This window comes from Flavobacterium sp. ST-158 (assembly GCF_058309975.1).
Genome location: NZ_JBZEEN010000009.1, coordinates 1 through 183,107, shown reverse-complemented (window position 1 = coordinate 183,107; position 183,107 = coordinate 1). Strand labels below are relative to the sequence as shown.

Below are 183,107 nucleotides of genomic sequence, written 5' to 3'. Positions count from 1 at the left end.
TAGCCGTAGTACAAGAAGCTGCATCTACATTTACGGTTACTGGAGCCGCACAAGTGATGGTTGGGTTGATGTTATCTTCAACATTAACTGTAGATGAAGCTGAAGTGGTCTCGCAAGAAGTTAAACCATTAGTTATTTTTACTTTATAATCTCCATTAGTATTTACTACTAGAGTAGATGCTGTTTCATTAGGAATAACAACATTGTTTTTGTACCAAACATAAGTAGGAGATGATGCATTTGTATTAGCAGTTAAAGTTGTAGTTAAACATGCTGTTAGAATACCGCTAATTGTTGCTGTTGGTGGATCATTTACAGTAATGATAGCAGAACCAGTTTGTGCTTGAGAACAAGTCGTTGTACTAGCATCTTTAACACTAACCAACGAGTATGTAAAAGTTCCGGCTGTATTAGTAGGAGCAGCTACTGTTACAGAATTACCACTTGTAGTAGTGATTGTTAAATCAGTTCCTCCATTAATTTTATAAGTAAAAGTATACGGAACTGTTCCAGATGCCCCCGTAAAAGTTATAGTTGGAGGTGTACCATCTTTACATACCGCATTTGTTCCGTTAATAATAGCTGTTGGTAATGGATTTACAGTAACAGTAACTGTAAAAGGAGTACCAGTACAACTACCTGATTTAGGAGTTACAGTATAAGGAACATTAATGGGCGAAGTTGTTGAGTTAATTAGAGTGCCACTAATATTTGAAGCATTTGTTCCTGCTAGTGTTCCCGTAATTCCTGATACACTTGGTGCACTCCAAGAGTAAGTAGTTCCAGATGGAACCACTTCTGAACCACCATTAACTGGAGAAACGCTAAATGAACTACCACTACAAATTGTTGTTGTTTTATTTGCTATGACAGGTGTAGTACAACAAGCGGCAACAGTTATATCACTGACTGTTTTTGTATTTGGAATTACTGAATTTGTTGGATCAGAAATAGTTAAGCTAACACTATGTGGGCCAGCTGAAGAATAAGTTACTGTATAAGGACCTGCAGTTGTTAAGTTAGTTGGTGAAATAGTTTCTGCTCCAGGAAAAGACCAAGTGTAATTAGTATTTGTTTCTACCCCAGTTGAAGTACTAGTATAAACTACCTTTTGAAAAGAACCACCATCACAATTTTTATTAATAGAAAAATCAGCAAATAATGGTGTCTTTATAATTATCCCATCTAAATAGGCACTACTACATTTTGGGCTATTGCAAGTAATTTTTGATATGTTTTCACTAGAAGAAATAGCCTGTCCTGGTGTTGACCATCCTAAATAAATATTTTTTAATTCAAGAGATTGGCCAGCTGAATAGTTTGTAATTTGAGCCATTCTATATTTAGAACCTGCCGTAATAATACTTCCCCTAATTTTGATTGTTAATCTATCTGTTGTTGCTCCAACAAAATTTGTATTATCGAAATTTTTACGAACTCCACCAACTAAATAGTCAAATTGAAATAATAAATCATGTTTGGAGCTATTAGATGCAATTGTAACCCATACATATAATCCATTTACAGGATTTGTTACATAAGCTAAAGTAGCTAAGTTTCCAAGATTATCACCTAAGTATACGTCGCCAAAGGTCACATCTCCAGCTGTACATCCAGTAAAACTACAAGCTGAAGTTGTTGTTAACGATGCATTTGTATTATCAAATGTAACATTTGTATTTTGTGAAAAGACATTTGCTATACTTAGAAGGAATAGTACTAAAACAAATAGAAAATTTTGTTTTAGTTTTAAGTTAGGTAGAATTGTTTTCATATAATCAATTTTAAATATGGTTGGAGCTAAATTTTAGTCAATGAATTAGATATATTTTTAAAGTCTATAAATTATTAAGCTAATTTATTTACATATTCTTTTTATTATTCTTTTTCTCTTTAAATAACCCAAATACTCGTTAAAAAGCATTTTTTATTGTAAAACAAACCCTAAAAATCTGTTAATGCTTTTATATATTGTTCTGCCATAAGTAAAAAATATGTTAAAGAATTAAGTTTTAAAGTATCTTTTAAACAACAAATTGTTAACAACTTAGATATTGTTTTTTTTGTTTTAAATGTTGTTTTTTATATAAATTATAAATCAAACTTATAGTTTAAAAATGAATGGTGCAATAAAAATATCGATAAAACGCAAAAATATAAGATAAAATACGTTAAAAATTAACAAAAGTAATTTTAGTATTACAAAAAAAATAGAATTTTTAAAATGTGTTAGAACCAATTGAAAGACGGAGTAGTATATCTGATATTTTTTATTTCTACTGTTAAATTATTCCAAGATTAATTGTATCTTTCTAATAATGAAATTCAAAAAAATATAATTGTTAGATAAAAAATAATTCAATGAAAAACTTAATTTTAATTAGACATGCTAAATCCAGTTGGGATTTACCATTGAAAGATATCGATAGACCACTGGATCAAAGAGGGATGAAAGATGCACATTTAGTGTCTCTAAATGTTTTTAAATTCTTACCAAAGACTTTTGTTATTTGGAGCAGTATTGCCAAAAGGGCTTCGGATACAGCAATAATTTTTGCCCAAAATATATCTTATCCTATAGATAATATTGTTTTCAAGGACGAATTATACACTTTTGATGAAAAAAAATTAGAGGAAATAATTAAATCGAACGATAATACCTTTGATAGTGTAATTCTTTTTGGGCATAATGCTGCAATTACAAATTTTGTTAATAAATTTGGAAATCAATTTATTGATAATGTTCCTACCAGTGGCTTTGTTTCACTAGAATTTGATACAGATTATTGGGATAAAATAAATAAAGGCAAAACAAAAAAAATAATAATTCCAAAAGATTTAAAATAAAAAATGTTTGATCAAAAGTATATTGATAGAGAAAAAAGTTGGTTAGCATTTAATGCCAGAGTACTCCAAGAGGCAGCAGACGATTCGGTTCCATTATTAGACAGATTACGATTTTTAGGAATTTTTTCCAATAACTTAGACGAGTTTTTTAGAGTTCGTTTTGCGGCAATTCGTAGGTTAAGTTTATCTGGAAAAACCGGAGAAAAAATTTTAGGAGGCATATCGGCGCAACAATTAGTAAAAGATATCACCGAAATTGTAATTCAGCATCAAACAGAAAGTTTAGCAATTCTGAAGGAAATTGAATCAAAACTTGAAACAGAAAATATTTTTATTATTAATGAAAATGAAATTTCAGACGAGCAAGAAGTTTTCTTAAAAGATTTCTTTATTCAGACTTTAAGCCCTGAATTGGTTACTATTATCTTAAATGACTTGGCTGAATTTCCATTATTGAAAGATAATATTGGATATTTGGCTGTTAAACTGGTTATGGAAAAGGATGCCGAAGTCCATTATGCTATAATAGAAATTCCCAAAACCATGAATCGTTTTGTGGTGTTACCTTCCAATGACAATAAAAAATATGTTATTCTAATTGATGATGTTATTCGACACAATCTAAAAAGTATCTTTAATATTTTTGACTACGATAGTATTTCTGCTCACATGATAAAAATTAGTAGAGATGCTCAGTTAGAAATTGATAGTGATTTGAGTAAAAGTATGCTCGAAAAAATATCAACCAGTGTTAAAGACCGTCGAATTGGAGAACCTGTTCGTTTTATATACGATCAATTAATTGAAGAAGACACTTTACAGTTTTTCTTGGATAAAATGAAAATTGTCTCTACAGATAGTATTATTCCTGGTGGAAGATATCATAACAGAAGGGATTATATGGAGTTCCCAAATTTGGGTAGGTTTGATTTATTATACAAAAAAAATATTCCATTACCCATTCCGGGGTTGAGTCTAGAAGGTAGTATTCTTGAAAAAATTAGTAAAAAAGATTATCTTTTGCATGCTCCTTATCAGTCATTTTCCTATTTGACTAAGTTTTTAAGAGAAGCTGCTTTGGATCCAAAAGTAACAACCATTAAAATCACTTTATACCGTTTAGCTAAAAACTCTCAAATTATTAGTTCGCTAATAAATGCAGCAAAAAACGGAAAGAAAGTAACAGTTCAAATCGAATTGCAAGCTCGTTTTGATGAAGCTTCTAATATTTCTTATGCTGAGCAAATGCAGCAAGAAGGAATTGATTTGATTTTTGGTATTAAAGGATTAAAAGTACACAGTAAAATATGTGTTATCGAAAGAATTGAGAACGGAAAAAACAGACGTTACGGATTTATTTCTACAGGGAATTTTAATGAATCTACCGCTAAAATCTATACAGATGTTACTCTTTTTACCAGTCATCAGCAAATTTTAAAAGATATTTCGAAGATTTTTGAGTTTTTTAATATTAATTATAGAGTACATCGTTACAAACATCTTATTGTTTCTCCACACTATACGCGTTCCAAATTTTATAAATTTATTGATAGAGAAATTTCTCATGCTCTTGCCGGAAGAGTGGCTTATATGAAATTAAAAATGAATAGTTTATCTGATTTTGCAATGATTGATAAACTGTACGAAGCTAGTAAAGCTGGTGTGAAAATTCAACTTGAAGTAAGAGGGATTTGTTCTTTGATACCTGGTATTAAAGGGCTTAGTGAAAATATTGAAGCCATAAGTATTGTAGATAATTATCTTGAACATTCACGTGTTTATATTTTTGGGAATGGAGGTCAAACTGAAGTTTATATTTCTTCTGCCGATTTTATGACTCGAAATTTAGATGGACGAGTAGAAGTTACTTGTCCTATATATGATCAAGAAATTAAAAACGAATTGATTGAAAATTTCGATATTGGTTGGAAAGGAAATGTAAAAGCTCGTTATCATTCAGATAAATTAGACAATAAGTATAGGCCTAATGACGGCGAAAATATATTTAGAGCACAATTAGAAACCTATAAATATTATCAAAGAAAAATAGGTATGTTAAAAGAAACTATCTTTTAGCAAAAGTGAAAAATAACAATAAGAAAGAATGATTAAAATAAAAAAATACGCCGCCATTGATATTGGGTCTAACGCCATGCGATTGTTAGTAGTCAATATTGTAGAGCAAGAAGGAAAAGAAACTCAATTTAACAAAAGTGCTTTGGTGCGTGTACCTATTCGTTTAGGACAAGATGCTTTTACTGTTGGTGAAATATCAGATGAAAATAGGGATCGTATGGTTGATGCGATGAAAGCTTTCAATCTTTTGATGAAAGTTCATAAAGTAGAAGCCTATAAAGCATTTGCTACTTCGGCTATGCGCGAGGCTTATAATGGAAAAGAAGTGGTTGCGCTAATTAAGAAAAAAGCAGATATTAAAATTGAAATTATTGATGGTAAAAAAGAAGCAGCTATTATAGCATCGACTGATTTGCATCATCTCTTAAAAACAGATAAAACCTATTTATTTGTTGATGTAGGAGGGGGGAGTACAGAGTTTACTTTATTCTCGGATGGTAAAATTGTAAATTCTAGATCTTTTAAAGTAGGTACTGTTCGTTTGTTGAATGAAATGGTTTGTGATGTAGTTTGGCAAGAAATTGAAAAATGGATAAAAACAAACACTGCTGGTTTTGATGAAGTTACTTTGATAGGTTCTGGTGGAAATATCAATAAATTATTCAAAATGTCTGGGAAGATGCAGGATAAACCTCTGTCTTATCTGTATGTTAATTCACAATATGCATTTTTAAATTCGCTTACTTACGACCAAAGAATTTCTGAATTAGGCTTGAATCCCGATCGTGCCGATGTAATTATTCCGGCTGTTCGTATTTATCTTAATGCCATGAAATGGAGTGGAGCTAGAAATATTTATGTTCCTAAAATTGGACTTTCTGACGGTATTGTAAAAGCCATGTATTTTGGTAAAATATAATAATTAATATGAATAAAAACAGATTAGAAGCCTTTAGTGATGGTGTTTTAGCAATTGTTATTACTATCATGGTTTTAGAATTAAAAGTTCCCGAAGGAGAATTTTTCAATGACTTGTTAACTCTTTTTCCAGTTTTTTTGAGTTATATCCTGAGTTTTATTTATGTTGGTATTTATTGGAACAATCACCATCATTTATTGCATAGTACCACTAGAGTCAATGGTAGAGTTTTGTGGGCAAATTTGCATTTGCTTTTTTGGCTTTCTTTGATTCCTGCATCAACTGCCTGGATGGGGGAACATAATTTTGCAAAAGCTACTGTAACAGTTTATGGTATCGTACTTTTTATGTCGGCTATAGCATTTGCTATTTTGCAAGCTACAATTATATGTTTAGACGGTAAAAAATCCTTTCTAGCGCAGGCAGTAGGTAAAGATATTAAAGGGAAACTATCAGATGCTTTATATTTAGTAGCAATCTTTATTTCCTTTTTTAACCAATGGATTTCATTGGCAATCTACTTAATTGTTGCCTTGATGTGGTTAGTTCCTGATTCTAGAATAGAAAAACGGATTTTAGAAAACGAAAAAAATTAAATTTTAAGCATTTATATCTAATCCAAATGTAGAGCGCAACAGGTCTATGTTTGGATTTATTTCTTGTAAACGATTGTATTTATCTTGATCGTTTAATGCTTTCTTGATAGACACGTTTTCATTGACAATCACTTCTATATTGACATTGTGATTGTGCAAATGTCCTCTTAAATGTCCCAAAAGTCCATTCATTTCTTTTTCAAAATCTAATTTGGAACCCTCGTTGGGTAACTCAATACTAATAGTGGTTCCGTTTAAAACAGGATCGTTTATCAGTAGTAAAGATTCCATAATTCGGAAACCTTTATCACCTAATCTTTTGGCGTAATTATTCCATTGCAATAACATTTCTGTTTCGGTAAATGGTTCCGTAGGCAGTTCAACAGTTTGTCTAACTACAACTTTTTTAGTGTCTTCTAATGCTTTTTTGGCGCGAATACTAGATAAAGATAAAGCCGAAAACTGTGGTCCAGTGACTTCGTTTTCTACTTTTTTAGGCGTTTCTGCTGTTACAGGAGCAGCGGGAACTTCTTTTGAAGGAGTTGCTGGAGTTGAAGCTGGTTTTTCAATAGTTTTTTTGGATTGGTCTACTATTGAATAATCGTTTTTTCTAAAATAAGTAGGTGGAATTATAAAGGACTCAACTTTTTTTTTTCTCCATCAAAAGTGATAGAGGCTAATTGCATCAAACAAAGTTCAACCAATAATCGCTGATTTTGACTCAGCTTATACTTTAAATCGCATTCATTTGCAATAGCAATTCCTTGTAAAAGAAATTCTTGAGTGCATTTTTGAGCCTGAATTCCATACATTTTTTGAGCTTGTTCCCCTACTTCTAATAAACTTAAAGTTGCAGGTGTTTTGCTTACCAATAAATCTCTAAAGTGCGAAGCTAAACCAGCTACAAAATGATGAGCGTCAAATCCTTTGGCAAGAATATCGTTGAAACTCATCAATAAATCAGGGATTTTATTTTCTAAGATTAAATCGGTTACAGTAATGTAAGTTTCATAATCCAGTACGTTCAAGTTTTCGGTAACTGCCTGACGCGTTAAATTAGTTCCGCAATAGGAAACTACGCGGTCAAAAATAGACAAAGCATCGCGCATGGCACCATCGGCTTTTTGAGCAATAATGTGCAACGCATCATCTTCAAACTCAATTCCTTGGTTCTGCGCTACTTCAGCCAAATGTTCTTTGGCATCTTTTACGGTAATTCTTTTGAAATCAAATATTTGACAACGAGATAAAATCGTTGGAATGATTTTATGTTTTTCGGTCGTGGCCAAAATAAAAATGGCATGTTTAGGTGGTTCTTCTAATGTTTTCAGGAAAGCATTAAAAGCTGCCGATGACAACATGTGCACCTCATCTATAATATAGACTTTGTATTTTCCAGTTTGTGGCGGGATACGAACTTGGTCAATTAGATTACGAATATCATCTACCGAGTTGTTTGAAGCAGCATCCAATTCGAAAACATTAAAAGCAAAGTCTTCATTAGGATCATCGTAACCAGGTTGGTTGATTTTTCGAGCTAAAATTCGAGCACAAGTTGTTTTTCCAACACCTCTAGGCCCTGTAAATAAAAGGGCAGAAGCCAAATGGTTGTTTTCTATAGCATTCAATAAAGTATTGGTAATCGCTTTTTGTCCCACTACATCATTAAATGTTTGCGGACGGTATTTGCGTGCTGATACTATAAATTGTTCCATAGAAATTTTTATTCGAAAGCAAATATAGGGTTTAATTTAAAGATTGAAAAATTTAACTATTGAAAGATTTTAGAAAATTTGAAGTCTATTTTTTTCTTGCTTTTATACTAATGTCTAATAATATTTGCCCTGCTTCAGTAATAGAATTGGCAGCAAAACCGGCTACATAAACCCCTTTTTTACCTGATTTGGATTGGATGCCAAAAACAATCGCTTCGTCATCAGGGTTGGATTCTCCTTCATAACGGTAAATATGTTTAATCTCGTAATGACTTGGGTTTTTTAATATTACATCTTCATGTTGGTTGAAGTCGTAATTAAAACCATTTTCGTTCAGTTCATCTAAAGCTTTTGAAACAGATTCATAGTGGTATATTGTATTCATAATTTTGTTTTTTTAGAAATTAAAAAGTTACTTAAATATAACCAATTTATATTTACTATGTTACAAAAAGCTTGATAAAGTAGTTTTGTTTCTCTTGTTGTCACGGTTTAATTATTGTACTTTTGCCGCACAGACCGCCTTATCGCTGTTCGCCTTGGCGGAGAGAGGAAAGTCCGGACACCATAGAGAAGCATAGCGGGTAACACCCGTCATTCGTTCAGGCGAATAGGACAAGTGCAACAGAAAGTATGTACAGGTAATGCTGTAGTGAAACCAGGTAAACTCTATGCGGTGAAATACCAAGTATATCAGCATTTAAGGGTTTCTCGTCCGTTGCTGAAGGGTAGGTAGCTTGATCTTGTTGGTAACAACAAGGCTAGATAAATGATAAGGGTTCGCCTCGGCGAATACAGAATCCGGCTTATAGGTCTGTTTTTTTTTTTTATTTAAAACAAAATAAAACTATTAAGAAATTTAAGATACCAACTTAATAATACTTAATTTCTTAATGGTTTTGTTTTTATGGTTTCAATGGAATGGCTAGTTATTCTTCTTCGCCATCATTTTCATCGTTATCATCAACTTCTTCTTCTAAATCAAATTCGAAAAAGCTAAAAATAGAACCACCGTAACTTTTCTGAAAAGAAAAATTGATTAAGTGGTCTAATTTTGTGTATTTGGAATGTTCAATTATCATCATTCCTTCTTCGTTAAGAATGTTTCTTTCAAAAACCAGTAAAACTACTTTTTCAAAAGTGGCTTGGTCTAATCCGTAAGGAGGATCGGCAAAAACGATATCATAAGAAGTATTGCATTTTTCCAGAAACTTAAAAACATCACTTTTGGTTGCGGCAATAGGAAAATCATATTCGGCAGCCGTTTGTTTGATGAATTTTACACAGCCAAAATCACCATCCACAGAAGTGATAGGCGAACTTCCGCGAGAAGCAAATTCGTAACTAATATTTCCAGTTCCAGCAAATAAGTCCAAGACTTTTAAACCATCAAAACTAAAATGATTGTTTAAAACATTGAACAAAGCTTCTTTGGACATATCGGTTGTAGGACGAACAGGTAAGCCTTTTGGAGGGTTAATGCGTCTTCCTTTGTATTTCCCTGAAATGATTCTCATGAATTGAAAAGTATAAAATGATTTCTGTTTTCGGCCTCAGAAAAATAATTGTTCCATCGTAAATCTTCCACATCAATAAGTGAAACATTGCGAATATATTTGTATGCGATTTTGTAAAAAGGACTTTCGGTTGCGATGTTCCCAATTAATTCCAAAGGAAAATTTTCGGGATTCATTTGGAGTTGTTCAGCAGTGAACAAAATGTAATAAATAAAATCTTCGGGAGTTTGGTATTCAAAAGAATTAAACAACAACAATTTTTGATTTTGAATGACTATAATTTCAAAATGAGTACTATTAAAATGAACCATCATTTTTTTAGTATCAATATTTTTGGATGCATCCAATAATTTAGTGACTAAAATACTGTTGGCATGTTTGTATTCGAAAGAGCCAAATTTGTCAATAAAGAAATTGTTCATATTCACATATGGAATATAAACGGCATTGATTTCGTAATTGCTGATTTCATCAAAAGCAAAAAAATCAGTTTCAAAAACTTTGGTATTGTATTGCAAATAACTTCCCAGGTAATTTTCGTCAAAAAGTGGAGACGGAACAAAAGTAGATAGATTGTTACTATGTATAACCAAAACATCATCATATTGTTCGTTCAACTCAGGATGCTCTGCAAAAGCATTGGCAAACAAATCTTCTATTTTTAAGTTTTTTTCAAAAGGATCAAAATGAATTTCTTTGAATGAAGAAACCGTATTGTTTAAAGTGTCAAAACAGCAAAAAGAAAGTCCGGTCAAGGAAACTTGAATGGAGAGTTTTTTATATTTCTTTTCGGTGATGTCCATTAATGAAGATTTTTTATCATTGGCAAACTTACAAATTTTAATGCCAACAGCAATAATACACATTGAAAGTTTTGCCACAAAGTGTCGCAAAGGAATCGCGGAGATTCGATAAGTTTTTTATAACCAAATATTTCATAAATGAATATAAAATCGAAATACTTATATGCACTTTATACTTTTAGATTTTCAATATAACCCATTTCAAAAAAACTTATTTGGTTTATATGGCTCAAAAAAAACTATCTTTGAAGTTAAAATACAATACATGATTTCCTCCCAGTTTTATAGCCTTTTAAAAAAGAAGTTTCCTTTTTCGCCCACTTACAATCAGGATATTTTTTTTCAAAAGATTGCTATATTTTTAACCGATACTTATAATGATACTATTTTTGTATTGAAAGGATATGCGGGAACTGGAAAGACAACGGTAATTTCGACCATTGTCAATAATTTACAAGAAATCAATAAAAAGTATGTATTGCTGGCGCCAACGGGTCGCGCGGCTAAGGTAATTGCTAACTATTCAGAAAAACCGGCTTTTACCATTCATAAAAAAATCTACTTTCCTAAGAAATCTTCTGGTGGTGGTGTTTCGTTTACTTTGCAACCCAACAAACATAAAAACACTATTTTCATTGTCGATGAAGCTTCGATGATTTCGGACACTAACTCGGATTCTAAATTATATGAAAACGGTTCCTTGTTGGATGATTTGATTTCGTATGTGTATTCGGGAACCAATTGCAAAATGATTTTGTTGGGAGATACCGCTCAGTTGCCACCAGTCAATTTAGATGTGAGTCCGGCTTTGGATATTGATACCTTAAGTCTACATTATAATAAGGAAGTAGAACATATTGAATTAAATGAAGTCATGCGTCAGGAAGAAGATTCGGGAATTTTGTTTAATGCTACCGAATTGCGTGAATTGTTGAAAGATTCTTTCATTACCGATTTTCAGTTTGATGTCAAAAAATTCAAAGACATTGTTCGTTTAGTGGATGGTTATGATATTCAGGATGCCATCAATTCAGCCTACAGTAATTATAGTATAGAGGATACTGCTTTTATTGTTCGTTCTAATAAAAGAGCCAATCAATATAATGAGCAAATTAGAACTAAAATTTTAGACAAAGAAAGTGAATTGTCCACAGGAGATTTCTTGATGGTTGTCAAGAATAATTATTTCTGGTTGAAAGATTCTGACGAAGCTGGCTTTATTGCCAATGGCGATATTATAGAGGTCTTAGAAATTTTTAAAATTATCGAATTGTATAGTTTTAAGTTTGCTCAAGTAAAAATCAGAATGGTGGATTACCCCAACCAAAAACCTTTTGAAACGGTTTTATTATTGGATACCATAAAAAGCGAATCGCCATCATTAACTTATGAAGAGTCCAATAGATTGTATCAGGAAGTTTTAAAAGATTACGAAGGTGAAACCAAATTCAAACAATTCCAGAAAGTAAAAGCTAACGAATACTTTAATGGACTTCAGGTTAAATTTTCTTATGCCATCACTTGTCATAAATCACAAGGTGGACAATGGAATACGGTTTTTATTGAACAACCCTATTTACCTAACGGAATTGATAGAGATTATATTCGATGGTTGTATACTGCCATGACCCGTGCCAAAAACAAATTGTATTTAATAGGTTTTAAAGATGAGAGTTTTGTGGATTAACTTTTAGAAAGTGTTGCTTCGCGATGTTGCAAACCCCATTCTAACATTTTGTCCAGTACATCACTCAGTAATTTTCCAGATTCGGTTAATTCATATTCTACTGAAATAGGAGTGGTGTCATAAACGGTACGTTTTACCATTCCGTTCATTTCTAAATCCTTCAATTCTTTGGATAACATTCGCGGAGTAATCTTCGGGATGTTTCTTTGAATATCCGTAAAACGTCTCTTTTCGAAAAGTAGCGTACCTATAATAGGTAGTTTCCATTTGCCGCTAATTACATTCAACGTATCATTTACCGCTAAAACAAATTGAATAGGGCAGGCTTTGGCTTCTTTAAAACTAATTAATTGTTCCATGAGGTCTTGTATTTATTGTTAGTATACAAAAGTATATCAGTATACTTTAGTGTATTAGTATATTTTATATAGCAAAGATACTTAACTTTGACTAAAATTAAATCATAAAATAGATAAATAATGGATACAACAATTTTAGTAACAGGGGCTTCGGGAAATTTTGGAAAATTAACAATCGATTTTTTATTGGAAAAAGGAATTGCGCCAGCAAATATTTCGGCATTAGTTAGAGACGAAAGCAAAGCGGTTGATTTATCAGCAAAAGGAATCAATATAAAAACAGGAGATTACAATGATTATGATTCTTTAGTAACTGCTTTTCAAGGAATCGATAAGTTGTTATTGGTTTCAGGAACCGATTTAGTTAATCGCAGTACACAACAATTAAATGTGGTTAAAGCGGCAAAAGAGGCAGGAGTCAAACATATTGTTTACACCAGTTTTGAACGTAAAAATGAAACCGAAACTTCACCTATTGCTTTTTTAGCACAATCGCATATTGATACAGATAAGGCTATTAAAGCAAGTGGAATGCAATACACTATTTTTAGAAACAATTTATACTTAGATGTGTTGCCTATGTTTTTAGGTGAGCAAGTTTTAGAAACTGGAATTTATTTTCCTGCAGGAGCTGGTAAAGCCGCTTATGTTTCCAGAACTGATTTGGCGGAAGCAGCAGCAAATGTTTTAATTTCTGAAGAACATGAAAATAAAGAATATGCTACTAGCAATATTGAGAATTATTCTATGAATGATGTTGCAGCAACTTTAAGTGTGATTGCCAACAAAGAAATTTCATATTTGAATCCAGTTTTAGAAGAATATACCGAAACATTAAAAAGTGCAGGAGTTCCAGAAGAATATATCGGAATGTTTGTAGGTTTTGGAGCAGCAATTGAACAAGGAGAATTTAATACTGATAAATCTGATTTAGAAAATTTATTAGGAAGAAAGCCTGTTAGTTTAAACGAGTTTTTAAAACAAGTGTACTTGTAATATAATAGGTATAAGTATAACTTTAAAAATGGACTTCATTTAGTCCGTTTTTTTTATAAAATGATTTCATAGATAAAAAAGATGATTATATTTAATACCTAATAATAAGAAGTGATGAACACATTAAACGACCTACATAAAATTTCAAGTACTTTTTCTAACACAGATAAAATGCCAGTGTTATTTTTAGGGCATGGAAGTCCGATGAACGGAATTGAAGAAAATCAGTTTGTAACGGGATTTAGAAATCTGGCTAAGACTCTGCCACAACCCAATGCTATTTTGTGTATTTCGGCACATTGGTTTACTAAAGGAACTAAAGTTACTGCTATGGAAATGCCTCGAACAATTCATGATTTTGGAGGTTTTCCAAAAGAGTTGTTTGCGGTACAATATCCTGCAAATGGAAGTCCTGATTTGGCTATGGAAACTTCACAATTATTATTGCCAACAGAAGTCGAACTCGATCACGAATGGGGTTTGGATCATGGAGCTTGGACGGTAATCAAACATTTGTATCCCGAAGCCAATGTTCCCGTGATTCAGTTGAGTATTGATTATTCGAAATCTCCACAATACCATTTTGAGTTGGCGCAAAAATTAAGCGACTTGCGACACAAAGGGATTCTTATAGTAGGAAGCGGAAATATTGTACACAATTTACGATTGGTTGATTTTTATAATATGGATGTAGATAATTATGGTTTTGACTGGGCAATTGAAGCCAGAGAAAAAGTAAATGCTTTTTTATTAGATGGTAATTTTCAGGCTTTGATTGATTATGAAAAACAAGGACAAGCGTTACAACTCGCTATTCCTACACCGGAACATTATCTACCTTTGATTTATACTTTAGGATTAAAAGATAAAAATGAAGAACTTAGTTTGTTTAATGATAAATTATTGGGAGGTTCTTTGAGTATGACTTCGGTGAAGATTATGTAAAATTGATTTTATTATGGATTTAGTAGACAGACAGGTTAAAGTTTATCAAACATCAAAAAAGCTTATTTTTAAACCTCTATTATTCTGGGCTATAATTGTGATAATTGTTTGTGCAATTATGGGACAAATTGAATTAGTGCTTTTTTGGTTGGCAGGAATAGTTTTTATTGGTATTTTAGGTTTTTTTATTTCTTCAAATTTAAAAATCACAATTGATTCAGATAAAGAACTGGTTGTTATAGATAAAACTAACTTTCTTGATAATTTGATTGAAACAAAAACATATATTTTGAATCGATATCATTTTAAAATCACATCAAGAAAATCATATAAAAACAGAATAAATTATTTTTTTGCTTTTAGAGATACCCACTATAAAGGAGGAGAATTATATTATAATGAAAAATTTTATACTGATGAATATAGTATAAGTGGGTTTTCTAAAAAAACAATAAAATTGATAGAAAAAGATATTCAAAAGATACAAGATAAAATTCACCCCATTGTATTATAAGAATTAATAATTTTCCTTGTAATTCGATTTAGTTTTTAGAACTAATAAAAATTAAAATATATCTTTGCGCTTTAGTGCCTTTGCGGTAAATCCAAATTACACATGAAAATAATAGCAGTCATTCCCGCCCGTTACGCCTCAACCAGATTTCACGCTAAGTTAATGCAAGATCTTGGAGGAAAAACAGTCATTTTAAGAACCTATGAAGCAGCAGTAAATACTAATTTGTTCGATGATGTTTTTGTGGTAACGGATTCCAGTTTGATTTTTGACGAAATTGTTTTTCATGGCGGAAAAGCCATTATGAGTATCAAAGAACATGAATCGGGGAGTGACCGAATTGCTGAAGCGGTAGAAAATCTAGATGTAGATATTGTAATCAATGTTCAGGGTGATGAACCATTCATCAACGCTGAGCCGCTGAAAGAGGTGATTGAAGTTTTTAAAAATGACTTGGATAAAAAAGTAGATTTGGCTTCATTGATGTATGAAATAAAAGATGAGGAAGAAATCAATAATCCGAATAATGTGAAAGTAGTGGTGAACCAAAATAATTTTGCCTTATATTTTTCGCGTTCGGTAATTCCTTATCCAAGAGAAAAAAATGTAGGAGTTCGTTATATGAAACATATCGGAGTCTATGCTTTTAGAAAACAAGCTTTGCTGGATTTCTATCATTTACCGATGAAATCTTTGGAAGCTTCCGAAAAACTGGAGCAACTTCGCTATTTAGAATTTGGTAAACAAATTAAAATGGTCGAAACCACTCACGCTGGAATTGGCATCGACACCAAAGAAGATTTAGAAAAAGCCAGAAAGATTGTTTAGTCTTTTTTACTTTTTTCAAAATAACCTTTCGAATCAATTTTAGTAGAATAAAAATTTAGGAATAAAACCACAAACATCAAAACCAATAAGGATTGTATCATTACTAACAACTTTCCAAAAGTTTGTACAGGATACAAATCACCAAAACCTATTGTTGAAGAAGTGACCATGCTAAAATAAATGGCATCAAACCAATGATTAAATGCTTGGTTTAAATAATTTCCTGTTGAATATAAAACCGCAAACCCAAATACAATTTCAAGATAATTGAAAAAAAGCAGAAGCATCGAGCGTTTGTAAGAACGAGGTTTAGCAAATAAATCGGAGGCGAAAATTAAGGTTGGGATATACAAAACAGTCTCCAGCATTACATAGATTATTAATACTAATACAACCGGATATTGCTGCCATTGATTACTTATAATAATTAAGGGCATGATAACTTTCAATAGGATATAAAAATCCATAGCTAGGTCTTCATATTCAGTACCTTTTTTGGAAGCTAAATATTTAATGTAAATTCCTGGAAAAATTAATTGCGAAGAAGAAAGAAATAAACGAACAATTTTTTCAATTCCGTTATCATCCTGGTGATCGTTGTTCCAAATTGCTTTTATATTTTGAATTCGTTTTTGAATCGGATTCAATTTTGGCTCAAGTAAATTAGTTACATTTCCTAGAAGCAATTTTCGGAGAATCTTTCTCATAGATACAATTGTTTTATGTAAATCTAAATTACAAATAATAAAAGTTAGTTCTGGTGAATGTTACTTCAATTTTTCAAACACAATTAATTCGTTATGCTGTTCTACTCGTGGAATGGTTTTGATGGTAAAATTTTCTTTTTTGAATTCACTGACCAATTTTTGATTTCGAATATTATCAGCCTGATTCAATAACATGGTATTAAAAAGTATATTTCCTTTACTTTTAAGAAGAAAGCAAATCCTGTCAATAAAAAAAGTTTCAAAAAGAAAATTAGGCATATTTGTATCCTGAAAAATATCGACAATAATTAAATCGTACTTTTCGGTTGTTTTTAAAACAAATTCAAAAGCATCATCAATTACAATTTCGAGTTGCGGAATTTGATCCAATTGAAAGTATTGGTTTGCTATTTTGATTATTTCCGAATCAATTTCAACTCCGGTTATTTTTCCTTTAAAATGAATGTCGTTTATTAAAGTTTTGATGACACTTCCTCCGGCTACACCAAGAATCAAAATATGATTCATTTTTTGGATTTTGGTAAAACCAATATTTTCCATCCCCAATTTTAAAATACGTTGCAAACTTCCATAGGAATAATTCGTGTTCAAGGAATCCATCACTAAATCACCATTTGCCCAAGTAATTTCTAAGGACTTGCTTATAGCTGATTTTTGGCTGTAAATTTTAATAGGATAGAAATAGCTTAGTAGGCGTTTAAACATGAATTGGGTTTTTCTCAAAAATAACTTTTATATTTTAAAAAGCTAAATAATAACTTTAAAAACTCAAACCGATTTTACCTACAAAGCATAAGTGAAAAATAACTTAATTTTTTTTTAATTTTTTAAAACCAAGAGATTTCTTTTATCGTAAATAGAGTAACCTTTAAAACTATCGTTATGAAAAATTTATTTATCTCTTGCGTTATTTTAGCCTTATCATTGACTTCTTGTTCAAATGATGACAATTCTATGAAAAATGCTCAATTAACTGTTGTTACTTCAAGTAATACTTCTGGTATGGTAACCTATGTGGATTTATTAAAACCATCTGCTATGGTTTCTTCTTTTGCAATTTCATCTTTAGATGCTGAAGGAATTTCGTATGATCCGAAAACTGATAATATTATTGTTGCTTCTAGAACTAACAATCGATTGGAAAGCTATTCTGGTGTAAAAGCTGCTGCAGCTTCTGGCTCGACTTCATTAACACTATCATTAAGTAGTTCTAATCTAGAATTTACGAATGCCAGAGAAACAGCAGTTTCTGGAGATAAAGTAGTGGTGGTTCAAGATCAATTGGCTTCTAATGGTTTGGTAAATAAATTATTGGTATATCAAAAAACTTCAATGGGTTTTACACTTTTAAATTCGTATACAACGGATTTTAAATTATGGGGAATTCATATGGAGGGAAACGACTTGTATGCTGTGGTTGATTTAACCTCAGATATTGTTCAGTTTAAAAATTTTATGAGTAATACTTCAGGTGCTATTACAGCTACTAAGCGAGTTACAATTGAGGGACTTGTTAGAACACATGGAATTACATATTCCGATAAAGATAATTTAATGATTCTTACAGATGTAGGTAGTGCAGCTTCAGATTCTGATGGAGGATTGGTTTTTATTCAAAATTTCAAAAGTGTTTTTGCTTCAACAATGAACATGGGGACTATTGCTATGAGTAATCAAGTTAGAATTTACGGGCCCAACTCGCAATTAGGAAATCCAGTTGATGTAGGTTATGATTATGTAACTAATGTGGCTTATGTAGCTGAACGATTAAACGGAGGAGGAAAAGTAATGAGTTTTGCAAAACCAACAATATCTGGGGATGCTAGTCCATTGACTGTAAGAAATGAAGCAGCTGTTACTTCAATATTTGTTGTAAGAAAGTAAAATTAGGTTTTTATTTGTTTTTAATAACCCTTAATGTGAATAATAAAGCATTTAGGGTTATTTTTTTGCGTTAGGTTTAAAAGTCTTAAAGGTGCCGTCTTTATAGAAAAATACTATTTTTTCAATGGTGTCATCAAAGCTGTCGGCTGTGATTTCCGTATTGTTTGCGAGGGGGGTATTTTGTTTTTCTTCGGTAATTGGTTTAGAAACTAAATCTCCGTAGGTATTTGGTTTATCAGGAATTGTTGGGCTAGGTGTAGTATTTGTTGTTGTTTCTATTGTATTTGAGTTGTTTTTTGGGAAGCTGCCTTTTCCGTTTAGAATCCAATACAAATCCACTTCAGGATATACGTCAAGAATTTTAAGAATAAAATCCAAGCTGGGTTTGTTTCTTCCAGAAAGGAGGTGAGACAAACTAGAGCGTTGTACGCCAATTTTATCTGCAAAAACAGAGGCATTAATACTGTAATAATCGAGAATTATTTCGAGCCTTTTTATAAAATCATCTGTGTTTACCATTGTAAAATATATTTTAATTGCGTCTATTTACAAATGTAATCAAAATAGCTCGGGTAAACAAATTTACAGTTGTAAATAGGTTTTTGGGAACTACATTGTTTTTTAGTAAAGCTTTAATTAATTATTTTTAAATAACTGAAAATTAAAATACTCAATTTTTATTTTAACATTAGTAACATTTGTTAATTCCCAGAAACAATAATCGTAAAGAGATGGATGTGATTTCGTTTACAAAGGTAAAATATAGTTTAAAAACAAAGTTTACAAATGTAAAAATAAAGATGTTTACTTTTGTAAATCAAATATAATAGATTATGAATTTAGAGCAGTTGTTCTTATACAACAAGGAAAAAACGATTGAAGGTAGGTATTTGACATTAGAGTCTATTGAGCCTATTTTAAAAAAAAATAATACAGCAAATCAGCTTTCGGTGATTGGTCAATCTGTTCAAGGGAGACCTATTTATAAATATGTAATTGGTTCAGGAAAAACGAAAATTTATCTATGGTCTCAGATGCATGGAAATGAAAGTACTACAACCAAGGCGCTATTTGATTTTTTAAACTTATTGCATAGTGGTACAGATTTAGCTAAAAGCTTCTTAAGTAATTTTACTTTTTGTTGTTTGCCAATGCTTAACCCTGATGGAGCTAAGGCTTATACTCGTGTAAATGCAAATGCGATTGATTTAAATAGAGATTCTCAAGACTTGACGCAGCCAGAAAGTAAGTTGTTGAGAATTGTTTTTGAGGAGTTTAAGCCTGATTATTGTTATAACTTGCACGATCAGCGCACTATTTTTGGTGTTGCAGATACGGGAAAGCCTGCAACTGTTTCGTTTTTAGCACCTTCTTATAATGAGGAAAGAGAAATTAATCCTTCCAGGCAAAAGGCGATTAACTTAATTGCTGGAATGAATGCGGTTTTGCAGGATTTTATTCCTGGACAAATTGGGCGTTTTGATGATTCTTTTAATATTAATTGTATTGGAGATACATTTCAGTATTTAGGGGTGCCGACGATTTTGTTTGAAGCGGGGCATTTTCCAGGAGATTATCAAAGAGAGTTAACACGTAAATATATTTTTATTGCTTTGGTGTCCAGTTTTAAAATACTTAGCGAAAACGTTATAGAAATTAATAGAACGGAGGATTATTTGAATATTCCTCAAAATAAAGTCGTTTTTTATGACTTTATATACAAAAAGATTAAAATAAATTATGATGGTAATGAAAAAATAACGAATTTTGCTGCACAGTATAAGGAAGAATTAGTTGATGGAAAAATCAATTTTAACGCTTATATTGCTAAACTGGATGGTTTAGATGGATATTTTGGTCATGAAGTGTTTGATGCTCAGGGAGCTATGTATGAAGATGAATCAGGAAATTTTCCAAAATTAGATCAAAAAGCAGATTTTTGTTTAGATAAAAACATAAAATTTGTTAATGGATTGGTAAAAAAGTAATTTTTTGTACGACTTTATCATTTTTATGTATATTTTTATGCTTTAAAATGATAATTAATAATATAATTAGAGAAATATGAGTAAGTTCCGTTTAGATGAAGTAGATCATCAGATATTAGACATGTTGATAGACAATACGAGAGTTCCGTTTACGGATATTGCTAAGAAGTTATTAATTTCAGCAGGAACAGTGCATGTTAGAGTTAAGAAAATGGAAGATGCAGGTATCATTATGGGATCATCATTGGTTCTTGATTATGATAAGCTTGGATATTCTTTTATTGCTTACGTGGGTGTGTTTTTAAATAATACCTCTCAAACGAAGTTTGTTTTACAACGTATCAATGAAATTCCATTTGTAACCGTTGCTTCTGTAACTACAGGAAAATTTAATATTTTCTGTAAGATTAGAGCAAAAGATACTAAACATGCTAAAGATGTAATCTTTATGATTGATGATATTGATGGTGTGTATAGAACTGAAACAATGATTTCTCTAGAAGAAAGTATCAACGACAAAAAACGTTTGATGCATACTATCTTCAAAAACATGTAATTATAATTACTTGAATGTTAGTAAAATAGCACCTCAAGTTAACACTTGGGGTTGTTTTTTTTTCAAAAACTACAAAACAATACAATTAACTAAATAATTCAATATAATTTATGTATACGCTCCCTAAAATTGAACGATTTAACCAAAACGTTCTTTCTAAATATAATATTTATAATAGCGTTTTCATTACTTTACCTTTTGATTCTATAGATAATACAGGTGCTTTATTGCCTTTATTCACAGATGTTTGTGAAACAGGTTTTAAGAAAATGGAAACACCAAAGGAAATTTTTGAATTTTTCTCTAAAAAATATTTACACACTGACGTAGAAGCAGATAAAATTGACTTAATGTTTCGTTTTATCCAGTATATTGAGCGTCAAATTGTATTATTTGATGCTGTGGAAGATGCTGCTTTTCCAATTGTAAATAATATGGAAGGACGCGGTTCTTTGAGAGATATCAAAGAAAAATCGGATGCTAGAGGAAAGAATGAGGAATTAGCTGAATTTTTAGAAAACTTTAATGTAAGAACAGTTTTAACAGCGCATCCAACGCAGTTTTACCCTGGAGCTGTTTTGGGAATTATTAACGATTTAACGCAAGCTATTCGTGATAATAATCTCCTTCAAATCAAACAACTTTTGGCACAATTAGGAAAGACGCCATTTATTAAAAATGAGAAACCAAATCCTTTTGACGAAGCTGTAAGTTTAATTTGGTACTTGGAAAATGTATTTTATAACACTGCTGGTGATATGATGCATTATTTGGAAACAAATATTGCTCCTACAGGAAACATTAAAAATCCTATTATTCAATTAGGATTCTGGCCAGGAGGCGATAGAGATGGAAATCCATTTGTTACTACAGATATTACCTTAAAAGTTGCTGATCGTTTAAGAACTTCTATTTTAAAATGTTATTATTTTGAGATGAGAAGTTTAAAAAGAAAGCTAACATTCTCAGGGGTAGACTTTTTAGTTGCTGAACTTGAAAATAAATTATATCGTTCTGTTTTTTATTCTAAAGGTGAAATCTATATCACTTTAGAAGAATTTAAATCACAGCTGAACAAAATAAAAACAATTATCGTAGAGCAACATCAATCATTATATGTAGATGAGCTAGAAGCTTTATTGATTAAAGTAAATTTATTTGGATTCCATTTTGCTACTTTAGATATTCGTCAAAATAGTAGAATTCATGATGCCGTATTTAGAGATATTTTTGATTTCTATCAAAACAATGGCGGCGATATTTTTCCTAAAAACTATTACGAATTATCTGAGAATGAAAAATGTAAAGTTTTGACGAGTGTTCAAGGCAATCTGAATCCAGCTGATTTTAAAAACGAAATGACTAAATCTACAATTGAGTCAATTCAGGCAATCAAACAAATTCAGACCAGCAATGGTGAGCTTGGAGCTAACCGTTATATTATTAGTAATAATGAAAATGCGGTTAATGTTTTAGAAGCATACGCTTTATTCAGGTTGAGTAACTGGGAAAATCCTTCAGTTGATATTGTACCTTTGTTCGAATCTGTTGATGATTTGCAAAATGCACATAATGTAATGGAGCAATTGTATACTAATCCAGTATATGCAGCTCATCTGGCTGACAGAGGAATGAAGCAGACTATTATGCTTGGATTCTCTGACGGAACAAAAGATGGAGGGTATTTGATGGCTAACTGGAGTATTTATCAGGCTAAAGAGCAACTTACAGCAATGTCCAGAAAATATGGTATCAAAGTAATTTTCTTTGATGGACGTGGTGGACCACCTGCACGTGGAGGAGGGAAAACACATAAATTTTATGCTTCTTTAGGTCCGGATATCGAAAACAAAGAAATCCAAGTAACTGTTCAGGGACAGACTATTAGTTCTAATTTTGGAACTTTAGATTCCTGTCGTCATAATTTAGAAAACTTATTGAGTGCTGGAGTTACTAATCAGGTATTTAATAAAGAATTAAATAAATTTTCTGAAGCTGACAAAGAAGTAATGACTCAGTTGTCAGAGCTTGGGTACCAAAAATATTTAAGTTTTAAAAATCACGACAAGTTTATTCCATATTTGGAAAAAATGAGTACTTTGAAATATTACGCTAAAACTAATATTGGAAGCCGTCCTTCTAAAAGAAGTAAATCTGAAAAATTAGATTTCAAAGATTTAAGAGCTATTCCTTTTGTTGGTTCTTGGAGTCAATTAAAACAAAACGTTCCTGGTTTTTACGGAGTAGGTTCGGCTTTAAAGCATTTTGAGGATACGAATCAATGGGATAAAGTTCAGGATTTATACAATCATTCTATGTTCTTTAAAACATTGTTAGAGAACAGTATGATGTCATTGGCTAAATCATTTTTCCCATTAACAGCTTATATGAAAAACGATCCTGAATTTGGAGAATTTTGGCAAAATATCTACGATGAGTTTTTAGAAACTAAAAGGTTGTTGTTAAAAATCGCTGGTCATAAAGAACTGATGGAAAATTACCCTGATGGAATGGCTTCAATCCAAATTAGAGAACGTATTGTATTACCATTATTGACTATTCAGCAATATGCATTATTGCGTATTAATGAATTGAATAAAGAAGCAAATCCAGACGAAAAACTAATTAAAGTATACGAAAAAATCGTAATGCGTTCTTTGTTTGGAAACACTAACGCAAGTAGAAATTCAGCTTAATATTCAATTATGAAGCGAACTGATATTCCTGAAAACGAGTATTCCGTATTTAATGCTACTTATATAAAAGCAGCGGGAGATGGAGATTTATATGAAGACTTAGAAATAAGTCTTCATAATTTTATTCGTTTTGTTCAGGATATTCCAATGGATAAATTTGATTATCGTTATGCCGAAGGCAAATGGACAATCAAAGAAATTATTCAGCATATTATTGATACAGAACGTGTTTTTAGTTATCGTGCTTTGAGAATTTCAAGAAATGATAAAACGCCATTGCCAGGATTTGACGAGAATGATTTTGCTTCCAATACCAATGCTAATGACAGGCATTTACAAAGTTTGTTAACAGAATTATCTCTTGTTCGTCAAGGAACTTTGGCACTTTTTAAGAGTTTTTCAGAAGAACAATTAAAAAGAATCGGAATTGCATCTAATAATGAAATTTCTGTACGTGCAATAGGTTTTATTATTATTGGACATCAAAAACACCACCAAAACGTTTTTCAAGAAAGGTATTTGTAATTTTATTAAAAACAGGTTGACCAATTTTTTAATTTGTTTTCAAAAGACATAGTATTAGCAGGGCTTGTAGAAGGCATTACAAAATACGTAATGCCTTTTTTTTGTTCAAAATTTTTAATGAAATAACGATGACTTTCTTTTCCATTAAAGATTATCTTTTTGATATTGGGATAGGTTTTAAACAAAGACTCAAAATTATTTGGTTTATGATTTTTGATGTGAATGTCTAAACTTCCTTTGCGTTCGCAATTTTCTAACACATCCCAAATTCCAATTTTGTTAGCTTCTAGAAGTTTTATCTTTTCTTCGAAATGAACTGAAACGGGTAATTCATCAAAAAGCGTATAGATTATTTTCCAAAAATGATTCCGTGGATGCGCATAATATTCTTGTTTTTCTAATGATGTGATTCCAGGCATGGTTCCCAATATTAGAATTTCGGTTTCATTGTTGATAAAAGGAGGAAAGGAATAAATCATGAGTGTTAGATGTCGTTTTCTTTCTTTTCAATAATAGCTAATCCTATTCTTATTTTTTCATAGCTTATTTTCTCTTCAAAATAATCGAAATAAGGTTTTAAAGCAGTGGGTTTTTCAAGTGTTATATTTGCATTAGCAATCAAATGAACTTCTTCTTCAGAAATAAATTGCTTTAAATTAATTGAAGCGCCGTCAAGATACAATTTTGCAAAATGCGACATAATGGTTCCAATGCCTAGCTTTCTTTTTACAGCAATCTCGTCAGCGGTAAATCCTTCATTGTATAAAGCTAAGGTTTCTTTGTATGTGCTGGATTCTTTTTTAGTCTTTACTTTTTTCTCTTTTTGAAAAGCAATAATAGCTTTGATGAAAGCATCGCCGTATTTTTCTAACTTGGCTTTTCCTACACCGTCAATAATAATAAATTCCTCTTCACTCATCGGGCGATTGATTTCTATTTGGCGTAAAGTAGCATCGCTAAAAATGACATAAGCAGGAACTTCTTCTTCTGTGGCAATTTCATAACGCAATTTGCGTAAGCTTTCAAATAATGAATTCGCAACTGCTTTTGTTTTCGTTGTAGTTGTTTCCGTTTTAGTTGCTTTTGCTTTTTGTACGGTATTGAGTTGTACTTTTTCGTTTTCAAACAAGACTTTCTTTGCTAAAGGAGTCAATTTGATTTTATTTTGTTGGTGAAAAGCAATTTCGCAATACCCAAGATTAATCAATTGAATCAGGTATTGATTCCAATCGTGCCAAGAAGTTTCAATCCCAACACCATAAGTTTTTAAGTTTTGATATTCTTTTTCGTAAATATAGGCGTTTTTAGAACCTCTTAAAAAATCAACTATAACTGGCAAAGCTTCTGATTCTTTTAGTCGAATAATTGCCGAAAGCGCTTTTTGAGCAATAATAGTTCCGTCAAAAAAGGCGGGAGGGTTTTTACAAATATCACAATTGCCACAATTTTCGGTTACGATTTCTCCAAAATAAGAAAGCAATATTTTACGGCGACAACTCAAAGCATCGGCGTATTGTTTCATTCTCTCTAGTTTTGCTAATTGAATTTCGGTATTTTGTCCCTGTGAAGCAAATTTTTGCAGCTGAATCAAATCACCATAACTTTCGAATAAAATAGTTTCTGAAGCCAAACCATCTCGGCCAGCCCGACCAATTTCTTGGTAATAACCTTCAATATTTTTGGGTAAATTATAATGAATAACCCAACGCACATTGGATTTGTCAATTCCCATTCCAAATGCAATAGTGGCGCAAACCACTTGACATTGATCATTGATAAAATCGTCTTGTGTTTTAGAGCGAAGATTTGCTTCTAAGCCTGCATGATAAGCTTTAGCTGCAATTCCTACTTTGCTCAATTTTTCAGCTAGTTCTTCGGTAGTTTTGCGACTCAGACAATAAATAATTCCAGAATCATTGGGTTTTGATTCGATAAAATCGATAATTTGTTTGACTCTGTCTAATGCCGGTCTTACTTCTAAACTGAGATTTTTTCTATCGAATGAAGAAATAAAAACAGCAGGATTTCGTAAGTTTAATTGATTGCTAATATCTTGACGTGTAGCTTTATCAGCTGTTGCAGTTAAAGCTAAAATTGGAGTAGAAGGGAAGCGGTTTTTCAGGTAGCCTAAATTAGTGTACGCAGGTCTAAAATCATGTCCCCAAGACGAAATACAGTGTGCTTCATCAATTGCAATCAGGCTGATGTTAATCGTATTAAAAGCATTTTCTAAATAAGATAAACTCTCAGGCGCAATGTAAACTAGTTTTACTTTATTGTTTTTGAGATTGTCTATGTGCTCTAGTTGTTCGACCTCGGTTTGTGTACTATTAATGAAACAGGCTGGAATTCCGTTTGCTTTTAAACTATCTACTTGGTCTTTCATCAAAGCAATTAAGGGGGAAATTACAATAGTAATTCCCTGAAACAGTAAAGCAGGTAGTTGAAAACAGATTGATTTTCCACCTCCAGTAGGCATTATGGCTAAGGTATCATTGCCTTTTAAAATAGTATTAATAATTTCTTCCTGATTGGTTCTGAACTTTTCAAATCCAAAATTTTCTTTAAGCGTGGAATGTAAAATTTGGGAAGTAATCATTTTTAGGTTGTAATTGAGTTTTTTGAGAACTACAGATAAAAAAAGGAACTCTGTTTGAGTTCCTTTTTTTATGTGTGTGTATTATGAATTAATCTTCATCATCGTCTTCGTCGTCATCTGCAATGTCTTTGTCGTCACCATCTTCATCATCATCGTCTAAATCTGGTTTGTCATTGTCGTCATCATCATCGTCGTCATCGCTAATGTCGTCATCTAAATCTAAACCTTTGATTGGAGCGATTGGTTCGATTACATCATCAATTTCGTCATCTTCATCAAAATTCTCAATTCTATCTGCTAATTTAGTGCTTACTTTTACTAAATAAATAGTGTCTTCTGTACGAACTTCAACAGCTTCAACTAATTCATTTTTAGCATTTTTAAAACGAATAATGTCTTCGTCGTCATATCCATCAGGAAATTTTTCAACCAATAAGTTTAAAATTTCATTTGTAAGTTTAGCATACTCTACAATAACTCTTCTCATAAAAATGGTATTATAAATCTAATAAATAAGCAAAAATTAATGGTGCTACAATGGTAGCATCTGATTCAATAATAAACTTAGGAGTTGTAATGTCTAATTTACCCCAAGTAATTTTTTCGTTAGGAACTGCTCCAGAATACGATCCATAACTAGTTGTAGAATCTGAAATTTGGCAGAAATAACTCCAAAATGGAATGTTGTGCATTTCCATATCTTGGTATAACATTGGAACAACACAAATAGGGAAGTCTCCTGCGATACCACCACCAATTTGGAAAAATCCAATACCATTTTCGCTATTTTTTGGATACCAATCTGCTAAGAAAGTCATGTATTCAATACCTGATTTCATAGTAGATGCTTTCAAATCACCTTTAATAACATAAGAAGCAAAGATATTCCCCATTGTACTATCTTCCCATCCAGGTACAATAATAGGCAAATTTTTCTCAGCTGCAGCATACATCCAGCTGTCTTTTAAGTCAATTTCATAATATTCTTCTAATACTCCAGAAAGTAACATTTTGTACATGAATTCATGAGGAAAATAACGCTCTCCTTTATCATCAGCATCTTTCCAGATTTTGTAGATGTGTTTTTGTAGTCTACGGAAAGCTTCGTGTTCCGGAATACAAGTATCTGTTACACGGTTTAACCCTCTTTCTAATAAATCCCATTCGTCTTGAGGAGTCAAATCACGGTAGTGAGGCACTCTTTCATAGTGAGAGTGTGCTACTAGGTTCATGATATCTTCTTCAAGGTTAGCTCCTGTACAAGAGATAATTTGAACTTTATCTTGACGAATAATTTCGGCGAAGATTTTTCCAATTTCTGCTGTACTCATTGCACCAGCCATACTTACCATCATTTTAGCTCCATTGGCTAATTGCTGTTCGTAAGCTTTAGCGGCATCTACTAATGATGCAGAATTGAAATGTAAATAATGCTTTTCAATAAATTGACTGATAGGTCCTTTACTCATTTTAAGGGGTTTAAATGTTTAGCAAATTTATCTTACTTTGAATCTAAATCGGTTCAAATATAATGAAATTATAAATCTACTAATTGTGTATTTAATTAATTATTTTTTATTGTAACCTAAAATTTTTAATACGTCCTCAGAGGTTTGTTGTTCTGAAAAAACTTCTGTTGCCAATATACCATTTTCATCTCTATCAATCAAGATATGTTTAGGTTGTGGTATCAAGCAGTGGTGTAATCCTCCGTAGCCGCCAATGGTTTCTTGGTAAGCACCAGTATTAAAGAATCCAATGTATAATGGTTTTTCTTTGCTGTATTTTGGCAAATAAATGGCGTTCATGTTTTGCTCAGAGTTGTAGTAGTCGTCACTATCACAAGTAAGACCACCTAATAAAACTCTTTCATAGGTATCATTCCAACGGTTTACTGCTAACATGATAAAACGTTTGTTTATAGCCCAAGTATCTGGCAAAGTAGTAATGAAAGAAGAATCAATCATGTTCCATTTTTCTCTGTCGTTTTGTTGTTTTTGATACAAAATTTGGTAAATAGCACCTCCGCTTTCTCCTACAGTATAGGAACCAAATTCAGTAAAAATGTTAGGAACATCTACTTCAGCTTCGTCGCAAGCAATTTTAATTTGATTAATGATTTCATCAATCATGTATTGATAATCATATTCAAATGCCAAAGAATTTTTAATTGGAAATCCTCCTCCAATATTTAAACCATCAAGAGTAGGACATTCTTTTTTAAGAGCAATATATACTTTGATACATTTTACCAATTCGTTCCAGTAATAAGCAGTATCGTTTATTCCTGTATTGATAAAAAAGTGAAGCATTTTTAATTCAAGATTGTTGTTTTCTTGAATTTGTTTTTTGTAAAAATTAACGATGTTTTTATAACCAATTCCTAATCTGGACGTATAGAACTCAAATTTAGGTTCTTCCTCAGCAGCAATTCTGATTCCAATTTTGAATTTTCCTTTGATTTCTGCTTGTAGTAAATCTAATTCTTCGTAGTTGTCAATAATTGGAATGGTGTTTTTATGACCATTATTAATTAATCGGGCTATGTTTTCAATGTATTGGTCTCTTTTAAAACCATTACAAAGAATATAAGTGTTTTTGTTGATTTTACCGTTTTCCAATAAATTTTCAACAATATTTATGTCAAATGCTGATGAAGTTTCAACATGAATGTTGTTTTTGAAAGCTTCATTCATGATAAATTCAAAATGCGAACTTTTGGTACAATAACAGTAGTAGTATTTTGCCTCGTATTTGTTTTTTTCCATCGATTTACGAAACCAGCTTTTGGCTTTGTTGATGTTGTTTGAAATTTGAGGTAAATAAGTAAATTTTAAAGGTGTACCGTATTTTTCAACCAATTTCATCAAATCGATATTGTGAAATAAAAGGTTGTCTTTGTTCAGCTTAAATTCTTCTTGTGGAAAGTAGTACGATTGATTTATTAAGTCCGAATATTTAGTATTCATTGAATTTTAGAGTTTTAGTTTTTTATAAAAAAAAGGATATAGTTTTTAGGCTATAATTCAAACTCTAATGTTGGCATAAATAATTTGCAATTTTTTACTTTCAACTTTTAAATATTCAAAAACATCAAAATTAAATGGACTTATAACCAAATTAAAACGTTTCAATATTCCTAAGAAAGAAGTATTGTTTACGCTCTGATTCGAGTTGTAATTTCTTTGTTTTTGATCTTTTTTCATTGCGGCAAATGTAAAAAATAATATCTAAGTGATGCAATCCTTTTTTATAAAAAAAATAGTTAAGATTTATAATCTTCAAAGGACTTGAGAATTAATTCATTCTCAACTTCTTGGTTAATTTTTATCTTTCCAATACCTTCAATTAAGGCAAACTGAATGCTTCCGTATTCGTTCTTTTTGTCGTGAATTAACAACTCAAGAATAGGTGTAATGTCGGCTTCTTCAAAAACAATGTCTTCATATATTGATTTCAATACCGTTTTAATTTGAATATATTCTTCATTAGAAATTAACCCTTTGTGTAACGAAATAAAACTTTCTAGAATCATACCTACAGCAATAGCTTCTCCGTGTAGCAAAGTGGTTTTGTTCTCGTTTTCAAGAAAATAACCTTCAATAGCATGACCTAAAGTATGACCAAAATTCAATGCTTTTCGGATGTTTTTTTCTGTTGGGTCTTGTTTTACAATTTCATTTTTAATCTCGACTGATCTGTAAATCAATTGATCTAAAGCATCAAAATCAATAGTTGAAATGTCTAAAAATTCTTCCCAGTATTTTTTGTCGTAGATTAATCCGTGTTTCAACATTTCGGCAAGACCAGAGCGCATTTCGTTTTGAGGCACCGTTTCTAGATATTGTGTGTCAATTAAAACCATATTTGGGACATTAATTACTCCTATTTGGTTCTTTAAATTTCCTAAATCCACACCGTTTTTTCCACCTACAGAAGCATCTACCATAGATAATAAGGTAGTAGGTATATGGATAAAGTCAACTCCGCGTTTAAAAGTGGAAGCTACAAAACCACCAAGGTCAGTAACAACACCACCACCTAAATTAAGTACCAATGTTTTTCTGTCTCCGCCAAGTTCAGTAAGTACTTTCCATATTTCAACGCAGGTTTCAATGTTTTTATTTTCTTCACCGGCTTCAAATTCTATAATTTCTACGTTTAATTCTGTCTCTATATAAGGCAATAATTTTGGTAAACAAAATTCATTGGTATTACTATCTACAATTATAAAGATGTTAGAATATTTGTTCTGAGTTAGATGAAGATTTAAAGCTTCGTATCCTTTTTCGTTAAAATAGATTGGGTAGTTATTGGCTTGAATTGTTTGCATCGTCATTAATTAATTTGAAATGCAAAATAAGGTAATTTCTAGTAATTATTATTCATAACTCTGGCTATATTTGTTTTAAATAGCGAAAAAAATGAAAAAGATATTCGATAACACCCAAAATGCTTTTGCTTTAAAAAGTAATAAGCAGTTGTATGCTTCTTATTTTCTTTTTAAGATGATGGCATTAAAACCTTTGGTAAAAATAGGAACTAAGTTGATTAGCCTGGCATTGAAAATGAATCTTCCTGTTGAAAAATTAATTCAAAAAACGATTTTTAATCAGTTTTGTGGTGGAATTAATGAAGAAGATTGCCTGAAGGTTGTGGATTTGTTATATACTAAAGGTGTTTCTTCAGTTTTGGATTATGCGGTTGAAGGAAAAATTAATGAGCAAGAGTTTGATAATGCACTTCAAAAAGTACTTAAAATCATTGAGTTTGACAAAGAACGTCTGGAAATTCCTTTTTCTGTTTTTAAACCCACAAGTTTTGGTCGAATTGATTTGTATGAAAAAGTAGGAAAGCAGGAAAAATTAAGCAATTCCGAACAAGAGGAATGGGATAGAGTAGTGGCTCGTTTTGATAGGGTTTGTAAAGAAGCTTATCAAAAAAATGTTTCTGTTTTGATTGATGCCGAAGAGAGTTGGATGCAAACTGCTGCCGACGATTTAATTCTGGATATGATGCGCAAATACAATAAGAAAAACCCCATTGTATTTAATACTTTACAAATGTATCGATGGGATCGAATGGATTATTTAATTGAAATACATCAAAAAGCTAAAAATGAAGGTTTTTTTATAGGTATAAAATTAGTTCGTGGCGCTTATATGGAAAAAGAAAATGAGCGAGCTGAGGAAAATAATTATCCATCTCCCATTTGCGCTAACAAGCAAAAAACAGACGAAAATTATAATTCTGCTCTGCGTTATATTACAGATGATTTAGTTGTTTTCTCCCTTTTTGCAGGAACGCACAATGAAGAAAGTACTTACTATTTAATGGAATTAATGCAACAAAAAAACATTGCTCCAGCAGATGTTAGTATTTGGTTTGGTCAATTATACGGTATGAGTGATACAATGAGTTTTAATTTAGCTGCTAACGGTTATAATATTGCTAAATATCTACCTTTTGGACCAGTAAAAGAAGTAATGCCTTATTTGATCCGTCGCGCTCAGGAAAACACCGCTGTAACTGGGCAAACAAGTCGAGAATTGAAGATGTTGAAAAAAGAACGTAAGAGAAGAAAACAAGCTTAATTATCCTAAAAATTTAGCGTTCAATTCGGGAGTTGGAATCATGCAATGTTCTTTTTTGCCATACCATTTGTATCGGTTTTTAGCAATATAATCGTAAACACGATCGTTTATTTTTTTTGGAAAAACATTCAAAGCTACCAGAAATCCATAGAAGCCGCCTAATTCAGAAGCTATTTTTAATGCGGCTTCCGATTTGTAATAATAGGCTTTTCCTGGTTCGTATAAGATGATGCTATCGGTTATATTTGGGTTTACCCCAATGTAATTACAAATTTCCTTTGCCAAATCTGACTGTAAAGCCACAAATCGAAAAATATCCTTTTTGTCCCTTTCAATTATAAATTGTACCGCCGAATTACAAAGATTGCATACGCCATCAAAGAGAATTATTTTTTTGTTTTTGGGTAGGTTTTGCATTTTGTGGTTATTGTGAGAAACGAAGTAATCTCATGAAGATTGATATTCCAGTTTTCTTAAGTTAAAATTATCTTATGTAAATTTCTGATATGGGTTTAGATTCTAAAATAATATCCATATTTGTTTCTTTTGCTTTTAAAATCTTAGATTTAAATCCACTTAAATAGAATACCAAAATATCATTTTCGCGAGCAATTAATGAATAATATCCATTCGAGTCAGCTTTAAAAGATTCTTTTCTGTTCAAATTGGAAATAAAAACATTTGGAATTGCTTTTTTATTCTCATTATAAACGATACCTGATATTTTTTGCTCTTTTGAATTTGTATTATGTAGACCATAAAAAGTTTTAAATTTTTCAAGAGTATTAATGTTTTGATCTTTCAATGTTAAAAGTATCACTCCGTTTCTACCATTTTCTCCATATAAATCTTTAGCAGCTTTGTCTTTTAGAACATCAATTTCTTTTATGTCATTAGGATTAATAATAATGGATTTTCAGATTTTTCATTTAAAAAAATATATAATTCCTGTGTTACTGATTTTTTAAACGATCACTGTTTGTTGAATCTTGATTTTGCGCATGAATTGCAAAAACATTTACAAAGAAAACAATTAGTAATATTGGTGTAATATTTTTCATTTTTAGGCTAATTAGAACCGTAAATATAAAGAAAAATCTTAGTTAAATAATAAAACATGATTGCTTCGTGCCTAACAATGAACTTATTGAACACTATTTTTTCACCGCTTCCACTAAATCCAATTCATCCAAGCTCACTTTAGAAGTAAATAAACCATAATTTACAACAGCCTTATTTTTTTCAATTTTATCAATACTTCCCACGGCTTTTCCGTCCAACATTCGTACGCGGTCGCCAACTTTCAAAATCGGTTTTGGTTTTTCAACCACAGGTTTCAGTTTCTTTTCTTTCTTTTCCTTTCTTATTTCCTCAACCTGAACTTTTACTTCCTCAATGATTTCTTTTTTCTTAGCTACAATTGCCTTTGTTTCTTTTGGTGTGGCTTTTTTACGCTTCGAATTTTCAATTTCAACAATCTTCAAAAATTCTCCAATGAGTTCTTTTTTATTTTTATTGTTGAAATATCGCTCTGCTAAATCATCTATTTTTTGGCCAATATAAATTGCTTTTTGATTGCTATCATACAATTCCTGATAGCTTTCTAGTTTTTGTTTTATTTTAGTATTAATAGTTTCCATTTTTTTTCCTTCTTCACGCGCTCTAGTTTCTTCTTCTTTCAGGTTCTGAGAAGTTTTTTCCAGTTTAGAACGTTCTTTTTGTAGGGTGGCAATAGTTTTGTCAAAACGTACTTTGCCTACTTCAATTTTCTTTTTGGCACGATTGATTAAGCCAAACGGAATTCCGTTTTTCTGAGCCACTTCAAAGGTAAAGGAGCTTCCGGCTTGTCCTAAAGCTAGTTTGTACATCGGTTCTAATGATTTTTCGTCAAACATCATGTTGGCATTGGTTGCAAATGGCAATTCGTTAGCCAATATTTTTAAGTTTGCATAATGTGTGGTGATGATTCCAAAAGCTTCACGGTGATAGAATTCTTCTAAGAAAATTTCTGCTAAGGCACCTCCTAATTCGGGATCAGAACCTGTACCAAATTCGTCAATTAAAAACATGGTTTTGCGATTGCATTTCTTCAAGAAATAGTTCATGTTTTTTAATCGGTAACTGTAGGTGCTTAGATGATTTTCAATAGATTGATTGTCTCCAATATCTGTTAATATTCGGTCGAATAAAAAAGTTTCCGAACGTTCGTGAACCGGAATCAACATTCCCGATTGCAACATCAATTGGAGTAAACCGACTGTTTTTAACGAAATAGTTTTTCCTCCTGCGTTAGGTCCTGAGATAACAATAATTCGGTTTTCCTGTTGTAGTTCGATAGTTTGGGGATATGTAATTTCCTTTTTTTGTTTATTAGTTAAATACAAAATTGGATGGTAGGCATCTCTAAAATACAAACGACGTTCTTCAGTTATGGCAGGTAAAATTCCGTTAACTCTTTCGGCATATTTCGCTTTGGCAGCAATGACATCTATATCACTTAAAAACTCCTGATATTCTTTTAATAGAGGTAAAAAAGGACGAATGGCATTTGATAATTGTTTTAAAATACGGGTAATTTCTTCTTTTTCCTCGTATTCTAAATTGCTCAGTTCACGAGAATATTTCAGCGTCATTTCGGGCTCGATATAGGCAATACTTCCAGTTTTAGAACTTCCCAAAATAGTTCCTCTTACTTTTCGTCTGTACATAGATAAAACTGCTAAAACACGACGATTTTGGACAAAACTTTCCTTAATATCATCCAAATAACCTAAACCATTATACTGTGATAAAGCAATTCCGAAACTTTGATTAACCTTACCGCGAACCAAATTCATATTTCTACGAATATCCGATAAAGCAGGAGAGGCATTGTCTTTGATTTCGCCGTATTTGTCCACCACAACGTCAATTAGTGAGACAATTTCTTTTGTCAGCTCCACACGTGAAGCTCTAGCATTGATGTTAGGATAATAATCGTCGAATTTTTTTAAGAAATTCAGCATGAAATTTACTGTAGCTGAAAGTGTTGCAATTTTTCTAAAACTCCCTACTTCTAGAAAACTATCTTCAATAGCTAGAAATTTAATTTCATGAGTTATCGCATCAAAGCCATGATTAGGAATTGCATTATTATTTTGAAAAGAAGAAACGTATTCAGAGGTTTGTAGCAAAGCTTGCATCAAGCTTTCTTGATCTCTAAAAGGAGTGATTTTTAAGGCTTTTTCTTTTCCAATTTCGGTATTACATATCTCGGAAATGGTTTCGAGAATGGTTGGAAATTGAAGATCTTGTAATGTTTTTTCGGTGATGGATATCATTCTGTATTACTTCTTTTTATGCAAAAATAGACAATAGAAAAGATTCTGTCACGAAGATTTTTAAAGTTTTCACAGAGATTCACAAAGATTTTGGTTAATTGTAAAAATATCTTGATTTGTATTTGTGTTTACTGTGTGTATCTTTGTAGTACAAATAAAAAAAACATGCAAATATCCTTAAATTCTGAATGGCAATCTATTCTTTCTGAAGAACTACAAAAGCCTTATTTTAATGATTTGTTGCAAGCTGTTGAGAAAGAATATCAAGAATCGATTTGTTATCCTCCTAAAGATTTGATTTTTTCTGCTTTTAATTTTTGTGATTTTTCCAATTTGAAATTGGTAATTATTGGGCAAGATCCTTATCACGGAGAAGGAGAGGCTAATGGTTTGTGTTTTTCAGTAAATGATGCTGTTAAAATTCCGCCTTCATTGCGCAATATTTACCGAGAAATCAATGATGATTTGGATGCTGTTTTTATGCCAACATCTGGTAATTTAGAATATTGGGCTAAGCAAGGTGTATTGATGTTAAACGCTTCATTGACCGTTAGAAAAGATAGTCCTAACAGCCACAAACACCTAAAATGGAATTTATTTACCGATGCCGTTATCCAAAAAATATCGGATGAAAAAGAACATGTCGTTTTTTTACTTTGGGGCGCTTTTGCACAAAAAAAAGGAAGCAAAATAGATAGAAATAAGCATTTGGTTTTAGCATCTGGACATCCGTCTCCCATGAGTGCAAATCAAGGAAAATGGTTTGGAAACAAACATTTTTCTCAGGCGAATGCTTATTTAAAAGCCAATAATCAACCAGAAATTGAATGGCTTTTATAAACAAAAAAGCCATTTAAATTTCTTTGATGAAACTTAAATAGCTTGTATGGTAAAATTATAAAAATTACTTCTTGATAATATTTTCTAGGGTAGCTTTGTTTTCTTCGTTCTTTACTGTCAAGATAATTTCGATATTTTTAGCTGTTTTTCCTTCAATAACATACAGCTTTGTTTTTTTTCCAAATTCGGTATCACTTTTATCGAAATCTACATCGCCAAATTCTAATGAGTTTTTTATATCGGTAGTGTCAATCCAAGATTCGGCTAAAACCTGTGAAGCTTTTTCAGAATATTCAAAAGGTTTGTTTCTAATATCATTCAGTACTCTGGCATTTGGAAAATAGTTACAGCGAGTATCTTTTCCACTAAAAACTAGGGCTACAAAAAAGCAACCTATTACTAAACCTACTAAATAGTAGGCAAAACGTTGTACAAATTTCATGAATTATTTTTTTTGCAAAGGTAATTGAAAGTTTACTTAAAACACAATTAAATTGATGTCGTTGTTGGGTAAATCAAACCAGTCGCCAATGGCTCTATTGGTAAGAATTCCGTGGTAAGTATAGATTCCGTTTTTCAAACCTTTGTCGCAACGAATGGCGCTTTCCAGACCACCGTCTTCAGCAATTTTTAATAAATAGGGAGTGATAATGTTGCTAATAGAAAGCGAGGCTGTCTTAGAATAGCGGGAAGGAATATTGGGTACGCAATAGTGTAGAATATTGTTTTTTATAAAGGTTGGTTTTTCGTGCGTAGTCACTTCCGAAGTTTCAAAGCAACCTCCGGTATCAATACTAACATCAACAATTACAGCCCCTTTTTTCATGTGTTCTACCATAGTTTCGGTAACAACAATAGGACAGCGTTCTATGCCACGCATAGCACCAATGGCTACATCACAACGTCTTAGTGCTTTCATTAAAGCTTTAGGCTGGATGGTTGAAGTAAAAATGCGTTGACTCAGGCTGTTTTGCAGTCGTCTTAATTTGGTGATTGAATTATCAAACACTTTTACGTTGGCACCTAAACCAATGGCTGTTTTTGCGGCAAATTCACCCGCTGTTCCTGCACCTAAAATAACCACTTCTGTTGGAGGAACACCAGTAATGTTCCCAAAAAGAAGTCCTTTGCCATGTGTATTGGCTATCATTAATTCGGCAGCAATTAATATAGAAGCTGTTCCTGCAATTTCGCTTAAGGATTTTACAACCGGATAGGTATCGTCTACATCTTTGAGGTATTCAAAAGCTAAGGCTGTAATTTTTTTCTTCGTTAAGGCTTCGAAATATTCTTTTTTTTTGGTTTTTAATTGTATCGCCGAAAGTAAAATAGTTTGGTTGTTCATCATTTTAATTTCGGAAACGGTAGGTGGTTCTACTTTTAAAATCATTGGACAACCAAATACTTTTTGAGTGTCCTTGGTTACTTCAGCACCTGCTTCAGCATATTCTCTGTCCGAATAACTTGCATTTTCTCCAGCACCAGATTCAATCATTACCCGATGACCATGACATACTAATGAACTCACAGCATCTGGTGTTAAACAAATGCGGCGTTCTTGATAGCTAGTTTCTTTAGGAATACCAATAAATAGTTCGCCTTTTTTTCTAGCTACTTCCAGCTTCTCTTCTTGAGGTAATAACTGTTGTTTTGTAAATGGAGTTATTGATATTGACATCGGTTTTGGTACAATTAAAAAGTAAAATTACACAAAAAGATTAAAAATATAAGCTTTATATTCTGATAAAAACACAAATGAATTTATTTATTAACATAAAACTGCTTTTTTACTGTTTTTGGCTTTTTTTATTAAGAAGTAATTTCGGAAAAAGTTTTAAATAAATATATTTAAATTACTGATAATCAATATCTAATGATTTATAAAAATGTGTTATTTTAATTTCAAAAGACGTTTCCCATCTGGCAATACTTCAATAGTAATGGTAGAATGTGTTTTGGGAACAAGGCTAGCAATGTTTTCGGCCCATTCAATAAAACACCAATTTCCAGAATACAAATAATCATCTACGCCCATATCTAAAGCTTCCGTTTCATTTTTTAAACGATAAAAATCAAAATGATAGATCAATTGATTGTTTGCTGCTTCGTATTCGTTTACTAAAGAAAAAGTGGGGCTACTGGTGGCGTCTGTTACGCCTAGCGTTTTACATAATTGCTTGATAAAAGTAGTTTTTCCGGCACCCATTTCGCCACTAAAAAGGATGACTTTGTTGGGTTTAGCTGCTACAATCAATTCGGCAACATTGTTTATTTCTTCTAATGAAAATTTGATTTCCATAATTCAGTAATTAGTGAATAGTTATTAGTAATTAGTTGTTGAAGTGAGTTAATGTAAAACATACTAATCACTATTCACTAATTTCTAGTTACTACTTAGGATTAAATATCAAACAAGGTACAATCATCTCTTCGAGAGAAATTCCACCATGTTGATAAGTGTTTTTATAATAACTCACATAATGATTGTAGTTGTTGACATAAGCCAAGAACAAATCATTTTTTGCAAAAATAAAAGAACTGCTCATATTTATGGCAGGTAAGCCAATTTTTTTAGGATCTTTTACCGCATAAACGTCTTTACTTTCGTAAGTAAGACTACGTCCCGTTTTGTATCGTAAATTTAAGCTCGTATTTTTATCACCCACTACTTTAGATGGATTTTTAACATTGATAGTTCCGTGATCAGTGGTTAAAATTAATTTGAAACCTAGTTTTTGTGCTTGTTGAATAATTTCTAAAAGAGGGGAATTCTTGAACCAGCTTAAGGTCAAGGAACGATACGCTTTGTCATCGGCGGCGAGTTCTTTTACCACATCCATTTCTGTTTTGGCATGCGAAAGCATATCGACAAAATTATACACTATGGTAACTAAATCATTGTCTTTTAAAGCTTTGAAATTATCCAATAGTTTTTTTCCTGAAGCCAAATTGGTAATCTTGAAATAATCTTCTTTGATATTTAATCCTAAACGTTTCAATTGTGCTGAAAGGAATTCGGCTTCGTATAAATTTTTCCCTCCTTCATCAGGATCATTTTTCCATAAATCAGGGTGTTTTTTTTCCATATCAGCTGGCAATAATCCAGAGAAAATAGCATTTCTGGCATATTGGGTTGCTGTAGGTAAAATAGAATAGTAGGGTACTTCTTTTTCTAATTTGTAATAATCGGCCACTACGTTTTCAAAGACTTTCCATTGGTCGTAACGCAAATTGTCAATCACTACAAAAAGTACAGGCTTGTCTTTTTTCTTTAATTCAGGAAGTACTAATTCTTTGAATAGAGTGTGCGATTGAATCGGTTTATCAGCTTTGGGTTCAAACCAATCTTCGTAATTGCGTTCGATGAATTTTCCAAATTGCGAATTGGCTTCTACTTTTTGCGATTCTAGAATTTCAATCATTCCTTGATCATTGATATCTTCCAGCTGCAATTCCCAGAACAATAGTTTTTTGTACAATTCAATCCAATCTTCATAACTATTCACCATTCCCATTTCCATCGAAATTTTTCTAAATTCCTTTTGGTAATCCAAAGTGGTTTTTTGAGAAATCAGTTTCGAATTGTCCAGATTCTTTTTCAAACTCAGCAAAATCTGATTGGGATTGACCGGTTTAATCAAATAATCGGCAATTTTGGCTCCAATGGCTTCTTCCATGATGTATTCTTCCTCACTTTTGGTAATCATAATCATAGGGATGGCGCTCTTTTTTTCTTTCATTTCCGAAAGGGTTTCCAAGCCGCTCATTCCAGGCATGTTCTCGTCTAAGAAAACAATATCAAAGTTCTCATTTTCAAATATTTCAATAGCGTCAAGACCATTATTGCAGGTCGTGACTTCATAATTTTTTTTCTCTAAAAAAAGAATATGAGGTTTTAGATAATCAATCTCATCGTCAACCCAAAGTATTTTTATTTTGTTCATATTTTGTATAAATAATAATCGAATGAATAGGTTATTGGAACGCTAAAAACGCTCGTTCATTGTGCAAATTACAGATTTTATATACTCCAAGTTCCTAATATTATGATAAAATTTCTTTCTTATATAAGTGCAAAAAGGTACAAGATGCAAGAGAACAAAAAAATAGTAAATAACTTTTTGCAGTTGTTGATAACTCTTGTTTTAGGTTTGGCATAATTATCCTACATTTGATTTTAAGCTATTAACCTAATTTATAAAAGCAGAACTTTAACGAACCAGTTTCGCTTTTAATCTTAAAGAACCAAGTATTATGAATATTGAAGTATCAGCCAATTTCAAAAAAAGAACGTTACGAGCAATTTTGTCTATTGCTTTATTCATGTTTGTTTACATCATTCTGTTGACTTTGGCAGTAGGATTTACTGCTTTATGTGCCATTGCAGGCTTTTATGTAATTACTGTCCGTCCTTCATTTTTAACCTTAATGTTAGGTGTAGGTTTGGCTAGTTTAGGTTTTTTTATTTTAGCTTTCTTGTTCAAATTTTTATTCAAAAAACACAAAATTGATAGAAGTCACTTAACCGAGATTACCGAGGAAGAAGAACCTAAATTATTTGCTTTTATTAGAGAAATTGTAAACGAAGCTGGAACTGATTTCCCAAAGAGAATATATCTATCAGCTGAAGTAAATGCGAGTGTATTTTATGATTCCAGTTTTTGGAGTTTGTTTTTTCCGGTTAAGAAAAACCTACAAATAGGTTTAGGATTGGTTAACAGTATAAGTTTACAAGAATTGAAAGCAATTTTAGCGCATGAGTTTGGGCACTTTTCTCAAAAAAGCATGAAAGTAGGTAGTTATGTTTATTATGTGAATCAAGTAATTTTCAATATGTTGTATGAAAATGATTCTTTTGATAAAATGATTCAAAAGTGGGGTAATATAAGTGGGTATTTTTCCATTTTTCTGATGATTTCTGTCAAAATTATTGAAGGAATTCAGTGGGTTTTAAAGAAAATGTATGAAGTAATTAATATTAATTACCTTGCTCTTTCAAGAGAAATGGAGTTTCACGCTGATGAAGTAGCCGTTAATATTGCTGGTATTGCTCCATTACAAGAATCATTGTTGCGAATGGATTTAGTGGACAGTTCTTATAATACTGTGCTTAATTTTTACGGTGAAAAAATACCACAAAGAATTAAAAGCAAGAACATATATAAAGAACAATGGTTTGTTTTGAATTTTTTAGCAGAAGACAGTCAGTTGGAATTCAAAAACAGTTTACCAGTTGTTACTTTATTAGATATTAATAAGTTTAATAAATCAAAACTTAATATTGAAAATCAATGGGCTTCGCATCCTTCTGTTGAAGATAGAAATGCTAAGTTACAGCAATTAAATATTCATAGAGAACCTACAAACAACGTATTAGCGAATGCAATTTTTAAGAATATAGAACAAACAGAAGAATGGCAAACATCTAAATTGTTTTCGAACATCGAAGAAATTGAAAGTTTTGAAATTTTGTTGATTGATGATTTTAAAGAAGAGTACCAAAGTAAATTTGTAAAAAATACTTTTGATAAGCTTTATAATGGCTATTATGATAATAAAATCCCTAACTATTTTGATATAAATACTCTTGTAGAGCAACAAGATACACCTGAATTTGAGTCCTTATTTAGTAAAGAAAAAATTGATATGGTTTATGATTTTATAGCATTAGAAAATGATAAAACAACCATTCATTCAATAGCAGAAAAAAACATTGCTATAAAAACATTTGATTACGATGGGCATAAATTTAAGGCTAAAGAAGCTCATGAATTAATTCCAGAGATTCAAGAAAATATAGAACGTTTAAAAGAAAATATTACCCAAAATGATATTGCTATCTTTTTATATTTCAAAAAAATTGCTTCAAAAGATTTCAAAGATTATCAATTGATTGCTAAATACAAAGCCTTTTTTGATTTTGATAAAGAATATGATAAAAAATTCGAGTATTATAATAATTTGGTACAAGAGTCTGGTTTTATGTCGGTGGTGACGCCAATTGAACAAATCAAATCGAAGGTAAAAACAATGTATCCTTTTGAAGTAGAAATCAAAAAAGTAATAAGTGATATGCTTGTTAATGACTTGTATCAAAGTGAGCTAACAACTGAAATTAAAGAAAGTTTTGAATTGTATTTAAAAGAAGATTGGGTTTATTTTAGTAACAACAAATACATTGATGAGGAGATAAGCCTGTTTTTCAAGGCTATTAATAATTATGTTTATGTGCTTTCCAGAGGCTATTTTTTGATTAAGAAAGATTTACTTGATTATCAAAGTCAATTGCTTACACAAAAGATTTCAACACCCGAAGAAATAATAGATATCAGCTCGTAAGCTAATTAATAGCGATTGTATTTCGTAAACATTGATTTATTAGGTAACTTAGTATTGTGTTTATCATTAAACTTCTTAAAAATGAAACCAAAAATCACCACACTGGCAGAGAAAAAACTAATAGGCTGTAAACAAAACATGAATTATGCAGCATATAATCCTGTTCCTTTATGGCAGCGATTTATGCCCAGAAAAAAAGAAATTGGTAATACAGTAAATGCTAATTTGTATTCGCTTCAGCAATTTCCAGTAGGTTTTTGGGAGAAATTCAGCCCTACTATTGATTTTGAAAAATGGGTAGCAGTTGAAGTGAATGATTTTATTGCTGTTCCTGCAGAAATGGAAACTTTAATAATTCCAGGCGGTTGGTATGCTGTTTTTGATTATAAAGGTGATGGGAGTGATGCACCCGCTTTTTTTGGAGCTATTTTTAGTGATTGGATTCCTAATTCGGCTTATGTGGTAGATGATAGACCGCATTTTGAAATTCTAGGAGAAAAATACAAGAAAGGTGATCCTAATTCGGAAGAGGAAGTATGGATTCCTGTTAGACTGAAATAATCGTCTATTTTTTAGAACACAGATTAAAGAAATTTTTAAAAATTAAAACGGATTTCTTCAATCTGTGTTCTAAATTTAATATGACTTTTTAAAAAAAAATAGTTTATTTTGGCTTCTAAATTAAGTACAAAAATAGCAGTCATAATGAATGAAAAACAACGTTTAAAGGAGCTGGCACAACTCTTTTTAAAGTTAGGAATTATAGGTTTTGGTGGTCCTGCTGCTCATATTGCAATGATGCAAAATGAAGTGGTTGTCAAAAGAAAATGGCTGGACGAACAGCATTTTATAGATTTATTAGGTGCAACCAATTTAATTCCGGGGCCAAACAGTACTGAAATGGCTATTCATATTGGTCATGAAAGGGCAGGAGTGAAAGGCTTAATTGTTTCGGGACTTTGTTTTATTTTGCCTGCTGTTTTTATTACGGGATTTTTTGCCTGGCTTTATAAAAATTACGGTCAACTACCTGAAATACAACCTTTCTTATACGGAATTAAACCAGCTATTATAGCAATTATTCTGGGCGCTATTTTTCCTTTAGCCAAAAAATCATTTAAAACTATTCAACTGGGTGTTATTGGTGTTTTAGTTTTGGCACTTTCGCTTTTGCATTATAATGAAATTATGCTGCTTTTTGGAGCGGGATTTTTGTCTTTATTTTGGTTTTCGATAAAAAACAAGCCTTCTGTTTCCTCTAATTTAATTCCTTTAGGGATTTTACCGGCTACACCTTCAACAGTTGTCCTGAGCAGCAATTGGAATTTATTTTTCATTTTCTTAAAAATAGGAGCCATTCTATACGGAAGTGGTTATGTCTTATTTGCTTTTTTAGATGCCGAATTAGTGGCTAAAGGTTTACTTTCCCGTACCCAATTGATTGATGCTATTGCGGTGGGACAATTTACTCCAGGTCCAGTTTTTTCATCGGTTACTTTTGTAGGCTATCAAATCAATGGAGTTTCAGGGGCTTTGGTTGCTACATTAGCCATATTTTTACCTTCTTTTGTATTTGTAGCCTTATTGAATCCGTTGGTAAAAAAACTGCGTAGTTCTAAACCATTTTCGGTGTTTTTAGATGCAGTGAATGTATCATCGGTAGCAATCATTATTTCTATTTGTATCCAAATGGGAACAGATACCATCACGGATTGGCGTACCATTTTGATTGCAGTTGTAAGTATTGTAATTGCTTTTAATTATAGAAATATTAATAGTGCTTTCATCGTTATAGGAGGAGCATTTTTAGGATATTTATTGTCTTTGATATAAAATTAAAACTAAATTTTACCAACAAAAAAGCCATCTCGTTTTTTAGAACAAGATGGCTTTTTGAATATATAACCTAATTTAATTCCGGGTAAAAGAATTAAGCTTATTGCCATCCACCGCCTAAGGCTTTGTATAATTGGATGATGGCTTTGTATTGTTGGAATTTATTGTCAACTAAACTCAATTTAGCATTTAAAGCATCATTTTTAGAAGTTAAAACTTCTAAATAATTAGCCAAACCATAGGTCAATAACTCATCTGAATAACTTGCTGCTTTTGTTAAAACCTCAGCTTGTTTTTCGCGAATTGTAATTTTATGTGTTTCATTATTGTATTGTGCCAAGGCATCCGATACCTCTTTTCCAGCTGTTAATAAGGACTGCTCAAATTGTAAAAAGGCTTTTTCCTGATTAGCTTTGGAAACTTCATATCTGGTTTTAATTTGTCTTTGATTAAAAATAGGCTGTGTTAATCCTGCAACGATATTTGCAAAAATAGAATTAGCGCTAAACCATTCTTTTAAATCAATACTTTGCAATCCACCAGTTGCCGTTACTGTTAAACTTGGGTAAAAACTACTTTTAGCTACATTAGATAATTCAAAATTTGAAATTAAATTGTATTCAGCAGCAATTACGTCTGGTCTGTTTCTTAATAACTGTGTTGGAACTCCTAGAGTGACTACGGGTTGTAATTTTTGCGCATCAAAAGTGCTGCGTTCTATTTCTGCAGAAGGTTCTCCTAAAAGCGTACTTAAAGTATTTTCTAAGATAATAACACTGTTTTTTAAATCGGCTATAATGATTTCGGTAGCATATTTTTGGGCTTCGGTTTGTTTAACACCTACCTCAGTAACACTTCCTGATTTTTTAAGTTGCAAAATAGTTTCAACACTTTTGTTTCTGTTGATTAAAGTTTCTTCTGCTACCTTAATTTGTTCGTCGACTGCAAGCAGTTGATAATAGGTAGCAGCAATATTGGCTATTAATTCTGTTTTAATAGCTTGATTAGCTGCTGCTGTTTGCAAATAAGCGGCATTGGTAGCACGCTTATTACTTCTGATTTTTCCCCAAATATCAGCTTCCCATGAAAGATTACCAGTAATTTGGTATTGATCAATATCTAGATTTCTTAAAAACGAACCTGTTTGGCTGTTTTTAGAAGTTTTAATATGCGTCCAACTTGGAGTAACTGAAAAACTTGGGAAGTAACCTGCTTTTCCTTGTTTCATAGTAGCTTCGGCAGCCACAAGGTTTTGCATTGCAATTCGGATGTTGTAATTGTTATCCAATCCTTTTCTAATGTAGCCTTGCAAAATAGGGTCGGTAAAAATTTTATCCCAAGAAACATTAGCTAAAGAGTTTGTATCTGTAGCAACAGCTTCAGAACGATACAAATTATCGGTTTTTACTTCGGGTCTTTTGTAATCTTTAGCAACAAAACAGGATTGCAATAAAGTTGCCGAAAGGACTAATAAAGCGATTTTATATATTTTATTTTTCATTTTTTTATTCTAAAGATTCAACATCTGATTCGGCAATTGGTGTTGGAAGTGGTTTTGTCGAAATTTTTTCCTGTAAATTTTGGAAAACAATAAACAAGATAGGAATTACAAATACTCCTAAGACAGTTCCAATTAGCATTCCTCCAATAGCTCCTGTACCAATGGCCTTGTTACCTACAGCACCGGCACCTCTGGCTAACATTAAAGGCAATAATCCTAAAATAAAGGCAAACGAAGTCATTAAGATAGGACGTAAACGCGCCACTGCTCCTTGAATAGCTGCTTGAGTAACGCTATGACCTTTTCTACGGGCATCTGCTGAAAACTCAACAATCAAAATAGCATTTTTAGCTAATAAACCAATAAGCATAATTAAGGTAATTTGAAGGTAAATATTATTACTTACATTAAAGAAATAAGCAAAAATAAACGCTCCTGCTAAACCAACTGGTAACGATAATAAAACGGCAAAAGGTAAAATGTAACTTTCGTATTGTGCTGATAATAAGAAATAAACAAATACTAAACACAATAAGAAAATAAATAAGGTTTGTCCTCCGGCACTAATTTCTTCACGTGTCATTCCCGAAAACTCATAGCCATATCCAAGAGGTAGTTTTTGACTGGCAACTTCCTGAACTGCTTTAATAGCATCTCCAGAACTATAGCCCTCATTTGGCGCACCAGTAATTTTAACCGATGTAAACAAGTTAAAACGGTCGATCGCCTGAGGGCCAAAAACTTTCTCCAGTTTTACAAATTGTGAAATAGGAGCCATTTGTCCGGCATTATTTCGAACCAAAACTTTATTAAATGATTCCGGATCACTTCTAAACTGAGGTTCCGATTGGTAAACAACGCGGTATTGTTTTCCAAATTTATTAAAGTTAGAAGCATAAACTCCACCATAATATCCTTGTAGAGTACCTAAAATATCTGTTACGGTTAATCCTGATTTTTTAATTGCCGGCACATTTAAATCAATACGATATTGTGGGTAATTTGGAGAAAATGGAGTAGCGGCATATTTTATTTCAGGACGACTATTTAAAGCAGCTAAGAAATCAGAGTTTACTTTACTTAAATCCTGAATAGTTCCTCCTTTTTGATCCTGCAATTGCATTTCAAATCCATTAGAGTAACCAAAACCAGATAATGTAGGACGTGCAAAAAATAATATTTTTGCATCTTTAACAGTAGCAGCTCGCTTAAATAATTCTTGAACAACAGCATTAACTTCTTGATTGGTTTCTTTACGCTCGGCCCAAGGTTTTAATTTCAAAATTACCATTCCGTAATTACTACCAGAACCACTGATGATACTTCTACCAGATATACGAAGTATTTCTTTAATTTCTGGCATATCTTTTATCTTGTTCTCAACTTGTAGTAACACTTCTTCTGTTTTTTTCAAAGAAGTTCCTGGTGCTAATTGAACATCCGAAAAGATTGCTCCGGTATCTTCACTAGGTACAAAGGCTTTTTGTGTAGTGTTTATTAATAGTACAAATACACCGGCAAAAACAGCAATTCCTAAGAAAGCCAACCATTTGCGTTTTACTAAAAATTCAACCGCTTTTTTGTATTTATTAGTTGTTGTTTTAAAACCAGTATTGAAAGCTGTATAAAAACGATCTAAAAATCCTTTTTCTTTATTAGGATCATGTTCTTTTAAGAAAATAGCACATAAAGCAGGTGAAAGAGTAAGAGCATTAATTGCCGAAAGAACAATAGAAATAGCTAATGTTAATCCAAACTGCTTGTAGAAAACTCCTGCCGAACCACTAATGAATGAAACCGGAATAAATACAGCCGACATTACTAAGGTAATAGAAATAATAGCACTACTAATATCTCCCATGGCACTATGTGCCGCTTTTTTAGGATCGTGTTCACCTGCTTCCATCTTGGCATGGACGGCTTCAACTACTACAATGGCATCATCCACAACAATACCAACGGCTAACACTAAAGCAAATAAGGTTAACAAGTTAATGGTGAAGCCAAATAAACTTAAGAAAAAGAAAGTACCTACAATAGCCACTGGTACCGAAATAGCAGGAATCAGTGTTGATCTCCAATCTTGTAAAAAGACAAAAACAACAATAAATACCAATATAAAAGCTTCTATTAAAGTATGAATAACTTTAGAAATAGATTCTTCCAAGAAATCATTGGCATTAATTAACGAGGTGTATTTAACTCCTTTAGGGAAATTGATTGCAGCTTTATCCAATTCTTTTAGGGAATTTTCAATTACTTCTTGGGCATTAGAACCTGCAGTTTGTGCAATTGCTATACCCACCGATTGATTTCCATTGGTAAGTGTGTTACTGGCATAGTTTACAGCACCCAATTCAATTCGGGCAACATCTTTTAATTTAAGAACTTCACCATTTGGAGTGGAACGAACTACAATTTCTTCAAACTCTTTGGTACTTTGTAAACGACCTTTATATTTTAATACATATTGAAAAGATTGGTCGGCACTTTCTCCCAATTGTCCCGGAGCAGCTTCAATATTTTGTTCTGCCAGCAAAGCAGTAATATCGGAAGGAACCAAGCCATAAGCTCCCATGATATCCGGTTTTAACCAAATACGCATAGAATAATCTCTTTGTCCAAATATAGTGGCATCACCTACACCGGCAACCCTTTTAATTTTAGGTAAAATGTTGATATTGGCATAGTTTTGAAGAAAGGTCATATCATAATTAGGATTTTCACTGTATAAAGAGAAAATCAAGATATTATCACTCTGTCTTTTAGAAGTGGTAACCCCAGCTTTTGTAACCTCCTGCGGTAATAATGGTGTAGCTCTTGATACACGGTTTTGTACGTTTACAGCCGCTAAATCCGGGTTTGTTCCTAATTTAAAATAGATATTAATCGATGCCGAACCATCATTATTTGAAGTAGAAGTCATATAAGTCATGTCTTCTACACCATTGATTTGTTCTTCTAACGGAATTACTACCGAGTTCATTACTACTTCGGCACTGGCACCTTGATAATTTGCTGATACCGATACGGTAGGAGGTGCTATTTCTGGATATTGAGAAACAGGAAGTGAAATAAGCCCTAAAACTCCCAATATAACGATGATAATAGAAATCACCGTTGACAATACGGGTCTGTCAATAAATTTTGAAAACATAAGCTGTTATTTATTCCGTTTTTAGTTAATAGTTTTACTTATAGGTTTGATAATGCTGGCATAGTCCACAACTTCTGGTTTTATTTCAGTTCCTTCAGGAACAATACCAACACCTTCAACTAGGATTTTGTCGTTAACATTTAAACCTTTGTCTACTACAAAATATTGACCTCCAGGTATAGCGCGAACTTCAACTGGAACCGCTTTTACTTTATTGTCTTTATCAGCAATAAGTACAACTCGTTTGTCTTGCATTTCTAGGGTAGCACTTTGTGGAACAATAATAACGTCTTTTAAATTAGTAGGAATCTGAATGCTTCCACTTCCTCCAGAACGCAGTAATTTGTTGCTATTAGGGAAACTAGCTCTTACATTAAATGAACCTGTTTGTGTATTGGCTTGACCACTAAATGTTTCAATTTTTCCTTTTTGTTGGTATTCCATACCATTGCTTAAAATTAGGTTGACTGCTTGCATTTGAGCAATTTTTTCTTGGAAAGTTTTTCCTGGTGCATTCATTGTAATGTCTAATTGTTGCTTTTCATTCATTGAAAAATACGCATAAATAGTACTTACATCAGAAATTCGAGTTAATGGTTCGGCAGTTTGACTGCTTACATAACTTCCTAATCGTAAAGGCAATGTACCTACAATTCCATTTACAGGACTTTTGATTGTTGCATAATTAATTCGAGCTAGAATACTTTGGTAGGTACTTTTAGCACTTGCTAAATTAGCTTTAGCGGTTTCTAATTGTACATCACTAATAATATTGCGTTCCACTAATGGAATTAAACGATTTACTTCTACTTGTGCTGCACTAACTTTTGCTTTAGCAGCTGCAGCTTCTTGATTAGCAGTTTGGGTTTCTAGTTTAAAAAGTAATTGTCCTTTTTTTACTTCTTGCCCTTCTTGTACGTAGATTTTTTCAATATAACCATCCACTTTTGCACGAATATCAATATCAGTTATACCTTCTAAAGTAGCAGGATATTCAGACAATAGAGTGGTATTAGACTTTTCAACTTTTAGTACTTTGTAAGGCATTGCTGTTGGAGCAGCTTGTTCAGCTTTCTTTTGGTTACAGGATAGTAAACCAACTGATAATATGATTGAACTAATAAAAAATCTCTTTTTCATAATTTGGATATTTATTTATTGGATTGATTTTGGATTTCTATTTTTTTGAATTCAGCTATCGTTTTTTTTAACGATGTTTCTACCTCATACAGGTGTTTTTTGTATGATTTAATGTTTTGCAGATTGGTTTTTTCTTCTAAACACGAAGCTGTTTTTTCGCGGTAGTTGAGTATTTTATCTGTTAATAAACATTCGTTTTCTAATATCTTTAAATAATTAGATAGACGGCTACTTAACGGGGCTGACTTAAAGTATTTTTTTCGGTCACAAGGAATGGTGAAATAATATATTTTTTCCATTTTAAGAAGTAATTTCAAATTAGTTGAAATAGAACTTTTGCTTGCGCCAAGCTTTTCTATCATACTTTCAAACGTTACACCAGATTTGCATCCTTCAACAATTAACAGACCGATGATTCTTCCTGCAAGTGGTGGAATTTGGTATGCCGACTCAAAGTGAATTCCGAACATCTCAATGAGTTCTTCTTTTTCTTTTTGTATATCGTCCATGGTAATTTTTTGCAAAGATACGTTTAGTTCGTAATTTACCGAACTAACTGAACCTTAATTTTCTGTTAATATTTTTAAGATGTTTTTTATAGAATTTGGAGTTACTAAAAAAGTTTTGTTGCAATAAAGCGTAAAGAAGTAACATTGAATTTACTTATATTTGCTCTCAAAATTAAAATAGTGACTCAAATCAATAAGCTTAAAATATTTAATGATCCTATTTATGGGTTTATAAGCATTCCCAATGCTTTAATATATGATTTAATACAACATCCTTATTTTCAGCGATTGAGACGTATTTCTCAAATGGGATTGTCTTATTTAGTATATCCGGGAGCTAATCATACGCGTTTTCATCATGCTTTAGGTTGTATGCATTTAATGCAAAAAGCCGTTGATGTTCTAAGATTTAAAGGAGTTTCTATTTCAGAAGAAGAAGAAAATGCACTTTATATAGCTATTTTATTGCATGATATAGGTCATGGTCCTTTTTCGCATGCAATGGAAAAAAGTATTGTTGAAAATGTACATCACGAAGAAATTTCATTGCTGTTTATGCGTCAGTTGAATGTAGAATTTAAAGGACAATTGAGCTTGGCTATTAAAATTTTTGAAGGTGATTATCATAGAAAATTTATGTTGCAATTGATTTCAAGTCAATTGGATATGGATAGAATGGATTATTTAAAACGGGATAGTTTTTATTCTGGTGTGGCTGAAGGAAATGTGAATTCGGAGCGTTTGATTCAGATGATGAATGTGGAAGATGATTTTTTAGTTATCGAAGAAAAAGGAATATATTCGGTTGAAAAATTCTTAATGTCGCGTCGTTTAATGTATTGGCAAGCTTATTTGCACAAAACAAGTTTAGTGGGCGAATTGATTTTAACAAAAATCCTAAAACGTGCTAAAGAGTTGACTTTAAAAGGAATTGTTTTACCTTGTAGCGCACCTTTGCAATTTTTTATGCAAAATAGAATAGATCTTGATTCCTTTAACACAGAAACATTAGATTTATTTTCGCAATTAGATGATTTTGACATTATAAGTGCTTTGAAAGCTTGGCAACAAAACGATGATTTTATTTTAGCTTCTTTAAGTAAAATGATAATCAATAGAGATTTATTAAAAATTAAATTAACGAGTGACAAAGTTGCTATTGATGATTTAAATCCATTAAAAGAACGTTTTGCTTTAGAAAACAATATTAGTATTGTTGATACTAATTATTTTATTTTTAAAGGAAAAATTAAAAATCAGGCATACGATAAGGAAGCTGAGCCAATACGAATTTTGAAAAAAGATAGAACTGTTGAAGATGTAATTGAGTCATCAGACCAGTTGAATTTGAAATCTTTATCAAAATCGGTGACCAAATATTATATTTGTTTCCCAAAACAACTGGTATAAATCCACATTTGAAATCTATTTTTTTTATATTTTTGTCGGAATGAAATTTACAGCAGAACAAATAGCGGGTGTTTTAGAAGGTGAAGTAGTGGGTAATCCACAGGCTGAAGTGCATGAACTTTCTAAAATTGAAGAAGGAAAAGTAGGTTCTATTACTTTTTTATCCAACCCTAAATACAATAACTATATCTATACTACCGAAGCTTCAATTACCATTGTAAACAAAAGTTTTGCCCCTGAATCAGAATTAAAAACTACCTTAATTAAAGTAGATGATGCTTATATGGCATTTTCTAAATTATTACAGTTTTATGACCAAGCCAGAAAGGCCAGTAAAAAAGGAATTGATTCTCATACGGTTCTTTCTCCAGATGTAAAATATGGTGAAGACTTGTATTTAGGAAGCTTTAGTTATGTAGGAGCTAATGTGAGAATTGGCGACAATGTAAAAATTTATCCTAATTGTTTTATTGGAGATAATGTTGTCATTAGTAATAATGTCACTATTTTTGCGGGCGCTAAAATTTATTCTGATACAGTTATAGGTTCTAATTGTACCATTCATGCGGGAACTGTAATTGGGTCAGATGGTTTTGGATTTGCTCCAAATCCCGATGGTAGTTACACTAAAATTCCTCAAATAGGGAATGTTGTAATTGAAGAAAATGTAGAAATTGGTGCTTGTACAACAATTGACAGAGCTACATTAGGCTCCACAATTATAAGAAAAGGAGTGAAGCTGGATAATCAAATTCAGATAGCACACAATGTAGAAATAGGTGAAAATACTGTAATTGCTGCACAAACAGGAATTGCAGGTTCTACTAAAATTGGCAAAAACGGAATGATAGGTGGTCAAGTAGGGATTTCAGGACATTTAACAATAGGAAATAATGTTAGAATCCAAGCCCAATCAGGTGTGGCTAGAAATATAAAAGACGACGAAGTTTTACAAGGAAGCCCTACATTTGGCTACAATGATTTTAGTAAATCTTATGTGCATTTTAAAAATTTACCTAAGATTATTGCAGAAATTGACGAATTAAAAAAACAAATATTAAACCAAAAAAATGGAAACAATGGTTAAACAGAAGACCATCAAAACAGAAATCTCGTTAACAGGGGTTGGCTTACATACTGGTAAAGAAGTTAAAATGACTTTTAAACCTGCTCCAGTAAATAATGGTTTTACTTTTGTTAGGGTAGATCTAGAAGGACATCCAATTATTGAAGCAGATGCTAATTATGTTGTCAACACACAACGCGGAACTAATTTAGAGAAATTAGGAGTTAAAATTCAAACACCAGAGCACGTATTAGCGGCTCTTGTTGGTTGTGATTTAGATAATGTAATTATCGAATTAAACGCTTCTGAACTTCCTATTATGGATGGTTCTTCAAAATATTTTGTTGAAGCTTTAGAAAAAGCAGGTGTTGAAGAGCAAACAGCAAACCGCAATGTTTATGTGGTAAAAGAAGTTATCTCTTTTACAGATGAAGCTAGTGGCAGCGAAATTCTGGTGATGCCTAGTGACCATTATACCGTAACTACAATGGTTGATTTTGGTACTAAAATTTTAGGAACACAAAATGCAACTCTTAAAAATATTGGCGATTTTAAAACTGAAATTGCTTCTTCTAGAACTTTTAGTTTTTTGCATGAACTAGAATCTCTTTTAGATAATGGTTTAATTAAAGGTGGCGATTTAAATAATGCTATTGTTTATGTTGATAAAGAAATTTCGGCAACTACAATGGAGAATTTAAAAATAGCTTTTGGTAAAGATTCTATTAATGTTAAGCCTAATGGTATTTTAGATAATTTGACTTTGCATTACCCAAATGAGGCTGCAAGACACAAATTATTAGATGTAATTGGTGATTTAGCTTTAATTGGTACTAAAATTCAAGGTAAAATTATTGCTAACAAACCAGGTCATTTTGTAAACACACAGTTTGCAAAGAAAATGGCTAAAATGATTAAAATCGAGCAACGTAACTATGTTCCTGTTTACGATTTAAATCAAGAGCCATTAATGGATATTCATAAAATTATGGCAATGTTGCCACACAGACCTCCATTTTTATTGATCGATAGAATCATTGAAATGTCAGATAGTCATGTGGTGGGGATGAAAAATGTAACAATGAACGAAAATTTCTTTGTAGGTCATTTCCCTGATGCACCGGTTATGCCTGGAGTTTTAATTGTAGAAGCTATGGCTCAAACAGGAGGAATCCTTGTTTTAAGCACTGTACCAGATCCGGAAAATTATTTGACGTATTTCATGAAAATTGATAATGTTAAATTCAAACATAAAGTTTTACCTGGAGATACATTAATATTTAAATGTGATTTAATAACTCCTATCAGAAGAGGAATTTGTCATATGCAAGCTAATGCTTATGCTAATGGAAAATTAGTTGCTGAAGCTGAATTGATGGCTCAAATTGCAAAAAAACAACAATAAACAGAATAGTTTCCCTCCTGTTACTATCAAAAGCTTTTCATAGTAATTAAGGTAATTAATTATAAAAAACAACAAACAGATGAATCAACCATTAGCATATGTTCATCCTGGCGCAAAAATCGCCAAAAATGTGGTTATTGAACCATTTACAACTATTCATAACAATGTGGTCATTGGTGATGGTACCTGGATTGGTTCGAATGTAACCATTATGGAAGGGGCAAGAATTGGTAAAAACTGTAACATTTTTCCTGGAGCGGTAATCTCGGCGATTCCTCAGGATTTAAAATTTGGTGGTGAAGACTCATTGGCTATTATTGGAGACAATTGTACCATCAGAGAATGTGTGACTATCAACAGAGGTACAAATGCTTCCGGACAAACTGTTATAGGGAACAATTGTTTAATTATGGCTGCTGCTCATATTGCTCATGATTGTGTAGTAGGAGATAATGCTATTATTGTAAACGGAGTTCTTTTAGGAGGCCATGTAATTGTGGGTAAACATGCCGTGTTAGGTGGTTTGGCAGCGGTGCATCAATTTATTAATATTGGAGATCATGCTATGGTTTCTGGTGGTTCATTAATTCGTAAAGATGTTCCTCCTTATACAAAAGCGGCTAAAGAGCCATTATCTTATGTAGGGATCAATTCTGTTGGATTGAGAAGAAGAGGATTTGCAACCGAAAAAATCAGAGAAATTCAGGATATTTATCGAATTTTATATCAAAAAAATTACAATACCACTCAGGCAGTAGGAATTATTGAAGCCGAAATGGAAGCAACTCCTGAAAGAGATGAAATTATCGATTTTATTAGAAATTCATCTCGTGGTATTATGAAAGGTTATTCTGGAAATTACTAAAAGAGAATAGAAAAAAGAAGAAAGAGAAAAGACCAAAAAAAAAATATTTTGTCTTTTAAATAATAAATTAAGATTTTAGAACTCTAAAAAATCTAAAATCTACAATCTTAAATCATATATAAAATGGCATCTACATCAGATATTAGAAACGGACTTTGTATTAAATACAACCACGATATTTATAAAATTATCGAATTTTTACATGTTAAACCAGGTAAAGGACCTGCTTTTGTAAGAACAAAATTAAAGAGTTTAACGACTGGAAAAGTTTTGGATAACACTTTTTCAGCAGGACATAAAATTGATGATGTTCGTGTAGAAACACATACGTATCAGTATTTATATGCAGAAGGAGATCAATTTCATTTTATGAATAACGAATCTTTTGAGCAAATTACTTTAAACAAAAATATTCTTGATAATCCGGATTTATTGAAAGAAGGAACAAATGTTATGGTGCAAATCAACACCGAAACAGATTTACCTTTATCAGTAGATATGCCAGCTTCAATTATTCTTGAAGTAACTTATGCTGAGCCTGGAGTAAAAGGGAATACTGCTACAAACGCTACCAAATCTGCTACAGTAGAAACAGGAGCAACTGTTAATGTTCCTTTGTTTATTAATGAAGGTGATAAAATTAAAATAGATACTGCTTCTGGTTCTTATATGGAGCGTGTTAAAGAATAATTAATCAATTTGATAATTTGTCAATGAGTCAATTAGAAAATTGCTGATGCAATATGAGTTTTATAGCTTACTTTTCTAATTGACTCATTTTCAAATGGGCATATTTTCAAATTAAAATTTATGAAATTTACAAGAACATATTCTTTAAAAGAAATTGCAGGTTTACTTAATTGTGAATTTGTAGGAGATGAAGATTTTGAAGTTTTTGGCATGAATGAAATTCATGTGGTAGAAAAAGGAGATATTGTTTTTGTAGATCATCCTAAATACTATGAAAAGGCATTAAATTCAGCTGCAACTATTGTTTTAATTAATAAAAAAGTAGCTTGCCCGGAAGGAAAAGCTCTTCTTATTTCAGATGATCCTTTTAGAGATTTCAATAAGTTAACCAATCATTTCAGACCTTTCCAGTTTTCGGGAGCAGCTATTTCTCCATCAGCAATTATTGGTGAAGGAACGGTTATTCAGCCTAATTCTTTTATAGGAAATGGTGTTGTTATTGGAAAGAATTGCTTGATTCATTCTAATGTTTCTATTTATGATAATACCGTTATTGGTGATAATGTCATCATTCATGCAGGAACTATTCTTGGTGCTGATGCTTTTTACTATAAAAAACGTCCCGAAGGTTTTGATCAGTTACTTTCAGGCGGAAGAGTAGTAATTAAAGACAATGTTGGTATTGGTGCACTTTGTACCATTGATAAAGGTGTGACTGGTGATACTACCATTGGCGAAGGTACCAAAATAGACAATCAAGTGCATGTAGGGCATGATACTGTCATTGGAAAAAAATGTTTAATTGCATCACAAACGGGAATTGCGGGTTGCGTAATTATCGAAGATGAAGTAACATTATGGGGGCAGGTAGGAGTGACTAGCGGAATTACCATAGGAGAGAAAGCTGTATTTTTAGCTCAGGCTGGGGTAACCAAATCAGCTCTTGGAAATAAAGTTTACAATGGAAATCCTGCGCAGGAGTCAAGAGCATTTTTGAAACAAATGGCTAATATCAAGAAGATTCCGGAAATTCTGGATGAAATCGAATCCATAAAAAAAGAAAAAATTAATTATTGAATTTGTTTAAAAAAGGAATATTTTGTGTCGGAGTTAACAAAAGAATGTAATAACTAACTTTTTTTTGATAATAAAAAAGCCTGAAATAATTTCGAAAACCCTATTTTTGCATCACAAATTTAAAAATCATATAAAATATATATCATGAGTGTTTTAGTTAACAAAGATTCTAAAATAATTGTTCAAGGATTTACAGGAAGTGAAGGTACATTTCACGCTTCTCAAATGATTGAATACGGGACAAACGTTGTAGGTGGTGTAACTCCTGGAAAAGGAGGTTCAACTCACTTAGATCTTCCTGTTTTTAATACTGTTAAAGATGCTGTTGAGCAAGCAGGTGCAGATACTTCTATCATTTTTGTACCGCCAGCTTTTGCTGCTGATGCAATTATGGAAGCTGCTGATGCTGGAATTAAAGTAATTATTGCAATTACAGAAGGAATTCCTGTTGCAGATATGATTAATGCTAACAACTACGTTAAAGAAAGAAACGCCAGATTGATTGGTCCTAACTGTCCGGGTGTAATTACTCCAGGTGAAGCTAAAGTTGGTATTATGCCAGGTTTTGTATTCAAAAAAGGAACTATCGGTATCGTTTCTAAATCAGGAACTTTAACTTATGAAGCTGCTGACCAAGTTGTAAAACAAGGATTAGGAATCACTACTGCAATTGGTATTGGTGGAGATCCAATCATTGGGACAACTACTAAAGAAGCAGTTGAATTATTAATGAATGATCCTGAAACAGAAGCAATCATTATGATTGGGGAAATTGGTGGACAATTAGAAGCTGATGCTGCTAAATGGATTAAAGCTGATGGTAACCGTAAGCCTGTAATTGGTTTCATCGCCGGAGAAACTGCTCCTGCTGGTAGAACTATGGGACATGCCGGTGCTATTGTTGGAGGTTCTGACGATACTGCTGCTGCTAAAAAACAAATCATGAGAGACAACGGAATTCACGTTGTTGATTCACCAGCTGAAATTGGTAAAAAAGTAAAAGAAGTTTTAGGTTAATCTCTAAAACCGAATTTTAAATAAATTAAGCCTCACATTTGTGGGGCTTTTTTAGTATAAAACAGAATTAAAGAAATACATTTGCACGCAATTAAAATCAGGCGTACTGATTTAGTATAAAATAATTAAAAAATTAATAATTGGTTTCCAATGACTGGCATTCTTATCAGTCCTTTTTTTAGAAATCAATTCAAAAGAAAATAGTATGTATAAGGAATTAGAAGGTTTCAAAGTAAAAAATCAATTTTCATTAACAATAGAAGATAGCCTGGAAGAAGTATGTAATGCTACTGAAGGCTCCGGAGTATTCTTAGTTTTTGATGTAGCTGAAGAAAAAGAATTAATCATGGTAGGTTCTACAGGAACAGTACAAAATGATGGCTCTTTGAAAACCAAAAATGGTGGATTGTATGACAAAATTGTAAACGGTCATCAATTTGCTAAAACAGGAAGAAAATATTCCTGGCCTGCACAAATGAAAAAAGAAGATATCAGCCGCTTAGAAGTGGTTTGGTACGAAACCTATAACGAAGATGAAAAAGTAATTCCTACTTTTGTTGAAGCACAGGTTTTACAAAACTTTTTAAGTGAAAATGCAAAGTTGCCTAGATGGAATGTTGCTTTCTAGTTCATTTTCAACACAATAAAAGAGTGTTTTTAAAAGCTTTACTTCGGTAAGGCTTTTTTTATAGCATAAATTTTATAAAACAGCTAAATCGTTTATATTTGTAACTCAATTTAGTTAATAAACTTATATCACAATATGAAATTACTTGAAGGAAAGGTAGCTATTATTACAGGCGCAAGTCGCGGAATTGGTAGAGGAATTGCAGAAGTTTTTGCAAAAAATGGTGCCGATGTGGCTTTTACTTACAGCTCATCTGCTGAATCAGCTTTAGCCTTAGAAAATGAATTAAATGCTTTAGGTATTAAAGCTAAAGGTTATAAATCAAATGCAGCTGATTTTGAAGAAGCGCAAACTTTAGTAGATACTGTTTTAGCTGATTTTGGTACAGTAGATATTTTAATCAACAATGCCGGAATCACTAAAGACAATTTGTTGATGCGTATGTCAGAGGCTGATTTTGATCAGGTAATTGATGTGAATTTGAAATCGGTATTTAATATGACTAAAGCCATTCAAAAAACATTCTTGAAAAAACGTGCTGGTTCTATCATCAATATTAGTTCGGTGGTAGGTGTTTCCGGAAATGCAGGACAAACTAACTATGCTGCTTCAAAAGCTGGTGCTATTGGATTTACAAAATCGGTAGCTTTAGAGTTAGGTTCACGTAATATTCGTTGCAACGCTATTGCTCCAGGATTTATTGAAACTGAAATGACAGCTAAATTAAGCGAAGATGTCGTAAAAGGATGGAGAGAAGGAATTCCATTGAAACGTGGAGGAACTACTGAAGACGTTGCAAATGCTTGTTTGTTCTTAGCTTCAGACATGAGTGCTTATGTAACTGGACAAGTATTAAATGTTTGCGGAGGAATGCTAACATAAAATCATATTCAAAGATTTAATGATTTAAGAATTTAAAGATTTTTTATATTCGTAAATGTTTAAAATTTTTAAATTATTTAATTTTTCTATCTTTAAATTAATAAAAATAAATGACAACAAACACCATTCTACTTATTATTCTTTCTGTAATAGTAGCTGCTGGTTTGTCATACATTCAATATTATTATAAAGCCAAGAGTAAATCTAAAATCAATTTACTCTTGGCTTTTTTACGTTTTTCAGCCATTTTTGGGCTGCTGTTATTGTTGATAAATCCAATCATTACAAGCAATACTACGGTAGTCGAAAAACCAACTTTGGCGCTTGTTGTTGATAATTCCAGTTCTGTTGCTTATTTAAAATCGGATAAGCTGGCAACTGAATTGTATTTAAAAATTGCGACTAATGCAGCTTTAAAGGAAAAATACACTGTTCAATCGTTTCAGTTCGATTCGGATTTTTTGCCTTTTCAACAATTGGATTTTAAAGGAACGCAAACACATGTAGATGCTGTAGCCAAAGATTTAAAAGCAATTAATAAAAACAGTACATTTCCAACGGTTTTAATTAGCGATGGAAACCAAACATCAGGAAATGATTATGTGTATAGTTTTGATACTTCTAATAAAGTTTTCCCTATTATTTTAGGTGATACCACGCAGGTTTTAGATTTAAAAATCAACCAACTGAATGTCAACAAATATGCTTTTCTAAAAAATCAATTTCCAGTTGAAGTTTTTTTGCAATATTCGGGAACAAAAAGTATAACTGCTGATTTTCAGATTTCTCAGGGAAATTTGGTTTTAAGCAAACAAAAAGTAAGTTTCTCTCCAACTAAAAATATGGCTGTTGTTAATGTGCTTTTAACAGCCAATAAAATAGGGTCGCAGTTGTATAAAGCAACTTTGATTTCGACTGAAAAAGAAAAAAACAGCTACAACAATACTAAGAATTTTGCCGTTGAAGTTTTAGATCAAAAATCTACTGTGGCTATTGTTTCTGCTATAAATCATCCGGATATTGCTGCATTAAAAAGAGCAATTGAATCTAATGCACAACGTAAAGTGGTAATTGTTAATCCTAAACAAATCAATCAATTAACAGATTGTAATGTTTTGGTTTTGTATCAACCTACAGCGGAGTTTAAAGCTGTTTTTGATTCGAATAAATTAGATAAAATCAATACTTTAATTATTACAGGAACGCATACTGATTTTAATTTTTTAAACCAGCAGCAAAGCAATTTAGAGTTTAAAATGACTACCCAAAAAGAAGATTATTTGGCTGCATTTAATTCGCAATTCAATCTCTTTGCTATTGATGATATTGGTTTTGAAAATTTCCCGCCATTGCAAAATCCTTATGGAAAAATCAATGCAAAAGGGAATGCATCGGTATTACTTTCTTCTAAAATTAGAAATATTGATACTCAAGCTCCGTTGCTGGCATTTAGCGAAAATCAGGGAACTCGTGCTGCATATTTATTGGGTGAAAATAGTTGGAAATGGCGTTTAGAAAGTCATAATCAAAATGATTCTTTTGAAAAATATGATATTTTTATTGATAAAATTATTCAATTTTTAGCTTCTAATACTGCTAAGAAATCATTAGTAGTTCATCACGAAAGCTTTTATAACTCAGGAGAAGCTATCGAAATTACAGCCCAATATTTTAATAAAAACTACGAGTTTGACGAAAAGGCTCATCTAACCATTACACTTGTCAATTCGGAAACCAAAGCCTCAAAAAGTTATGATTTATTAAAAGGTAATAATGCTTACAAAGTAAATCTTGACGGTTTATCGGCTGGGAGTTATAATTTTACGGTAAAAGAATTGAATTCAAAAGCAAGTTATTCTAGTCATTTTGAAATATTAGATTTTGATATCGAAAAGCAATTTGTAAATCCAGATGTTGTTCGATTAAAACAATTAGCTAGTTTAACACAAGGAAAAGTCTATTTTCCTAATCAAGTTGATAGTTTAATTCAGTCGCTATTAGAAGATGAAAATTATAAAACTATCGAAAAAACAAGCAGTAGCCGTTCGCCTTTAGTGGATTGGAATTGGTTACTGGTCTTAATTTGCAGCTTTTTTGCAATTGAATGGTTTGTTAGAAAATACCATGGTTTACTATAAATTTAATAGAAGTATTAGCTCTTGAAAAAACAAACAAAACTTTTCCCTGAACACGGAATCTTTAATTTAGAAAAACACAGCAGAACACAGCAAATTATTTTTGTATGCTTGTTATTAATATGTTTGACAGGTTATATAACACCGCCCATCGCTTTGTTGTTAGGATTGCTTGTGGCTAATATTTCCGGGCATCCTTGGTTGTATTTGAATCATAAAATTATTCACGTTTTATTGCAGGTTTCTGTTGTAGGATTAGGTTTTGGGATGAATGTTACCAATGCTTTATTATCCAGTAGGCAAGGATTTATATTAACTGTGGCTACTTTGTTTAGTACTATTTTGATCGGAACGTTTTTAGGAAAATGGTTCAAAACTGATAAAAAAATCACTCACTTGATTTCTTGCGGAACAGCCATTTGTGGTGGAAGTGCCATTGCAGCAATTACACCGGTAATTCAATCAGATGAAAAACAAACCTCAGTTGCTTTAGGAGTTATTTTTATTTTGAACTCTATTGCTTTGTTTTTGTTCCCAGCTATTGGACATTATTTAAATCTTTCTCAGGAACATTTTGGATTGTGGTGTGCTTTATCCATTCACGATACGAGTTCGGTGGTAGGAGCAGCTAATAAATATGGTGCTGTGGCTTTACAAATAGCTACTACGGTAAAATTAGCGCGTGCTTTATGGATTATTCCAATTGTATTGCTTACCAGTATATTGTTTAAAAATAAAGCCAGTAAGATAAAAATCCCTTATTTTATTGGATTTTTCATACTGGCTATGATTATAAATACTTATGTTCCGCAAATGGCAATTGTAAGTCCGTATATCGTTGCTGTTGCAAAAGTGGGACTTACGGTAACCTTATTTTTTATTGGTTCCGGATTGAGTAGTTCTGTTTTACTAGCGGTTGGAATAAAACCCCTGATTCAAGGAATCTTATTATGGGGCTTTATCGCAACCTTATCTTTACTAGCTATTTTGTATTTGAACTAAGCTTAATTATTGTTCTTGGTATTTCTTTTTCTTCAAAATATCCGAAGCCGTTTGATAGAAAGAAATCGCATCATTTACTAAATCGGTTCTTTCTTTTTTCATTGGTTTTTCATCATAATACAATTTAAAATCGGGTTCAATACCTTCATTAGGTTTCAAAATCAATTCATATTGTTTTACTTGTTGCTTTGGTGAAAGAATTGTTAAAACATTGTCTTTTACCAATCCTAAATCTTGATAGGTTGCAATGAAAGCTCTTGGTTTATAAGTGTCTTTCATTACATCTTGACCGAAAAATTTAGACTCATAATTAAAGTTTAATAATCCTAATGCTGTAGGCATCAAATCAATTTGCGACATCAGTTTTGTATAATGCTGTGGCTGAACAAATCCTGGGCTATAAATCATAGCTGGAATTCGGTATTTATCCATTGGTAATTCTGTTTTTCCAGCACTTGACGCACAATGATCTGCAACAATAACGAAAACGGTATTTTTAAACCAAGGCTGTTTTTTGGCCATTTCAAAGAATTTTCCAATAGCATAATCGGTGTATTTCACACCACCTTTACGAGATTTAGCATCACCAGGAATATCAATTTTGTTGTTTGGATACGTAAAAGGTCTGTGATTACTTACCGTCATCCAATGATTAAAGAATGGTTTACCCGTTTGTGCTTCAGCATTCATGGTCTTTATGGCTTTATTTACCATATCTTCATCGCAAACACCCCAAATATTAGCAAAAGTAATTTCTTCGGGTGTAAAGCTTTTTTTATCTACAATATCGTATCCATTTCCAGAAAAGAAATCCTGCATATTATCAAAAAAGGCATCACCGCCATACAGGTATTTTACTTGGTATCCTTTGGATTTAAAAACGCTTCCGGTTGAAAATTTATCTTTATTGTCTTTGCGCTTTACAACGCTTTCCCCAGCTGTAGGAGGAAGGCATAAAGTAACCGCTTCTAGTCCGCGAACAGTTCTGTTTCCAGATGCATATAAGTTAGTAAAAACTAAACTTTTTGTAGCTAATTCATCTAGAAAAGGAGTGATGTTGTCTTTGTTACCGTACATTTTCATAAAGTCAGCACTATAACTTTCAATAGTTATCAAAACTACATTTTTATGAACTTCGGCACTATCCGTTTGAATGGTTCTGTTAGTTGATAATCCTTTGATATTAGTTAATTGCTGATCTAAAATAGCAAATGCTTCGTTTTCAGGTAAGGTTTTGTAGAATTTAAAATAATCCAATTCGCTATTTACAAAAGCTAAATAGAATCTGTAAATCCCGTTAGCTTGTAACTCATTAGTGAAAACATTCGATGCGTTTTCGGCTTTAGCCAAATTAGGAACGGCCCAAAGTGACAGTCCAAACAAAAGGAAATAAATAATCGTGATTTGGATTTTTTCAAATACAGAAGGAATTTTTTCAATATAAATCTTAGATCTTTTGATGATAAAATAGCTTATAATGCCTGCTACAATAAATAATGTGGTGAAAATAGGAACAACTGGATAAGATTCCATGATGTTTCCAATGACTTCATTAGTGTAAACCAAATAATTTACGGCAATAAAGTTGTATTTTACTCCAAATTCATTCCAGAAAAAGTATTCGCTTATGGCGTTTTGCAAAATTAAAACCACATATAAGAACATCACAAAAGCAAATAACCAATACCTGATTTTATCGCGTTTTCTAGGCGAAAAAAGTAGTAATGCAAATAAGAATGTTTTTATTCCTACGAAAATTAATCCCACCTTAGCTAAACCTCCACCATATTCTGTAAGTATTGATTTTCCAGACAAAATATATACAAAAAGAGCTAGTAATAATCCTAAATGGATGTATCCAAAAGGTTTTTGGTATTTAGCATTGGAAATAAAAATGAGATACAGCCATAGAAATCCGCTGGCTAAAATGAATACAAAAACATCAGATACAAGTCCTAATGAGAAGATTTTAGCGATTTCTAATCCTGAAAAAGACGATTGTGTTATGGGATGAAAAACAAGTACAATTCTAAGAATGATACTGACAATTACATAAAATAAGGTAAGATTGTAAAATGGCGCTAACTTTTTTGAAAGGAACATATTGTTGTTTATTTTTTTGTAAAATTAGTTAATTTGATATTATAAAAAAGAAAAGTTAACAGAGTTTGTAATCTTAAGTTTTACTTAAGATGATTTCAATAAAGTTTATTTAATTTCATTTTTCTATTACTTTTGAGAATAGATTTTTCAAAAGCCTAAATTTCGATAAGAATAAATCACAGCAAATGCGCATTTTAATAGTAGAAGACGAAATAGGAATTGTACAGTTTTTACAACAAGGTTTGGAAGAAGAAGGTTATCAAACAACCACTGCTTCAGACGGTTTGACGGCATTAGAATTAATTCAAAATAACAGTTTTGACTTGTTTTTACTGGACTGGATGATGCCTAAAATGACGGGTTTAGAACTCTGTAAAACCATTAGAATCAAAGATAAAAAAACACCCATTTTATTTTTAACTGCTAAAGATACCATTCAAGAAACAATAGAAGGTCTACAATCTGGCGCCAATGATTATATCAAAAAACCTTTTAGTTTTGAAGAATTAGTTGAAAGAATCAAGGTTCAATTTAGAAATATAGACCAAGAGGAAGTTCTGAAATTAGGTTCTATTGAGATTCAAGTTCAAAAACACTTGGTTTTTGTCAACGGTAAAGAAGTTTCCTTAACACAGCGAGAATTTGAATTATTGTGTTATTTGGTTCAAAACAAAGGAAAAGTATGTACAAGAAATCAAATTATTGAAGATGTTTGGAACATTCACTTTGAATATGATACCGGTGTTATTGACGTTTTTATGAATGCCATTCGAAAAAAATTAAATTTAAAAATCGAAGAAGACTACATTAAAACAGTTAGAGGAGTAGGATATATTGCAAATGATTAAGAAAATATGCAAAAACTTTCATTTAAAAATAGGATAGCGTTCCATTATATCATTACCACAGCTTTATTGATTTTTGTGGTGTTTTTTGCTATTTATTCCATTGTAGAATACAGTGTTTATCATCATTTGAATAATGATATTTCTAAAGAAGTCAAGAATCATTTGAATGAAATTGAAATTAGAAATGATAAATATTATCTGATTCATCTTGACGAATGGAATGAAAGAGAACACAATACTGTTGATGTAAATCCTGTTTTTATTGAGTTTTTAGATGTTTCTAAGCGACTAGTAGAAAAGTCACCAAACCTTAAAAATGAAACGCTTCTCTTTAATTCGAGCATAGAAAATAATCAATTATTTGATACTAAATTATTGAAGAATAAGATTCGTCAAATCCAAGTTCCTATTTACAGTGAATCTAAAATAATTGGATATTTGTTAGTAGCCATGTCATTAGAAGATGCTTCTATGGTTTTGCAAAATTTAGCCGAAATATTAATTATTGCTTATCCTTTAATTTTATTGTTGCTCTTTTTTATTGCTCGTTTTATTGCAGGAAGGAGTATTAAACCCATAAGTGCTATAATCCAAACAGCGAATATAATTACCAAAGACAACTTAAAATCTCGAATTGAGTTGCCTCAAAAAAAGGATGAATTGTATGTTTTATCCCAAACTATCAATAATTTATTGAATCGAATTGAAACCGCGGTAGAAAGAGAAAAGCAATTTACGTCGGATGCTTCACATGAATTACGAACTCCATTAACGGTAATAAAAGGAACATTGGAAGTTTTAATTCGTAAACCCAGAACGCAAGAAGTCTATCAGGAAAAGATAAATTATTGTGTTTCGGAAGTGAATCGGTTGAATCATTTGGTAGATCAATTGCTTTTATTGGCTCGATTTGAGGATCAAAATCAATCTGTAAATAAGGAAACCATCGCTTTAAATAGTGTGGTTTTGGATGCTGTTTCATCTTTTTCTACCGTTATAGATTCCAAGAGAATAAAAGTAAATACCTTGTTTACAAAACAATTTTCGGTTGTTTCTGATCATTATTTGCTGTCTATTATTTTGAATAATTTGATTTCCAATGCTCTAAAATATTCTAACAGCGAAGATGCCTTAACGGTTGAATTATCAGAAGAGAACAATCAAGTGAAATGTACCATCATTGACACCGGAATAGGAATTCCAGAAGCTGATTTGCAAAAAATATTTCATCAATTTTATCGTTCCAATGCAAGCGAACATCCTGAAATTAAAGGAACTGGACTAGGTCTTTCTATCGTTAAAAAACTATGTGTATTACTGGATATTGAAATAGAAATTTCAAGTAAAGAACATATTGGAACTAAAATTATCTTAAGCTTTCCTTAAGTCGAGATTAATCAAATCTTAAGCTAACTGTATCATTTATATTTTATTTTTGAAAATTATAAAATGAATATAAATGTTAGAGAAAATCATCGCTTTTAGTTTAAAAAACAAACTCATTGTTTTGTTGTTTACTTTGGGAATTTTTGGATTCGGAATTTATTCTGTTTTCCAAATTTCTATTGGTGCCGTTCCGGATGTAACAAACAATCAGGTTCAAGTAATTACAACTTCTCGCAATCTTTCTACTCAAGACATAGAGCAATACATTACTTATCCAGTAGAAATTGAAATGGCAAACTTGCCAGGAGTAAAGGAAATTCGTTCGGTGTCAAAATTTGGCCTTTCTGTTGTAACTATTGTATTTGATGACGATTTGGGTACTTTTTTACCAAGACAATTAATTGCCGAAAAAATAAAATCGGCAGCAGAGAAAATCCCTGAAGGTTTTGGTACACCCGAAATGGGACCTATTACTACTGGATTAGGAGAAATTTACCAATATACACTGGAAGTAAAACCAGAATACAAAAACAACTATTCGGTTACCGATTTGAGAACTATTCAAGATTGGGTGGTGAAACGTCAATTATCGGGCATTAGTGGGGTAGTTGAAATCAATACTTGGGGTGGTTATTTAAAACAATATGAAATTGCTATTTCGCCAGCACAATTAAAAGCCATGAATATTAGTATTTCGGAAGTTTTTAAAGCTTTAGAAAACAACAACGGAATTGCCGGTGGAGCATATATTGAAAAAGTAAATCAAAGTTATTTTATTCGGGCCGAAGGAAAGGTAAAAAGCCTTGATGACATTGAAAATATTGTGGTTAAAAATAACAACGGACTGCCAATTTATGTCAAAAATGTAGCTGAAGTTCGTTTTGGTGCTGCCAACCGTTTTGGAGCTATTACAGGAAATGGAGAAGGAGAAAAAGTTCTTGGACAGGTTATGATGCTTAAAGGCGCCAATTCGAAACAGGTAATTAATGATGTAAAAGATAGGATTGCTGAAATTCAAAAAACCTTGCCTGATGGGGTTTATATTAACGGTTTTTTAGAAAGAAGTGAGTTGGTAGCCAAAACAACTTTCACTGTAGCCGAAAACTTGATTTTAGGCTGTTTGATTGTAATTTTTGTGGTGGTTTTATTATTAGGAAATTGGCGTTCTGGTTTGGTAGTAGCATCTGTTATCCCACTTTGTTTGCTTTTTGCTATTTCATTGATGAATATTTTTGGTGTCGATGCAAATTTAATGAGTTTGGGGGCAATAGATTTTGGAATTATCATTGATGGAGCTGTAATTATCGTGGAATTTATTGCTTTTCAAATTGCACATAAATCGGCACATTTAGCCAAACTTTCAAGTGAAGACTCTCAAATTGAGATTGACCAAATTACCTATAATAGCGCTTCAAAAATGATGAATTCGGCTATTTTTGGACAACTAATTATTCTGATTGTATTTATTCCAATATTGTCGCTTTCAGGAATAGAAGGGAAGATGTTCAAACCTATGGCTATGACTTTTAGTTTTGCTTTGGTTGGTGCCATGTTATTCTGTTTTTCGTATGTACCCGTTGTTTCTTCTTTGTTTTTAAAACCTAAAGAAGAAAATCCAGATTCTTTTTCGAATAAATTAATAGCCAAACTAAATTCCTTTTATTATCCAATAATCAGTTGGGCATTGAAAAACACTAAAAAAGTAATGTACGGAGCCATTGGTTTATTAATGTTGGCAATTGGATTGTTTTCAACTATGGGTGGCGAATTTATCCCAACCTTAGACGAAGGTGATTTTGTAATTCAACCGGTTTTAAAAACAGGAACTTCGCTAACAAAGACCATTGCTACAACTACAAAAATTGAGAAAATTATCCTTAAAAATTTCCCTGAAGTAGAACAAGCAGTCAGTAGGATAGGTGCTGCCGAAGTTCCTACCGACCCGATGAGTATGGAAGAAAGTGATATTGTTGTAAAGTTAAAACCAAAATCAGAATGGGTTTCGGCTTCTTCTAAAGATGAATTGGCCGATAAAATTAAAGCAGCTGTCGAAAAGCAAATTCCGAATATGGAACTTGAATTTACCCAACCCATTGAAATGCGTTTTAACGAACTGATTTCTGGAACACGTTCAGATGTTGCGATTAAAGTTTTTGGAGAAAACTTAGATGTTTTAGCACGAAAAGCACAGGAAATTAAAAAAGCAATAGCCAATGTAGAAGGAGCTTCGGATATTATCATTGAAAAAACGGAAGGATTACCTCAAATGAGTGTGCGTTTTGATCGTTCTAAAATTGCACGTTACGGATTGAATATTGCCGATTTGAATGAGATTATAGCACTTAGTTTTGCAGGAAAAACAGTTGGAAATGTATTTGAAGGTGAAAAAAGATTTGATATGGTGATTCGTTTGAATCAGAACAATCGTCATGACATTGAGGACTTAAAAAATCTATACGTAACAACGCCTTCAGGAATACAAATTCCGTTGCAAGAATTAGCAACCATTGAATATACGGAAGGTCCAGCAAAGATTTCTAGGGATAATACTAATAGAAGAATTGTGGTGGGAATTAATGTTAGAAATCGTGATTTGCAAAGCGTGGTGAAGGATATTCAAAGTATTGTAGAAACTAAAGTAAAATTGCCAGTTGGCTATTATGTGAAATATGGTGGTCAATTTGAAAATCTTCAAAGTGCCAAAGCTAGATTAATGATTGCAGTTCCTATAGCCTTATTTTTAATATTTATCCTGTTGTATTTTGCTTTTGATTCCATCAAAGAAGCGCTAATGGTATATTCTGCAATTCCACTTTCGGCAGTGGGAGGAGTTTTGTTTTTATGGATTAGAGATTTACCATTTAGTATTTCGGCAGGGGTAGGTTTTATTGCCTTATTTGGGATTGCAGTATTAAACGGAATTGTATTAATAGAACATTTTAAAGAACTGAAACATCAAGGAATAACTGATAAAGACGAATTGATTTTGAAAGGTACCACCGATAGATTAAGACCTGTATTACTAACTGCAGCCGCAGCGGCATTAGGATTTTTGCCAATGGCTATTTCTGCTTCTGCTGGAGCTGAAGTACAACGACCATTAGCAACAGTTGTTATTGGTGGTTTGTTTACAGCGACTATTTTGACAATGATTGTATTGCCTGTTTTGTTTAAAGTTTTTGATGGAAAAGAGTTTAAGAAACCTAAATTTAAAAAACACCATAGTGGCACTTATATTATTCTGTTTTTATTGAGTACTTCTTTTTCTTTTGCTCAAAATACTAATGACGAATTGAATCAATTAATCGCTAAGGGAATTCAAAACAATACGGCTTTAAAAGCTTCTCAATTGCAGGTAGATAAATTTAAAGCTACTATTAAAAACGCTTATACTTTTGATAAAACGACTATTTATTACAACTATGACCAAAACAATTTGGCATTCAATAATAAGCCTTTAAAGGTTTTTGGAGCGCAACAAAGTTTTTTATTTCCTACTGTTTACGGAGCGCAGAAGAAACTTAATACGAGTGAATTCGAAAAAGAAAAAGCAAAGTACGAACTTGAAAAAAATAAATTGAGTTTCGAAATTTCAAAATTGTTTTATCAAATTGTGTACTTGCAACATCAGGAAGTTTTGTATCAAAAATTAGATAGTTTGTATCAAAATTTTTCCAAAGCCAGCAACAGACGTTTTGAATTAGGAGAAACAAATTATTTGGAAAAAATAACTGCTCAAGCAAAGTTTAGACAAATAGCGTTGAAATTATCTCAGATAAGAAATGAGAAAAAAGCACAGTACAATTTGTTGCAAACCAACATTCAATCTGATGAAGAAATTGTAATAAAATCAAACGAAATTACTCCAATTGAATTTACAACAGAAATATCAAGTAAAACTATTTATGATAATTATTTTCAGTCAGTTACAAATAATTATAAAAATCAGTTAAGTATGCAAAAACAAAATTGGCTACCCGATTTGCATTTGGAATATTTTAGAGGGAATAACAAAGGATTGTCTCAGTCTTTAAATGGTTTTCAAGTTGGAATTGCAATTCCGCTGTTGTACTCAGGAAATGTTTCAAAAACCAAAGTTGCTCAATTAGAATTACAAAGTTGGGAACAACAGCTAGAAAATCAAAAGCAAAAAGTAAACGGTTTTGTGAACCAAAAAAAGAACGAATTGTCAAAATACCAAGAAGCTATCAATTATTACAATCAATATGGAAAACAATTGGCCGCAGAAATAATTAAGGTTGGTACTATGAGTTACAAACAAGGAGAGATTGATTTTTTTCAATACATCCAAAGTTTAGAAAACGCCACAGTTATTGAAGTGGAATACTTAGATAATGTGCTACATTTTAATACTACCCAATTAGATTTCCAATATTTAAATTTTTAAACCTGATCCAATGAAAAAAATAGTCACTATACTTTCTTTAGCAGTTGTTTTATTTTCTTGCAAAGAAGCCAAAACCGAAGAAACTCCTGTTATTGATTCCGATTTGATTACTGTAAGCAGCGCTCAATTTCAATCGGCTGCCATGGAAATTGCTAAGCCCACAGAACAAAATTTTGATGTTACTGTTAAAACTTCTGGAAAAATTGATGTTCCTCCGCAAAACAGAGCCCAAATAACTAGTTTTATGGGAGGTTATGTCAAATCAACTCGTTTGTTAGTGGGGGATAAAGTGGTTAAAGGGCAAGCTTTATTGACTTTAGAAAACACCGAGTTTTTAGATATTCAAAAAGAATATCTAGAAGTTGCGGAACAAATCAATTATTTAAAATCAGAATATAACCGTCAGAAAACTCTTTTTGATGAAAAAATTTCTTCTCAAAAAAACTATTTAAAAGCTGAAAGTGATTATCGCCGTGCTAAGGGAATGTATCAATCGCTAAAAGAAAAATTAAAGTTATTGAACATTAATCCTACTAATGTAGAACAAGGAAAACTAACATCGGTTGTTACTATTTATGCTCCTATTTCGGGTGATATTGTAGTGATGAATGCTAATTTAGGAATGCATGTCAATCCATCCGATGTAATTTTAGAGATTATACAAACCGATCATTTACATCTAGAATTAGCTGTTTTTGAAAAAGATATTTTGAAAATCAAAAAAGAACAGGATATACTGTTTACTATTCCCGAGGCATCAAAAGAAGTTTTTCATGCTAAAGTGCATTTGGTTGGAAAATCAATTGAAGGAAATGATAGAGTGATAAATATTCATGCACATTTAGACGAAAATATAAAGCAACAATTGTTAACAGGAATGTTTGCTGAAGCAAATATTATTGTAGATACCAAAAAAGGATTAGCAATTCCTAAAGATGCTTTATTGAAAGAAGAAAACAAAAATTTCGTACTTTTATTAAAAGATAATAAAGATGGAATCTATACTTTTCAAAAAGTAGCTGTTACTGTAGGCGCTACAACTGAAAATTATGTAGAGTTAATAGCTGATAATCAAATTAATGAAAAATCGATTGTTTTGACCAAAGGAGTTTACGACGTTACTAATTAATACTTACTATGGATTTAAAGAAACTAAAAAATCAATTACAGACGGAGGTAGATACTGCTTTTCTGTATGAAAGCATCGCTAGTATTCAAAATGATCCAAATTTAAGTAAAGTGCTGAATGGTTTGGCAGAAATAGAACATGGTCATGCTGAACACATGCTGAATAAAGTAAGGACAATTGACGCAAATCATCAAATGCCAATGGCTTCTTCAAGAGCAAAATGGCAACTAAAAGCAGGGAAATATTTTGGTTACGGGAGTATTATCAGTAATTTATCTAATACTGAAAGAGAATTTGCTGAAATTGCTTTAAAAGATAAAAGAGCCAAAGGAATTAAAGCTACTGGTTTTGAACACAATCATTTGAATATTATTGAAGCGGTTAGTGAAAATGAATCCCTTAATGTGTCAGGGGTTTTACTTTCTAAATTTGAAAGTCGTCATAAATCGGTAGGTGGTAATGCTTTGCGAGCTGCTGTTTTAGGAGCTAATGATGGATTGGTTTCTAATATGAGTCTGGTAATGGGTGTTGTTGGAGCTTCGGTTTCTAATAATACTATTTTACTAACTGGAATTGCAGGACTTTTGGCAGGTTCTATTTCAATGGCTATGGGCGAATGGCTATCAGTTCAAAGTTCGAGAGAATTAAACCAACGCCAAATCGATTTGGAAATGGAAGAATTAGAAGCTTCTCCTGAGGATGAAAAAAAAGAGTTGGTTTTGCTTTATCAGGCCAAAGGAATGAGTGTGGAAGAAGCTCAAAAATTAGCCGAAAAAGCTTTTGAAAGTCCTGATACTGCTATGGATGCCATTATCACTGAAGAATTAGGAATTGATAAAGAGGAGTTAGGTGGTTCAGCTTGGGAAGCTGCTATAGCGTCCTTTCTCTTGTTTTCAGTTGGAGCCATTATTCCGCTCTATCCTTTTATTTTTATGAAAGGGCAAAATGCTGTTTTCTTGAGTCTGGGTAGTTGTGTAGTTGGTCTTTTTGGTATTGGAGCTGCCATAACCTTATTGACTGGAAAAGGAGTTTTATTTTCTGGTTTCAGACAGGTTTTGTTTGGATTAGCCGCCGCCGCAGTGACTTATGGTATTGGCTCATTAATAGGAGTTTCTTTAGCAGGATAAAACACAGAACATTTAATAATTAAAAATACATTATTATGAACGACGCGCACTTACATCTGTTGGTAAACCATTTTCCAATTGTTGGAACTATTTTAGGTTTGTTGGTTTTAATAGGAGGAATATATTTTAAAAACACTCCCATCAAAAACACAGCCTGTTTTTTATTTTTAATTGCTGCTGTTTTTGCTGTATTTAGTATGACTACTGGAGATGGAGCTGAAAAATTAGTCAAAGATATGCCTGATATTGGTCGTAAAATTATCCATAATCACGAAGAATTAGCGGAAAAATTTGCAATTATTTTGTATTTGCTAGCTGTTGTTTCTGTTATTGGAATTATTACTAATATTAAAAATCATCCCAAAGCTAATTTTTTTTCGTATGCAATTCTGGTGATAGCTTTAGTTGCCGTATTTTTTTCTGCCAAAGTAGGAACATCAGGAGGGGAAATTCGTCATACTGAAATCCGAACAGATTCAATTCATGTTATTCCTCTAAATGAAAATTCACAATCGGCAACAACTAAGGACTAAATATTTTTAATATTTTCGAAACATTTAGTTAAATTAAAAATTTGTTTGTAATGTTTTTATCTCTTATATTTGCGCAACAAAATACGAATACAAAATTATAATGTTATCAAATCAATTGCATCATCATCATTCACATTATTGCTCTCAGGCGATGTGTTAATGGTATGCGTGTAAGTCATCATATTAATAAACCCGTTTGAGTACATCAAACGGGTTTTTCATTGTGTGTTAAGTCCTTTGTACTCAAACACATTCAATAAAACATAAAAAAACAAAACAATGAGTACGTTAAAAATTGCAATTCAAAAATCAGGAAGATTAAACGAAGACAGTATCCAAATTCTTAAAGATGCGGGGATTTCTATCAACAATGGTATTGATCAGTTAAAAGCTGAAGCTTCTAATTTTCCGTTAGAAGTTTTGTATTTAAGAAACTCCGATATTCCTCAATATTTGATTGATGGAGTAGTAGATATCGCTATTGTAGGTGATAATTTATTGGTTGAAAAAGGAAAAAACATTGAAGTTATTCAAAAATTAGGTTTTTCTAAATGTAAGGTTTCAATTGCTGTACCAAAAACATTTGAGTACAACTCTATTCAGGATTTAGAAGGTTTACGTGTTGCAACTTCGTATCCAAATACAGTAATTGATTATTGTAATTCAAAAGGAGTAACAGTTGATATTCACCAAATTTCCGGTTCGGTAGAAATTGCACCCAATATTGGCTTAGCCGATGCCATTGTAGATATCGTTTCCAGCGGAAGTACGTTGTTTAAAAACAATTTGAAAGAAGTCGAAGTAATCTTTAAAAGCGAAGCAGTTTTAGCTGTTTCTCCAAAAGTTTCTGCTGATTCTCAAAAAATAATTGATACCTTAAAATTCAGAATCGAATCAGTTTTAAGAGCGCGTAAATCAAAATACATTTTGATGAATGTTCCAAACGATAAAATTGAAGCGGTAAGCAGTATTCTTCCCGTTTTAAAAAGTGCTACAGTTATGCCATTGGCACAAGAAGGATGGAGTAGTGTGCACACTGTGATTGACAAAGATACTTTCTGGGAAGTAATTGATCAATTGAAAGCAGCCGGTGCCGAAGGAATTCTAGTTTGCCCAATTGAGAAAATGGTATTATAATCCCACCCAACCCTCCCAAAGGGAGGGCTTTTGAAATAAATAATTTTAACGACCTAGCTCCCCTCTCCTTTGGAGAGGGGCTGGGGGAGAGGAAAAAGATGAACAAAATATACAATCCAACACCCGATACTTGGACTTCTATTTTAGAAAGACCAACCAAAACGGTAAATGATATTGAAGGAACAGTAAAAGAAATATTTGCTGCCGTTCAAAAAGAAGGAGATGTGGCTGTAGCCAAATATACAACACAATTTGATGGTGTTTCTTTTGAGAATATCGAAGTAACAGCTACTGAAATTGAAGTCGCTGTGGCTAGTTTGCCAAACGATTTAAAAGAAGCTATTGCTTTGGCAAAAGCCAATGTAGAGACTTTTCATAAAGCACAAAAAACAACTCGTGTTTCTGTAGAAACTGCAGAAGGGGTGCAATGCTGGCAGGAAAAAAGACCAATTCAAAAAGTAGGTTTATACATTCCTGGCGGAACTGCTCCTTTATTTTCTACGGTATTAATGCTAGCTGTTCCTGCTAAAATTGCAGGTTGTAGCGAAATTGTTTTGTGTTCGCCACCCGATAAAAACGGAAATATCAATCCTGCTATTTTGTATGCTGCCAATTTGTGCGGTGTGACTAAAATCGTCAAAGTTGGAGGAATCCAAGCGATTGCCGGAATGACTTTTGGAACACAAGCAATTCCTAAAGTATATAAAATTTTCGGTCCCGGAAATCAATATGTAACCGTGGCTAAACAATTGGCAACCCAATTTGGTGTCGCTATTGATATGCCTGCCGGACCATCTGAATTGTTAGTTGTAGCCGATGATACTGCGATCCCTGCTTTTGTAGCTTCAGATTTGTTAAGCCAAGCAGAACACGGAACGGACAGTCAGGTAATTTTGGTTTCGACTTCTAAAGCGATGATGGATGCTGTTGAAAACGAAATCCAATCGCAATTAGAAGTGTTGCCAAGAAAAAACATTGCCGAAAAAGCCATTGCGAATTCTAAATTGATTTTTGTCGAAAACGATGCTATTGCATTGGATTTAATCAATGAATATGGTCCGGAGCACTTTATTGTTTGCACGGCCACTAACGATTTTTATGTTGATGGAATCCAGAATGCTGGTTCGGTTTTTATAGGGAATTATACACCAGAAAGCGCCGGAGATTATGCTTCAGGAACCAATCATACCTTACCAACGAATGGTTATGCTAAGAATTACAGCGGTGTCAATTTGGATAGCTTTATGAAATCAATGACCTTCCAGAAAATTTCTGAAGCTGGAATTCAAAACATCGGAAGCGCCATAGAAATCATGGCAGAAGCCGAAGGTTTACAGGCACATAAGAATGCGGTAACGTTGAGATTGAAAAGTTTAGAATAAGAAGCAAGAAGCGAGAAGAAAGAGAAGAAAAATATAGATTTCGTTTAGAAGTCTTTGTTCTTGCTTCTTTCCTCTTTTCTCTAAAAATGAAAAAAAAATGAAAAATTTCGATATAAATAATTTAGTTCGTGCGAATGTTAAGGTGTTGAAGCCTTATTCATCTGCGCGTGATGAGTTTGAGGATTTTGATACCGCCAATATGGTTTTCTTGGACGCCAATGAAAATCCGTATCAAAATGGGGTAAACCGTTACCCAGATCCACAGCAAAACAGTGTGAAAGCAGTTTTGGCAAAAAACAAAGGTTTGAATACCAACCAAATTTTACTAGGAAACGGAAGCGATGAAGTACTGGATTTGTTATTCAGAGCTTTTTGTGAACCTAAAGAAGATAATGTCATTAGTTTGCCACCAACGTATGGAATGTATGGGGTGCTGGCAAACATCAACAATGTAGAGCACAAAGAAATTGTTCTTTCTGAAAGTTTCCAACCAAGAGTAGAAGCTATTCTAGAAGCGGTTACCCCAAACACAAAAATCATCTTTTTGTGTTCACCAAATAACCCAACAGGAAATTCATTTACCGAAGAAAGTGTAACCACTATTTTAGAAAAATTCAATGGTTTTGTTGTGATTGACGAAGCTTATATTGACTTTTCGGATAAGGCAAGCTGGTTAGCAAAATTAGACCTATATCCTAATTTAATCATTACGCAAACCTTGTCTAAGGCTTATGGATTAGCAGGAATTCGTTTGGGGATTTGTTATGGTGCTGCTGAAGTGATAGCAGTTTTAAACAAAATTAAACCTCCGTATAACGTAAACGAATTAACGCAACAAAGAGCTTTAGAACGACTGAGAGATCAAGCTAAAATCAATGACGAAATTACCTCAATCATAACTCAAAGAGAATCTTTACTTAAAGTGTTGAATGAGGTGCTATTTGTTGAGAAAATTTACCCTTCTGAAGCTAATTTTATCCTGGCAAAAGTAGATAATGCTAACAAACGTTATGATGAATTGATTGGGAAAGGAATCGTAATCAGAAACAGAACAACGCAACCACTTTGTGAAAATTGCTTGCGTTTTACTATTGGAACAGCTGAGGAAAATAAGAAGTTAATAGAGGCTTTGAAAGCAATTAAATAATAAAAATAGTATCAAATGAGAAAAATAATATTTACAATTTTAGTTTCATTAATAGTTACTTCATTTGTTTCAGCTCAAGACAAAGAAAATGCACAAACAGGTAAAATTTATTTTTTGAGATCAACGGGATTTCAAGGTTCTGCAGCAGCATTTAAAACTTTTATTGATGGAGAATTTGTTTGTAAATTGAATAATAAAAAGTATTCAATTCATGAAGTTCCTGTTGGTAAACATGAATGTTCAGTTCAATTTGGAGGAAAAAAATCAAAAGAAAAAGCTGAAAAATTTGAAGTTCAGGTTGAATCTGGAAAAATAACTTATGTGCAGCTTGTTTTTGAAACAGGTCTTTTTATTAATAATATTTATTGTGAAGAAGTAACTGAAAATACTGCAAAACAAAAAATGTTAAATATGGAAGAAGACACTAAATGTCTTTAAATTTAAATAGACTACATTAATTTACAAAATAAATGAAAAAAGTACTTTTTATAGATCGTGATGGAACGATTGTTTTAGAACCAGAAGGATACCAATTAGACAGCTTGGAGAAATTAGAGTTTTATCCAAAGGCCTTTCAATATTTGGCTAAAATTGCTAACGAATTGGATTATGAATTGGCAATGGTAACCAACCAAGATGGTTTGGGAACTGCTAGTTTTCCGGAAGATACTTTTTGGCCTACACAGGATTTTATCCTGAAGGCGTTTCAAAACGAAGGGGTGTTATTTGATGATATTTTTATCGATCGTTCTTTTCCAGAAGACAATGCGCCAACTCGTAAACCTAGAACAGGAATGTTGACAAAATATATTGACAATCCCAACTATGATTTGGCCAACTCATTTGTATTGGGAGACCGAATTACCGATGTAGAATTAGCTAAAAACCTAGGTGCAAAAGCTATATTTTTAAAACAGGAAGAAGGTTTAGGAGCAAACGAAACTTCAGTAGCTCATCATGAATTAGAAGATACAATTTCTTTACAAACAACCGATTGGAAAAAAATTTATGAGTTTTTAAAATTAGAGGCTCGTACAGCGTCTATAACAAGAAAAACACACGAAACTGATATTTATATCAAATTAAATTTAGACGGAACAGGTAAAAGTAACATCGATACCGGAATTGCCTTTTTTGATCACATGTTGGACCAAATTTCGCGTCACGGACAAATGGACTTGGACATCAAAGTAAAAGGAGATTTAGAGGTTGACGAACACCACACCATTGAAGACACAGCAATTGCATTAGGAGAAGTCTATTCTAAAGCTTTAGGAAATAAATTAGGAATTGAGCGTTACGGATTTTGTTTACCAATGGACGATTGTTTAGCGCAAGTAGCGATTGATTTTGGTGGAAGAAACTGGTTGATTTGGGAAACCGAATTTAAACGTGAAATGGTGGGGAAGATGCCAACAGAGATGTTTTTCCACTTTTTCAAATCGTTTTCTGATGGAGCAAAAGCTAACATCAACATCAAAGCGGAAGGGGATAACGAACATCACAAAATTGAGGCTATCTTTAAAGCTTTTGCGAAAGCGATCAAAGTAGCGGTTAAGCGTGATACTGAGAAAATGATTTTGCCAAGCACGAAGGGGATGCTTTAAAAGTTTATGGTTGCCGGTTGATAGTTGTTGGCTATCAACTGACAACTGACAACTAACAACTAAAAAAATGAAAATAGTAATCATAAATTACGGAGCAGGAAACATTCAGAGCATTATTTTTGCCATCGAGAGATTGGGCTATAAAGCTGTTTTGAGTAATGATCCAGCCGAAATCAAAGCTGCTGACAAAGTGATTTTTCCAGGAGTGGGAGAAGCTAGTTACGCTATGAAAATGCTAAAGGAAAGCGGTCTGAACACTTTGATACCAACATTGACGCAACCCGTTTTGGGAATTTGTCTGGGAATGCAATTGATGTGTAAACACACACAAGAAGGAAACACAGACGGATTGGGGATTTTTGATGTGGATGTAGTTAAGTTTTCTCCAAAAGTGAAAGTACCACAAATGGGGTGGAACACGATTTATAATCTAAAATCGGATTTATTTAAGGATGTAGCTGAAAACGAATATATGTATTTGGTACATAGTTTTTATGCGCCTTTATGTGCTGAAACCATTGCTACAACCGATTACGAGATGGCGTATTCATCGGCTTTAGAAAATGAAAATTTCTTTGGTACACAATTTCACCCGGAAAAAAGTGGTGATATAGGAGAGAAAATTTTAGGAAATTTCCTGAAGCTTTAAAATTTTAATAACAATATTAAAAAATCAGCGGAATGAGATTGCTTCGTTCCTCGCAATGACAAATAAAATGAGAATAATACCAGCTATAGACATCATCGACGGAAAATGCGTGCGTTTGTCCAAAGGAGATTATAATACAAAAATTATATACAACGAAAATCCGTTGGAAGTAGCCAAAGAATTTGAAGCACACGGAATCGAATATTTGCATTTAGTAGATTTAGACGGAGCTAAGTCAAGTCGAATTGTAAATCATAAAATTTTAGAACAAATTGCGACGCAAACTAGTTTAAAAATTGATTTTGGTGGTGGTTTAAAAGCAGATTCCGATTTAAAAATTGCTTTCGAAAGTGGTGCTAACCAAATTACAGGAGGAAGTATTGCGGTAAAAAACCGTGAAGTTTTTGAACAATGGATTTCTAAATTTGGTGTCGATAAAATTATTTTAGGTGCCGATGCTAATAACGAAAAAGTGGCGGTTTCAGGTTGGCTAGAAGATTCAAACGAAGATTTAGTTCCTTTTATTCAGGATTATCAAGCTAAAGGAATTGAATACGTAATTTGTACTGATATTGCCAAAGACGGAATGCTGGAAGGTCCAAGTTTTGATTTATACGCTAAAATTTTGGCGCAAGCCAAAGGTTTAAAATTAATCGCTTCTGGTGGAATTTCGACTTTTGATGAATTGCCTAAATTAGCCGAAATTGGTTGCGAAGGAACCATTATCGGAAAAGCAATTTACGAAGGAAGAATTACGTTGAAACAATTGGAACAATATATAATAGGTTAATAGTTGATAGTTGTCGGTTGATAGTTTTTACCATTGACCATTGACCAATAACCAATAACCAATAATCAACAACTTTAAAAACAATGCTTACAAAAAGAATAATCCCTTGTTTGGATATCAAAAACGGAAGAACCGTAAAAGGTGTTAATTTCGTAGATTTGCGTGATGCGGGTGATCCCGTGGAATTAGCCAAAATCTATTCGGATGAAGGTGCGGATGAATTGGTGTTTTTGGATATCTCGGCAACGGAAGAAAGAAGAAGAACTTTAGTAGATTTAGTTCGCAAAGTAGCGGCAACCATTAATATACCATTTACTGTAGGTGGTGGAATTTCAGCAGTTTCGGATGTGGAAGTGCTTTTGCAAAATGGAGCCGACAAGGTTTCCATCAATTCCTCGGCAGTAAAGAATCCGCAATTGATTAATGATTTGGCTCAAAAATTCGGAAGTCAATGTGTAGTTGTTGCGATTGATGCCAAACAAATTGATGGCGAATGGATGGTGCATTTGGTTGGTGGAAAAGTACCTACAGAAATTAAATTGTTTGATTGGGCACAAGAAGTAGAGCAAAGAGGAGCAGGTGAAATTCTTTTTACCTCAATGGATCATGATGGAACTAAAAATGGATTTGCTAATGAAGCTTTGGCAAAATTGTCAAGCTTAGTTAATATTCCTATTATTGCATCGGGTGGAGCAGGTAATATGCAACATTTTGCAGATACTTTTATTAAAGGTAAAGCAGATGCAGCCTTAGCAGCGAGTGTTTTTCATTTTAAAGAAATTGAAATCAAAACCTTGAAAAAGGAATTGAAAGATAATAATATAGAAGTCAGATTATAGAACATAGAAAAAAGAGAAAAGAAGCTAGATTATATTAATCTTTTAATTTTTCAATTATAAATTATAAAAATGAATATAGATATCAAAAGCGCACACGGATTGATTCCAGCGATAATTCAAGATAGTGAGACCAAAAATGTTCTGATGTTAGGATATATGAACGAAGAATCACTTCAAAAAACCATTGAAACTGGTAAAGTAACTTTCTTCAGTCGTTCCAAGCAAAGACTTTGGACAAAAGGAGAAGAGAGTGGTAACTTTTTGAACTTGGTGGATATCAAGAATGATTGTGATGGCGATACTCTTTTAATTCAAGCTCAACCTGTTGGGCCAACTTGTCACACTGGAGCTGACACTTGCTGGCAAACGCCAAATAATGCCAATTATGGTTTTATTTCAGAATTAGAGGAAACTATTGAATCGAGAAAAGAAAATGCTGATTCTGAGAAAAGTTATGTGGCTTCTCTTTTTGCAAAAGGAATCAATAAAATTGCTCAAAAAGTAGGTGAAGAAGCTGTAGAAGTAGTCATTGAAGCTAAAGATGCAAATGATGATTTGTTCTTAAGCGAAAGTGCCGATTTACTTTTTCATTATTTAATTCTGTTACAAGCTAAGGGCTACAAACTTAATGATGTAATTGAGGTTTTAAAAAGCCGTCAGAAATAATTGGGAGAATTGTCGTCTTTAATCAAACAACCATTTTCGGATTCAGATATTAAAGAATTAAAACACAAACAACAAAAAAATAATAAAACTAATTTTAGTGTTTTAATTCTTTCTAGTTTATTTTTTGTTCTTAACTATTTTATATTGAAAGATTTTATTGGAGACAAAGCTTATCTTTTTATAAAGATAATTTCTTTAGTTGTTTTTGGCTTAGTTTTTTTAAAAGCCATAGTAGAAAACAATTATACTCTTGATTTGAAAGATAAAATCAAATATGTTGGAATTGTAAAAGTCAAAAATAAAATATACAATAATGAGAGTGAAAGACCTATCGAACATCGAATACAATTCGATGATTGGAAAATAAACATCATTGATTTTGATGAACAATATTGGAATAAAATAAATGAGAATGATGAATTTTATCTCGAAATAGCTGTTAATTCTGAATATATTTTCAAATTAAAGCGTAATGATGAAGATTTTACAAAAGGAATAAAAAGAATTTAATTTTTTTTAAAGTCCTACAATTTTTAAAAAGTTATCAGAAATAGCATCTATATTTTGTGTTAATTTATTGTGAAAACGAGTCAATTGGAGATTAAATTTCTTTAGTTGACTCGTTTTCATTTTTTCACCAAAATCCAATCTGTTATATTTACAACAGAAATTAATTATTTAGACACAACTACTTATGATTTTTGATAAAACTCATTTTTCAGAAGACTTAATCGATACAAAAATAGAAACAGGCTTACATATCATATTAACTACTGATGAAGATGATTCTCGTCCCGTTTATATATCTGGGAATTTTAATGATTGGCGCACTCAAGACAAGGAATTTGTAATGGAAAGAGTAGGTGTAGGATTGTATCATTTTAAATTCACTCATGATTTTAAATTACCAGAAACGGTTTTATATAAGTTCACTAAGGGAGACTGGAGCGCTGTAGAAATTGATGCTAATGGTGAACGAACAGAAAATCGTTTGACTACTAAACACACAGGAATTCAAAACGAACATGTATTTCATTGGCGAAGAAATTGGTTGCCTTTTAAACCTAATTTCTTACCTCAAATCCAGTTAATTTCAGATGAATTTGAAATCCCTCAATTAAACACTACACGTAAAGTTTGGGCACTTTTACCGCATGATTATGATGATTCTAGCGAAAGTTATCCCGTAATGTATTTACAAGATGCGCAGAATTTATTTAATGAAAATGCGGAATACGGCAATTGGGAAATTGATAAAAAACTAGCTGTAATGTCCGAATACAATGTGGGTAAAATCATTGTTATTGCTGTAGAACATGCAGAAGAAGATCGCTTAAAAGAATACAATGTTGGGAAAACAGTTTTAGGAAAAGGACAAGGAAAAAAATACATTAAATTTTTAGTTGAAACGCTAAAACCTTATGTGGATAGTAATTTTAGAACCAAAAAAGAAAGAGCTTTTACAGGGATTGGAGGAAGTTCTATGGGAGCTTTGGTCAGTATTTTTTCTGGTTTACGGTATCCAGAAATCTTTGGTAAATTAATGATATTTTCACCTTCGCTTTGGGTAGCTCCTAAAATGAAAATTAAAAATTATACCGACACTGAAAACACAAAAATCTATCTGTATGCAGGCGGAGATGAAAGTGAAACCATGATTGAACATGTGGAAACGTTTAAAAATAGCATGCTGGAGAGCGAGTTTGTTGATGATAAAATGAAGATTAATCTAAGCATTAATAAATTAGGAAAACACAATGAAACCTATTGGAGTGACGAATTTCCTAAAGCAATAGAGTGGCTGTTTTTTAACACTAAAGACAATTAAATAAATGAAAACGACAATAATTAATAGCTTAGAAAATTTTTCAGGAACTGTTTTAATTCCCGTTTTTGAAACCACTGCACAAAATTTAATGCCGTTTCAATTTGATGGACTAAAAATATCTTCTAAGCTGTTTTTTGGAAAAAAAGACAGTACTTATTTAGCTGAAAAAAATAATAAGACCTATGTTTTTATTGGACTAGGGAAAGAGATTGATTACAAGTCGTTAAAAACAATATTCAGACGAATTGCTATAAAACAAAAAGACACATTTGCATCAGATGTGTCTTTATTTTTACCAGATGTATTTACCGAAGAACAAGTTGAAGCTACTGTTTCAGGTTTGTTACTAGGAACTTACAATCTTGGTCATTATAAAAAACAGGAATTGCATCCTTTTTTAAATCCAGATTTTGATTTGAAAATTCTGACTTCAAAAAAGTATACGGTAACTATTGAAAAAGCTATTAAAATTGCCAATGCGCAGCTTGAAATATTTTCATTAGTCGATTTACCACCTAATATTGTTACTCCAAAATATTTGTCAAAATGGGCATTGGAAACAGGAAATCAGTATGGTTTTGAGGTAAAAATTATAGGTTTAGAAGAAGCTAAAAAGGAAAAATTAGGGGCATTTGTAGCTGTTGGAAAAGGCAGTGAAAACGAAGCCCAATTTGTAATTATGAATTACACTCCTAAAGAGCCAAAAGAAAACTTAAAACACATTGGTCTTGTTGGAAAAGGAATCACCTTTGATACTGGTGGGTTGAATATCAAAACAGCTGGAATGGTTCACATGAAATGTGATATGGCCGGTGGTGCAGCTGTTTTTGGAGCCATGCAATTGATTGCCGATTTGCAATTGACTATAAAAGTTACTGCTATTGTGCCTTGTGCCGAAAATGCAGTGGATGCCAAATCCTTTTTACCAAGTGATGTGATACATAGTTACAGTGGAAATTCAATTGAAATTATTGATACGGATGCCGAAGGTAGACTTGTTCTTGCCGATGGCTTGTCCTATCTAATTAAAAATTACAATCCGGAATTCTTGATAGATATTGCAACGCTTACCGGAAATAGTGTGGCTACTTTAGGCTATGAAGCCGGAGCCTTGTTTACCAATAATGAATTAATTTCTGAAAAAATTCAAGAAGTAGGAGAATCTATTGGAGAACGATTATGGCCATTACCTTTATGGGATTCGTATAAAAGTGATATAGAAAGTGATATTGCTGATGTGAAGAATTACAGTGGGAAACCAGTGGCCGGAGCTATTAGTGCAGCAAAATTTTTAGAATTTTTTACAGAAGGACATAAAGCATGGGCACATTTGGATATTGCGGGTGTAGCTTTTGGTGATGATGAATTTGCAAAAAGTAAGCATGCAACTGCTTATGGTGTACATTTATTAACTAAATTCATAGAAAATTTATGACTTTATGGGAAACGCTAAAACCTTCGTTTGTATTTCAAATTATTTCAAAGGAACTGATTTTTTAATTCAGTTAAAACAATTAGGAAACAAAGTGTATCTTGTTACCGCTGAAAAACTGAGAGACAAACCTTGGCCTAAGGATTTTATAGACGAAATTTTCTATATGCAAGGTTCCGATACCGAATGGAACTTAGAATATTTATTGTTAGGTGTTGGTAATTTGATGAAATCCAATAAAGTTGACGCTATTATTGCTTTAGACGATTACGATGTTGAAAAAGCAACTTATTTACGTGAAAATCTTAGGATAGACGGCATGGGACAAACTACAGGTCGTTATTTTAGAGATAAATTAGCCATGCGCATGAGGGCTAAAAGTTGTGGAATTCCTATTCCTGCTTTTTGTTCCTTATTTAATAATCATGATATTAATACTTATGCTGATACAGTTTCACCTCCTTGGGTATTAAAACCACGCTCAGAAGCTTCTGCTGCAGGAATTATTAAAGTCTATGACAAAGAAAGCTTGTGGATTCACATTAACGAAATGGGGAATAATCGTTTCAAATACCTTTTGGAACAATTTAAACCTGGTGATGTGTATCATTGTGATAGTTTAGTTGTAGATAGAAAACTATTATTTAGTTTAACTTCTAAATATTTAGCTACACCTATGGAAATTTCTCAAGGTGGTGGCGTTTTTAGAACCTCAAATATTCCTTATGATTCAGATGACGATGTTGAAATAAAAAAAATCAACAAGGAAGTTTTAAAAAGTTTTGGCTTAAAAAATGGAGTGGCTCATACGGAGTTTATTAAATGCAATGAAGATGGAAAAATCTACTTTCTCGAAACCTCTTCTCGTGTAGGTGGCGCACATATTGCTGAAATGGTAGAAGCAGCCTCTAATGTGAATCTCTGGAAAGAATGGGCATCTATTGAAGATGCTTTGGTTAAAGAAAAAGAGTATCATTTGCCAAAAATTAAGAAAGAATATGCTGGTATTGTTTTGACTTTGTCTAAATTCCAACATCCAGATTTGACTTCTTTTAATGATCCAGAAGTGTGTTTTAGAGTTCCTTTAGACTACCACGCTGGTTTAATAGTAAAATCGGATAAAAACGAACGGATTTTAGAATTACTAAATCAGTATGTAGACCGTTTAATTTCAGATTATACTGTAGTGGTGGAGCAAAATAAAGTGACTAAGTTGCATTAATCTCAATCTTTTTTCTTCAATATAATTTCCCTGAAAAGGCTTTTAGACTATGAGAATACTTTGTTTTATTATTTTTTTTTCATTCTTTTTTTCGAATGAAATAAAAGCACAAGGATTATTAAATAAGGAGACCAACTTGTTTACTAGGCAAGATAGTTTGCGAGGAAGTATTACTAAAGAGCGCTCTTGGTGGGACTTAAAACAATACCGTTTGAATGTTAGAGTAAATCCGCTAGATAGCACAATTACAGGTTCTAATGCTATAAGATATAAAGTATTAGAAGAATACCAAATAATGCAAATAGATTTGCAAACACCTCTTGTTATTAGTCGCGTGGTGCAAGATAAAAAGGAAGTGAATTTCAGCAGAGAAGGAAATGTATATTTCATTAATTTACTTGCTCCACAAAAAGTAGGTGACATTAAAGAACTAACTATTTTTTATGGAGGAAAATCCAAAGTTGCGGTAAATCCACCTTGGGATGGCGGAATTACTTGGACAAAAGACTCAAATGGAAATCCCTTTATTGCTTCTTCCTGTCAGGGATTAGGAGCCAGTGTTTGGTGGCCTAATAAAGACCATATGTATGACGAAGTTGACGATATGTACATTAGTGTGAATGTTCCGTCTAATTTGAAGGATGTTTCCAATGGTCGTTTGCTTAGTGTAAAAAAACACAATGATGGCACCACAACTTATAATTGGTACGTTTCTAATCCCATAAATAATTATGGAGTAAACATCAATATTGGGGATTATGTCTCTTTTTCAGAAAAATTCAAAGGCGAAAAAGGAACGTTAGATTGTAGTTACTATGTTTTGAGAGACGATTTGGCGAAAGCCAAAAAGCAATTCAAAGAAGTTCCTAGAATGTTGAAGGCCTTTGAATACTGGTTTGGTCCTTATCCTTTTTATAAAGACGGTTACAAATTGGTTGAAGTTCCTTATTTAGGTATGGAGCATCAAAGTTCGGTAACTTACGGTAATGGATTTCAAAACGGTTATTTAGGAGGTGATTTAAGCGGAACGGGCTGGGGATTAAAATTTGATTTTATCATTGTTCATGAATCTGGACACGAATGGTTTGCTAATAATATCACTAACAAAGATATTGCAGATATGTGGATTCACGAGAGCTTTACTAATTATTCCGAAAGTCTTTTTTTAGAATATTATTATGGAAAAGAAGCAGCTTATACCTACTTACGAGGACTTAGAAAAAATATTTTGAATGATAAACCCATCATTGGGAATTATAATGTAAATAATGAAGGTTCGAGTGATATGTATTATAAAGGAGCTAATATGTTACATACGTTGCGTCAACTGCTAAATAACGACCAAAAATGGAGAGCATTGTTAAGAGGGTTAAATGCTACGTTTTATCATCAAACGGTTACTACGAAACAAATAGAAGATTATTTGAGCCAGAAAACTTCAATGGATTTAACTTCTTTTTTTAATCAATATTTAAGAGATACAAGAATTCCTGTTTTAGAATATTATTTTGAAAAAAATAATTTAGTTTACCATTGGAGCAATTGTGTTTCGGATTTCAATATGCCAATAAAAATTACTGTAAACGGAGTAGAAAAGTGTTTAAAACCGCAAACAAATTGGAAAACAGAAACAAATGTTGAAGATAATTCAAAACTTATTGTTGATCCTAATTTTTATGTAACAGGAATTCATATTAGAAAATAAAATAGACTAATTTTATCCAGTAATTCAGCACTGTTTAATCAAATATTTTAGCAATATGAGACAATCTGCTTTTTTTTTATTTTTGTTTCTGATGGTAACAACGGCTTCTTTTAGTCAAGATAATAAAGCCAATACTAGTGCTTTACTTACTAGTAGTGATACTCTAGAAGTTGCATCAAAAATTGATCTGGATTCGATACATTTTAAAGCTACCAACGAAATGTTGGACGAAAACAGCTATTGGGAAATCGTAGAAAAATCACTTAAAGAAACTTCTAATCAGGAAGATCAGGAAATATATCTCACTTCGGTTTTAGAACAACTTTCTCCAAAAGAAATGATTGGTTTTCGCCTGAGAACCGATAAATTAATGTTTGATTCTTATACTTCTAATTTATGGTGTGCTGATTATATTATTAGTAACGGTGTGGCCGATGATGGTTTTGATTACTTTAGATGCTGGTTAATTTCCCGAGGAAAAGAAGCTTATTATAAATCGCTGGAAAATCCTGATTATTTGGCTAATTTAGTTAATAACGAACCACAAGCCTATGATTTTGAAGGTTTTTGGTACGTAGCTAATAATGCTTTTAAAGAAATGACCAATAAAGAAGCTGAGGAATACATTGACTATGAGAACTTTACAACTACCGATGATAATTATCCTATTTTAGAATTCAATTGGAATGTAGATGATCCTAAAACTATGCAAAAAATATGTCCTGTTTTGTTTAAAAAATTCTGGAAGAAGTAGACCTATCTTTCAAACAATCCAATAGTTCCGCCTACCCAGTCTTTGTCTTGATTGTATTTTACACCTATCATTTCACCGCGGCTCAAGCGTACTAAATTGCACAATAGAGTAGGAGCTTTATCTTCTTTTTTCCAAGTGCAAAGCATTCTTACTTCTGCTTTTACCTTTCCATCGGGAGACTGAACAATAGGTAAATAGTTGACTTTTTTCTGAATAATATACAATTCTTTATCGACAATTGCTTCAATATCTTCGCGTTTTACATGAAAAATAACACCTGAACCCGAAAAAGAAAACAATGGTTTTAGCACATAATTTTCTAAATCTTGCGGAATTTCTTTTAATTCACTTAACAAAGTAGTTTCTATAAAATATTTGCCTTTGAGCATTGGCAAAATATATTTACTAATTCTGAAAAACCAATTAGGATGTCCAGCCCATTCAACATCTAAATCATCCGAAAAACTGAAATCCATTTTTAAATCTTTGCGCAGATTGAGTTCATCAAAAATTACTCGGTTATAAATACGTTTGATTTGGATTTCTTTTCCTTTTTCATTTTTGTAGAATAATTGTTTTCCTTTTTTAATCACGTTAGTTACACAAACAAAAGGAATTCCTAAATCTCTTTTGCAATAATAAAAATCAATTTTAGTATTTTGTTTTTCAGGTTCAATTTCTAATAATACAACATTCTCTTTTGGGTGATTGTTGCAAAAAACATCGTCTAAATTTTTGAGATATTCATCCGAAGTTAAACCATTTAAAAATGGAGTTAATTCTTCTAAAAAAGGGTAATGTTTTTTGAATTTTTCGAATAAATTTATTTGATAATTATACAAAGAGGGAAAGCCTTGGACTTCAATTAATTTAGGAATAGTATTTCCATTTTCTTCGCAAATTCCAAAATCAATAGCTAAAAAAGTGGTGTGTTCATCTTCGTTAGGTACTCTTTTATTCAATTTTAATGATTTATCAGTAAGTTTTTTAAAGTCTTTTTGTTGAATTAAAGCTATAACATCATTACAGCCTTCAATCAATTGTGTTTTTAATTCATTAGAAATAAAAAAAGGAGTCTCTGCTAATCTAAAAGTAGGTTCATAATCAAAGTCATCCGCAATATCTTTCTTCAAAGCTGTGTATTTTTCATTGGTAAATTGGTCATTAAAAAGCTTGCGATATTTTGGAATCATATAAATAGATTTTTCTAATTAGACATAATTTTTTTAGACTTCATCAAGTCGGTAATGGCTGAACGAAGAAAATTTGGGATCAAAGTTTCATTGGTACGATAAATTTTATCATCGTCAACCAAATCTTCCAGCATGTTTCTAAACTTTCTTTTGCCCTTCATTTTTCTAATTTTTTCTTTAACTTCTTTATTTCTTAATTGTGAAATAAAACTAATTGGATCGGCTTCGGGATGAAACTGTGTACCCACTAAATGATCTGTAAAACGAACGGCCATGATTGCTCTTTCATATTGTACATGATCACGTATTTTTTCCAAAGAAAGTATTTTGGCTCCTTTTTTGGCAAACACACTTAATTTAGGTTGAATGACTTGATAATCTCTGGAATCAATAGCGTAGAAAGGATCGTCTAAGCCTTCAAATAACAAATCTTTGAGACCATCTTTGGTTTTGTGAATACTCATTACACCAAAAGAAGTATCATTTCTTTTGGTTATTTCGGCTAATCCAAAATGCTTACAAGCCATTTGATACGAATGGCAAATAAATAATACGTGTTTTTTTATAGGATTTTCATTATTCCATTTTACGATAGAATCAATAAACTCATAATATTTTTTATCCCATTCTCCATTGCCTTCCAGAGGATTTCCTGGTCCACCAGTAGAAATATAAATATCAAATTTTTCAATTTCAGGTAATTCGCATTTTACTCTTACATCAAAAATCTTGAAACAAACAAATGGAGAAAACCGATTGAGAATATCAATTATACAACGCATTCCCTGATTGGGTTGACCATTATACATGTCTAATATTGCGACAGTTATGTTTTTCTTTTTCATTTGATCAATCCTTATAATTACCGCTCAAAGATACGCTAATAATTTAATTTATAAGTCTTTAGTAAATTCTGATGTAATAAAATCTACTACTTTAGTTAAGTCTTTCGTTTTTTCAAAAACAGCTAATTGTTTATCGGCTCCGGTTCCATTTTTCAAAATTTCTTGTGCATAGTTTAGATATTCTCTGCTTCCTAATTCATCAACAACATCATCTATAAAATCCAATAATTCTAAAATCAGTTTCTTGGTTTCTACTTCTTTTTGCAACCCAAAATCGATTAAACTTCCTTCCAGACCGTATCGCGCAGCTCTAAATTTATTTTCTTTAATTAAAGCCAAACGGTAGGTGTTGAATTTTAAATTTTGAGTATTCAATCGGTATAATTTAGCCACAAGGGATTGAATAACAGATACGATACACATAGTTTCTTCAACTGTTAATGCCATGTCGCAAATGCGAAATTCAATAGTGTTATAAAAAGGATGTAAGCGTAAGTCCCACCAAATTTTCTTTGGATTATCGATACATTTGGTTTTAACTAATGTTTCTAAAAAATTATCATAAGAGGCAACAGAATCAAAATATTCCGGTAAACCTGTTCTTGGAAATTTATCAAATACTTTTGTTCTAAAGGATTTATAACCAGTTTGTCTTCCTTCCCAAAAAGGGGAATTGGTTGACAGGGCAAAGATGTGTGGTAAAAAATAACAAGCCTGATTAATTAACTTTAAACCTATTTCGCGACTTTCAATACCTACATGACAATGCATTCCAAAAATCAAATTGGAACGAGCAGCATCCTGTAATTCATTAATTATAGTATGATAACGAGGATCGTCAGTTATGGGTTGGTCTTGCCATTTTGAAAAAGGATGTGTTCCGGCACCTCCAACAATTAAGCCTTGTTTATGGGCTAATTCAACAATTTTAGTCCTTAAAAATTTAATTTCACATTCGGCATCTTTAACATTTTTGCAAATATTGGTTCCGACTTCTACCACCGACTGATGCATTTCTGCTTTTACTTGTTCGTTCAATAGTATTTTGGCTCCATCAACAATTTTGGATAAATGGGAGCGTAGATCTCTGGTTTCGGGATCTATAATTTGGTATTCTTCTTCTATACCAAGAGTAAAAACTGGTAATTTTTTCATTTAAATAATTCGAAATACATTATTTTAATCCAATAGCATCTTTCATAAATGTTCCCCAGGTCAGGTTTATTTTTCCTGGTTTTTGTTTTTTGGCTGCTGCAATTGCCATTTTTGCGGCTTCTTCAACAACCCACTCAAAATTTTCAGCACCTACAGAATTAATATCTGCATCAGGAGCAGGATTGCCAAAATCAATAGCATAAGGGATTCCGTCACGAACCGCAAATTCTACGGTGTTGAAATCATAGCCTAAACCTTTGCAAAGTCGAATCGTATAATCTTTGATTGTAGCTAGTAATTTTTTATTTACTGGAGGACCGTCATGAACATATCGTAAATGCGGTTGATTTCTAGGTTCGTATTGCATGATTTTTACGGCCTTACACCCTAAACAATATACTCTAAAATATTCGGTAAAAACAATTTCTTCCTGCAACAACATAACTAATTGTCCTGTTTCTTTATGCTTTTCCCAAAATTCTTCTTTGCTTTCAAGTCGATAGACGTTTTTCCAACCTCCACCGGCATAAGGTTTCATATAGGCTGGGAATTTTACATATTCAAAAATACCTTCCCAATCTAATGGAAATTTCAAATTTCTAAATGAATTAGAAGTAGTGTCTGTAGGGTGTTCAGCCGAAGGAAGAATTACCGTATTAGGCAGCGGAACTCCTAAAGTATCAGCTAATGCGTTATTAAAAAACTTATCATCGGCACTCCACCAGAAAGGGTTGTTTATCACATTGGTTCCTGTTAAAGCGACATTTTTAAGAAAAGCACGGTAAAAAGGAACATCTTGTGAAATTCTATCAATAATAACTGCATATTCACCACCTTTGTTTTGGATAACCTTATCAATAGAAACCGCTTCAGCAATAATATCTTTTTCGTTTTTTGAATTTACTCTGTCGATAAAAGCCTGAGGAAAGGTGTCTTCCATTCCAAATAAGATTCCGATTTTTTTCATGTTTATTATTTGTTTAATACTTTATAATTAAATAATGTTGGTAGTTAGTTTAGCTAAATTTTATTCGGGATAAATAATGCGGAAACATTTCTTTCCATAAAGGCCAGTCGTGCACTTTATCTTGACGAATATCCAACCAGTGATCCATATTTTTTGCAGCTAAAATTTTACTCATTTTTAAATTGGCATCCAAACAAATATCCCAATTAGAAGTTCCCAGAGCAATATTCATATTCCATAATTCGTAATCGTTCAAGCCTTGTAAATAATCCTCCGGACTGTGATAAAAAACAGTGTCATTATGAAATCCATTCAAGTAACTTTTGATGTTGAAAATTCCACTCATACTAAACAAATGGCTGACATATCCCGGATGTCTAAAGGCAAAATTTGCTGCATGGTAACCACCAAAACTGCAACCTGCTATAACTACTTTTCCTGCAGTTGTGTTATGGCGTATTTTTTCTACTATTTCGTGACAAATCATTTTATCATACCAGTCGTGATTTTCTATGCGATGTACAGGATGAATTTGTTTGTTGTAAAAACTATCCTTATCAATACTATCAGGACAATAAATTTGTATTAACCCTTGTTCGAGATACCATCTTGCCGATTCGATTAATCCCATGTCTTTGTTCTCATGAAAACTTCCCATAGAAGTAGGGAATAAAACCACAGGGTAGCCTGAATGTCCAAAAATGAGCATTTCAGTATCTCTACTCAAATTAGGCGAATACCACTTTAAATAGTTCTCTTTCATCAATAATACTTTTAAACAATTATAGTGAAATAAACGATACTAAAATCAGAAACAGGATGTAGTATTTTACTTTTAACGATTAAACAACACTCTCTTTAATGTTGTTGAACATAATTTATTTTTTTGCTCTAAAACAGGCTGTTTTGAAACAATTTCTTAACACAAATAAAGAACTTGGAGTAGGTATGTAGAATAAAAACGACAAAGCTTAGGCAATAAAACACTCACTCTTTATAAAATTAATCTGAAATTGAAATCAAAATTAATTTTTAGAGGATTTGGGATTGTATTTTAAAGATTTTACTGTTTTATTCAGCAAGACTTTTTTCAAATAATTGAACTTGATTTTTTAGCCTCTCAATAAGCATATTCATCATTCGTTTATTTAAACTAGAAGAGTTTTTAATATATTGCAAATATTCATCTACCGTAAACAAAGCAATTATCATTCCCTTTAAAGCATTTCTAAACTTGATATCTTTTTGAATTGCATTTTCTATCGTAGCTAATTTTTTTTCTACGCTAAGAGAATAAAAATCACGTTTGTACTTGCTTATATAGTTATGAAATGAAGCGATAAACAAATCATTTTGTAGTTTTAGGATAGGTCTCAAAACTTCATTTTGAAAAATTTCATCGGCTGAAGATTGAGTACTTACACTTCCTATAGGAGCACCTCTGAATTCACTTAAAAAACTATCTCTTTGGCTCATCTTTTTTTCTTAAAAATAGGAAAAAAATCCTCAAGGAAGTCTTATTTTAGCATAAATAATTTAAAATTATGCGATTTCACACTAGAAAATGGGTAAAACCCGAAGATTTGAATCCTAACGGAACTTTGTTTGGTGGAAAACTATTGTCTTGGATTGATGAAGAGTTGGCTTTGTATACCATTATTCAATTTGAAAATTCAAAGGTAGTCACTAAATATATGTCTGAAATTAACTTTACCAGTTCGGCTAAACAAGGAGATGTTATAGAAATAGGTATTGATGTCGTTCGTTTTGGTCACACTTCCATCACTTTAGAATGCGAAGTTCGCAATATGATGACTCGCGAAACCATTATTACTATTGATAAAACGGTAATGGTAAATTTAGGAGAAGATGGAAAACCCAAAGCACATGGGAAAACAGAAATCGAATTTGTAAAAAACAGGATGTAATATTTAATTTCAAATTTGATAAGCCACAAATTCACAAATTTTATAATTCGTGAATTTGTGGCTTATTCTATATTATAGATAAATTGTTTTTTACTTTTTTATAAAAACATTTTCAGAAGGAAATTCGAATAACTTTAGATCAAAATAAGGTACAGCCGAAATAACATGATCAAAAATATCCGACATTACGTATTCGTGATTTTCCCATCTCTTATCTGTGGTAAAAGTGTAAATCTCCATAGGAACACCTTCGGCAGTAGATTGCAATTGACGGCACATTAACGGCATATCTTGATTAATAGCAGGATGATTGCGAAGATACTGAATGATGTATTTTCTAAACAATCCTAAATTGGTCATATTTCGACCATTAATAGCAATGGTTTTATCAATTTTTTTATCAGTATTGTATTTGTTAATTTCAGCTTTTCGCGTTGTAATATAATCGCTTATTAGGTTAATTTTTTTCAATTCGTCTAATTCAGCTTCTGTTAAAAAACGTATGCTATTGGTTTTAATTAAAATATGTCTTTTTATGCGTCGTCCGTTAGATTTTAGCATGCCACGCCAGTTTTGAAACGAATCGGAACTCAAACTATAAGTAGGTATAGTTGTAGTGGTGTTGTCAAAATTACGGACTTTTACAGTAGTTAAATTGATTTCAATAACATCTCCATCGGCACCAAATTTGTCAATGGTAATCCAATCGCCAATTCGAATCATATCATTGATAGCCACCTGAACACTGGCAACAAAACCTAAAATAATATCTCTAAAGATTAAAATAATAAGTGCTGATACCGCTCCTAAAGTGGTAAACATATTATTGAAATCAATATTGAATAATTTAGAAACTAGAATAGTAATCCCAACCAACCAAAGTACGATCATGATAACTTGAATAAAGCTATCAATAGGCTTATCGCTATAACGTGGTTTTTGTTTGAGATAATCACGTAATGCATTAAAAACAGTTCGGATAATCCAGAGCACTAGAATAACAATATAAATCCCTACTAATTTCCCAAAAATACCATCCCAATATTCATATCGGTCTAGAATAATAGGTACCGATTTGTAGATAAATAATACCGGTATTAAATGTGCAATGTACTTAGCTGTTTTATTAGAAACCAATAAATCATCAAATTGAGTTTTAGTTTTTCTGGCAACAACAATCATTAAACCAACTAAAATCTGTTTACAAGCCTCGTAAATTAGATAGGATAATAAACAAAGAATAACAATATTTAATATCAAACTAGAGTAAGAGGCTAACGTATAATTGAATCCCCATTTTCTAAAAACAGGGTATAGAAATGAAAATAGTTGTTTTAGTAAAACGTACATTTAGCAGTATTTTTTTTCTACATAAAAAGTACCAAAAGGTAATAATGAAGCAATTAAGATAATTCCAAAATCTTTAATACTCCATTGCTGGGAGGTTTTTAATAAAAAAGCTAAAACAATATAACCTATAAACAAGACTCCATGACTCATTCCGATAGGGTATAATAATTTATGATACAATTCAAAATTATTGGGTTTAATAAAAAGCATATTAGAGAAAAGCACTAAATAGGATATCCCTTCAAGGATGGCAGTAATTTTAAAAATCTTAAGCATAATATTTTATTATTGTTTTATGTCAAAATTAAGTAATATGATTCGTTTTATAGGTATTAAACCCCAAAGTAATTTACTTTTGTAATCCTAAAATTTTCATAATGAGTAAAAGAGATTTAAAAAAGTATTTGGGAGAACTGGACAAAGAGCAACTTCAGGAGCAACTTATAGAACTGTATGAAAAATTCAGTATTGTTAAGGAATATTATGATTTTGTCTTCAATCCCAAGGAAGAAAAACGACTGCAAGAAGCCAAATTGAAAATCTCTAATGAATATTTTCCTATTTCCAACACTGGAAAGCGAAAAAAACCTAAAATGCGTCGATCGGTAGCTCAAAAATATATCAAACATTTTATTACCCTTGGCGTAGATCCATTTGTAATTGCTGATGTAATGTTGTACACTATTGAAATTGCGCAAACTTTTTCGTCTGAAAATAACATCAATCAGGAAGCTTTTTACAAAAGTATGCTCAATTCTTTTGATCAAGCAGTCCATTTTACCATAGCAAATGGCATTTTGAGCGAATTTAAAAGTAGAATAGAAGGGATTTATCAAGAAACTGTTGAGCAAAAATGGAAAAATAAACGTGATTTCTTGCAAATTGTAGAACGTTTTAACGAATAAGAGGCTTGTAAATCAAATTATTTCAAATTAAGTTAATAATTTAAATTAAATATAACAGGATAACTGTTTTTAAACCGTATTTTTGCAAAAATTCAACAAAAAGCAATGTTCGAAAGTACGATAGAAACAGAAAAGGAAGAAAAAAAAGAACTTTATGCCTACCAGCAAGGCGATATCGATGCCATTTTTGAGCGCATCGATAATGGACCTGCACAACATCACTTACTGTATCAATTGCCTACAGGAGGTGGAAAAACAGTTATATTCTCAGAAATTGTTCGCCGTTACCTATCCAAACACAATAAAAAAGTTGTTGTTTTAACTCATAGAATTGAGTTATGCAAGCAAACTTCTAGGATGTTAAAAGGTTTTGGTGTTAAAAATAAAATTATCAATAGTAAAGTAAAAGATTTACCAGATCAAAACGATTATTCTTGTTTTGTGGCTATGGTAGAAACCCTTAAAAACCGTATCAATGACGAAAAATTACTATTGGATAATATTGGTTTAGTTATTATTGACGAAGCGCATTATAATTCATTTAGAAAATTATTAAATTCTTTTACAAACGCTTTTATATTAGGAGTTACAGCTACGCCTTTAAGTTCTAATATTAAATTGCCTATGAATCAAAGTTACAACGAGTTAATCGTTGGGGATACCATTGGTTCTTTAATAGAAAAAGGATTCTTGGCAAAAGCCACAACCTATAGCTATGATGTAGGTTTGACTTCATTAAAAGTGGGTATTAATGGTGATTATACCGTAAAATCATCTGATGATTTGTATACCAATACCTTAATGCAAGAAAAATTATTACATGCCTATACAGAAAGATCTTTAGGAAAGAAAACCTTGATTTTCAACAACGGAATCAACACTTCTTTATATGTATATGAAACTTTTAGAGAAGCAGGTTACGAAATCCGTCACTTAGATAATACAAGTAGCAACGAGGAAAGAAAAGAAATTTTGCATTGGTTCAAGCATACACCAGATGCTATTTTAACTTCAGTAGGAATCTTAACTACTGGATTTGATGAGCCTACAGTAGAAACCATTATTCTTAACCGTGCTACAAAATCATTGACTTTATATTACCAAATGATTGGTCGTGGTTCTAGAAAATTACCTAATAAAGACGAATTTACCGTTATTGATTTAGGAAATAATGCCGCTCGTTTTGGATTATGGAGTGAGCCTGTAAACTGGCAACACATCTTTAAATCGCCGGAATTCTATTTAGAAAACTTACGAGACGATGCCGAAATTGAGATGTATTTTAAATACACCATGCCACCGGAGTTGAGAGCTAAGTTTCCTAATACAGAAGATGTAACTTTTGATGTTGACGAAGAGCATAAACTAGCTATTAAGCAAAATTTACGTTCTAAAGTAGTACTTGACAAGTCTTTAGATCAGCACGCAACAATGTGTGTCTACAATACGGAGACCTTGCAAGAAGCTAAATTATTAGCGAAAGAATTAGATGATGATATAGAATGCCGCATCAAGCGTTATGCAAAATGTTTGAGCCAGTGTAGTAAAAACTACCGCGAATGGCTTGTTGATGATTATAAACAAAAATTAACATTGTTGTTAGGGAAGAAGTATCGTGAGAGAATCATGAACGAACCTGATGAAGACGAAGATGAATAGTAAAATAAGGAGCTATTTCCCGCTATACGCTTTATCTTAATGTTCTTAAAGAAAGAACATTAAGGATGCCGCTGCTATCGGGGCTAGGAAACTGTTTTTCAAACAAATAATAAAAACAAAAAAATGTCAAAACAATTCTCAGATTTAGGAATTTCGACAGCTTTATTACAATCCTTAACGGAATTGGATCTTGTTGTGCCTACAGCCATTCAAGAACAAGTGATTCCGTTACTTTTAGCCAATCAAACAGATTTAGTTGGATTAGCAAAAACAGGTACAGGAAAAACGGCCGCTTTTGGGTTACCAATTTTACAATTAATTGATGCTTCAAAACCTCAGGTACAAGCTGTTGTATTAGTTCCTACGAGAGAATTAGGACAACAAGTTTTTAAAAACTTAGAAGCTTTTGCTCAAAATTTACCAGATGTTTCTATCGCCGTAACCTGTGGTGGAATCCCAATAAAACCTCAAATAGAACGATTAAATAGTCCCACACATGTTGTAGTGGCTACGCCAGGACGTTTAATTGATTTATTACAACGAAAAGCCATTAGCTTAAAAGAAACACAATTTTTAGTTCTTGATGAAGCCGATGAAATGGTAAGCATTCTAAAAGAAAGCTTAGACGAAATTGTTGCTGAATTACCTAAAAATCACCGTACGTTTTTGTTTTCGGCAACCATGCCTGGAACCATAAAACAATTGATTCAAAATTATTTGCATAAAAATGTAGTGCAAATAAGCGCTAACATGGAAACTTCAGGAAATCAACAAATTGACCATCAATACATTGTTGTAGATCCAATTGAAAAACTGAATGTTTTAATGCATTTTTTGAATTCCAGAGAAGGACAACGCGGTATTATTTTTTGCAAAACCAAAGCAGCCGTAAATAAATTAGCTAAAAACTTAGCGATTAATCGTTTTTCATCGGGAGCATTGCACGGAAGTTTGTCACAAGGAATTCGTGACCGAATCATGGAGCAATTTCGTGAAGGGCACATCAATATCTTAGTGGCTACGGATTTAGCTGCTAGAGGAATTGACGTAAAAGAAATTGCATATGTAGTCAATTATCATTTACCGGATACTTATGAAAATTACGTTCATAGAAGTGGTAGAACGGCTAGAGCAGGAGCAAACGGTTTATCGTTAACTGTTTTACAAGCCGAAGAAGAAATAGAAATTGCTGATTTTGAAAAAGAATTAGGAATCAAATTTACTCCGTTTTCCAAACCTTCTGTGGCTAGTATTGAAGATAATAATACGTTGCTTTGGGCCAAACAAATCTTCAAAACCAAACCCAACCACGAAGTAGATGCTGAATTAAAAACGAAAATAAAAACCATATTTCATCATTTAACCAAGGATGAATTAATTGAAAAAATACTAGCCAACCATTTATTACAAAATAAGAACCAAGTAGTTGAAAAACCAGTTAAGAAACTAAAACAAAAAAAATAAAAACAATCCTAACTTCTTTTGCTAACTAACTCAAGAAGTTATTTTTAAAATTGTAAAATATGGAAATCGTAATAATCGGAGGCGGTTTTGCAGGAATGAATCTGGCAAAAGAATTATTAAATCAAGATGGAGTTCACGTAACTTTAGTGGATAAAAACAATTACAACTTTTTTCCTCCTCTTATCTATCAAGTAGCTACAGCTTACCTTGAACCTTCTAGTATTAGTTACCCTTTTAGAAAGTTTTTTGCTGGAAAAAAGAATTTACAATTCCGTTTAGGAGAATTAATAGAAGTTGTTCCATCTGAAAACAAAGTGATTTTGAGCAATGGCGAACTCAAATACGATCAATTAGTGTTTGCTACAGGAGCTGAGACCAGTTATTTTGGAATGGAAAATGTACGAAAAAATGCCATCCCAATGAAAACATTGAACGATGCTATTGTAATGCGTAATACGCTGTTGAAAAACTTAGAAAAAGCAGCCATTACGAAGGATATTCGTAAACGTAGAAAATTATTAACAATTGTTGTTGCTGGTGGAGGACCTACAGGAGTGGAAATTTCAGGAATGTTTGCCGAAATGCGTAAAAACATTCTCTTAAAAGAGTATCCTGAATTAGGAACAACGGCAAGTAATATCTATTTGGTTGATGGAGCACCAGCTTTGTTAACCCCGATGAGTAAGGAGTCTCAAGAAGATACTTATAAAGCTATTACTGACTTAGGTGTTATTGTAAAATTGAATAACAACGTAGTAGATTATGTAGATGATACGGTGCATTTTGCTAATGGAGAAACCATTCAAACGAAGAATTTAATTTGGGCTGCCGGAGTTACTGCTCGTGATTTTAAAGGTCTTCCAGCTGATAGTTATGGTCGGGGAAAACGTTTAAAAACAGATGCTTTTAATAGAATTGAAGGAACAAATAACATCTTTGCAATTGGAGATACCTGTATTCAATTTAATGATGAAGCTTTCCCTAACGGACATCCACAAGTAGCACAAGTAGCGATTCAACAAGGAATTAATTTGGCTAAAAATTTCAAAAATGCTATGAAGCAAAAAGCCTTAGTCCCTTTTAAATATGTAGATAAAGGTTCTATGGCAATCATTGGAAAAGCTAAAGCTGTGGTAGATTTACCAAAACCAAAAATGCACTTTAAAGGAACATTTGCTTGGATGATTTGGTTGTTTATTCACTTAATTTCGTTAATTACGTATAGAAACAAAGTAAAAACTTTCTACAACTGGATGGTGGCTTATTTCTCTAAAGACAATTCATTACGAATGATTATTAGACCAGATAAAAAGGTAAAAACAGAAGATATTGTAAAATAATTTTTTCTAAACACTTAAAGAAACCGATGCAGTTCATGTATCGGTTTTTTTTTGCTATTATTTTTAGTAATAAGAAATAGATTACTTTGAGTAGAATTGTTATATTTGAAAAGAATAACTGACTTTCTAACCCTAACTGAAGAATTTAAAATCAACCTTCAGCTATAAACAAAAAATGGACAAAATGAATGACAAACAAATACCGATTACAATTCCGGAAATTGATAATGATATTTACGCTGGATTTTGGGTAAGATTAGGCTCTATGTTAATAGATGGAATAATTATGTTACCTCTAATTTTTATAGTTTTATACCTAAACGGACTTTCAGTAAATATGTATTTTTATATAATAATACCGAATTTATTATTTGGAATTTGGTATAATATTTATCTACCAAAGAAATATGGAGGAACTCCAGGAAAATTAATTGTAGGTATAAAAATTATAAAAATAGATGGAAAACCAATTGGTTGGAAAGAAGCCATTTTAAGACATTCTGTTTTGTTAGGACTAACTATTTTTAGTGTCATTATAATGATTATAAGTCTGTTAAAAGCAGATGAAAATATTTTTAATAGCTTAAGCTGGCTTAAACGTACAGAATATTTAATGTCACTTGCTGCAACACCATTTATGATACATGCATGGGCAAGTAATATTTGGGTTTATAGCGAATTCATCGTTTTACTAACTAATAAAAGAAAAAGAGCTGCACATGATTTTATTGCTGGTACAGTCATTGTTAGAAATGTTTACATTAACAAAATAAACGAGATGATGTATTCGGAAAAAATGAATAGCTAATATATTATGATTTCTTTAAAACATTAAATTATATAACTATAAAAATGATTGTTAAAATAAGTCTATTCAGAATACAATATTTTTTTTTAGGTGTGTTTATTATTGCAAGCTGTTTGCTATTGATTAATTGATCTTCAGTAAAACAATCAATAGTGGATCAAAAAAAACGAATAGATTTCTATTTTAGACCTAACAGTTTTCAATTGGCAACTACAGGTCATGGCTTTGTAGATGTTTATCCCGATAAATTAAAAATTCAAATTATAAAAGGAGGAATACAAATTAACCCAATACATAATAGATTTAAAACTTCTTCTGCATATGCAATTCAAATAGCAATATCTAGATATTTTCCGGGTGATAAATCATTTGAGATCATAGCCACTGGAGAAAAATTAATAATCAACAAAATATTTGAATCTAAAGAAGATTTTTATGTCTTTTCAAATTTAAAATTTACTATTCCCAACATCAAAAAAGAGGATTTAAAAAATTCAAGAATCACACTTACGATTTATAGAGATAATACCCCTAATTCTAGAACAAATTATGCTCATTCAATTGATGAAAATACAATTTCCACTTTATTTGATTTTTAACTTTCCTATAAAACTTAGAATAATAAGGCCAACCAACTTTATTAAATTGCAGTGTTATGCTTTAAAACAATATTACTAATCGCATATACCTGCTTACTTTTAAAACGAAACAGAGTGTTTTTAACGTGATTTATTAAATGTGTTATTTCTCCTTTGTTGAAATGACAAGTTTGCGGAAAATAATCAGTGAAAATCTGTGACAAAAAAAACTAAATACTAATCAAATAACTCTCTTTATAGATTTTTTGATACACATCTTTACTAAACATATACAATTGCGACGGTTTTTTAGAAACACCCACTTGTTTTTCATCTAGTGCAATGATATACTTTTTAGTAATTAATTTTCTTCTGAAATTCCTGTTGTCTATTTCAATACCCAGAATGGCTTCATAAGTATCTTGTAGCTCTTTAATAGTGAATTTATCTGCCAATAATTCAAAAACAATGGGTTTAGATAAGGCATCTTCTTTTAAATCAGCGTGGGCTTCGTTGATGATTTTTTTATGATCAAAACCCAATTCAGGTAATTGATTTACAGGAAACCATTTCGGATTGTATTTGTTTTCTATTTCAACTACATCCGTTGGTAACAAAATATAATAAGCTATAGTGATTGTTCTTTCGCTAAAATGCTCGCTTTCTGCCCAAACAATGTCTTTTTCGTTCTTTAAACGATTGGGATCTCCAAAAACTTTGAATTGTTTTTTATATAAATTATCCAAACCTGTTAACTCTTTCAGAACTCTGTTAGCTGTATCATCTATGGTTTCATTTTCGTAGGTATGAAATCCTTTTAAGACATAATCATTAACAATAGGACTGTCAGAATTTTCGAGTTTCAAAATACGTTCAATTAATAAAACATTTAAGGATTTGCTTGCATTATCAAATCCAAAAATCACACAGTCTACAGATAAATTTGGAATTATTTCGGTTTTCATATTTCAGTGTTGGTCAGTAACAATCAGTATTAGCTTGTTTTTTGTAATGATAACAAATTTAACAATTTAATTCTAATATGCGTTTTTCATTTCCTTAAGCTGTTTTTTATATTAAACGTAAATAATACAATTTATACTAATATTAATCCAAATGATTTAGTTATCTACTTATTTTTATAATTTAAATACCGTAATATATTTATTATAAATATATTAATGCTAAAAAAATAATATCTTTTTTTTGTGGTTAATTAAAATTAAGTTATACATTTGTTGAGCAAACGTCAATTTGACGTTTAATAAAAACAACCAAAGAAAGCCACAAAAAATGAAACCGAATCAGATTAACAAACCTTTTTGGATTATCAAAAAAAATATTTGGATTGTTGCAATATGCAACATAGTTATACATACTCAAGCACAAGTTGTAATTACAAATTCTAATTTTTCACTAGGAACAACTGGTAGAATAGGAGTTGGGCTTTCGCCAAATGGGGAAGGAAATAATTGGAAACCTTTAAACCTATCAGGACAAGGTTCTTTAGGAGGGCGAATGGAACAACAGGATTATTTGGATTTATTGCCTGCCATTCACTTTACACCAAAAATTATTGGAAAAGACAGTACTAATGTTACTTTTCAGGTTCGTTTAGGAATGTATTCGGCTAACGGACAATTTGTTGGAAATGTGAGCAGTCGTTCTAATAACGGATTGACTTTTATATTACCAGAAGCTTATGTAGAAGCCACCAATATTTTAGGAAGCAAATGGTCGGCTTGGGCAGGTTCTCGTTTTCGTAGATATGATGATATTCATATTAGTGATTATTTTTATTTTGACGATCATTCGTCTCAGGGTTTTGGTGTAAAGTACAAAAACACCGAATTGACAATGTTAATGCCTGCTTCCACAGATTCTACTGGAGTATATCCTTATAATTATCAAGTAACTGTAGCAGGTGCAACCAATCCAGCAATACGCCAACGAATGGTTTGGATTGGGGAACAAAGTTTTCATTTTAAAAATAATCAAACGCTAAAGCTTTTAGGAGAATTTCATTATGTTTCTAAAAGTTCAAAAGAAGCCTCAAAAAACTATCCTTCGGATAATGGTTGGGTAGCAGGAATAAAATACAATAGCCCTTTCAAAACAGTAAAATCTGGTTCGTTTAACCAAATTTCAGCGCGTTATGGTACCGGAATTGCTAATGGTGGCGACAATGGAAATACCTTTACTTGGGCTACTTATGGTGCTCCAGATGCCGAAGGAAAATATACTAATGCTTATTCGTTTTCGATGGTTGAACACTTTTTATTAAATATCTCTAACAAATTCAGCCTAAATGGATATGGTGTTTTTACCAAAAGTAAAGGTGGATCATCAAGTACTAATACAGATACCTATTATAATGGCAAACAATTATACAATCAAAAAACAGATTTTGTGGTTGGAGTGCGCAATTTTTTCTATGTAACCAATTGGTTTCATCTAATTCAGGAAGTGCATTATGCCGTTAGAAAAGATGGTGATAATCCAGAAGCCAGCATGTGGAAATTTTCATTAGTCCCCACTTTAGTTCCATTAGGAAAAAGAGATCCATGGAGTCGTCCTCACATTCGTTTAGTAGCCACTGTTGCCAGATATAATGATTACGCCAGAGACCATAATTATTCTCCTTTTTTGCAAATCAATCAAAAACGCTGGGGTTCTTATTTAGGAGTTAGAACCGAATGGTGGCTTTTTTAAAATCAATTTTTTTAATTTAAACAAAATAATCATGCCCATTTTTGGAACTTCAATCTTATCATTTATTCCTTCTTGGACAGCCGATGGCGGTGCATTTTCAATCAAAAAAACAGCGGAATATGGTTTTGATTTGCTCGAAATAAATTTGCCAAGCACTTTAGATTTTGATGCCAAAGCAGTAAAAAAACAATTGAACGAACAAGGCATTTTAGGCCGATGCGGTTTTAATCTACCTACAGATTGCCATATTCCTTTTTACCCAGAAAAAGCAACTGAAACGATTAAAAAGGCATTGGACAAAGTAGCTGAAATGGATGGGGATTTTTTAGGTGGTGTCTTGCATTCGGCTATTGGAACTTTTACAGGAAATCCTTGTACTACTGACGAAAAATTGATTGTAGAACAAGTGCTTCAGGAGGTTTCAAGTTATGCTTTAAAGCAAAATATAACTGTAGCAATTGAACCTATAAATCGTTACGAAAGTTACGTTTATACTTCAGCTGCTGAAGTTTTACAAACGATTAAAAATATTGGAAATCCTAATTTAGGATTGCATTTGGATACTTTTCACATTAATATAGAAGAGGCCAATTTTTACCAACCTATTATTGATGCAGGGAATAAACTCAAACACATTCACCTCACCGAATCGGATAGAGGAATGACTGGGGAAGGCAACGTACATTGGGATGATTTTTTCAAAGCTTTAGCCCAAATTAATTACCAAGGACCATTGGTTTTAGAAAATTTTTCTTCTGAAATTAAAGCTTTAGTTGGACCAACATCATTGTGGAGACCTTCCAAATATTCCTCGGAAGATTTGGCTAAAGGGAGCTTAAAATTCATGCAAGAAATGGTTTGTAAACACTACAAAAACAATTAATTATAATATATTTTCACATACAAAAATAGAAAAGATGAAAACAGAATTGAAAGCAGTTTGTTTTGGAGAAATCCTTTTTGATGTATTTCTAGAACATAAAAAAATTGGTGGAGCGCCGCTTAATGTTGCTACGCGACTAAAAGCCTTAGGTGCAGATGTGGCAATGATAAGCGCAGTAGGAGTGGACGCTAATGGCGAAAAACTAACGAACTACCTTAATGACTTAGGTATTAACACCACTGGAGTTGAAGTAAAATCAGGCTATCCAACGGGTCTAGTAAATGTGATTTTGAATGAAAAAGGAAATGCTTCCTATGATATTCAATATCCATCAGCTTGGGATAAAATTGAAATTTCTGATGGAAACAAAAAAATAGTAGAACAAGCAGATTTTCTAGTTTACGGAAGTTTGTCCTGTAGAGACGCAGTTTCTAAAAAGACCTTATTAGAATTATTGGCTTTAGCCAAATACAAAATATTTGACGTCAATCTAAGAGTACCGCATTATACCAAGAAAAATGTTCAGGATTTATTGCTAGCTGCTGATTTTATCAAATTCAACGATGAAGAATTATATGAAATTTGCCAAGATTTGGGTTCAGAAATCAAATCATTAGAACAAAATATCAAATTTATTGCTGAGAAAACCAATACTAATACCATTTGTGTAACCTTAGGAGCTCATGGTGCAATTTTGTATTACAATAAAAAATTCTACCGCAATTCGGGATTCAAAGTGCATGTTGTTGATACGGTAGGTTCTGGCGATTCTTTCTTGGCTTCCTTGATTACTAAACTTTTGAGTGGAAATGATCCGCAACATGCTATTGATTTTGCTAGTGCAATTGGTGCTATCGTTGCACAAAGCGAAGGAGCAAATCCTGTAATTTCTGAAGCTGAAATAACTGAATTTCTTAAGGGTTTCGAATAAAACAAGACTATTTTTTAACCAATTATTTACCAAAAAAATGAATACAACCCAAAATGTTCCAATTGTTAAGAAGGATTTACTACTTCCTTTTATTGTTATTACCTCATTATTTGCTCTTTGGGGCATTGCAAATGATTTGACTAATCCAATGGTTTCAGCATTCAAGAAAGTAATGCCCGAACTTTCTAATGTTCAGGCATCTTTAGTACAATTTGCCTTTTATTTTGGCTATTTCTTTATGGCTTTGCCGGCGGCACTTTTTATCCGAAAATACAGTTATAAATCTGGAATTGTATTGGGACTTTTGCTGTATGCAATAGGTGCTTTTATGTTTTATCCAGCGGCCAAATACGAAGAATTTAATTATTTTTTAATTTCCTTATGGGTCATTACTTGTGGATTAGCGTTTTTAGAAACCATTTCAAATCCGTTAATTCTTTCTCTTGGAAACCCAAAAACAGCAACACAGCGTTTGAATTTTGCTCAAGCATTTAATCCCGTAGGATCGATATCAGGAATGCTTATTGCACAAACATTTGTTATGAGTGCTTTGCGTTCAGATGATTATTCCGCCACGGCTTACAGTGCGTTATCATCTAATGAATTGGCTGTAATTAGAGAAAATGACTTAGGAGTTATTAGCATTCCATATATTGGTTTAGGAATATTAGTTTTAATTATTATGGTAGTTGTTTTGTTTACCAAAATGCCTAAAACTGCCGAAATGGATAAAATGTCTTTGTCCGATTCTTTCAGAAAATTATTTGCCAATAAAAATTATATCCGTGGTGTAATTGCGCAAACTTTTTATGTAGGAGCTCAAATTATGTGCTGGACGTATATTTTTCAATATGTAGATTATATCAACGAAAGCTTGGGTTTAGATTTAACGGCAACTTATTATAATGTAGCGGCTATGGTTTCCTTTTTAGTAAGTAGATGGATTGGAACCGCTTTAATGTTAAAAATTAGTCCTTCAAGATTGTTAATGTATTTTGGTATGGGAGGTGTAATTTGCTCAGCTGGTGCCATATTTTTACCTGGAATGGCTGGTTTGTATTCTCTTGTCGCTATTTCAATTTTCATGTCAATTATGTTTCCAACAATCTACGGAATTGCATTGAAAAATATGGGAGATGAGGCTAAATTAGGTTCAGCTGGATTGGTTATGGCTATTGTAGGTGGTGCTCTAATGCCTGTTTTACAAGGTTGTATTCTAGATTTAGGAGGAACCGGATTCTCCGATATTAAATTATTTGGATACATTCCGGAAGTGAATTTTTCATTCATTTTACCTTTAATTTGCTTGGCCGTAGTAGCTTGGTACGGAAAAATAACCTATAAAAGCTCAAAATAAATTAATTTTCAAGTTCATTGAACCGATAAAAAACAGTCGTTTTTTATCGGTTTTCTTATAGATTGCTCTAAATAAATTATATTTGGATTCTATAAAAATTTTAAAAAAAATGTCTCTAAAAATTAGAATTGGACAAATTTCTGAATTATTAGAAATACAGCAGTTATTTGCAGATACGATTTCTTTTGTTTGCCAAAATGATTATAATCCAGTTCAAATTGATGCTTGGAAATCTTCAATTAAAAACACAAATAGATGGGTAAATATAATTGAAAATCAATTTTTTATTGTAGCCGAACAAAATCAGAAAATTGTTGGTTTTGCATCTTTGGATAATGGTAATTATATTGATGTACTTTTTGTAGATAAAGATTTTCAGAGACAAGGAATTGCTCAGCAATTATTCAATAGATTATTAGATGAAATAAATCATTCTGAAACAAAAATAATAACGGTAGATGTAAGTATAACTGCTAAAAGTTTTTTTGAAGCAAATGGTTTTAAAATAATGAAGGAACAAATTCAAAAAAGAAATGATATTGAATTAATCAATTATAAAATGACCAGAATGCTGTGAAATGGATTTTTTTATAAAGATATACTTTTGAACTATAATTTATATTATGTAAAATAGAATGTTTTAAATTCTCTCACACTACTTGCAATTCAGTCTAATACTATTCTTATGCAAATTAGTATAACTGAAACCAATATTATATTAATTTAAAGCAATAAGATGATAAAGTATTTGTTTTCAATACATTTAAAACAAATTTCAATTAACACATGGCTTTATTTATTCTTGTTATAAACTAAAATTTTTTATGATTTTTTTTGGATATTTAAAATCAGTAATGCTATAATTTAGTTGTAGAAATTTCAAAACCCTAATAGTTCACTTTACAACAATCTCATGAAATTCATTGCTATCCTTTTACTCTTAATTATTCCTGCTCGTTGGGAAACAAATTTTGAAACGGCTAAAAAAATAGCCAAAGAAAAAAACGAATTAATTCTACTAAATTTCTCAGGTTCAGATTGGTGTGTACCTTGTATTTTACTGCATCGAGAATATTTTGATAATCCAATATTTACTGAAATGGCCGATAAAAATTTGGTTCTAGTAAATGCTGATTTTCCCAGAAAGAAAAAAAACATCCCATCGGACGATATTGTAAAAAGAAATGAAGCTTTAGCCGAAAAATACAATAAAGAAGGAAGTTTTCCGCTCACATTACTCCTAAATGCTGATGGAAAAGTGATAAAATCCTGGAGAGGAAAACCAGAAGTTTCCGTTGAAGAATGGACTAAGGAAATCAAAAATATCTGCGATACTCAAAAATAATTTTCAGATGAGAGTGTTTTCGCAATCCTTAAAATTGATGGGGAATAATTTCACTATTTCGGTAGTTGCCGATTCGGAAGATTTTGCTCAAGAAAATATTAATTTGGCTATAGCCGAAATAAAACGAATTGAACAGCTTTTTACAACGTATAATAATGAAAGTCAAACCAATTTAATCAATCAAAATGCTGGAATCAAGCCCGTTTCTGTAGACAAAGAAGTGTTTGATTTAATTGAAAGAAGTATCGGGATTTCGAAAATAACACAAGGAGCATTTGATATTTCTTATGGAAGTATTGACAAATCCTTATGGAATTTCGATAAAACAATGACTAGCCTACCTCCTGCTGAACAAGCCAAAAAAATGGTGTATCTCATCAATTACAACAATATTATTTTGGATAAAAACAACATTTCGGTTTTTTTAAAAGAAAAAGGAATGCGTATTGGTTTTGGAGGCATTGGTAAAGGTTATGCCGCTGAAATGGCTAAAAATATCTTGATTAAAAATAAGGTTACTAGCGGAATTATCAATGCCAGCGGGGATTTAACCACTTGGGGAACCCAACCTAATGGCAAACAATGGACGATAGGAATTGCTAATCCGGACCACCCTGCTTCGGCGTTTTCTTTCATCGAAATTTCTAATAAAGCCGTGGCTACTTCTGGAAATTATGAAAAATTCATCATGATTGATGGCAAAAAATATTCACACACTATTGATCCTAAAACAGGTTTGCCAATTACTGGTATTAAAAGTGTGACAATTATTAGTAGCAATGCCGAATTTGCCGATGCCATGGCCACTCCTATTGCCATTATGGGAATCAAAGCGGGTTTGTTTCTTATAGATCAAATACCCGATTTATATTGCATAATAATAGACGACAACAACAAAATTTACACCTCAAAAAACATCAATCTCAAATGAAAAAGCAAGCAAAACAAAGCGTTTTGGTTCTGTTAGGAATCTCATCCCTTTCGCTGACTTCCTGCACCACTGTAAAAGAATACCAAAAAGGAAAATTAAATGATTCCGAAATGGTGCTTTCGAATAGAAAAATTGAAAAAACCGAATTGAGTTTTCAGTCTTATCGTGAAGGTTCTTCAGGAGCAAACTCAGGCAAAAGTGGTGGTGGCTGTGGCTGTAATTAATTCTAATTTAATAACCCTATAAAATGAAAAGAATATACATTACAGGATATGCACTGTTAGGATTATTTAAAGCTTTTTCGCAATCTGTTCCAGCAGATTCTACAGCTTATAAAAACAAAAAATTAAAAGTTGACGAAATCAATCTAGTTTCAAGTTATTACAAACAAGACGGAAATAATGCTGCTGTAACAGGAGGCGTTGGTTCAGAAAAATTAACGGATATCTCTAACACTATTGATGTTAAACTGATTAAATACAGTAAATTAGGTAACAAGCAAACTCTTGATTTAGAAGTTGGAATTGACCATTACAGTTCAGCTTCATCGGATCAAATTGATCTTCAAGCAAATTCTTCGGCTTCATCGGCTGATTTTAGAATTTATCCTTCCTTTAATTATAGTGTTGAAAATGAGCAAAAAGGTAATACTCTTGGTTTTGGATTATCGTCTTCAACTGAATTTGATTACCAATCTTTTGGTGGAAATGTAAGTTTTGCTCAAAAAACTAAAAATAGAAACGGAGAATTCTCCGCTAAATTTCAAGCTTTTCTAGATCAGGTAAAACTAGTTACACCAATTGAGTTAAGAACATCTGGCGAAGGATATGGAACTGCTTCCAGAAATACCTTTGCAGCTTCTTTGGCTTATTCTCAAATCATCAATACCAATTTTCAAATCATGTTTATGGCAGATGTAATTGCTCAAAAAGGCTATTTAAGTCTTCCTTTTCATCGTGTCATTTTTAATGATAATTCTGTACATCAAGAAAATTTACCAGACAATCGCTTAAAAATTCCAGTAGCTGTTAGAGGTAGTTATTTCTTAGGAGATAATGTAATTATTAGAGCTTATTACCGCTATTATTCGGATGATTGGAATGTAAAATCCAATACTGCTGATATAGAAATTCCAGTAAAAATATCACCATTTTTCTCATTAAGTCCTTTTTATAGGTATTATTCTCAAAGTGCGGCTAAGTATTTTAAACCTTATCAGGAACACACTGGAGCAGATCTTTATCATACCAGTAACTATGATCTTTCTAAATTTGACAGTAATTTTATAGGTATGGGAATGAAACTAACACCACTAAATGGTGTTTTTGGAATCAAAGAATTTAATACTCTCGAAATACGTTATGGTCATTATTCCAGAACAACTGGTTTAGATGCCAATATTATCAGTTTGAATTTGAAATACAAATAATTAACAAAATCTATTTTATGAAGAAGTAACATTGTGTTCTAAAAAGAATATAGTGTTGCTTCTTTTTTTTATAAAAGTAATTATACCCATTTTATTATATAAAATTCAATAAATTAGAGGTCTAGCAAGATTGAATTAAAAATTTTAAAAACTACTGTTTTAAATTTATTTGGTTCTAGTTATGACTTTTTATTTTACTAATTTTGTACTATATTTTATCGAAATCCCATGAATCTAATTGCAAACCAAATTGCTGAATTTTTAAAAAATTATGCCCCTTTTAATCAGCTTAATTCAGATGAATTAGCAGAAATTGCTAGCAATGTTCGTGTAGTCAATTTAGAAAAAAAACAAACCTTATTTAAAATTAATGATCCCTTGCACGACAGTTTCTATGTTGTAGCTTCAGGAGTAATTAATATTTCTGTAATTGCTGATGCCGAAGAAAGTATTACTAATAAATGTCATGAAGGAACCATTTTTGGTTTACGTCCTTTTTTTGCTAAAAATAATTATAAAGTAACAGCAAAAGCTAGAGAAGAAAGTTTGGTATACGCAATTCCTATTGCGGTTTTCAAACCTTTATTGGCTAATAATTCAGAGGTTTTAAATTTCCTTTTAGAAAATTTCGCTAGTAATTTACCTGAAGATAGAAACTCCCAAGGAAATCTAGTTTCCGATGGAATGTTTTATTCCGAAAAACAATCCGAAGCACAGTTTTTTCAAACTTTAGCTTATAATACCACTCCCCTTTTAGCGACTTCTGACAATACAGCTCAAGAAGTAGCACAATTAATGGCAGAATCTTTAAAGAATAATGTGATTATTTTTGAAAAAAACGGTCCAATTGGAATTGTTACTCATGCTGATTTGGCTTCAAAAATAGCCACTGGCCGTTATGCTATCAATACTCCAGTAAGTAATATCATGTCTTCGCCGGTAATTACTGTTTTAGAAAATGTTTCTTTGGCGGAAGCCCAATTATTAATGCTTAAAAATAATGTAACTCATTTGTGCGTAACTGTTGATGGAACGGATAAATCAACTATAAAAGGAGTGATTTCTGAGCATGATTTAATAGCTGCTCAAGCAAGTAACCCTGGAGTTTTAATTAAAGAAATCAAACGTTCTTTGTCTTCAAATGAGTTGAAAGAAATCCGAACAAGATTGACTAATTTGATTCAATCTTCTATTCAAAAAAATATACCGTTAACTCATATTACTAACATTGCCAGCGAAATTAACTTTGCTATTTTAAAACGTGCAGTCGAATTGTCTATTTTAGATTTAGGCTCTCCTCCTGCTCGATTTGCTTGGTTGAGTATTGGTAGTCAGGGTAGAAAAGAACAACTTTTACTAACCGATCAAGATAGTATTTTAGTTTTTGAAGATGTAGCTCAGGACAAATATATCGAGGTGAAAGATTATTTCTTAAAATTAGGAAAAAAAACTACTGAAACCTTAGAGAAAATTGGTTACGAATTATGTCCTTACGGTCACATGGGGAGCAATATGATGTGGTGTAAATCCTTGACAGACTGGATAAAACAGTATAATAATTGGATGAATGCTACAAGAGAAAATAAAGATAATTTAAGTAGTATTTTCTTTGATTACGAATTAGTTATTGGCGAACAAAAAATAGAAACAGCCATTAACAATATTGTTTTTGAAAATGCCGTTAATAATACTTTATTCTTTGATTTCCTTGGAAACGATGCGTTGAGAAAAAATTCACCTTTGAGTTTTTTCAAAAAATTTATTGTTGAAGAAGAGGGGATTAATAAGGATAAATTTGATATAAAAACCCGAGCATTAATGCCGCTTATAGATAGCGCACGATTGTTCACATTGAGTTATGATATCAAGGGAATTAATAATACCTATACTCGATTCAAGCAATTGGCAATAGCCGACCCTAAGCATTCGGAGATTTATTTGAATTGTGCTGAAGCTTATTTATTTTTAACTAAAATAAGAACTTTAGAAGGTTTAAAAAATGAAAATTCAGGGCAATATATTAACTTGGAGGAGTTATCAAAAATCGATAGAGAAAAACTAAAAAATGCACTAATTCCAATGAAAGAATTAGAAGATTTAATTAAAGATAAGTTTCAACTTACACAATTTTCATAGATTTATGCTAGACTGGTTAAAAAATATCAATAAAGAACATCCTGAATTTTGGAAAGAATATTTAGCTAAATTTTCCAAAAAGTCAAACCGTTATGTTGTGATATCCACCGAAGCCACTGGAGATTCTATTGAAAAAGATGTAATAACTTTTATTAGTGCTTTTGCAGTAGAAAATGATCGAATTTCTATAAAAGATAGTTTTGAAACTATTTTATTACAGTACCGTTTTATGCACGACAATCATCTTTCAAACGAATATATTATTGAAAGTAAATTGCTCAAATTGTCCGAAGCAGAAGCGATGAAAACTTTTGTAGAATATTTAGGTAATGGAATTATCGTAGGACATCAAGTAGAATCTCATGTTACTATGATTAACGCTACTTTAGAGCGCATGGAGTGCGGAAAATTACGTAATGATGCCTTAGATATTGATATTATGCATCGAAAACTACATGAAATTCCTGAAGATAAAGAATTCTCCTTAGATGAGCTTGCAGATTATTATAAAATCCAGCCAACAGATGGTGAAACAACAACCGAAAAAGCATACAAGATTGCCTTACTCTTTTTGAAATTAAAATATAAATTGGGTTTGCAGTAACAATTTAAATTGTTATTCCTTCCCAAAATTGTCCATGATGCGTAATGGAAACAGCTTTTAAAACATCTGTTTGAGTATTTATAATAAAAGGAATTCCATTTTTTTTATGGATTTTATCATCCTTATTAATTTTTTCTATTTGATTAAAAAATTGAGGCTCAATTGTGGCAATTGTGTAAATAAAATCTTTTGTAACGGTAGTTTTAGTGTAATAAATTCGTTCATTACAACAAACTTTACCTATTGTTTCACTTTCGTAAAAACAAACTAATTGCTTAGGGAAATACCCTCGAATTCCTGTTTCACGATTGTAAATTTTATATGCAGCTTCTTTTCTAGACCATAAATTCCAGACCATAACTTCCGGATTATTAGCATTTGCGATAAGCAATTGTTCTTCCTGAGTAAAAAGTTTTTCCAAAAAATGGTCTCTTTTCCAATTGCTTTCTTTTCGGGCTAACGCCAAATCTATGATGTCGTTTCCTATCATGTTGTCATTTCTTTGTCAATTGATCTTCAATAATTGCTACTGCAGCTTTTACGTTCAGCATTTTTTCCATGGCTTGGTTATCAATTACAATGTCAAATTTTTCTTCAATATCTAAAATCACATCCACTAAATTAGCCGAATTGATCTTTAAATCATTAATAAAATCCGTTTCTTCCGTTAATGAATCAAAGGCTGCATCATCTTGGATATATGGTTTTACTATTACTTTCAATTCCTCTATAATTTCTTGTTTACTCATAGTTCGCTTTTGTTTTTTACGCTTTAAATTTCTTAAATATCACACATCCGTTAACGTCTCCAAAACCAAAACTGGCTTTGGCAATAATATTCAATTCGGTTTCAAGCATTTGTTGCGGAATTCGAGATGCAGCAACTAAATTACTTATTTCAGGATGTAAATCTTCACAATTTATATTCGGAAAAATAAACCCTTGATGCAATTGCAAGATCGTAGCCACACTTTCAATACTTCCTGCTGCTGATAAACAATGCCCAACCATCGATTTCAAGGAATTAATATACGGAAAATTATTTCCTTTTCGATCTAAAGCCTCAGTCCAATTTTGGATTTCTAAACTGTCTTTGGAAGTTGCTGTTAAATGTCCATTTATCACATCAATGTCATTGGCACTAATTTCTGCATTTGCAATGGCGGCTGTAATACATTTTTGCACTGCAATGGGATTTGGAGCCGTCATGGTTCCTAATCCACGTTGTCCGCCGGAATTGATATTTCCACCTAAAACTTCGGCATAAATTCGAGCACCACGAGCTAAAGCCGATTCTAAATCTTCTAAAACCATTGCTCCTGCTCCACTTCCTGGAACAAATCCTGATGCACTTGCACTCATTGGTCGAGAACCTTGTTCAGGAGTTTCATTATGTTTAAAAGTACAAACTCGCATGGCATCAAATCCGCCCCAAATATAAGGTCCCGAATCACTAGTACTTCCTGCTAAAATCCTTTTAGCATGTCCAGATTTGATTCTGTCAAAAGCCATCATAATGCTTTCGGTTCCTGTGGTGCATGCCGATGAATTTGTTGTAACTTGATTTCCTAATCCTAATTTTCCACCTAGATAAGCGCTAATTCCGCTGTTCATCGTTTGCGCTACTGCTGTACTACCTAGTCTTCGGGTTTGAAACTCATCAATTTTATAAATGCTTTCGCGAAATTTATCAATTCCAGAAGTTCCCGTCCCAAAAATAGTTCCGCTATCCCAATCGGGTTCTTCATTATTTTCTATTGCTAATCCGGCATCTTTCCAAGCATCTATTCCAGCTATAACGCCATATAAAATCCCAGAAGAATTGAAGTTTCTAAGTTCTAATTCTGTAAAATATTCTAATGCTAATTCAGTCGAAACTTCAGGTTTAGCAGAAATTTGACAAGAAAACTGCAATCGTTCTAATTCTGGATCTTTTTTGATACCTGAGATTCCATTTTTAATAGCGTTTGTAAACGCATCGAGCCCTACTCCATTTGGAGCAACAACACCAAGCCCCGTAATTACAACACGTTTATTCATATCAAATTCAAATTAAATAATCATTCCTGCAATTTCTCCTTTGCAAACGAGCTCTTCTTTTTCATTTTTCATTGTTACTTTGCATTTTAATTTTCCAAATCTAAAATAGATTTTCTCTGAAACTACGATAACTTTTTCATTTGGAAAAACTACTTTTAAAAATTCAATATTAGTTGATGTTAAGGCAATTGAAGTTTCTTTATTAATTGTATCATTTAATAAAAACAAACCCAAACATACTACGCCAATTTGTGCCATTACTTCGGTTAAAATCACACCAGGAGTAATTGGATTATCTTTAAAATGTCCTTTGTAAAAATCTAAGTTTTCATCCAAAGTATAACAGCCTTCTACTCCATTTTCATCGATTCGAATGATTTTATCGACAAACAAAAAAGGTTTCGAATACGGCAATTTTGATATGATTTCTTCTTTCTTCATACATTTATTAGTTTGCTTTTTAGATTCTAAAATCGCAATAAAACGCGTTGGGCTGAAAACCCAGGGCCAAAACTCAGCATCAGACCTTTGGAATCTTTTTGAGGTTTTGAATCCATAAAACGTTCTAGGACATATAAAACCGTGGCACTAGACATATTTCCATATAAACGTAAAACTTCTTTGGTATCCTCTATATTTTTTCCTAAATCGGAAAATAAATCTTCTACCGTTTGTACTATTTTTTTCCCACCTGGATGAAATATTAAATGATCGATATCTTCAATCTTTAAATGGTTTTTGGCTAAAAAAGGATGAATAATAGCTGGAAAATGAGACGCGATTGTATCAGGAACTTCAATATCTAAAACCATTTGCAAACCAGAATTAGTCAGTTTAAATCCCATCAAGTGCTCATTATCATAAAAATGATACATTTCTTCGGCTAGTATTTCTGGCCCATCATCGTCTTTGTGAGAAGAAAGTAAAACACAGGCAGCTCCATCGCCAAAAATAGCCGCACTCACAATATTTGCCATTGAGTAATCGTCTAATTGAAAAGTTGCCGTAGGACTTTCAACAGCAATTACAGCTGCTCGTTTTCCAGGATTAGCCTGCAAGAAGTTTTTAGCGTAAATAATTCCAGAAATCCCTGCTGCACAACCCATTTCAGTGACAGGAAGTCGTACAATATCTTGTCTTAAATGCAATTTGTTAATTAAATAAGCATCTAACGAGGGAATCATAATTCCAGTGCAACTCACCGTAATAATATAATCCAAGTCTTCTGCTTTCCATTCCGATTTGAGCAAGGCTTTCTTTAAAACTTTCTCACCTAAATCAATAACTTCACGAACGTAAATAGCATTTCTTTCCTCAAAAGAAGTATTGGTGAAAACCTCAATCGGGTCCATAATAGAATACCGCTTGTCTACGGCAGCACCTTCAAAAATTTTTTTTACTTTTCGAATAAAACGTTCTTCCTGACCTTCCAGCCAAGCGTCAAGAAACGGAATAATTTCTTCAGTAGTTCTGGAATATTTAGGCAATTGTTTGGAAACGCTATGTATCTTAACACTCATATTTTTGATATTATCCATTGGTAACGAAAAGCCCATTTCCATTGAATGGTATATTTTTTTAAATTTAATTTTTCAGAAAACTGAAGCAATTCTTTCTTTTTAAAACCTCTTAAAATCGATATTAATCCATCTTCTCTGGACATTGAATTTAATCGAAAAACAAAGCACAATAACTGAAATAATCGATAAGCAATTGTACTTCTTTCCAAATCATTAATAACAATTCCATATTTTGCATTCGTATAAAAGACAGTCAAAATCCCAACAATTTCATCCTCTTTAAAATGATGCAACACTAAGGTTGACAATATAATATCATATTTTAATTCTATAAAAGCTTTATTAAAGATATTCTCGCATCGATATGTGATATTGGAATAATTTTTAGATAATTGAATCGCGTGATTTATTGTAAAATTATTAGCATCAATACCAATTAGTTTTAGTTTCAAATTATTTTTTACACCGAAATCAGCTAGGGTTCGTAACATATCTCCATTGCCACAACCTATATCTACAATAGTAATTTCAGCATCAGCAGGAACATTCTTTAACAAGGTTTTGACTCCTAGTAAAGTTAAGCTGTTTCCACCCAAAAGTTGGTTTATTTTGGCTATTTTATCCAAAGCATCACGCAAAATTTCCCCTTCTAAACTAAAATCATCCATGCTTTCAGGCTGCTCTGTTCTGTATTTTGTATTTATTCCCATTTATAATGGATTTTAAATAGGTTTACCATGTGTTCTCTTTATAATTAGGGGTAATAAAAAAGGTAATTTAATCAATATACGAAGTAAATTATTGGCTAGTTTTTGCCTTTGGAATATAGCTGCTAAAATACGCCCTGTTTTTAATCTTTTACCAAAATTACGATTCCATTCTCTTTTGTATTTCAATTCTAATTCCTGTCTCGACTTAATTTCATGCGTATAATATTGCTCAAGCAATTCCGATACTATTTTGGCACTATGAATTGCCATTGCCATTCCGTTGCCACATAATGGATGAATTAATCCAGCGGTATCACCTATCATAAACATATGATTTTCTACAGCATTTTTTTTGTCAAAAGAAATTTGGCTTATTGTTAATGGATTGTCAAATAGAGGATTGCAGTTATCTAAAATTGATTTTAAGTTAGGATTTTTAGACATTACATTTTGCTGGTATTCTTCAATATTTTTATACTGTTTGAATGTTTTATAATCAGCTAAATAGCAAATATTTATTTTATCATCTTCCACTTTGGAAACCCCACAATAACCACCTCTAAAATGATACAAACCCACTAAATTATCTGGAAAAACACCCGAATAATGTGCTTTTACTGCTAACCACGGAGCTTTTTTAACAATGAAATCTCTTTTTAATTCTTGATCAATATTGGAACGTTTACCATAAGCAGCAATTAGAATTCCAGATTTAAAAACAGCATTTTGTGTAGTAGTTACCGTAAATTCATTTTCTAAAAATGTTATATTTTCAACAGTATCTTGAATCATTTCACAGCCATTTTCTACTGCTTTTTTGTATAAAAAATCGTCTAATAAATACCTGCTAACACCAAAACCACCAAGCGGTAATCTACTTTCTAATGTTTTACCATCAATAAAACAAAATTGAAATCTATTTAAATGTGTCGGTTCTAAAACTTCATAATTAATACCCAACCAATTCAAATATGATGATACTTCGTTTGAGATATATTCTCCACAAACTTTATGCTTTGGGTATCCATTTTTTTCAATTAAAGTAACTTTTATACCAATTTTAGACAAGTGAATTGCAGCAGTAAGCCCCGCTACTCCTCCGCCTACAATTAGTATCTTTTTACTTTCTTTCATGATATTACTAATTTAGGCTATTTCTTTCAAAAAAAAAGGCTTTAATAAAAAAAGCTGCTTCATAATGGAAGCAGCTTTCTATTTAGATTTTTAGGCTATTATTTCTTTCCGTCTTGAATTATTTCGATAATTTCCGGATTCAATAAAGTACTGGTATCTCCATAATCGGTAAAATTACCCTCAGCAATTTTTCTAAGGATACGACGCATAATTTTTCCAGAACGCGTTTTAGGCAAACCAGAAACGAATTGAATTTTATCTAATTTAGCAATTGGACCTACGTGATCAGTAATATGCTGATTGATTTCGATAAATAAATTTTCTTTGTTTCTAATTTCCCCAGTTTCTTTCAGAATCACATAACCGTACAAAGCATTTCCTTTTACATCATGTGGAAAACCTACAACCGCACTTTCGGCAACTGCTGGGTGCTCATTAATAGCATCTTCAATTGGTGCTGTCCCTAAATTATGACCTGAAACAATAATTACATCATCTACACGACCTGTAATTCTATAATAACCTACTTCATCACGCAAAGCTCCGTCTCCTGTAAAATATTTGCCTGGATATTGAGAGTAATAAGTGTCTTTATAACGTTGGTGATCATTCCAAATAGTTCTTGCCATTCCTGGCCAAGGGAACTTGATACACAAGCTTCCTACTACTTGGTTGCCTTCAATTTCGTTTCTCTTATCGTCCATTAAAACAGCTTGGATTCCTGGTAAAGGGAACGTAGCATAGGTTGGTTTTGTTGGTGTAATGAAAGCTAATGGCGAAATCATAATTCCTCCTGTTTCCGTTTGCCACCAAGTATCCACTAATGGACATTTTTTATCTCCCACATGATCGTTGAACCAGTGCCAAGCTTCTTCATTGATAGGCTCACCTACTGAACCAATTACTTTTAAGCTTTTAAGAGCGTATTTTTGAACGTATTCTAATTTTTCTTTTGCTAAAGCACGAATTGCTGTAGGTGCTGTATAGAATTGACTAATCTTGTGTTTTTCTATTACTTGCCAAAAACGGCTGTAATCAGGATATGAAGGTACACCTTCAAAAATTACAGTGGTAGCTCCATTCAATAATGGACCGTATAATATATAAGAGTGACCGGTAATCCAACCAATATCGGCGGTACACCAGTGCACATCATTTTCTTCGTAGCTAAATACATTTTTAAAAGTATAAGCTGTGTACACCATATATCCCGCAGTAGTATGCACCATACCTTTAGGATTTCCTGTAGAGCCAGAAGTATAAAGGATAAACAGAGGATCTTCGGCATCCATAATTTCGGCTACACTATTATCTGAAGCTTCATCTAATAAAGGTTGCAACCAAATGTCTCTGCCTTCTTTCATAGTGATATCAGAATTGGTTCTTTTGACCACTAAAACAGTGCTTACAGATTGACATTTTTCTAACGCTTCGTCTACAATTTCTTTTAATTCAATAGTTTTAGAACCACGGTAACCACCATCTGAAGTAATGACCATTTTGCTCTCGCTATCGTTAATACGAGTAGCTAGTGCTTTAGATGAAAATCCAGCAAAAACGACTGAGTGTATAGCTCCAATTCTAGCACAAGCTAAGATAGCTACAGCTAATTCTGGAATCATTGGCAAGTAGATACAAACGCGATCTCCTTTTTTAATGCCTTGCTCACGCAATACATTAGCCATTTTACATACTCTTTGATGTAATTCATTATAAGTAATGTGTAATGCTTCTTCGTCTGGATTATTTGGTTCAAAAATGATTGCTGTTTTCTCCCCTCTTTTGTTTAGGTGTCTGTCAATACAGTTTTTGGTGATATTTAATTTAGCACCTGCAAACCATTGTACATCGGCTTCGGTCATATCAAATTCGACCACTTTGTCCCATGGTTGGTACCAGGTAAAATTCTCTTCGGCTATTTTTCCCCAAAATTTTCTTGGTTCGCGAATTGACTTATTGTAATGCTTAAAATATTGCTCTAAATTATCAACTTTATAGTAACTCATCCTTTGTTTATATTTTTTATAAATATATTAAATAACAACCTATTCTTTAAAAAAAATAAATCATAAATCACCGCAATTTAATCAAAATAACGAAAAAGAATCATAATAAAAATGCAAATTATGGAAAAACACCCTGATTAAAGGCTTTTTTGCGAAAACAGTAATAGTCGGATAACACTCTATTTTGCTTCATGATTAAGATAACTTTTTCAGTCAGAGGACAATTCAGTACTATTAGTTTTCTTTTTATTTTAAGTGTAGTTTTAAAGCTTTTAAAAAAAACTTAGCGTATTTATATTGGTAAACTGATTTTAATTCCTGAAATATTCTTGCAAATTTACTTAGTTGAACGAGTAGAAGAAATTATAAATGGCTTTGTCAGGTTTAAAACAAACAATAATTAAGAATTGACTTTGACAAAATTTATTTGGTACAGTCCTTTTTAATCCTGTATTACAGTACTCCTGCCATAGTTGATATGGTATAATTACAAGCATAAACCGCAAGCAAAATCAATAAAATATCTTCTGGTTTTTTGTTGTAAGTTATAGTGTAATTGTATGCCAATTTTCTCCAATTAAATTTGGGTTCTAACTCGATTAGTTTTTGATTATCTTTACTTTCAATATTATATTTACTATAAAATGTACCTATCCCTTTTAAAGTATATTCTTGTCCATCCTGAAAAGAAAGTAAAATTTGTCCACGCCAATTCATTTTCAACTGGGCTATAACTATTTTATTTTTAGTGACAACTGTAGTGCTTCTAAAAACACCAATGGGATTTATTTGATAACTATCTGAATTTGCTAATCTAATTTCGGCTTTAGAAAGAAAAATATTTTGATAAATCAATTCACCTGACAGCTTCCCATTTTCAGTTAATTGAATCGTCTTTTTATTGATTGATGTTGCTTCCATAGTGATCTCCATTTTATATAAAAGTATACTAAATCATTAAGGCCTTTTTAATTTAGACAATATTCTGACTGAAAAAGGGTTTCTCTTTTTAGTTAAGCGCTTGAGCTATTCCTATTAAAACTCCCTCTGGACCACGAATATAACACAGTCTGTAAGCATCCTGATAACGCACTACTTCGTCTACAAGTTGCGCTCCATGTTTGTAAAGTCTTTCTAAAGTATCATCAATATCAGCCACGGCAAACATGACACGCAAATATCCCAGGGAATTTACAGGAGCTGTGCGATGATCTTCTATGATTTTCGGATGAATAAATCTGGAAAGTTCTAAACGGCTGTTTCCATCTGGAGTCACCATCATGGCAATTTCTACAGATTGATTGCCAAGTCCAGTTACACGACCCGCCCATTCGCCCTCAATCATGGCTCTTCCTTCTAATACTAAACCGAGTTCTTGGAAAAAAGCAATAGCATTGTCTAGCGATTCTACCACAATCCCCACATTGTCCATTCGGAGTAAATTACTTTTTGGCATTGTCTTAGATTTAAGTTATAACTAAAGTTAGACTTAACTTTTATGCAGAATTTATCAATTCGTTTCTGTAGTTTGTAAATTAAATACTGTTCCTGCCGGGTCTTGTATCCAATGCATGTTTTTAGGTATTTCCTCAATTTCATCACAGGTTTCTATCCCATTCGATAACAAATATTCTTGTGCTTCTTTTACATTTGGAACCGTTAGCTGCAACCAGGTCTCTGAATGGGTGTAGTTGTCTACACAGTCTAACCAAATTACATTATTACCAAATTTCACTTCGTGAGTTCTGGAAACAGTGGGATTCGTAATTGGTTTTTCTTCAACTTCTAATTTTAGAATCTCCTTATAAAAAGCCACAGTTTTATCATACTTACTTTTAGGAATTTTTATCGCTATATTAATTCCTGCTTCAAATTTTATATCCATAGTCTTAATGATTTTGTATATTGATTTAAAGTTTTGAGTTCAAATTGTGAATTAGAATTACAAGTCTCTTCCTTTTATACTGGTTTTAATCTCAGCAATTCTTTTTCTGGTGAGCTGTTCTAAGCATGTAGAATAAATTAATGGCTGCATACTACCGCCTTCATATTGCGAAGCATCAAATTTACAATGGGAATCCCGGTATTTAATCCAATCTTTCTCTGCCTGAATTAACAATGACTTTCCTTTTTTGTCAAGCATTGTCATCAATTGTTTGTAAACTTTATTGAGCTCAACATCTGCTTTTTTATATTGTGCATTGGCTGTTACATTCATTTCTGATTGCGTTTGTGCCAATGCAATATTGCAACAGAAAAATAACGCTAAAACGATTAAATAACAACTACTTTTCATTTAAATGAATTTAATTTTATATTGCCACACCGCTTCCGGCAATGACTTTTAATTGATTATCAAACATTTTCCACACTCGCAAATAACGAAAATTACCTTCAAAGTGTTGTTCCAGCATTTTTCCCGCAATCTTTAAAGACAAAGTAACCACAACGTTTTCACCAATTTGTTTTATGGAATCTATGGATGATGTGATTTCTTCAAAAACAAGGTTTCCGGATTTATGCATTGCTAAATCCATTTCCTTAGTAATTACTTCACCGCTTGGAAGAACAAACAATAAATCATCATGAAGCAATTGATCCAGAATTTTGATATCGCTTGTTTTCATTGCTTTGAGCAATTGCTTTTCGACTTCTTGAATTTTTTGTTCGTTAACTAGTATCACATTCATAAGTTGCTGTTTATAATATTTCTAATAATTTGATCAATATTATCTATGTTTTAGCTACAGTGTTTTAAACTGGCATTTTTCCTCTTACTTCGTTCAGCTTCATCGTCATAGAAATAGCTTTATTTTCAACCCAATCATTATATTCTTCGATAGCTTTTAGTCTTAAATTATCATCTAAATATCCTTCCTCAACCATTTGTTTTGAACCAGCAACTTTAGACCAAATTCCAACTTTAGAATTAAAATCATTTCTATGTTTCTCATAATGTTCATCAGCATTTATTTTTTCAATATCTACCATACCTATTTCTTCCATTAGGCCTTGTAAGTCATCAGCAATTCCATTGTTCATTCCCGCATCGTTTCTCCATTTTAAAAAAGTTTTATAAAATTCTTTCATACTCATTGGTGGTTCAGGATTCCATTCTAAATTGTTATGATTGTAATCTAGAATTGAAATGCTACCATTAGGTTTTAAAAGCGATTTCATTTTTAGTAATGCTTCTTTAGGATTACTTAACCATTGTAAGGTTCTTGCTGAAGTAATTAAGTCAAATTTCTCATTAGTTTCAAAGTCAAAAAGGTCTGAATGTATAAGATTTAAATTTTTTATGTTTTTATAAGTTGTTTTTCCACTTTCAATAAATTTTTCAGTATTATCTATCCCAATAACTTTTCCCAAATCACCTACAATATTGGCAATGTCCTTTGAAATAGAACCAGTTCCGCAACCAACATCTAAAACTGACATTCCTTCCTTCAAAATCGATTTAAGAGTTCTGTAATCAACACTTAAGCTTCTATTTTCAAATATTTTTGTTGCTGCCTGTCCGTCTCTTTCTATATGTTTATTGTTTTTCATTTACGTTTGTTTTTATTTATTTACAACTTATATACACGAAGAACAATTAAAAAATCAATAATAAGTTTTTAATTTCCTTTGTGTGTACAAGCGGGACGCTTGCACCAGCTGGGGGTTTACATCGAACTAAACCCATCATTTTGCGAACCGCCGAGTACGTGAACCGTACGCTCGGTGGTGTGAGAGGCGCAGTCCGTCAGTTACTGGCGGAGCCGTCTACTCGATTATGCGAGGGGTATTTTTTCGAAAGTCCGACTTTAACCGCAAATTTTTCAAATTTCTATTGGCAAATTCCAACTTTCACGCTTCTGTTTTTTAGATTCCAATTTTCAGATTTCTACTTTTAAGTTTCTATTTAAACAAATGTATATTTTGGGTTATTATCTTCTGCATAATTTGGACGCAATTAATGTAGATTTTTTTCTGTAATATTTTAATTAATTATTAAGTTTCCCGGATTACTTGCGTCTGAAAAGAGTTTGTGGATTTGGTCTTTTCTGCATTTTAGAATTAATGTATCTCCTGAATAAATTTCTATTTCTTTAATATCATAAAAATCAGGTTCAGTATGCATAGTTGCATCAAAGAGATATGATTCTGAAGGTTCAATTTTGATTTCATAATCTTTGGGATTTTCTTTATTAAATGAAAGCCCCTTTTCTAAATATTCTTTTCGTATTTTATTAATTGCATCATTATCTATTTTTACTTTAAGAGTAATTTCATTTTTTGAATTATTTACGATAGAAGAAATAGAAGTTTTTTCACCGCAAGAAATAAGAGAAAATAAAGTAAATATTAAAATAACATTTTTATAAAATTTCATAGTATTATTTTTTTCGTTTTCCGTTTAACTCTCGCATAACTTGTATATACTCGCTACAATATAGCGCTTATACACCCAAAATTGGGTCGATTGTCGCTATTAAGTAGCTTTATTTATTCTCAAATATATAAAATTTATCATACAAAATACTATTTTAAAACATTTAGAAAAAGCTTTCATCTCATCTTTGTGGAGTTAGTTGGTGAGATTGCTTTGCTTCGTGCCTCGCAACTCCCCGCAATGAACTATTGGGTGGTGAATTATGGAAACAACTCCTTCTTCCTTAGCCCCGATTACAGTGAAAATCCTTTTCTTTTTTCTTTATAAAAGAAAAGATTGTAACGGAAAGCGGGAACATTCATAATTAAGAACGAAAAAGTACTGCTCCTGAAAATTATGCACAAAAAAAGGCGAAGTAAATAAATACTCCGCCTTTTTGGAATTAACAATAATTGTAATTATACAATTTTTTTCATTGCAGTCATTGATTCTCTCAACCATGCTCCCACTTCTTCAACTGGGTGGTTACGGATGATATCATTTACTTCAATTAATTCTTTATTATCTACACCGTTGTTTCCGTTGTTGAATGGACGACCTACTAAGTTAGATGGTGCATTTTTAACGTACTCAGCGATTAATGGTTTACATGCGTGATCAAATAAGTAACATCCGTACTCAGCTGTATCAGAGATTACACGGTTCATTTCGAACAATTTCTTTCTTGCAATAGTGTTAGCAATAAGTGGTGTTTCGTGTAATGACTCATAGTAAGCAGACTCTTCGATGATTCCTGAATCAGTCATAGCTTCAAAAGCTAATTCTACTCCAGCTTTAACCATAGCTACCATTAAGGTACCATTATCATAGTATTCTTGCTCAGAGATTTCAACATCACCAGCTGGTGTTTTTTCGAAATTAGTTTCTCCTGTTGCAGCTCTCCAAGCCAATAAGTTTTTATCGTCATTAGCCCAGTCTTCCATCATTGTTTTAGAGAAATGACCTGAGATAATATCATCCATGTGTTTTTGGAACAATGGACGCATGATGTCTTTTAATTCTTCAGCAGCGTTGAAAGCAGCAATTTTAGCAGGATTAGACAAACGATCCATCATGTTAGTGATACCACCATGTTTTAATCCTTCAGTGATAGTTTCCCATCCGTATTGGATTAATTTAGAAGCATATCCAGCATCAACACCTTCAGCTACCATTTTGTCAAAACATAAGATAGAACCTGTTTGTAACAATCCGCAAAGGATAGTTTGTTCTCCCATTAAGTCTGATTTTACTTCTGCTACGAAAGAAGAACGTAAAACTCCTGCTCTGTGCCCTCCAGTTGCTACAGCATACGCTTTAGCTTGGTCTAAACCTACTCCGTTTGGATCGTTCTCAGGGTGAACAGCGATAAGTGTTGGTACACCAAATCCTCTTTTGTACTCTTCACGTACTTCAGACCCTGGACATTTAGGAGCACACATAATAACAGTTAAGTCTTTACGAATTTGCATTCCTTCTTCTACGATATTAAAACCATGAGAATAAGCTAAAGTAGCTCCTTGTTTCATTAATGGCATAATAGCAGTAACTACAGCAGTATGTTGTTTATCTGGTGTAAGGTTACATACTAAATCAGCCGTTGGAATTAATTCTTCATAAGTTCCCACATTGAAACCATTATCAGCAGCGTTCATGAATGAAGCTCTTTTTTGAGCAATTGCTTCAGCACGCAAAGCATAAGAAATATCTAAACCTGAATCTCTCATGTTTAAACCTTGGTTCAAACCTTGAGCTCCACAACCTACAATAACTACTTTTTTACCTTTTAAAGCTTCGATTCCATTTGCAAATTCTGATTGATCCATGAATTCGCAAACGCCTAATTGTTCTAATTGTAATCTAAGTGGTAATGAATTGAAATAATTTGCCATTTTTTAATATTTAATTTATGATTTTAATTCCTCTAATAATAAACTTGTAACTTCCATTTTTTCTTTGGAAACAGAAATTCTTCCAGAACGAACAAACTGCATGATTCCAAATGGTTTTAAATTGGAATACAGTTCTTCAATTTCTGAACGTCTTCCTACTTTTGATATTACAAAAAAGTCTCTCGATACGGTAACAATTTCCGAATGACTTTCTTTAATGATGTTTTGAATTTGTCTTTCGTCAAATAACAAATTAGAAGCAATCTTGAATAAAGCACTTTCTAGAAAGATAGTCTCTTCATCTACGTGATAAAAAGCTTTAATAACTTCGATTTGTTTTTCAATCTGACCTACAATATTCTGTACCCATTTTTCAGTAGTATCTACTACGATTACAAATCTAGAAACGTTTTCAATTTCAGATTCGGATACATTTAAACTCAATATATTAATGTGGCGTTTTAGGAATATCCCGGATATTCTGTTTAGTAAGCCTACATTGTTTTCTGAATAAACAGAAATCGTGAATGTTTTATTTTCTTCCATAATATTAACTTAATCGGATGTCAGAAACCGAAGCTCCTGTTGGAATCATTGGGAATACGTTGTTCTCTTTCTCCACCATAACTTCAAGGAAATAAGAGTCTTTAGAAGCTAACATTTCAGCTATTGCTTCGTCTAATTCTTCTCTTTTAGTTACTTTACGAGCTTTGATATAATAACCTTCTGCAATAGCACAGAAATTTGGATTAGTCATTACAGTTGAAGCGTATCTATAGTCAAAAAACAATTCTTGCCATTGACGTACCATTCCTAAAAATTCGTTGTTTAACACTACAATTTTAACTGGAACTTTAGTTTGATGAATCGTTCCTAATTCTTGAATATTCATTTGAAAACCACCATCACCAATAATAGCTACTACTTCACGATCTGGTCTACCCATTTTAGCACCTATGGCTGCCGGCAAGGCAAATCCCATAGTTCCTAATCCTCCAGAAGTAACATTACTTTTAGTTTGATTGAATTTAGCATAACGACAAGTAAACATTTGGTGTTGTCCTACGTCAGAAACCATAATTGCATCACCATGAGAATGTTTATTGATCATTTCAATAGTTTCTCCCATTGAAATTCCTTTACCATTTGTTGGCGCTAACTCTTCATTGATAACTGCATCCAATTCAATTTCGTATTTCTTCTTGAATTCATTATGCCATTCCTCGTGAGAGTTCTTTTCAATAAGTGGTAACAAAGCCGTTAACGCTTCTTTCAAATCGGCTAATACAGCAACTTCTGTTTTAACATTTTTATCAATTTCAGCAGGGTCAATTTCAAAATGAACAACCTTAGCCTGTTTGGCATAAGTTGCTAAATTTCCAGTTACACGATCATCAAAACGCATTCCTAATGCAATTAATACATCACATTCGTTTGTTAAGATATTAGGACCGTAATTTCCGTGCATCCCTACCATTCCTACATTCAATTCATGATCTGTAGGCAAAGCCGAAAGACCTAAAATTGTCCAAGCAGCTGGAACTCCTGATTTTTCAATTAAAGCTTTTAATTCAGCCTCAGCCTTACTTAAAATAACTCCTTGTCCAAAAACAATCATTGGTTTTTTGGCCTTGTTGATTAATGCAGCTGCCTCTTCTACCTTATTCATTTTTAAAACAGGTTTTGGATGGTAACTTCTAATATCTGAACATTTTTTATAACTAAAATCTAATGTGTCAAATTGAGCATTTTTAGTAATATCAACTAAAACTGGACCAGGACGACCGGAACGAGCAATGTAAAATGCTTTTGCCATAATCTCTGGAATCTCATCTGCTTCTGTAATTTGGTAATTCCATTTGGTTACTGGAGTCGAAATCCCGATGATATCCGTTTCCTGAAAAGCATCAGAACCTAATAAATGTTTCCCTACTTGTCCGGTAATACATACCATTGGAGTAGAGTCGATTTGCGCATCGGCAATTCCTGTAACTAAGTTAGTAGCTCCCGGACCAGAAGTTGCAATCGCTACTCCTACTTTTCCTGTGGCTCTGGCAAAACCTTGAGCAGCATGAGCAGCTCCTTGTTCGTGACGCACCAAAACGTGGTGCAATTCATCTTGAAATTTATATAATTCGTCATAAACCGGCATAATAGCTCCACCTGGGTAACCATAAACCAAATCTACACCTTCAGCTAATAAGCATCTGATAACTGCTTCTGCTCCTGTTATTTTCATAATTTATTTTTTTTCAAAAAGCAATAGTAATCCAAAGTCAAAAATCTACTTTTATACAAACGGATTATTTCTTTTTTACTATTGTTACTGCTATTGTTATTTAATATTTGTCAGTTACACATCCTTCAGATGCACTAGATACTGAACGCATATATTTAAGTAAAACTCCTTGTTTGATTGGTGATTCCGGTTGTTTCCAATTGGCTTTACGTTTTGCCAGTTCTTCATCAGAGATTTGCATATTGATGGTGTTTTTTACCGCATCAATTGTAATAACATCTCCATTTTCGATTAAAGCAATTCCTCCTCCTTCGTAAGCTTCGGGAGTAACATGTCCTACTACAAAACCGTGAGAACCTCCAGAAAAACGTCCGTCAGTGATTAAAGCTACTGTACTTCCTAAACCAGCTCCCATAATAGCAGAAGTTGGTTTCAGCATTTCAGACATTCCAGGACCACCTTTTGGGCCGCAATAGCGGATAATGACGACATTCCCCGGTTTCACTTCCCCGGCTTGAATTCCTCTTATGACCTCTTTTTCACCTTCAAAAACGACAGCTGTACCTTCAAAAAATTCTCCTTCTTTACCGCTGATTTTTGCCACACAACCTTCTGAAGCAATATTTCCATATAAAATTTGAATATTGCCAGTTGGTTTTAATGCTTTATGAATTTCAAAAATTACTTCCTGTCCATCATTTAAATCCGGAACTGAAGCTAAATTTTCGGCAATAGTTTTACCTGTTACAGTTAAACAATCTCCGTGTAAGAAACCTTCTTTTAATAAATATTTCATTACTGCCGGTACTCCACCTACATTGTGTAAATCTTCCATTAAATATTTCCCACTTGGTTTCAAGTCGGCTAATAATGGCGTTTTATCACTGATATCCTGAAAATCTTTCAAAGTTAATTCAATCCCCACCGAATGAGCCATGGCAATTAAGTGCATTACCGCATTGGTAGAACCTCCTAAAACAGCTACCATTGTAATAGCATTTTCAAAAGCTTTACGAGTCATAATGTCTCTAGGCTTAATATCTTTTTCCAATAATATTCTGATAGCTTTTCCAGCATCAATACATTCTTGTTTTTTTTCAGGGCTTAAAGCCGGATTGGAAGAACTGTAAGGCAAACTCATTCCTAAAGCTTCAATTGCTGATGACATTGTATTAGCGGTGTACATTCCGCCACAAGCACCTGCACCAGGACAAGCATTTTGAATTACTCCTTTGAAATCTTCCGGCGTAATTGTATTTTTAATTTTCTTACCTAAAGCTTCAAAAGCAGAAACGATATTCAAATCTTCACCTTTCCATTTTCCTGGATGAATAGATCCTCCGTAAACCATAATAGCAGGACGATTTACTCTTCCCATAGCCATCAAAGCTCCCGGCATATTTTTATCACAACCTGGTACAGCAATCATACCGTCATACCATTGTGCTCCCATTACAGTTTCGATAGAGTCAGCAATCACATCACGAGAAACTAGAGAAAAACGCATTCCGTCATTTCCATTAGAAATACCATCACTAACACCAATAGTGTTAAAAATTAAGCCTACTAGATCTTCTTTCCAAACACCTGTTTTGATATCCTGAGCTAAATCATTTAAGTGCATGTTACATGGATTTCCATCATAACCCATACTTACAATACCAACTTGAGCTTTCTTTAGATCTTCTTCTGTTAATCCAAGTGCGTACAACATTGCTTGAGAAGCCGGTTGTGTTTCGTCTTGAGTGATTGTTTTGCTGTATTTATTTAACTCCATTTTTTAACTTTACTTTTTTTATTATTTAATATAATTCCAAAAAAAAACTCCCAATTGATGGGAGTTATATAATATTATTTTCAATTATATTAATAGCTTCCCTTATGCACTTGTTGATACAACAATGACATTAATGACAGAAACTATAACAATTGAATTTTTCATTTTCTTTTTTTGATGCAACAAAAGTATAAAAACCTTTATATTTAAAAAAATAAAAAATAAAATATTATGTATTTCTTATCATTAAACTTAATTATTTATCAAAACATTATATTATACTATTGTTGATTGCCCTAAATGTACATTATCATTATTAAAATACATTAAGTCATCTTTATTTAAAATAAAATTGGAAACAAATTCTCCAACTTCATTGGTTCCAAATTTAGAATCCGGATTTAAATCTATTGTAACTACATTATATTCTATTGCCTTCTCTACCCCTTCATATACTTTTTTAGCTTCTTCATTTAATCCAAAATATTCCAACAGCATTGCTGCAGAAAGTATAGACGCAAACGGATTGGCAATATTTCTTCCTTTTGCATGAGGATAGGAACCGTGAACTGGTTCAAATAACACATTTTTTTCTCCTAATGAAGCGGAGGCTAAAACACCTATAGAACCTGTTATAACACTTGCTTCGTCAGATAATATATCACCAAACATATTGCTTGTAAGAATCACATCAAATTGTTTTGGATTTGATATGATTTGTTTAGCAGCATTATCGGTGAATAAAAAATCTAAACTTACCTCAGGATAATCAGTACTTATTTCTGTAACTACTTTTCTCCACAAACGAGAAGTTTCAAGTACATTAGCCATATCAACTAATGTTAGTTTTTTTCTTCTTCCTTGTGCCGATTTAAAGGCTAAGTGTGCAATTCTGGAAATTTCTTCTTCGGTATATTCACATAAATCAGAAGCAATAGTTCCTGAATCATTAAGCTTTTTTTCTCCAAAATAAATCCCGGCTGTTAGCTCTCTGTAAATGACAAAATCTACTCCTTCAACGATTTCTCTTTTTAAAGGAGAAACATCCAACAGTCCTTTAAAAGGTTTTAGAGGTCTGATATTTGCAAAAAGACCTAGCTCTTTTCTCAACTTTAACAAACCTTGTTCGGGACGAACTTTTGTATTGCTGTCAACATCATATTTAGGGTCGCCAATTGCTCCAAGTAAAACAGCATCTGTATTCAGACAAAGGTTTAATGTTTGCTCTGGAAGTGCCGAACCTGTTTTGTCAATTGCAATTGCTCCAACAAAGGCATCTTCAAAAATAAAATCATGCTCATAAACAACACCTACAGCATACAATGCTTTTTTGGCTTGCAAAGTTACTTCAGGACCAATTCCATCACCAGACAACACAGCTATTTTTAAGTTCATGAGATTTTTTTTTTAATTAAAAGCTGCAAATTTAATCATTTAAAACACTCAATCTCTAAACTATCGCTTAATTAAATCACCTTCAATCTTAGAAGCTGCAATAATTAAATGAATATCATCGTCTAAAACTTCTTTTTTGACGTCTGCAAATTTCAAAAACTCGACATAGACGACGTCTAATTGTGTTTTTGTTAATTCGTAACCTACCTTTTTTGCACGATAAGCTAAAGCTGCTCTACCACTTCTTGCTGTAAGAACTATTGAAGATTCATTAACACCTACATCTAAAGGATCAATAATTTCATAAGTAGCTCTGTTTTTAATCACACCATCTTGGTGAATACCTGAACTATGTGCAAAAGCATTTGCTCCCACAATAGCTTTATTAGGTTGCACCATCATACCCATACTTTCAGAAACTAAACGACTCATTTCGTTCAATTGTTTGGTATTGATATCAGTATACAAATTCAAGTCAGGATGTTGTTTAAAAATCATCACGACTTCTTCAAGTGCAGTGTTTCCTGCTCTTTCTCCTATTCCATTAATTGTACACTCAATTTGTCTGGCACCATTAATTGCTCCCGAAATAGAATTGGCAGTAGCCATACCTAAGTCGTTATGACAGTGACAAGAAATCGTTACATTTTCAATACCCTTTACATTTTCTTTAAGGTATTTTATTTTTGCTCCGTATTCATCAGGTAAACAATATCCTGTTGTATCTGGAATATTTAAAACTGTAGCTCCTGATTTAATTACTTCTTCACAAACTTGTGCTAAGAAAGCATTATCGGTTCTTCCAGCATCTTCGGCATAAAACTCTACGTCTTCTACATACGATTTTGCATGAGCAACAGCTGCTTTTGCTCTAGCAATAATATCTTCTCTAGTAGTATTTAATTTGTGTAAAATATGAGAATCAGATGTTCCAATACCTGTATGTATACGTGGTTTTTTAGCGTGTTTTAGGGCTGCCGCTGCTACGTCAATGTCGTTTTTTACAGCTCTAGTTAAACCACAAACTGTTGCATTTTGAACAATTTTACTAATTTCGGTAACAGATAAAAAATCACCAGGACTAGAAACAGGAAAACCGGCTTCAATAATATCAACTCCCATCTTGTCTAAGCGTTCTGCTATAACAAGTTTTTGATTGGTATCTAATTTACATCCTGGAACTTGTTCTCCATCTCGCAAAGTGGTATCAAAAATTTGGACTTTCTCTCTATTCATTTTCATTTATTTAATGTAATTTCACATCTTGATAACAAAAATATATTCTTTACTTTGAATAGAAAATTCAATTTATTTGAATATACTGTTTATAAGTTCATTAAAGACAGATTAAACACTTTAAAATCAACTAGTTAAACCTATTTATTTTACAATGGCTAACCATCAAAAAGATTTTTTATTCGTTCTAATAAAGTCATTATCTAAATCCGAAAAACGACAATTTAAGATTTTTGCGAGTCGATTAGAGACGAGTTCGAATACAAAATTCATTGAATTATTTAATATTTTAGACAAATCGGAAAATTATGATGAGAAACTTATTTTAAAAAGCGGCATCATCAAAAAAGTACAATTATCCAATCTAAAATCGTATTTATACAAACAAATTTTAGTAAGTATCCGATTAAATATTCCCAGTCAAAATATTCGTTATCAATTAAGAGAGCAAATTGATTTTGCTACAATACTGTACAACAAAGGTTTATACAAACAAAGTTTAAAAATTCTGGATAAAACCAAAACGCAAGCGATTGAAAATGACGAAAAATTAATGGCTTATGAGATTGTTGAGTTCGAAAAACTAATTGAATCCCAATACATCACCCGAAGTATTCAAGGTAGAGCTGACGAATTAGTGATTCAAGCCAAAGAATTGAATTATCAAAATACAATTTCGAGTAAATTATCTAATTTATCGTTGCAATTGTACGGCATTATGCTAAAAACTGGTTATGTAAAAAGCGACGAGGAATACACTTATATTGACGATTATTTCAACAAACATATTTCTAAATTTGATGAAAGTAAATTTGGTTTTCGCGAAAAATACTGGTTTTACAATGCCAATCTTTGGCGTAGTTTCCTAGTTCAGGATTTCTTGGCCAGTTATAAGTTCGCATCCAAATGGGTAACTCTTTTTTACGACAACTCAAACATGATTTTCTTAAATCCAGTTTTTTTCTTAAAAGGAAATAACTATTTATTAGAATCTCTATACATGTTAAAGTACCAAACCAAGTTTAAAAAGTATCTTACATTACTGGAAGAAACCATCAAAGACCCGCGTTTTCCTATTAATGATAATATTGCTTCCTTAGCATTTTTATACGTTTATAACAACAAATTGAACTACCATATTATGGAAGGATCTTTTGCGGAAAGCGAATATTTAATTCCTGAGGTTTTAAACAAATTAAAAATTCACAACGAACATTTAGATGAGCATCATGAAATGTTGTTTTTCTACAAAATTGCCAGTATTTATTTTGGAGTTGAAAAATACAATGAATCGATTTTCTATTTAGAAAAAATAATCAACAACAAAAATTTAAGTATGCGCGAAGATTTAATGTGTTTTGCACGCATCTTATGTCTGATTGCTCATTATGAATTAGGAAAAGATTATTACTTAGAAAGTCAATTAAAAAATACTTATAAGTTTTTGATTAAAATGAATGATTTGCATGAAGTTCAAAAAGAAATTATCCGATTCTTGAAAAACCTGAATTCGATCTATCCAAGCGACATCAAAAAAGAGTTTGTAAAAATGAAAGAACGTTTTATAGAATTAGAACAAAATACTTATGAAAAAAGAGCTTTCCTTTATCTCGATATTATTTCTTGGCTAGAAAGTAAAATTGAAAACCGAAAAATAAGTGATATTATCAAAGAAAAAGCAAAATTGAGTAACCGATAATAACAAAGAGAGAAATAAAACTTCTCTCTTTGTTTATTTCAACTCTTTTCTGCCCTGGAGTATATCTTTAAATGAGCAACATTTTACCACTTCTTCTTCCCCATCAATCATAATAGGTAAATAAATAAATTCTACTTCTGAAAGATCCTCTTTCAAATAAAAAGCTACGTCATCAAACTTAAAAAACCATTCTTTATCATACTGTCGTTTATGGATTGTTGCATCTTTTATCAGCAAAATCTCTTTTAATCGTCTCATAAATGGTTTAATTTTTTACAAAAATAATCCAGTCTTATAATTAAAACAAATTCTCCAACTTGCTTTTCAAATTATTATTATAGCATTGTTTTAACTATTGTACAGAATCATTCCTATATATGCACTAATATTGATAATTATAACAAAAATTTAGCGATTAAAATTATTGCTGTTTTATAAATTTAAATACTTTTGCACACTTAACTAATTTAACTAATTAATAATGAAAAAATTATTTTTATTACTTTCTGCCTCTGCCGTACTATTTTCTTGTAGTAAAGTTGGTAAAGACGAATACATTATCACAGGTACTGCAAAAGGAATTGAAAACGGAAAAACAATTATCCTTAAAACACAAGATCCAAGCGGTATGGGTGGATTGATCAATATTGATACCGTAAAAGTTGAAAACGGAAAATTTGAAATTAAAGGTAAAGTTACTGAGCCTTCTTTCCATGTTCTTCAATTAGAAGAAACACAACAACCTATTGCATTTATCTTAGAATCAGGTGAGATTAATATTGAAATCAATAAAGATAGTATTCAAAATACAAAAATTTCAGGTACATACAACAATGATGAGTATGTGAAATTTAATGAAGAAATGAAAGTGGTTCAAAAGAAATTAATGGATTTTCAAAAAAACAATATGCTTAAAATGAACCAAGCTCAACAAGCAAAAGATACAGCTACTATTAATAATTTGATGGGAGAATATCAAAAACTTCAACAGGAAGTAGGTGATAAATCTAAAGAAAAATATGTTTCTTATGCTGAAACACACCCAAAATCGCTTATTAGTGCTTTAATTCTTCAAAGCATGTTAGCTGATCCATCAGCAGATATTAAAAAAGCTGAGAAAATCTACAATAGCTTCGAAGATGAGTTAAAAAACACTAAGCCAGGTAAAGCTATTAAAGAAAGACTTGCAGCAATAAATAGTTCTGTACCGGGTGCACCAGCTGCTCCTGCTGCTCCTGCTGCCGCTAAATGAAGAGCACCTGAATTCTCTGCCCCCAATCCGGAAGGCAAAGTAATTTCTCTTAAAGAAAGCTTAGGCAAAGTTACAATAATTGACTTTTGGGCATCATGGTGTGGACCTTGTAGAAAAGAAAACCCAAATGTTGTAGCCATTTATAAAGAGCTGCACCCAAAAGGACTTAATATTATTGGAGTGTCTCTTGATCAAGATGCTAACAAATGGAAAGAAGCAATTGCCAAGGATAAATTAACTTGGAATCAGATTTCTAATTTAAAAGGATGGGAAGATCCAATTGCTGCTCAATATAAGGTTGAAGCTATTCCTGCCACTTTTATCCTAGATGCTTCAGGAAATGTAGTTGCAAAAGATTTAAGAGGTGCTGAATTAAAAGCAAAAATTATAGAACTTTTAGCTAAGTAAAGTTTTTTATAGTCTAAAAATAAAAAATCTCCCTTGTGGAGATTTTTTTATTTTATTCAAAACCAATACATTAAAAAATAGTCAAAAATTAGTTCAAAATTAGTTTAGAAAAACAAAAAGTGTTTCCTATATTTGCATCGCTAACAGCAAGAAAATTGTTGTACTCAAAGGCTTTGGGGAGATACTCAAGCGGCCAACGAGGGCAGACTGTAAATCTGCTGTGAAAACTTCGCAGGTTCGAATCCTGCTCTCCCCACTTAAACGCTTCAAGAAATTGAGGCGTTTTTTTATTGCTAAAAATTTATAATTATTAGAACTTAATCCCATATTTTATTCTATTTCAATAGCTTAAAAAGTATTTAAAAAAATAGTGAAATAATTGTTTGCATAAACCAAAAGTGTTCCTATATTTGCACCGCTAACGACAAGAATATTGTTGTACTCAAAGGCTTTGGGGAGATACTCAAGCGGCCAACGAGGGCAGACTGTAAATCTGCTGTGAAAACTTCGCAGGTTCGAATCCTGCTCTCCCCACCAAAACGCTTCAATTTCTTGAAGCGTTTTTTTATGTCTATTTCTTCCAACTATTTTAGTTTTTTAAATTCTAATTGAAATAATTATTAAATACATTTGTAAACAGAAGATAATATCAGTTGAACAGCTGCAAACAAATAAATAATTATTCTATGCAAAATATTCCCAGCGTTGATTTACGTGACTTTCTTTCAAATGAAACTGACCGCAAACAAAAGTTTGTTGACGAAATTGGAAATGCATTTGAAAATATTGGTTTCGTTGCTTTAAAAGGACATTTTTTAGACCGAGAATTGGTTGAAGAGTTGTACAATGAAATCAAGGCATTTTTTAATTTACCATTGGAAATTAAAAAAAGTTATGAATTTCCTGAAAATGGTGGACAACGTGGCTATGTCTCTTTTGGTAAAGAACATGCCAAAGGGCGAAAAGAAGGTGATTTAAAAGAGTTTTGGCATTTTGGGCAATATGTTGATCCAGACTCAAAATACGCCTCAGAATATCCAGAAAACGTGCTCGTAAACGAACTAACTCGTTTTAATGCAGTAGGAAAAGAAGCTTACCAAATGCTTGAAAAAACAGGAATTTATGTTCTAAGGGCATTGGCTTTGCATTTGGGTTTGGAAGAGTTTTATTTTGACAACTACGCCAAAGAAGGAAATTCGATCTTAAGACCTATTCACTATCCTCCTATCACATCGGAACCTGAAAATGCAATTCGTGCTGCAGCGCATGGCGATATCAATTTAATTACCCTTTTAATGGGGGCTCAGGGCAAAGGTTTACAGGTTCAAAATCACGATGGTCAATGGATTGACGCTATTGCTGAACCAGATGAGCTAGTAATCAATGTAGGTGATATGCTGTCTAGACATACTAATAACCGTTTAAAATCAACCATCCATCAGGTGGTAAATCCTCCAAGAGAGTTATGGGGAACTTCTCGCTATTCTGTACCGTTTTTTATGCATCCTGTTAGTGATATGCCTCTGGATTGTTTAGAAAATTGTATTGACGCTCAAAACCCAAAACAATTTGACGATATTACTGCAGGAGATTTTCTGTATGAAAGATTAGTTGATTTAGGATTAATTAAGAAATAGTTTTAGAACACAGATTTAATAAATTAGAGAAATTAATGTCATTTTTAATTCTGTATTCCTGAAAAAACTTCTAAAATAATTTGTATGAAGGTATTTCCGCATCAAGAGTTGACAAAATCTATAATTGGAATTTATTATGATGTTTATAATGAACTTGGATATGGTTTTTTAGAGAAAGTATATCATAATGCAATGATCTTAGAATTGAAAGCAAGAGGATTTGAAATTGAAAACCAAAAAAAATTAAATGTTTTTTATAAAACGGAAATTGTTGGAGAATATATACCTGACATCATTGTAAATCAATCTGTAATTATAGAACTTAAATGTGTTGAACATATGATTGATTCACATGAATGCCAACTTTTAAATTACTTAAAAGCTACAGATTGCGAAGTAGGTCTATTATTAAATTTCGGAAAATACCCTCAATTTATTCGAAAAATATTTACGAATGAATTTAAAAAACACAATAAAAAATAAAGAAAACAATTTAATTAATCTTTAAAATTTCTTAAATCTGCGTTCCAAAAAAAATAAAAAAAAATGGATTTACAAGACCAATTAAAAAACCTATTCCCTGATCATGTTCCTATTAATGAACCTGATGAAGTGGACAATACACCACACGAATTATTCGTTCAAAAAGAACCAATGATTTGTAAGTTTGAAAAACGAAAAGGAAAAGCAACCACCATCATAGAAGGTTATGAAGGCGATGACGAGGATTTTAAAATTCTTGCCAAAGAAATCAAAACCAAACTTAGTGTTGGCGGAACTTTTAAAGAGGGTGCTATTATCATTCAGGGCGATTATCGTGATAAAATCATGAAAATTTTACAAGAAAAAGGATTTAAAACCAAGCGTGTTGGAGGATAAAAGATTTTAAATATTTGATTTCAGATATTAGAAAAAAACTTAGTAAGCCAAAACCACAGTAATTTACAAAAATGATAGCAGCATCCGAATTGATTCTGAATCCAGATGGCAGTATTTATCATCTAAATCTAAAACCCGAAAATATTGCCCATGATATTATTTTTGTTGGCGATCAGGATCGGGTTGAAAAAGTAACCGCTTTTTTTGACTCTATTGAATTTACTACTCAAAAAAGAGAGTTTAAAACCCAAACTGGAATTTACAAAGGCAAAAGAATCAGTGTTATTTCTACAGGAATTGGTCCTGATAATATTGATATAGTGCTAAACGAACTGGATGCTTTAGTCAATATTGATTTTAAAACTCGAAAAATTAAAGAAGAACTAACATCACTAAATATTGTCCGTATTGGCACTTCTGGTTCATTGCAAAGTTCCATTTCTGTGGATAGTTTTGTCATGAGTCAGTTTGCAATTGGTTTAGATAATATGCTTCGCTCCTACTGTATTGATTCCGTTTCGAATAAAGAAATAGAAAAAGCTTTCTTAGAACAAACCGATTGGGATTTGCAAAAAGGAAAACCTTATGTGGTTAGTTCAAGTAACACTTTAGGTAAAGTGTTTGATTCTAATGTAATACACAAAGGTTTTACAGCAACTGCTGGAGGATTTTATGGTCCGCAAGGCAGAATATTACGTTTAGATATTCAGGACAAAAAACTAAATCAAAAAATGGATCAATTTGAGTACAACGGGATTAAAATTACTAATCTTGAAATGGAAACCGCTGCTATTTATGGACTTTCGGCTCTTTTGGGACATCAGGCCATTTCATTAAATGCTATAATTGCAAACCGTACTAATGGAACTTTTAGCGAAAATCCATATAAAATAATTGATGAATTAATAACTTATACTTTAGAAAAAATAATTAAAAATAAATGATTTGTAGAATAGCTAGGCATACTGATAATTTAGAAATCATTAAAATATTTTATGTTGATATTTTAGGTTTAGCGCTTTTAGGAAATTTTGAAAATCATGATGGCTACGATGGTATTTTCATTGGAAATATAGATTCTGATTGGCATTTAGAATTCACAAAATCTAAAGAAAAAGCAAAACATGTATTTGATGATGATGACCTTTTAGTTTTTTATCCTAAAACAAAGTACGAATACAATCTATTAATTGACAAACTTTTAAAGAACGATATTCCGACAATTACTGCTAAAAATAATTATTGGAATAATAATGGCAAAATGTATCTGGATCCTGATGGCTTCAGAATTGTTATATCACATTTAAGAATAAAAAAATGAATTTAACTATAGAAACTGAACGACTAATTCTTAGAGAACTACTTTCTTCAGATGATGAAGGAATGTTTCATTTAGATTCAAATCCTAATGTTCATCAGTTTCTAGGCAATAATCCTGTGCTTTCAATTGAAGAAAGCAGACTATACATTGATAGTATCCGAAATCAATACCTTGAAAATGGAATTGGTCGTTATGCAGTAATTATGAAAGAAACAAATGATTTTATGGGTTGGTGTGGAATTAAATACATCACGGAACCCGAAAATGGTCATGTTAATTTTTATGAAATAGGCTATCGTTTTATTGAAGAATATTGGGGAAAAGGATATGGTTATGAGTCTGCTAAAGCATGGTTAGATTATGCATTCAATACTATGAAAATTCAAACAATATATGCTTCGGCAAATATTGAAAATTATGGTTCTCGTAAGATTCTTGAAAAAATAGGAATGCAACAAAAAAACGAATACAATTGGAATGGAATACCATGTATTTGGTATGAATTAGAAAACAAAACAATATGAAAATAATAAAAATAGCTGGAGTACCTGAACATTTTAATCTACCTTGGCATTTAGCCATTGAAAACAAAGAATTTGAAGCCGAAAATATCGATTTACAATGGACCGATGTTCCAGAAGGAACTGGAAAAATGTGTCAGATGTTACGTGATGGAGAAACAGATATTGCCGTAATCTTAACCGAGGGAATTGTAAAAGACATTGTTGCTGGAAATCCATGCAAAATTGTACAGGTATATGTGGAATCACCTTTAATTTGGGGAATTCATGTGGCTGCACAGTCTAATTATACTACTTTAGCAGATATTGAAAATACTAAAGTAGCTATTTCCCGATTGGGGTCGGGTTCTCAATTAATGGCATATGTAAATGCAAATAACCAAGGTTGGGAAAGCAATAATCTGCAATTTGAAATCGTAAATACTATAGATGGAGCTGTAAAAGCACTAACCGAAGGTACTGCCGATTATTTTATGTGGGAACGTTTTATGACAAAACCTTTAGTAGATAAAGGTATCTTTAGAAAAATAGCCGACTGCCCTACTCCCTGGCCTTGTTTTGTAATAGCTGTTCGCCAAGAAATTCTAGAAAAAGCCCCAGGAACGATTCAGAAAATTTTAGACACTATTAATGCTAAAACTGTTTCGTTTAAAACTATTCCAAAAATTGATGTTGTTTTAGCCGATAAATACCATCAAAAAATAAATGACATTCAGGAATGGCTTTCTCTTACCGAATGGTCTCAAAAGCAATTATCAAAAGAAATGTTAAACAATATTCAAAATCAGTTATTAGAACTAAAAATTATTGATAAAATAGGTACTTTTGATGAAATAGTTAAAACAGTTTAGTTTTTCCTTTTTTGCTTCGCATGATAAATTTTAAAAATTTTACTTTTCAAAACATAAAACAAAAACTTCAGGTCAAGAAGCCTTGGGATGATGTGATTATTTTTGTCTTAAATGTTTTGATTAGTATTCCCACATTTATCATTGCACATCAAAATTTAGTGGAAATAAACTGGCCGTTTAATCTGGATCGTTTTTTATTATTTGTTTTTATTTTAGTTGGAATTCAATTAATACTTAGACTATTAAGAACCATCATTATTATATGTATGGTTCTTTATATTTTTATCTTGTTGTACGGAACTGTATTTGGTAACTATGGTTTTGAAAGTGTTTATGAGGATTATGATTCTATGATTTACACTATGTCCGACAATCCACATCCGCAGGATATAATTATTTCAAAATTATTACCCTTTCCAAATAAATCTAAAATTCTAAACGCAATAGAATACCAAAATCCCAAGGTTCGCAATTTTGCAGTAATGGCCGTCAATAAGAATTTTAAAAATGTAAAAGGCTATTCAGATTACCGAACTATTATTCAGTGTTTTGCCGTTTTTAAAGAAATCAACAGTCGTTGGAATTATGTAAGCGATCCTAAAGACGGTGATTATATTGCTACAGCAAGTGAATCTTTGCAATATTTATCTGGAGATTGTGACGATCATTCAATCTTAATGGCAGCCTGTGTGCGTGCTATTGGTGGGACTCCCAGATTAATTCATACTAAAGGACATATTTATCCTGAAATACTAATTGGAAATATGAATGACTTAGAAACAGTCAATTTTTTAATTAAAAACAAACTGTTTGTCAAAGAAAGTTATGGCAAACAATTGCATTATCATATTGACGAACGCAATCAGGTTTGGTTAAATTTAGATTACACTGCCAAATATCCCGGAGGACCATTTATGTCAGAAGAAATACTTGGGGCTTTAACACTCAATTAAAACTATTTTTCTTTATTTAATTTTAATTGTCCTAAAATTTCAAAGGAATGCAATCTAGCCTCATGTTCATAAATGGCACTTGAAACCATTAATTCGTCAATTTGAGCAAATTCAATAAAACGATTTAAATCATTTTCAATTTTTTCTGGACCACCAATAAAAGTATATTGAGTCATTTGCTGTAAGGCAGCTTCCTCCATTGGGTCTCTGAAATCATCTTCGGGTTTTATGGCTGGTTTTAATTGTTCACGTTTACCGGTTATAATACCCCAAAATAATCGCTTAAATGAAGTTGCTAACTTCTGAGCTTCATAATCCGTATCCGCAGCAATTACATTAACACAGGCAATCACATAAGGAGCTTTTAATTGTTCCGAAGGTTTAAAATTATTTCTATAAATAGTCAAAGCTTTGTAGAGCTGAGCCGGAGCAAAATGACTGGCAAAAGCATAAGGTAAGCCCATAGAAGCTGCTAAATAAGCGCTATCAGTACTGGAACCTAAAATCCAAATAGGGATATCCAAGCCTTCTCCTGGAATAGCTCGCACCTTTCCGTTTTTATTTCCCTCTGATAAATACAGTTGCAATTCTTCAACATTTGCAGGGAATTCCATAGCAGCATGTTCGTCTCTTTTTAAAGCTGCTGCTGTAAATTGATCAGTCCCAGGAGCGCGTCCTAAACCCAAATCAATTCGATTAGGAAAAAGAGTGGCCAAGGTTCCAAATTGTTCTGCCACTACTAAGGGAGCATGATTGGGAAGCATAATTCCCCCAGAACCTACTCGAATGGTTGAAGTCCCTGAAGCAATGTGACCAATAAGTACTACGGTTGCGCTACTGGCAACTCCTTGCATGTTGTGATGTTCGGCTAACCAAAATCGGTTATAGCCCCATTTTTCGGCTTTTTGAGCCAAATCCAAACTATTTTTAAAAGTATCTGAGGGATTTCCTCCATCTCTAACTATTGCTAAGTCCAGAACGGAAATTTTTATTTGGGAAAGGGTATTTGTATCCATGAAAGTATAATCATATTTGTATATACAAAGGTAAGAATTGCAAAATAGATTCTAGGATAAGAAATGCTAATTGAAAGTTAATAAAATTGAATAAAAAAACTCCTTAAGAAATTAAAGCGTTTTCTAGTTCTTACAGCACTATTTACGAATTATTTTTAATCAGATTTGAAGAACAACACATCCAATCAATACTAGATATTTTATCAAATTTAACTCTATATATTAAAATCTAAAAAGTTTCTATTTAACTATTCTTTCTTACTTTCTTCACTACATTTTTACCTATGATATAAATAGCTATTAATCCCAAAAAATGCAATAAATAAGATTTAGGTTCACTGTTACCATTTACTACAGAGAAAATGCGATTCCATCTTACTTTCTTTATTCCACTAGCATCCTTATTCCAACTAAACCATATAAAAACAGGCTTTCCAACTATGTGGTCAAATGGAACGTATCCCCAATATCTTGCATCTAATGAATTTTGACGGTTATCTCCCATCATCCAATAATAATCTTGCTTAAAAGTATAACTAGTACTTATTTTTCCATTTATCAAAATCTCATCTCCAATAACTTTTAAACTGTTGTTCTCATATTCTTGTATAATTCGTTTGTAAAAAGGAAGTGATTTTATGTCTAATTGAATAGTTTTGCCTTTTTTAGGTATATAAATAGGTCCAAAATTGTCAATATTCCACCCTAAAGAAGCAATATGAGGAAATACATCGCCATCCATCCCTTTTGGAGTAATATATTTGGTTACACCTTTAACAACTGGATTATTTGCTATTGCTGCAGCTTCTTTTTCTGTTAAGGTTAATAAATACTCTCCGTTATTTGTTTGCACAAAATTTCCACTTCCATCCTTTAAACCTTCAGTAGCTCCATACAAGTTTACAAGAGCACTTTGATCCATTTTGACTCCTTGAGTATTAATAAAAAAGTTATATTGAGGTTTGGCACTTTCTGGCATTTTACTCAAATTTCCATTGATATAAATGTTTCCATCTCTTATTTCAAAAATATCTCCAGGAATTCCGACACAGCGTTTTACTAAATTTGTTTTCTTATCAATTGGTTTGTAATAATTTCTATCTGGATTAAAATTATCCATATCACGCAACGTATCAGCAGGTTGATTAAATACAACAATTTCATTGCGTTTAATAGTTTCAATTGATGGAAATCTGAAATAAGGCAATTGAAATTTATTCAATATTGAAGTTCCCTTTTTTGTCACATCATCATTAAACACATAAGATTTCATGTTTAAAAAAGGAATTGAATCATGAACCATTGGTAATGCAATTGTTGTCATGGGCGTTCTTGCTCCAAAATTAATTTTGCTTACAAATAAAAAATCACCAATTAGCAACGACTTTTCTAATGATGAAGACGGAATTGTAAAAGGTTGGATAACATAGGTATGCACCAATATTGCAACAATAATAGCAAATAAAAGAGCGCTTATGGTGTCTCCCGTTTTAGTTTTGGGCTGTAGATCTCTATTCTCAATATAAGTAAGTTTTTCGGAGGTATAATTTAAAAAAGCAACATAAATCCCTAATGAAAGTAAGACCAATACTGTGTCCCTAGTCGAGTTTTTACCAAAACTTCTAATAATTTCTACCCAAACTACAGGAATTACTATTAGATTAATAATGGGAATAAAAAGTAATAAAACCCACCAGCGAGGACGATTTATAATTTTCATTAAAATCACTAAATTATAAATGGGTATGAAAGATTCAATAGGATTTCGTCCTGCTTTTAAATAAAGCTTCCAAGTAAATAATCCATGAACTATTTGCAAAATTAAAATAAAAATGAGCCATTCTGATACATTCATGTTCGCGATTATATATAGGTTAATGAATATTTTACAAGATTATTAATTTTAAAAAGCGATTTAAACATTAATAAAATACTATCTAAAAAAGCAAAAAAAACTTGATTTAAATAAAAACAAGAAAAAAATACTTGTTCATTAAAAATATTATTTGTGGCTAAGATAATACAAAAACTAAAAGACTTGTAGCTTATAATATGCCATTCTAAGTTAAAGTTTTGTTTAATTTTTTTGTTTTTTCCAACTTTTGAACCTGATCCGAAAAAAGCAACTTAATCTAAGCTCTCTATAAGGATGATATATTTTTAACCACTTGGATTTAAAATTTTTAACATTAAATTTTCAAACCATAAAAAAAACTCTAAAATCAATGACTTTATAGGTTTTAATATTTTGTAGCCGATACGTAACTGTTTTCAAACCATTTTATCTAGGAACTAAAAAAAAAAAATGGATCATACTAAATAGAATAGCATGTAATTCTTTAAAAGTATCAATATTAAATAAACAAATAACAGTTTTTTTTTGAAATAATAACCAATCAAAAATATCGGAATACGATTTTAAATTAGGTTATGAAAAGAGCATGTTAAGGCCACATTCCGCAATTTGTATCGCATCTACCGACTTTTGTATATCTTGCAAAATAATTGAATGTCTCAACTTTGCATCATCATTTAATAACATAAAATTTAAAATAATGAGCGAGACAACAGATACAAAACAATTATTTCAAACTTTTACATTTAAAAAAGGAATCAAAATTAAAAACAGGATTGCAATGGCGCCAATGACCACCTGGGCTAGTAATGATGATTATACTATATCAGATGATGAAATAAAACATTATGAAGCCCGAAGCGGAAACGTTGGATTAGTGATAACCGGTTGTACCAGAGTAATGGCAAACGGAATTGGATTTAACAATGAATATGCCTCCTATGATGACTCTTTTATGCCAAGCCTTAAAAAATTGGCTACTGCAGCAAAAAAAGGTGGGGCAGCTGCAGTACTTCAAATTTATCACGCTGGAAACAAAGCGGTTTTAGATCTTATTCCTGATGGTATCCCTGTTAGTGCAAGTCCCGTAGCATTAGCACCTTCGATGTTTTATGCAGGAGGAGTTGTATCACGTGAACTTACACATGAAGAAATTCTGAACATGATAAAGGCTTTTGGCGAAACTACTCACAGAGCTATAAAGGCAGGTTTTGACGGAGTAGAGTTACACGGAGCTCACGGATTTCTATTGCAAAATTTCTTTTCACCTTATTATAACCAACGAACAGATTATTGGGGCGGATCGGCCGAAAAACGAATGAATTTTGCTGTAGAAGTGATCAAGGAAATTCAGGATGTCATTAAAAAGCATGCAGACAGGCCGTTTATGATAGGTTTCAGAATATCACCAGAAGAACCTGAAAGTTATAAAGTGAATGATATTTTTCCATTGATTGATAAATTAATCGACTGCGAAATTGATTATCTTCACGTCTCACTTGCTAATTTACTTTCGCAAAAGTCGGTAGATGATCAAAATGGCGATACTCCTATTTTAAAATTAGTACTCGATCACGTTCATCATAGAGTTCCTGTAGTTGCTGCTGGAGGTATCAAACAGTTCAATGAAGCAATAGAAGCACTGGAAATGGGATTGTCATTGGTAGCTATTGGACACGGACTTATCATTAATCCGAATTGGGTAAAACTTGCGTCTAATGAAGAAAAGGCAGAAGAAGTTTTAAGTATGTCTAAGGCAGATGAACTTGCAATACCTAAAAAATTGCAGGAATTCATTCAAGTAGCAACAGGTTTTTTTCAGGTAACGGATTAGCTTTACTGTTTAAAATTGTGGAATTTTATCAGAGTGAAATAAAAAAAATAACCAAAATTATTGAGACAAAATATATGGAATACCTGTGTAAAAATGATTGAAAAATAGATTGCTGTAAACTTTTGGTTATTTTTTGAATGTAGATAATATTTGGATAAATAAATTAAATAAAGATCGGATGAAACATTATAAAACAATAAGTGAACTCTTAAAATCAAACGGATTTCCTCCACCTGAAAATCCGCTTCTGGGTCTACTGACTTTTGAAGAGTCAGAAAAATGTACTTTTATCGAGAGAGAATTTACGATGGCGTTTTATACGATTGCCTTAACAAAATTAAAATCAGGGACATTTCAATATGGCAGAACAAAGTACGACCACGACAATGGGTCACTTGCTTTTCTAAAACCACATCAGAAAATAGTAATGAATAATGTAGAAACAAGCGAAAAAGGATTTCTATTATATATTCACGAAGATTTTTTAGTGAACCATAACCTTCATTCTGAAATAAGTAAGTATGGCTATTTTGATTACGAAGTGAATGAAGCTTTACATCTGTCGCCAAAGGAAGAAGCCATTCTATGGGATTTATTCAACAAGATAAAAGTGGAATATTACAGCAATCAAGATGAGTACAGCAAAGATATCATACTTGCTCATATAGATTCTTTCTTAAAATATGCTCAGCGATTTTACAAACGTCAATTCCTGAATAGAACCGTATTATCTGGTACTATAATCACGAAATTTACAGAGATATTGAAACACTATTTTGAAAACGGAGGTCTCCAAAAAAGTGGCTTGCCCTCTGTGAAATATATGGCTGCCAAGCTATCATTGTCTCCAAAATATTTAAGTGATGTATTAAAACAAGAAACCGGTAAAACAGCGCTGGAGCACATTCACATTGCATTAGTTATCGAAGCAAAAAATATTTTGATGAATACTGACAAAACCGTATCTGAAACTGCTTATGAATTAGGTTTTGAAAATCCACCTTACTTTTCAAGACTTTTTAAGAAAGAAGTAGGTATTACACCTACCGAATATAGAGAACAATTTTTAAATTAAGTATTTCTGTGTAACGAGAAAAGATTATCATTAACTACTTCTTAGAAAGATTTGAATTTTTCACTTACACATCTCGAATCAAATTTTCCAATAAACACCTGATTTTATAGGAATCTTTGATATTTAATTTAGATTCATCAAACCATAAAAAAAACCTCTAAAATCAATGACTTTAGAGGTTTATTAAATTTTGGTGGGCGATGAGGGGTTCGAACCCCCGACCCCCTCGGTGTAAACGAGGTGCTCTGAACCAGCTGAGCTAATCGCCCTATTTTATTTTGCTTTCATTACCTGATTGCGAGTGCAAATATACAGCTAGATTTTATATTTGCAAGCAAAAATTGAAAATAAATTAATAAAAAAACAAAGCAATATTCTTTAGGGTTCAATTACAGTCTTTTAAGTATTTATAGTCTTGTCATATTTTTTTGCTCTTACTCTCTTATAATAGTACATTTGCAATCTAAATTAGAAAAAATGGGAAGATTCAAAGAGAATGATTTACCAAAATCAAAAATAACGGCCAGTTCACTGAATAAAGCAAAAATTATTTTCAAATATGCCGGCAACAATAGCTGGAAGTTTTATGTAGGTTTACTGTTTTTATTACTAACCAGTGTAACTGCTTTAGCTTTTCCAAAATTCATGGGGATGTTAGTAGACTGTGTGAATAAAAAAGATGCTGATTTAGCCAATAAAATTGCCTTAGGTTTGGGATTGGTATTAATATTACAATCGGTTTTTTCATTTTTCAGATTGTCTTTGTTTGTCAACTTTACCGAAAATACGCTGGCTAATGTACGATTGGCTTTATATACTAATTTAGTCAAACTGCCGATGTCCTTCTTTTCTCAAAAGCGTGTGGGCGAACTAAACAGTAGAATTAGCAATGACATTACCCAAATCCAAGATACACTGACCACCACCATTGCTGAATTTCTTCGACAGTTTATATTGATTATTGGAAGTTTTGTTATGTTGGCCAGTATTAATATCAAATTGACCATTATGATGGTTTCTATTGTTCCGTTAGTGGGAGTCGCTGCAGTACTTTTTGGTCGTTTTATTCGAAAATATTCTAAAAAAGTACAGGATCAGGTTGCCGAAAGTCAGGTGGTAGTTGAAGAAACCATGCAGGGAATTAGTATCGTTAAAGCTTTTGCTAACGAATGGTATGAAATTGCACGTTATAAAGATAGAATAAGAGAAGTTGTCAAAATCGCTATTAAAGGCGGGCAATTAAGAGGGTACTTTGCTTCATTTATCATCATTTGTTTGTTTGGAACTATTGTAGCAGTTGTTTGGTACGGAGTACAATTGAGTATTGCAGGCGAAATTACCGTTGGAGAACTTTTTACCTTTATTTTATACTCCAGTTATGTAGGTGCTTCTTCGGGTGGAATTGCAGAATTATACGCTCAGGTTCAAAAAGCAATTGGTGCAACCGAACGTGTATTTGAATTATTGGACGAAAAACCAGAAGAAATCAATGCAGTTGCCCATATTCCTAATATTGAAAAAATCAAAGGAAATGTGAGCTTTAAAAATGTAGCTTTTAGTTATCCTTCCAGAAAGGAAATTCAGGTTTTGAAAGACGTGAATTTCACAGCTGGTTCCGGACAAAAAATTGCCGTTGTAGGGCCTAGTGGTGCAGGAAAATCGACTATAGCTTCTTTATTATTGCGTTTTTATGATATTGACAAGGGAAGCATACTTATCGACGATAAAAACATTTATGATTATGACCTGGAAAATCTTCGTGGCAATATGAGTATTGTTCCTCAGGATGTAATTTTGTTTGGTGGTACAATCAAAGAAAACATTGCTTACGGAAAACCTAATGCAACGGATAAAGAAATTATTTTAGCAGCCAAACAAGCCAATGCTTTGAATTTTATCGAAAGCTTTCCTGAAAAAATGGAAACTATTGTGGGAGAAAGAGGGATTAAACTTTCCGGAGGTCAAAGGCAGCGTATTGCAATTGCTCGTGCCCTACTGAAAAACCCAAGTATTTTAATTTTGGACGAAGCTACTTCTTCGTTAGATAGTGAAAGTGAAAAGCTGGTTCAGGAAGCTTTGGAGATTTTGATGCAGGGAAGAACCAGTATTATTATTGCTCACAGGCTTTCAACCATTCGTTCAGCTGACCAAATCCTAGTAATTGATAATGGAGTGATTAGTGAACAAGGAACACACACAGAACTGATAGCTTTAGAAAACGGAATTTATAAAAATCTAAGCAATCTGCAGTTTAGTAATTCGTAAAAATAGTGATATTTCTAAAAACATGAGTCTTAGAAAATTATACTCCAATAACAATTTAATTACCAACTTTTTAAAGGAATTAACAAAAGTTGAGATATTAGAAAATGGTTGGTCGACTAAATATTTTGATACTAAAACTGGAAAATATTGGTTGAAATCTCAAGTTAATTCTGAATACCATACAGGAGGAAACAGCATTTTAATTCAACTTCCTGAACCTTCTACAGATGAATTAATAGAGATTGTTCTTTCATCTATAAATGAAGATGAAGTAATTGCTGCTTCTCTAAAACTTCGCGACAATGAACAATATCATGAAGTCGATTATAGACAAAAATTATTAAACAAATTAAACGAAATTAAACTTTACGATCTTCCCTACAACGAAAAACAACGATTAATCAATATAATAGAATATAGTGAACTTGACAGTGAAATAAATCGAAGAGAAATATTAAACAAACATTTTAAGGAAGTTCAAAAAGATGCAAACTATTTTAGAACAATCGCACAACAAGCAGATGTAATATTGAGAAAATTAGATAAAAAATAGTTTTAATACTTGATGATATATAAAAAAAGGGATGACTTTTAAAATCATCCCTTTTTTATATCCATTAAATTCAGATTCATTATCTGATTAATTTTTTGTATTTCAAACGTTTTGGAGTTAAGTCACCACCAAGGCGTTTCTTTTTATTTTCTTCATATTCAGAGAAACCTCCTTCAAAATAATACACTTCTGAATCTCCTTCGAAAGCTAAAATATGTGTACAAATACGGTCTAAGAACCATCTGTCGTGCGAAATAACTACAGCACAACCAGCGAATTTTTCTAAACCTTCTTCTAATGCACGAAGTGTGTTTACATCCAAATCATTCGTTGGCTCATCTAGAAGCAATACGTTTCCTTCTTCTTTCAAAGTCATTGCCAAGTGCAAACGGTTACGTTCTCCACCAGAAAGCATCGATACTTTCTTGTTTTGTTCACCACCACCAAAGTTAAAACGAGATAAATAAGCACGAGAGTTTACTTGCTTTCCACCCATCATAATCAATTCCTGACCATCAGCAAAATTCTCCCAAATTGATTTGTTAGGATCAATATTAGAATGTGATTGGTCTACGTAGGCAATTTTTACTGTTTCACCAACAGAAAATGAACCACTATCTGTTTGTTGTTCACCCATAATCATTTTGAAAATAGTTGATTTACCAGCACCATTAGGCCCAATAATACCCACAATTCCAGCTTGTGGCAAAGTAAAATTCAAATTATCATACAACAATTTATCACCAAAAGCCTTCGCTACATTTTTAGCTTCAATAACATTGGTTCCCAATCTTGGACCATTTGGAATATAAATTTCTAGTTTTTCATCTAGTTCTTTTTGGTCTTCATTCAATAATTTATCGTAGTTCTGCAAACGCGCTTTTTGTTTGGTTTGACGCCCTTTAGCTCCTTGACGAACCCAATCCAACTCTCTCTCTAAGTTCTTTCTGCGTTTAGAAGCTACTTTTTCTTCAAGAGCCATACGGCTTGATTTTTGGTCTAACCAAGAAGAATAATTCCCTTTCCATGGAATACCTTCTCCTCTATCCAATTCTAAAATCCAGCCAGCAACATTGTCTAAGAAGTATCTATCGTGCGTAACTGCAATTACAGTTCCTGAATATTGTGCTAAATGTTGTTCCAACCAAAGTACTGATTCCGCATCCAAGTGGTTGGTAGGCTCATCTAATAACAATACATCCGGTTGTTGCAATAACAAACGACATAAAGCCACACGACGACGCTCTCCTCCTGAAAGGTTTTTAATAGGTGTATCGCCGTCAGGAGTACGCAAGGCATCCATAGCAATTTCTAACTTAGTATCAATTTCCCAAGCTCCTAAAGCATCAATTTTATCTTGTAATAAAGCTTGACGCTCCATTAACTTATCCATTTTGTCTGGGTCAGAATAGTTTTCTTCAAGACCAAATAAATCGTTAATTTTATTGTATTCTTCTAGAACTTGCATCGTTTCAGCAGCTCCTTCTTGAACAATTTCTAGAACCGTTTTAGAATCATCTAAAATAGGTTCTTGCTCTAAATAACCTACTGTGTAACCTGGTTGAAAAACAACATCTCCCTGATAGTTTTTATCAACACCTGCAATAATTTTTAAAAGTGAAGATTTACCAGAACCATTTAAACCTAAAATACCAATTTTAGCTCCGTAAAAGAAACTCAAATAAATATTTTTAAGCACTGGTTTATCTGCTCCTTGATAGGTTTTACTCAATTTTTGCATTGAGAATATTACTTTCTTATCGTCTGACATAATTTAACGTTTATTGTTTTTTGTTAGTTGTTTATAGTTTGTCCGGTACAAACTCCTCTTTTATTATTTAAATTTTAATCCTTTGATTTCACAATTATTCAAATAGTTCATCATTGAACCTATTTTATTTTTTTCAATTTCAATCATTTCATTTAGTTTAAAATGTTGTTCTGCTGAAATTAGTTTTTTATCAAAAGCTCTATAAGATTGTGATTTTGTTTCACCTGCAGAACCTTTTGCTATACTTAAAAATTGAATAAATTCTCTATTACCATTTCTTTCAAATCCTTCAGCTATGTTGTCCATAATAGAACCTGAACTTCTATCAATTTGGTCTTTCAGCGAAAAGTTTGATTTTAAATTTGTGGTCTGAATTAATAATTCAACGTATTGGCAAATTTCTCTTGCTTTTTGCCAAATCTCTAATTCTTCAAATTTTGATATTGTTGCCATAACTACAAACAATTAACTTCAAACCAAAAACTTTTTCATACTCTACCTTTAAGCGAACTAAAAACCCAAGCAATAGCAAAGAAACCTATGCCAACCGCTGCAAATCCTATTCCTGAAACATCACTATATTTAAATATCCCAAGACCTATTAATATGAGTCCCATTACAATCATTATAAACGTAGCCCATCCTAAGATGGTATTCTTATTCATTCCCATTAGTTTTGTGGTATTTTTGTTTCGTTTTTAGAACTGCAAATATCTAAAATTAAAATGGCTAATTAAAAATATGATAAAGCATTTCTTTTAACAAATCGGCATTTGATAAAGCATTAGCTCCTACTCCTTTACTTTTTACATCAATTTCTCGTAAAGAAGCTACAATTTGACTTACTTTTCGCATAGGGTAATTGCGTATTGCTAAATCGTATTCCTTTAAGAAAAAAGGATTTACACCTAAAACAGAAGCTACATTTTTAGGGTTTTTATCCTTTAATCCGTGGTATTTCAATAACTGAACGAAGAATCCAAAAACCAAACTAGTAGTAACTACCATTGGATTATCTTTAGGGTTGTTAGCAAAATTTTCAGCAATAGTATAAGCTCTTAATTGGTTGCGTTCTCCAATGGCTTTTCGCAATTCAAAAACATTGAAATCTTTGCTAAAACCTATATTTTCTTCAATGTCTTTTGGAGAAATAGTACTTCCTTTAGGTAATATAATTTGAAGTTTTTCTAATTCATTGTTTATTTTACTCAAATCAGTTCCTAAAAATTCTACTAACATGGCCGAAGCTTTAGGTTCAATAGCATATTTTTTTCCAGCTAAAACACGTTTGATCCAATCGCCTACTTGATTTTCATACAATTTTTTACTTTCGTAAATCACGCCTGATTTAGCAATGTTCTTGGTCACTTTTTTTCTTTTGTCTAAAGTTTTATACTTATAACAAAGAACTAAAACTGTAGATGTCATAGGGTTATCAGCGTAAGCTTCTAATTTATCAATAGTTTTAGTCAAATCCTGTGCTTCTTTCACTATAACAACCTGACGTTCGGCCATCATAGGATAACGTTTGGCCGTTGAAACAATATCATCTACAGTAACATCTCTACCATACATCACCGTTTGGTTGAATCCTTTTTCATCTTCCGACAAAACATTTTCTTCTATATAATCCGAAAGCTTATCTATATAATAAGGTTCTTCGCCCATCAAAAAATAAATGGGTTTAATATTTCCACTTTTTATATCGTTTACAATTTTTATGACTTCGTCCATTTTTAGATTTCAGATTTTAGAAGGCAGATTTCAGATTTGAAACCTACTATCTTTAAACTTATTTTATATTTTTGCGACATGCAAAAACTCAATTTTCCTTCTTATTCTTTTCGTTTCAAAAATAGCGAAAATAAAGTGGCTATTTTTGATGAAATCAGGAAAAAATTCATCATTCTTACTCCCGAAGAATGGGTTCGTCAGCATGTGGTACGTTTTTTATTGGAAGAAAAGAAATATCCTAAATCTTTAATTAATGTCGAAAAAGTGCTGTTTGTAAACGGATTAAGAAAGAGATATGATGTGGTAGTCTTTAATTCTGATGGTTCTATTAATATTTTGGTCGAATGCAAAGCACCCGAAGTCAAAATTACCCAAGGAACTTTTGACCAAATTGCCCGTTATAATATGACAATGAAATCGGATTTTTTAATGGTTAGCAATGGATTGAATCATTATTTTTGTCAAATGGATTATGAGAATGAAAAATATGAATTTCAACCTGAACTTCCTGATTACAATTAAAAAAAACAAAAAGATACTTTGAAAAAAATAGCCGTTGTTATCCTTAATTGGAACGGAGTAAAATTACTAGAACAATTTTTACCTTCCATCATACAATTTTCTCCTGAAGCTACTATATATGTTGCGGATAATGCTTCAACGGATACCTCTATTTTATTTGTTGAGCAACATTTTCCGACTGTGAAAATTGTAAAAAACACAGGAAATCACGGATTTGCTAAAGGCTATAACGAAGCCCTACAGCACATTGATACCGAAATTTACGCTTTAGTCAATTCAGATATTGAAGTGACAGAAAATTGGTTAACACCTATTTTAGAAATGTTTGAAAATGACCCTAAAACAGCTATTATACAACCTAAAATTTTAGATTTCAAAAACAAATCCTATTTTGAGTACGCTGGTGCAGCTGGTGGTTTTATAGATAAATATGGTTATCCGTATTGCCGAGGACGTATTTTTGAAACTATAGAAAAAGATAACGGACAATACAACGATGTTTGTGAAATCAGTTGGGCTTCGGGTGCTTGTTTTTTTATCCGAAGTAAAGTGTATCACGAATTAAAAGGATTTGATGATGATTTTTTTGCACATCAAGAAGAAATTGACCTATGTTGGCGTGCAAAAAACAGCCAACACAACATTAAATACAATCCAAATTCGGTGGTTTACCATGTAGGTGGTGCTACATTAAAACAGAGTAATCCCAAAAAAACCTATTTGAATTTCAGAAATTCTCTGTTAATGTTAGTTAAAAATTTACCCAAAGAGAGTTTATATTCAGTTTTATTTATTCGCATGCTTTTAGATGGAATTGCTGCGATTCATTTCATTTTTCAAGGAAAATTCAGTCATTGCTTTGCTATTTTAAGAGCTCATTTTGATTTTTATAGCTTATTTTCAAAAACTTACAAAAAAAGAGCACTTTTTCAATCAAAAAAATACTATACTATTAAAAGTATCGTTATTAGTTATTATATAAACAATGGCAAGATCTTTGTGAAATGAAATTAACATTAATTTATATTTAATTTTTAAACATTAAAAGCTAAATTTGTAAAAACTCAAAAACTATTATAATTTATGAAAAAAGTTGTTATCGCCCTTTCGGTACTCGCTCTTTTAACTTCTTGTGTATCTAAAAAGAAATATGCAGACTTAGAAGCAAGAAATAAAGAAACTCAAGATTTATTAAACACTGCGACAGTAAAATTGAATTCATGTCTTGAAGAAAAAGCAGGTCTTGCTGCAAGAGTTGAAGGTTTGAAAGAACACAATCAAACTTTGATTTCTCAATCTAAAGATATGACTGTTCTAACAACAAAAGGTGCTGAAAACATTGAAAAAGCCTTAGAATCTATCAAAGAAAAAGATTTAAAAATCTCTAGAATGCAGGATGCTTTAACTAAGAAAGACAGTGTTACTCTTGCTGTTGTTACTAGTTTAAAAAGCGTAGTGGGATTGAACGATCCAGACATCGAAATCAATGTTGAAAAAGGAGTGGTTTATATCTCTATTTCTGACAAAATGTTATTCAAAACTGGAAGCTATAATGTGTCTGACAGAGCTAAAAGCGTGTTAGCTAAAGTTGCTAAAGTGGTAAATGACAAACCTGATTTTGAGTGTATGGTTGAAGGACATACTGACAACGTTCCTTACATTGGAAATGGAATTTTATTAGACAACTGGGATTTAAGTGTGAAACGTTCTACTTCTATCATCCGTGTATTAACAAATGAATTAGGAGTTAAACCAGAACAATTAATCGCTGCAGGTAGAAGTTCTTATGTTCCTTTAGTACCAAATACTTCTGCTGAAAACAGAGCTAAAAACAGAAGAACTCGTATTCTTGTGTTACCTAAAATTGACCAATTCTATGATATGGTTGAAAAAGAAATGAAAAATCAAAAATAAATCTGATTTAGATTTTTATTGTACTAAAAACGTCCCGAGAAATTCGGGACGTTTTTTTTTATGTTTTATATTTACTAAATAAAGTTTGGATTTTTTTCTATAGAATATCCAAATCTCCTTTTCCTTCACGAATTACTTCTGGCTCATGTCCTGATAAATCAATAATGGTTGAAGCTACGTTATCTCCATAACCACCATCAATAACCATATCCACTAAGTTTTGCCATTTTTCAAAAATCAATTCCGGATCAGTAGTATATTCAACTACATCATCTTCATCACGAATAGAGGTTGTTACAATTGGATTCCCTAACATTTTTACAATTTCTAAAGTAATATTGTTTTTAGGCACACGAATACCAACAGTAGTCTTCTTTTTGAACTCTTTTGGCAAATTGTTGTTTCCTGGCAAAATAAAAGTATAAGGTCCAGGTAAAGCTCTTTTTAAAATTTTAAAAGTTGATGTGTCAATTTGTTTGACATAATCCGAAAGATTACTCAAATCATGACAAACGAACGAGAATTTAGCTTTATCCAATTTCACTCCTTTAATTTTTGCAATACGCTCTAAGGCTCTGGAATTGGTAATATCACAACCTAAACCATAAACAGTATCAGTAGGATAAATAACTAATCCCCCACTTTTTAAAACTTTAACCACTTTAGCAATCGCTGCTTCAGAAGGTTTGTCTTCGTATATTTTAATGAATTCTGCCATGTGTTTTAATTTTATTACTTAGAATACTATTAAAGTTAAGAAAATCAATTAATAAATCAGCTATCTTCTGATTTCTAATTGTTTTTATGTACTATTTCTTAGCCTATCACATCTAACTTAGCAAATCTTAGCAAAAGCTTTTTGATTCCACCTACTTCAAACTTAATTTCAGCCTTTTTATCGGCACCAACTCCCTCTAAATTCAATACCTGACCGCGACCAAAACGTTCGTGCATAACTATGTTTCCAGTCGTTAATTTATTATCAAATAAATTTGCTGCTGCCGAAGGCGCGTTAGACGAAACTGGCTTTAGTTTTCGAATTTGTGCTTCTGGTTTAGGTTGATTATCGGTAATGTATTTAGGAGGTGTTCCATTAGATGGTTTGGCTAAACGCAATTTAGACTTGTCTACATCGCCAAAAACATCTTTATCAATCATCGGTTTAAAACGATAATTAGTTTCTGCTGGAGTTAGGTATTCTAAAAATTGACCATCAATTTCTTCAATAAAACGCGAAGGTTCGCTATCTGTTAATTTTCCCCAGCGATAACGAGATTGTGCATAGGTTAGATACGCTTGATGTTCGGCTCTTGTTAAAGCCACATAAAACAAACGACGTTCTTCTTCTAACTCCGAACGCGTACTCATACTCATAGCTGACGGAAACAAATCTTCTTCCATACCTACTACAAAAACATGTGGAAATTCCAAACCTTTAGCTAAGTGAATAGTCATCAAAGCCACACGATCTTCATCACTAGTATCTTTGTCTAAATCAGTAGCCAAAGCCACATCTTCCATAAATTCAGCCAAAGAACCACGAGCGCCATCAATTTCTTTTTGACCTTCGGTAAAATCTTTAATCCCGTTTAAAAGTTCTTCAATATTCTGAATTTTAGCCATTCCTTCAGGTGTGGCATCTTTTTTCAATTCTTGAACTAATCCTGTTTTTTTAGAAACATGATCCGTAATAAAAAAAGCATCTTGATTTTCGTTGATCACCTGAAAACTTTGAATCATCGTTACAAAATCATTCAATTTTTGTTTGGTTCCTGAATTCAACTTCAAGTCAATGCGATCTATATTTTGCATTACTTCAAAAATAGATCTTTTGTAATGATTGGCCGCAACGGTCAATTTTTCTACAGTAGTATCCCCTATTCCTCGTGCTGGATAATTGATAACACGCATTAAGGCTTCTTCGTCTTTTGGATTAATTACCAATCGTAGATAGCACAAAACGTCTTTTATTTCTTTTCTTTGATAAAAAGACAAACCTCCATAAATGCGATACGGAATATCTCTTTTTCTAAGCGCATCTTCCATAGCACGTGATTGTGCATTGGTACGATACAAAATTGCAAATTGACCATTAGTCAATTGGTTTTGCATTTTTTGTTCAAAAATGGTACTGGCCACAAAACGACCTTCTTCGGCATCCGTTAAACTGCGATGCACTTTTATCTTTGGGCCAAATTCATTAGCAGTCCAAACTACTTTGTCTAATTTGGTTTTATTGTGCTCCATAACCGTATTAGCAGCTTCCACAATATTTCGAGTCGAACGATAATTTTGTTCCAAACGATAGGTATTTACTCCTTGGTAATCTTTTTGAAAGTTTAAGATGTTATTGATGTTGGCGCCTCGGAAAGCATAAATACTTTGTGCATCATCACCTACTACACAAATATTCTGAAATTTATCTGATAAAGCACGTACAATCAAATATTGGGAGTGATTGGTATCTTGATACTCATCCACCAAAATATAACGGAAACGATTTTGGTATTTAGCTAAAACCTCTGGAAAACGCGTTAATAATTCATTGGTTTTCAACAACAAATCATCAAAATCCATCGCCCCCGACTTAAAACAACGGTCTACATAAGCCTGATAGATTTCACCCATACGAGGTCTTTTAGACATCGCATCCGCTTCCTGCAAATCAGGATCATTAAAATAAGCTTTTACTGTAATTAAACTGTTCTTGAAAGTAGAAATCCGACTTAAAATTTGTTTAGGCTTATAAATATCTCTATCCAATTGCATCTCCTTAATAATCCCAGAAATTGCGCGTAACGAATCTTGAGAATCATAAATAGTGAAGTTAGAAGGATAACCTAATTTATCGGCTTCTGAACGTAAAATTTTAGCAAAAATAGAGTGAAAAGTTCCCATCCAAAGGTTTTTAGCTTCGCTAGCCCCTACAATATCAGCAATACGATTTTTCATCTCACGCGCCGCTTTATTGGTAAACGTAAGTGACAAAATGTTAAATGCATCAATTCCCTGATGCATCAAATAGGCAATTCTTATGGTTAACACACGTGTTTTTCCCGAACCTGCTCCAGCAATAATTATCATTGGACCATCTTTTTGTAATACGGGTTGACGTTGTGCTTCGTTAAGTTGCGAAATATATTTCTCCATTGCTATTTATCTATTTATGCAAAAATAAGTATTTAAGAATTAATTATCGAATACAATTCTTGATTATAAATTCGCTATCTATTTCACAAAGATTAGCAAAATCAGTACAGCGATGTGCTAAGGTTTTAAACTAAAAATTTAAATTTTTCTTTGGGAATCTTTGTCTATTCTCTATGCTAATCTTTGTGTAATAATTCTAAAAGTATATTTTTGTTTTCAAATTATTTATCTCAAAATGGATTCAACAAAAATCATCGAAATAATAGCTTATACTCTTCCTTCATTAATAACAGGCGGAGTTGCCTATTTTTTATTTAAAGCTCACTTTAAAAATCAACAAAACACTAGACGTTGGTTGATTCAAAAAGACAATCAAAAAATAGCTTTACCATTACGACTACAAGCTTATGAAAGAATGGCTTTGTTTATGGAGCGTATTCATCCATCGCAATTAATGGTGCGTGTTAATCCAATTTCTAATGATAAAAAGGATTATGAAAACTTTATCATTGCCCATATTGAACAGGAATTTGAACACAATATTGCGCAACAAATTTACATTTCAGATCAATGTTGGGCGATTATTTTAACCGCTAAAAATGCAACAGTACAAATGATTCGTTCAGCTGCTAAAAGCGATAAAGTACATAATGCTGATGAATTAAGAACAGTAGTAATCACTGAATTATTAGAAAAAAATTCACCTAGTAGTGCTGCATTAGCTTTTATTAAAAATGAGGTAGCTCAATTGTGGTAACTTATTTTACAACTTCAGTAGTTTCACTTTTTTTCTTGGCATACTGAAAACCTTCTTCCCACCATTGAGTCATTTTGACTTTGTTAAAAATCAAAGCATTATTAGTTAAATCAATCGGAGTATAATACAAATTGAGTTTTACATTATTATAAGTCGCAGCAAGCGTTCCTATCAAAATATCGTGTTTCTCAATTTGGTCTAATTCTATTTGGAATAAATCAATCAATAATGAAAATGGATTTTTACCAATAGCCACTCTAGGAGTAGATTTTTCTGTTTCTAAAATAACTACATCCACTTCGGTAGCGCCTCTATTAATGGCTTCTTGAATAGGTACCAAGCTAGAAAAACCACCATCGGCATAATCACAACCTTTTATATTTACAATACTCATAAAGGGTATGTAATTACTGGATATCCAAGTCCAATCACAAAATTCATCATAGGTACAGTCTTTTATAGACTTGTATTCCGCTTGATTATTAGTAAGATTAGTAACCGTAACTACTACATCAGTATCTAAAGCTTTCAATTGATTGAATTCTTCAATGGATAAATTCTTTTTAATATAAGAACGTAATTTTTTGCTTTCGCCAAATGTTCTTTTTCCTTTAAAAAACTGAAGTAAAACATTAAAATGATTGATGCTCACCATATCAATCCCCTTCTTTTTTTTTACTACAAACGGGTTGATATTAAAAATCTTACTCATATCTACATTAGTATAGATACGATGAATTTTATCAATATTTCCTAAAGCTAAATGAGGAATCAGTAAACTTCCGGTAGAGGTTCCAATAAACAAATCGTATTTTATTTTTTTGTTTTCCAATAAAAACTGGGCTACACCTCCTGCAAATGCTCCCTTGCTTCCTCCTCCGGAAATAACCAATGCTCTCATAAATAATTTAATTTAATAATCGATTCAATTGAAACTGTTCTTGCTCACTCAAATTTGGCAAAATTCGAATAAATGAATCTTTATAATCTTGATTTTTTAATAAGGTTCGTATAGTGTCTCTTCCAAATTTAGAAAATTGCCACATATGATGTGTAGTAGCTTTTACTAAATTCACTAAAACGCTGTCATTAATTATCTTAAAACCAATCAATTTTTCTAAGGCATTTTGTCTAATGGTAGCCTCATATTTATCCGAAGAATACCCTATTAACTCTTCTATAATAGCTTCTTTGTTAGAAATATACTCCGGTGTCATTAAAACCAATGACAGCCATAAAGTTCTAAGATTATAATCATTAAAACCCATCCATTTTTTTGATTTTTCTAAATATTCCAAACGATGCTTGGGAAAATTACGCCACAAATAGAGCAAGGCGATTTCCTGTGTTTGGTATGAATCATCATCCAAAAGACTTTCGTAATCGATTCTAAACTCTTCGGGAATTTTAGGTAATGAATAAGTTACAGCCTGACGAACTTGAATATTTTTGGTTTCTAAAGCTAATGCTAAAAACGTTTTTTTTGCTTCAAATGTTTCATTACGAAGTTGGCTAACAACCATTTCTTTAGCTGCATAAAAAGCATCTGACATTAAAATCATTTTAAAGAAACCTTCTTTTTGCGCCAAAGGTTTCTGTTTGATTTTATCCAATTCCAACATAATCTTAGTTATCTTATTTTTAACTAATAATGCATTGATTTTTTGCGTATTAATTATAGTTGACTCAAGCCATTCTTTAGAAAACAAGGCGGTGTCAAAATCACTGACTTTTCGAACTTCAGCTAAAAAATCATCAGTCGATACCGTTTTAAAAGCATATTTCTTTACATATTTTTTTATTAGTTTTTTAAATGCTCTATCTCCTATTTGTTGATGCAAGGCAAATAAAGCCCAGGCTCCTTTTTGGTAGTAACTCAAAGAACTTGCTTTTTCATTCAAAATAGGAATTGTATCCGTTCTAGAAGCGTATTTAATTTGCTGAATAGATTCATACATTTGAGCATAAAAATAATCTTCTCCATAAATTTCTTTCTCTGCTAATAAAGCATAATAAGTTGCAAAACCTTCTTGCAACCAATGATGTTTTCCACTTGTGGCAGTAATTAAATCACCAAACCATTGATGTGCCAATTCATGGGCATCCACATTGGTATAATTACGGTCAACAAAACCAATAGAATCCACTACATAGCGAGTTGCAAATAAAGTAGCCGATGTATTTTCCATTCCTGCATACAAGAAATCTCGAACTGGAACTTGTTTATATATTTGCCAAGGGTATTTAACACCTATTTCTTTTTCCAAAAAATCAAAAACACGTTTAGAATAACGATACGTAGGTTCAAAACAAGCCTTGTCTTTGTTTTCTAAATACAACTCCAGCGGAATTTTACTTTTAGAATATTGTGTTTGTTTTTCAAACTTCCCAATAGCAAGCATTAACAAATATGAACTCATAGGTTTCTCCATTTGATACTGCCAAACAATATTGTTTCCGTTATTCATTTGTTGCTTTAATACACCATTTGCAATAACTTGATAATCTTTATTAAATTCAATTTCCAAATTAAAAATCACTTTTTCATTCACGTCATCAAAACTCGGAAACCAATTGCTGGTATATTTGCCTTGACCTTGTGTCCAAATTTGCAAATCTCCCGTTTTTTCTGAACCTAAAAAATATAAAGCTTGTTTGGGTGTTGCCTGATATTCAAAACTAATTTGGTTTTTCCCTTTTTGAAACGGATAAACAATTAAAAGTTGCTTTCCAGAATTTAAGAATTGAATGGGGGCTAGATTTAATTTTACATTAGAAAAATTCATGTTTTGCGCATCAATTTTCAATGTATCGGTTGCTTGTAAAATTTCAAAAGAATAATTTACCGTACCGGAAATAGCTTTTTCTACAGAATTTAAGTTTAAATGCGCCGAAACAGCGGTAAAATCGACTTTTTTGTTTTGTTGGGCAAATACAAAAGTAGAGATAAAAAGAAAAAGATATTTCATTTAAAATAAATTAAGCCAGAATTTCAAAGTTACAAAGGTTTAATCAACTAATTGAAGTATTTTTGTAAGTTTAGCTCTTAAAATTATAATAAAATTTACATTGAAGAAAGCCCTTTTTAACTGGAGTAGCGGAAAAGATTCTGCTTTAGCCTTATACAAAATACTTCAAAATCCAGAATTTAAAATTGAATGTTTATTAACTAGTGTTAATCAACAATTCCAACGCATTTCAATGCACGGTGTTCGTGTAGAATTGTTAGAACAGCAAGCTCAAAGTATTGGAATCCCTCTAGAAATCATGCAAATTCCAGAAATGCCTACTATGGAAGTGTATGAGAATGTCATGCAAAAAACTTTAGAAAAATTAAAAGAAAAAGAAATAACGCATTCTGTTTTTGGAGATATTTTTTTAGAAGATTTGCGTAAATATCGAGAGGACAAATTAGCAACCATGGGTTTTGAAGGTGTTTTTCCACTTTGGAAAATTCCAACCAAAGATTTGATTCAGGAATTTATTTCTTTAGGATTTAAAACAATTGTTGTTTGTGTAAACGAACGTTATTTAGACAAAAGTTTTGTGGGAAGAATAATTGACCAACAATTCATTGATGATTTGCCTGAGCATGTTGATGTTTGTGGAGAAAATGGTGAATTTCATACGTTTAGTTTTGATGGCCCAATTTTCAACAAACCCATCGATTTTGAAATTGGCGAAATTGTCTACAGAAAATACGAGAAACCAAAACAAGAATCTTCCAATACTGCATGTGATTCAGATGCCACTGATGCCTATGATTACGGCTTTTGGTATTGTGATTTAATTCCCAAAAAAGACTAAAAAAAACCTAACAGATTTTTAAAATCTGTTAGGTTTAACTAAATCATTCGATTTTATTTTCGATTAACTTAATAAATTACAATTTCTTTGCGTTTTTTACTTTTTGGTCTGTAATAGCAATGGCCAAAACTTCACTCATTTCTTTCACATAATGAAATGTAACTCCATTTAAGTATTCTGGTTTTATTTCATCTACATCACTTTTGTTTTCGTGACATAAGATGATTTCTTTAATGTTAGCTCTTTTAGCCGCTAAGATTTTTTCTTTAATTCCACCTACAGGCAATACCTTTCCTCTCAACGTTATTTCACCTGTCATGGCAATGTTTTTCTTCACTCTTTTTTGTGTAAACAAAGATACTAACGAAGTTAACATTGCTATACCTGCACTTGGTCCATCTTTTGGAGTTGCTCCTTCTGGAACGTGCAAGTGAATGTTGTATTTAGAAAGTAATTCCGAATTCAATCCCAATTGATCTACATTGGCTTTAATATATTCTAAAGCAATTGTAGCCGATTCTTTCATTACCGTACCTAAATTACCAGTAATACTCATCCCTCCTTTTCCTGGCGAAAGTAAAGATTCAATAAATAAAATATCTCCACCCACACTCGTCCACGCTAAGCCAGTAACAACTCCTGCTACATCATTACTTTCGTATTTATCACGTTCTAATCTTGGGACACCTAAAACTTTCACAATGTCTTCATCGGTAACTTTTTTATTGTATTCCTCTTCCATTGCAACAGATTTTGCAGCATTACGAATTACCTGCGCAATTTTAGCTTCCAATCCGCGAACACCAGATTCTCGAGTATAGCCCTCAACAATTTTTTCCAATTGCTTTTTACCAATAGTCAAATCTTTTGAAGTTAATCCGTGTTCTTTTAATTGACGAGGAAACAGGTGTTGTTTAGCAATTTCCACTTTCTCTTCAATGGTATATCCGGACATTTTAATAATCTCCATTCTATCTCTCAAAGCTGGCTGAATTGCGCTCATATTATTAGAAGTAGCAATAAACATCACTTTAGATAAATCATATCCTAACTCCACAAAATTATCGTAAAACGCACTGTTTTGTTCAGGATCCAAAACTTCTAATAATGCAGAAGATGGATCACCATGATTGCTATTTGATAATTTATCAATTTCATCTAAAACAAAAACTGGATTAGAAGTACCCGCTTTTTTCAAACTTTGAATAATCCTACCTGGCATTGCTCCAATATAGGTTTTTCTATGTCCTCGAATTTCTGCTTCATCACGCAAACCTCCTAAAGAAATACGAACATATTCTCTACCCAATGCTTCAGCAACCGAACGCCCAATTGAAGTTTTACCTACTCCCGGAGGTCCTGTTAAGCAAATAATAGGCGATTTCATATCATTTCGTAATTTCAAAACAGCCAAATGCTCAATCATTCTTTTCTTGACTTCTTCCAAACCAAAATGATCACGGTCTAGTATTTTTTGAGCATTTTTCAAATCAAAATTATCTTTGGAATATTCGTTCCAAGGCAAATCCAACAACAACTCCATATAGTTTCTTTGAATACCATAATCAGGAGCCTGTGGATTCATTCGACGCATTTTAGTTAATTCTTTTTCAAAAATAGATTGCGTTTTTTCATCCCATTTTTTAGTTTTAGACTTCACTAACATTTCGTCCATTTCTTCTTCCTGAGTCGAACCACCTAATTCTTCTTGGATGGTTTTCATCTGTTGGTGCAAGAAATATTCTCTTTGCTGCTGGTCTAAATCAAAACGTACTTTAGATTGAATATCATTTTTAAGTTCCAACTTTTGCAACTCAATATTCATATATTTTAAAGTTTCTAAAGCCCTGTCTTTAAGATTATTGATAGCCAACAAGTCTTGTTTTTCTTTAACAGATAAATTCATGTTAGAAGTAACAAAATTGATTAGAAAAGATTGACTTTCAATGTTTTTTATCGCAAAAGTAGCCTCACTTGGAATATTCGGACTTACTTTAATAATCTGAATAGCCAATTCTTTTATAGAGTCTAATATTGCTAAAAACTCTGAATCTTCCTTATCAGGTCTTTCTTCTGAAAAATCTTTAATTTGAGCTGAAATATAAGGCTCCTCCGAAGTAACAGATTCTATCTCAAAACGTTTCTTTCCTTGTAAAATTACTGTGGTAGTCCCATCTGGCATTTTAAGTACACGTAAGATACGCGCAACGGTTCCAATAGAATTGATATCCTCTTTTGTAGGATCTTCAATTTCTTCATTCTTTTGAGCTACAACACCTATTATTTTTCCATCGGCATTTGCATCGTCAATTAACTTTATAGACTTGTCTCTCCCTGCAGTAATAGGAATTACTACTCCAGGAAACAAAACCATGTTACGTAATGGAAGAATTGGTAACGACTCAGGCAACTGTTCATTTATCATTTCTTCTTCATCCTCAGGTGTCAATAAAGGGATTAATTCCGCTTCTGAATCAAATTCTTGTTGTGACAGATTGTCAATAGTAAGTATTTTATGTTTTGACATAGTATAATTTAAGTCTTTTTGTCATTATAAATTACATTTATATAATAACAAAGTTAGTATTTATGTATTTTATATTATTGATAATCAAACAATAACACAAACAACTAGTATTCATTTCTATTTATAAGTCAATCATTGTGCCATAAAAACAGCTAAAAAACCAATTGCCCTCAAAAAGGAACTTACTTTTTGAGGGCAATTGAACTTTCGTATTTATTTTTTTCTAATATTCTACATCAAAATTGCCTTCGGTTATAATAAATGGTGTTGCACCATTAGTCGTAAATTGAAATGTTCCTTTTATTCTATCATTTGTTTTAGAAGTAATAGTTATATTTCCTGAAACAGCTTGGTATTCATCATTTACATCTTCATAATACCCCTGAACATCAGCTCCAACAGTACTTGTAATAATATGACTTCCTGTTTCTAAAGTGTTTTTTATTGCAATTGACAAGTTATTAAAATTAGCATCTAAAGCGCCAATAGTTATAAAATCCTCAATTTCAATAACAGAAATATCAGTTGCTACAAAATTTGTCCCTCCTACTTTTGCAGTAAATACATCCGTTGATTCTTCTTGAGTTGTATATGGAATATCTTTGAAAACACCATTTGTGAAGTTAATTGCTGCTTTAGGGGTATCTGAATCTGACCAATAACCTTTAAAATTAAAAGTCCCTGAAATAGTTTTAGTTTCCGTATTAATACTTGTAATAGTTACAGAACCTGTATTCTCGGTTGGATTATCATCATTAATACTCCAAAAACCATACTCGGTTCCATCTGGCGAATAAACAACAAAATTTTCATTAGCTGCATAGGTCCCCACAGTAGCCCCCTCAATCATAATAGCAAAACCTTCTCCTTTCGAATTAGTTGCTGAGATTTCGATAAAATGCCCTGAAACTACAGCTTGAGTCTCATTCGATGTCCATGTTTTTCCACTAAAATCAGCCTTAAAAACTCCTGAATTTACTGTTCCTCCAGTATCAGGATCAGGAGTTACTGCTCCATCAATTGGCTCATAAGTACATGAAGCAAAAACAGTTATTACTAATAATAGTATAAATTGTGACGTACTTTTTAATATTTTCATAAATAGGAGTTTTTTATCTTCTCCAAATATAATTTTTTATTTTATTTTTCTTACTATTTTCTAGGTACTTTTCTTAACAAAACTACTCCTATAATAAAAAATACAGCCAAAAATACAATTGCAAATCGGGGACTACCAGTAATTTGATCAATAATTCCATAAACTAACATTCCAATTACAATTCCTATTTTTTCGGCAACATCATAGAAACTAAAAAAAGAAGCTGTATCATCGGTTTCAGGTATTAATTTAGAATATGTAGAACGTGACAAAGACTGAATTCCGCCCATCACTAAGCCTACCAAAGCAGCCATAATATAAAAATGAATAGGTAATAGAATAAAATAAGCTGCAACACACAATACAATCCAGATACTGTTTATGAAAATTAATGTATTGATATTTCCAAACTTCTCAGAAGCTTTTGAAGTAGTGTAAGCCCCTAAGATAGCCACAATTTGAATTAACAATATACAAATAATCAAGCCAATAGTACTTTGCTCTTTAGATTCCCAAGCGATTTGTTGTGCACCAAAATAGGTTGCTACTAACATCACTGTTTGAACAGCCATACTGTAAACAAAAAAACTACGTAAATATTTTTTTAGACGAATATTCTCTTCTAATAAAACCCAAACTTTTTTAAGCTCTCTAAAACCATTAAAAACAATTGCTTTTGTAACTTTTTGTTGAGAATCTTTATTCCCTTTTGGTAAATAGTAATACGTATATTGACTAAATAAAATCCACCAGACTCCAACCATTACAAAAGAATATCGCATGGCTTTCATAGCTGCTGGTTCTCCATCTGTTCCTACAATGTTGAATATTTCAGGTTTCATTACCATGGCCAAATTAATAACCAAAAGTATAACACTACCAATATAGCCTAATGAATATCCTTTGGCACTAACAGCATCTTGTTGCTCTTCAAAAGCTATATCTGGTAAATACGAATTATAAAAGACTAAGCTTCCCCAAAAACCAATTAATCCTAATAGATAAAATAACAAACTAAAATATATATTTTCTAAACTAAACCAGTACAATGCCATACAGGATAAAGCCCCCATATAACAAAAAAACTTCATGAAAAATTTTTTATTCCCCACATAATCTGCAATTCCAGATAATAATGGTGATAAAAAAGCAACTTTCAAGAATGCTAAAGCAGTAACAAAACTAATAAGTGCCGAATTCTTAACACTAAGACCAAATATACTTATATAATGCCCTCTATCAGCAAACAAAGCCTCGTAAAAAATAGGGAAAACCGCAGATGATATTACCAATGGATAAACTGAATTGGCCCAATCGTAAAAAGCCCAGGCATTTAATAATTTTTTGTCTCCTTTTTGTAAATGGTTCATTGTTTCTTTTTTTTGACGAATTTATTGTTTTTTTCTAAATAGTTTCTATTTAAATTTATTAAAAAACATTCCTAAACAACATAAAAAAAGCCAATTCAAATGAATTGGCTTCAATATCTATTTTCAATTTGACTATTTAAATACTACTCCAAATTTGGCTGCAACTGCCTTAGCTTCCGGAACCATTGCTTTCAAATTAGCAATTCTAGTTGCATCTGAAGGGTGCGTACTTAATAATTCAGCTGGCGCTTGTCCACCTGAATTAGCAGACATTCTTGTCCAAAAACTAATAGCCTCATCTGGATTATAGCCTGCTATTGCCATTAATATTAAACCTATTTTATCAGCTTCTGTTTCATGGCTTCTACTAAAAGGAAGCATTACCCCTACTTGAGAACCTATTCCATAATATTGTTGCCACATTTGTTGCTTTTCAGCAGATTGACTTCCTGTTGCTGCAGCAACACCAGCCGCGCCTAAAGTTTGCAATTGAGAAGCACTCATACGCTGTGCACCATGATTAGCAAGAGCATGAGAAACCTCATGTCCCATTACAGTAGCTAATCCTGCATCTGTTTTAGTAATTGATAAAATTCCAGAATAAACTACAATTTTTCCCCCAGGCATACACCAAGCATTCACCTCTTTACTATCTACTAGCTTATATTCCCATCGATAATCTTTTAAATAATCCGATTGACCTAGCGAAGCCAAATAACGTTCAGCAGCCGATTTAATTTTCATCCCGACTGTTTCTACTTTCTTAGCATCAGCTGTACCGGAAATAACTTTATTTTCTTTCAAAAAAGCACCATATTCTTGAAACGAAGATGGAAACAATTCACTATTAGAAACAAAATTCAATGTTCTTTTTCCAGTTAATGGATTTGTTGCGCAAGAATATACCAAGCCTAGAGTTACAATCCCTATTAATACTAAATTCTTTTTCATAAGACTTCTGTTTTACTTACAAAAATACAATTATTATCCTATAATATGCAAAACATTAAAATCTTTAGGAACAATTAAATATTGATTTTCTTTAAAGCTTTTAGCATCAAAACTGATTTTTTCATTATCGATTTGAATTGTTTTTATTTCAAAAGGCAGTCCAACAAAATTGATTTTAAAATTTGAATAAAGAGTATCGTATTTTCCTTCTTTATGCAATTGGATGTTCACTTCTTTTTCTTTTCCTGTCATTTGAAAGGATAAAAAGCTAAATCTTCCTTTTTTATAATCATAACCATCTTGCGCATCTTCATACACTACCGATTTTTCTTTTCCTTCTTTATAATAGACATCTAAGGTTAATTCATCAAACTCTAATTCGCCTACATATTGTTGTACTGGATATTTAGGTATAATAGCACCTGCCTTAACAAAAACAGGAATTTCATCAAATTTAGTATCAATCCACATTTCCTTTCCTCCCTTTACCAAAGAATTAGTCCAGTAATTATACCACTGACCTCGAGGAACATACATCCTTCTTCCTAAAGCATTAGGTTCTAAAATAGGACAAACTAAAATTTGATTACCAAAAATAAATTCGTCATTTCTATAATGTGTTTGAATATCTTCTTGATCAAAATAAACTAATGGTTTTAACATTGGAGTACCTTCTTCAATATATTGCCAGAACATGGTGTATAAATACGGTAATAATTGATAACGTAGATTGACAAATTTTCTAGTAATATCAATTACTTCTTCATCAAAAGCCCAAGGTTCTTGATTACCATGATCTCCTGAAGAGTGTGTTCTACAAAATGGATGGAAAACTCCTAATTGAATCCATCGAGCATATAATTCTCCTGTAGGCTGTTCCGCAAATCCTCCAATATCAGAACCCGTAAACCCCATTCCTGAGATAGACATTCTTTGTACTTGAATATTAGCAATCCATAGATGTTCCCAAGTAGCCACATTATCTCCTGTCCAAGATGAAGTATAACGCTGTGCTCCTGAGTAAGCCGATCTGGTAATAATAAAAGGTCTCTTTGGATAAGCAAAACGTTTTACACCATGATAAGTGGCTCTTGCCATTTGCGTCCCATAAATATTGTGTGCTTTTCTATGACTACATGGATTTCCATCATAATCATGACGCACATCATTAGGGAATGTTTTATTAGGAACTTCCATAACTGCTGGCTCATTCATATCATTCCAAACACCTTTGACACCTATTTCAGAAATTAATTCTTTAAATAATCCTGCCCACCATTCTCTTACTTCGGGATTGGTATAATCTGGGAAATTACATTCTCCTGGCCACACTTTTCCTTTCATATATGGACCATCAGCACGTTTACAAAAGTAATCTTTAGCTAGAGCTTCTTTATAAACCCAATATTCTTTATCAATTTTAATCCCTGGATCAATAATAACAATGGTTTTAAACCCGTCTTCAGCTAATTCCGAAACCATTCGTTTTGGATCAGGAAAGTATTCTTTATTCCAGGTAAAACATCTGAAACCTTCCATATAATCAATATCTAAATAAATAGCATCACAAGGAATTTGTAATTCTCTGAACTTAGCCGTAACTTCTTTTACATTACTTTCGGGATAATAACTCCATTTACATTGGTGGTAACCTAAGGCCCATAAAGGCGGTAATTCTGGCTTTCCTGTCAAATCAGTGTACGAGGTAACCACATCTTGCATATTAGGACCATAAAAGAAATAATAATTCATTTCGCCACCATGGGCCCAAAAACTGGTTACATTTCTTCTTTCGTGGCAAAAATCAAAAAAAGATTGAAAGGTATTGTCAAAGAAAATTCCGTAAGCCTGTTTGTGATGCAAACCAATATAAAAAGGAACCACTTTATACAAAGGCTCTTGCTCTTTTTGGAAAGCATATTGGTCCGTAGCAAAATTCTCCACTCTTTTCCCTTTTAGATTCATTTGGGTAGCCTTATCCCCTAATCCGTAAAAACATTCCCCATCTCTAGAACCTTTACTCATTTTTACGATATTTCCACCAAATTCGTAGCATTCTTCCCAATGAAAACCTAATTCATCTTCTAGAATTACATTTCCTTTTAAATCATAAATAGAAGCTCTTAAATCGGCTTTCTGAATTTTACAAATGATTTTATTGGTCGTAATTTGATAATAGTCTTTTTCTTCTGTAATTTCTAAATGGTTGTAACCGTGAGAATGAGTTTTATCTATAGCATAAGAGAAATCGTTGCTAAAATAGCCTTTGGTAGTAAAACGAAAACGTATTAAACTATCCCGTAGAACTGTTAATTTTAAAATAACACTATTGTCAGTATAAAAATAAACTGAATCAACATCTTGGGTGTAAGAAACTATTTTGGAAGGGTATAAATCCCCTTTGTATTCTAATTCTGTATTTGTAATCATATCTACAGTATTTATATTAATATTATACTACTCTCTCAAACTTACAAAAAATCTTTTTTATAAATAAGTAATACTTTTTTTATTCGCGAAAACGTTGTAGTTAATTATTTATCAAAAAAAAGAAGTATTAATATTGAAATTAATACTTCTTTATAATAAAAAATGTTTTTTATGTAGTAGTGTTTTTTGAAACTTCTAAAAAACATTTATAAAATTTTAAAAACAGTAACACTTAACGGAGCTAAAAGCAATTCAACTGAATAATCTCTACCATCATAAGGTGATGATTCTATTTTTAATTCATAGGTATTCAGAACGTTACTACCATTATATTTTTTTAAATCACTATTAAAAATTTCTTTTAATTTCCCTTTTTTAGGTACTCCAATTCTATAATCCTTGCGAACTATTTGTGTAAAATTGCAAACCACAACTAAATCATCTTTAGGTTCATTTCCTTTTCGAATATAAGAAATAACAGCATTTTGATGATCCGAGTAATTAATCCACTCAAAACCTTCAGGACTAAATTGTTTTTGATACAAAGCAGGCTCTGATTTATATAACTTATTTAAATCCTTAATCAATTCTTGCACACCATTATGAACAGGATATTGCAATAAGTGCCAGTCTAAACTTTCTTGAAAATTCCACTCCGCCATTTGACCAAATTCTCCTCCCATAAAAAGTAAATTGGTTCCAGGATGTGTAAACATATAACCATATAGCAAACGTAAATTGGCAAATTTTTGCCATTCATCACCTGGCATACGATCAGCAATGGATTTCTTTCCATAAACTACTTCATCATGAGACAAAGGCAACATGAAATTTTCAGTAAATGCATAAGTCATAGAAAATGTCAAATCATTTTGATGATATTTTCTATAAACAGTAGCTTTTTGAAAATATTTTAGCGTGTCATGCATCCATCCCATCATCCATTTCATACCAAAACCAAGACCTCCTACATCAGTAGGTCTTGAGACCATTGGAAAAGATGTACTTTCTTCGGCAATAGTTTGAACCCCTTCGTAATTAGAGTAAACAACTTCGTTGAATTCCTTTAAAAAACTAATCGTATCTAGATTTTCTCTTCCTCCAAAAATATTAGGTTCCCATTCTCCATCATTTCTAGAATAATCTAAATATAACATGGATGCAACGGCATCAACTCTTAATCCATCAATATGGTAATGTTGTAACCAAAATAAAGCATTACTAATTAGGAATGAACGTACTTCGTTCCTTCCATAATTGAATACTAAACTTTTCCAATCGGGGTGATAACCTTTTCTGCGATCAGGATGTTCATATAAATTAGAACCATCAAAATATCCTAATCCATGTGCGTCATCTGGAAAATGAGAAGGAACCCAATCCAGAATAACCCCAATACCTGCTTGGTGTAATTTATCAACTAGGATCATAAAATCTTGTGGATTTCCAAATCTAGAAGTAGGTGCAAAATAACCAACTAATTGATACCCCCAAGACGGATCATAAGGATATTCCATAACTGGCATAAACTCAACATGAGTAAATCCCATTTCTTTTACATAACTAACTAAATCGTCTGCTAATTCTAAATAAGTCAAAAAACGATTTCCTTCTCCACGCTTCCACGAACCTAAATGTACTTCGTAAACAGAATAAGGTTTATCTAAAGCGTTATGTTCTTTTCGGGTTTTCATCCATTTGGAATCATCCCATTTATGATTCAAATCCCATACAACCGAAGCCGTATGTGGTGGTTTTTCACAGTAAAAAGCAAATGGATCTGCTTTTTCAGTTACTAAACCATCATTATTGGATAAAATTTTATATTTATAAGTAGCTCCTTTTTCGATGTTAGGAATAAATCCTTCCCAAATACCTGAAGAATCCCAACGAACAAAAAGCTCATGCTCTCCTTGTGTCCAAAAATTGAAATCTCCAACTACTGAAACCGAATGTGCCGTAGGAGCCCAAACAGCAAAATACACCCCTTTTACTCCATTTAATTCCATTAAATGGGCACCCAGCTTTTCATATAATCTAAAATGTTTTCCAGCTTTGAATAAGTTAATATCAAAATCAGTAAAAAGGGAATGCGAAATAACTTTACTCATATTATTATTGGTATAATTCTAAATTTTAGAAAATAGAATATTGATAAAAAAATAGTTAATTTAACTTATTCAATTTTAAAATTATCAGGCAAAGTCACACCTTTCTTAATTACTACAATCCCTTCTTTTATTGCATACAAGTCAGTTACAGTGTTCTCTAAATGACTACCTCCATTGATATAAACATTATTTCCTATTCGGCAATTTTTATCAACTAAAGCATTATTGATATAACAACCTTCACCAATACCTATTAAAGTTACGCCATTTTTAAAATCTTTTTCCATATCTTCAATACTTTGATAAAGATCATTACCCATAACATAAGTATTTTTGATAACAGAATCTTTTCCAATTCTTGATCTTACTCCAATAACTGAATGTTTAATTTCTTTAGCATTTAAAATACAACCTTCAGAAATTAATGATTTATCGACCATTGTGTTTTTAAACTTAGAAGGTGGTAACATCCTAGGTCTTGTGTAAATTTTATTGACATCATCAAACAAATTAAATTTTGGAACATCTTCTGTTAATCCAATATTTGCTTCAAAGAAAGAATCAATATTTCCAATATCTGTCCAATATCCTTCATATTGATAACTAAGAATTTTTTGTTTTCCAACAGCTTGTGGAATAATCTCTTTACCAAAATCTTTTGTATCTGGATTAGACATTAACTCTACCAAAAGCTTTTTGTTAAAAACATAAATTCCCATAGAAGCTAAATAATTTTTACCTTCTGCTTTCATTTCAGCACTTACATCTGATTCCCAATCTGGTAATAACTCTTTAGCAGGTTTCTCTATAAAAGATTCAATACAACTATCACTATTGGTTTTTAAAATTCCAAATTCAGGAGCATCTTTCGCATTAACTGGTAAAGTAGCAATCGTGATATCGGCTTCATTTTTAATGTGCTCTTCAAGCATATCATTAAAATCCATTTGATATAATTGATCGCCTGATAATATTAAAGCATAATCAAAATTGTGATTTAAAAAATGAGGCATACACTGTCTTACAGCATCAGCAGTACCTTGAAACCATGTTGGATTATCCGGCGTTTGTTCAGCTGCTAAGATATCAACAAAAGCTTGACTAAAAGCACTAAAAACATAAGTATTCTTAATATGCGCATTAAGTGAAGCTGAATTAAATTGTGTCAATACAAACATCCTATAAATATCTGAATTCATACAATTCGATATAGGAATATCGACCAATCTATATTTTCCTCCAACTGGTACTGCTGGTTTAGATCTAGTTTCTGTCAATGGATACAATCTGGATCCTTGTCCTCCTCCTAAGATAATAGCAATAACATTTTTTCTTTTTGCCTTCATATTCTGTTTAGTATTAAGTTGTACATTTCTATATATTCCTGACTGGCCTTTTCCCAAGAGTGATCGGTACTCATTCCTATGTTTCTTATTTTATTCAATCGCTCTTTGTCTTCGTATAAACTAACAGCTCTACGGATAGAATAACAGATATCTCCAACTGAAGATTGATCGTGGCAAATACCATTTCCATTGTCACCAAAATCAATTACTGTATCTTTTAATCCTCCTGTTCTCCTTACAATTGGAATTGTTCCATATCGCAAGGAATACATTTGATTCAATCCACAAGGTTCTACTCGCGATGGCATTAATAAAAAGTCGGCTCCAGCATAAATTAAATGAGCTAATTCTTCATTATAACCTATAAATGTATTGTAATTTCCTTTGTAATCCACTAATAAACTATTCAATTGATTTTCAATTTGTGCACTACCAGAACCTAATATTAATATATTGATTTCTTTATAATTTTCTGAAAGAGCTAAAGCAGATGCCTGAGGTAACAGATCTCCTCCTTTCTCATCCCATAATCTTCCTATAAAACTAAATAATGGTTTAGTTGGATCAAGATTAAAAAGAGTACATAGAATTTCCTTGTTTTGTTGTTTTCCTCTTTCAAAATTTTTAATAGAATAATTCTTTTCTAACATTTTATCCTTTGCAGGATCCCAAACCTGTGTATCAATTCCATTTAAAATTCCTCTGGACTTATAACGAACTAAATTAAATAATGATTCTAACCCATTAGCAAAATTATTTATTTCATTCAAATAACTAGGAGAAACAGTAGTTACTGCCGAAGCACATTTTACACCAACAGCTAAAGAATTAATTTGATGATCCCATTCTAAAATTCTCACATGAGTTTGATCAAATTCAGGAAAGTAACTTAATTTATCAAAACTAAATTGACCTTGATACAAACCATTATGAATAGTTATCATTGAAGGCGTGCTCAATAATTTATGATATTTATGACAATATTGCATCATAAAAGGAATTAATCCTGTATGATGATCGTGGCAATTAATCACATCAGGCATTGTTGCTCTGCCAATAATCCAATCTAAAGTTGCTATTTGAAATGACATAAAACGTTCTATATCATCTTCATATCCATACACTTCCTTTCTATCAAAAAGCTCTGGGATTTCTATTAAATACAATTCAAAACCTAACTTATCTGTTGTTTCTTTAAGAACACTAAAAGGAAAATTAAAATTCCCTAATTGAACCGTCCCCCAATGAACACATTCAAAATCATTTTCATTTCTAAATTTGGTCTCATAACATGGCATTACCACCCTAAGGTCATGACCTGCATTACTTTGGTATTTTGGCAAAGCTCCAACTACATCTGCTAAACCACCAACTTTAGCTACTGGATAACACTCTGCACTTATATGAAATATTTCCATTTATTGATTTAAGTTTATTTTAGGTTAAAAAAATACAAAACAAAAAAAGTTAAGTTAAATTTCAATCAAATTAATACAAACTGTCGATTATTTAGTAATTAAATAATTTTTAACTTTTTTTAAATATAGTGAAAAATAGAAATATACATCGTATAAAATTAAAAATATTAAGCTTAAAATATATTTTTTTTAATTAGCTAAAAGGTAACAAATACCGCGTTTTTTAACTCAACTAATAAAATTGATAATATTAAAAAAAACAGCATATTCAATCTATATTTTCTCACAATTCATTGCTTAAAATTATGTAATTATAATTTCAAAAAAGTCAAGCAATTTCAAAAAGTAATAATTTCATAACAATAGAAAAGAATAATAAACACAAAAAAAATAATTATTAAATTTGAAAATGGATTTATTTAACAATAACATCAATTGGAAAGCAGAATTGCAACCAATTTTAGAGAAATACAAAGATCAAAAACATCCCTTAGAGTACAAAAGCAGCTATCAATTACTAATTATGGTAATTCTATCTGCACAAGATTCAGATAAGAACATTAATCAAATTGCAGTTCAATTCTTCGAAAAATTTCCAAATATAGAATCTTTAGCAAATTCAAATTACAACGAAATCATCCCATATTTACAAACAGTAAAACACTATCAAAATAAAGCGAATTGGATATTAGAAAATGCTAAAATCATAAAATACAATATTAATATCCCTCAAACAATGAAATCTTTAACAACTTTAAAAGGTGTTGGTCGAAAATCAGCTAATGTCATTATGAAAGAAGCTAAAATTCCATTAGAAGGAATAATGACCGATTTACATGTCATTCGTGTAGCACCAAGAATTGGAATTATTAAAGAAACTAAAGATGGCCTAAAAGCCGAAAGAGAATTAATGACTGTATTGCCAAGAGAAATTTGGAATGATATAGGAATGTCAATTTCTTTTTTGGGTAGAGAGATTTGTAGACCTGTTCCAAAATGTATTGAATGCCCAATAAATTCTTGCTGTAATTATTATAATAAAGAATAAACGAGTAAAATATTCAATAATAATCTTTACAAAAATAGTATAAAACAAAAAACCCTGTTCGTTTAGAACAGGGTTTATAGAATCTGAAAGAAGTTCAGATTAAAGAAAGGCGACGAACCGAGCCGTTAGGCCAACACGTCGTATCTATAAAAAAAAGAGCCCCAACCTTTTCAGGTTGGGGCTCAATAAAGAAAGGCGACGACATACTCTCCCACAAAACTGCAGTACCATCTGCGCAGGCGGGCTTAACTACTCTGTTCGGGA

168 protein-coding genes, 3 tRNA genes, 1 rRNA gene, 1 other RNA gene and 1 pseudogene are annotated in these 183,107 nt (G+C 32.1%); 94 read left to right on the top strand and 80 right to left on the bottom strand.

Going from position 1 to position 183,107, the window contains the following annotated elements:
• Positions 1-1,774, bottom strand: a 1,774-nt coding sequence (locus tag AC4FRF_RS14405) for a PKD-like domain-containing protein (RefSeq protein ID WP_491160414.1), incomplete at its 3' end; no start/stop codon positions are given.
• 587 nt (positions 1,775-2,361) lie between these two features.
• Here AC4FRF_RS14405 and AC4FRF_RS14400 point away from each other — a divergent pair.
• From AC4FRF_RS14400 to AC4FRF_RS14385, 4 genes are read left to right on the top strand one after another with little or no spacing between them, the layout of a single operon-like run.
• A complete protein-coding gene (locus tag AC4FRF_RS14400) occupies positions 2,362-2,847 on the top strand; it encodes a SixA phosphatase family protein (protein ID WP_491160412.1) in 486 nt (161 codons plus the stop codon).
• Between the two features lie 3 nt (positions 2,848-2,850).
• On the top strand, positions 2,851-4,923 hold the full coding sequence (gene ppk1, locus AC4FRF_RS14395; protein ID WP_491160410.1) for a polyphosphate kinase 1: 2,073 nt from the start codon (positions 2,851-2,853) through the stop codon (positions 4,921-4,923).
• A gap of 28 nt (positions 4,924-4,951) precedes the next feature.
• Complete coding sequence (locus AC4FRF_RS14390) at positions 4,952-5,842, top strand: Ppx/GppA phosphatase family protein (protein WP_491160408.1); 891 nt, start codon at positions 4,952-4,954, stop codon at positions 5,840-5,842.
• Positions 5,843-5,850: 8 nt separating this feature from the next.
• Positions 5,851-6,438: a TMEM175 family protein gene (locus AC4FRF_RS14385; RefSeq protein WP_491160406.1), complete on the top strand. Its 588-nt coding sequence runs from the start codon at positions 5,851-5,853 to the stop codon at positions 6,436-6,438.
• A 3-nt stretch (positions 6,439-6,441) separates the two neighbouring features.
• Here the strand turns inward: AC4FRF_RS14385 and AC4FRF_RS14380 are convergent, their stop codons facing one another.
• Positions 6,442-6,786 (bottom strand): DUF8439 domain-containing protein, encoded by a 345-nt coding sequence (locus AC4FRF_RS14380; RefSeq protein WP_491160404.1) that lies wholly within the window; start codon positions 6,784-6,786, stop codon positions 6,442-6,444.
• Positions 6,787-6,865: 79 nt separating this feature from the next.
• On the opposite strand from AC4FRF_RS14380, the gene AC4FRF_RS14375 reads away from it, so the two are divergent.
• Positions 6,866-7,039, top strand: a complete 174-nt coding sequence (locus AC4FRF_RS14375) for a hypothetical protein (protein ID WP_491160402.1) — start codon at positions 6,866-6,868, stop codon at positions 7,037-7,039.
• A 28-nt stretch (positions 7,040-7,067) separates the two neighbouring features.
• On the opposite strand, the gene dnaX is transcribed toward AC4FRF_RS14375, so the two are convergent.
• Both dnaX and AC4FRF_RS14365 read right to left on the bottom strand, forming a co-directional pair.
• Positions 7,068-8,153 (bottom strand): DNA polymerase III subunit gamma/tau, encoded by a 1,086-nt coding sequence (gene dnaX / locus AC4FRF_RS14370; RefSeq protein ID WP_491160400.1) that lies wholly within the window; start codon positions 8,151-8,153, stop codon positions 7,068-7,070.
• An 85-nt stretch (positions 8,154-8,238) separates the two neighbouring features.
• Positions 8,239-8,538, bottom strand: coding sequence for a hypothetical protein (locus AC4FRF_RS14365; RefSeq protein ID WP_491160398.1), 300 nt, complete (start codon positions 8,536-8,538; stop codon positions 8,239-8,241).
• A gap of 126 nt (positions 8,539-8,664) precedes the next feature.
• Here AC4FRF_RS14365 and rnpB point away from each other — a divergent pair.
• Positions 8,665-8,978: RNase P RNA component class A (gene rnpB, locus AC4FRF_RS14360), an RNA gene on the top strand.
• A 104-nt stretch (positions 8,979-9,082) separates the two neighbouring features.
• Here rnpB and AC4FRF_RS14355 read toward each other — a convergent pair.
• Together AC4FRF_RS14355 and AC4FRF_RS14350 are read right to left on the bottom strand one after the other, a co-directional pair.
• Positions 9,083-9,670: an RsmD family RNA methyltransferase gene (locus tag AC4FRF_RS14355; RefSeq protein WP_491160396.1), complete on the bottom strand. Its 588-nt coding sequence runs from the start codon at positions 9,668-9,670 to the stop codon at positions 9,083-9,085.
• Positions 9,667-10,473, bottom strand: coding sequence for a DUF3822 family protein (locus tag AC4FRF_RS14350; RefSeq protein ID WP_491160394.1), 807 nt, complete (start codon positions 10,471-10,473; stop codon positions 9,667-9,669). The genes AC4FRF_RS14355 and AC4FRF_RS14350 overlap by 4 nt, the downstream gene beginning before the upstream one ends.
• Before the next feature lie 265 nt (positions 10,474-10,738).
• Here AC4FRF_RS14350 and AC4FRF_RS14345 point away from each other — a divergent pair, with 265 nt between their 5' ends.
• On the top strand, positions 10,739-12,160 hold the full coding sequence (locus tag AC4FRF_RS14345) for an ATP-dependent DNA helicase (protein WP_491160392.1): 1,422 nt from the start codon (positions 10,739-10,741) through the stop codon (positions 12,158-12,160).
• Here AC4FRF_RS14345 and AC4FRF_RS14340 read toward each other — a convergent pair.
• Positions 12,157-12,519 (bottom strand): winged helix-turn-helix transcriptional regulator, encoded by a 363-nt coding sequence (locus tag AC4FRF_RS14340; RefSeq protein WP_491160390.1) that lies wholly within the window; start codon positions 12,517-12,519, stop codon positions 12,157-12,159. The genes AC4FRF_RS14345 and AC4FRF_RS14340 overlap by 4 nt on opposite strands.
• 120 nt (positions 12,520-12,639) lie before the next feature.
• Between AC4FRF_RS14340 and AC4FRF_RS14335 the strand changes: the two genes are divergently transcribed.
• From AC4FRF_RS14335 to kdsB, 4 genes are all read left to right on the top strand, one after another.
• On the top strand, positions 12,640-13,515 hold the full coding sequence (locus AC4FRF_RS14335; RefSeq protein WP_491160388.1) for an SDR family oxidoreductase: 876 nt from the start codon (positions 12,640-12,642) through the stop codon (positions 13,513-13,515).
• A gap of 114 nt (positions 13,516-13,629) precedes the next feature.
• Positions 13,630-14,460 (top strand): 4,5-DOPA-extradiol-dioxygenase, encoded by an 831-nt coding sequence (gene ygiD, locus AC4FRF_RS14330; protein ID WP_491160386.1) that lies wholly within the window; start codon positions 13,630-13,632, stop codon positions 14,458-14,460.
• A 13-nt stretch (positions 14,461-14,473) separates the two neighbouring features.
• A complete protein-coding gene (locus tag AC4FRF_RS14325; RefSeq protein ID WP_491160384.1) occupies positions 14,474-14,974 on the top strand; it encodes a hypothetical protein in 501 nt (166 codons plus the stop codon).
• A gap of 102 nt (positions 14,975-15,076) precedes the next feature.
• Complete coding sequence (kdsB, locus tag AC4FRF_RS14320; RefSeq protein ID WP_491160382.1) at positions 15,077-15,802, top strand: 3-deoxy-manno-octulosonate cytidylyltransferase; 726 nt, start codon at positions 15,077-15,079, stop codon at positions 15,800-15,802.
• Here the strand turns inward: kdsB and AC4FRF_RS14315 are convergent.
• Together AC4FRF_RS14315 and AC4FRF_RS14310 are read right to left on the bottom strand one after the other, a co-directional pair.
• Positions 15,799-16,509 carry a potassium channel family protein gene (locus tag AC4FRF_RS14315; protein ID WP_491160380.1) on the bottom strand — a complete coding sequence of 237 codons (711 nt, stop codon included), beginning with the start codon at positions 16,507-16,509 and terminating at the stop codon, positions 15,799-15,801. The two genes, kdsB and AC4FRF_RS14315, sit on opposite strands and share 4 nt — an antisense overlap.
• A 60-nt stretch (positions 16,510-16,569) precedes the next feature.
• Positions 16,570-17,235 carry a spermidine synthase gene (locus AC4FRF_RS14310; RefSeq protein WP_491160378.1) on the bottom strand — a complete coding sequence of 222 codons (666 nt, stop codon included), beginning with the start codon at positions 17,233-17,235 and terminating at the stop codon, positions 16,570-16,572.
• Between the two features lie 177 nt (positions 17,236-17,412).
• On the opposite strand from AC4FRF_RS14310, the gene AC4FRF_RS14305 reads away from it, so the two are divergent.
• Positions 17,413-18,414: a hypothetical protein gene (locus AC4FRF_RS14305; protein WP_491160376.1), complete on the top strand. Its 1,002-nt coding sequence runs from the start codon at positions 17,413-17,415 to the stop codon at positions 18,412-18,414.
• 57 nt (positions 18,415-18,471) lie between these two features.
• Here AC4FRF_RS14305 and AC4FRF_RS14300 read toward each other — a convergent pair whose 3' ends face one another.
• Positions 18,472-18,933: a helix-turn-helix domain-containing protein gene (locus AC4FRF_RS14300; RefSeq protein WP_491160374.1), complete on the bottom strand. Its 462-nt coding sequence runs from the start codon at positions 18,931-18,933 to the stop codon at positions 18,472-18,474.
• A gap of 314 nt (positions 18,934-19,247) precedes the next feature.
• Between AC4FRF_RS14300 and AC4FRF_RS14295 the strand changes: the two genes are divergently transcribed.
• The 4 genes from AC4FRF_RS14295 to AC4FRF_RS14280 all read left to right on the top strand — a co-directional run bounded on the left by AC4FRF_RS14295 (position 19,248) and on the right by AC4FRF_RS14280 (position 24,179).
• Entirely contained in the window at positions 19,248-20,402 is a 1,155-nt protein-coding gene (locus AC4FRF_RS14295) for a M14 family metallopeptidase (protein WP_491160372.1), read from the top strand.
• A 76-nt stretch (positions 20,403-20,478) separates the two neighbouring features.
• Complete coding sequence (locus AC4FRF_RS14290) at positions 20,479-20,958, top strand: Lrp/AsnC family transcriptional regulator (protein WP_007139244.1); 480 nt, start codon at positions 20,479-20,481, stop codon at positions 20,956-20,958.
• A gap of 110 nt (positions 20,959-21,068) precedes the next feature.
• A complete protein-coding gene (locus AC4FRF_RS14285; protein WP_491160369.1) occupies positions 21,069-23,654 on the top strand; it encodes a phosphoenolpyruvate carboxylase in 2,586 nt (861 codons plus the stop codon).
• 9 nt (positions 23,655-23,663) lie between these two features.
• A complete protein-coding gene (locus tag AC4FRF_RS14280; RefSeq protein ID WP_491160367.1) occupies positions 23,664-24,179 on the top strand; it encodes a DinB family protein in 516 nt (171 codons plus the stop codon).
• 5 nt (positions 24,180-24,184) lie between these two features.
• On the opposite strand, the gene AC4FRF_RS14275 is transcribed toward AC4FRF_RS14280, so the two are convergent.
• The 7 genes from AC4FRF_RS14275 to aroB form a co-directional block, all read right to left on the bottom strand.
• Complete coding sequence (locus tag AC4FRF_RS14275) at positions 24,185-24,658, bottom strand: DNA-deoxyinosine glycosylase (RefSeq protein ID WP_491160365.1); 474 nt, start codon at positions 24,656-24,658, stop codon at positions 24,185-24,187.
• 5 nt (positions 24,659-24,663) lie between these two features.
• Positions 24,664-26,778, bottom strand: coding sequence for a DNA helicase RecQ (recQ, locus tag AC4FRF_RS14270; RefSeq protein ID WP_491160363.1), 2,115 nt, complete (start codon positions 26,776-26,778; stop codon positions 24,664-24,666).
• Between the two features lie 88 nt (positions 26,779-26,866).
• Entirely contained in the window at positions 26,867-27,265 is a 399-nt protein-coding gene (locus AC4FRF_RS14265; RefSeq protein WP_491160361.1) for a DNA primase, read from the bottom strand.
• A 10-nt stretch (positions 27,266-27,275) separates the two neighbouring features.
• On the bottom strand, positions 27,276-28,247 hold the full coding sequence (locus AC4FRF_RS14260) for a deoxyhypusine synthase family protein (RefSeq protein ID WP_491160360.1): 972 nt from the start codon (positions 28,245-28,247) through the stop codon (positions 27,276-27,278).
• Positions 28,248-28,346: 99 nt separating this feature from the next.
• Positions 28,347-29,747 carry a type III PLP-dependent enzyme domain-containing protein gene (locus AC4FRF_RS14255; RefSeq protein ID WP_491160359.1) on the bottom strand — a complete coding sequence of 467 codons (1,401 nt, stop codon included), beginning with the start codon at positions 29,745-29,747 and terminating at the stop codon, positions 28,347-28,349.
• A 57-nt stretch (positions 29,748-29,804) separates the two neighbouring features.
• Entirely contained in the window at positions 29,805-29,984 is a 180-nt protein-coding gene (locus tag AC4FRF_RS14250) for a hypothetical protein (RefSeq protein WP_491160357.1), read from the bottom strand.
• Between the two features lie 59 nt (positions 29,985-30,043).
• Complete coding sequence (gene aroB / locus AC4FRF_RS14245; RefSeq protein ID WP_491160355.1) at positions 30,044-31,111, bottom strand: 3-dehydroquinate synthase; 1,068 nt, start codon at positions 31,109-31,111, stop codon at positions 30,044-30,046.
• Positions 31,112-31,202: 91 nt separating this feature from the next.
• On the opposite strand from aroB, the gene AC4FRF_RS14240 reads away from it, so the two are divergent.
• Positions 31,203-32,372, top strand: a complete 1,170-nt coding sequence (locus AC4FRF_RS14240) for a proline dehydrogenase family protein (RefSeq protein WP_491160353.1) — start codon at positions 31,203-31,205, stop codon at positions 32,370-32,372.
• Here AC4FRF_RS14240 and AC4FRF_RS14235 read toward each other — a convergent pair whose 3' ends face one another.
• The 3 genes from AC4FRF_RS14235 to AC4FRF_RS14225 all read right to left on the bottom strand — a co-directional run bounded on the left by AC4FRF_RS14235 (position 32,373) and on the right by AC4FRF_RS14225 (position 35,692).
• Positions 32,373-32,789 carry a thiol-disulfide oxidoreductase DCC family protein gene (locus AC4FRF_RS14235; protein WP_491160351.1) on the bottom strand — a complete coding sequence of 139 codons (417 nt, stop codon included), beginning with the start codon at positions 32,787-32,789 and terminating at the stop codon, positions 32,373-32,375. It abuts the gene before it with no gap.
• Between the two features lie 67 nt (positions 32,790-32,856).
• Positions 32,857-33,177 (bottom strand): hypothetical protein, encoded by a 321-nt coding sequence (locus tag AC4FRF_RS14230; RefSeq protein ID WP_491160349.1) that lies wholly within the window; start codon positions 33,175-33,177, stop codon positions 32,857-32,859.
• A gap of 349 nt (positions 33,178-33,526) precedes the next feature.
• A complete protein-coding gene (locus tag AC4FRF_RS14225) occupies positions 33,527-35,692 on the bottom strand; it encodes an endonuclease MutS2 (protein ID WP_491160347.1) in 2,166 nt (721 codons plus the stop codon).
• Positions 35,693-35,857: 165 nt separating this feature from the next.
• Here AC4FRF_RS14225 and ung point away from each other — a divergent pair, with 165 nt between their 5' ends.
• Positions 35,858-36,532, top strand: coding sequence for a uracil-DNA glycosylase (gene ung, locus AC4FRF_RS14220; RefSeq protein ID WP_491160345.1), 675 nt, complete (start codon positions 35,858-35,860; stop codon positions 36,530-36,532).
• 64 nt (positions 36,533-36,596) lie between these two features.
• On the opposite strand, the gene AC4FRF_RS14215 is transcribed toward ung, so the two are convergent.
• The 4 genes from AC4FRF_RS14215 to porX all read right to left on the bottom strand — a co-directional run bounded on the left by AC4FRF_RS14215 (position 36,597) and on the right by porX (position 40,476).
• Positions 36,597-36,974: a DUF4258 domain-containing protein gene (locus AC4FRF_RS14215; protein WP_491160343.1), complete on the bottom strand. Its 378-nt coding sequence runs from the start codon at positions 36,972-36,974 to the stop codon at positions 36,597-36,599.
• A 36-nt stretch (positions 36,975-37,010) separates the two neighbouring features.
• Entirely contained in the window at positions 37,011-38,210 is a 1,200-nt protein-coding gene (locus AC4FRF_RS14210; RefSeq protein WP_491160341.1) for an alanine dehydrogenase, read from the bottom strand.
• A gap of 213 nt (positions 38,211-38,423) precedes the next feature.
• On the bottom strand, positions 38,424-38,831 hold the full coding sequence (gene tsaE, locus AC4FRF_RS14205; protein ID WP_491160339.1) for a tRNA (adenosine(37)-N6)-threonylcarbamoyltransferase complex ATPase subunit type 1 TsaE: 408 nt from the start codon (positions 38,829-38,831) through the stop codon (positions 38,424-38,426).
• A 91-nt stretch (positions 38,832-38,922) separates the two neighbouring features.
• Complete coding sequence (gene porX / locus AC4FRF_RS14200; protein WP_491160337.1) at positions 38,923-40,476, bottom strand: T9SS response regulator signal transducer PorX; 1,554 nt, start codon at positions 40,474-40,476, stop codon at positions 38,923-38,925.
• A gap of 310 nt (positions 40,477-40,786) precedes the next feature.
• Here porX and AC4FRF_RS14195 point away from each other — a divergent pair, with 310 nt between their 5' ends.
• The 3 genes from AC4FRF_RS14195 (at position 40,787) to chrA (ending at position 44,704) form a co-directional block, all read left to right on the top strand.
• Entirely contained in the window at positions 40,787-42,871 is a 2,085-nt protein-coding gene (locus tag AC4FRF_RS14195; protein WP_491160335.1) for a M48 family metalloprotease, read from the top strand.
• Positions 42,872-42,952: 81 nt separating this feature from the next.
• Positions 42,953-43,432, top strand: a complete 480-nt coding sequence (locus AC4FRF_RS14190) for a GyrI-like domain-containing protein (protein WP_491160333.1) — start codon at positions 42,953-42,955, stop codon at positions 43,430-43,432.
• Positions 43,433-43,576: 144 nt separating this feature from the next.
• Positions 43,577-44,704, top strand: coding sequence for a chromate efflux transporter (gene chrA, locus AC4FRF_RS14185; protein WP_491160331.1), 1,128 nt, complete (start codon positions 43,577-43,579; stop codon positions 44,702-44,704).
• A gap of 103 nt (positions 44,705-44,807) precedes the next feature.
• Here chrA and AC4FRF_RS14180 read toward each other — a convergent pair whose 3' ends face one another.
• Genes AC4FRF_RS14180 through AC4FRF_RS14165 form a run of 4 tightly spaced genes read right to left on the bottom strand, consistent with a single transcriptional unit; the run spans position 44,808 to position 51,029 of the window.
• Positions 44,808-46,208, bottom strand: coding sequence for an efflux transporter outer membrane subunit (locus AC4FRF_RS14180; protein WP_491160329.1), 1,401 nt, complete (start codon positions 46,206-46,208; stop codon positions 44,808-44,810).
• 4 nt (positions 46,209-46,212) lie between these two features.
• Complete coding sequence (locus AC4FRF_RS14175) at positions 46,213-49,365, bottom strand: efflux RND transporter permease subunit (RefSeq protein ID WP_491160327.1); 3,153 nt, start codon at positions 49,363-49,365, stop codon at positions 46,213-46,215.
• A gap of 21 nt (positions 49,366-49,386) precedes the next feature.
• Positions 49,387-50,505, bottom strand: coding sequence for an efflux RND transporter periplasmic adaptor subunit (locus tag AC4FRF_RS14170; protein WP_491160325.1), 1,119 nt, complete (start codon positions 50,503-50,505; stop codon positions 49,387-49,389).
• An 11-nt stretch (positions 50,506-50,516) separates the two neighbouring features.
• Positions 50,517-51,029, bottom strand: a complete 513-nt coding sequence (locus AC4FRF_RS14165) for a GbsR/MarR family transcriptional regulator (RefSeq protein ID WP_491160323.1) — start codon at positions 51,027-51,029, stop codon at positions 50,517-50,519.
• A 165-nt stretch (positions 51,030-51,194) separates the two neighbouring features.
• Between AC4FRF_RS14165 and AC4FRF_RS14160 the strand changes: the two genes are divergently transcribed.
• The 11 genes from AC4FRF_RS14160 (at position 51,195) to AC4FRF_RS14110 (ending at position 63,191) form a co-directional block, all read left to right on the top strand.
• Positions 51,195-52,424 (top strand): HD domain-containing protein, encoded by a 1,230-nt coding sequence (locus AC4FRF_RS14160; protein WP_491160321.1) that lies wholly within the window; start codon positions 51,195-51,197, stop codon positions 52,422-52,424.
• Positions 52,425-52,464: 40 nt separating this feature from the next.
• Positions 52,465-53,511 (top strand): UDP-3-O-(3-hydroxymyristoyl)glucosamine N-acyltransferase, encoded by a 1,047-nt coding sequence (gene lpxD / locus AC4FRF_RS14155; protein WP_491160319.1) that lies wholly within the window; start codon positions 52,465-52,467, stop codon positions 53,509-53,511.
• Positions 53,504-54,895, top strand: a complete 1,392-nt coding sequence (locus AC4FRF_RS14150) for a bifunctional UDP-3-O-[3-hydroxymyristoyl] N-acetylglucosamine deacetylase/3-hydroxyacyl-ACP dehydratase (protein ID WP_491160317.1) — start codon at positions 53,504-53,506, stop codon at positions 54,893-54,895. The genes lpxD and AC4FRF_RS14150 overlap by 8 nt, the downstream gene beginning before the upstream one ends.
• A gap of 79 nt (positions 54,896-54,974) precedes the next feature.
• Positions 54,975-55,760, top strand: coding sequence for an acyl-ACP--UDP-N-acetylglucosamine O-acyltransferase (lpxA, locus tag AC4FRF_RS14145; protein ID WP_491160316.1), 786 nt, complete (start codon positions 54,975-54,977; stop codon positions 55,758-55,760).
• 123 nt (positions 55,761-55,883) lie between these two features.
• Positions 55,884-56,450 (top strand): elongation factor P, encoded by a 567-nt coding sequence (gene efp, locus AC4FRF_RS14140; RefSeq protein ID WP_491160314.1) that lies wholly within the window; start codon positions 55,884-55,886, stop codon positions 56,448-56,450.
• 120 nt (positions 56,451-56,570) lie between these two features.
• Positions 56,571-57,527, top strand: coding sequence for a UDP-3-O-(3-hydroxymyristoyl)glucosamine N-acyltransferase (locus AC4FRF_RS14135; RefSeq protein WP_491160312.1), 957 nt, complete (start codon positions 56,571-56,573; stop codon positions 57,525-57,527).
• A gap of 144 nt (positions 57,528-57,671) precedes the next feature.
• Positions 57,672-58,544 (top strand): succinate--CoA ligase subunit alpha, encoded by an 873-nt coding sequence (sucD, locus tag AC4FRF_RS14130; protein ID WP_408079383.1) that lies wholly within the window; start codon positions 57,672-57,674, stop codon positions 58,542-58,544.
• 205 nt (positions 58,545-58,749) lie between these two features.
• On the top strand, positions 58,750-59,172 hold the full coding sequence (locus AC4FRF_RS14125; RefSeq protein WP_408079385.1) for a hypothetical protein: 423 nt from the start codon (positions 58,750-58,752) through the stop codon (positions 59,170-59,172).
• A 135-nt stretch (positions 59,173-59,307) separates the two neighbouring features.
• Positions 59,308-60,054: a 3-oxoacyl-[acyl-carrier-protein] reductase gene (gene fabG, locus AC4FRF_RS14120; protein ID WP_439228481.1), complete on the top strand. Its 747-nt coding sequence runs from the start codon at positions 59,308-59,310 to the stop codon at positions 60,052-60,054.
• 110 nt (positions 60,055-60,164) lie between these two features.
• The gene (locus AC4FRF_RS14115; RefSeq protein ID WP_491160309.1) at positions 60,165-62,192 is read left to right on the top strand and encodes a hypothetical protein; all 2,028 of its coding nucleotides are present in this window, start codon (positions 60,165-60,167) and stop codon (positions 62,190-62,192) included.
• Positions 62,193-62,249: 57 nt separating this feature from the next.
• The gene (locus AC4FRF_RS14110; RefSeq protein WP_491160416.1) at positions 62,250-63,191 is read left to right on the top strand and encodes a YeiH family protein; all 942 of its coding nucleotides are present in this window, start codon (positions 62,250-62,252) and stop codon (positions 63,189-63,191) included.
• 6 nt (positions 63,192-63,197) lie between these two features.
• Here AC4FRF_RS14110 and AC4FRF_RS14105 read toward each other — a convergent pair whose 3' ends face one another.
• Positions 63,198-65,294 carry an LTA synthase family protein gene (locus tag AC4FRF_RS14105; RefSeq protein ID WP_491160307.1) on the bottom strand — a complete coding sequence of 699 codons (2,097 nt, stop codon included), beginning with the start codon at positions 65,292-65,294 and terminating at the stop codon, positions 63,198-63,200.
• A gap of 185 nt (positions 65,295-65,479) precedes the next feature.
• Here AC4FRF_RS14105 and AC4FRF_RS14100 point away from each other — a divergent pair, with 185 nt between their 5' ends.
• From AC4FRF_RS14100 to AC4FRF_RS14000, 21 genes are all read left to right on the top strand, one after another.
• On the top strand, positions 65,480-66,142 hold the full coding sequence (locus AC4FRF_RS14100; RefSeq protein WP_491160305.1) for a response regulator transcription factor: 663 nt from the start codon (positions 65,480-65,482) through the stop codon (positions 66,140-66,142).
• Positions 66,143-66,148: 6 nt separating this feature from the next.
• Positions 66,149-67,528, top strand: a complete 1,380-nt coding sequence (locus tag AC4FRF_RS14095) for a sensor histidine kinase (protein WP_491160303.1) — start codon at positions 66,149-66,151, stop codon at positions 67,526-67,528.
• A 73-nt stretch (positions 67,529-67,601) separates the two neighbouring features.
• On the top strand, positions 67,602-71,936 hold the full coding sequence (locus AC4FRF_RS14090) for a CusA/CzcA family heavy metal efflux RND transporter (protein ID WP_491160301.1): 4,335 nt from the start codon (positions 67,602-67,604) through the stop codon (positions 71,934-71,936).
• Positions 71,937-71,946: 10 nt separating this feature from the next.
• A complete protein-coding gene (locus AC4FRF_RS14085) occupies positions 71,947-73,065 on the top strand; it encodes an efflux RND transporter periplasmic adaptor subunit (protein ID WP_491160299.1) in 1,119 nt (372 codons plus the stop codon).
• Positions 73,066-73,073: 8 nt separating this feature from the next.
• The gene (locus tag AC4FRF_RS14080) at positions 73,074-74,192 is read left to right on the top strand and encodes a VIT1/CCC1 transporter family protein (RefSeq protein WP_491160297.1); all 1,119 of its coding nucleotides are present in this window, start codon (positions 73,074-73,076) and stop codon (positions 74,190-74,192) included.
• A gap of 35 nt (positions 74,193-74,227) precedes the next feature.
• Complete coding sequence (locus tag AC4FRF_RS14075) at positions 74,228-74,725, top strand: DUF2231 domain-containing protein (RefSeq protein ID WP_491160295.1); 498 nt, start codon at positions 74,228-74,230, stop codon at positions 74,723-74,725.
• A 279-nt stretch (positions 74,726-75,004) separates the two neighbouring features.
• Positions 75,005-75,862: an ATP phosphoribosyltransferase gene (gene hisG, locus AC4FRF_RS14070; protein WP_491160293.1), complete on the top strand. Its 858-nt coding sequence runs from the start codon at positions 75,005-75,007 to the stop codon at positions 75,860-75,862.
• A gap of 98 nt (positions 75,863-75,960) precedes the next feature.
• A complete protein-coding gene (hisD, locus tag AC4FRF_RS14065) occupies positions 75,961-77,244 on the top strand; it encodes a histidinol dehydrogenase (protein ID WP_491160291.1) in 1,284 nt (427 codons plus the stop codon).
• A 97-nt stretch (positions 77,245-77,341) separates the two neighbouring features.
• A complete protein-coding gene (gene hisC / locus AC4FRF_RS14060) occupies positions 77,342-78,391 on the top strand; it encodes a histidinol-phosphate transaminase (protein ID WP_491160289.1) in 1,050 nt (349 codons plus the stop codon).
• Positions 78,392-78,406: 15 nt separating this feature from the next.
• The gene (locus tag AC4FRF_RS14055) at positions 78,407-78,829 is read left to right on the top strand and encodes a DUF2846 domain-containing protein (protein WP_491160287.1); all 423 of its coding nucleotides are present in this window, start codon (positions 78,407-78,409) and stop codon (positions 78,827-78,829) included.
• A gap of 32 nt (positions 78,830-78,861) precedes the next feature.
• On the top strand, positions 78,862-79,998 hold the full coding sequence (hisB, locus tag AC4FRF_RS14050) for a bifunctional histidinol-phosphatase/imidazoleglycerol-phosphate dehydratase HisB (RefSeq protein ID WP_491160285.1): 1,137 nt from the start codon (positions 78,862-78,864) through the stop codon (positions 79,996-79,998).
• A 67-nt stretch (positions 79,999-80,065) separates the two neighbouring features.
• Positions 80,066-80,647, top strand: coding sequence for an imidazole glycerol phosphate synthase subunit HisH (hisH, locus tag AC4FRF_RS14045; protein WP_491160283.1), 582 nt, complete (start codon positions 80,066-80,068; stop codon positions 80,645-80,647).
• Between the two features lie 67 nt (positions 80,648-80,714).
• Positions 80,715-81,437, top strand: coding sequence for a 1-(5-phosphoribosyl)-5-[(5-phosphoribosylamino)methylideneamino]imidazole-4-carboxamide isomerase (gene hisA, locus AC4FRF_RS14040; protein ID WP_491160281.1), 723 nt, complete (start codon positions 80,715-80,717; stop codon positions 81,435-81,437).
• An 83-nt stretch (positions 81,438-81,520) separates the two neighbouring features.
• Positions 81,521-82,276, top strand: a complete 756-nt coding sequence (gene hisF / locus AC4FRF_RS14035) for an imidazole glycerol phosphate synthase subunit HisF (protein WP_491160279.1) — start codon at positions 81,521-81,523, stop codon at positions 82,274-82,276.
• Positions 82,277-82,345: 69 nt separating this feature from the next.
• Entirely contained in the window at positions 82,346-82,942 is a 597-nt protein-coding gene (gene hisIE, locus AC4FRF_RS14030) for a bifunctional phosphoribosyl-AMP cyclohydrolase/phosphoribosyl-ATP diphosphatase HisIE (protein ID WP_491160277.1), read from the top strand.
• Positions 82,943-83,086: 144 nt separating this feature from the next.
• On the top strand, positions 83,087-83,452 hold the full coding sequence (locus AC4FRF_RS14025; protein ID WP_491160275.1) for a hypothetical protein: 366 nt from the start codon (positions 83,087-83,089) through the stop codon (positions 83,450-83,452).
• A gap of 184 nt (positions 83,453-83,636) precedes the next feature.
• Positions 83,637-84,770 (top strand): alpha/beta hydrolase, encoded by a 1,134-nt coding sequence (locus AC4FRF_RS14020; RefSeq protein ID WP_491160273.1) that lies wholly within the window; start codon positions 83,637-83,639, stop codon positions 84,768-84,770.
• 4 nt (positions 84,771-84,774) lie between these two features.
• The gene (locus tag AC4FRF_RS14015) at positions 84,775-86,205 is read left to right on the top strand and encodes a leucyl aminopeptidase family protein (RefSeq protein ID WP_491160271.1); all 1,431 of its coding nucleotides are present in this window, start codon (positions 84,775-84,777) and stop codon (positions 86,203-86,205) included.
• A 4-nt stretch (positions 86,206-86,209) separates the two neighbouring features.
• Positions 86,210-87,424 (top strand): ATP-grasp domain-containing protein, encoded by a 1,215-nt coding sequence (locus tag AC4FRF_RS14010; RefSeq protein ID WP_491160269.1) that lies wholly within the window; start codon positions 86,210-86,212, stop codon positions 87,422-87,424.
• Between the two features lie 49 nt (positions 87,425-87,473).
• Positions 87,474-89,129: a M1 family metallopeptidase gene (locus tag AC4FRF_RS14005; protein ID WP_491160267.1), complete on the top strand. Its 1,656-nt coding sequence runs from the start codon at positions 87,474-87,476 to the stop codon at positions 89,127-89,129.
• 55 nt (positions 89,130-89,184) lie between these two features.
• Complete coding sequence (locus AC4FRF_RS14000) at positions 89,185-89,883, top strand: DUF4240 domain-containing protein (protein ID WP_491160265.1); 699 nt, start codon at positions 89,185-89,187, stop codon at positions 89,881-89,883.
• 2 nt (positions 89,884-89,885) lie between these two features.
• On the opposite strand, the gene AC4FRF_RS13995 is transcribed toward AC4FRF_RS14000, so the two are convergent.
• The 6 genes from AC4FRF_RS13995 to AC4FRF_RS13970 all read right to left on the bottom strand — a co-directional run bounded on the left by AC4FRF_RS13995 (position 89,886) and on the right by AC4FRF_RS13970 (position 95,519).
• The gene (locus tag AC4FRF_RS13995) at positions 89,886-91,076 is read right to left on the bottom strand and encodes a hypothetical protein (RefSeq protein WP_491160263.1); all 1,191 of its coding nucleotides are present in this window, start codon (positions 91,074-91,076) and stop codon (positions 89,886-89,888) included.
• 14 nt (positions 91,077-91,090) lie between these two features.
• Positions 91,091-91,921, bottom strand: a complete 831-nt coding sequence (locus AC4FRF_RS13990; protein WP_491160261.1) for a type 1 glutamine amidotransferase — start codon at positions 91,919-91,921, stop codon at positions 91,091-91,093.
• 48 nt (positions 91,922-91,969) lie between these two features.
• A complete protein-coding gene (locus AC4FRF_RS13985) occupies positions 91,970-93,076 on the bottom strand; it encodes a carboxylate-amine ligase (protein ID WP_491160259.1) in 1,107 nt (368 codons plus the stop codon).
• A 19-nt stretch (positions 93,077-93,095) separates the two neighbouring features.
• Positions 93,096-94,043: an ATP-grasp domain-containing protein gene (locus tag AC4FRF_RS13980; RefSeq protein ID WP_491160257.1), complete on the bottom strand. Its 948-nt coding sequence runs from the start codon at positions 94,041-94,043 to the stop codon at positions 93,096-93,098.
• Between the two features lie 49 nt (positions 94,044-94,092).
• On the bottom strand, positions 94,093-94,806 hold the full coding sequence (locus tag AC4FRF_RS13975; RefSeq protein ID WP_491160255.1) for an alpha/beta fold hydrolase: 714 nt from the start codon (positions 94,804-94,806) through the stop codon (positions 94,093-94,095).
• Between the two features lie 308 nt (positions 94,807-95,114).
• Entirely contained in the window at positions 95,115-95,519 is a 405-nt protein-coding gene (locus tag AC4FRF_RS13970) for a glyoxalase (RefSeq protein ID WP_491160254.1), read from the bottom strand.
• 68 nt (positions 95,520-95,587) lie between these two features.
• On the opposite strand from AC4FRF_RS13970, the gene AC4FRF_RS13965 reads away from it, so the two are divergent.
• Positions 95,588-95,971 carry an acyl-CoA thioesterase gene (locus tag AC4FRF_RS13965; protein WP_491160252.1) on the top strand — a complete coding sequence of 128 codons (384 nt, stop codon included), beginning with the start codon at positions 95,588-95,590 and terminating at the stop codon, positions 95,969-95,971.
• 90 nt (positions 95,972-96,061) lie between these two features.
• Here the strand turns inward: AC4FRF_RS13965 and AC4FRF_RS13960 are convergent, their stop codons facing one another.
• Together AC4FRF_RS13960 and AC4FRF_RS13955 are read right to left on the bottom strand one after the other, a co-directional pair.
• The gene (locus AC4FRF_RS13960) at positions 96,062-97,321 is read right to left on the bottom strand and encodes a mechanosensitive ion channel family protein (RefSeq protein ID WP_491160250.1); all 1,260 of its coding nucleotides are present in this window, start codon (positions 97,319-97,321) and stop codon (positions 96,062-96,064) included.
• Complete coding sequence (locus tag AC4FRF_RS13955; protein WP_491160248.1) at positions 97,322-97,597, bottom strand: DUF3817 domain-containing protein; 276 nt, start codon at positions 97,595-97,597, stop codon at positions 97,322-97,324.
• A gap of 101 nt (positions 97,598-97,698) precedes the next feature.
• Here AC4FRF_RS13955 and AC4FRF_RS13950 point away from each other — a divergent pair, with 101 nt between their 5' ends.
• The 6 genes from AC4FRF_RS13950 (at position 97,699) to AC4FRF_RS13925 (ending at position 104,096) form a co-directional block, all read left to right on the top strand.
• Positions 97,699-98,226, top strand: coding sequence for a DUF6155 family protein (locus AC4FRF_RS13950; RefSeq protein ID WP_491160246.1), 528 nt, complete (start codon positions 97,699-97,701; stop codon positions 98,224-98,226).
• Positions 98,227-98,331: 105 nt separating this feature from the next.
• On the top strand, positions 98,332-99,885 hold the full coding sequence (locus AC4FRF_RS13945) for a DEAD/DEAH box helicase (RefSeq protein WP_491160244.1): 1,554 nt from the start codon (positions 98,332-98,334) through the stop codon (positions 99,883-99,885).
• Positions 99,886-100,008: 123 nt separating this feature from the next.
• Positions 100,009-101,349, top strand: coding sequence for a DEAD/DEAH box helicase (locus AC4FRF_RS13940; protein WP_491160242.1), 1,341 nt, complete (start codon positions 100,009-100,011; stop codon positions 101,347-101,349).
• A 59-nt stretch (positions 101,350-101,408) separates the two neighbouring features.
• Complete coding sequence (locus tag AC4FRF_RS13935) at positions 101,409-102,689, top strand: NAD(P)/FAD-dependent oxidoreductase (protein WP_491160240.1); 1,281 nt, start codon at positions 101,409-101,411, stop codon at positions 102,687-102,689.
• Between the two features lie 184 nt (positions 102,690-102,873).
• Complete coding sequence (locus tag AC4FRF_RS13930) at positions 102,874-103,497, top strand: RDD family protein (protein ID WP_491160238.1); 624 nt, start codon at positions 102,874-102,876, stop codon at positions 103,495-103,497.
• Positions 103,498-103,700: 203 nt separating this feature from the next.
• Positions 103,701-104,096, top strand: coding sequence for a hypothetical protein (locus tag AC4FRF_RS13925; protein ID WP_491160236.1), 396 nt, complete (start codon positions 103,701-103,703; stop codon positions 104,094-104,096).
• Between the two features lie 209 nt (positions 104,097-104,305).
• Here AC4FRF_RS13925 and AC4FRF_RS13920 read toward each other — a convergent pair whose 3' ends face one another.
• Complete coding sequence (locus tag AC4FRF_RS13920) at positions 104,306-105,040, bottom strand: NUDIX hydrolase (protein ID WP_491160234.1); 735 nt, start codon at positions 105,038-105,040, stop codon at positions 104,306-104,308.
• A 328-nt stretch (positions 105,041-105,368) separates the two neighbouring features.
• On the opposite strand from AC4FRF_RS13920, the gene AC4FRF_RS13915 reads away from it, so the two are divergent.
• The 11 genes from AC4FRF_RS13915 to AC4FRF_RS13865 all read left to right on the top strand — a co-directional run bounded on the left by AC4FRF_RS13915 (position 105,369) and on the right by AC4FRF_RS13865 (position 116,403).
• Positions 105,369-106,787 (top strand): carbohydrate porin, encoded by a 1,419-nt coding sequence (locus AC4FRF_RS13915; RefSeq protein ID WP_491160232.1) that lies wholly within the window; start codon positions 105,369-105,371, stop codon positions 106,785-106,787.
• 31 nt (positions 106,788-106,818) lie between these two features.
• The gene (locus tag AC4FRF_RS13910; RefSeq protein WP_491160230.1) at positions 106,819-107,670 is read left to right on the top strand and encodes a sugar phosphate isomerase/epimerase family protein; all 852 of its coding nucleotides are present in this window, start codon (positions 106,819-106,821) and stop codon (positions 107,668-107,670) included.
• 34 nt (positions 107,671-107,704) lie between these two features.
• Positions 107,705-108,601, top strand: a complete 897-nt coding sequence (locus AC4FRF_RS13905; RefSeq protein WP_491160228.1) for a carbohydrate kinase family protein — start codon at positions 107,705-107,707, stop codon at positions 108,599-108,601.
• A 37-nt stretch (positions 108,602-108,638) separates the two neighbouring features.
• Positions 108,639-109,958 (top strand): L-fucose:H+ symporter permease, encoded by a 1,320-nt coding sequence (gene fucP, locus AC4FRF_RS13900; RefSeq protein WP_491160227.1) that lies wholly within the window; start codon positions 108,639-108,641, stop codon positions 109,956-109,958.
• Positions 109,959-110,067: 109 nt separating this feature from the next.
• Positions 110,068-110,535 carry a GNAT family N-acetyltransferase gene (locus AC4FRF_RS13895; protein WP_491160226.1) on the top strand — a complete coding sequence of 156 codons (468 nt, stop codon included), beginning with the start codon at positions 110,068-110,070 and terminating at the stop codon, positions 110,533-110,535.
• Positions 110,536-110,871: 336 nt separating this feature from the next.
• The gene (locus tag AC4FRF_RS13890; RefSeq protein ID WP_491160224.1) at positions 110,872-111,303 is read left to right on the top strand and encodes a thioredoxin family protein; all 432 of its coding nucleotides are present in this window, start codon (positions 110,872-110,874) and stop codon (positions 111,301-111,303) included.
• A gap of 7 nt (positions 111,304-111,310) precedes the next feature.
• Positions 111,311-112,234: an FAD:protein FMN transferase gene (locus tag AC4FRF_RS13885; RefSeq protein WP_491160222.1), complete on the top strand. Its 924-nt coding sequence runs from the start codon at positions 111,311-111,313 to the stop codon at positions 112,232-112,234.
• Positions 112,231-112,458, top strand: a complete 228-nt coding sequence (locus AC4FRF_RS13880; RefSeq protein ID WP_491160220.1) for a DUF4266 domain-containing protein — start codon at positions 112,231-112,233, stop codon at positions 112,456-112,458. The genes AC4FRF_RS13885 and AC4FRF_RS13880 overlap by 4 nt, the downstream gene beginning before the upstream one ends.
• Positions 112,459-112,481: 23 nt before the next feature.
• Positions 112,482-113,663, top strand: a complete 1,182-nt coding sequence (locus AC4FRF_RS13875) for a DUF3570 domain-containing protein (protein ID WP_491160218.1) — start codon at positions 112,482-112,484, stop codon at positions 113,661-113,663.
• Positions 113,664-113,891: 228 nt separating this feature from the next.
• Entirely contained in the window at positions 113,892-115,799 is a 1,908-nt protein-coding gene (locus AC4FRF_RS13870; RefSeq protein ID WP_491160216.1) for a DUF294 nucleotidyltransferase-like domain-containing protein, read from the top strand.
• A 4-nt stretch (positions 115,800-115,803) separates the two neighbouring features.
• Positions 115,804-116,403, top strand: a complete 600-nt coding sequence (locus tag AC4FRF_RS13865; protein WP_491160214.1) for a 3'-5' exonuclease — start codon at positions 115,804-115,806, stop codon at positions 116,401-116,403.
• Between the two features lie 4 nt (positions 116,404-116,407).
• On the opposite strand, the gene AC4FRF_RS13860 is transcribed toward AC4FRF_RS13865, so the two are convergent.
• The 21 genes from AC4FRF_RS13860 to AC4FRF_RS13760 form a co-directional block, all read right to left on the bottom strand.
• Positions 116,408-116,893 (bottom strand): 4'-phosphopantetheinyl transferase family protein, encoded by a 486-nt coding sequence (locus AC4FRF_RS13860; protein ID WP_491160212.1) that lies wholly within the window; start codon positions 116,891-116,893, stop codon positions 116,408-116,410.
• Positions 116,894-116,897: 4 nt separating this feature from the next.
• On the bottom strand, positions 116,898-117,152 hold the full coding sequence (locus tag AC4FRF_RS13855; RefSeq protein WP_491160210.1) for an acyl carrier protein: 255 nt from the start codon (positions 117,150-117,152) through the stop codon (positions 116,898-116,900).
• Positions 117,153-117,168: 16 nt separating this feature from the next.
• On the bottom strand, positions 117,169-118,443 hold the full coding sequence (locus tag AC4FRF_RS13850; protein ID WP_491160208.1) for a beta-ketoacyl-[acyl-carrier-protein] synthase family protein: 1,275 nt from the start codon (positions 118,441-118,443) through the stop codon (positions 117,169-117,171).
• Between the two features lie 12 nt (positions 118,444-118,455).
• On the bottom strand, positions 118,456-118,884 hold the full coding sequence (locus AC4FRF_RS13845; RefSeq protein WP_491160206.1) for a 3-hydroxyacyl-ACP dehydratase FabZ family protein: 429 nt from the start codon (positions 118,882-118,884) through the stop codon (positions 118,456-118,458).
• 26 nt (positions 118,885-118,910) lie between these two features.
• Entirely contained in the window at positions 118,911-119,963 is a 1,053-nt protein-coding gene (locus AC4FRF_RS13840; protein WP_491160204.1) for a type III polyketide synthase, read from the bottom strand.
• A complete protein-coding gene (locus tag AC4FRF_RS13835; RefSeq protein ID WP_491160202.1) occupies positions 119,960-120,673 on the bottom strand; it encodes a methyltransferase domain-containing protein in 714 nt (237 codons plus the stop codon). The genes AC4FRF_RS13840 and AC4FRF_RS13835 overlap by 4 nt, the downstream gene beginning before the upstream one ends.
• Positions 120,674-120,685: 12 nt before the next feature.
• Entirely contained in the window at positions 120,686-121,807 is a 1,122-nt protein-coding gene (locus AC4FRF_RS13830; protein ID WP_491160200.1) for an NAD(P)/FAD-dependent oxidoreductase, read from the bottom strand.
• A gap of 98 nt (positions 121,808-121,905) precedes the next feature.
• Positions 121,906-123,813 (bottom strand): acetate--CoA ligase, encoded by a 1,908-nt coding sequence (acs, locus tag AC4FRF_RS13825; RefSeq protein ID WP_491160198.1) that lies wholly within the window; start codon positions 123,811-123,813, stop codon positions 121,906-121,908.
• 453 nt (positions 123,814-124,266) lie between these two features.
• Positions 124,267-124,734, bottom strand: a complete 468-nt coding sequence (locus AC4FRF_RS13820) for a hypothetical protein (protein WP_491160197.1) — start codon at positions 124,732-124,734, stop codon at positions 124,267-124,269.
• Between the two features lie 88 nt (positions 124,735-124,822).
• Positions 124,823-125,269 (bottom strand): VOC family protein, encoded by a 447-nt coding sequence (locus AC4FRF_RS13815; RefSeq protein ID WP_491160195.1) that lies wholly within the window; start codon positions 125,267-125,269, stop codon positions 124,823-124,825.
• Between the two features lie 54 nt (positions 125,270-125,323).
• Positions 125,324-125,698, bottom strand: a complete 375-nt coding sequence (locus tag AC4FRF_RS13810; protein ID WP_491160193.1) for a VOC family protein — start codon at positions 125,696-125,698, stop codon at positions 125,324-125,326.
• Positions 125,699-125,755: 57 nt separating this feature from the next.
• Entirely contained in the window at positions 125,756-126,109 is a 354-nt protein-coding gene (locus AC4FRF_RS13805; RefSeq protein ID WP_491160191.1) for a lysozyme inhibitor LprI family protein, read from the bottom strand.
• Positions 126,110-126,125: 16 nt separating this feature from the next.
• Positions 126,126-126,503: a nuclear transport factor 2 family protein gene (locus tag AC4FRF_RS13800; protein WP_491160189.1), complete on the bottom strand. Its 378-nt coding sequence runs from the start codon at positions 126,501-126,503 to the stop codon at positions 126,126-126,128.
• A gap of 64 nt (positions 126,504-126,567) precedes the next feature.
• Positions 126,568-127,365, bottom strand: coding sequence for a class I SAM-dependent methyltransferase (locus AC4FRF_RS13795; protein WP_491160187.1), 798 nt, complete (start codon positions 127,363-127,365; stop codon positions 126,568-126,570).
• A gap of 433 nt (positions 127,366-127,798) precedes the next feature.
• A complete protein-coding gene (locus tag AC4FRF_RS13790) occupies positions 127,799-128,191 on the bottom strand; it encodes a hypothetical protein (protein WP_491160185.1) in 393 nt (130 codons plus the stop codon).
• Positions 128,192-128,649: 458 nt separating this feature from the next.
• Positions 128,650-130,122 carry a ketol-acid reductoisomerase gene (gene ilvC / locus AC4FRF_RS13785; protein WP_491160183.1) on the bottom strand — a complete coding sequence of 491 codons (1,473 nt, stop codon included), beginning with the start codon at positions 130,120-130,122 and terminating at the stop codon, positions 128,650-128,652.
• 15 nt (positions 130,123-130,137) lie between these two features.
• Positions 130,138-130,668, bottom strand: a complete 531-nt coding sequence (gene ilvN / locus AC4FRF_RS13780; protein ID WP_491160182.1) for an acetolactate synthase small subunit — start codon at positions 130,666-130,668, stop codon at positions 130,138-130,140.
• A gap of 4 nt (positions 130,669-130,672) precedes the next feature.
• Complete coding sequence (gene ilvB / locus AC4FRF_RS13775; protein WP_491160180.1) at positions 130,673-132,361, bottom strand: biosynthetic-type acetolactate synthase large subunit; 1,689 nt, start codon at positions 132,359-132,361, stop codon at positions 130,673-130,675.
• A 100-nt stretch (positions 132,362-132,461) separates the two neighbouring features.
• Complete coding sequence (gene ilvD / locus AC4FRF_RS13770; RefSeq protein WP_491160178.1) at positions 132,462-134,138, bottom strand: dihydroxy-acid dehydratase; 1,677 nt, start codon at positions 134,136-134,138, stop codon at positions 132,462-132,464.
• 276 nt (positions 134,139-134,414) lie between these two features.
• Positions 134,415-135,533 (bottom strand): 3-isopropylmalate dehydrogenase, encoded by a 1,119-nt coding sequence (leuB, locus tag AC4FRF_RS13765; RefSeq protein ID WP_491160176.1) that lies wholly within the window; start codon positions 135,531-135,533, stop codon positions 134,415-134,417.
• A gap of 60 nt (positions 135,534-135,593) precedes the next feature.
• Positions 135,594-136,769, bottom strand: coding sequence for a 2-isopropylmalate synthase (locus tag AC4FRF_RS13760; protein ID WP_491160174.1), 1,176 nt, complete (start codon positions 136,767-136,769; stop codon positions 135,594-135,596).
• 154 nt (positions 136,770-136,923) lie between these two features.
• Between AC4FRF_RS13760 and AC4FRF_RS13755 the strand changes: the two genes are divergently transcribed.
• Entirely contained in the window at positions 136,924-138,468 is a 1,545-nt protein-coding gene (locus tag AC4FRF_RS13755; protein ID WP_491160172.1) for a hypothetical protein, read from the top strand.
• Between the two features lie 33 nt (positions 138,469-138,501).
• Here the strand turns inward: AC4FRF_RS13755 and AC4FRF_RS13750 are convergent, their stop codons facing one another.
• Complete coding sequence (locus AC4FRF_RS13750) at positions 138,502-138,726, bottom strand: hypothetical protein (protein WP_491160170.1); 225 nt, start codon at positions 138,724-138,726, stop codon at positions 138,502-138,504.
• 223 nt (positions 138,727-138,949) lie between these two features.
• On the opposite strand from AC4FRF_RS13750, the gene AC4FRF_RS13745 reads away from it, so the two are divergent.
• The 12 genes and pseudogenes from AC4FRF_RS13745 to AC4FRF_RS13690 all read left to right on the top strand — a co-directional run bounded on the left by AC4FRF_RS13745 (position 138,950) and on the right by AC4FRF_RS13690 (position 146,290).
• Positions 138,950-139,720: a DUF4369 domain-containing protein gene (locus AC4FRF_RS13745; protein WP_491160168.1), complete on the top strand. Its 771-nt coding sequence runs from the start codon at positions 138,950-138,952 to the stop codon at positions 139,718-139,720.
• A gap of 12 nt (positions 139,721-139,732) precedes the next feature.
• Positions 139,733-140,128 (top strand): annotated as a pseudogene (locus AC4FRF_RS13740) (peroxiredoxin family protein); the annotation flags it as partial.
• Positions 140,129-140,303: 175 nt separating this feature from the next.
• Positions 140,304-140,384, top strand: a tRNA-Tyr gene (locus AC4FRF_RS13735).
• A 197-nt stretch (positions 140,385-140,581) separates the two neighbouring features.
• Positions 140,582-140,665, top strand: a tRNA-Tyr gene (locus tag AC4FRF_RS13730).
• A gap of 149 nt (positions 140,666-140,814) precedes the next feature.
• Complete coding sequence (locus AC4FRF_RS13725) at positions 140,815-141,765, top strand: isopenicillin N synthase family dioxygenase (RefSeq protein ID WP_491160166.1); 951 nt, start codon at positions 140,815-140,817, stop codon at positions 141,763-141,765.
• 84 nt (positions 141,766-141,849) lie between these two features.
• Complete coding sequence (locus AC4FRF_RS13720; RefSeq protein WP_491160164.1) at positions 141,850-142,248, top strand: GxxExxY protein; 399 nt, start codon at positions 141,850-141,852, stop codon at positions 142,246-142,248.
• Between the two features lie 63 nt (positions 142,249-142,311).
• Positions 142,312-142,644 carry a translation initiation factor gene (locus AC4FRF_RS13715; RefSeq protein ID WP_491160162.1) on the top strand — a complete coding sequence of 111 codons (333 nt, stop codon included), beginning with the start codon at positions 142,312-142,314 and terminating at the stop codon, positions 142,642-142,644.
• Between the two features lie 71 nt (positions 142,645-142,715).
• Complete coding sequence (locus AC4FRF_RS13710) at positions 142,716-143,588, top strand: nucleoside phosphorylase (RefSeq protein WP_491160160.1); 873 nt, start codon at positions 142,716-142,718, stop codon at positions 143,586-143,588.
• Positions 143,585-143,965, top strand: coding sequence for a VOC family protein (locus AC4FRF_RS13705; protein WP_491160158.1), 381 nt, complete (start codon positions 143,585-143,587; stop codon positions 143,963-143,965). The genes AC4FRF_RS13710 and AC4FRF_RS13705 overlap by 4 nt, the downstream gene beginning before the upstream one ends.
• Positions 143,962-144,489: a GNAT family N-acetyltransferase gene (locus tag AC4FRF_RS13700; RefSeq protein ID WP_491160156.1), complete on the top strand. Its 528-nt coding sequence runs from the start codon at positions 143,962-143,964 to the stop codon at positions 144,487-144,489. Before AC4FRF_RS13705 ends, AC4FRF_RS13700 begins: the two co-directional genes overlap by 4 nt.
• Entirely contained in the window at positions 144,486-145,337 is an 852-nt protein-coding gene (locus AC4FRF_RS13695; protein ID WP_491160154.1) for a substrate-binding domain-containing protein, read from the top strand. Before AC4FRF_RS13700 ends, AC4FRF_RS13695 begins: the two co-directional genes overlap by 4 nt.
• A gap of 20 nt (positions 145,338-145,357) precedes the next feature.
• Positions 145,358-146,290: a transglutaminase-like domain-containing protein gene (locus AC4FRF_RS13690; protein WP_491160152.1), complete on the top strand. Its 933-nt coding sequence runs from the start codon at positions 145,358-145,360 to the stop codon at positions 146,288-146,290.
• A 2-nt stretch (positions 146,291-146,292) separates the two neighbouring features.
• On the opposite strand, the gene AC4FRF_RS13685 is transcribed toward AC4FRF_RS13690, so the two are convergent.
• Together AC4FRF_RS13685 and lepB are read right to left on the bottom strand one after the other, a co-directional pair.
• Complete coding sequence (locus AC4FRF_RS13685; RefSeq protein ID WP_491160150.1) at positions 146,293-147,306, bottom strand: LLM class flavin-dependent oxidoreductase; 1,014 nt, start codon at positions 147,304-147,306, stop codon at positions 146,293-146,295.
• A 244-nt stretch (positions 147,307-147,550) separates the two neighbouring features.
• Positions 147,551-149,161, bottom strand: a complete 1,611-nt coding sequence (gene lepB, locus AC4FRF_RS13680; RefSeq protein WP_491160148.1) for a signal peptidase I — start codon at positions 149,159-149,161, stop codon at positions 147,551-147,553.
• 700 nt (positions 149,162-149,861) lie between these two features.
• On the opposite strand from lepB, the gene AC4FRF_RS13675 reads away from it, so the two are divergent.
• Both AC4FRF_RS13675 and AC4FRF_RS13670 read left to right on the top strand, forming a co-directional pair.
• Positions 149,862-150,995 (top strand): NADH-dependent flavin oxidoreductase, encoded by a 1,134-nt coding sequence (locus tag AC4FRF_RS13675; RefSeq protein WP_491160147.1) that lies wholly within the window; start codon positions 149,862-149,864, stop codon positions 150,993-150,995.
• 178 nt (positions 150,996-151,173) lie between these two features.
• Entirely contained in the window at positions 151,174-152,070 is an 897-nt protein-coding gene (locus AC4FRF_RS13670; RefSeq protein ID WP_491160145.1) for a helix-turn-helix domain-containing protein, read from the top strand.
• A 191-nt stretch (positions 152,071-152,261) separates the two neighbouring features.
• On the opposite strand, the gene AC4FRF_RS13665 is transcribed toward AC4FRF_RS13670, so the two are convergent.
• Positions 152,262-152,339: transfer RNA gene (locus tag AC4FRF_RS13665), tRNA-Val, on the bottom strand.
• Between the two features lie 208 nt (positions 152,340-152,547).
• Here AC4FRF_RS13665 and AC4FRF_RS13660 point away from each other — a divergent pair.
• On the top strand, positions 152,548-154,335 hold the full coding sequence (locus tag AC4FRF_RS13660; protein ID WP_491160143.1) for an ABC transporter ATP-binding protein: 1,788 nt from the start codon (positions 152,548-152,550) through the stop codon (positions 154,333-154,335).
• Between the two features lie 22 nt (positions 154,336-154,357).
• Positions 154,358-154,888: an Imm27 family immunity protein gene (locus tag AC4FRF_RS13655; protein ID WP_491160141.1), complete on the top strand. Its 531-nt coding sequence runs from the start codon at positions 154,358-154,360 to the stop codon at positions 154,886-154,888.
• 79 nt (positions 154,889-154,967) lie between these two features.
• On the opposite strand, the gene ettA is transcribed toward AC4FRF_RS13655, so the two are convergent.
• The 4 genes from ettA to holA all read right to left on the bottom strand — a co-directional run bounded on the left by ettA (position 154,968) and on the right by holA (position 158,393).
• On the bottom strand, positions 154,968-156,659 hold the full coding sequence (ettA, locus tag AC4FRF_RS13650; RefSeq protein ID WP_491160139.1) for an energy-dependent translational throttle protein EttA: 1,692 nt from the start codon (positions 156,657-156,659) through the stop codon (positions 154,968-154,970).
• Between the two features lie 63 nt (positions 156,660-156,722).
• Positions 156,723-157,112: a four helix bundle protein gene (locus AC4FRF_RS13645; protein WP_491160137.1), complete on the bottom strand. Its 390-nt coding sequence runs from the start codon at positions 157,110-157,112 to the stop codon at positions 156,723-156,725.
• Positions 157,113-157,147: 35 nt separating this feature from the next.
• Complete coding sequence (locus AC4FRF_RS13640) at positions 157,148-157,330, bottom strand: CAL67264 family membrane protein (protein WP_491160135.1); 183 nt, start codon at positions 157,328-157,330, stop codon at positions 157,148-157,150.
• 58 nt (positions 157,331-157,388) lie between these two features.
• Positions 157,389-158,393, bottom strand: a complete 1,005-nt coding sequence (holA, locus tag AC4FRF_RS13635; RefSeq protein ID WP_491160133.1) for a DNA polymerase III subunit delta — start codon at positions 158,391-158,393, stop codon at positions 157,389-157,391.
• 78 nt (positions 158,394-158,471) lie between these two features.
• On the opposite strand from holA, the gene AC4FRF_RS13630 reads away from it, so the two are divergent.
• From AC4FRF_RS13630 to AC4FRF_RS13620, 3 genes are all read left to right on the top strand, one after another.
• Positions 158,472-158,915 (top strand): type I restriction enzyme HsdR N-terminal domain-containing protein, encoded by a 444-nt coding sequence (locus AC4FRF_RS13630; RefSeq protein ID WP_491160131.1) that lies wholly within the window; start codon positions 158,472-158,474, stop codon positions 158,913-158,915.
• Positions 158,916-158,933: 18 nt separating this feature from the next.
• Positions 158,934-159,923, top strand: a complete 990-nt coding sequence (locus AC4FRF_RS13625) for a glycosyltransferase family 2 protein (protein ID WP_491160129.1) — start codon at positions 158,934-158,936, stop codon at positions 159,921-159,923.
• Positions 159,924-159,998: 75 nt separating this feature from the next.
• The gene (locus AC4FRF_RS13620; protein ID WP_491160127.1) at positions 159,999-160,829 is read left to right on the top strand and encodes an OmpA/MotB family protein; all 831 of its coding nucleotides are present in this window, start codon (positions 159,999-160,001) and stop codon (positions 160,827-160,829) included.
• Positions 160,830-160,926: 97 nt separating this feature from the next.
• Here the strand turns inward: AC4FRF_RS13620 and AC4FRF_RS13615 are convergent, their stop codons facing one another.
• On the bottom strand, positions 160,927-161,547 hold the full coding sequence (locus AC4FRF_RS13615; protein WP_491160125.1) for an L-threonylcarbamoyladenylate synthase: 621 nt from the start codon (positions 161,545-161,547) through the stop codon (positions 160,927-160,929).
• 98 nt (positions 161,548-161,645) lie between these two features.
• The gene (locus tag AC4FRF_RS13610; RefSeq protein WP_491160123.1) at positions 161,646-163,979 is read right to left on the bottom strand and encodes an ATP-dependent helicase; all 2,334 of its coding nucleotides are present in this window, start codon (positions 163,977-163,979) and stop codon (positions 161,646-161,648) included.
• 235 nt (positions 163,980-164,214) lie between these two features.
• On the opposite strand from AC4FRF_RS13610, the gene AC4FRF_RS13605 reads away from it, so the two are divergent.
• Positions 164,215-164,736, top strand: coding sequence for a DUF7935 family protein (locus tag AC4FRF_RS13605; protein WP_491160121.1), 522 nt, complete (start codon positions 164,215-164,217; stop codon positions 164,734-164,736).
• A gap of 1 nt (position 164,737) precedes the next feature.
• Here AC4FRF_RS13605 and AC4FRF_RS13600 read toward each other — a convergent pair whose 3' ends face one another.
• Together AC4FRF_RS13600 and AC4FRF_RS13595 are read right to left on the bottom strand one after the other, a co-directional pair.
• Entirely contained in the window at positions 164,738-165,637 is a 900-nt protein-coding gene (locus tag AC4FRF_RS13600) for a patatin-like phospholipase family protein (RefSeq protein WP_491160120.1), read from the bottom strand.
• Positions 165,638-165,644: 7 nt separating this feature from the next.
• Positions 165,645-167,705, bottom strand: a complete 2,061-nt coding sequence (locus tag AC4FRF_RS13595; RefSeq protein ID WP_491160118.1) for a M1 family metallopeptidase — start codon at positions 167,703-167,705, stop codon at positions 165,645-165,647.
• A 100-nt stretch (positions 167,706-167,805) separates the two neighbouring features.
• Here AC4FRF_RS13595 and AC4FRF_RS13590 point away from each other — a divergent pair, with 100 nt between their 5' ends.
• Positions 167,806-168,543, top strand: a complete 738-nt coding sequence (locus AC4FRF_RS13590) for a Dph6-related ATP pyrophosphatase (protein ID WP_491160116.1) — start codon at positions 167,806-167,808, stop codon at positions 168,541-168,543.
• A gap of 76 nt (positions 168,544-168,619) precedes the next feature.
• Here AC4FRF_RS13590 and lon read toward each other — a convergent pair whose 3' ends face one another.
• The 8 genes from lon to AC4FRF_RS13550 form a co-directional block, all read right to left on the bottom strand.
• The gene (gene lon, locus AC4FRF_RS13585) at positions 168,620-171,070 is read right to left on the bottom strand and encodes an endopeptidase La (protein ID WP_491160114.1); all 2,451 of its coding nucleotides are present in this window, start codon (positions 171,068-171,070) and stop codon (positions 168,620-168,622) included.
• Between the two features lie 223 nt (positions 171,071-171,293).
• Positions 171,294-172,169: a DUF6252 domain-containing protein gene (locus AC4FRF_RS13580; RefSeq protein ID WP_491160112.1), complete on the bottom strand. Its 876-nt coding sequence runs from the start codon at positions 172,167-172,169 to the stop codon at positions 171,294-171,296.
• Positions 172,170-172,222: 53 nt separating this feature from the next.
• The gene (locus tag AC4FRF_RS13575; RefSeq protein ID WP_491160110.1) at positions 172,223-173,539 is read right to left on the bottom strand and encodes an MFS transporter; all 1,317 of its coding nucleotides are present in this window, start codon (positions 173,537-173,539) and stop codon (positions 172,223-172,225) included.
• A 132-nt stretch (positions 173,540-173,671) separates the two neighbouring features.
• Positions 173,672-174,490 (bottom strand): M48 family metallopeptidase, encoded by an 819-nt coding sequence (locus tag AC4FRF_RS13570; RefSeq protein WP_491160108.1) that lies wholly within the window; start codon positions 174,488-174,490, stop codon positions 173,672-173,674.
• Between the two features lie 33 nt (positions 174,491-174,523).
• Positions 174,524-176,920 carry a glycoside hydrolase family 31 protein gene (locus tag AC4FRF_RS13565; RefSeq protein WP_491160107.1) on the bottom strand — a complete coding sequence of 799 codons (2,397 nt, stop codon included), beginning with the start codon at positions 176,918-176,920 and terminating at the stop codon, positions 174,524-174,526.
• Between the two features lie 206 nt (positions 176,921-177,126).
• The gene (glgB, locus tag AC4FRF_RS13560) at positions 177,127-179,031 is read right to left on the bottom strand and encodes a 1,4-alpha-glucan branching protein GlgB (protein WP_491160105.1); all 1,905 of its coding nucleotides are present in this window, start codon (positions 179,029-179,031) and stop codon (positions 177,127-177,129) included.
• Positions 179,032-179,096: 65 nt separating this feature from the next.
• Complete coding sequence (locus AC4FRF_RS13555) at positions 179,097-180,377, bottom strand: glucose-1-phosphate adenylyltransferase (protein WP_491160103.1); 1,281 nt, start codon at positions 180,375-180,377, stop codon at positions 179,097-179,099.
• The gene (locus AC4FRF_RS13550) at positions 180,374-181,795 is read right to left on the bottom strand and encodes a glycogen synthase (protein WP_491160101.1); all 1,422 of its coding nucleotides are present in this window, start codon (positions 181,793-181,795) and stop codon (positions 180,374-180,376) included. Before AC4FRF_RS13550 ends, AC4FRF_RS13555 begins: the two co-directional genes overlap by 4 nt.
• Before the next feature lie 409 nt (positions 181,796-182,204).
• Here AC4FRF_RS13550 and AC4FRF_RS13545 point away from each other — a divergent pair, with 409 nt between their 5' ends.
• A complete protein-coding gene (locus AC4FRF_RS13545; RefSeq protein ID WP_491160099.1) occupies positions 182,205-182,843 on the top strand; it encodes an endonuclease III domain-containing protein in 639 nt (212 codons plus the stop codon).
• A gap of 190 nt (positions 182,844-183,033) precedes the next feature.
• On the opposite strand, the gene rrf is transcribed toward AC4FRF_RS13545, so the two are convergent.
• Positions 183,034-183,107, bottom strand: a 5S ribosomal RNA gene (rrf, locus tag AC4FRF_RS13540); the annotation flags it as partial.

What these genes read in the sequence shown, in the direction of transcription:
- AC4FRF_RS14400 (WP_491160412.1), top strand. Translation starts at nt 2,362, where the DNA reads ATGAAAAACTTAATTTTAATTAGACATGCTAAATCCAGTTGGGATTTA.
- ppk1 (WP_491160410.1), top strand. Translation starts at nt 2,851, where the DNA reads ATGTTTGATCAAAAGTATATTGATAGAGAAAAAAGTTGGTTAGCATTT.
- AC4FRF_RS14390 (WP_491160408.1), top strand. Translation starts at nt 4,952, where the DNA reads ATGATTAAAATAAAAAAATACGCCGCCATTGATATTGGGTCTAACGCC.
- AC4FRF_RS14385 (WP_491160406.1), top strand. Translation starts at nt 5,851, where the DNA reads ATGAATAAAAACAGATTAGAAGCCTTTAGTGATGGTGTTTTAGCAATT.
- AC4FRF_RS14380 (WP_491160404.1), bottom strand. Translation starts at nt 6,786, where the DNA reads ATGTTATTGCAATGGAATAATTACGCCAAAAGATTAGGTGATAAAGGT.
- dnaX (WP_491160400.1), bottom strand. Translation starts at nt 8,153, where the DNA reads ATGGAACAATTTATAGTATCAGCACGCAAATACCGTCCGCAAACATTT.
- AC4FRF_RS14365 (WP_491160398.1), bottom strand. Translation starts at nt 8,538, where the DNA reads ATGAATACAATATACCACTATGAATCTGTTTCAAAAGCTTTAGATGAA.
- AC4FRF_RS14355 (WP_491160396.1), bottom strand. Translation starts at nt 9,670, where the DNA reads ATGAGAATCATTTCAGGGAAATACAAAGGAAGACGCATTAACCCTCCA.
- AC4FRF_RS14350 (WP_491160394.1), bottom strand. Translation starts at nt 10,473, where the DNA reads ATGGACATCACCGAAAAGAAATATAAAAAACTCTCCATTCAAGTTTCC.
- AC4FRF_RS14345 (WP_491160392.1), top strand. Translation starts at nt 10,739, where the DNA reads ATGATTTCCTCCCAGTTTTATAGCCTTTTAAAAAAGAAGTTTCCTTTT.
- AC4FRF_RS14340 (WP_491160390.1), bottom strand. Translation starts at nt 12,519, where the DNA reads ATGGAACAATTAATTAGTTTTAAAGAAGCCAAAGCCTGCCCTATTCAA.
- AC4FRF_RS14335 (WP_491160388.1), top strand. Translation starts at nt 12,640, where the DNA reads ATGGATACAACAATTTTAGTAACAGGGGCTTCGGGAAATTTTGGAAAA.
- ygiD (WP_491160386.1), top strand. Translation starts at nt 13,630, where the DNA reads ATGAACACATTAAACGACCTACATAAAATTTCAAGTACTTTTTCTAAC.
- AC4FRF_RS14325 (WP_491160384.1), top strand. Translation starts at nt 14,474, where the DNA reads ATGGATTTAGTAGACAGACAGGTTAAAGTTTATCAAACATCAAAAAAG.
- kdsB (WP_491160382.1), top strand. Translation starts at nt 15,077, where the DNA reads ATGAAAATAATAGCAGTCATTCCCGCCCGTTACGCCTCAACCAGATTT.
- AC4FRF_RS14315 (WP_491160380.1), bottom strand. Translation starts at nt 16,509, where the DNA reads ATGAGAAAGATTCTCCGAAAATTGCTTCTAGGAAATGTAACTAATTTA.
- AC4FRF_RS14310 (WP_491160378.1), bottom strand. Translation starts at nt 17,235, where the DNA reads ATGTTTAAACGCCTACTAAGCTATTTCTATCCTATTAAAATTTACAGC.
- AC4FRF_RS14305 (WP_491160376.1), top strand. Translation starts at nt 17,413, where the DNA reads ATGAAAAATTTATTTATCTCTTGCGTTATTTTAGCCTTATCATTGACT.
- AC4FRF_RS14300 (WP_491160374.1), bottom strand. Translation starts at nt 18,933, where the DNA reads ATGGTAAACACAGATGATTTTATAAAAAGGCTCGAAATAATTCTCGAT.
- AC4FRF_RS14295 (WP_491160372.1), top strand. Translation starts at nt 19,248, where the DNA reads ATGAATTTAGAGCAGTTGTTCTTATACAACAAGGAAAAAACGATTGAA.
- AC4FRF_RS14290 (WP_007139244.1), top strand. Translation starts at nt 20,479, where the DNA reads ATGAGTAAGTTCCGTTTAGATGAAGTAGATCATCAGATATTAGACATG.
- AC4FRF_RS14285 (WP_491160369.1), top strand. Translation starts at nt 21,069, where the DNA reads ATGTATACGCTCCCTAAAATTGAACGATTTAACCAAAACGTTCTTTCT.
- AC4FRF_RS14280 (WP_491160367.1), top strand. Translation starts at nt 23,664, where the DNA reads ATGAAGCGAACTGATATTCCTGAAAACGAGTATTCCGTATTTAATGCT.
- AC4FRF_RS14275 (WP_491160365.1), bottom strand. Translation starts at nt 24,658, where the DNA reads ATGATTTATTCCTTTCCTCCTTTTATCAACAATGAAACCGAAATTCTA.
- recQ (WP_491160363.1), bottom strand. Translation starts at nt 26,778, where the DNA reads ATGATTACTTCCCAAATTTTACATTCCACGCTTAAAGAAAATTTTGGA.
- AC4FRF_RS14265 (WP_491160361.1), bottom strand. Translation starts at nt 27,265, where the DNA reads ATGAGAAGAGTTATTGTAGAGTATGCTAAACTTACAAATGAAATTTTA.
- AC4FRF_RS14260 (WP_491160360.1), bottom strand. Translation starts at nt 28,247, where the DNA reads ATGAGTAAAGGACCTATCAGTCAATTTATTGAAAAGCATTATTTACAT.
- AC4FRF_RS14255 (WP_491160359.1), bottom strand. Translation starts at nt 29,747, where the DNA reads ATGAATACTAAATATTCGGACTTAATAAATCAATCGTACTACTTTCCA.
- AC4FRF_RS14250 (WP_491160357.1), bottom strand. Translation starts at nt 29,984, where the DNA reads ATGAAAAAAGATCAAAAACAAAGAAATTACAACTCGAATCAGAGCGTA.
- aroB (WP_491160355.1), bottom strand. Translation starts at nt 31,111, where the DNA reads ATGCAAACAATTCAAGCCAATAACTACCCAATCTATTTTAACGAAAAA.
- AC4FRF_RS14240 (WP_491160353.1), top strand. Translation starts at nt 31,203, where the DNA reads ATGAAAAAGATATTCGATAACACCCAAAATGCTTTTGCTTTAAAAAGT.
- AC4FRF_RS14235 (WP_491160351.1), bottom strand. Translation starts at nt 32,789, where the DNA reads ATGCAAAACCTACCCAAAAACAAAAAAATAATTCTCTTTGATGGCGTA.
- AC4FRF_RS14225 (WP_491160347.1), bottom strand. Translation starts at nt 35,692, where the DNA reads ATGATATCCATCACCGAAAAAACATTACAAGATCTTCAATTTCCAACC.
- ung (WP_491160345.1), top strand. Translation starts at nt 35,858, where the DNA reads ATGCAAATATCCTTAAATTCTGAATGGCAATCTATTCTTTCTGAAGAA.
- AC4FRF_RS14215 (WP_491160343.1), bottom strand. Translation starts at nt 36,974, where the DNA reads ATGAAATTTGTACAACGTTTTGCCTACTATTTAGTAGGTTTAGTAATA.
- AC4FRF_RS14210 (WP_491160341.1), bottom strand. Translation starts at nt 38,210, where the DNA reads ATGTCAATATCAATAACTCCATTTACAAAACAACAGTTATTACCTCAA.
- tsaE (WP_491160339.1), bottom strand. Translation starts at nt 38,831, where the DNA reads ATGGAAATCAAATTTTCATTAGAAGAAATAAACAATGTTGCCGAATTG.
- porX (WP_491160337.1), bottom strand. Translation starts at nt 40,476, where the DNA reads ATGAACAAAATAAAAATACTTTGGGTTGACGATGAGATTGATTATCTA.
- AC4FRF_RS14195 (WP_491160335.1), top strand. Translation starts at nt 40,787, where the DNA reads ATGAATATTGAAGTATCAGCCAATTTCAAAAAAAGAACGTTACGAGCA.
- AC4FRF_RS14190 (WP_491160333.1), top strand. Translation starts at nt 42,953, where the DNA reads ATGAAACCAAAAATCACCACACTGGCAGAGAAAAAACTAATAGGCTGT.
- chrA (WP_491160331.1), top strand. Translation starts at nt 43,577, where the DNA reads ATGAATGAAAAACAACGTTTAAAGGAGCTGGCACAACTCTTTTTAAAG.
- AC4FRF_RS14180 (WP_491160329.1), bottom strand. Translation starts at nt 46,208, where the DNA reads ATGAAAAATAAAATATATAAAATCGCTTTATTAGTCCTTTCGGCAACT.
- AC4FRF_RS14175 (WP_491160327.1), bottom strand. Translation starts at nt 49,365, where the DNA reads ATGTTTTCAAAATTTATTGACAGACCCGTATTGTCAACGGTGATTTCT.
- AC4FRF_RS14170 (WP_491160325.1), bottom strand. Translation starts at nt 50,505, where the DNA reads ATGAAAAAGAGATTTTTTATTAGTTCAATCATATTATCAGTTGGTTTA.
- lpxD (WP_491160319.1), top strand. Translation starts at nt 52,465, where the DNA reads ATGAAATTTACAGCAGAACAAATAGCGGGTGTTTTAGAAGGTGAAGTA.
- AC4FRF_RS14150 (WP_491160317.1), top strand. Translation starts at nt 53,504, where the DNA reads ATGGTTAAACAGAAGACCATCAAAACAGAAATCTCGTTAACAGGGGTT.
- lpxA (WP_491160316.1), top strand. Translation starts at nt 54,975, where the DNA reads ATGAATCAACCATTAGCATATGTTCATCCTGGCGCAAAAATCGCCAAA.
- efp (WP_491160314.1), top strand. Translation starts at nt 55,884, where the DNA reads ATGGCATCTACATCAGATATTAGAAACGGACTTTGTATTAAATACAAC.
- AC4FRF_RS14135 (WP_491160312.1), top strand. Translation starts at nt 56,571, where the DNA reads ATGAAATTTACAAGAACATATTCTTTAAAAGAAATTGCAGGTTTACTT.
- sucD (WP_408079383.1), top strand. Translation starts at nt 57,672, where the DNA reads ATGAGTGTTTTAGTTAACAAAGATTCTAAAATAATTGTTCAAGGATTT.
- AC4FRF_RS14125 (WP_408079385.1), top strand. Translation starts at nt 58,750, where the DNA reads ATGTATAAGGAATTAGAAGGTTTCAAAGTAAAAAATCAATTTTCATTA.
- fabG (WP_439228481.1), top strand. Translation starts at nt 59,308, where the DNA reads ATGAAATTACTTGAAGGAAAGGTAGCTATTATTACAGGCGCAAGTCGC.
- AC4FRF_RS14115 (WP_491160309.1), top strand. Translation starts at nt 60,165, where the DNA reads ATGACAACAAACACCATTCTACTTATTATTCTTTCTGTAATAGTAGCT.
- AC4FRF_RS14105 (WP_491160307.1), bottom strand. Translation starts at nt 65,294, where the DNA reads ATGTTCCTTTCAAAAAAGTTAGCGCCATTTTACAATCTTACCTTATTT.
- AC4FRF_RS14100 (WP_491160305.1), top strand. Translation starts at nt 65,480, where the DNA reads ATGCGCATTTTAATAGTAGAAGACGAAATAGGAATTGTACAGTTTTTA.
- AC4FRF_RS14095 (WP_491160303.1), top strand. Translation starts at nt 66,149, where the DNA reads ATGCAAAAACTTTCATTTAAAAATAGGATAGCGTTCCATTATATCATT.
- AC4FRF_RS14090 (WP_491160301.1), top strand. Translation starts at nt 67,602, where the DNA reads ATGTTAGAGAAAATCATCGCTTTTAGTTTAAAAAACAAACTCATTGTT.
- AC4FRF_RS14085 (WP_491160299.1), top strand. Translation starts at nt 71,947, where the DNA reads ATGAAAAAAATAGTCACTATACTTTCTTTAGCAGTTGTTTTATTTTCT.
- AC4FRF_RS14080 (WP_491160297.1), top strand. Translation starts at nt 73,074, where the DNA reads ATGGATTTAAAGAAACTAAAAAATCAATTACAGACGGAGGTAGATACT.
- AC4FRF_RS14075 (WP_491160295.1), top strand. Translation starts at nt 74,228, where the DNA reads ATGAACGACGCGCACTTACATCTGTTGGTAAACCATTTTCCAATTGTT.
- hisG (WP_491160293.1), top strand. Translation starts at nt 75,005, where the DNA reads ATGAGTACGTTAAAAATTGCAATTCAAAAATCAGGAAGATTAAACGAA.
- hisD (WP_491160291.1), top strand. Translation starts at nt 75,961, where the DNA reads ATGAACAAAATATACAATCCAACACCCGATACTTGGACTTCTATTTTA.
- hisC (WP_491160289.1), top strand. Translation starts at nt 77,342, where the DNA reads ATGAAAAATTTCGATATAAATAATTTAGTTCGTGCGAATGTTAAGGTG.
- AC4FRF_RS14055 (WP_491160287.1), top strand. Translation starts at nt 78,407, where the DNA reads ATGAGAAAAATAATATTTACAATTTTAGTTTCATTAATAGTTACTTCA.
- hisB (WP_491160285.1), top strand. Translation starts at nt 78,862, where the DNA reads ATGAAAAAAGTACTTTTTATAGATCGTGATGGAACGATTGTTTTAGAA.
- hisH (WP_491160283.1), top strand. Translation starts at nt 80,066, where the DNA reads ATGAAAATAGTAATCATAAATTACGGAGCAGGAAACATTCAGAGCATT.
- hisA (WP_491160281.1), top strand. Translation starts at nt 80,715, where the DNA reads ATGAGAATAATACCAGCTATAGACATCATCGACGGAAAATGCGTGCGT.
- hisF (WP_491160279.1), top strand. Translation starts at nt 81,521, where the DNA reads ATGCTTACAAAAAGAATAATCCCTTGTTTGGATATCAAAAACGGAAGA.
- hisIE (WP_491160277.1), top strand. Translation starts at nt 82,346, where the DNA reads ATGAATATAGATATCAAAAGCGCACACGGATTGATTCCAGCGATAATT.
- AC4FRF_RS14020 (WP_491160273.1), top strand. Translation starts at nt 83,637, where the DNA reads ATGATTTTTGATAAAACTCATTTTTCAGAAGACTTAATCGATACAAAA.
- AC4FRF_RS14015 (WP_491160271.1), top strand. Translation starts at nt 84,775, where the DNA reads ATGAAAACGACAATAATTAATAGCTTAGAAAATTTTTCAGGAACTGTT.
- AC4FRF_RS14010 (WP_491160269.1), top strand. Translation starts at nt 86,210, where the DNA reads ATGGGAAACGCTAAAACCTTCGTTTGTATTTCAAATTATTTCAAAGGA.
- AC4FRF_RS14005 (WP_491160267.1), top strand. Translation starts at nt 87,474, where the DNA reads ATGAGAATACTTTGTTTTATTATTTTTTTTTCATTCTTTTTTTCGAAT.
- AC4FRF_RS14000 (WP_491160265.1), top strand. Translation starts at nt 89,185, where the DNA reads ATGAGACAATCTGCTTTTTTTTTATTTTTGTTTCTGATGGTAACAACG.
- AC4FRF_RS13995 (WP_491160263.1), bottom strand. Translation starts at nt 91,076, where the DNA reads ATGATTCCAAAATATCGCAAGCTTTTTAATGACCAATTTACCAATGAA.
- AC4FRF_RS13990 (WP_491160261.1), bottom strand. Translation starts at nt 91,921, where the DNA reads ATGAAAAAGAAAAACATAACTGTCGCAATATTAGACATGTATAATGGT.
- AC4FRF_RS13985 (WP_491160259.1), bottom strand. Translation starts at nt 93,076, where the DNA reads ATGAAAAAATTACCAGTTTTTACTCTTGGTATAGAAGAAGAATACCAA.
- AC4FRF_RS13980 (WP_491160257.1), bottom strand. Translation starts at nt 94,043, where the DNA reads ATGAAAAAAATCGGAATCTTATTTGGAATGGAAGACACCTTTCCTCAG.
- AC4FRF_RS13975 (WP_491160255.1), bottom strand. Translation starts at nt 94,806, where the DNA reads ATGAAAGAGAACTATTTAAAGTGGTATTCGCCTAATTTGAGTAGAGAT.
- AC4FRF_RS13970 (WP_491160254.1), bottom strand. Translation starts at nt 95,519, where the DNA reads ATGAGCCAAAGAGATAGTTTTTTAAGTGAATTCAGAGGTGCTCCTATA.
- AC4FRF_RS13965 (WP_491160252.1), top strand. Translation starts at nt 95,588, where the DNA reads ATGCGATTTCACACTAGAAAATGGGTAAAACCCGAAGATTTGAATCCT.
- AC4FRF_RS13960 (WP_491160250.1), bottom strand. Translation starts at nt 97,321, where the DNA reads ATGTACGTTTTACTAAAACAACTATTTTCATTTCTATACCCTGTTTTT.
- AC4FRF_RS13955 (WP_491160248.1), bottom strand. Translation starts at nt 97,597, where the DNA reads ATGCTTAAGATTTTTAAAATTACTGCCATCCTTGAAGGGATATCCTAT.
- AC4FRF_RS13950 (WP_491160246.1), top strand. Translation starts at nt 97,699, where the DNA reads ATGAGTAAAAGAGATTTAAAAAAGTATTTGGGAGAACTGGACAAAGAG.
- AC4FRF_RS13945 (WP_491160244.1), top strand. Translation starts at nt 98,332, where the DNA reads ATGTTCGAAAGTACGATAGAAACAGAAAAGGAAGAAAAAAAAGAACTT.
- AC4FRF_RS13940 (WP_491160242.1), top strand. Translation starts at nt 100,009, where the DNA reads ATGTCAAAACAATTCTCAGATTTAGGAATTTCGACAGCTTTATTACAA.
- AC4FRF_RS13935 (WP_491160240.1), top strand. Translation starts at nt 101,409, where the DNA reads ATGGAAATCGTAATAATCGGAGGCGGTTTTGCAGGAATGAATCTGGCA.
- AC4FRF_RS13930 (WP_491160238.1), top strand. Translation starts at nt 102,874, where the DNA reads ATGAATGACAAACAAATACCGATTACAATTCCGGAAATTGATAATGAT.
- AC4FRF_RS13920 (WP_491160234.1), bottom strand. Translation starts at nt 105,040, where the DNA reads ATGAAAACCGAAATAATTCCAAATTTATCTGTAGACTGTGTGATTTTT.
- AC4FRF_RS13915 (WP_491160232.1), top strand. Translation starts at nt 105,369, where the DNA reads ATGAAACCGAATCAGATTAACAAACCTTTTTGGATTATCAAAAAAAAT.
- AC4FRF_RS13910 (WP_491160230.1), top strand. Translation starts at nt 106,819, where the DNA reads ATGCCCATTTTTGGAACTTCAATCTTATCATTTATTCCTTCTTGGACA.
- AC4FRF_RS13905 (WP_491160228.1), top strand. Translation starts at nt 107,705, where the DNA reads ATGAAAACAGAATTGAAAGCAGTTTGTTTTGGAGAAATCCTTTTTGAT.
- fucP (WP_491160227.1), top strand. Translation starts at nt 108,639, where the DNA reads ATGAATACAACCCAAAATGTTCCAATTGTTAAGAAGGATTTACTACTT.
- AC4FRF_RS13895 (WP_491160226.1), top strand. Translation starts at nt 110,068, where the DNA reads ATGTCTCTAAAAATTAGAATTGGACAAATTTCTGAATTATTAGAAATA.
- AC4FRF_RS13890 (WP_491160224.1), top strand. Translation starts at nt 110,872, where the DNA reads ATGAAATTCATTGCTATCCTTTTACTCTTAATTATTCCTGCTCGTTGG.
- AC4FRF_RS13885 (WP_491160222.1), top strand. Translation starts at nt 111,311, where the DNA reads ATGAGAGTGTTTTCGCAATCCTTAAAATTGATGGGGAATAATTTCACT.
- AC4FRF_RS13880 (WP_491160220.1), top strand. Translation starts at nt 112,231, where the DNA reads ATGAAAAAGCAAGCAAAACAAAGCGTTTTGGTTCTGTTAGGAATCTCA.
- AC4FRF_RS13875 (WP_491160218.1), top strand. Translation starts at nt 112,482, where the DNA reads ATGAAAAGAATATACATTACAGGATATGCACTGTTAGGATTATTTAAA.
- AC4FRF_RS13870 (WP_491160216.1), top strand. Translation starts at nt 113,892, where the DNA reads ATGAATCTAATTGCAAACCAAATTGCTGAATTTTTAAAAAATTATGCC.
- AC4FRF_RS13865 (WP_491160214.1), top strand. Translation starts at nt 115,804, where the DNA reads ATGCTAGACTGGTTAAAAAATATCAATAAAGAACATCCTGAATTTTGG.
- AC4FRF_RS13860 (WP_491160212.1), bottom strand. Translation starts at nt 116,893, where the DNA reads ATGATAGGAAACGACATCATAGATTTGGCGTTAGCCCGAAAAGAAAGC.
- AC4FRF_RS13855 (WP_491160210.1), bottom strand. Translation starts at nt 117,152, where the DNA reads ATGAGTAAACAAGAAATTATAGAGGAATTGAAAGTAATAGTAAAACCA.
- AC4FRF_RS13850 (WP_491160208.1), bottom strand. Translation starts at nt 118,443, where the DNA reads ATGAATAAACGTGTTGTAATTACGGGGCTTGGTGTTGTTGCTCCAAAT.
- AC4FRF_RS13845 (WP_491160206.1), bottom strand. Translation starts at nt 118,884, where the DNA reads ATGAAGAAAGAAGAAATCATATCAAAATTGCCGTATTCGAAACCTTTT.
- AC4FRF_RS13840 (WP_491160204.1), bottom strand. Translation starts at nt 119,963, where the DNA reads ATGAGTGTTAAGATACATAGCGTTTCCAAACAATTGCCTAAATATTCC.
- AC4FRF_RS13835 (WP_491160202.1), bottom strand. Translation starts at nt 120,673, where the DNA reads ATGGGAATAAATACAAAATACAGAACAGAGCAGCCTGAAAGCATGGAT.
- AC4FRF_RS13830 (WP_491160200.1), bottom strand. Translation starts at nt 121,807, where the DNA reads ATGAAAGAAAGTAAAAAGATACTAATTGTAGGCGGAGGAGTAGCGGGG.
- acs (WP_491160198.1), bottom strand. Translation starts at nt 123,813, where the DNA reads ATGAGTTACTATAAAGTTGATAATTTAGAGCAATATTTTAAGCATTAC.
- AC4FRF_RS13820 (WP_491160197.1), bottom strand. Translation starts at nt 124,734, where the DNA reads ATGGAAGCAACATCAATCAATAAAAAGACGATTCAATTAACTGAAAAT.
- AC4FRF_RS13815 (WP_491160195.1), bottom strand. Translation starts at nt 125,269, where the DNA reads ATGCCAAAAAGTAATTTACTCCGAATGGACAATGTGGGGATTGTGGTA.
- AC4FRF_RS13810 (WP_491160193.1), bottom strand. Translation starts at nt 125,698, where the DNA reads ATGGATATAAAATTTGAAGCAGGAATTAATATAGCGATAAAAATTCCT.
- AC4FRF_RS13805 (WP_491160191.1), bottom strand. Translation starts at nt 126,109, where the DNA reads ATGAAAAGTAGTTGTTATTTAATCGTTTTAGCGTTATTTTTCTGTTGC.
- AC4FRF_RS13800 (WP_491160189.1), bottom strand. Translation starts at nt 126,503, where the DNA reads ATGAATGTGATACTAGTTAACGAACAAAAAATTCAAGAAGTCGAAAAG.
- AC4FRF_RS13795 (WP_491160187.1), bottom strand. Translation starts at nt 127,365, where the DNA reads ATGAAAAACAATAAACATATAGAAAGAGACGGACAGGCAGCAACAAAA.
- AC4FRF_RS13790 (WP_491160185.1), bottom strand. Translation starts at nt 128,191, where the DNA reads ATGAAATTTTATAAAAATGTTATTTTAATATTTACTTTATTTTCTCTT.
- ilvC (WP_491160183.1), bottom strand. Translation starts at nt 130,122, where the DNA reads ATGGCAAATTATTTCAATTCATTACCACTTAGATTACAATTAGAACAA.
- ilvN (WP_491160182.1), bottom strand. Translation starts at nt 130,668, where the DNA reads ATGGAAGAAAATAAAACATTCACGATTTCTGTTTATTCAGAAAACAAT.
- ilvB (WP_491160180.1), bottom strand. Translation starts at nt 132,361, where the DNA reads ATGAAAATAACAGGAGCAGAAGCAGTTATCAGATGCTTATTAGCTGAA.
- ilvD (WP_491160178.1), bottom strand. Translation starts at nt 134,138, where the DNA reads ATGGAGTTAAATAAATACAGCAAAACAATCACTCAAGACGAAACACAA.
- leuB (WP_491160176.1), bottom strand. Translation starts at nt 135,533, where the DNA reads ATGAACTTAAAAATAGCTGTGTTGTCTGGTGATGGAATTGGTCCTGAA.
- AC4FRF_RS13760 (WP_491160174.1), bottom strand. Translation starts at nt 136,769, where the DNA reads ATGAATAGAGAGAAAGTCCAAATTTTTGATACCACTTTGCGAGATGGA.
- AC4FRF_RS13755 (WP_491160172.1), top strand. Translation starts at nt 136,924, where the DNA reads ATGGCTAACCATCAAAAAGATTTTTTATTCGTTCTAATAAAGTCATTA.
- AC4FRF_RS13750 (WP_491160170.1), bottom strand. Translation starts at nt 138,726, where the DNA reads ATGAGACGATTAAAAGAGATTTTGCTGATAAAAGATGCAACAATCCAT.
- AC4FRF_RS13745 (WP_491160168.1), top strand. Translation starts at nt 138,950, where the DNA reads ATGAAAAAATTATTTTTATTACTTTCTGCCTCTGCCGTACTATTTTCT.
- AC4FRF_RS13725 (WP_491160166.1), top strand. Translation starts at nt 140,815, where the DNA reads ATGCAAAATATTCCCAGCGTTGATTTACGTGACTTTCTTTCAAATGAA.
- AC4FRF_RS13720 (WP_491160164.1), top strand. Translation starts at nt 141,850, where the DNA reads ATGAAGGTATTTCCGCATCAAGAGTTGACAAAATCTATAATTGGAATT.
- AC4FRF_RS13715 (WP_491160162.1), top strand. Translation starts at nt 142,312, where the DNA reads ATGGATTTACAAGACCAATTAAAAAACCTATTCCCTGATCATGTTCCT.
- AC4FRF_RS13710 (WP_491160160.1), top strand. Translation starts at nt 142,716, where the DNA reads ATGATAGCAGCATCCGAATTGATTCTGAATCCAGATGGCAGTATTTAT.
- AC4FRF_RS13705 (WP_491160158.1), top strand. Translation starts at nt 143,585, where the DNA reads ATGATTTGTAGAATAGCTAGGCATACTGATAATTTAGAAATCATTAAA.
- AC4FRF_RS13700 (WP_491160156.1), top strand. Translation starts at nt 143,962, where the DNA reads ATGAATTTAACTATAGAAACTGAACGACTAATTCTTAGAGAACTACTT.
- AC4FRF_RS13695 (WP_491160154.1), top strand. Translation starts at nt 144,486, where the DNA reads ATGAAAATAATAAAAATAGCTGGAGTACCTGAACATTTTAATCTACCT.
- AC4FRF_RS13690 (WP_491160152.1), top strand. Translation starts at nt 145,358, where the DNA reads ATGATAAATTTTAAAAATTTTACTTTTCAAAACATAAAACAAAAACTT.
- AC4FRF_RS13685 (WP_491160150.1), bottom strand. Translation starts at nt 147,306, where the DNA reads ATGGATACAAATACCCTTTCCCAAATAAAAATTTCCGTTCTGGACTTA.
- lepB (WP_491160148.1), bottom strand. Translation starts at nt 149,161, where the DNA reads ATGAATGTATCAGAATGGCTCATTTTTATTTTAATTTTGCAAATAGTT.
- AC4FRF_RS13675 (WP_491160147.1), top strand. Translation starts at nt 149,862, where the DNA reads ATGAGCGAGACAACAGATACAAAACAATTATTTCAAACTTTTACATTT.
- AC4FRF_RS13670 (WP_491160145.1), top strand. Translation starts at nt 151,174, where the DNA reads ATGAAACATTATAAAACAATAAGTGAACTCTTAAAATCAAACGGATTT.
- AC4FRF_RS13660 (WP_491160143.1), top strand. Translation starts at nt 152,548, where the DNA reads ATGGGAAGATTCAAAGAGAATGATTTACCAAAATCAAAAATAACGGCC.
- AC4FRF_RS13655 (WP_491160141.1), top strand. Translation starts at nt 154,358, where the DNA reads ATGAGTCTTAGAAAATTATACTCCAATAACAATTTAATTACCAACTTT.
- ettA (WP_491160139.1), bottom strand. Translation starts at nt 156,659, where the DNA reads ATGTCAGACGATAAGAAAGTAATATTCTCAATGCAAAAATTGAGTAAA.
- AC4FRF_RS13645 (WP_491160137.1), bottom strand. Translation starts at nt 157,112, where the DNA reads ATGGCAACAATATCAAAATTTGAAGAATTAGAGATTTGGCAAAAAGCA.
- AC4FRF_RS13640 (WP_491160135.1), bottom strand. Translation starts at nt 157,330, where the DNA reads ATGGGAATGAATAAGAATACCATCTTAGGATGGGCTACGTTTATAATG.
- holA (WP_491160133.1), bottom strand. Translation starts at nt 158,393, where the DNA reads ATGGACGAAGTCATAAAAATTGTAAACGATATAAAAAGTGGAAATATT.
- AC4FRF_RS13630 (WP_491160131.1), top strand. Translation starts at nt 158,472, where the DNA reads ATGCAAAAACTCAATTTTCCTTCTTATTCTTTTCGTTTCAAAAATAGC.
- AC4FRF_RS13620 (WP_491160127.1), top strand. Translation starts at nt 159,999, where the DNA reads ATGAAAAAAGTTGTTATCGCCCTTTCGGTACTCGCTCTTTTAACTTCT.
- AC4FRF_RS13615 (WP_491160125.1), bottom strand. Translation starts at nt 161,547, where the DNA reads ATGGCAGAATTCATTAAAATATACGAAGACAAACCTTCTGAAGCAGCG.
- AC4FRF_RS13610 (WP_491160123.1), bottom strand. Translation starts at nt 163,979, where the DNA reads ATGGAGAAATATATTTCGCAACTTAACGAAGCACAACGTCAACCCGTA.
- AC4FRF_RS13605 (WP_491160121.1), top strand. Translation starts at nt 164,215, where the DNA reads ATGGATTCAACAAAAATCATCGAAATAATAGCTTATACTCTTCCTTCA.
- AC4FRF_RS13600 (WP_491160120.1), bottom strand. Translation starts at nt 165,637, where the DNA reads ATGAGAGCATTGGTTATTTCCGGAGGAGGAAGCAAGGGAGCATTTGCA.
- AC4FRF_RS13595 (WP_491160118.1), bottom strand. Translation starts at nt 167,705, where the DNA reads ATGAAATATCTTTTTCTTTTTATCTCTACTTTTGTATTTGCCCAACAA.
- lon (WP_491160114.1), bottom strand. Translation starts at nt 171,070, where the DNA reads ATGTCAAAACATAAAATACTTACTATTGACAATCTGTCACAACAAGAA.
- AC4FRF_RS13580 (WP_491160112.1), bottom strand. Translation starts at nt 172,169, where the DNA reads ATGAAAATATTAAAAAGTACGTCACAATTTATACTATTATTAGTAATA.
- AC4FRF_RS13575 (WP_491160110.1), bottom strand. Translation starts at nt 173,539, where the DNA reads ATGAACCATTTACAAAAAGGAGACAAAAAATTATTAAATGCCTGGGCT.
- AC4FRF_RS13570 (WP_491160108.1), bottom strand. Translation starts at nt 174,490, where the DNA reads ATGAAAAAGAATTTAGTATTAATAGGGATTGTAACTCTAGGCTTGGTA.
- AC4FRF_RS13565 (WP_491160107.1), bottom strand. Translation starts at nt 176,920, where the DNA reads ATGATTACAAATACAGAATTAGAATACAAAGGGGATTTATACCCTTCC.
- glgB (WP_491160105.1), bottom strand. Translation starts at nt 179,031, where the DNA reads ATGAGTAAAGTTATTTCGCATTCCCTTTTTACTGATTTTGATATTAAC.
- AC4FRF_RS13555 (WP_491160103.1), bottom strand. Translation starts at nt 180,377, where the DNA reads ATGAAGGCAAAAAGAAAAAATGTTATTGCTATTATCTTAGGAGGAGGA.
- AC4FRF_RS13550 (WP_491160101.1), bottom strand. Translation starts at nt 181,795, where the DNA reads ATGGAAATATTTCATATAAGTGCAGAGTGTTATCCAGTAGCTAAAGTT.
- AC4FRF_RS13545 (WP_491160099.1), top strand. Translation starts at nt 182,205, where the DNA reads ATGGATTTATTTAACAATAACATCAATTGGAAAGCAGAATTGCAACCA.